This window comes from Virgibacillus sp. 6R (assembly GCF_001895305.1).
In the GTDB taxonomy this organism is placed as follows: Bacteria; Bacillota; Bacilli; order Bacillales; family Amphibacillaceae; genus Virgibacillus; species Virgibacillus pantothenticus.
The window spans coordinates 2,652,162-2,882,847 of the sequence record NZ_CP017762.1 but is presented as its reverse complement, the minus strand read 5'-3'; the positions used below and the strand labels follow the sequence as shown (position 1 = coordinate 2,882,847).

Here is a 230,686-nt window from a genome sequence, read left to right as displayed (position 1 = left end):
TAATGCTTGTTCAATACAATCATTAATCGAGAAAGGTTCTCCTGATTGCAGTTTCGAAAAAACCTTTTTAGTATGTATAATACCCAAAAAGTGGTCCAAACTACCCTTTCCAACTGGAAAACGTGAAAATTCACTTTGACTAATGACTTGCATGTTCTCCTCAAAGCTACTTTCTATGTCAATCCAGGTTAATTGCGTTCGTGGTGTTAGGATATCGCTAAGCCGCTGATCTCCCATATAAAATATTTGATCAACCATCTCGTGTTCAATTTCTTCAATACTTCCACTATGAACACCTTGCTCAATCATTTGTTGAATTTCTTCTTCTGTTACATCCGGCTCCTTATTTCTCTTAACCCCTAAAGCCTTTAATACAAGTGTTGTCGACCTATCTAAAATCCATATAAGTGGCTTAGCAACTTTAGAAAATAAGTACATTGGTTTGGCGACAGCAAGCGCTACTTTTTCCGGATTGGTTAAACCAATTTGCTTTGGTGTTAATTCACCGATGACAAGCGTCAAAAATGTCGTAAACGTAACTACTAAAACCATACTGATTTCTGTACTCCATGTTGCTAAAAAGGGAATCTTGCTTAAATGAACACTTAAATCATCCGCAATTGCAGCACCACCAAACGCACCGGATATAATTCCAATGAGCGTAATGCCAATTTGTATCGTTGACAGCAGCTCACTAGAATTTTCAGCTAAATAAAGAGCTGTCTTTGCCTTGCTATTCCCTTCTTTTACTTTCTGTTCTAGCCTTATTTTTCTTGAAGTAACAATGCCTATTTCTGTCATTGCAAAAATACCATTGGCAATAATTAAAATGAAAAGAATAACAATTGATACAGCTAGATTGTCCATTTCTACACCTTTCCTTTTTTATCCCGCATATAAGTTGCTGTAAGACTCCTACTTGGAAGAATTGGAGAAATCCGGACTACAACAAAGTCTAAGCGGGAGATAACAGCACCTTAATGCCCTTTTTCATAAGAGGCCTTTAGGTCATACCCTTGGGCTACTAATAATCAGTAGGAAACGAATGAACCTCCCCACCGATGGAAGAGTCACTTATCTGCCTTAAATGGAAAGGTGTTTCCCTCTTCATATGGTGGATTGCACCATTTCCTAAAGGCAGAACATCTATAATAGCAGGATTGTATAATGTACCTTTATCATTATTTTGCCACAGTATAGATTATATTCCCATTATTACCATCAAATAAGCTTCTTATTTTAGCTAGTTTGTTCTTAAGTCTACAGAAAAGTCCAAGCTAACATAAAGTGCTCATGTCAGCTTGGACAAAATTATCATGAATCTCTCAACCAGTGAAGTTTTCTTTTATTACATGCACTGGTTGAAGATGAACAAGCATAGACTTCCAACTAGGTGCTAACTCTTCCAGTTATTTTCGAAGAATTCGCCTCGCCTTAAAGCAAAAAAGTCAGGTCTTATTCCCAATCATAATTCAAAAATAATCCCCATTAGAGAGTATATAATAACGGTTGAAAAAAGTACCGTCATATGAACAAGTGAGTAAAGGAACATGGAAGTAGCCCATTTCTCTGCATTTACTCTATGATAACGAAACACACTAAGTGTTAACCATCCTGCGCTCAATAATAGCGCTACTAGCATTAATCCTATACTTAGTGTTCCAAATAAAAAGCTAATCATAATCATAATGACTAAATAAACGTTTGTTTGAATATATGTTCGCTGCACTCCTTTTACTACAGGAAGCATTGGTATTTTTGCAGCTTCATACTGTTTATGATTACGAATAGCTATCGCATAAAAATGCGGCATTTGCCAAATAATCATAACTACAAACAAACCGATAATTGCTGGATGTGTAATGTCCGGATAAACTGCCGCCCACCCGATTAATGGTGGCATCGCACCGGATATACTTCCGATCTCTGTATTATACACCGTTCTCCGTTTACTCCACATCGTATAGGGAACCACATAAAAAAACAGTCCTAAGAAAGCCAACACAGCTGCTAACCATGTCGTTAATGCAAGCAATGCAATTCCGCTTATACTCATGATCACACTAAGCAAAAACACAATAACCGGTTTAATTTGTCCAGTTACAGTAGGTCTTTGCTTTGTCCTTTCCATAATCGCATCTATATCCCGATCATAGAGGTTATTAAAAGCCCCTGCTGCTCCGATAACTAAAGCTGTTCCGAGCAAAGCAAAAATAACTTCCGGAAGCTTTTCCATAAAGCTCATTTCATACGTATATAAAGCCAAAGTAAAACCAGCAAACATAGGAATAAGGTTCGAGCGTATAATTCCTGATTTTACTGTTTTTGCTAAAATGCTGATCCAATTTTTGTTTGATTCTTCCTGTTTATTTCTTAAAATCATGATAACTCTCTTCCCCTTAAAAAAATGATCCATACTCCATCATGCTTCTGATTCGCTTTCTTTTTCAAAAGCCAATACCCCAATTCTATTATACGATAACAACGTGTAATTAGCATGTGAAAGATATGTGAATCAAGTGGAGCGTTACTCCCTTCATTTATTTTCAAGCTTCTTTTTGAACTTAATAGGAAAACATTAACAAACATTTAATAAATAACTATATACAATCAAGCCTATTTGTTATACTGGAAGTGTCGATACATTCATCATAATGAGGAGGTAATCAATTTGAAGAAAATGGAAGGAAAAATAGCAATCATAACTGGTGCAGCAATGGGTAATGGAAAAGGAATTGCCGAGGTCCTAGCTAAACATGGTGCTATTACCGTCTTATTAGATGTTTCCAAGCAGGTACACGATACGGCAAAAGAATTAGCCGAGCAAGGCTATGAAACAATGGCTTTAGAAGTAGATGTTACGAAAAACGAAGATGTGAAAGCTGGCATTGCAAAAGTAATAGAAAAATACCAGCGTGTAGATGCACTAATCAATAACGCTGGGGTCGTTCGGTTAGCAAACTTTGAGGATATGGATGACGAAACGAGAGATTTTCATTTCAATATTAATATTAATGGGGTTTGGAATGTGACCAAGGCAGTGCTTCCTCATATGAAAAAAGCAAAGCAAGGTAGAATTGTAAACCTATCATCTGTAACGGGTACAATGGTTGCTGACCCTGGTGAAACCGCATACGCAACAACTAAAGCAGCTGTACTCGGCTTTACCAAATCTTTGGCTCGTGAGGTAGCTCCAGATAATATTACCGTAAATGCTATTCTGCCAGGTTATGTCCTAACACCGATGGCTGAGCAAATGGCAAAGGAAACGAACCCTGACAATCCGCAAGAGGTTATTGACGGTATCGCTAGTGGAGTTCCTTTAGGACGTCTAGGTAAAATTGAAGAAGTAGGCGAGCTTGCTGCTTTCTTAGCATCTGATGAATCAAGCTATATCACAGGTACACAAATTGTTATTGACGGTGGAAGTACATTACCAGAAACCGTTTCTGTAGGAAGCTAAGCTTCATCCACATGCCATGTAACGAGAAGGAATCATTTTTTTCGTTACATGGCTTCGTAATCCGTTCTAGTCACCCCCAATTATTTATGTCGTTCCACTCTAAATAATCTCGCCTTGATACTGCACAGCTTTTTTTCTGGTGGAAATTGTTCTCCATTTATTCTTCTCCTTACACATGTGGCAACATCTTTTACCATTTCGACCAAATTATTTTGGATGATAAACAGCAAACTAACAAGCTGACTAAAATAAACCCCATCAATCGTTGTAACCCAAAAGCCAGGTGATTCGGAACAAGCGTATGATGTTGATTTTATCCCCCAGGAAACTGGCAAAGCTGCCATGGCAAAATTTGTGAAAGATTATTATCATGTCCCGTACGATCACACCATAGCCTTTGGAGGCAGCGGGAATGATATTGGAATGTTAAAATGCGTAAAGCATGGATACTTATTACAGAATGCAGCCGTTAAAAGCCATATCATTGCATCAGCAATTAGCGCCAAAGCCTTATGCTGATGGAATACGCTATATTTTGCAGAAGTTGTTTACAACAGGTGCCCATTATAACGTTAACGTTGGCACAACGCATTTTATCTTCGCTTATTTCGGGTGGCTGCAGTTGAAGCTGCCAGAAATAAGTTAAGTATTTGTAATTGAAGGAACGAATATGTTTCGATAACTTTCGTTTAACGTTAAAGCGCACTGCAACAAAATCATATCCAGGCTTTCTAAGAAACACTACATACTCTACGGGCAATGATTTGCCGCTTTTAAGTCTCTTCTTTAGCCCCTTTGCGTAATATAGCATATGTTTCTATTAAAAATATAATGAAAGAAACTACTCCTGCAATAATAAAACTACTAGTTTGCTGGATGCCTATGATTAATCCGATCATATGTAAAATAAAAGTTCGGATTAATGACAAGAAAATGGGGTAAAATAAGTTTTCCCCAATGATGTGTTTCACTAAAAAATCGATAACATTATCAACCGTCGATAAAAATATCAGGTAAGCAATAAATACAAAGCCAACCTGCTTCATGTTCAATTCCAAATCAAACAATGTATTGGTCATTTTTATCGAGCCAAATAACGTAAACAGGCCTAGCCCAAGTACTAACGTGATTAGTAACGCTAGAAAAAATGCGGCTATTGTTAACCCCAAAATACTACTCCTGTTTAACTTATCCTCTTTTTTCTCACTAATCAACATCCATCCAAATAGAACTGAAAATAAAAGTACGAATATAATAACAGTGATAGAGATAACTAGTTTCATACACACCCTCCGAATTTTGATCTATCTGTCTATCGATATCTTTGCTTTCCTTGGGTGAAATTCCATTAGGTGTACTGTCACAGATGAACAATGCCCTTACACATGTAGTAAGAAGTAAGTACATTGTTGGTATTCTATTTTGATTGCGAGACCGATGTTTCCACTTTTTCTTCTACCTTGACGTGTTCTTTTAAAAGCTTTAAGAGCCGCTTCAGCATCTGTTCAGAAGTAATGACAAAAGATGCATGCCCAAATGTATATTTAATTTTTAAGACATACCCTTGGTTCCCCTCTATTGAAAAATCGGAATATCTATGACTTTTATCAATCGGTACAACGTGGATGGTGTTTATTCTTTTCCACGGAATAAACCGCATACCAATTAATATCCCATCATGTTTCACCGCAAATAAATTTAATGGCAGCATAAAATAGGAATATGCCAAAAAGAGAAGCATAAACAAATATTGATGCCAAGAAAATACGTCTGTGATATAGACAATCGTGAACATAGCAATAATAAACAGTACGAGCGCAGCGTTTATGATTAAACCATTTTTCTGTCCTTCAACAGTCGGCGGAGCAGTTATTTTTTGCGGATGTTTTCGAATCGCGTTTCTTTCTCCCCTCGTTGCTGGGAGGACGATCCTCTGCCTTAATTTTATAATTACCTGAATGATCCGAAAGCTGTAATAGACAAGTGCCAATATCACCAAAATCATCATGGACATTTCCATGATAAACACCACCTTTTTGTAAATCAAATGAGAACAAACCGATTATAGAGCTTCGTATTCGTCTACCGTAGATCCAGGGATAAACTGAATGGAATAAGTCGAGCATAATTCAGCTTGTAATTTATGTAATAAAGTGTACCCGCCCTCATTATATGCAAATTCCTGTTGCGCAGCATGTGGTAATAATTGTTCTTTTTCCCAATCTATCCATTTGCCATATTGTGCACTCCAAGATTCCAATTGGTCCATTAATCCTTGAGAAATAGGTAAATCTTCTATATCTAAATTACACCGACAATGCTTACACCAAATCGGGTCCGCTCCAATATCTGCTTCTATAATTAATTCTCTCGTTTCTCCACGTTTACAACAACAATCCAAACGCAATACCTCCTAACCGACTGTATTCTACTTTAGATTATAAGTGATGAATATGTTTTTAGGAACCTTTTACAAAATTTATCAAAAATTGGATGAATTAATCATTCGCCAAACACAAAATGAATCCACCAGCACTAGCAGGAAGTAAGTTACTTTTTCATGCATACAAATCAAATCCTATTTTACAGTATAGTTACTAATTAAACACTAGTACGACAGCAATATTTATTATCTATAGATATATTTTTTAAAAACAAGCTATTGGCCTTATTATTGTATCAAATGACATCACTGTGCAGAAAACCAAATGATTAATTGTCATTTTTCTCCTGCTTATACCAAATAGTAGTAGCTAATTGATAGAACACCCTCGCTGTTCATGAAAATCAGATTTAAATTAATGGAACAAAACCATTTCTGTTTTATGGTTACGACACTCACCTTCATCTGCGTTCTTTCGCACATGTAAACAACTAGTTAACAACTTAAACCATAAGTTTCTTCCCTCATGATAAGTAATACTTTACACTTATAAGCGGAGAGGTGAATTTATGGAACCGCAAGCAAACTATTTTGGAGATAAATTGAAAAAATGTAGAGAAGAACGCGGTTGGTCGCAGGAGAAATTAGCAAATGAACTACATGTCTCACGACAGGCAGTGTACAAGTGGGAAGCAAATAAAGGTTACCCCGATATTCAAAACTTAATTCGCATTAGTGATCTGTTTGGTATAACCATAGACGAACTTATTCGAGGGGATAGAAAAATGCAGGAGACGATAAGCATTGACGAGGGAGAATTATTTGACCAACTTTCAGATCCAGGGTTTTATTTAGGCATCCTACTTATATTTATAGGTATATTCATTTTTGATGGACCTTTGACAAACACATTCTCGTTGATTGGTCTCCTTACCATCGTCTTTTTTACGGATACCGTGCAATCATTAAAAACATTATTTAAAAAGTAGTCATGCTTTATGGAAGAAGAACGAAGCGCACATTGCAACAGATGTAGCGCTTATTTTTATTCAGCATGCATACCTAAGTGAAAACGCAATTCAGATATTGCTTTTATCAATTATCTGAATTAAAATAATTAAAAGAATATTTTACCAAGAACTGTTTAACCATAATTTTCTGAGGAGTGAGATATTGAACACGAGAACAAATGTTAATTTGGATAAAATGTTACAACGGGCAAGAAGAAATACACTGGGAGATACAATTTCTCGTACTGCTGATCGAATGCCAGATAAAAATGCAATCACTTACAAATCGATAACATTAACGTATAAAGATTTGAATCATTTAGTGAACCAAACAGCACATGCATTTTTAGCACATGGGATGAAAAAAGGAGATATGATAACGGTCATGTCCAAAAACAGCTTAGATTTTGTAATTGTTAATTTCGCACTTGCTCGAATAGGAGCCGTAATGGTTCCAATTAATTATCTGTTAAGCTTAGAAGATATTGCGTATATTGTAGAACATGCAGAGGTTACTGGACTTATAGCTTCGGAAGAATATGCAAATATACTTGCCCAAGCGTCGTCAAGCATGGATATTAAATACCGATATATGATGGACACAGACAAACAATCGCTTGAAGGTTGGAAATTACTAAGTGAAATAAGAAAATCGCAACCAAAATCACTGATTGAAGTTGACATCGAAGAAGAGGACCTTTGTCACGTTTTATATACAAGTGGTACGGAATCACGACCTAAAGGTGTTATGCTTTCACATAAAAATATTGTAAGTGAGTACGTTAGTTGTGTTGTGGATGGGAAAATGGAAACGCAGGATACGATTATCCATGCTTTGCCACTTTATCACAGTGCGCAACTTCATGTGTTTTTAGGCCCGAGCATTTATGTTGGGGGTAGTGGTATTATTCTTGATGGAGCAAATCCTGAAGTTATTTTAAAAACAGTCGAAGAGAAAAAAGTGACGCAGCTTTTTTGTCCGCCAACCATTTGGATTGCGTTATTGCGTCATCCTGAGTTTGCAATACGTGATTTATCTAGTCTAAAAAAATGCTACTACGGCGCAGCAATTATGCCAAGAGAAATATTAAGAGAATTAGCAGAGCGCCTACCTAACGCAGGTTTTTGGAATTTTTACGGTCAAACAGAAGTGGCACCACTTGCCACGGTGCTAAAACCAGAGGATCAAATTCGAAAGCTCGGTTCAGCTGGAATTCCGTCATTAAATGTACAAACAAAAATTGTTGACGATAATGATCAAGAGATAGCGCGTGGTGAGGTAGGTGAAATCGTACATCGAACACCACATGCGATGAAAGGCTATTTACACGATCCAGATAAAACAGCTGAAGCATTCCGAAACGGCTGGTTTCATAGCGGCGATTTAGGTGTAATGGATGAAGAAGGCTATATAACCATAGTCGATCGTAAAAAAGATATGATTAACACAGGAGGAGTGAACGTATCAAGCCGTGAAGTAGAAGAAACCATTTATCTCTTAGAAGGCGTGTCGGAAGTCGCTGTCATTAGCATACCAGATGCTTACTGGATAGAGGCGGTAACGGCGATCATTATTCCGAAAAAAGACAGACAGCTAACAAAAGAGATGGTTAAAACATTTTGCAAAGAAAGATTGTCTACATTTAAAGTACCAAAATACATTTTATTTACAGACACACTCCCCAAAAACCCAAGTGGAAAAGTTCTTAAACGTAAGTTGCGAGATCAATATGGGGATATAAGTGTAGATTTATAAGATATTTATGATATTATACTACGGATTGAATGCGTGAATAAAGCGAATCTTCAATCCGTAGAAGTTTTCTTTCATCCACCACTGATTGTTAGTACCGTAATGGTATGACCTAAAGGCCGCTTACGAAAAAGGGCATTTAGGTACTGTGATCTCCCACTTAGACTTGCTGTAGTATGGATTCTCTAATTCTTGAAGTGGGAGTCTTACAGCACCTTATATCCGGGATAAATTACTTAGCTCTCAACAAACGGTATACAAACCAGAATAATTAAGGTTATCCACAGAGCTTAAACTCTGTAACAGATGATGCGCTTTAATTTTGAGTAGAAGCTATCACCTAGCCCCAAGAGATAGTTCATGAGACTCCCATGCGGTCTTCGGCAATGGACTAAAGATGAGGATAATCGCTTCCTCGTTGTATATTATTTCGACAAACGTTATACGTTTCGCTGCTTCCAAAGCTCCATCGGGTTTTCTTGTCCTTCACGTAAAGGCATATGAACAGGAGCTAAAGAGCGTTGTTCTTTAGGTTTTTGTAAATCTTCGTAGATCTTTTTGGAAGCTCCTAAACCTACTTCAACAGCTTCCTCGACAGAAGCACAGTAATATATCTTGCTAATTCCTGCAAAATACATCGCCGTTAAACACATCGGGCATGGCTCTCCACTTGCATACATCGTGTAGCTTGATAAATCATTTGTTTGTAATGCTTGTTGTGCTTTTCGAATAGCTAATAGCTCTGCATGACCACTTATATCATAAGTGTGATGTAATTCATTTACCCCTTCTGCTTTAATCTCTCCATCTTTCACAAGTACCGCTCCAAATGGCTGTCCGCCTTCTTTCACATTTTCCACTGCCAGCTCTACTGCACGTTCCATAAATTTATCCATGACTATTACCTCCACCAAAATAATATAACAGATAAATCATCTTATATACGTAAACTATCTTTCCCTCACTCTCTCTAAACTTGTATGTCTGTGTTTTTAACCTAAATCGATAGATAAGCGAATCATATCCGTACACGGAATTCCATTTTCAACAATGGGTTCTGAGTAATGCTTAACAAAAAAATCTTTGTCTACACCAGTTATTCTAAAACCACATTTTTGATACATAGCTAGCTGACCGATACTCGAATTTCCTGTGCCAACTTCCATGATTCTACATTTCTTTTCTTTCGCTTTCTGTATAGCATCAGCAATAAGCTTTTTTCCATACCCTTTCCCTTGTTCTTCTTCAGCTATAGCTATATTAACCAATTCAATGGTACTAGGCCTGGTTGGAAGCAAAACATAAACCCCGGCCACTTTTCCATCTATTTCGGCGATAAAACATTCACCTCTAAAAAGATATTCTTCTACTAATTCTTTTTGTGGATCTGCTTCTAATAACAATTCCAGCGGTGGGTTTTCACCTGCCTGCAACTTCCTAATTTGCATTCAATCATTCCCTCTATCCATTTCAATTTGCATACACATACTTTCTTCAAAATCACTATAACATATCTAATAATAGAAAGACATTTAATTTTCTTGTGATTTAAATCATGATAAAATGAATTTTCAATCAGTACCAATTTTCTATTATCCTCACTGATTGTTAGAGGAACGAATCAGGTAATTGATTAGTAGTTGGCTCTCAAAACATCCCCTGGTTTTCATCACAGGATTGAAGCAGGACTTTAGTGACAGCTATAAATAAAGTGAATCTGTAATAGGGGTTCTCTTTTGCCACCCCCCTGATCTAGTTAAGCCTTGCACTTATCCTCTCAGAAACCATTTCTTAAAGTAGAAGTAGAGATTTACTGCCAAGAATATGAGAATAAACTTGGCTAATGAGGAGGTTAACAGACTGATGAGACAACATATGCTTTTGGGAGCTTTACTGGTTATCGTTATTTTTTTGGTCGCATGTCAAAACAGTAACGACTTGTCTTCAGATGAACAACAAACAAATAACAAGGAGGAGATCGCTTTGAATCAATCACTCATAGAAGCAGCTGCAAAGGGAAATCAGGAAAAAGTAGAACAACTACTCCAAAACGGTGCAAATATTGACGCAACCAATGATCAAGGCACTACAGCTGTACTCGCCGCTACATACAACAACGAAGTGGAGACAGTAAAATTGCTCATTGAAGAAGGCGCCGACATTAACAAACAGGATGATCGTTCGGACAATGTCCTGCTTTACGCCGGAGCAGAAGGCTTGCTAGATATTTTAAAATTAGCTTTAGAAGCTGGAGCTGACACAACACTTACCAATCGTTTTGGTGGAACAGCACTCATACCCGCTGCTGAACGGGGGCATGTAGATGTAGTAAAGGAATTACTCACCAACTCAGACACCGACGTAAACCATATTAATAATCTGCATTGGACAGCATTGATGGAAGCAATTGTGCTTAGTGATGGTGGCGAAAAGCATCAACAGATTGTCCAATTACTTCTTGAACATGGTGCAGATTTTTCGATTACGGATAAGGAAGGGGTTACCCCATTAGAGCATGCCAAAGATCGCGGATTTGATAAAATAATTAAGTTATTGGAGAAGGCAAAGGCTTAAAGTAAAGCTTCCATCAGTGGGGTTATTTTATCCACCACTGTGTGTTAGTCCCGCCTGAGTATGACCTAAATACCTTTGAACAGTCGGGTGTTTGGCTTACAATTGGTGTTCCCATCCCTCACCATGATGTTAATCCCATAGGGGGGGTGGAGCTTTACTGCTAGTTTTATGGGATAAGTAATTTGCTTTGGTAGGGCAAATCTGGCTGTGGGCTTCTCATACATTAAGAAGTCCGCAGCCAAACTAATTCATTACCCTTCCTTAGTTTCAAATCCCTCAACGACTAATTTCCCAATCATTTTTCCTGATTCTACAGTAGCGTGCGCTTTACGTAACGTTGCCGCATTAATCGGAGATAGCTTTTCTTGCAGCGTAGTTTTTAGTACACGTTGATCTAACAATTCGCTTACTTTATTTAATAAAAGATGTTGGTTAATCATATCTGGTGTTGTGTATAATGAACGTGTAAACATAAATTCCCAAACGAAAGTGGCGCTTTTACTTTTTAATACATTTAAATCAAGCGGTTGTTCATTTTTCACAATGGAACATACTTTTCCTTGAGGTTTAATTACTTCACCCATAGCTTCCCAATGCTGATCCGTATTATTTAAGCAAAGAATATAGTCTACCTCATGCAACTGCTTTTCTGTTAATTGTGCTTTCAAAGCCTCATGATGATTGATGACATGATCAGCACCGAGTTGTTTAACCCAATTTACCGTTTCTGGACGAGAAGCAGTAGCAATGACTTCCAAACCAGCCCACTTAGCAAGTTGGATCGCAATCGAACCTACTCCCCCAGCGCCACCAATGATCAGAATGCTTTGTAAATTGTTTTTCTGGCTATTCTCAGGGTTAATTGCTAATCTTTCAAATAACGCTTCCCAAGCAGTTATGGTCGTTAGCGGCATCGCAGCAGCTTCTGCAAAGGATAATGTTTTTGGTTTTTTTCCTACAATCCGTTCATCTACCAGGTGATATTCACTATAAGTACCTGATCTGTTAATGGCACCAGCATAGTAAACTTCATCACCTACCTGTAATAATTCACAGTCTTCTCCTACTTCTACAACCACTCCGCTAGCGTCCCAGCCTAATACTTTAGGCGTTTCTTCTTTCTTTTCTTTTGGTGCACGCACTTTTACATCCACCGGGTTAATAGAAATGGCATTTATTTTAATTAACAAATCTTTACCCTTTGCTGTTGGTTTAGTTGCTTCAAAATCAAATAGACTATCTTCCTGCTCAATTGGTAAATACTCTAACAATCCGATTGCTTTCATTCGTATCATCTCCTTTAATTTATTTGTTCCTATTATAAAAACAAACACAAAATAATGTAAGAAGGCACATTTATGTTGTATAGTAACATTAGTGTTACCTATATTGTTACTTCTAATATGGGAGTATTACGGTATCACGATCCCCGGGAACCGCATACCTGCAATTATCTAAAACTAAAACAGGCGGTGGATAGATGAGAAACAGAAAAAGCGGATACGGCTGCCCTGAAGGCTGTCCGGTAGAATCAACTTTAGATGTTATCGGCGGGAAATGGAAAGGCGTTATCTTGTATCATTTGCTAGATGACAAAAAGCGCTTCAACGAGTTACGTCGCTTAATTCCTGGTATAACCCAACGTATGCTATCTTTACAATTAAGCGAACTGGAACAAGATGGTATTATTTGCCGTAAAGTATATCCAGAAGTCCCTCCAAGAGTCGAATACTCGATGACTGAATTTGGAATGACTTTAGAACCCATTATTACGCAAATGAAAGAATGGGGAGACAAATATAAAGCTAGAATGTTCGAGAATAAGTAAAAGAGTCAATAATGTTTTTTCTTATTCTTTTACTTACATTAAAACACAAGCTCATTACGTTTTCAGCAAAATATACAATGAAGAGGCGTCCTGTATCTCAGTATTTCACATGCCAACACCGAATCAGTTTTTAACTAGGAACAAAGGCGCAAGCGCCCGTTTAGCAACGTAGCGAACGGAACGAATCAACTAAAGATTTAGGAATCATGCCACTAAAAACAGGGGTATGCCGTCGTCGGGAGGCAAGCCCGTTTTTAGTCGGCCTTCCTCTTTACGACGTTATCGTAGGGCGCATTTCTAAAGTCGCATCGTTGCCGGGCTCATGAGCCGGACGTGGCTAGTCAGTTATTATGTTATTCCCAAGCATCTCTTTACACTTTTGTATCTACTAGCAAAAAAGAGAGCAGTATGCTCCCTTTCTTTTTTTGTGCCTCACCGTTTTAGAAATCCTTATAACCTTAAAGATTTCGTTTGTTGCACCATTTCAATTTCTATACCTTGCTCCATTTTCCGAGCGCTGAGGGACGTAAAAAGAGCACAAATACCAACCGAAACGACTACCAATAATATAATCCCTAACAAAGTTACCAGTACCGGACTAGCCTCTTTCCATACTAATACTGTATGAACGAAACTTGCAGCTAGACCAAACACGCCACTACTGTCGCTTGCAACCTCTTGAGCCAACTCTTTTGCTTCTGTAGGAATAAGTAGCAAAACATATGGAATAAGTGCTAAAAGCAGATACACATACGAAGCGATAAATAAAAGTAATGCCGATCCAAATTTCAGCCTATTTTGCGGATTTTCCGGATTATATTTCGCTCCAATGGTTCCAAACCACAGACCTATCCCGCTAATACCAATAGTCATAACAGCTTTCATAGCAATCCCAGCAATAAATTGAAGCACTGTCCAGCCTAAGAACAGACCAACAATAATCTCAATAACCGTTAACACGACAAAAGGAATGAGCCAGCTAATCCAAAGTTTTCCAAGTGCTATTTCTTTTCCGGACAATGGAAGAATACGCAAAATCCAAAGGTTATTTGCTTCCCGAGCAACCGAAGAACAAGCAATCTGCCCATTAAACATGGCATAAATCAGCAGAAAGATAACTTGCGCTACGGGCCATGTCACTTCATGGGGACCACGTAAATCGCTCAAACTGCCGCCTCCATTTATCACTCCCGTAAAGATATATCCGACAAAAAAGAAAAGTAACGGTAGAAAAACTAGCCACTCTCTCATATCACGCTTCATCACCAACCATTCTTTCTTACCAATCGCAATAACGGGATGATTTGGTTCGGCCTTGGACACTTTTTCAGAAGTTTTCTTCTTTCTTTTTCCTCCCCCTTCACTTAGCTTAACCCAACCCGTTCGGAAACCCTTTTCCACAAATATGGACGCAAATAAAACAGATATAATTGCTAATGTAACCATCATAGTTAACGGTAGAATAAAACCAAAAGACCCCGTACTTGCTTCGGAGATAGCTTTGCTAGCCCAAGTTAGCGGCACCCATTCTGGAAAAAGAGGAAGCCCAGTTAAAATCATTTCCGTTAAAGAACGTTCAGCCATCATATCTGGAAGCATAATTAATAAATATACAAATACACCAGAAAGAACACTCATAACAGTCATAAATTCATTTGCCCGGCTAGCTGGAATGATTTGAATAAGCAATAAGTTAAACAAGTAAGCAATCGACAATCCAATCACCATCACCGCTAGCAAAACAAGGAAAAAAACAGGATAGTACAACATATGCACACCGACCGTTGCTCCGTATGTGAACATCGGAACAATAACGATAATAAAAAATATTAGGGGTATACCTGCAAAGCTCTGAATATATTTCGTCCAAAAAATATATTTCGTCGGAATAGGCATCGTAAATAATAAATTCAAATCCGTTGCTGAGTAAAGTTGTTTAAATACTTGCGGCAACCCAAACAAAATAAGAAATCCGATTACTGCTAGCATACCGTATGCTAATACACCTTCAAAAATGTAAACCGATAGAGACCCGCTAATTGCAACAATACCATTCGTAATCCAGATTAAAAAGAATCCAATTAAGAGAAACGTGATGAGATACCCAACGTACGACTTGCTAGACTGGGATTTAAATGTATTGATAAAGATCTTCCATTGATTAGCAAGCAAGACTTTCATCATTGGCTGTCACCTTGATTCGTTAATCCTTGAATGATTTCCTGATGGTCTTCGCCACCTGTTAACTCTAAGAAAATATCTTCCAAACTCTTATCTGCATATTCGCCTCGACTTCTTAATTCTTCCAACGTTCCTAAAGCAATAATGTCTCCTTCAAAAATAATCCCCACACGATCACACATTTGCTCAGCAATTTCCAAAATATGTGTTGATAAAAAGGCTGTCATCCCATTATCACAAAGCTCACGTAATAAATTCTTTAATGTTCTGGCACTTTTCGGATCCAGGCCTACTGTCGGCTCATCTAAAAACAGCACATCTGGACGATGTACTAGAGCGCCACAAATGGCAATTTTCTGCTTCATCCCATGAGAATAACTTTCAATTAAATCATGAGCCCGATTCGTTAACCCGAACATATCCAAAAGCTTCCTCGCTTCTTCTTGAAAGACGTCCTTGGGGATGCGATAAACGGAAGCGATAAATTCAAGATAATCCCAACCGGTTAGCTTCGGATAAATATTCGGCTGATCTGGCACATAAGCAATATGCTTTTTTGCCTCAATCGGATTTTTCCATATATCAATACCAGTAATGGCAGCAGTTCCACTGGAAGGTTCTAACAATCCAGTTAGCATTTTAATCGTCGTCGTCTTCCCAGCACCATTAGGTCCAAGGAATCCAAAAAGCTCTCCTTTCTTCACTTCAAGTGTAATATCTTTAACAGCCTTGTGCCGACGATACGATTTTTCTAAGTTGGTTAGCCTTATTGCTTCCATTGTCTCACCTTTCATGTTTAAAAGTTATTATTATTATAACAAACATCCAGATACAGGTATATTCTCAGAATACGCCATAATCGCAATATGGATTAGAGACATTATTTTTAAGAAGGCATATATAAACTTGTTCGCAATTATAACTGAGTACTCACTCTTGCCTCTTACTTACTGCTTATCTGCTCATAACCGCCTACTTTCTTTGTATCAACCCTCAAGTCTCCCATCACTTTACTCCCTAAACTGAAATTACTTTCATGAAAACGCATAAAAAAGATACTTTATACAGAATAACCTGTAGATATATACAATATAATGCAGCCTCCATATAATAAAAGTATAGCTATATGTCTTTCTTATTGTATCTAGATACATGGGCAACAATTAGAGAAAGAATTAATAAGTATACTGCCTTACAACTTCAATATTTACCAATACAAACTTAGAAAGGTGAGCTACCATGTCTAAAAAGAAAATTGTTGGTGTTACAGCTTGTTCTGCTGGAATAGCACATACGTATATGGCCGCAGAATCTTTAGAAAAAGCTGGGGGTGCCAAAGGATATGAAATTAAAGTGGAAACACAAGGTTCCATCGGTGTCGAAAACAAACTTACCCCTCAAGAAATTGAGGAAGCGGACGTAGTAATCTTAGCTGTTGAGATTAATATAGATATGTCCCGTTTTGTAGGCAAACGTGTGTTAAGAGTACGGGCAGCCGAAGCGATTAAAAATCCAGAGGCTTTAATTGAAAAGGCTTTAAATCAAGCAACGAGTTACGGAGAAAAAGGAACGAAGGCTGGCATAGCCAAAATGGGTAAAACTGAAGAAGGTGGCTTCTTCCAGCATATTATGGCAGGTATTTCCTACATGATCCCAATGGTTATCGCGTCAGGACTTATTTTAGCTATTGCCAATGTATACGCATTCCAAAAGGATGAAGCAGGAAGAATTGTCAACTGGGGGTTTGATACTTCGACATTCATGGGAGATTTAATGTCCAACTTGTTCAGTGTTGGACAAGTTGGTTTTCTATTGATGATCCCATTATTTGCTGGATTTGTTGCTAACTCCATAGCTGGAAAACCAGCTATTGCCGCTGCCATGATTGGAACATATATTGCCAACGATGCAGAAATGCTTGGCGCAGAAGCTGGTGGAGGGTTCCTAGCTGCTATTCTTGTAGCCTTCGCCGCTGGCTATTTAGTAAAAATTCTTAAAAAGATTCCTTATCCTAAAATGATCCAACCTATTGTACCCATTATGATACTTCCATTAGTAAGTACATTAATTATATCTATTTTTGTTCTATATGTGATTGGCACTCCAATGGCTTCGATGATGGACTTTTTATATGAAGGGTTAACGACGCTAAATGAAAATTATGCCGCTGCTCCAGTTATTGTTGGTGTTATTATCGGAGCAATGGTCGGATTTGACCTTGGTGGACCAATTAACAAGACAGCACTTGTTTTTGGAACAGCGGTCTTTACTGACACCGTTGCTAAATACGGAATTGAAGGCGCCAATTTTGTACCACAAACAGCTACCCAGGCTGCTATTTCGGTTGCCCCGCTTGGCATTTGGCTTGCTTCCATATTATTTAAAAAGAAATTTTCACCAACCGAAAAAGTATCTGCTCACAGCGCCTTTGGAATGGGTATGGTTGGTGTAACGGAAGGTGCAATACCTTTTGCTGCACAAGACCCCATTCGAATGATCCCTGCCTTTGTTGCTGGATCAGCAGTTGCTGGAGGGCTTGCAGCGGAATTAGGCGCAAAATTCTATGGTGGAATTGGCTCCCCGCTCGGCACATTTATTGGTTATATTGAACAGCCTATACCATTTGTTACATGGATATTTAGTGTCATGACAGGAGTTCTCGTAACAGCTATTATTATTGGATTTACAAAGAAAAAGGTGGAATAAATCATGGTTACATCTATTTTAGATATGCAACATATTACTTTTCAAACTTCGGCAAAGACAAAAGACGAAGCGTTACAATTCATTGCAGACTTTGCTAAGGAGCAGGGCATTGTTAAATCCGCTAAGGCTTATTATAAAGGTCTTAAAAAACGCGAGGAAGAGGTTACAACTGGGTTTAAAAACTCCATTGCTATTCCTCACTGTAAGCATAGAACAGTTAAAAAACCTGGGCTTATATTAGTTAAATTCAAAAACCCAATCGATTGGGAATCCATGGATAATCAACCTGTTCATATTACGTTTGCACTTGCAATTCCTGAAGGGAAGAACCAAGAACATTTAACATTACTCAGTACTATTTCTCGAGCATTAATTGATGAAGCATTTACTAAAAAAATCCTAGAAGCTTCCACCACTGAAGAAATGTTTACCGTTATTAAGAATAAATTACTTACTCAAGGCAATTAACAGATTAGGGTGTTGTTGAAATGAAAACTAAAATTCATGTTATCGCTCATACCCATTGGGACTATGAGTGGTATTTTACAAGTAATGAATCATTTATACAGCTTTGTTATCACGTAGATGAAGTAATAAAAGCTTTACAAGAGGGAGTCCTCGACTACTACATGCTGGATGGACAAATGAGCATTGTCGAAGATTATTTGGAAGTGCAGCCAGATAAAAGAGAAACATTAAATTCCCTTATTACAACAGGAAAATTAAAAGTTGGTCCTTGGTACACACAATCAGATCAAATGATCATTCGTGGTGAGTCGCTTGTTCGTAACTTGCAACTCGGATTAGAATCAGGGGATGCATTAGGAGGGGCAGATCGTTTAGGGTATGTACCAGATGCGTTCGGGCAATCCATTGATATGCCGAAAATCTTTTCCCAGATGGGCATTGATAAAGCTGTTTTTTGGCGAGGATTATCATCCGATCAATTGAGTCAAAGAGAATTCCTTTGGCAATCGGAGGATGGTTCCAGACTGTTAACCTACAATATAAAAGATGGTTATTTCGTGGGTGTGCAGCTAATTGAAGTAGACTATACGAAACCATTATTGGATCAAATTAAGCAAGATAGCACATCCTCTCATATTGCGCTACCAGTTGGTGGCGATCAACGCTATGTCGATTTCAATTTAAAAGAACGGATTGCGTATTATAATGATCAGCTTACAGATGAGCAATTAGTGGAAAGTAACTACGATCAGTTGTTTGCACAAATTAATGAAGAAGCTAAAACTTTACCAATTGTGCAGGGAGAATTATTGAATGCAGAAGTTTCCAAAATTCATCGCTCCATTTACTCATCTCGCTACGATCATAAATATTTAAACGATAAAATAGAACGCCGACTGATTTACCAAATTGAACCATTAATGACGTTAGCAGATCAGCTAGGGCTACCTTATAAGCAAGAACTAGTAGATAAAATTTGGAAATTGACGTTACGTAATCATGCTCATGACAGTGCAGGGGGATGTAATAGTGATAAAACGAACCAAGCTATTTTACAACGGTTCATTGAGGCTGATCAACTGTCCTATTCTGTAGTAGATTACTTAACAAGAAAAATTAGCGAATCAAGAAAAAATCTAAAAGAAAATCAAATTACTGTCTTTAACACGTTGCTAATAGAAAGAGAGCAAGTTATTGGCATTACATTATCGCTACCACAAACTGCTTTTACGATTTACCATGAAGGGAAAAAGGTCGCTTTTGACATAAAAAAAATAACCAAGCATTCGAATGCACCTATTCGAAAAAACATTCATCCTTCTCCAGAGTCATATTATTACGAAATTGAAATTGCTTTGCCTTTAAAGCTACAACCACTGGGTTATGAAGTACTAGATATTAAATTAAACGAAGATAGTATAGAAACAACCTCTGCTTCTAAGCAACTAGAGGAAAACGGAAATACGATTGAAAATGAGTACTATCAAGTGTGTTTCAAAAATGGGAGTATTCGAGTTCTTGATAAAGAAAGCAACATCCTTTACCCTGATTTCTTAATCGTGGAGGATGCAGGAGATGACGGTGACAACTACGACTACTCACCACCAGCAAACGATTGGAAATTGCAATTTAAATTTGATACAGCTAACGTTTCTATCGTCCAAGGAAATTGGAAAAGCTCATTAAAATTAAACGGCTGCTTTATTATTCCGAAAAACCAATATGAACGAGAGCAAGGAAAGGCTACTGCATCAATTCCCTACTGCTGCACACTTAAGTTAGAAGCTCATAAACAAGCAGTGGATGTTCATTTAGAAATAAATAACCAAGCAATGGATCACCGCATGCGACTACTTGTAAATAGCGGAGTAAAAACGGAGCACAGTATAGCTGACACACCTTTTGGAACTATTTCTCGTCCTGTTGTCGACCCTAACTTAAAAGATTGGAAGGAAAAGAACTGGAAAGAAGAACCAACAGGCCTTTATCCTATGCTCAGTTTTATCAACTTACATGACCAACAAAAAAGTATTACCGCTTTTACAAAGGGTATCAAAGAATATGAAGTCATCGGATCCAAAGATAAGATAATTGCGCTTACCTTATTCCGTGCGGTAGGCTATCTCGGTAAGCCTGATCTCGGGCGACGTCCAGGTGTTGCTTCCGGTAATCAATTCAAATATATTAAAACACCAGATAGCCAATTGCAAAAAACATTAACGTTTAAATGCTCCATTCAGATTAAACACACATTTAACGCAGCACGTGCATTCTGTAAATATCAAAAACACGCCATATCTTTTCCCTATTATCAACAACAAAACGTGAACCAATTTACTAATACGTTAAAATATTTTGTAATGCATCCACTGCCATTCCAAGTTCCAGAAACATATTCTTTTGTTGATGCTACAAAAGTAAAACAAGTCGTGTTTAGTTCATGTAAGAAAGCACGTAATAGAAAAGGGGTGATCATACGCTTTTTCAATCCAGTTGAGCAGGCTATCCAAGATGGTGGTGAGCTAATTTGCCAAGAAGATATTCACTTTTGGCAGTTTACCACGATGGAAGAGACGATTGATGAACAACATTTCCAAAGCAGCCAAACGATTCCCTTAGGTAGATTTAAACCAAAAGAAATTAAAACGATTTATATAGAATTTAAGCACCCATAAAGGAACAAAGGCGCAGGGCGCCCGTTTGCAACGTAGCGAATGGAACGAATCAATTAAAGATAAAGGAATCATGCCACTAAAAACAGGGGTATGCCGACGTCTGGGCGGCAAGCACCCGTTTTTAGTCGGCCTTCCTCTTAGCGACGAACCGATGAGGCCTTATCGTAAGGCGCACTTCTAAAGTCGCATCGTTCTGGGCGATAGATCCGGGCGTGACCATTCGGTTATTTCGTTATCCACAAGCACCTAATTTTAGCCTATACAATAAAAAAATGTATTCAGAGTTAGGGTTCTTTCCCCTCAGGATACACCTTTTTAAACCTAAAAATACGTATGATAAGGTGAATCTTCAATCAGTAGGGGGTTTTCATTCATACCCCACTACTGATTGTTAGTACCGTAACGCTATGACCTAAATACCTCTTCCGAAATAGGAGATTTAGATGCTGCTATCTTCCACTTAGACTTGTTGCGCAGTACAGATTACCCAACTCCTGAAGTGGGAATCTTACAGCATCTTATATACGGGATAAATGAGTATAAAACAAGGTTAAGCTAGTTGTAGTTTTAAAAAAAATATTTTCACCTATACTTTTCTTGCCCTTGAAAAGCTCGTCATTAATCATTTTCCCGCAATGCTTATCAAGAAAAAGGAAATCAACATGTCCCCTATTTTCTCTGAGCTAATACAGTCTGTATAAGTAGCGGAAATGGGGAAACCTCCACCTGCCTAAGTTGGAATAAAAGCATCCCCATTCTACAGATAGGTTGGAGATGGATATTCTGGCTAGTCTACTGGCCAATAGAGTATATTATACTAAAGTAAACTTCATTCAATAGGAGGTTTCTTCACCTATTGAGTGTTGGTTCACTGGGCATATTTAGGTGCTGTATTTTCCTGTTAAACTTCTTTTGTAGTGGTTTTAAATTCTAAACAGGGAATCTCTAATGGCACATTACGTGCGAAGTGAAATAATTATTAGGTCTAAATAAGTGGGTGATACAGTTGATAAACACAGATTTATTTTTATTAATTGAGAGTTCCAGATTGAAATTTACAGTAGTAGATGAACAAATTGCCGCTTATTTCTTAGAAGGAAACCCTCCTCTCAAGCAATCATCTATTGCACATAAAATAAATGTCTCTACTGCTTCTATAACAAGATTTTGCCAGAAAATTGGCTTTGAAAACTATAAGGAATTTATCTTCGCTTATCGAAATACTTTAGAAGAGCTTACCATCGATAAAAACAATGTTACTCATAACCTTAAGTTCCGGTATAAGGAGCTTATTAATAACATCGATGAAAATTTAGATATTCAAGATATTCAAACCGTTTGTGAATATATTTATAGGCATAAAATCATCCATGTTTATGGATTAGGGTTAAGCGCAATCGCGGGAGCAGACTTTAAATTTCGTTTCACAAGAATTGGAAAGTTTGTCGAAGTTGTCCAAGACCATAATTCGATTGAAATGGTATCCTCCCTGCTAAATGAGGATAATTTAGTCATTTGCTTGTCATTACGCGCTAGAAATCAATATGTGTTAGACTCGCTGCGCCAGCTTCAGCAGCAAGGAACATCTATTATCATGATTACTTCAAACCAATCGCCAGAAATTAGAAAGCTAGCAAATGTTACTTTACTGACCTCCAGTTTAAAAAACACGAATGAAGTTGGCCAAATCTCTGTACAGATTCCGCTTCTTATTATAATTGATATGATTTATTCCCAGTATATTAGCATGTACAGAGAAAATATAAGCAAATGGATCCACACAGAACATGCTTATTTACAAGGTCATAATATGTAATGCAAGCGACTGTAAAGTGAATCTTCACTCAGTGGAGGTTTTCATTCATCGCCGACTGATAGTTAGTACCGTAATAGTAGGACCTAAAGTCCTCTTTTGAAATAGGGATTTAGGTGCTGTTATCCCCCACCGAGACTTGTTGCTGTACAGATTATCCAACTCCTGAAGTGAGAGACTTACAGCACCTTATATATGGGATAAGAAAAACCTAAATTATCAAGAAAAGCTATCATTCATAAAGGAAAATTTTAAATAGTAGCTGTAAAACAAATATAGTTATAGACAGTGAAAGTTATAAGCTGTTTTTAACTAATCCCAAAATTCGGGGGAATGCTTTGCATCTTTTTCATCAGTACCAATTCTTTGCTGATTAAGCATTATGAAGCAAGCGGCTAATAAACCCACAGAGCCAATATTTTAATAGCTTAAAGAAAAGGGGGTATACAATGACACAGTATCTCGCATTTGATTTTGGAGGCACATTTATAAAATACGCGTTAGTAGATGAAGAGGCAAACATTTCTTTTGAAAATAAGATCCCTACTCCCAAAAGTTTACAAGACTTGATGAATTTTATCCAACAAACTGTCCACCAAATAAAGCTAAAAGAAGTCATTCAGGGACTAGCGATTAGTTGTCCAGGAACAATTACAGCTACTGGAGATGTACAAGGTACCAGCGCCATCCCATATTTACACGACCTTGCCTTAAAGGAAACACTTCAAGAGGCAACCGGCGAACAGGTTGCAATAGAAAACGATGCCAATTGTGCAGCTCTTGCTGAACTATGGAAGGGCGGTGCGGCCGGCCTTCAAGATGTATTAGTCATTGTCATAGGCACAGGTATTGGCGGTGCCGTTATTTCAAACGGTGCACTATATCGAGGTGCCCATCTGTATGGTGGAGAGTTCGGCTATTCTATTTTGTATGCAGACCCAGAAACAAAGGATATCAACCATTGGAGTCACATGGGTTCTACTTCTGCAATAATAAGAAAAGTAGCTAAACAAAAAGGAGTACCAGCAAATCAGCTTTCTGGTGAACAAATTTTTGCAATGGCTGAAGATGGAGATGCGATATGCCAGCAGGCTATTGACGAATTTTATTTCATACTAGCTACAGGCATATATAATTTACAACACATCTATGACCCAGAAATCATTTTAATTGGTGGTGGAATCAGTACACGACCTGATTTTATGTCTACATTATCTACCAACATACATGAGATCCAACAAATGATGAAAATAGGTAACCCGCACGGAAAAGTAGCCACTTGTACTTTTTTACAACGGGCAAATCTTATTGGTGCAACATATCATTTTATTCAAACCAATCACTAAAGAGAAGGTGGTAACTATGTCACAATACAGATTTCCAAACGACTTTTGGTGGGGAAGTGCCGCTTCGGCTACCCAAACAGAAGGTGCTGCAGCAATTGGAGGAAAGGGTAAAAACATTTGGGATTATTGGTACGAGCAAGAACCGAATCGCTTTTTCCAGCAAATAGGTCCAGCTAAAGCATCCCGTTTTTATGAAAAGTATAAAGAAGACATCGCATTAATGAAACAATTAGGGCATAATTCCTTTCGCTTATCCATTTCCTGGTCGCGACTCATCCCTAATGGCACTGGAAACGTCAACCAAGAAGCTGTAGCATTTTATCATCAAGTACTGGATGAGCTTCATAAAATGGGAATCGAACCGTTTGTAAATCTATATCATTTCGATATGCCACTAGCATTACAACAAATAGGTGGCTGGGAAAACCGAGAAGTTGTCGATGCTTTCCAGGCGTATGCACGTGCTTGTTTTCAATTATTTGGTCCAAAAGTCAGCAAATGGTTCACGCAAAACGAACCAATTGTACCTGTGGAAGCAGGTTATCTATACGATATGCACTATCCCAATATCATAGATTTTAAACGAGCTGTCCAAGTAGGATATCACTCTATTCTGGCTAGCGCTAAAGCGATTCAAGCCTATAAAGAAGAAAGACAACAAGGGAAAATAGGTATTATCTTAAATGTTACACCGTCCTATCCAAGAAGTAACCATCCCGCCGACGTAAAAGCTGGAAAGATTGCGGATTTACTATTCAACCGCTCTTTTTTAGATGTTTCTGTTAAAGGTTATTTTCCTGAAGAACTAGTGCTATTACTTGATGAACACGATCTTTTACCATCTACAAGAGCAGAAGATGAAGCAACCTTCTCGCATAATACGATAGATCTATTAGGGGTAAATTATTATCAGCCCCGTCGAGTAAAAGCAAAAGAAAGTGTCCCTCATCCAGATACACCTTTCATGCCAGAGCATTTTTTTGACGCCTATGAAATGCCTGGAAGAAAAATGAATCCATACCGTGGATGGGAAATATATGAAAAAGGAATCTATGATATTTTAATGAATTTGAAAAACAACTATGGCAATATCGAATGCTTTATCTCTGAAAATGGAATGGGAGTCGAGAACGAGGATCGATTTAAAGACGAATCCGGGGTTATTCAAGATGATTATCGAATTACCTTTTACAAAGATCACTTAAAATGGGTGCACAAGGCTTTAGCAGAAGGCGTAAATGTAAAAGGTTATCACGTCTGGACGTTTATGGATAACTGGTCCTGGATGAATGCATATAAAAATAGATATGGATTAGTAGCCGTTGATTTAAATAATAACGCAAAACGTTCTATTAAGAAAAGTGGCTGGTGGTTTCGAGATGTTGCTACTTGCCAAGGATTTTCCGATGAATAAACAATATCAACTTTCACTTCAGCCGTGAGGATCTCCTCACGGCTTACTTCATTGAAATATACCAAAAGATAAAGTGAATGTTCAATCAGTGGAGGTTCCTTCATCTCCCACGGATTGTTAGTACCATAATAGTATGACCTAAAGGCCTCTAAACGAATCGTGCATTTAGGTGCTGTTATCTCCCACTGTTGTAGTATGGATTCGCCAATTCTTGAGTTAGGAGTCTTACTGCACCTTATATGCGGGATAAATAATTGCAATTCAACAGTAAATGGCTACTTACAGATTATTAATTCACCCCTAGCCTGCAACGTTTTAATCCTCCGCTGCTTTACTTTGGGATTAAAATGATGCGAATTACCTTTAGTCGGCCTTCCTCTTAGCAACGAACCGTTGAGGCCTTATGTAGGGAGTGCATTTCTAAAGTCGCACCATTGCTGGGCTCATGCGCCGGACGCACAACCACCTCATTTTATACTTTTGTATGAAAAAAACGCTATTTTACCATTATAAAAGTTATTTATTTTAGGTAGAATTTCAATAATCTAAACATTATATAGCAAAATTTATCATCATAGATGGTGGCTCGCGCTCTAGGCGAGCCATGGTGGTTTCTTAGCTTTGAACAAATCTAGTGAAACTATCGTTTTCCTAACCCTACTATGCATTGAATGTTACAATACAACTAGATGCATCTATTAGTTATAAAGTCAATAGGTTAACCTTCTAGTATAATTGTGAAATATCGAGCAATAATAAGGAAATAAACATTTCTATCACTGATAACTAACTTTTTTCGGTTTTTTTGTCGATTTTTGAGCTTTTTTGTTGAATCAATTTTCCAATATGCTATATTAAAAATGTAAGTGGAAATATTTAGCAGATTTCAAAACTTTTCTGCCAATTACAAAAATATAATTCTTTAAGGGGATAGGAAAATGACGAAACAGAGCCAATTTTCAATGCCGTCTATTAATCTATTTGGCCAAGGGAGTATTCAAGAAACTGGTTCACGCTTAAAAGATGTAAATGCCAAGAAAGCGCTTTTAGTGACAGATGATGGTCTATTTAAATTAGGAATTGCAGACAAAATTGCTAGTATTATTAAAGCAGCTGGATTGGAAGTAGAAATTTATCCAAAAGCAGAGCCAAACCCTACTGACAAAAACGTTGCTGATGGTGTGGAAGCTTTTAAAGCAGCAAATTGCGATTCCCTCGTATCTCTTGGAGGTGGATCTTCTCATGATGCTGCAAAAGGAATTGGGCTAGTTGTATCAAACGGAGGAACGATTCACGATTATGAAGGGGTAGATAAGTCTGAAAATCCGTTAGTACCTTTAATTGCCATTAACACAACTGCTGGAACAGCAAGTGAAATGACGAAGTTTACGATTATTACAGACGTAAAACGTCATGTAAAAATGGCAATTATTGATAAGCACGTTACGCCATTAGTATCGATCAACGACCCAGAATTAATGGTTGGACTACCGCCAGCTCTAACTGCTGCTACTGGATTAGATGCTTTAACGCATGCTGTTGAAGCATATGTATCAACTGCAGCAACGCCAATGACAGATTCAGCTGCTGAAAAAGTTTTTGAACTTATTCCTGAATATTTACCACGTGCATTCGCAAACGGACAAGATATGGAAGCACGTGAAAAAATGGTTTATGCTCAATTCTTAGCTGGAATGGCATTCAACAATGCTTCTCTAGGATACGTTCATGCAATTGCTCACCAAATGGGTGGATTCTATAACTTGCCACACGGCGTATGTAACGCGATTCTTTTACCACATGTATGCCGTTACAACCTAGTAGGTCGTGAAGATCGCTTTGCTAAGATGGCAGCATATTTAGGTGAGAGTGTAGAAGGCTTGAGCACACGTGAAGCAGCTGAAAAGGCAATTGCTGCTATCGAACGCCTTGCTAAAGATTTAAACATTCCAACAGGCTTTAAAGAGCTTGGAGCAAAAGAAGAAGACATTCCTACGCTTGCAGAAAACGCAATGAAGGATGCTACTGCTGCAACAAACCCTAGAAAGCCAAAGGTGGAAGAAGTTCAAGCAATCATTCGCCAAGCAATGTAAATCTTTCTGTGTATAGAATAAATACCACCCGTGCGCACGGGTGGTTTTCTCTGCGGCTGGTCTCTGTTATTGACCAACCCCTAAAGGACGACTGAACAGTTCGCCACATGTACTACTTCTACTGTCCAGACCTTAAACTTACTCACTTATGTCGTTTCCTCTTTATTTCTTACCTGTAAATGGATCAATATATTACATCATGCTTCATTGTTCTGCGACTACAGCATCTTGGATCTCGTATATATTCTTCTATCTTTTCCTTAATCCACATAAAATCCTGTACACCAAAATTCTCTATTCCCGTATCGATATTTTAAATTGGCATGACGATCAAATATCATCAAGCTAATTTTCCCCTTTAGATAGTCCACGAAAGAAGACACGTCCATTTCGGGAAAGTATACCAACTAACATGTGTATGTGATCTTTACATGCCGTAGATTCTATTATTTCTACACTTTTCTCTATTCGGTTACTTCGTTATCCCAAAGCACCTATCTTATCTTACAAAAAAAGCGACTTCAAATTCAGAAATTAAATTTTAATCGCCTTTTTTATACGAATACTAGTCCTTTAAAAAGTCATTAGATTTTCAGTGATCTCGCCTCCATGAGAAGGGTTTTGAGCACGCTACTAGTGCAGTGCTCATGTATCTATTAATCTGTGTTCCTTGAACTTCTTATCCCTATTACCTCCTTTTGAACACGCAGTTAACTGATTTTATCTTGCAATTGAATCTCATGTTTTACATTTAATTTCCCTGACCAACTCAAATATGTCCAGATCCGCATTATCTTTTCAAATGGACCAGACCGAAATCTTTTTATATAATAAAAGCTTAACACCATTTGTATAGCAAAAACTACAATTGATAATCCAACGCCTGTAATTACGCCGAGTTTACCAAATAACCCTAGACCATACCCGTAAAATATACTTACACATACGATCGTTTGTAATAAATAGTTACTTAACGAAAGCTTACCAACTGCTTCAAACCCTTTCACCACTATATCATGCGATTTACGGTGAAACAGTAGAGAGAATGCAAAAATATATCCAAAGGCAAGCACTGGCCCTCCTAAACTAAAACATAAACTGGTCATTCCCTCTCCATCGATTATTAGTGATAATGACTTTAGCACTATACCACTCAAGATAAACAAAATCGCTAACCTTCTCCAACGCTTTTGGTATCTATCCAGATTTATGAACCATCTTCGGTTAGCGGCATACATACCAAACAAAAACATAGGTAGCAATAGGAAAGGTGTAATCAGTAAGGTTGCTGCTAGTTCCTCTTCAGTAAACATTTCAAAGAGAGGATCTTCACTGCTAAATGCTAAAATATCCGCATAGCTACCATTTTGATAAACCGTTTTTGACTTTGCTATATAATCTTCCATAGCCGAGGTGTCTTCTGTAGATAGGTCTACTTCTTTACCCCCATAACTTAAAAATGTAGTTATAAATAATAGAGCTATTGCCCAGATTAGAATGGTTTTCGTTCTTCGCTTTAGAAATAGGAGCAGGATAAATCCTATAATCCCATAGATCAATAAAATATCCCCTTCCCATAAATAGGCACCATGAAAATAACCTATAATCGAAAGCAGGAGAAAACGCCTTGCTAAATAACGCTTAACAGGCAAATGCTTCTCTTCTAATTTCTCTTTCATCTTCATCATGCCGTAACCAAACAAGAAAGCAAAAATTGGCATAAAACTAGTCTCTATAAATATTTCAATTAAATGATGCGTGATATCATCAAACTTTGAAACAGAAAAGTACTCTAATTCATCCTTTCCATACATTCCATATTGAAAAATTAACATATTCGCGATTAATATGCCTAGTAAACTAAAACCACGTAATTGATCGACAACTGTTATTCTTTTTTTATTCATCTGCCTTCCTCCACATTGTGAATATAACTATTTAATATCATACAATCCCATTCTTACGAAGATAATTAATACATATTACAATACGAGAAACACATCTATAATTAAGTAAGGTTTTCGTAATGTTTCTATGGTAATATAAAGCGGGAGGCAGGTGTAATATAATGGAAAATCTAACTATTTTATTAGTCGACGATGAACTATCCATTGTACAAATGTTAAAAAAAATATTACTTAAAGAGGGGTATTCTAACATTAAAACAGCATACAATGCTGAACAGACCTTGCAACAAATTGATCACTATAATTTTGATTTCATTGTTCTTGACGTGATGCTTCCAGATGGGAACGGATTCGATCTAGCACCTAAGATCCGCGAAAAATCAAATGCTTATATCTTATATTTAACTGCGAAAACAACTGATCTTGATATTTTAACAGGCTTTGCTATGGGTGCGGATGATTATGTAACAAAACCATTCAACCCGCTTGAAATTGTGGCACGTATTAAAGCAGTACAAAGACGGCTAACCAACTCTACGGACCAGCATCCATCTAAACTCAAACCATTTATTCACGATTTTGGTCATTTTCAAGTTAATGAAATAACAAAAGAGCTGAAAGTTAATGGACAAGTAATCTATTGCCCTGCTTTAGTCTTTCGCCTGCTAGTGTTTTTATGTCGCCATCCAAATCAAGTTTTTACAAAGTCTGAATTACTTGAGGCGGTTTGGGGATTAGACCAATTTGTAGATGATAACACGGTAGTTGTTCATATTAGACGAGTACGAGAAAAGATTGAACCAAATCCCAGCCAGCCTAGGTACTTAATTACCGTTAGAGGCTTAGGATATAAATTAATTACGGAGCGTAACGTATGAATTCAATTAAACGAAGAATTGCTATTCATTTCCTACTCCAATTTATTTTTATGATTTTGTTAGTTACAGCTATTATACTTCTTATCTTATTCTTATGGATAAAACAATTAATAAATTACGAAATTAATAGCAATTATCCGAACGGTATGTTGGATGCGATTGTAGCGGAAACAGCCGTTGATGACGACTATACTGTTATTCCCGAAGAATGGGTCAAAAAAATAACCGAAAAAAATATGTGGTTACAAATTATTAATAAAACCGGTACAGTTATCCATGAAGAAAATACTCCTAAAGATTTACCGAATCAGTATTCATTGAAAGAAATAATAAACTTAGATCAACAGAAGTCATTAGGCGAGTATCAAATCACTACTTTAGTTGATTCTTTTTATTATAATGATCCATATTACTTTGTTCTTGGTTATCAAGATGAAATTCAACACCTGTTAACGGAATGGAAAAAACTAGCTAATGAAAATGGCAGTCTTAAAGAAGAACATATTCCTAAATTACAAGAGGAGGTAGGAGCCTTAGGTGGATATTTAGACATTGTTAAGTCAAATGGCGATGTTAGCAGACGAATTGGCGAAAGCGACAAGCCAAAGAAATATGATAATTTACAAATTACAGCACAGTTAGCTGAGCCTAGTCACTATGGAACATCCATTCATGTAACAGAAGTAGGAGATAACCTTTGGGTGTTGCATTCCACATTAGATGAATATCAAGGAGATGGCTCAATAGTTCAGCGAGCTATTTTTGCCTTAGTCTGTGTTAGTATTACACTATTACTCATTATCATTTGTCTATCCATATGGCATGGGATTCGTTATGGACAGCCTTTACTATTATTTATCAGTTGGTTGGAAAGAATGAAAAACGGCCAATTTGAAAAAGTATTTACAGAGAAAGAAAAACGAAAATTATTTACTAAAAAAAACCAAATAAAAAGAAGATTTCGCCTCTATAGAGAAGTCATTGACGAAATTTATGATATGGCAGATCAGTTTTCCTCTCTTGAGAAAGAACGTGCTCAACTAGAGAGAAAACGTGACGAATGGATGGCTGGCGTCTCTCATGATTTACGAACACCACTTTCAACTATACAAGGCTATGCGCATTTGTTGGAAAGTGCACAATACCGATGGAATGATACAGAACTTCAAGAAATTGGCGAGGTGCTCCGTGTCAAGAGTGACTACATGCTTGAACTTGTAAAAGATTTCACCTTTATTTCTAGATTAAAAGAGCAAAAAGTAGAGGATTCCTTTGCAAGGATTGATATAAAAGCACTCCTAACAACTTGTCAATATAAATATAAAGAATATAGCAATATTCATATTTCTTTACCCAACCAATCATTGCTCATAAAAGGAAAAGAACAATGGTTAGAACGTTTACTTGATAACTTGATTATTAATGCAGAAAAACACAATCCTTCAGAAACTCAAATTACTGTTACTGCAACATTGCAACTACCATATGCTGTTATTATAGTAGAAGATAATGGCATAGGAATGGATGATGAAACGAAACAAAATCTATTCACTCGCTACTATCGTGGAACATCTAGTGCAGAACAAACAGATGGAAGTGGATTAGGTATGAGTATTGCAAAAGCTATTGTCGAAGCGCATAATGGATTCATTGATGTTTCATCCCAACTTCAAAAAGGAACAACCATTAAGGTGAAAATCCCTTTAAACAGAATATAATTTAATTATTTCCATGACTCCTAGGGCAACCAGATGTTTGTCTAATTGTCCCAGGAGTTATCTACTCAAATAGGCATAACATTAGCATGTAAGTTTAGTATCAATTTCCAATTTCAAGCACAGCTTTTGCTTTTGACCCATGTCCTAACGTTCTTCATTGGAATCTGTTAGAAAATTAACTCAATGCTCAATACTGTTCTTCTTACCACTAAAGAGGATCAAGAGCCCCTTTTCACCTCGTTTCTCAGCATTAGCTTCCGTTTATGATTGAAATCTATTGTCTCGATCAAATGTTAGAAAATGTAAATAAAGTCTACAATTATTATGAATAGTTACGATCGCATCCCCAATAGCTCGATTACGCGTTTCGTCAAGTTCGGTACGATCTCAAAAGAATACGTCATTTCAACCCGTTCCAAACTCTTATGCGCGTCCATGCCGTATGGTCCAATATTAATCACTGGTACATTTAATTCTCGAATATCTTCATAAGACACCTTGTGCTTTGTTCCCCATCCAGGATTATTATCTATCACAGCTTGAATATCTTCTTTCGAATCACGGATAGCTAGAAAGCTCATATCGGAAATATGTGGAAAAAAATGTCGTGACTCTATAGGGTGCGGATAGTTTGGCTGCACTTCTATTACAGCCTGTTCCATAGCGGTTAAAAGCGCCGCCTCTTTTTCATTCTCTTCCGATAAGTCAACTCTTGGCGAATACAAAGAAGAGTAAAATAAAATAATAGCAGGTGCTTTATCTTTCAACCATTTCCAGGCTTCTTCTACTACATACACTGAAAATAGCCGCGTATCTAGGTCCTCTTGTTGGAGGAGAAAATTTTTAAATGCTTGCATATGCTGTATAAACGCCTCGCCATGCTCTTCTATTAATAACTCCTGCATTTCATTGTAAGTAAGTACTCTAGGTTGCCACCCGAGAGTAGAAACTGCTTCTCCTCTTTTCTCCCCATATTGCTGAAAACTTTGCTCTAATTTAGTAACTGCACGTTCAAAAGCGATATAGGCCTCTGTCTTCAATTTCTCCAATACCTCTTTTGGCGACCAGGAATGTGTAAAAAAATTATAGTACACATAAGCAGCTAGAGCCGTTTGTGTTGTATAAGTCGGTTTGAGATCAGATTGTTTAAGGGTTACCGGTGGCGGTGTCACTTCTCCGTATGCTTCATCACATAGTTCTGGATTATAATTGATTTGACTGGTTAGCTCGGAAACAATAAAATTAGGATCCAATCCTTCAAAGCAAGATCCTACATGCGTTTCTGCCCCGGTGATAAGAAATGTTGGGAGTAATTTTCCAACTGTACCTTTGTATATATAGCGATTCTCGTCACCTGCAAATGCAGGAGACACAAAATCAGCATTGATAGCAGCTGCATAGTCAAAGCCTTGTTTCGTTTGCAACTCTTTTAATATCGCTAACGCTGACAAAACGCCATGTGAGCTATCTTCCTCATCGCAAGCCGCTAAAAACACAAGATTGCCATCCAACTCTTCTGGATGATTTGCGTAATACTTCAATAAATATAAATGACTGGCAAGCCCACTCTTCATATCCAAAACGCCTCGACCAAACAACCAATCCTCTGAATCCAAATGTGCTTTTACAGACGGTGGTAATGGTTCATGCTGAAGGCGTGTCATCAATGCTTCTGGAGAGCACGCTTCATTTTGCAAATGCTGAAAATCAAATGTGTCCACCGTATCCAAATGTCCCATGAGTATAACCGTTCTATTGCTCTGTCCTTTTGTCCCTTTAATAAATGCAAGAACATTGTACCTCTCCATATGATCATTTGCGGTTGGCTGTAAAATAACTTGGTCTGTATGCTCTCTAAAATAATGATAACTGGAAATAATGGAATAGAGCGACGATGCCAGCGTCTTTTCCCCATCCGTATTTACTACACTCTCTATTTGTACGAATTGCTTTGTCAAATGCAATATTTCCTCTCTGCAATCTAACATGCTATTCCTGCCTCCCTTATACTGTTTTACAAAAAATCGTACTATTATGATAACAGATTTTTTTCTGATTTTCAGTACTTGCTACAGTAACTTTTACCAGAGGGATAAAAACCTTCCGTGTATAGTGCCGGCTCTGGTCCAATTAACGATTGGCATAGAAAGTTCCCTTTCGTTGATTACTCACTATATCCAATCTTCCTTCTAATCTTCATTTGAATATTTCGTTTGTTTTTGTTATTATTTAAAAATTAACAACTTTCTTTTTATATTCACCCTAAGAATTAAATGTATGAAGGGAGCAAACGTATGCAAGAAATACTGCAATCTATCACAGAGTTTCTTTGGGGGCTTCCTCTCCTTATTGTTATTCTCTTTACCGGACTGTACTTTACAATTGGCAGCAAATTTTTTCAATTTATTTATTTACCTCACATTCTAAAGAAAACATTGCTTAGCATTTTCAAAAGAAAAAGTTCCGATGATAACACATCCTCTAAAGGAATTATTTCTTCATTTGAAGCAGTAAGTACAGCCATTGGTGGCTCTGTCGGTGTTGCAAATATTGGCGGGGCATCTACAGCAATTGCTGTTGGAGGTCCAGGGGCTATGTTCTGGCTTTGGGTTTGTGCCTTGCTTGGCATGATTATTAAAACAGTTGAAGTAACCCTGTCTGTACATTACCGCAGTACGGACGAAAACGGCGATCCATATGGTGGACCAACCTATTATATGGAAAAAGGGCTCGGGGAAGAGAGGAAATTTCGTTATTGGATGATACCTGCAGTTCTGTTTGGTTGTGGTATTTTCGGAACCTTCTTTTTCACCCTGCAAAATTACACCATCTCTGAAGCAGTAAGCTCTACATTTGACATAGGCATGATTCCCGTCTCGTTAACGCTTATGCTCGTTACTTATTACGTCATTTATGGTGGTTTAAGACATATCGGAAAGTTTGCAGCAAAGCTGGTTCCCTTCATGGTCCTATTTTATGTTCTATCTGGACTATATATTATTTTGAGCCACTTCACTGAGATTGGTAATGTGTTTTCTATTATATTCCAAGGCGCTTTTGGAGGAACAGCAGCAGTTGGCGGATTTACTGGCGCAGCAGTGACCCAAGCTATTAGCATGGGAATGGCCCGATCCGTCTACAGTAACGAAGCAGGCTGGGGGACTTCTCCTATGGTTCACTCAACCGCCAAAGTAAACCATCCAGTAAAACAAGGGCTCTGGGGTGCTTTTGAAGTATTTATTGATACGATCGTTGTTTGCTCTGTTACTGCTTTTGTTATTATTATTACTGGAAAATGGTCTTCTGGCATGTCCGGTGCGGAATTAACGTTAACCGCATTTGAAATGGGAATCGGTGATACGGGAAGAATCATTATTACCATTTCCATCTTTCTATTTGGGTTAACGACACTGACAGGATGGTTTGTGTATTACGAGGTATTGCTCCGCCATTTATTGCGAAACAAAGATCAAACCTTTAAGAAACGTATATTAACCTTTTACAACTGGTTCTATCCGATACCAGGCACTGCATTAGTTATTTATGCTGTAAGTTATGGTCTAACGGGGCAAACCGTCTGGTACTTTGCCGATATCGCTTCAGCCATTCCTACATTCATTAATGTCGTGGCTATTTTGTTATTAAGTAAAAAGTTCTTTAGCTTGCTCCAAGATTATAAGGCAAGATATTTAGGCATTGGGCAAATTGATCCAACTGTACACCTATTTTATGAGGATACGCAGTCAAAAGCAGAACAAAAAATGAATGTTTTGTAAATGTTATGCAACAAATACGATCACATAGTGTATTTGTTGCGAGTTCTTTGGTAGGATAAATTTATAAAGAAAACCTTCGTTCAGTAGGATTTTTCTTTCAACTCCTACTGATGGTTAGCTCCAGAAGGGTATGACTTAAAAGTTTCTGAACAAATTGGGCTATAAGTGCCACTTTCTCGTAATTATACCTTTTATATCAACTCCATGCTCCTCAAAAAGCGGGAGACTTCCGAGACCTTACATTTCAAATAGACAGATATTTTTTCTTTTTTCTCTGTACTTCCCTTTTTATCATTGTCATTGAATATCATTTTCATTTGTTTTTTAATAAAATCATTTCATTTGCGCTTTATTTTTAAAAAACCTACAATAACCTGCATGTATAAAGGCTTTTCACCTTTCATTTTTCAGTATAAAGTAGGAACAAAGGCGCAAGCGCCCGTTTAGCAACGTAGCGAATGGAACGAATCAACTGAGAGAAAGGAATCATGGTGAGGCGACGAATCGATGATGACTTATCGTAGGGCGATTCGTGAAGTCGCCTAGTTGCTGGGCGGTTGAGCTGGACGTGACTATTCGGTTATTTCATTATCCATAAGCACCTAAGTTTATACTTTCTTATTCTTCAAGAAAGGTAAATCCTTGACAAACAACGACTACTAATTAATAATAGATGTGTAATTAGAATTATTATAGCTAAAGCTTTTGCTTTTTAGCTCATACATCAAAATACTTCTAGGAGGAAGATTGTTATGTCTTTAATAGGAACCGAAGTACAACCATTTTCTGCAAAAGCCTTTAAGCAAGGCGAGTTTATTGACGTTACAGAAGAAAATTTCAAAGGGCAATGGACTGTGCTCTGCTTTTACCCAGCAGACTTCTCATTTGTATGCCCAACAGAACTAGAAGATTTGCAAAATGAATATGAAAATCTAAAAAAACTCGGTGCTGAAGTGTATTCTTGCTCTACAGACACACACTTCGTACACAAGGGCTGGCATGATGCCTCTGAAAAAATCAACAAAATCGAATATGGCATGATCGGTGATCCATCTCAAACACTAACTCGTATGTTCGATGTGTTAAACGAAGAATCTGGTCTTGCTGATCGTGGTACATTCATCATTGATCCAGATGGTGTTATCCAAACTGTAGAAATTAATGCAGACGGTATCGGCCGTGATGCAAGCACGCTTGCTGATAAAATCAAAGCAGCACAATATGTGCGTAACAACCCAGGTGAAGTATGCCCTGCAAAATGGAAAGAAGGCGAAGAAACACTTAAGCCAAGCCTTGACCTAGTAGGTAAAATCTAAGGAGTGCTTTAAATGGTACTAGACCCAGAGATTAAGTCACAATTACAGCAATATCTTGAACTATTAGAAAACGACCTTGTGCTTAAAGTAAGCACTGGGGACGATGATATATCACAGGATATGCTAGCTCTTACTGATGAGCTAGCAAACATGTCCAATAGGATAACTGTTGAGCATACACAGTTACCAAAAACACCAAGCTTTAGTGTCAACCGTGTCGGTGAGGATTCGGGCATTGCATTTGCCGGTCTTCCTCTTGGACATGAATTCAATTCATTAGTGTTAGCTCTATTACAGGTTAGCGGAAGAACTCCAAAATTAGATCAAAAGGTTATCGATCAGATTAAAGGAATAACCGATGAATATCATTTTGAAACATACGTTAGTCTAAGCTGTAACAACTGCCCAGATGTAGTACAAGCGTTAAATATGATGAGCGTTCTTAATCCAAATATTTCGCATACCATGATTGATGGAGCAGCGTTCAAAGACGAAGTGGAAAGAAAAAACATCATGGCAGTTCCAGCCGTTTATTTAAATGGGGAATTCTTTAATGGTGGACGAATCACGCTCGAAGAACTTCTAGAAAAACTGGGGCATGGCGTGGATGCCTCTGAGCTTTCCGAAAAAGATCCATTTGACGTTCTTGTCGTTGGCGGTGGCCCAGCGGGTGCAAGTGCGGCCATTTATGCTGCGCGGAAAGGAATCCGTACGGGTATTGTTGCCGAACGCTTTGGCGGTCAAGTTCAAGATACATTGAGTATCGAAAACTTCATTAGTGTCAAACGTACAGAAGGACCAAAGCTAGTTGCTAATTTGGAAGAGCATGTCAATGATTACAACATTGATGTAATGAACTCTCAACGTGCAAAGAACATCGAAAAGAAAGATTTATTCGAGCTTGAATTAGAAAATGGTGCAGTACTAAAAAGTAAAAGTGTCATCATTTCTACAGGCGCTCGTTGGAGAAATATCGGTGTTCCCGGGGAACAGGAATTCAAAAATAACGGTGTAGCATACTGCCCTCATTGTGATGGTCCATTATTTGAAGGAAAAGATGTTGCTGTTATTGGCGGGGGTAACTCCGGAATTGAAGCAGCCATCGATTTAGCAGGAATTGTTAAGCATGTTACCGTTCTTGAATTCGCACCAGAATTAAAAGCAGACGAAGTTTTACAAAAACGGTTATACAGCTTACCAAACGTAACCGTTATAAAAAATGCACAAACGAAGGAAATTACAGGTACGGACAGTGTAAATGGCATTACCTATATAGACCGGGATAGCCAAGAAGAGAAACATATTGAGCTTCAAGGTGTATTCGTGCAAATTGGTCTCGTTCCTAACACAGAATGGCTTGAAGGTACAGTTGAACGTAATCGCATGGGCGAAATCCTTGTAGATAAGCAAGGACAGACGAATGTCCCTGGCTTGTTTGCTGCAGGAGACTGCACAGATAGTGCTTATAACCAAATTATCATTTCTATGGGATCAGGCGCTACTGCCGCTTTAGGCGCATTTGATTACTTGATCCGTAACTAGTTATATAGATAAGTCGTTATGCTGCCAAATGGCAGTATGGCGACTTTTTTTACGTAGTAATCATGTAGAAGTAATTTCGAATTTTACTGTAAGGAAAAAATGAGAACGATTTGTACCATTCATTTATTTTGAGATTCACCTAAATAACTTTAAGTACCTTTCGGAAAAACATCCGGCTTCAAAGTATACATACCTCGTATATTATATTTAGGTGTTATTTTTTTCACCCATTGTTTCTTACATTTTTTGGTTTTACTGCTTGAGAATTTATACGTACGCCTGAACCCGTTGCTTTACACTACAGGCGAACGCTTTCCGAAGGTCTGTTTGAGCCTCCTCCTCGAAAAAAGCGCTCGTTGTGGGGTCCGGGGCTCATGCTTTTCCCACAGGAGTCGCCGCCTTGCGTATCAAGTGACTTATCACCTACTTATTACTGAATATGTCCATTTCTTGTACTTGCCGCAATGCACCTAATATTAGAATTATTTGGACAATACTTTTTCCCCTACGGGCATAACCGCCTTAAAAAGACTGTTTCCCAGTGTACGTCCTGACCTTCATACACGCAGGCTGTAGTATACCTTGATGTTCGAACCTAGTTGTTAGTAGCTCTAGGGCGGCTTCCGATGCCAGGATAGTACTCCATATACGAGGCTGCCGATCAGCGTTCATACTAGGGCGTCATGGGCGTCCAAAATATTCTTTCTTAACTTTAACGTAAAACAATATGAACATATGCCCACTATTTTGCATAAGATATCGCGATTATGATTATTGGAAGGATGAATAACGTGTATAACTATATATACTTGTACCCTACCTATCCTAGCTATTACAATGGACCGTTCTATCGTGGGAGCTATCAGCCCATGTATTTGCAGAAAACTAACCCTATGGGTTACCAAATATCGCCTTATTCTTTACCGTATCAAACTTTACCTGAAGACAGTCGTATTACTGATTATGGGAGACAGCCTTACGTTGTCAATATTGAAGAAGCTACAAAACAAAATAATACATTTCGTACTGCTATATGGACCGGCAACCATCTACAAGTGACGTTAATGAGTATTCCTGTTGGTGAAGATATCGGTCTAGAGGTTCATCCAGATACGGACCAATTCTTACGTATTGAAGAAGGTCAGGGCCTAACACAAATGGGAAACAGAAAAGATAAGCTTTATTTTCAAAGATATGTATCTGATGACGATGCTATTATGATACCTGCTGGAACATGGCATAATGTAACCAATACCGGTGACAAACCACTTAAGCTCTATTCCATCTATGCTCCCCCAGAGCACCCTTTTGGCACAGTGCATCAAACAAAAGCAGATGCGGAAGCCATGGAAAGAGAGCACCATTATCAATAGCTATATGAACAAAGGCGCGGGGCGCCCGTTTAGCAACGTAGCGATTGGAACGAATCAACTAAAGATTTAGGAATCATGCCCCTAAAAACAGGGGTATGCCGACGATGGGCGGCAAGCCCTGTTTTAGTCGGCCTTCCTCTTTGCCGCGAACCGATGATGCCTTATCGTAGGGCGCATTTCTAAAGTCACCTAGTTGCTGGGCGCTGAATCCGGACGTGGCTATTCAGTTATCCCCTTATCCCAAAGCAACAAATTTTATACTTTCTTATCTTCTCAAAAAAACAGTTCAATGAAGTCAAACACCTCATTGAACTGTTTCAACGTATTCACCGTTCAAACTTAGAAATAAACGAATAGAACAGAAAACATCATTATCCCTTGCTAGGGAAGATCGTATACGACCAAGAATAAATAAAATCAGCAACAAAAACAATACTCCAAATCATACCAATAGAAAAAATGGTCTCATTCGGATATGGTGAATTTTTGGCTTCCCCCTGCTCTAACCATGATAAATCGGTCAAATACGATTTCATTTCCTGCCAACTATCTGTTCCCAATGACCAAAAAATAGTTTGCACAACTAGAAAGATTACTAAGTGAATCAGCGAAGAGATGCGATACTTCTTCGCAATATATTTGGGATCTTTATTTCTTCTCATGATGGCGTAATCTTTTTCTGTAAGCAGTTCTACGCCACGCATCTTGCCAATTTTACTGCGCATCCAACGGTCTAGTCTTAAAAAATCAACAATACCAAATGTACATGCATAGATTACAAAAATTGTGATAACGATAAGAAAGGTAGAAATCTCTCCTGTTTGCTCGTATACATACACACCTAATAAGGCTTCTGCAGTTAATAAAAACAAGAATAAAAGAATAAACAGTACTCCCAGCTTCGGCTTATTCAAAAAATAGCGAAATATACCAAATAAAATCAAAGAACCAAGGGATAATACTTCCGCAGCTATAAACAATTCCCAGCTATAATGAACCACAAATTCCAGAACAACTTCCCCCTTATTCATTAGATTAACCTCGTATTCCAAAATTAATGTGCTCGGTTTTCCACTTGATTAATCCAAGTCAAATCCGCTTCTAAATGTAATAACGTACCAGTAACTAATAAATATCTATTCTCATCACCTTCCATTAATAATTCCGTCTTTAATTTTGTTAGCTCCATTACTTCCTTAACAATTAATTCTTTTTGCTGTGTCAACATCATTTTTTCCAATTCAGAATTAGTTCTTCTGGCGCAGCTCCATTTAAAGAAGAAATCTTCTTTTGTGTTGCTATACGCTACTGGTTCTATTAGCCATTTATTCAATTCCTCTTTCCCTTTTAAGTGGATATCATATAATCTTCTGTCCTGCTCATCGAACCCTGGCGAAGTGACAAGTCCATCCCGTGTTAGACGATCAAGCGTTGTATATATTTGACCAGGATTGATTTTCCCTTTTAGTCCAAGGAGGGAATCCAATTCTATTTTTAATTCATAGCCATGATGCTGTTTAACCGATAATAACGTTAAAATCCCATATCTTACTGACATTTTAATCAACCTTCTTTAAGTGATGATGCAACGTTTTGTCTCATGACACTTCTACTGGAAACCCAAGCTGCACAAAGACTTAAGGTAACTCCAGCGATCATAGCTAGTATAACGTTATCAAGTGGTAATTGAAAAGACATAAAGCCTTCCATAAACGTCCATTTACTGGTTACATATATGAGTAGCGCACCAATTATAATTCCGCCGAATACTCCAGCTAACCCTATTAGCAACCCTTCCAGAAGTACCATCGTACGTACCTGTTGCTTTGTAAAGCCGATAGCCCTCATCGTACCAATTTCTACTCTTCTCTCCATTGTATTCATTAATAATGTATTAGCAGTACCAACGCTGGCTAAAAGAATGATAAGCAGCAACATAAATAAAATAAGATCGTTCATCCCTTTGACAGCAGAAGTTGCCGATTCAATTTCTTCCTCCACAGTTTGTACTTTTGCTAAATGATCTCCAAAATCATTATATAGTTCTGTACGTAACTGTTCAGTTTGCTTATCAACCGTAAGCAGAATATCAAAAGCGCTAGACCAGCCAAAATTTTCCTGGAAATGATTATTATCCATAAATGCGACATACCCTGAATAATGAGAGGTATTTACTACGTCAATCACTTCATACCTTTGTTTTCCAGAAGGGGTATTCATCTCTATCGTTTGCCCTATATTTCCTCCCCATTCCTCAAAAGCCCTACTTCCAAGAATAACCGTTGGCTTATGTGCTAATTTCGAATAGACATTTTTTTCAGCATCGAATAAAGAGGGACCATTACGGTTAACCGAAAAAACAGAGAATTGCCTACTGTTTCCTTGTGTCGTTTTCCAAGTAATCGGTTTTGTCTCTGCTAAAGGTTCAACCTTTGTAACGAATTCGTAGGATTGAAGCTTTGCTATATCGCCTTGCGTCCAAGGTGCTTCAGACGTGATTCGAACATCTCCCCCATATTTCTCTCTAATTTCTTTTCCAAGCGTTTTAGGAGCTGATTCAATTGCAGCACCTAGCAATAAGATAATGGCTATGCCTATAGCAAGAATAGCAGCTGAATTTGCATTTCTATTCAACTGTTGTATCAGATTTTTTGCAGCAACCTTCCCGGGAAAATAAAACAGGAACTCTAATACGGGTTTTAAAACCCATTTTAAACCGATAACAAAGCAAGGAAATAGCAGAACCGATGCTACTAAAATGGCGATATATGAAAGGGGACCATCCATAAAAAGAAAACCTAGCATCCCTAAACCTAAGATATTCCTAATTAAAAAACGATACGATGCGGATTGATTGGTGCTTGCTTCCTTTATAGCCAATAAAACAGGTGTTTTTCCCGCAACATAAATTGGAAATAATGCAAAAATAACGGGAAATAGTAACCCAATCAGACCAGATATAATGACCGGCAGCTCCCATTGCAGCGTGTAAACCATATCAAATTTAAACACACTTAGCAGCGCCTCCATAAATATATCTCCAAGCCATACACCGAAAGGCACTCCAATTAACGTTCCGACTGAAGCTAGTAAGGTCATTTCAATAAGTACCAGCTTAGATACAGAACTTTGTAAATACCCGAGGCTTTTCATCACTGCAAATTCTTTTTTTCTTTCCATAACACTTGTATAAATAATATTAAACACAATAAACCCGCTGATACAGATAGAAAGAATAGCGACTAAATAAAAGAATGCATAAAGTCCTTCAATATCATTACTTTGTAAATCATCTGCAACTACTGGCTGAATATACATACTTGTATCTTTAAGAGTTTGTTGCACTGATTGAAAAAGTTCTTTTCCATCCCCTTCTGTTTGAAATCGCATATAAGAAATTTCATTATTCATTCCTGTCCATTCTCTTAGCATATCCAACGGAGCCATAATGCGAAAGCTTGTTGAATTAGCATTTTCCCAATTGTCAGGACTTGCAAGTAATTGGGTGTATTCTACAATTGCTGATACTTTTGCTGTTCCTAATCCTTCAATAGCAATGGTATCACCAACCTTTTTGTCCAATAATTCCGCCACAGCTTTTGGAATAACAAATCCCTTATTATCCAAGCTCCCCTCTATAACAGGAAGTTTAAGCAACGAACTAGCTTGATCGCTTACTCCGGTAATACGAACAGATCTTTCCTGTAAGGTACGGTTTTCATTAAGTTCAAAGAACGCTTGTTTATCCAGTGCTAGTAAAGAATTCGTAACTTCGGGACTGGTTATAACACTAGATATTTCAGCTTCAGAATAGGTATGTTCGTCACTTAAAATCCAATAATCAGCATTAGCTACATACATCTTTTCGTAATAGCGAAAGACATCATTGGTCGTTCGATCAGCGATTAACATTGCTGTTAAAAAGGAAATCCCAAAGATAATTGCTATTAAGGAAAAGAAAAATCGTTTTTTATGTGTTGTCATATTACGCCATGAAATTCGCCATATATTTAGCATAATCTTCATCCTTTCTAGCAATGACCTTCTCAATAACACCATCCCTAAAAAGAATGATTCGATCAGCAAAGCCTGCTGCAAAGATATCATGCGTCACCATGACAATTGTCTGGTTATGTTTACGATTAAATGTCAATAATAAGCGAAGAATATCCTCTGCTATCGTCCTATCTAAATTTCCTGTTGGCTCATCAGCTAATAATACAGAAGGATGATTAACAAGCGCCCTCGCAATAGCTACACGCTGTTGCTGACCACCGCTAAGTAAATTAGCACGCTTTTTTTCGAAACCTTTTAATCCAACCTCTGAGATTAAATTAGTTATTGATTGCTGGTGCTTTTTCTTTATTTTCCCATCAGCATGAATAGGAAAAGCAATATTTTCTTCAACTGTTAATGTTGGTAGCAGCTGATAATTTTGAAATACAAACCCTAAGTGTCGCCTGCGGAAAATCGTTCTTTTCTTTTCATTCATTTCATGTAAGGGCTGTTGATTAATTTGTATATCACCACTCGTCGGTAAATCAAGTCCTCCCATTAATTGCAGTAATGTACTTTTTCCAGACCCGCTAGGACCCATAATGGCTACAAATTCCCCTTCATTAATTTGTACATTTACTCCTTTTAGTACTTGGATTTTTTCTTGCCCTTGAATATATTCTTTAGTTAAATGATTGACTCGAATCACATTTGGCTCTCCCATCATTTTGTGTTTACCACAATTATATACTAAGTATATATATAATCAATCTTTTTTTGCGTATAATTAATAATTTAAATGTAAAAATACCAAAAAACCACCTTTTCAATATATATCTAGTATATACTGTAATGGTGGTTTAATTCCTACTCCATTCTCTATGAATAATAAAGTAATCTTCAGTCAGTGGACGATTTTCACTCATCCCCCACTGATCGATAGTAGCCTAAGTCTATGACCTCAAGATCTCTTACAAAATAGGGCATTTAGGTGCTGTTATCTCCGACTTAGGCTTGTTGGCAGTACAGATGAACCTACTCCGAAGTGGGAGTCTTACCGCACCTTATATGATGGATAAAAATGACACTTCAATTACGCTAGCTAATTACCGCTATTCCACTCCATGACATATTCTTTTTCTCCTGTCGGTTCATCTAATTGTTCGGCTTGGGTCTTAAAACCATTTTTACGATAAAAATGAATTGCCTGCTCGTTTTTCAGATACACTTTTAATTGAATTTGCTTTCGTTTTTCTTTTACAAACTGTAACAGTTTTTTTCCGTATCCTTTGCCCTGATGATCCACATTGACGAATAACGCTGCTAAGTAATTATCGACCATAGAAATAAAGCCTGCAATTTTTCCCTCCACTATGATGACATGCGTTTCTGCCATTGGCAAGTACGTTTCCTTCATCGCTTTTCGTTGCGACTCCCAATAGCTTTGCATGATAAAGTCATGCGCATATAGTGAACCTTCATACCAAATCTCTACTAACCTATCTAATTCATCTGGATGATATTTTCTTATTTTCATACTAAATCACCTTTTCTTCTATTTCTTTCATTTGCTGTTTCGTATAGGACAGTACAAACCGTCGTAAAGAGTTAAGTAATAACTTCATTATACATCTAATCATTATCGCTCCAATGCTTCCGCCTTTTCCATGTAAATATCTATTGCTTCTCCAATAAATTTTTCCAATTCTAAGGACATAAAGCTGAAGTGAAATAGAGCTTCTCCCTCTAGTTCCAACTCACCAATTTGTTCTAGTAATTCATCCCCCAACATATTCACGGTGTATTCCATTAGCTGTTCAATCGTTCTCTGAACTTCAACATGATGTGGCAAAAATCCTTGATGATAAAATTGTTGCAACTGCTGAATATATGTCATCGCCTCTCGTTCTATGGCCAGTCTATCTTCTTCTGATAAATGACGCATGAATATCTGTTCAACTGCTGTCGGTGATAGGTGTTTGGCTAGCCATGCCTCTGTATGTCTTTCTGTTGTTGTAGCGTGAATAATCGTTAATAACAGATCGCTACCTATTTCATTGTTCTCTGTAATTTTTTCTACCCGTGAAATTGTGCGAATAACATGATCAAGATGTTCGCGCTTTTCTTCCAGTAATTTTTTTTGTTGCTCTAAGGTTTCTTGCATGTTTTTCCCAGCGTTTTCACTAAGATGTTCTATAATTTCCTTTAGTGAAAATCCTAAATATTTTAAGGTAACTATTTTTTGCGCTTTAAATATATCGGCATGCGTATACAGACGATGGCCGTGCTCTGTATAACTCGTCGGCTTTAATACCCCTTTTCGGTCATAATATTGTAACGTACGCTCAGTTGTACCAATCATGTTCGCAAACTGTTTCACTGTGAAGTACTCTTTGCCCATTCAAAATCCCCCTCTTTCACTTTTCTATCTCAGTTTATCTTATAACGTAACGTCATAGGCAAGTGTAAACTAATGCCGCAGAAAAGCGAAGCCTCTATATGTGCTTGATGTACTTGTAAATAAAGTGAAATTCAATCAGTGGGGGTTTTTATTCATCTCCACGACTTGTTAATAGCCCAAGGGTACGACTTAAAGGACACTTATGAAATCGGGATTAGGTACTGTTATCTCTCACTTAGACTTGTTGCAGTACATATTATCCAACTCCTAAAGCGGGAGGCTTACAGCACCTTATATACGGGATAAAAAAAGTGCAAAACGCATACGTTCTACACTCATTGTGCTTATTAATATATTACTTGGCTACTTGCTAATCCCAAGCATTTTCCATTAGAATTTGTTTCATAGTATATGTATTCGAAAGGTAGCCAAATTTTTTCATATATGAAACGTCGACAAAACAATTATGCATCTTATAATTTCAAATAAAAGCTCCATATCTGCCACAAGATAATTCTTCTATATTCTTTATGCTCTAACTTCTACAAATGAAACAATATAAAAGCCTGCACTTCTACTTGTGGGCTTAATCATTGGAAAACAACTTCTTAGATTCAGCCAATTTCATTAAGTAATAACGCTCTTCCCTAGCCATATGATCAGCCATGGAAGCTGTAAACGTTCCTAATACTTCTGCACTCAATTCCATTTCCTCTAATTCATTCAAGAACGTCTTAAATAACTCCATCTCCAGTTCGACGTCATCTGTAAATCTATTTAATGCAGGGAAGGTTTGTACATTTGCTCGTAAGTAACCCGTTAATTCGACAGCTTTTAAATAAAATTGATCGAAATGCTTGTTAAATGCTTGGCTTTTTTCTTTTAGCCTTTTCTCAACCCCATCCATCCGAGAATCTATAGCACCTGCATGACCAGAAGCATCTAAAAGCCAGATTAAATGATGATGCAGTTCGTGAAAAATTGGAGGAACCTTCCCTTCTTTGAGATAACTTAACACAAGCTGGTATTCTTCCAATTCATTTACCATATGGTTCAAAAAAGTAGGGGTAAGGTGGATGCCAATATCCCCAAATAATTGGCGCTTAATAATGGAAAGCTTGAATGCTCTTAATTGTTCAACCATATTCTCTACATTATTTGCAAAAGCGATTGCATTTGTTTCATTTAAAGATTTTGCTTTAATTAGAAGTTGGTTGAAATGTTGAATAAAGTAAGTAGCCTTTTCAATATCCTTTTTCTCCGATGGATAGAGAGAATCATGTATGAACCTTGCGTGATCTTCCAAAACCTGTAGCCAAAATTCATGCTCAAACATAGCGCTTTTTAAGTAATTTGCCAACTAATCATCTCCTTTCACTTACTTCATTGTATTCAGTAGTGAACGATATTATTAGTTTTTTTCATCGTTAGCAAATTAACATCTATACACCATTTGCGAGCCATATTACGTCACTGGTATAAAATATGGCATAAAGTGAAACTTCGTTTCGTAGAGCTTTTTCTCCATTTCCTGCTGACAAAAGTAGAACAACGGCTAAAGCCTTAAGCCTCCTTAAAAACTTTTTCCGCTTGTGAAGTAACGCTTCCGAAGTTTTTCTTGTGATTGGAAAAGAAGAACTTTTTTAACATGCGATACGTTGCTAACGCAGCTTTCCTTGTCCTGAAAAAGAACAAACACCTTTTCTGCATATGACGGCCTCCTTAGTCCATGTCCTACTTGATGCGATCGTATCGAAAATTTTGATGTCGCCATCTCCCACTTAGACTTGATGCATCAAATAATTCAACTGCTGAAGTGGAAGTCTTATAGCACCTTATATACGGGTTAAGTATTGGTATACAAATTATAAAAACGATAAAGTTTGCATAACTTCAATTTTTTTACCAATCCTATATAGTAAATTTGATAAAAAGGGTGATTCTAAAATGAATTTAGCTGCTCATGAATTACATGAACTAAGTGAACTTATTGCAGGGTGTTATAATACGGTCACATGTATGGCTAGTTATATTAATCAAGCGCAAGACCCAGAATTAAAAGAATTATTACAAAATCATTTTCCACTACATGTTAAAGACTACAATTTAAAAGTAGAATTTGTCCAAAGTCAAACGACACCAGATATTTCGAAATTCAAACCAGCTGATTTAAAGCCTGTATTAGACTCTTATACCCAAGCGCCAGTTAACGAATTTCCATCTGTTACTCCGAGAACAGATGTGCAACAACACAATGATCGGGAAATTGCAACAGCTTATTTATTAAATCAGAAAAGCTCTGCAAAAAACTATAGCATTGCATCAGTAGAGTGCGCCAACCCTGATCTAAGAACCTTTTTAGAAAACGCGTTTTTAAATAGTAACCACCACGCATATGAAATATGGCAGTATATGACAAAAAAAGGTTACTACCCATTAATGGCAGCACCACAAAATGCCATAAATACGATTGGATCTATTTATCAACCTGTGGAACAATTAACACAACAATAATGAATACTAAAAGCAAAATAGCTACATTCATTATGATTAGCTATTTTGCTTCTCTTTTTAAGATTAGAATCCATAAATCTGAAGATCTAACCTTTTTTGATATGCATACTATCAGCATTTGGAGTTTTTACTATGAAACTTATTGAAAGTACGTGACAATAATGTGTAAACGTTTATAATTCAATCATCAAAAATGATTTCTCATGTTAAAATAGAGGAGAGTAGATATTTTTTAGAGAGGAGATCGACATGGAAACCAATTTACTGAAAAAGCTACCATATGAAAAAGCAATGATCCCAAAAGAATTGCACATCATGTTAAATGAAATAGGTACAGTAAAACCAATGCATCAGGGTCATCACTTATTTCATGAGGGAGAAGATGCTCATGAGATTTACCTTATTAAATCAGGACAAATTCAAATTGATAAACTTACCTCAGATGGCAAAGAGCTAACGTTGAGAATATGCAATCGCGGTGACATTGTCGGCGAGCTGACTTTATTTAGTCAACATGCTACCTATTTTCTCAGCGCCAAAGTTATTGAATCCGGTGAAGTAGTTATGTTAAATAAAGATAAATTGGAAAGAGAACTTCTCTCCAACCCTGCTCTAACGTTGGAATTCATGAAGTGGAGCGCCGACCATATGCGCAAATTCCAAACAAAGATTCGCGATTTACTGTTAAATGGCAAAAAAGGTGCGCTTTATTCCACGCTTATCCGTTTATCAAACAGTTATGGAGTGGTTCATAAAAACGGCATTCTCATAGATATGGTCTTTACGAACAGAGAATTAGCCCAATTTTGTGCAGCCAGAAGAGAAAGTATTAATCGAATGCTAAGTGAACTTAAAAAAATGGGTGTTATTTCGATGGAAGAAAATGGTGAAATTTTAATCAAAAATATAAAGTTTCTTCGGGATGAAATTGGTTGTGAATACTGTCCAATTGAACTTTGTAATATTAACTGAACTTTCTATCATCCAGCTACTGGAATTAAAGAAACAGGAGATAACTGAATCAATCTTTGCATTAGCTTAAATAAGTGAATTACTTTCTTTAGAAAAAAAGGTAAATTTGTTTTAATGCCATAGTCATCATAACTTTACACATAGTAACAAGCGAGCGATCCAACTTTTTGCTAATTTTATTCTATCCTTTTTAATCTATGAGTTTGAATAGCTTTTCTCTTAAAATGACCGTCATCCCTATATTCCTACTGCTCGTAATAACTAACCACCTATATAAGACATTGCTATTTTCTTCCTGTTTTTTGCAGATTCCTCTGTTCGTTCATCTGAATAACGATCAACCCTTTCTCTCCAGGTCGAGACAATAGCTGATTGAATTGTTTCATCATTCAAACCTGAACGCAACAAACTTCGTAAATCAAAGCCTTCTGTCGCAAAAAGGCATTTATATAACTTGCCATCAGCTGCAATTCGCATTCTCGTACATGTAGAACAGAATGGTTCAGATACGGAAGTGATAAAACCAACTTCTGTTTTTGTTCCACGATAACGATATCGTTTAGCAACCTGACCTATATCATTTGCATCAACCGATTCTAGTTCAAAATGCTTTGAAAGTGTAGCAAGTAATTCTTTTTTTGAAATGACTTTACTATAATCCCATCCGTTCGATTGTCCAACATCCATAAACTCGATAAAGCGTAACGTTATTCCACGTTTTTTGAAATAGCTTGCCATTGGAACTATTTGGTCATCATTCATCCCTTTTTTGACAACCATATTGACCTTTACACCTAAGCCAACTTGCATTGCCTTGTCAATCCCTCGAAGAACAGTTTCATTTTTATGAGCGGTGTCACTAATGGATTGAAATGTTTTAATATCGAGTGCATCTAAACTTACATTTACCCTTTTTAACCCTGCCTGCTTTAATTTAGCAGCCATACGCTCTAGTAAAGAGGCATTGGTTGTCAAGGCAATATCATCCAATCCGGAAATATTGGCTAATCTCTCTATTAACATCGGTAAATCTTTACGTAATAGCGGTTCCCCACCAGTTAGGCGAATTTTTTTCACTCCAAGTTTTACAAAGATTTTAGTAATTCGTTCTATCTCCTCAAAGGAAAGAAGTTTGTTTCTAGGCATAAACGTAAAGTCCTTACCAAATACCTCTTTTGGCATACAATATCTGCACCTAAAATTGCACCGATCTGTGACAGAAATCCGTAGATCTTGTAAAGGGCGTCCTAATTTATCTAATAAAGGTGACATATGCTCTCCTCCTAACACTAGTAATCATGATAATAAAGTGAATCTTTGGACAGATATGGTTTTCGTTCATCCCCACGGCTTGTTAGTAGCCCACGGGTATGACTTAAAGGACGCTTACAAAATAGGGCATCTAGTTAGGTACTATTACCTTCCACTTAGACTTGTTGCAGTACAGATTTAACCAAATCTCCTGAAGCGGGAGTCTTACAGCACCTTATATACGGGATAAAATAAAGCTGTTATCTCTAAAAAATTATAAAACGCGGCACCCATATACTTCCTTTTCTGTAGATAAACAAATTCACATCAAGAACGTGTTCAAATCTGCGTCAAGAACTCCATGTACCACGTGCATTGCTAACAGAAAAGAGCTACCAAAAAAGCCAATGGATAAAGTCACCGTACTAAATGTAACAAATGTAACTGGTTCTTTTGACGGCCCTCAACCATAAACTTTTTCTTTCTAATCAATTTTTTTTAAAGCTACCCTTTCTCTATAAATAATATAACTTCTACGTAAATAACGGATAGGAAAACTAAATGCATGAACAAGTCTTGTAAAAGGCCATACTGTATATAAACCAAACGTCGTATAAATATGAATCTTAAACCAAATTGGAACGCTAGCCATTAGTTCCGGTTGTACATGAAAGACTAGTATTCCCCTAATCCAAGGAGCGATGGTCGTACGATAGTCAAATCCATGAGCATCAACATTGAAACTAGTTGCTAAAAGTCCAGTTATGATTGCCATTAACACAAAAATCAAGGCTACCCAGTCACTTGGCGAAGTCGTTACTTTAATTCGCTTTACACTTATTCGGCGATACAATAAGATCGTAGCCCCTGTGAAAGCAGCAAGCCCTGCTGGCAAGCCGCATACAATAGCAATAACATGATAGGTATGCTCTGTAATACCTAATGATTGATAGAATTCAACTGGAATAATAAGACCAAGAACATGACCACCAAGAACAGCAAAAATACCAAAATGAAATAATACAGATCCAACACGTAATAATTTCTTCTCTAAAAACTCACTTGATTTTGTTGTCCAGCCAAACTGGTCTTTTTGATACCGATAAATATGACCACCAATAAATATCGTCAATACAATATATGGAAATACTCCCCACAGTAATAAATCGATTATTTTCATGCCATTCTACCTCACTTCTGCGTTAACTATTTCTTGGTTGTACGGTTCAATTTCTAATCCATTTGCTTCCATTTGTAGAAATAGTGCGTCAAATAATAAGTCATAATAACTACCAGCTTCTGAAAGTTTTTCACGTATCATCCAAATCGACTTGCTATGAAGCTGCAGCAACTCATTACTTTTTTCCATAGAAACTTGAGCACAAAATTCAAGCATTAGCGGTAAATAATCAGGAAGTTCCTTATCCGTTACAAAAAATCCAGCCTGCTCATAGAAATTTTTTAACTGTAATAATTCCATGCCTCTTTTTCGATGCTCTCCTAATTTCAAATAGGTAACGTATAAGTTGGTCACTTTCCCAAAGTCAAAGGTTTCAACGTAATGATCTACCCAATCGGTTAAATGCGTATCCGACACAATTTCAATGAATTTATGCAGTTTATTTTTGATCAATGGGTCGTTTAAATGTTCTATTTCCTGTTTTAAATATGGCAATTCCTTCATTAACTCTTCGTTAGGGTACTTCAAAAGAAAAGCGATCATTTGGTACATTGCTACTGGATTCATTAAAAACAGCCCCCTTTTCGATAAGATTTATTTTAAAAATGAAATTGTTGAATAGGGCACGACTCACTCCGCCTTGCTACTAACGTCGAAATTCCAGTAAAATCATTCGTAATCTTCCCATTATGAGAAGACACCACAGTTCCCAGGTCCCCCTGCAAAATCAAGCCCGCAAATCCCCTGCTCTTCGTATAAGTTAGCAACTTCTTCTTTATGGCTCATAGGAATAACAAAGCGATCATGATATTTAGCAATTGCCAGCAAGCGATACATTTCTTTTATATCTGCCTCTTTCAATCCAAGTTCTGTGATTCTATCGAGATGGAATACGTTACCGGTCGTTTCCGAGCGCATATAGCTTCGCATGACGGCCATCTTTTTTAAAGCCTTGCGTATCTGCTCTGTATCACCAGCAGTTAATAAATTTGCCAAGTATTCAATAGGAATACGCATTTGGTCAATGGCGGGAAAAATGTCTTCTGTATTTGCCTTACTCCCCTTCCCTTCAATCATGTTCATAATTGGACTTAGTGGGGGGATATACCAAACCATTGGCATCGTGCGGTATTCAGGGTGCAAAGGTAACGCAATCTTCCAATCTATAACCATTTTATATAGTGGTGATTTTTGCGCTGCCTCTATCCAATCCATTGGAATTCCTTCTTTTTTTGCTTCTGCAATCACTGCAGGATCGTTCGGATCTAGAAAAATATTTAATTGAGCATTGTATAAGTCTTTTTCATCTTCTACGGACGCTGCATCTAGTACTTTATCCGCATCATAAAGCATAATGCCAAGATAGCGAATTCTGCCGACACATGTTTCCGAGCATATAGTAGGTTTGCCATTTTCTATTCTTGGATAACACATGGTACACTTTTCTGCTTTGTTTGTTTTCCAATTGAAATACACTTTTTTATACGGACAAGAAGTGACACAGTGTCTCCAGGCGCGACATGCATTTTGATCAACAAGTACAATACCATCTTCATCTCGCTTGTACATAGCTCCTGATGGACAAGCAGAAACACAGGGAGCATTGATACAATGTTCACATATCCGTGGTAAATACATCATAAATACATCTTCAAACTCTGTTTTAATCGTTTCTTCCATTTGCAGGATATTCGGATCCCTAAGTCCTGTTATATGAGCACCTGCAAGATCATCCTCCCAATTCGGTCCCCATTCCAAATCCATGAACTCACCCGTTATCGCTGACTTTGCCCTGGCAACTGGCTGGTGCTTTTTCTCTTTGGAATTCGTTAATGTCTCATAATCATAATCCCACGGTTCATAATAATCATCGATTTCTGGCTGGTAAGGATTGTAAAAGAGGTCGATAAGTCGTTTTGCTTTTGACCCAGATTTAAGCGTTAGTTTACCATCTCTTAATTCCCAACCTCCCTTATATTTATCCTGATCTTCCCACTGTTTTGGATAACCAATTCCCGGCTTTGTTTCTACATTATTAAAGTACATATATTCCGCTCCGGCGCGGTTCGTCCAAGTAGTTTTACATGTAACACTGCAAGTATGGCAACCAATGCACTTATCAAGGTTCATGACCATTCCTACCTGTGCTTTAATTTTCAAGCCAATCTACCTCCTTCAACTTTCGAATAACCACATTTAAGTCTCTCTGATTCCCAGTAGGACCATAGTAATTAAAGCCGTAGCTAAGTTGCGCATAGCCACCAATCATATGTGTTGGTTTCACATGAATACGTGTTGGACTATTATGCGTACCGCCACGATTTTTTGTTAATTTTGTTCCTGGCGTATGAATATGTCTGTCCTGGGCATGATGCATAAAGGCCATCGTCCTCGGGATCCGATGGGATACAACCGCCCGTGCCACAACAACGCCATTTCGGTTGAAGCATTCGATCCAATCGTTATCCTCTACATCTACTTCCTTTGCATCATCTTTGTTTAACCAAATTGTTGGCCCCCCTCTAAAGAGCGTTAACATAGGCTGAGCATCAAAGTACATGCTGTGAATGGACCATTTGTTATGAGGAGTCAAATAATTGAGCGTAATTTCCTTTCCTTCCATTTCTGGGCGTTCTTTTCGAAACGGTCGATGGTTTAAAATGGGTTTATATACAGCAAACTGTTCCCCAAATTCTTTTATCATTTCATGATCTAAGAAATAAGATTGTCTTCCCGTAATGGTGCGGAAGGGGATCATTCTTTCAATATTTGTTGTAAACGGTGAATATCTCCGTCCTCCTTTTTCCGAGCCACTGAATGCCGGCGATGTAATAACCGTTTTTGGTTGTGCGGTTATTTGCTCAAAGGTGAATAACTCCTCTTTACGATCAGTGGCTAAATCCTTAAGCTGCAGATTTGTTTTTGATTCCAATGCTTCCCACGCCTTCACTGCTATCTCTCCGTTGGTTGTAGAGGAAAGCATGAGAATCGCTTCACATGCATCTTTAGCATTTTCGAGGTTAGGACAACCATCAGCTATGCTCCCATTTTTAACAGTGCCGATATTGCGCTTCACTTGCTCATATTCCTTATCCATTTTCCATTGGATACCTTTACTGCCATATGGACTCTTTACCATATTTGGACCAAGGGCGGTCATTTTTTCATAAATTGTTTTATAATCTCGTTCAACCACGTGAATTTGTGGCATCGTTTTGCCTGGAATCGGTTCGCATTCTCCTTTGGACCAATCCTTAATTTCCCCAAATGTTTGTGCCATTTCTTGAGGTGTATCATGGTTTAATGGAGTAGCGACTACCTCTTTTATCGAATCCATATCGATAGATTTTGCTAAGTCAGAAACTGCTTTTGCTAATGCCTTAAATATATCCCAATCCGACTTTGCTTCCCATGGTGAAGCAATCGCTGGATTAAATGGATGTACAAACGGATGCATGTCCGTACTCGATAGGTCATGCTTTTCGTACCATGTGGCCGCCGGTAAAATCACATCTGAGTATAGTGCTGTGCCAGCCATCCGAAAGTCCAAATTGATTAACAGGTCTAATTTTCCTTCAGCTGCCTTATCCCGCCATTTTATTTCTTCTGGGCGTATCGTATCTTCATCCGTATTTAACAACCCATGTGACGTTCCTAATAAGTATTTCAGAAAATATTCGTGTCCTTTACCTGAACTGGAAATCAAATTAGCTCGCCAGACAAATAAATTTCTCGGAAAATTGACAGGATTATCTGGATCTTCTATGGCAAATTGCAGCTTTTGTTGCTTTAATTGTTCTGCGACATATTGACCAATTTGCTCAGTCGTACTATTTCCTTTGGCTATTGCTTGTTTATACAATTCAATCCCATTTTGATTAAATGTAGGATAAGACGGCAACCAACCGAGCCTAGCAGCTAATACATTGTAATCACCGTGGTGATCATATCTTGCTTTATCTACATGTGCTGCAACGAGATCACTCACTGGTGTCTCTTCAAATCGCCATTGGTTTGTAGCGAAATAGAAAAAAGAAGTTCCATTTTGCAACTTTGGAGTCCCGCCCCAATCTTTGGCTGTAGCTATTTGCGTCCAGCCTTCTACAGGGCGTAATTTTTCCTGTCCTACATAGTGAGCCCATCCTCCTCCATTCACTCCTTGGGCGCCGACCATTAACACAAGATTGACAATTGCGCGATAAATGGTGTCAGAGTTGAACCAATGGTTAATGCCTGCTCCCATAATAATCATTGATCGACCGTTTGTGTCAATAGCATTCCGGGCAAACTCTCGAGCTATTTTTATAACTAATTTCCGATCTACGCCACTGATTTCCTCTTGCCAAGCTGGCGAGAAGGGTGCAATCGCATCATACGTGCTAGCAACCTCACCACCGATGCCTCGGTCCACCCCATAATTTGCCAGCATTAAATCGTAGACCGTTGTAACATATTCCCGCTTCCCATCTAGCTCCAATTCCTTCACGGGAACTGCCCGTTTTAATAGTTTTTTTGTCGTATTGTCAAAGTAAGGCATATCTACATTTACTACTTTATCTTCTAAACCTAAAAAGCTTAAGATGGGTTCAATTGGTTCTCCTGTTAGTTCGTCTACCAGTAAGAGATTCCATTTTCCTTCATCACTCCAGCGAGATCCCATCGTTCCTTGTGGAATAGCAAAGTCACTGGTTCGTTGGTTATACATAGCTGGCTTCCATTCGCTATGTCTACATGCTTTTTTTAAATCTTTCGCATGCAAGAAACGATCCGCCAGAAAATGCTGTTTACCTTTTTTCAAACGAACTATAAATGGAAAATCCGTGTATGTTTTGGCATATGTCTCAAAATATGGAGTCATTTCCTTATCGTAAAACTCATTTAAAATAACATGTCCCATTGCCATGGCAACAGCTCCATCACTTCCCTGCCTCACGGACAACCAATCATCCGAAAACTTCGTCGACTCCGCATAGTCGGGGCTAACAGAAACGACCTTAGTCCCTTTGTAACGCGCTTCTGCTAAAAAGTGAGCATCCGGGGTACGCGTCAATGGTACATTGGATCCCCATGTTATGATATAGCCTGCATTAAACCAATCGGAGCTTTCTGGTACATCCGTTTGGTCTCCCCAAATTTGCGGTGATGCTGGAGGAAGATCTGCATACCAATCATAAAAGCTTAACATTGGACCACCTATTAATGACATGAACCTACTTCCAGCAGCATGACTAATCATCGACATTGCCGGAATCGGTGAAAAGCCAACATTACGGTCTGGACCATATTTGATTACCGTATAAAGAACCGAAGCGGCAACTAGCTTTGTTACTTCTTCCCAATCAGCACGAACTAAGCCACCTTTTCCTCTAGCAGTTTTATACTTAGCTGCTTTATCTTTATTTTCTACAATACTTCGCCAAGCTTCTAAAGGATGGTTGTATTCTTTTAATGCTTCTCTCCATAATTGTAATAATTTTTTCCGAACATACGGATATTTCACTCGGAGAGGACTGTAAAGATACCAAGAAAAGCTAGCTCCCCTCGGACAACCACGTGGTTCAAATTCTGGCATATCTGGTCCAGTTGTAGGGTAGTCCAAATGCTGCCCTTCCCACGTAACGATTCCATCTTTCACGTAAATATTCCAACTGCATGAACCCGTACAGTTCACACCGTGTGTAGAACGAATAACCTTGTCATGTTGCCACCTATTTCGGTACACTCGTTCCCAATCTCTATTTCCTTCTTGTAGCTGGCTATGATTATTTGCATACGTTTCTTTTGGTTTCAAATAGTTAAGTCGTCGCCAAAGCGGTGAGCGTTTCCTCTTCATGGGCTATCCCTCCAATGAATCTCTTTAAACTCATTTAATCACCACTTCTTATGAAAAGATGTGATATACATCACACCCTCGGAATAAAAAAATTTATATGATAAATATAATTTAAACGAGAGAGGAAGGAACGGTTATGTTAAAAAAATCAGGTCTTCAGCTTTCCTTGCAAACTTCCAGTCTAATTATCGGCTTTATGGTATGGGTATTAATCTCTTCCTTGATGCCCAGTATGAAAGAAGATATTCCATTAACTGCTGGACAAGTCTCGTTAGTTACGGCTATCCCGGTTATTTTAGGTTCCGTCCTACGTGTTCCTATTGGGTTCTTTACCAATCGATATGGCGCAAGGATTATCCATATTATTTGTTTCTGTGCGCTACTGCTCCCGGTCTTCTATATAAGTCTTGCTAATTCGTTTATAGATTTAATTATCGGAGGATTTATAATTGGTGTGGGCGGAGCTACTTTTTCCATTGGGGTAACCTCTTTACCAAAATATTACCCAAAAGAAAAGCATGGATTAATCAACGGAATATACGGCGTAGGGAATATTGGTACGGCTATTACTACTTTCTTAGCACCGGTTATTGCCCATTCCTTTGGCTGGCAAAGAACGATTCAATTCTACCTTGTACTTATACTCTTGTTTCTTATCTTCAATATTGCATTTGGCGATAAAAAAGAATCCAAGGTTAAAACATCAATGGTTGAACAAATAACCAAGGTATATAAGAATTCTACCCTATGGTTTCTAAGCCTATTTTATTTTATAACGTTTGGCGCATTTGTTGCATTAACTGTATTTTTACCTAACTTTTTAGTTACAAATTTTGCATTGACATCTATTGATGCAGGTGTGCGAACCGCCGTCTTTATTGCAGTTGCAACATTTCTTAGACCAGTAGGTGGATGGCTAGCAGATAAATTTAATGCCTATTATATACTCATGGCTGTATTTGTTGGTGTAGCCATTTCTGGTATTCTATTATCATTTTCACCAAATATTCATTGGTATACGTTTGGCTCTCTTTCCGTTGCCATAAGTGTTGGAATCGGCAACGGAACCGTATTCAAGCTGGTTCCATTATACTTCTCAAAACAAGCTGGGATTGTTAATGGTATCGTGGCAGCAATGGGAGGATTAGGTGGGTTCTTTCCCCCAATTATATTAACCACCGTTCATAATATAACGGGGCATTATGCCATCGGATTTATGGCACTTTCCCAATTTGCTTTCATAAGCCTAGTAATTGTTATATTCATGTATTACCAAGAACAAAGAGATCTAGAAAGAAAAGTATTCGAAGGAACCTCAGAAGGGATTATGATAACGAACATCCATGGGGAGATTCAATATGTTAACCCTGCCTTTACAAAGATGACAGGGTACAGTAAAGAAGAAGCAATCGGGAAGAGACCTAGCCTTTTGCATTCTGGAAAACAGGATAAGTCTTTTTATGAACTAATGTGGCAAGATATAAATAAACATGGTTATTGGCAAGGAGAAATATGGAACAAGCGGAAAAATAGTGAAGTGTATAAAGAATGGTTACATATAAGCACCATTAAAAATAATGCTGGACAAATAAAATACTACGTTGGCATGTTTAATGATTTATCTATGTATAACCGACCAATAATCAGCGATAAAAATGTTTCTTCATAATGAAAATAATTAAGAGGGCGTTCCTATGTCTATTTATAAGACTTGTAGGAGCCTTCTTTTGTATGCATTTCTTTGTTTTTACGTAAACTTTTGGCTTTTTGAGCTAACCCATTTTCATACTATCGTAAATAAAATGAAATACGGGACCAAATATATACGAATTTGTTTTTGCTTCCATTAATGAAGGGTATGGAATAATAGATACGTAATTATTATGGGAAAATTCAAACTGTAATACAGTACGTATACATGATTGGAGGTAACAACAATGAAAAAGCGGCGAAAGATGATACGAGCTGTTAAGTATACTGGAGCAATCGTTTTAACTATCGGGATTTTAATATTTTTATATGGTTTCTTTATAAGTGACAGAAGCTATATAACAGGCATCGGGATCGGTACTGTTATGGGCGCAGGCTTCCTCTTTATAATGGGTATTTTTTTTGCAGCAACAGAAGAATCATTGAAAGAAAGATTAAGTAGATGGAGAAATAAATTTAGACGAAAAAATAAATAGACGGGGGAGTGCCCCCCCTTCCATTATTCATCCGCTTACATCATATGCAGTAATTCTAAGCCCTCGCTTATGAAACTCTTAAATAATTCTGAAATATGTAAGCGAAAAAACCAACAATGGTGGATAAATAAAAATATAGCTATCAGTCTATTGGCTGATCATTTTTGCTAAAATCGGCTAATAGGTAAAGAGATATGAGGCTTATCATTACAAGAAATGCACTACTATAGACAATAGCTATAATTTCATTTTAGGAGGATAGAATGGTAAAATAGTGATACAGAATCACTCTTTTTAACAAAGAAAGCAGGTGACAGCATGGCAGACTTCTCACATTTCAATGAACATGGAAGGGCTAAAATGGTTGATATTTCTGAAAAAAATGAAAGTGAAAGAAAGGCAATCGCCCGGTCAAGTGTAAATATGAATAAAATGGTTTATGAAAATATTGTCGAACAAAAGAATAAAAAGGGAGATGTACTGGGGGTAGCTCAAATAGCTGGTATCATGGGAGCAAAGCAAACATCATCCCTCATTCCGATGTGTCATCCGATACCGATTAGCAGTGTAGACCTTTCATTTACTTGGGTTGAGTTAGATGCATATGATATGTATCAGTTAGTTATCCAAGCTGAGGTTAAAACAGTCGGTCCAACAGGAGTAGAAATGGAGGCGTTAACCGCAGCCGCCACCGCAGCATTAACTGTTTATGATATGTGTAAGGCGATCGATAAAGGGATGACGATTGGACCAACCTTTTTGCAAGAAAAAAGCGGTGGCAAAAGCGGCGATTATCATAGGGGCACAAACTAGCTACGTATTACATCAGTAAAGCGGAAATATTGTTCACGTAGCAGGGATAATTTTCTCCCTGCTATTTTTTATGCTCTTTATTTCTCGTTAATCCGTTCATTAAGAATAATAAAACAAACGAAAAACCAATACTGATAAGCGCATAATAGGCTGCGATTTCTATTTTTCCCGATTCAATTGCAAGATAAATTGCGGTTGGGATGGTTTGTGTCTTCCCCGGAATATTCCCAGCAAACATTAGCGTTGCTCCAAACTCGCCAAACGCCCTCGTAAAGCTTAAAATAAACCCAGTCGCAATGGACCGGTAAGATAATGGAATTGTAATGAAAAATAACAATTTCCAACTCGACGCTCCGTCTACCTTGGCCGCGCCGCGAATATTATCGTCAACCATTTGGAATCCTGTTTTAAGTGATTGATACATGAGTGGGAAAGCAACAACGCTGGCAGCAATAATTGCCGCAGTGACCGTAAATAGTATCGTTTGCCCACGTAGCAAGGAAATGGCTTGCCCGACAAAACTGTTGTTACCGAAAATCATAATTAGTAGAAACCCGATTACTGTCGGCGGTAACACAAGCGGCAAGAAAACGATAGTTTCAATGATCGCTCGCCCTTTAACATTTTTTTCTGTCATCCAGAATACAGATATAATCGCAAAAGCAAATACGATAACTGTAGCTATACTAGCTACGACAAGTGAAAGCTGAACAGGATGCCATGACCAAGCCATTAATCACCCACCAACTTATTACTAATAACAAAACCAAATTGGTTAAACAGCTCTCTACTCGTTTCATTTTGCACATAATTATAAAATTGTTGAGCTGCTTCTTTCTTCTTCGCGGATTGCTCATTTCCATTTTCGATCATCGCTACGTAATAGGATATAGGTGTATGTAACTTAGGATCAATCTCTTCCATTACCTCTACTCCGTTTACACGATGAAGGTCACTACTATAGACAATGCCTGCAGCAACAGCATTATCTTTCACTAGCTGAAGGACATGGGATACATCTTTAGCAAATACCAGTCGCCCTTGAAGATTCTCCCAGACATCCATATTTTTTAACACTTCTTGGGCATAAAATCCTGCTGGAACTGCTTCTGGCGTACCAATAGCAAGTTTTTGTTCGGTTTCAATGAAATCTGCTAGAGATTGGGAAGGCACCTCTTTTTGCTTGATAGCAATTAATTGATTTTGTAGTAACTCCTTACCTCGATCAATAAAGCCTTCCTCCATTAACTGTTCATAATCTTGCTTGGAAGCCGAAAAAAAGACATCAATTGGCGCTCCTTGTTCAACTTGCTTACGTAACGCCCCTGTACCACCAAAATTAAATGTCACATCAATCTCCGGGTTCTCTGCAACAAATTTTTCTTTTACATCCATTAATACGTCCATCATACTAGATGCTGCAGAAACAGTAAGCTCTACAGGTTTATCAGCTTTAGAACTTGTCTTCGATGAAGTTCCACAAGCCGTTAAAAACAACAGCATCACTACGAAAATGAATATAATTGTTTTTTTCACGTTGCTTCATCCTTTTGTTCCGTATCTAAATTATCATCATTCCCAGTGGTTCTATTAGTAGAAAACAGAAAGAACAATTCCTGTTAAGCAGAAACCACTGTAATTGATCACCGTTTTTATTTACACGAATGAAAGAAGTTAAGTTTCATTTTCGCTCTAAATCTTTCCTCACTTCCATTACCAAATGCCGCAGTTCTAGAAGAATAAGCTTTTCCATGGCTAATCTTACCGCCCCACTGGAACCAGGAATGGCAAAAACAATCCGGTTTTGAGATACTCCAGCTATCGCTCTTGATAAAATGCTTGCCGATCCAATATCCAATTGATAGCTGAGCATTCGAAACAGCTCACCGAAGCCTGTTAATTCTTTCTCTAATAATGGCTTAACAGCTTCAATCGTAACATCTCGATGTGAAATCCCTGTTCCTCCATTAATGATAACAGCTTCCACTTCTTTTCCATAATTATTTAAATAAGCCTGAATATCCGCCTTTTCATCTGGAATAACATCATATGCATGAACAGCGTGACCTTCTTTTTCCAGAAACGACTTTATAAGCTTTCCACTTTTATCTGTTTCTTTATTCCTTGTATCGCTGACCGTCAAAATGGCACATGTAACTGCTTTTGGTGAAGATTTTCTATGATCACGCAGCAATGTTAGCACCTCCAGTCTAAGTATTTTCTGTCTCTCCAACATATTTTTTGTATTCAATTTGCCGATTTATATTTAAGAATGCCTCTACATCATCTAATTCCACATAATGCGTATTTATTTTTTCTAACAGTTGATCCATTCTTCGCTCTCCCTGATCGAGCTGGTTTTTTATTCGTTCTTTTACGGAGCAATCGAATAGAGCAACAAGTGGTTGCATTTTTCCAGCTACGATTGGGATCACTGCCTCTACATTACTCGAAGCATGGTGAAGCAAAATCTCTAAAATCTTCGGCTTCATAAACGGAACATCGACTGGCAAAGTGATTAGCCACTCCGTATTACAAGCCTCCATTGCAGTATATATGCCCGCTAGCGGACCATGCCCCTGATAGCGAGCTACATCTTCTATCACCTGTAACCCTATATCGTCATGCTGAAAAAACGAAGCTAACTCAGGACTTGTAACCATGCAGACCTTCTTGACAAATGGCCGCAGTACATCCACAGAAATTTGGTAAAAAGGTTTCCCATCTTTCTTGGCAAATGCTTTTGGGGAGCCAAACCTTCTGGAGGCACCTCCTGCAATTACCGCCCCTGTTGTTTTGTGCTTCACAAAAGCGCCCCTCTCCGATTAAATATCGTTTGCTAGCAAAACCGCTCTAAAAGCAGTCGATTTTTCACACGCATTATAAAAAAGATCGTTAGGTTCAAATGGACACCCGCTCATACGAGAACCGAACACCAAAATAAAGTCTTCATAACTATCCTTTTGATTCTCTACCCTCCGCTTACTGGCGGAATAAAAGCAACTGTATCACCAGCTTTTATCATTTCCTGATCATTTACATATTCCTCATTAATTGCTGTCATCATTTGCTGAAGCTGAGGTAAGTGATAGCTTTTCTGAAGTTGCTTTTTTAATTCCTCAACAGTCATCCCATCCCCATTTACCTGTAATCGATCCGTCCCCAAATCCTCCTGAAGCTGTGCGAATAATAAAACATTAATCAATTGGATTTTCCTCCTTTACCTTCACCATTTAAAAGTCACCTTATTTATTTTACGGCGCTTGCGCCTTTGTTCTTTGTGCTCAAATGAAAACTTAACCGCCTATATAAGACATTTCGATTTTTTTCCTGTTTTTTGCTGTTTCCTCTGTCCGCTCATCAGAATACCGATCATCTCTTTTCTTCCATGCACACACAACTGCTGAACGTATTGCTTCATCTTCCGTTTCAGAACGTAATATACTCCTTAAATCTAATCCATCTGATGCAAATAGGCACGTATACAGTTTTCCATCTGCTGCGATCCTTGCTCTAGTACAGCTAGAACAAAAAGATTCAGAAACAGAAGTGATAAACCCGACTTCAGTAGCCGACCCCGTATAACGATATCGTTTTGCTACTTCTCCAACATAAGCAGAATTCACAGCTTCTAACGAAAAATGCTTTGATAATTCATCGTAAAGTTCTTTTTTCGTAATCACTTGGCTAAAGTCCCAAGCATTTGTCGTACCTACATCCATAAATTCAATAAACCTTAGTGTAATACCACGTTCTTTAAAATAGGTCGCCATCGGAATTACTTGGTTATCGTTCATTCCCTTTTTAACTACCATATTCACTTTCACGCCTAACCCAACTTCCTGGGCTTTATCGATTCCTCTTAAAACCGTGTTCGTTTTGTAGCTGGAATCATTAATTTCGGCAAAAACGGCATCATCTATAGCATCTAAGCTTACATTTACTCTGTTCAAACCTGCAGCTTTTAGTTCCCAAGCCATGCGCTCTAACAGAGAAGCATTCGTCGTAAGGGCTACATCTTCTAATTCAGGAATAGAGGCTAATTTTTCAATTAATACAGGCAAATCTTTACGCAATAAAGGCTCTCCACCAGTCAATCGAATCTTCCTTACTCCCATTTGAACAAAGATTTTCGCGATCCGCTCTATCTCTTCAAATGAAAGCAGTTGCTTCCTCGGCATAAAGGTAAAATCTTTGCCAAACATTTCCCGTGGCATACAATATCTGCAGCGAAAATTGCAGCGATCCGTAACAGAAATCCGTAAATCTTGCAATGGACGCCCAAATTTATCTTTGATTACAGACATTGAATCCCCTCCTTCTCCCTTTCCTACTTAGATTCATTCTAACAGAATCAAGCTCTAAATACCTTACAAATTGGTGAATTATTCGTATAAAAATACTGCCACCGAAATTATTAAAAGTACATGGTATTGTGCTAGTGAAAGATAACCTGTTAGAAATGATGCGTAAACAGAATATAGAGCGAATGTTCACCAACTACTGCCTAGAGAGATGCCTGTAAGGAAGAAAATTTTAAGGAGACCAACAAAATATACGTGCATTAGAAAAACTTGGCTTGTCGCCAAGTCTTATGGCGGAAGCCTTTGTTTTTCTTATACTATAAACCAAAAAAATTTTATATTATCCTATAGTGGAACAAAGGCGCAAGCGCCAGTTTAGCAACGTAGCGAATGGAACGAATCAACTGAGATAAAGGAATCACGGTGAGGCGACGAACCGATGATGACTTATCGTAGGGCGATTCGTGAAGTCGCCTAGTTGCTGGGCGATGGAGCCGGACGTGGCTATTCAGTTATTTCGTTATCTCCAAGCACCTAAGTTTATACTTTCTTATTCTATAAAAAAAGCCCCCTTAGTACGACAGAGAGTGTCAGCAATGACCTCGAATTTAGTACCGAAGGAAGTTAAAGTACATCTTCAATCAGTGGGGGTTATCATTCATCCCTCACTGATTGTTAGCGAATGAATCAGGAATTTAGGTGCTGTTATCTCCCACTTAGATTATTGCAGTACAGGTTATCCAATTCCTGAAGCGGGAAATCTTACAGCACCTTATACGAGATAAATAAATAACTATGTTTCTGCCATCCTTGAAAATAATAGTATATTTATAATTATACATTTCCTATTACATATCTACATCGCCAAAGATGTTGGCTTCAGAAGCCCCCTTTGTCCTGCCTTTCCTAGGCCAACTTCGAATTCTCAGTATGCTCTATCAACTGAGACGAGGGCCTTACTTTCTATTTTTCTCTGGCACGAAAAGCAACAAAAAACCAAATGATGTTCACTAAAACGCCCATTCCACTAATGACCATAACACTGCTCAACTGCAACATATTATCATTAATTAGACCAATGATTGCAACCATAACAATTGTTGACAAAAGCATCACAATTCCTATTGTGCAAAAAACAGCCATCACTATTTTCATCCAATTTAACCCAACCGTATATAATATGAATGGTACTAGATAAAAAATAAGAATCATTGCAATAGAAAGCCACATACCTTTGGAGTTAAATTGATTTGCATTATCACCCAGTTCGGATAATGGTGATAATGAAGTAACAATAATTAAACCACAAAATAAAAAAGCAGAAAGTATTGTTAATGCGATTAAATATTTCTTGTTTTTCACGAAAAGCTCACCCTATCTATTTTTTAAGTAAAAAAGCATTCTTGAATAGTAACAAAACCAGAAAAGGCTTCTAAATAAAGTGAATATTACATCATCGGAGGTTTTCATTTATCCTCCACGGCTTGTTAGTACCGTAATGGTATGACCGAAAGGCCGCTTACAAAATGGGGCATACATGCTATTATCTCTCACTTAGACTTGTTGCAGTACAGATTATTTAACTCCTGAGGGGGGAGTCTTACAGCATCTTAAAAACGGCGAAGGTTTCACCCCTTTTATTATTATCAATCAACTTTAGTAATTAGCAACTTCACTGTTCCAGCAGGTGTTTCTACAAATACTTTATCATTTACTTTATTACCGATTAATTTTTTTCCAATTGGTGAACTAGTGGAGATATGCGCTTTTTGCGGATCTGACTCTTTAGGACTAACAATCTGGTATGTCTCTTCAAGACCATCGGGTAATTCTTTAAACGTAACAAACGTACCAAGTTCAACGACATCGCTTTTGGTTACTTCCATTATTTCTGCACGAGCCAGTATGGATTCTAATTCAGTAATTTGTGCCTGTATGATACTTTGTTCCTCCAAGGACTTTCTGAATTCTGGATCTTCATCAAAATGACAGAAAGCCCGCCCTTCCTTTACTTGTTGATTTACCTCTTGCAGCTTTACTGCTTTTAAATAGTTTAGTTTCTCTTGAAGCTCTAGGTATCCTGATTTAGTTACAGGTATGTTTTTCATATTAGTTCCCTCCACTAAACACAGCATACTATATCGTTTGGGAAACAAGCTACTAACCGGCTCTCCAGTGTATAGCAACAAAATCAGATCACGTCCCGTTCCTGCTTTTTTCTGCATTAGTACTAAAAAATAAATACACTAAAGCTACACTTATCACAAAGCCAATGAGAGAACCCAATAATAGTTCACCAACTAAAATTGAAACTATTACAATGGTAAATAAAAATCCTGCCAATATAGCTACTAGCTTCTTAGTCAATGATCATCCATCTCCTACCTATTGACTTTTAACCTTAAGCATAACATGATAGCACCTTGTAAAAATAGCAGCTTATGTCTTATTATATTATTTCCATTATCCTCCTAATATACAACCATGGCTGTAGTTTTTTCTACGGTTGATTTGCTAACAAGGACACATCAGATTCCCCTGCTTGGCTTTCTACAACAAAGGCGAACTTGATAAACTGCATTCTGCAGAATAGTATTAAACACATACATAACCTTCATCGCTCCGTATACGAGTTTCCATTCCTTTCGTTTCAAAATTAACACAATTTTAATTTTTAAAGGAAGGGGGCGTTCATCTGGCATCGTTTCCTTATTGGTTCTAACTCATCATTATGACCGTTACTTTACTCCATTTTTATTTGAAGGAAAAGTGAACAAAAAAACTATTCTCAAAGTAGAGCGCTTTTCCGAATTGAATTCCTGGTTGTCTTGAGCGCGAGCAACATGCTTCTCTTTAGCAATATCAACACCCACAATTAAAGTTTCATCTGTCAGTTGTAATATCTTCTCATTTCGTTTATAATTCATGATAGTCCTCCTTGGTTAATTTAAGGGTCCATTTTTGCTGTTTAGCTTTGGACACCTCGTATCATACCAAGGAGGCATTTTTAGTTCAATCCTCATTTTGCTTTATTACAGGAATGCTTTCCTATCTTAAAAAAAGACAAGGCGATTAACCTTGTCTTCTCTCTACAAATAAATCTCCACTTTGATTTCATCAGTTTGAAATATTTTTCCAGTTCTTCGGCTTGGACCATCCATTATTGGATTTGACGATATTCAACTTGCTGAATATGTTTCACCGCCACTATCAAAAATTAAACAACCAAAATACGAAGCAGGCTCATTAGCTGTACATGTCATCTTCCAGCTTTTAGCTGGGGAAAAAGTTGACCATCATTATACACTATCCACTTAGTTAGTGAAACGACAGTCTGTTAAGCAGCGGAAGCTACCTGAGCCTATAACCTAAAAGTTCGTTCACAAAAGCCGACTTAAACAACATCCTAAAGCGAACCTTCAATGAAGCAGGAGTTTCTTCATCCCCCTTTGAATGTTAGCACCACAAGGATATATCCTAAAGGGATTTAATAGAATTGGGCATTTGACGTGCAGTTGGATCTCTTACTTACTCTCTGGGTTTCACTTCCCAAGATTGAAGTAAAGGTCTTCCTGACAGTTACTTGCTTGGTTAAACGAGTTATACCTATAGTATAAAACTAAAACTTTAAATAACATGAGCGTAGATTTTCTGCGCTCATGTTTTTTCATCAACATTATACTAATTTTCTATCAGATTGGTATCTACTCACATAATTAGTTCCAATCTCTTTTGCTAAGAACTTAAACAATGAGTTATCTTGTTTTCATCTATCTCTTTGTTCAGTTTTTGTCCCCATGCATTTGTTAATGTGTATTTGAGACTGCCACGAGTGGTCCTATTTCATTGAACCCAATTATTACTAGAACAAAAGCAATCAGCAATATAAGCGGATGATTCCACAGCTTTTTACTTTCTGCTGATGTTTGTCGTATTACCCACAAAATTAGAATCATAGTCATAAGAAAAATCATAAACATGACTCGAATAAAGGGGTCTTGATAATCCTGCATGATCATCTCTCCTAACATCGCCCCCATCATACTTCCCATCAGACCCGATAATGTTCCATCCAGCACAGCTAGTAAGCTAACTGGGATTCCTGCTAAGCAACCAACTACTATTCCCACTAGCATAGAAATTACTGTTGAATAAAATAAATTCCCCATTAACAAAATGCCAACAATGACTCCAATAGTAAGCCCAACAATCATTCCAAGCGCCATCGCAATCATCATGCCAGTCATGCTTGCAATCCTATCCCGATATATCATTGTAATTCCTATCACAAAAGCCGATAAAATGATGACAGTTACTATTACAATCATTAATGGCATAGTCATTTACATTTCCCCTTTATACTCGTCCTGCTTTCAATATATGATTGTACTTCATAAACATTCACGTATATGCAAAAGTTTTGGTGCTGGAATTTTAGGAATAATCCTAATGCATGACACAGGGATGCTATAATTATTTCCATAACAAGGAAACTGATGAATCCATTAACCTTAAAACAGGGGTGTCTATTGTCGCTACTTTTAATAGGCTTTACATTATATTTCTTATGCGAATTTGGAATACCGACTAGCGATAAAATAAATTCTATAACCATTAGTCAACAGCATTCGCTTCAATGTCTCATTATTTGGTGAGACATTGAATGAGGGGGGGAAATCAAGCCGTCAATAAAGATTTAATCGTGATAAATCTGTATACTTTAATTAGATAGAAAACTTGGGGGGGGGGACTTATGGATAATAGAAATCAAGCATTAATTATCATAGATGTACAAAAAGTTTCGATGATAAAAAGTGGGGAGAAGAAATAATCTTAATTGCGAAGAAAATATTAGTGAAATATTAACGTTATGGAGAAAAAAAGGATGGAAAGTAATCCATATTCAACATATTTCGGATAAACCTAATTCCGTATTTTATCCAAAGAATGCCGGGTTTGCAATAAAAAAATGGTTGAACCGACGATTGAAGAAATAGTATTCACAAAGAAAGTAAATAGCGGTTTTATTGGTACAAATCTAAAAGAGTATCTAAAACAAAATGATGTATCGACGGTGGTAATAACAGGCTTAACCACAGCTCATTGTGTATCTACAACTACAAGAATGAGTGGTAATTTAGGCTTCAATACATATCTTATTTCAGATGCAATAGCAGCCTTTGGTTTGACAGATCAAAATGGTAAATATTACGATGCCGAAACTATACACAATATATCTATATCTTTAGCAACTTTGCATGAAGAGTTCGCAAAAATAATGAAAAACAACTAATAAATGAGATTTCATAGTTCTCTTATTGAACCACTGGCTTGTTTTTATGCATATGGGCGGGCAGAACTTTCGCTTCTTACTTATAACGGTGCAGCAATATTGAATAAAGGGAAGAAAAATACCTTGACCTAAGGTGCTTTTCTTCCCTTTGTTTAGAAGTTAGAAAATTATGAACAAGAGAGAATTGTCATACCTCTATTCCTACGAAAAATCTGTGATGCTATCTATTCCATCCAATTATTGTATAAGTATGCAAATAAGCTTGATGTACTTACATTTATGAACGTAATTGCCCATTAAATTACGATTACAGTTTAATGCTCGTTTTTTCGAATTCCACCCATAATAAACTCGATTAGTTTTTCCACTTCAGACTCATGAATCGCATCTACATCGACAATGACAAAACGCGAGATGATAAACCCTCCCAAAACAGGAAGCAGCAAATAGACAATATCATCTGTCGGAATATCTTTTAGCTCTCCCCGCGCTTTAAACATTTCGATAGTATTTTTAAAGCGAAATCGAATTGTATCAGCCAAATAAGGTAAGAGCTCTTTTTTTAAGGATTCATTATATATTATCTCTTTAATAACAACCTGTAAAATTTGCTTATTCTCATAAAAGAATTGAATTCTGTTATGAAGTAATGTACGTAAAAACTCTTCAAAAGACGTTGTTTTCGCTGGCAAGACTTCTGCAAATACTTCTTCTGCCATGTCTGGCAGTGATGACTTAAAAAATGGAAGAATGACAGACCGCAATAAATTTTCCTTCGTTCCGTAATGTTTAAATATTAATCCTTCGGCAACGCCAGCCTGTTTAGCAATCTCACTTGTAGACGTATTCGCATAGCCCTTTTCCGCAAATAACCTAATCGCTGTTTCTACAATTTTCTGTTGTTTTTCTGTCTGTTTTTTTGTCTTCTTTGCCTGAGCAATCATAGAATCTAATACGTTATTATATTTCAATTTCTTTCTCCTTTATTCTTTATAATTTTCGATACTTTTTTAATCCAAACAAATTGAGAATAATTAAAACAACGGCAAAAAGTATCAATACATAAAGATCTCCGGTTATATCAGCTAATCCTAAGCCTTTATACATAACATCTTGCAAAGCATCTGCAGCATAAAATAAAGGCATTCCTTTAGCCAGTACTTGCAGCCAGTCAGCCATTCCTTCCAATGGGATAATACCCGAGAAAAATATTTGTGGAACGACGATGATCGGAATAAACTGCATCATTTGAAACTCCGATTCAGCAAACGCCGATAGTAGAATCCCTAAAGATAAGGCAACCATTGCTAACAGCAAATTAATAAGAAGTACATTCCAAACCGACCCAATTAAAACTATTTCTAATATGCTAACAGCATAAAGAACAATAATAATGGTTTGTAACACTGCGAATGTACCAAAGCCAATTAGATAAGCAGCAACAATTTCCCCTCTCTTAACAGGGGTCGCCATTAATCGTTCCAATGTTCCAGTTGTTCGCTCTTTTAATAAACCTATGCCCGAAATAAGAAACACGAAGAAAAACACAAAAAAGCCAATTAAAATCGGACCTAGCACATCAAAAAACACTGTGTCTTCATCTCCATAAACATAAGCAATATCAAGTGAAGTGTTCTCTTCCATGTCTACATTTTTTTGTAATTGCTTAGACATCTGCAGTGCATTCGTTATTTGCTTTACTTTCATCTGCAACGCTTGTGAAGTTGACGGATCATTGTTTCGTAACGTTAGTTTCGGTATGTCCCCTCCCATTTGTAGAAATCCATCTAATTGTTCTTCCACAACCAAATCCTGTTCATCTGTTACATCTGCAAATTCCTTCACCTTAATATTCGCATCTTTCAGCTTTTCAATGAATCTTTCATTGGCATTTTCTGTACCTACAACTGGATCCGCCTGTTCTCCATTAAACACTAGATACATAAGTGTCAATATAAATAAAGGTGCGACAAACAACAGTGCCATTGTTCGTTTATCTCTAAACATTTGCCGAAAAATACGCTTAACCATTGCCATTGTTCGCATACTAGATTCGCCCCGCTTTCAAAAATACTTCATCTAAGTGACCCGCTGCAAATTCGTTTTTCAATGCTTGCGGTGACCCTGTTGTTATAATGGACCCTTCTCTAATCATTGCAATACAATCACATTTTTCTGCTTCATCCATAACATGCGTTGTTACGATTATTGTTTTTCCTTCTTCTCTTTTTAAACGCATTAATTCATTCCAAATGCTATACCGTAACTCGGGGTCAATCCCTACCGTCGGTTCATCAAGTATAAGGATAGCTGGATTTTGGATTAATGCAATCGCAAGTGATAACCGTCTTTTCATTCCTCCTGAATAGGCAGAAACTTTTTTCGGTAATTCTTCCGTTAAATTTACTAAATTTGCTACATAAGTCATCCGTTCCTTCATCTCGTCTCTTTTCAATTTAAAGAGCGAGGCAAAAAATTGTAGATTTTCTTTTCCTGTCAACTCCGAATATAAGGCATCCGATTGTGCCATATATCCAATTTTTTGCAGTAATTGTAAGTTTGGAACTTGTTGCTGAAGAACATAAATGCTGCCACGATCCGGCTGGTCCATACCCACAATCATTTTCACCAGTGTTGTTTTCCCTGCCCCAGAAGGACCAATTAACCCATAGATACTGCTTTCATTTATTGTTAAATTAATATTTTGTAAAACATTTCTTTTACCGTAGCTCTTGCTAACACCCTCCATGGTAACTGTACCATTCATCGATATCGCCACCTTTGGCTAAATTTGAGTGAGTAATTACTCATTATATTTATAGCAGGAATTAAGTATAAAGTCAAAATACGTCATATAAAAACTTTTATCTGTGCAACGAACAATTCTATCATCTTTAAGTATAAATAACTCCATACTATGTTAAACATAATACGGAGTTATTTATATTTGCACGTTGCTTTATATCTCACTAACCTCATGCGTAAGCATTAAAGCCAGCTCCCTTTTTCCAACAAATCTTTCAACACAACAGCATGGTTATATTGTCTGTCTTTGGATCCGTATAATAAGACAACGCTTCTATTTTTTGACAGTTCTCGTAAGTCCTGTAACATACTTCTTTGCTGTTCATTTTGTTCTAACTCTTCTTTATAAGCCTGGCTAAACGCATTAAATTTGTCTGGATCATGATTAAACCACTTTCTTAATGATGTACTTAGTGCAAGTTCTTTCAACCACTTATCAAGGTTAGCGCGTTGTTTCGAAATGCCGCGCGGCCAAACTCGGTCAACTAATATCCGATAACCACCTATTTCAGATTCTTCTTCGTATACTCTTTTTAGCACAATCGACATGAGAAACATCCCCTTTTGACTCAAAAATTGAAAATATCACTAAGGAAAACCCAACTCTTTCAGTTTCCTATAGCCATTTCATCCATGCGCTAAACTTCGCTTATGTTAGTATGCAACAATAGAAAACACATCGAATTTAGTTATCCAATCTAAATTTTGGCTTCGTACATTCAATGAGTGCTTCTTTGATCCATCTAATACCATCCCCTTAATTTCCAACTTTACCCTTTAAAAGAAAGTAAATTTTATGCCGTATTCATGTAATAACTATTGCCGTTTGTTTAAATATCTATTTACTTATATATTTTCTTGTCGCTGTTTCTTTACATATCCCTATTCTTCTTCCAACCACTTGATATAACACCTGTCTCTACGTCTATTATAAATCAAATTAAAATGCCAATTAATCTAAAAAACTCATGTCCCCTTATTTCCCCTGCTTCTATAATACCGCCCACGGCATTAAACACCCCTCTTCGCAAATACTAAACGCTCTTACATTTATATTAGAAATTTTCTTACATTTTCAGCTGTTATTTTTTGTTATATACTGTTTGTACAAAATTACTATGGGGTAATTAAGTGGGAACAATTGTAAGGAATTGTCGATTATGTGAAGTTCCAATGGAATTAAACCCACTTTCATTTTGTCCTGCATGCCTTGAAGACAGAGAGAAAATTATCCACTATATTATGGAACACCCCCGGTCTTCGATTAAACAAATAGCAAAATCCACGCAAATATCTTTAGATAAGATTTATAAATTAACCTCGTTAAAGCTTCCTCATAATAAAAACTAAACCATAAGAATTCCCTTTTTGTATATTTTTACCAGATATGTATTTTAAATTCTATTATAATGAACTATCAAAATTAATTACTATAGTAAATCGCTAAATAATAGTCTTATACTACTCCATTTTCCAGCAAAATCTGTTATATATTTATAAATTGTCACATTTTGTCATGTTTTGCTAACCCTCTTTGTATGTATAGTGGTACAATAAGAAGTGGATATAAAAGTTTATTTTTAGGAGGCTTTAAAATGGAGAAAGTAGCTATAGTTACAGGATCCGCAGAAGGCTTAGGAAAAGGTATTGCACATCGCTTATGTAAAGACGGGTTCAAAGTAGTCGTACACGATATTAATGAACCAGTTCTAAACGAAACGGTGAAAGAGTTTAAAGAAAGTGGATTTGACGTCATTGGCGTTGTGGGAAATGTCGCCAAGCGAGAAGATCAATTTAATTTAGTAAAAGAAACTGTGGAACATTTCGGCAGATTAGATGTATTCGTTAATAACGCCGGTGTTGACGCCGTCACACCTTTCTTACAAGTAGAGGAAGAAGAGCTAAACCGCTTATTCCAAATCAATGTAAATGGAACTGTATTCGGTACCCAAGCAGCTGCAAAACAATTTATCAAACAGGAAACGAAAGGCAAAATCATTAACGCCTGTAGTATTGCTGGTCATGAATCATACGAAATGCTAAGCACTTATTCAGCTACAAAACACGCTGTAAGATCCTTTACACATTCATCAGCAAAAGAACTTGCTAAACACCAAATCACCGTTAATGCATACTGCCCTGGTATAGCAAAAACAAAAATGTGGGATAGAATTGACGAAGAAATGGTAAAACATAGCGATAACTTAAAACCAGGTGAAGCTTTTGAACAATATTCTTCTGCAATTGCATTACAACGTTACCAAACCCCAGAAGATGTTGCGAATTTAGTTTCATTCCTAGCCTCAGATGACTCTGATTACATTACAGGTCAAACTATTCTAACAGATGGTGGCCTTGTTTATAGATAAAGCAAAATAACACCAAATCGGTACCTTTGGTCAAATAAAATTTAACACACTAACCAAACTGCTTTCATATAAAATCTGCTGGTAGCGACTAGCAGATTTTATTTTAATTCCTATAACAATATAAGCTTGTCAAAATAACTTCCCTCTATTCATTTTAGCTGGTTTAGAAAAACAGACTGCTTCTTGAACATTAACTAAAGGATATTCAGGGCTATACTCTCCGTACAGGTTAATTTTTTCTTTAACAAATAATTAAAGTATTTTTGAAGTTAGTTGCATATCGTTATTAAAATATGGCGGATTTGGCGTATGATAAAGTAAATCTTCAATCAGTGAGAGTTTTCATTGATCCCCCACTGATTGTTAGAGGAACGAATCGGGTATTTAGTGCTGTTATCTCCCACTTAGATTTTGGCAGTACAGATTATCCAACTAATGAAGTGGGAAGTCTTACAGTACATTATATGCGGGATAAAAAATCATATAAAAATACTATTGTTCAATAAAAATAAGTATTATTTACTTTTAACAGCGAGAAATAGCATTATTTTTTGTTAGGAAATTCATTTTTCAAAAAATAGCGTTTATTATAATCAACTATTTATCGTTGAGCCTAGAATTAGTTACAATAAAAGTTAATTATTTCTTTCACAATCGTAGCTACTTATGGTATAAGGTTATTCAGTATAAGGTTATTCTTCCTTTACTGCAATATAAATGTCAATATTGCCATTTGGGTAATACTTTTCTAGATCGTAAGTGTATATTCGCTTTAAATTGCCTTCCGCTTCTTTATTCCAAATTTCATTCCATGTATGAAAAATGCCTTGTTCATCTTCAATATCAACTTTAAAAATCTCAAATTTTGTATCATCCGGAATAACTCTTCAATAGCAACACATAATGTATAATCCCCTTTATAATCAGATTCATATTCATGGTATAAACCGTATGTAATACCTTTATAGTTTGATAATTCAGTGGAAGCCCCTGTACACATAGCTGATATTTTTTCCATTACATGCTCGTCACTAAAATTATTTGTTCTAATGCTATTAAGTACTTTCAATTTTATAAATGTTTATCTTTCATTTTTATTTGTCTTTAAGTAATTCAGCCAAAAATGAACATGGCTTTTCTTAAAAAAGATCCTGTTCTATTTCGATAGCTTTCTCATTTGAGAACAACTTTATCGTAAAAGAAGTATCTTTATTGTCACTGATCAACGCCATTAAAAAATGGTAATAATCTAATTTCTACCTTTATATTTTCCAGTATTAACTAACAAGATTAGAGATTCGCCCATATTCCAATTATGGAGAATTTTTTGTTTTTATTATATGAATATAGAAAATAGACATAATAAAAATAACACATTACTTCCATATTTTTTTCACAAATATTAGATACAAAGTAATGTGCTATATAAAATCATTAAAAAGCTAAACTTTTCACTAGGATAAAGGCATTTGAGTTAAGGGTATCTCGTATTTTAAATTTTATTTATTTCGTTGCTTAATAATCTAGTTGCTGCAAACTTAAAATTATTTCCTCTTTACTATTTTTCTTCAGCTTATATTTCCTCAATTTACTTTCAATAGTTTTTGCTTCGTTCGGTTTATTACTAAATTTATTGGTTATTTGATAAAATAACTCTGCTAAAAAATTGCTAGTACCAGCTGAGCCTAATTCAAAGCCTAATGTTTCCTTTTCTGAAAGTGAGTGCTCCGTCAATGATATTACTTCATTTTTAAATTCATCTTTTATTAATATCTGGGGTGCTTTATTTTTTAAAGCTAGTAGCAGATCATCCATATTAGCAGCTACAAACATCTTAAATAAACCTCCCTTCACTCTTTGATTGTTTACATTCATTACATCGACATAATTTATCCAAGAATTGCCATAAAAGATCGGAAAATTTATCTGTTTCAGCTTTTATTATATCATAAAAGCTCCTAAATTTACCAATATATTCAGTAATCTGTCTTTTTCTTTTACCATTAATTATGGGTTTTGCAAAATAAAACAACGCCCCCCTTTCCTATACTTTATTCCTCCGTCACAGTTTAAATAAAATTTCCTATTTGGAACAATTTTGGATTCACAAAAGAATAATTTTGTGGTCTATTCTTTAATTAAATTTAAACCCGTATTCTACTGTTCATGTTAAAATACCGCTCTCCTACCAACCTCTATTTTCCCACTTTTCCTATTCAAAATTGGCTCGTTTTTCACGAGTTATATAGTTTCCCGATAAAAGATGGAAGGAGAAATCAAGAAAAGCAGGCAAGACAAGGGCTGCACATGAAAAAGGCCCGAAAATCGGAAACATATATACCGAAATTCAGGTCTGATTAGGAAATGTATTTTTTCCACTGAGAAAATTAATTAGACACTTTTAACTCTAGCAACGCTACACACTCCACGTGATACGTTTGCGGAAATAAATCTACAGGTTGAACTGTCTCTAAATGATAGTCAAATGGTATAAGTTCTTTGATATCAGATACAAATGTTTTTGGGTTGCATGATACGTAAACGATGCGTTTTGGTTTAGAACGGGCGATCCTGCGCATTACTTTACCGCCTGCGCCTGACCGCGGTGGATCGAGTAACAATAAATCAGGATTTTCAAATAATTCAAGTACCTCCATCAGACCAAGTCGAGCATCTCGCGCTAGAAACCACGTATTATGAACACCATTATCTGAGGCATTACGTTTTGCAGATTCGATCGAAGTTTCTACGATCTCTATTCCAGCAAGCTGTGAAACGCGACTTGCAAACGGTAAAGAAAACGTACCAACACCGCAAAACAGGTCAATCATTTTCTCCGTTCCCTTAGGCTGAGCCATTTCCAGCGCCAGTTCTACTAATTTTTCAGCTTGAACTGGATTCGTTTGAAAAAACGTATCATACCATAAACGATATCGGTAGCCTGCAAGCTCATCATAGATAAAATCGCGCCCCAATAAAATTTGCCCCTGTTGTGCCTGTACTTTGTCGGCAATATCCCGGTTTTCCAACCAAAGCAAACTTTTTACATAAGGATACTTCTCCTTTATGCGTTGAATGAGGTCTGACAAAGCAGAGTATTGATCAGCACTTTCGGTTGCAAATAGGGCGAGCATCATTTCTCCAGTTGCTTGCGAATGTCGAACCATTAAATGTCGCAAGAGACCATCTTTTGTTTCTTTATCATAACCTGATAATTGGTGCTCTTTGGTCCAATTCGCTACCTCCATCGTTGCAGCCACCATTTCCGGACTTGCAATCATGCATGTTTCCAGCGGAATAATCTTTCTATAATTATCCTTTTCATGCAAACCAAGCTCGCCATCTTTATTAAATGTAAATTCCATTTTATTGCGATAATGCCATGCATCATCCGCAACAATTATCGGCTGTACGACAGATGAATCAAACTGCTGTTCTTCTAATAGCTGTTTTACTTGTAATGTTTTTTCATTCAATTGGGCTTCATAGGATATATGCTGCCAAGAACAGCCGCCACATCGACCAAAATGAGGGCATGCTGGCTCTATACGTTCTGGATGTGCTTCGATAATATCATCTAGCTTGACGATCCTTTTTCGATACGGAGGGACGAGTGTCGCTTGAACTCTTTCTCCAGGAAGTGTGTAAGGGATAGTGATGTGCTGTTTTTTCCCTTTACCTTGCTTGTTTTCACGGTGAATGACTGCTCTCCCTACTCCTTTTGCATCAAACTGACTTATATCTGTAATAAACGTATTATCCTTAAATTTATACGCCATTTCTTTCCTCCTTTATTAAACAATGAGTTCTATACATATAACTTATTAGGTTCTATATCATTCAGACAGCCATCTTTACAACTAGATTTAATTAATAATAATCCCCTTATTATTTATAAATAAAATTCAGAATATTTTACCTTTAATCAAATTATTATGATAATTGCTATGACCATATAAGTAGATAACCAGTTTAGGAACAAGTTTTTAGCTTAGATACCTACATAATACTTTTATTTCCGATTAAAAATTCAGTAATAACTTTCTATACTTCATGTGCTAAACATTATATTATAACCAACTTTTAATCATTGCAACAATTGTTTACCTACTAGAAACCTATTATAATAACAAATATAACAGAAATTACACAGATCATGCTTTCTTTTCTTACAAAAAAAAGCAGCATTAACATGGATTAGGTAATGCTGCTTATTATCATAAATATTCTATTATTCATAACGCAGTGCATCAATAGGTTTCATTTTGGCTGCCTTCATAGATGGAAGCAGGCCAAATACAATCCCAATAATCATGGAAAACAACACAGAACCGATGATCGCTGGAACGGGTATAGCAAATGGAAGTTTAGCAAAGTGGGAAATCGCTTTTGCTGTTCCTACTCCCAATAAAATACCAACTACTCCTCCAATACTTGTCAAAACAGCGGCTTCTGTCAAAAACTGGGCTAGAATTATCCCCCGCTTTGCTCCTAAGGCCTTTTTAATACCAATTTCACGGGTTCTTTCTGTTACTGATACAAGCATAATATTCATCACGCCAATTCCCCCCACTAGCAGGGAGATACTGGCTATTCCACCTAAAAGCATAGTAAAGGAACGATTGACTTCTTCAATATCGCCGATAATCTCATCTACATTTGGAATACTGTAGTGCCAGGTAGACTCAGCTGGGATGTCTTGGTTCAATACATCAGCCACTGCTTGTCCTGCTTTCTCTATATCATCCGAACGTTTGGCCTGTACAAGGGCTTGTGGCAAGTCGTTAAAGCTACCCAAATGAGGCCAGGCAGCTTTGGGAATTAGCATTTTCCCTTCACTTTCATCCATCATCCACATACTATCTTCATTAACTTTCTGATCTACATAGACTCCTACTACTCGAAATGGAACAGCATTCACCTCAATAACTTTATTGACGGCCATGCCATCTTCTGGAAATAGGCTATCTCTCATCTCTTCATTGATTATTGCTACCTGATGACCTTTATCATATTCTAAAGAAGTTATTTTTCTACCTTCTAAAATATTTATTGGAAAAGATGTCAAATATCGTTCATCTGTCGCATAAATTTCTGCATTCAAATAGTTGTTTAGATGGAACACTTCTGCATAATTTTGATAAAAAAGTGCAACATTCTTTACGACATCTAAATCAGCTGCTTCTTGCAAACGTTCTTGCGATACAGGTAACAATACATCCGGCTTCGGATCCTCCTCTACATCGCCAATATATTCTCCCGACATCATGTCAACAGCACTGTCCGATTGAAACATGACTGTAACCGAGTTGTTGCCAGTCCCAATCACTTCAGACTTTAAGCTTTCTTTCTGCCCCTCAATCATAGAGACAATAGCAATAATCGCTGCAATACCAATGATCACTCCAAGCATTGTTAAGATGGACCGCATTTTATGGGCAAAGATGGACTGGAAAGAAAGTTTAATATTATCAAGCATGGACTGCTCTCCTTTCATCCTTAAGAATCCGGCCGTCACGAAGGAAAATGGTTCGATTTGTATACACAGCTATTTCCTGCTCATGTGTCACTAAAACAACCGTTACTCCCTCTTTATTAAGATTTGTAAAAATTTCCATCACTTGCTCACCTGATTTAGAATCAAGTGCTCCAGTCGGCTCATCAGCCAGCACAAATTTTGGATTGTTGACAATCGCTCTTGCAATTGCCACCCGTTGCTTTTGTCCACCCGAGAGCTGGGTCGGCTTAAAATAAAGCCGATCCCCTAAACCTACCTTTTCAAGAGCTTCCATTGCCCGTTCTCTTCGCTCTTTTTTACCAACTTTCGCATAGATCAGTGGGAGCTCTACATTTTCTAACGCTGATAAACGAGGTAGTAAATTAAAGCTTTGAAACACAAAACCGATAAAACGATTGCGGATTGTCGCCAGCTCATTATTCTTGCCTGCGAGCATATCCATCCCTTCAAGCGTATATTCTCCAGAAGTAGGTATATCCAAACAACCAATAATATTCATGATCGTAGATTTTCCCGATCCCGAAGGCCCCATAATTGACACATATTCCCCTTGCTCAATGGTTAGATCAATGTTATGTAGAACCGGGACTTGTTCTTTTCCTTGTTTATAGGATTTAGAAATCTTCTTCAATTGAATCATCAATTGTAACCTTCTTTCCCTCTTTTAATGAATCTTCCGGGAATAGAATGTAATCGTCGGCCTTCAGTCCCTTTTTCACTACGATCATCATGCCATCTTCTCTTTCTTCTCCCAATTCAACCTCTTGTTTAACAAGTGCTTCATCTTTAACTTTCCAGACATACGGTTTTTCTTCATCCTGCACGATATATTCTATTGGCAGTACTATTTCTTCCCCTTTAGCGCCTTCTTGAGCTAAGTCAATAAATACATGATAACCAAATTCCAGCCCTTCATGGTTCTCCAGCTCGACTTTGAACGGGTATTTTGAAGCGTTTGGATTGCTAGGATCTTCAGAATACATGTCCATTTCTGCATCCTCTTCGGACTGTTCTACAGGTAGCTTGCCGATCTCTGTAATCTTCCCAGGCCATGTTTGTTCTGGATCCTTTCTGCTAGCAACATTAACTTCAAGACCTACTTTTAATTCATCTTTTACAAGCTCATTGACAGTCCCCTCTACATAGGCAGCTTCTGTATTAACAATTTGCATAAATGTGCCTCCTGAAGGTTCTGAAGCAGTTTCCTCATCTGTTTGCTGTTTTTGCTGCTGTTCTTCATCGATTTTTTGAACAATACCGTTTACCTTGGCTGTTACTATATTATTATTTACTTTTTTCTGTTCCTCTTCATGCATCATTCTAGCTTTTTGCGCATCCAAATTCGCCACTTTTAAATCTATTTCTGCCTGATTTAACTGCTCGCGAATATCCCCCTTTTCTTCATCTTCTGCTTTTGATAATTGTTTACGCAAGGAATCTACTTCTTTACTTTTCTGATTAATTGTTATATTTGCCATTTCCAAATCGATTGCTTTTTCTTTTAGTAACATTTGTCCTTCGGGGTTATGGTAAGAAAAGAGCTTATCCCCTTTTTTGACTTCGTCTCCCTCTTTAACAAAAATCTCTTTCACTTTGCCCCGCTCCGGCTCCAGAATAATTTTCTGTGTTTCCTTTGGTTCCACCACACCAGCAAATAATTCACTTCCTGAACTCATCTCACCACTAAAATCACTTACCATCATTGGCATGAGTCCTTCTTCTATTGCAGTACCTGTTCCTCTAGTAAAGAAAAAATAACCTCCAACGCCCCCTAAAACAACGAGGGTGATTGCAATCGTCAGAATAATCTTTTTCTTATTGCTCATTCTTTTTCCTCCTTAACGTTTAAAACGATGTCCTTAATAACGAGATTCTTAGACAATTTTTACAGGGATACTCAAACAAATTTGGAAAATATTATATAAAGTATTACAAAATTATTACTTATTTTACACTAAAGTTAATAATGTTTCAATAGATTTTCAACTTAATAATAGCTAACTTTATATAAAATTAATAGATAGCCAATTATTAAGCGTTCACAGATCATTCATCAATTTGTTAAGTTTATTAAAAGAATTTTTTAGAGTTTATCGAGGAGCATTAAAAAGAGAGTGATTTTACACCGTGCTAATAAGTTCCCTTTTTCTTCTTTAAGGCCGAGCCGGGAAAACTTGCTTTCATATATAAAAAGTATGTTTGGAGACTTTATCGAGGCAAATTTTCATTAAATACCTAATAAACATTTCTGATTTCAGGATTCTATATTTTTATTATTTAACCTTTTTTATAGAAATTGGGGTCTAAATAGAACATGTTTATTCATGGATGACACTTTTTGTACGTTTGAAAGATTCAAACGAAGTTTTGATGAACTCTATTCAAGCAAGCTGTGAAACACGACTTGCTAACGGTAAAGAAAACGTACCAACACCGCAAAACAGGTCAGCCATTTTCTCAGTTCCCTTAGGATGAGCCATTTCCAGCGCCAGCTCAACTAATTTTACAGCTTGTAGAGACTCGTTTAAAAAATTTTCACGTTGAATCAGCGCTCTCCCTGCTCCTTTTTCATCAACTGCGTTATACCTTTAATAAACGTATTATCATTATAGCTATATACTATTTATTTTTTCCTTGGTTTCCAAATGGATACTAAAGAGCTTTACCAATATTTTTTTAATTAATTTGTAAGTATTATATCTTTAATTAACACAACCGTTGAGTTACTTATACAAAACTTAGTAATTATAATAATTCCTACTATAATAACAACAGCAATTACTTTTTTTAACAGAAACCACAAACAACACCCTTCCAACTTCTTCAATCAAAATGAGTCATCTTCTATTTAGTATTTTTTCTAAAACTGTACTAATGCTAAACAGAAGTTTGACGACATCTTAGATATAGTTCATCAGTTATTTATATTTGGCAAAATACATGTAGGAGTTTTATCTTGCAAAAAGCAATTGTGTTTTAGCTAATTGGTTCTTCTAACAAGTCTTGATAGATTTCCATATTTGTTATTTCCACACTTTTATCCACTTCCTCAAAAGCTAACTGATCAGCCCAAACTTGGCCACGTCCTGATAATATAATCCCAAAAGAAATAGCTGCACTTTGTAAAGGTACATCTAATATAATCTCATATCGATTCCAGTTTGTTGTTCCTGTAATTGGGCGGTTATTCATATTATCAAACTGCAATACATCATCAAATTTATTATCTACCCTCATCCACATACCAGAAAAATCTTCTACATCTTTCGTTTTTAAAAACCCCCGACAGCTTGATTCGCTTATTAATAAAGTTATCTGCCTTAAATTGCTGCATCATCGTAGCAAAGCTTGTGTCGTCTAACACAGTTTTTGATTTTAAATATCCAGATGCTTTTCCTTCATGAACGACCTTTCTATCAATTCCCATTTCATAATCAAACGGATCAGAACCACTTAAGAACCATCCTTTTATTGGTTGTTTCATATTGAAATCCTCCTTGTTTTTTAATATATCCGACATCAGTTTCCGATACTGCCCTGGTGGAAAGCGATAATATTTTTTAAATGCTCTAGTAAAAGCCTCCTGAGACTCAAATTGGTTTTGTAATGCAATATCAAGAATCCGTAAGTTCGTATATAACAAAGCTGATGAGGCTCTTGCTAATCTCCTTTGGCGTATATAATCACTAATGGAGATACCGATATTATTTTTAAATATTCGATGAAAATGGTACTTTGAATACCCGGCCTGCTTCGCTATTTCGCCTATGGTAAAGACCTCGTCTAAACGCACTTCTATATAATCCATTATTTTATTCATTTGAGATTTTTCATAGATGGTAACTCGCCTCCCTTCGTAAATAGCGTATCAAAAAAAATGAAACACTTTTTGATTTTTTTTGCCATGTTACATCATGCAAAGGAGGACAGAAAAAGCTCCGACCTTCAGTGGATCAGAGCTTCTATTTTTAACAGAAAAAACAAATATGAAATACCCTTCTTTCCATACCTATATGAAACAAGAACCTAACTCAAGTAAAGTGAATTTTCAATCAGTGGCGGTTTTCATTCCTCCCCCACTGATGTTAGTAGCCCAAGGGTATGACCTAAAGATCTCTTACGAAACAGGGCGTTTAGGTGCTGTTATCTCCCACTTAGACTTGTTGCCGTACATATATTCAACTCCTAAATTGGGAGTCTTACACCACCTTATATACAGGATAAAAAACTAAAATACACTTCTTACATCTACATAAAATTCATAAAGAAAGTAACAACCAAATCCAAATAATAAAATACCTGCAATTACGGATGTCCACTTGATCATCGCCCTACTCATTACTTTCCTTGTAATTGAAATAATAGATAACAAACCAATGTCATGCAATAGAATACCTGTTAATATACCTAATGCAGAAATGATAAAGCTAGCTTGACCCAATTGTGAGTATGAGTCTGCTAAAACAACGCCAAATATAGTTACCCAGAACACGAGATTCCCAGGAGAAACCGCAACTAACAGTCCATTACGATAGGTTTTTAATAAGGAGCGATTTATCTTATCCCCTGCTAATGAAATGTCTTTATCCGCATTTTTGATTGAATCGTAAGCAAGAAGAAATAAAAACACTGCTCCTACGATCCATAGTGGCATTTGTACATATGGCAGTGATAATATTTGCGCAAAACCGAAATATAACGCGATAATTAACAATGCATCAATAGTCATTCCTCCAATCCCAACCGCCCAACCATGAAAAAAGCCATTTTTCAAGCCTTGTTTGGTCATTTCGACTGTTATAGCCCCAACGGGTAGCGCAATTGAAAAACCGACTAAAATAAACTTTAAATACCAATCCATTAGCATAACTTCCTTTCTTTACCCACTTTGAGCTATTATTCCGTTTAAATATGCTAAACTATTACTTAATAATGAGTGTAAAAATAGACAGTAACATATCGCTATTTTTGAAGAACATATTGCAGTTTTGCTATCTCAAATCTTTTCATCCTCTTTTTGAACATGTAACTAACTAAATCAAACTAGATTCAAGAACTACTAATAAGCCTCTTCAATAATAATTACTTAGTTCATAATCTTACCATAATTTATAAAGGTTGGGCTTCATATTTTTTATTGTATAATTTGATAATTACATTAGAAAAATAGTTACTGATCAATCTTTCGTTTATGAAATAAAATTTATTCAAAAAAATAGTAGAAAAGGGTATCGCCCTGGCACTTTCATAAATCTCCAAATAGGAGTAATCACTATCAATCCCTAAAAACTATAAAGTTCAAAATTAAAATAGAAAGCAAAATTAAATAAGTGGTGGATGACTGCCTTTTTGTCTTTTTTTCTTAAACGCAGCAAAATTTCATCTAAAATTAAGTCAACCAAATTAAACTTAAAAAATAATGTCGACTTTATCTAAATTTTTATAGGTAACGCAAGTGATATTTAGTACGATAGAGTTGGGGAGGAAAAACCATACATTCTGAATAAGGTACCATGACAACTAAATGGTTTTAGAACCATCGCACTACATGAACAACTTCATATGTCAAAAATTATAGGAGGGTAAAATGAATATTCGTTTTGTCCAAGGTTCAGACTACTATAGCCTATCACCGCTAATAAATGAATGGTGGGGCGGAAGAAATATGTCAGATATGTTGCCAAAGTTATTTTTTGATCATTTTCAAAATACAAGCTTTATTGCTGAAAGCGATGGAGAAATAGTAGGTTTCCTCATTGGATTTCTCTCACAATCAAAAGAGGATGAAGCGTATATCCATTTTATCGGGGTTCATCCTAAGTTTAGGAAACAGCAAATTGGAAAAGTACTATATGAACGTTTTTTTACAATTGCTAAACAAAATGACCGTAAAATTATACGTTGTGTAACATCTCCTGTGAACAAAACTTCGATCGCTTATCATACGAAAATGGGATTTGACATAGAAACAGGAAATAAACAAATAAATGGTGTTGAAGTTACTGCTAATTATGATGGGCAGGGTCAAGATAGAGTCCTCTTCAAAAAAAAATTAGATTAATCCTTTATCTCAGACTTTCCCTGTTGCATGGATTTTGTATGTGATTGACTTCGTTAGGGGAGGAAAGCAAACTACTGCAATTCATTGGCAAATCATAACAGTTTTATAACGCCTCCCCAAATCCAACGCCACAAACCATCTTAAACAAACATTTGTTTAAATTTAATGCTCTGGAAAAAAGATAGTTTAGAAGGTTTTATACAAAGTCGTGGGCATGATAGCATTATAAGCCTTCGCCAATATCCCTTGATACTGGGTCATGGCTCGTGAACCATGCCTTGCAGAGCCCCTGTGTCGACTGCGATCCTATCTTTAGAATACACTCTCAACAGTAAATGAGGCCACTCAAACTATATAATAAAAAATGGACATCCAAATACTACCGCACGTAGTGAAGACTAAATCTAATTTTCTATAAATTGTCTCTATTATTTTTGTAAAGGTCGACTTTTTCAGTGGTCCCTACTAAATAGCGAGGAGGCCACATTTATTTGCTGCTCTAAATTACTAATACAGGAGAAACATAGCTTTCCACTTCTCCTAAACCTTTATAACGAAGGAATATTCACTTTGTATTCTTTTTTTAATCGCTCTAAGCGATTTAGTATTTCTTTACCTTTTGCGGTTTCAGATAAAAGCGTGCCATTCACTATAGGACTTTTATGGTACACTTTTCTAATGCCAAAGGAGATACCTTTTCCTGTTGAATTTTGGTGCACATTAATTTGCTCAGGTTGATATAAAATAGTATTAATAATATCTCGTACCTTAGAATTTTGCGATGCCTTCAATGCTGCAATCATATCTGCATCCGTTTGTTCGGTAAACGAATTTTTATTTTTTTCGTCATATTTCCAATAAAGTGAAATAGCTTCTGCTAGTAATCGATCTACAGCTAATAATAATGGAGATAGAAATAACTCATGATCTTGAACAATTAACCGAAGTAATTGAAGACCTGTTTGTTCGTCTGTCTCTATACCTCGCTCTGAACAATGGATTCTTTTTATCAATCCGCTCGGTATTTCTTCTATTTTGCCACTCATATAGGTATCTCGTAAAAAGCTGTCTAAATGATCCAACCCTAATATATTCCGAGTCCCTGTCAAAGGCGAAGGCAATCGGAGATAATGTGATATCACTTGGTTCTAAATTAGCTGTATGAAGAATGGATACTATTTCTGGACTCTGTATATATTCCTCTGTTAATGCCTGATGATTATATCCTAATGTTTTTTCCACTGCGTGAGAAAACGGTAGATGACCGATATCATGTAAAATTGCAGCTGCCCTCAATAAAGGATGATTAGGAAAATAAACGGCCGCTAATTTCCATACCCCTACTGTATGTTCATATCTACTATGTACAACTGGAGAAACGTATGCACCGCCACCAAAATGTGCAAGATACTTCAATCTTCTGACATAACTTGTTTGAAAAAGCTTTACTTCCCAAGGATAGAATTCTACTTCTTTGTATAGGGGTTCAGCAATGATAGGATTACGTCTCATTCACGCCCCTCCTTTTTCTTTTATAGTGAAAAATAGCTGGTTATTATAACAAACGGAAAATAGCAAAGCTATGCTATTCTTTCATTTTCGCAAAAGCAACTAAACCCTCGTTATCACAAGAATGAAAACCATTTTTCTCATAAAAAGCTCGAACATCAGGTGCATCATTCGTTAAGAGCACTTTTTGACGTACATCATGGTATTTATACAGGATTCGCTGCATTAATTCAGACCCGATCCCTTGATTTTGGTACTCTTCCAGCACTAAAATATCTTGAACATAAATAATCGTATACCCGTCCCCAACAACTCGTATTAATCCTATTAACTTGTTATTATCCCAAGCTGTTATAACTGCTAGTGAATGTTCTATTGCTTTTACTAGTTTAGGGATGTCGTCTGTATAAGCTGTCCATTTCACATTATCATATAGTGCTTTTATTTGTTCTTCCTCATATACGCTGCTTTCTATATATTGAATTGACATATGCATTCCTCCTATGTGAATTTTAATTATGACAGAGTGATTTTTCTTTATAACTACTTATAAAGAAAAATTTTGATAATATATCCAGTGATGCTATGTGGTACGCCTCTTTCTTTCATAGAATTAGCTAGAGTAGGAATTGACCACATCGTCATTTTTATGTTGAAATCAATTGTAGTTGGATAGTACTTTACTAATGAAAAAAGCAATCCACTCTGGCAACCAATGAAGGAAGTAGATTGCTTTTATGTTAAAAATGGTATATTTTCAAATTAAAGCCATTTTAGAATATTACGTTCGTATCATATACTAACTTTCTAAAAAAAGGAAGCTTCTATTACTTGCCTGAGAACACGTTAAAAAGCCTTTAATCCTCTATGGTCATATATTCTTGCTGAAGTATTCCCATATGAATGATGTCATGCCAATTTCCACTGCGAAACAGTGCTTGCCTACTAGCGCCCTCTTGCTTAAAGCCTAGCTTAGTATATAAATGAATCGCCCTTTCGTTAAATGAGAATACGCGTAATGATACACGATGCAAATTCATTTCTAAGAAAGCGTAATTAAGTAGTAATTTCAAAGCTTCTTTGGCATATCCTTTCCCCCAATAGTCTTTTTCTCCAATATCAATAATACATTCGGCACTTCTGTTTTTGTGATCCATATTAATCAAAGAAGTAATTCCAATTGCTTTGTCAGTATTTTTATCCTGAATAATATAGCTTTTGGAGGAACTTGAATGTAGAATCACACCTTCTACAAAAGCTTTCGTTTCTAATAACGAATATAAATCTAACGAAGGATTGGTTGAAATCATTACATCGACGTCATTTCTCCAAGAATGATATTGTTCAGCATCTTCTATGGTCATTTTTCTTAATTGGATTCTATTAGAATGAAACAAAAAATTCCTCCTTTTATGTTAGTTGGATTTCACTTAGAGTATTGATAAGTGAAAATCTAAAACAGGAATATCATTTTCGATTTTTGTTTTCAAACGTTGGATTGCTTGCTTTGTTCTATCATTTTTTTGTTGCTCGTTCGTGAGATATGTTGAAAAATATATATAGGAGTAAATTTGCCTGTAATTTAAAAAGAACCTAATTTTTAGCAGCCAATCAGATTGAAGTTGATGTTCGGTCTGGTATCCCTTTAGAAATGGACGGATAAATTTATACACAAAATCCTTTTTCTCCCTGTCATCAACAACTTGCAGTGCATGATATAGAACAATTGCGATATCATATACGAACCAACTGTATTCACAATCGCCAAAATCGAATAATACCAGCTCTTTCTTAAACAAATAGAAGTTTTTATGGTGTAAATCATGATGGATCATCCCATATCCGTTTTTATCCTTAGGCAGCTTGTTCAAGTCATGAATAAAATTTTCCCACTTCTGCTTTATCAAATTATTAACAAGAATTGCATCTGTAAACAGTAACCCGCTATCCCAATCCTTCCTTTTAATTTTTGGATCAGTCGGTCGATATGATTTGGATAAACGATGTATTTTTCCTAACGTCCTACCCCAAGTATAGAAAAGGCTTGCATTCCATTCTTTATTATTGAAAACATCAACAAATTCACCTTTCGCTTTTTCAAACGCTGAGACGTAACAAACTTCCTCGTTATTTAATATTATTACTTCCAATAGTTTATTATTTATAGAAGCAATAGGAATCGTCACATTCACTCCGGATTCAGATAAATATGTGATCCAGTCTAACTCTGAAGCAATAGAATGCCTTTCATACATGGAACTTGGATAATACTTGATTATAAATGTCCCTTTACTACTATTAACTTCAAAAACATTGTTTGAAAACCCGCCAATTAATTTTAAATCAGATACGTTTACATTAAATAGACTTGCACCTTTGCTTAAAAGTTTACTTTTAATAATATAAACCACTCCCTTTTATAATTTTACGAATGAATAATAGAAGAAGTTTCATAAACTCTGGGGGCTTTTATCCTCCACTAATTAAGCGCTAGAAAGCCATAGACACCCTAAAAAAGAGAAACACTTTTCTGTGTTCGGTGCATCGCAGACGAAGCTTTTCTTATCTGAAAAAAAGAAAGCATATCATGCCACCATGGAAATCTTATCGAAACGAGCGAATCTGGAAATAGGTCCCGTTAACCCTACTTGGACTTCTGTAGTTTTTAGAAAAACGGAGAGCTTATATCACCTTTTTTTCGGTATAAACACTTCCTCCATCGTAACTTTTAAATTTTGCGGTATCAACAGCTAATTACATACTTGATCCTATTTGTCGTTCTCAATCGCGTTAATTGTTTGCCTGCTTACATGACAGCGCTCCGCCAACTCGATATAAAAAGTCTGCGGACTCATACCTTCATCATATTATTCAAGACGTTCAAAAGTATAAAAAAGAAGATAATCTAGTCATAGTGAATATGCATTGGGGAATTGAATACATGGAAATACCTGCTACCTACCAAACAAAATTTGGACACCCCGCTATAGACGCAGGGGCAGATATTATTATTGGTCACCACCCACATCGTTTACAAAGTGTTGAAAAGTACAATGGCAAATATATTATTTATAGTATGGGTGACTATACTTTTGGGGCTGACCCGACGTTAAAATCTTGGCAAACAGCGATTTTTCGGCTTACGTTTGCAAAAGAAAATAATGCTATCGTAACGAAAGGGTTGCGAATTGTACCAACGTTAGAAAATTCAAACGGTAGCGAAACAGAAAATAACTACCAGCCGCTTCCTGTGTTTGGAAAAGAAGCGAAGGAAATTGTCAATGAATTGGTTAGAATCAGTAATCTTATTCCAAATGGCGTTATCGAGTATGACTATTTTGATCCGTTTCTTGACATGTAGATAGCATAAATACTGCAAAAAAACGTTTAGGACATACGATTGGGGATACGCTAGTTCAGCGAAGTCAATATATGTAGACTCCTTCGGGAACCAAAGCTGAAGACACAGGAAAGCGATCTTTGCTTTCTGAGGAAGCTGATGTCTCGCTCGCAGGAAAGCAAAATATTTTGAGGTAGCGATTTTTCTCATGTTAAAAAACGAAGGATTATCACCAAATTTTTATGGTGAAATCCTTCGTTTTAAGCCTTAAAATTTCAGGCTTTCCTATTGTGTGCAAATAAGCCGAAAATTATATTTTAATTGTTCGACTTATTTGCTTATGCCCCAACCTCTTTCTGTGGAGAATCGTTTACATAGGACTAGTTTCCATTAAACGATGGAGCAAGCCTTCTACATCTAAAGATGTATGAATCATATGTTGAACATCACCTTCTGTAAGTTTTTTCAACTTAGGAGTCACCCCTAGGACAGGAACGCCACACATATCTTCCATGAGCTTTGGATTGGTTATCTCATCTATATTAGGCTGATCACTCTTCCCATTTATCACAATCCCTACAATCGGAATCCCTACCTGTCTCGCATAGTGAACCGTTAAATAAGTATGATTTACCGTTCCAAGATTTGGTCTAGCCACAATAAGAATGGGAAGCTTTAAAGCAATAGATAAATCACTAACTAAAAAGTCCTTTCCTAAAGGTACAGCAATACCTCCTGCCCCCTCCACGATAAAAAAATCGTGTCTATCTTTTATTTTTTCCCAATGCTCTAACACAGCTTGCATACAAATCTCTTTATCTTCTAGTTGTGCTGCCACAGATGGTGCGAGTGGTTGACTAAATTCATATGGCGTAATCTCCTCATGAGATAAAGACGTTTGGGACATATTTTTAACATCTTACATGCCTCCATGTAATGTTAGCAATCCAAGCATTGACATAAATTATATATTTTCTATAAAGTGAATATTCAATCAGTTGGGGTTTTCATTCATCCCCCACTGATTGTTAGAGGAACGAATCGGGTATTTAGGTGCTGTTATCTCCCACTTGTTGCAGTACAGATTATCCAACTCCTGGAGTGGGAGTCTTACAGCACCTTATATGTGATAAAAGTTTCTTGTCTTTTGTTCATCCATTTCTAATAATCGATGCCCAAATTGGATTTGGTTCATTTTGCTACCCTCGCTTAAAATTTTACTTACTATTTGTCACACCAGTTACATATTCCTATGCGAATCCAAATGAATGGCTGCCCTTCTTCTCTTTCGATGCTTAAACCCGGTATTTGGTGAATTAAATGCCGATAGTACTCTGAACATATAGAAAAGGTACTTCTTCATGACTGGTACAAGAAAACCACGCAATATTATTCTTAATAAAGGTTAAGTCTTCTGGCAAATTTGGAGCTACCCAATCATAAAGTGCATTTGCCGATTGTTGTAAAATGTTACATGTATCGTAATTAGCTTCAACTTCATAAATCGTTGGCAGCTGGTCCTTACGTTATCGTAAAAGCCCATACCTTCGCCTGGTAAGTTTCAATTAAATAAGGTCTACATTTTTCGAACACCTTTTGATTGTACTTTAGTTCTTTTCTAGTCACAAAATAGAACTTTTATCTGAATACTCACAGAGCATTCTTATAATTGCTGATATATTTCTCCAGCTGGATTTTCAACCAAATTCCAATGTTCCATTTCATCACCTTCAATCTAGTTATAATGGCTACAATACATGGCTGCTATAAAAGAGTTTGTTTCACCCAGTATTTGGTACAATCCCTGCTACGCTCCATATACCCATAGTCAATAAAGCATCTTCTAAGAATTGCAAAATCACTGTATATAGCCTTTAATATCTCGTTAACTTCCTTTTCGGAGTAAACGGTATTTGGTTTAAAATGCCTTAGAATATTCTGCAGTACAATAAGCTTTCTTTTTTCCTTACTTGGAAAGATATCTAATCTACCATCGATACCTTGTTTAAAGTATGTATCTAATACTTTTTTCTTTTCCTCTTCCGTGATTTCGTATTGTTTGCTCAACTATTTCCCCTCCATATAAAAACGTATTAATTATTTTTTATTCCACTGGCTTTGATAACGCAGATGGTAAAATAACAACTTTGTGTCAATATAAAAATATATAACATACTAATGAGTACATACTCTTTGGGATTCGTGATTTATCTACTGTATGTTCAATACCCAGTTTAGAGGCATAGAAACTAGCTTTCCGCAAATGTCAAGGCGAAGAACAATAACCGCTGTTGTAGGGGGTATTTTGCGCATTAATTCTTTGGAATGAACCAAATTTTGGGATTGCTTTTCAAAAAGGATACTGGAATGAGGTACACCAAAGTCTATTAAGCGTGCCGCCATATTTTCCGTTCATTATAGTCGTTATAAACTGCAGCACCAGAACAAATGATAGTTCTGCAAACACCCTGATGGTATAGTTGAGAGCCTTATTTACTCGTTCGCGTAAAATTGGTGACAGATCCCCATCTTTTTTTGCGGGGAGCCAAGTAGAATCAAAGCATCTCTTTGTTGTCCGTGGTTATAGGAGGCTTTCCTGAAAAGGGAATGAATTACGATGATGAATGCTAACATGAATAGTGTGATTACACCTAAAATATATGCTGCAATTACCATGAAATTATCTCCTCTTAAATGATGTAAAAGTACCGTCCAACGATTGCAATATCTCAGTTGCTAGATTATTAAGAAGCAGTGGATGATACGAAATCAACCCTGGAAAATCCTCATGTGTAAATTGTTATCTTGCTATCCAGCATCTATGATTTAAAGATGTTTTTCAATCATTTTCCAATATTACTCCTCTCATAAGTAAGCTATAAATAAGCTCGCCCGATCCTATTACTTTGCTTTCCAGAATATTACTGATAGAGCGTTCTCCATAAATAAAACGTAGCATAGCCTTGCCAATTTTCCCAACCAGAACCTAATTGCAACATATATTCTTTGGATGGCTTTTTTTCCAATCTAGCTAACTGTTTAATCGCATTTTGTAAACCCGCGTCTGCAATTGGAAATGCATTAGGAAAACGAAAACAACGCATCAACACATAGTGCGCTGTCCATGAACCAATTCCTCTATGACGTGTCAGTATTTTTTCTGCTTCCTCTAAGCCATCTGCAGCAAGTAACTTTTCTTTAGACAATGCGCCATCAATTATTGAACGGGCAATATCTATTAAATATTCACTTTTTCTTTTCGATAGCTGTAACGATGTCAATTCTGAAACCGGTACATTTGCAATAACATCTGGAGTGGGAAAAAGCCAATAATCTCCTCCATTCCAACGGATCGATTGTCCAAACCGTTCAACCAATCTCCTTTTCAATTTATAAGCAAAGAAAAGATTAATTTGTTGTCCAATAATTGCCCAACTAATTGCTTCGAAGAAATTCGGAATTCCTATCAAGCGTAGCCCATAAAAAGTATGAACAAGCGTTTGTAAAAAAATATCATTTTCAGCCATTTGATAGAAATCAGCTAAATCTGTATCTAAATCGAACCAATCACGTACATAGGCAGTAATTTTGCTACGATTTGCTTCAGAAAAAGAATGGGAACTTTTCACGACTCGAACTAGCAATTCCCCACATTTTGCTTCACTCAATTCAATTAAGAAAACAGTTTTATCCACGTTGATTGCTTTCAATACTTGATTGTTTATTACTTGATACATGCATTCATGATTTGCATTTGCTAAATAACGTATATTTTCTTGAAACCGAAAGCCTTCAGGAACCGCAACTTTCCAAACATTTTCCATCTCCATTATCTTGCCTCCTTCTAATCTAGTTGTATCATATTTACTCTTCTAAAAGTTTCACTATCTTGCGACGATGTTACTAAACCGTTCATCTATTTAATTAAAACCGTTATAATAAAATGAATAAGTGAGGTGACACGATGACAAGTTCCATAACAGAAGAACAATGGCAAGCTATTATAACAAATGACGCTTCTTTCGATGTTGTCTTTTTATACGGTGTTCGTACAACAGGTATTTTCTGTCGTCCTTCTTGTAAATCACCAAATCCTAAAAGGGAATATGTACGTATCTTTCAAAATGCCCAGCAGGCGTTGGCAGAAGGATTTCGTCCTTGTAAACGTTGCAAGCCATGCGAACAACGAATGCCAGATGAGGAATGGGTGCTTCAAATAAAAGCAGTTATTGATACGCATTACCACGAACCATTGACTTTAGCTCTGCTAGCGGAACATTGTCATGGTAGCCCTTATTATTTACAAAGAACGTTTAAACGAATCATGAACATGTCACCGGCTGACTATATACAGCGTGTACGAATTCATCACGCAAAACAGAAATTAATGCAAACCAACCAATCCATTGCTGATATAGGTGTAAAAGTGGGATTACCGAATACTTCTTATTTCATTACTTTATTTAAACAATATACCGGGAAAACTCCCAAACAATTCCGATTAGCCTTTCAGATACAGCAAACGGAAAAATAACCTTCTAATGGGATTTTGCAAACGATTGGTATTACAAAAATTATGCAGGAGGCGAGTGAACAGTGACCATTTATTGGACAACATTTCAACATCAAACATGGAAATTTTATGCAGCTGCAACTGAGAAAGGATTGTGCTACCTAGGCCCGCATCACTTAGCAGTAAATGAAATGGAAGTATTTTTGCACAAGCAATTGCCAAACGAAGAAATTAAGGAAAACGAAAACGTGTTGAACCCATATATGTTGGAGCTACAAGAATACTTGGAAGGGAAAAGGCAGAAATTCGAATTAGATGTTGACCTTTACGGAACAGCTTTTCAACAAAAGGTATGGCAAGCATTGCAACAAATACCGTTTGGACAAACGGTCACATATTCTGACATTGCAGAATCTATAGAAAAGACACAGGCTGTACGTGCTGTCGGAGCAGCCATTGGAGCAAACCCAATTTTCATTATCGTTCCGTGCCACCGGGTCATTGGAAAAAACGGAGCACTAACAGGGTTTCGTGGTGGCCTAGATATGAAAGAGAGACTGTTATTATTTGAAAAAGCTAAAGAAACATAAAAACGGAAGCTTGTATTTCTTTCTTCAAGGAAAAAATTGATTTCAGCTTGAGTATAGAATATAACTGGGAAATTATAAAGGTATGCTCTTTTATATGAAACCATTTTGTTGTTTAAGACGTATTTATTGGTAGTAAACTTTATACGAGGAGTGATAAATCATGGCGAATGTATGGATTTTTCTAGATCTGTTAAACATTGCAGTTTACATTCCCTTTTTAAAGGTCGATGAAGAAGATATTTGCAATAACATTAAAATTTTGAGGAGGCAATCCTGGTTTCAAAATTATCTTCACGATGAACAATACCAAAAACTTATCGTATCCAATAAACATGTACGTCAGGTTATTGGAAAATTTAAAAGTGATAAACTCCATAAACAGGCCTATATGATCAAATGTCAAAATAGATTGCACAAAGCTTTACTTAAAGAGTTAGATCGTGTCTAATTGCAGAACAAAGGCACAAGCGCCCGTTTAGCAACGTAGCGAATGGAACGAATCAACTAAAGATAAAGGAATCACGGTGAGGTAACGAACCGATGATGACTTATCGTAGGGCGCATTTCTAAAGTCGCATCGTTGCTGGCGCTTGCGCCGGACGTGGCTATTCGGTTATTTCCTTTTCCAGAAGCGCCTCATTTTATACTTGCTTATCTTCTAAAAAAACTTCCATCCGTGGAGGTTTTCTTTCATCCCCCATGGAAGTGTAGCTATCAAGGTGACCTAAAGGCTGCTTACGTAATAGGACATTTAGTGGCTGTTACCTCTTACTTAGACTTGTTGCAGTACAGATTATTCAACTCCTTAAAGTGGACTTACAGCACCTTATATCGGGATAAAACTCCCTTTATAGGACTAAAAAACTGCAATCGACTTACTTGCTATAAAAGGGAGTATTTATTTACTTTTTTAATTTAAATACAACAAAATCAGCGCAACGGAAATCTTCTTCAAAGGAAGGATATTTTTTTAACATCGCTTGAGTTGGCTTCGGTTCCATTATTTTTTCCAACCTAAAACCAATCGTCAGTAAAGTATTGATATAAGTTGTCAAAGTCCGGTGGAATAGCAGAACTTTCTCCTCATCGCCAAATCTTTGCTCATATACCCCTTCATAAAAATATTGATCGACCTTCCAGTGTAATTTGTTTCCATAGTCATCCTTCACCCACCCACTTTCTGGCGTGACAAAACATGGATGTAATATGGAGAAAACAAAAGTACCTCCATCGACTAATAACCGATACATTTCCCGAAACGCCTTTTCAACATTTTCCAGGTCTTGCATAACCATGTTAGATACAATGATATCAAATCTAGAATCTACTAAGAAATGTAAATCCTCGCAATTACCTTGATAATACTTAATAGAAAATTCATCTGGTGTTCTATGTTTCGCTAATTCTATCATTTTTTGGGAGTAGTCTACGGCTGTTACGATTGCGTCTGATTTTGCTAACATCCTACTGAAATATCCTTCACCACATCCAGCATCTAATACCTTTTTATGCTCAACTGTTCCCATTAAAGAAAATAACGTTGGATTTAATAATACTTCTTTATGCGCATCTCCTTGATCGGAATGGTTTGCTGCGTACGATTCGGCAAAGCTATCCCATCTAATCATTGCTTCTTCCGTATCAATATTCTTTTTCAATACACTTTTTCCTCCCTAATTAATATCACCTAAATATACCGGTAACTCTTTCCCTGCAAAATACTTAATTATGTACTGAAGCATTGCTTGGGGTATAATCAACAGCTTCAAAAAAGAGGATATGCTTACTTGTTTTAATTCTCATTAGTCGAGGAATGATAGGTTCATCTTTATACATAAACCTAACCAAGCGTTCTTTGCTAAATCATTCGCTTTATGTATTATATCCGCTGTTAAAACGTGATCCATATCCCCGCTTTATCATCTGACATTTTAAACCTTGGGTACCTGACACATTCCGGATCAGACGACTCTAGCTCGATTAAATCATCTGCATATGCTTGTAGTCCTTTAGAAAGGATCTTGTTAACCATGACCTCCCAGTAATGCTCATGTTCAGGAACCAATTCTTTTGGGAGAAAGAGTCCATCTGTCATCATCACGATATGCTTTAACCCGTTTTTATTTATTTTTCCAAACTCAGTAAATTTCACAGCGTCATCTTCTCCATTTAACACGCCGTATCCAGCAGGAGTATTGCTTTTTTGTCTATTAGTAATAAGAATTTCTTTGACATCCTTCATCAATTCTACTTGCTTGGTTACTCCTTTATCAATAAGCTCTTTCCATCTATTTATAACAGCCTTTTCTAAAGGTGCTGTTTGCGCTCGAGTTAACGTCCTTACTGCATTGTCTTCATAGACAGCAAAAATCATACAATCGCCTGTTTGGATAAAGTCTATTCCATATGGAGAAATTTTAACCAAAGCTAATGCAGTTCCCCATAATTGTTCTTTTTTCAATGTGTCAACATTATATTCGTTCATTTTATTCTGCAGTTGCGTGTTTATCTTTGCAAAATCATCCAGAAAACTGCTGGAACGATGAAGCGTTTGATAATAATTTTTGACTAGGTTAGAGGCAATATAACCGCCAGTTTCGTTTTCTTGATTAGTAAAAGGTACGATAGAAGATACTCCATCAGCGACCCCATAGATCGAAATATCATCATTGATAATAACCGAATCTTCATTCAGTTTACCCACACCTTTACAAGTCACTGTTTCTATTTTCATTATAATATCTCCCTTTTAAAACGTATTTACAACTACTTGCTATGCGATTTTCTGCCAGCTCTTGTTTCTTTTCATCAAAACAACTTCTTAAACCTTCTGCTCCGTTGAGTACAGCAATGAATTGCAACACTTTTTTAATCGTTTAAGCTGAAACGGAAATGTTGTTTCACATGACATATGGTCTGCTTATTCAAGTTAATTTAAGACAACGTTTTATTCTTTTTTTTATAAACTTTATTGTTCTTACGGAACACCCATTGTGTGCAAATGTTTTAAGCTTTGGTATGTTATTCTGACTTAGTGTACAACCACTATAATTCAGGTACTGTTATCTCCACTTAGACTTGTCCAGCACACATCTTCCAATTCCTGAAGCGGGAGTCTTACAGTACCTTATATTTGGAATAAATATAGTGTAAAAGCTAAAAAATGTATGGTAGTTTTTTAGCTAACTAGGATATGCTGGACTATTTACTTCCATTATCCCACAAACGTATATAACTAACAGCCTGATCTGAAATGTTTAATTCATAAACGTCAGGATTGCTTAAACCTTTCCATTGCTCAAACCCAAAACTTTGGTCATAGTAATGCAGTAATAAAGAGATAATTCCTCCATGCGCTACAATAACAGTATGTGTAGCATTACTTTCTATAATATTCTCCACTACCGATACAACACGGTCCATTGCTTCATTACTAGATTCCCCACCTTCATACTTTAAATCAAGATCATAATAGGTCGGTTTTAGTTTATCCAGCCAATCCGGGAAAAAGGTAGAACTAAGTACTCGTTCCATTAAACGATCTTCCCGTTCAATTTCTAAATTCTTATTGTCTGCAAATGGCTTTATAGATTGAATCGCCCTTAGAAATGGACTCGAAATAATCCATCAACCTTTCGTTTTGATAAAAAATCAGATAATTCTTTCGCCAGTATCCATCCTCTTTCCGTAAGTGACGCATCAGCAGCTTGCCCTTCCGCTTCACAATGCCTAATAATATAGATAGTTTTATTCATCCTATCCCCTCTATTCTTTTTTAATGGTATACCGTTTGTTCTCATACATTTTTTGCCGTAGTTTTTTTCATCATTTGCTCGTTGTGTATTTTATCAAGCTATTATATTTGTTTAAAATTCCAAAAACTGCAACATTATACTTCCACTATTTGCACAACGGAATTTGTCTTTATCAAAAGTCAGTCGCTAACTTCCCATATTCGCTCTACTTCCATAAGTTTATTTTCTTCAAACGATAATTTATATATATCTGGCATTTCAAGACACTTCCAAAAATCAAATCCGTAACGATTATCGAAATAGTTCATCATTAATACCATAATATTTCCATGTGTACCAATGACTAGATTCTTTCCTTTATTCCTATCTAATACCTGCAAAAGAGAATCGGTTGCCCTTTTCTGAGCAGTCTTATTCGACTCTCCCCCCCTGCCATGCAAAATCCTCATCTTGCCACACTTTTGTAATTGCGGCTGTAAAATCTTCAACTGGTTTTCCCGCCAAAGTCCGTTCTTTAAATGCTTCTACTACTTTAATCTCTTTACCTATATACTTAGCAGTTCCTTCAACTGTTTCAATCGCCCGCTTGTAAGGACTGGCATAAACATCATCAATACTTTCTCTTTTCAGCAACTCCGTAACAGTTTTCGCATCCATAAAGCCTCTTTCAGATAACGGTCTACCTATTTCATCTGGTGAATAAACAGAATGCGCATGTCTAACTAAGTATAAATTAGTAAGCAATTTTATCCCCCCTATTTTTCAGGCCTTTCCTCATAGGATTTTCTAATTTACTCTTTTGCTTGTATCATTTAATTTGGTGATTCTCTATCTTTCTATTAGCTATTATACATTACCCTATATTGCTAAATTTCGTTGCCTTTTTGGATTATGGGCTTTAGCCATTTTTCAGCTTCTCTTATCATCCATGCTCCCATGTCATCTAAAAAATCAACTATTTCATTTGCATTTTCTACTGGATCAATAGCATATGCAAGTGCTTGTTTCATCGGAAGCTCTTTTTCTGGATAATATGTGGAGAATAGTTTATATGCTGGAAATAAATCTCTTGTATATTTGTTTTCTTTCTCTATCACAAGTGCAAGTCCTGCTCTAACAATTATTTTCATAATCCATCCACAGCAATCCAAAATATCTGCAACATCTATATTATCTTTAAGGTCTTTGGCTTGTTTAATTTGGTCCTCTAAATTTACAAGATGTTCGTTTCCAAGTGTTTTATCTGTTTTATAATTGGGTAAATAACTGCTTAAATCCTCTCCATATACACATATGCTTTGAGTTTTAAGCATAAAAGGGATCATGGAAAACGTGGATGTTTCCAATACTTCTTTTCGTATAGTAGAAGCTAAATTCTATTCCGCTCACACAATGAAATTCTTTGGTTAATTCTTGTCCTGTTCTATTTACCCACTGTAAATTTAGTTCATCCGTATCTTTCGTTGTAATAGCTATTGTATCTAAGTAAGAGACACCATAAATAGCTAACCCACGAGGGACTGAACCTCGAATATATACGCTATGCAGATTTTCCCCCAAATTAAATTTATAATAAGCTGTCACTTTTTCTATTATTTTTAAAAACGCTGGTTGCACCTTTGTTAAACTTGATTCATTCAATAAATATCATTCATGGTCCGTTGTGCAAAATCGACCAATATTTTTAACTTTTTGCAATATATCACCCCTTCTATACGTCCATGCCTTGAACAACTCGCTCTTGAACTTGATGATTATGTTCAATGGTTTAATAACATGATTCACGAAACGCTAGGTTATTTAACCCCAGTGGAATGCAAACAACAGCCCTATAATTTTTTGTCCAATTTAGTGTGACACACCAAGTATACACACTGTAAATGAATTAAAATAAATATATAAACAACTCTATCTTATTATATGAGATGTGTTAACTCATTTTGATGTATATATTAGTTTTATATTTAAAAAAATATTGAAAACGCTTTACAAATCGTTTTTTTTCAATTAAAATATATTTAAATTGGTTATAACCAATTCATCAAGTTTCACTTTATTTATGGAGTAGAGTAAAAAATAAACACTATGCCTTATTTAGAAAGGAGCGTAATGCGAAAAATAAAAAATGACCAACACCAAATTGGTTATGACAACATAACCAATAATTGAAATCGCTTACTTTATTTAAAATCAACCATATTAATACTTGGATTGAAAGAGAGGTAAGTCATGATAAGCACAGCCTTAAATGCAAGTACAATACGACTAAATGTAAACGCTAAAAATTGGGAGGATGCTGCCAGAAAAGCGGGGGATTTATTACTAAAAAATAAATCAATTAATGAAGAGTATATCGAGAGTATGGTTCAATCAGTCCATGAATTTGGCCCTTACATTGTAATCGCACCAGGTATTGCTTTATTTCATGCTCGACCAGAGTCTAATGTTTATGAAATTTGCTTAAGCATGCTGACACTGCAAACCCCTGTTGAATTTGGAGCTGGTGATAAAGACCCCGTCGATTTAATATTTGCACTAGGTGCCATTGATCATGATTCACATTTACAATTAATGGCCGGTTTAATGAAAGTATTACAGGATAATAACCTGCTTGAATCTATTAGAAAAGCACAAAGTGTGGAGCAGGTAATAAAATTGATTAATTACAAATTGGAGGAATAATATGCTATACAAAGATTTCTTTACGAACATTACTAACCTCTTACATCAAGTTGTCGAAGAAGAAGACGAAAATATAATCCAAGCGGCAAATATTATTAAAGAATCCATTAAAAATGACGGTGTACTTCATGTATTTGGTTGTGGACACTCGCAAATGTATGCTATGGAATTGTTCTATAGAGCAGGAGGACTCGTACCTGTAAATGCAATCCTATCACCGCCATTATCTTTAGCACCTTCTGCCCCATTAAGTACATTTTCAGAAAGACAGGGGGGGCTTGCAAAAGTAATACTGGATGGCGAAAATGTTCAACAGCAGGATGTCATGTTAATTGTTTCTACGTCAGGGAGAAATGCTGTACCAATTGAAATGGCTATTGAGGCTAAGAAGAAAGGTTTACAGATTATTGCGCTTACATCTCTATCTTTTTCTAAAGAAGTAGAATCAAGATATAAAAATGGAGAAAAATTATATCAATTAGCCGATATCGTACTTGATAATCATGGAGAACCAGGAGATGCAATTATGGAAACCCCAGGTTTAAAATCTAAATTCGGCTCCACTTCCTCCATTATCGGATTTACTATTTTACAATCTATAGTGGTACAAGTTATTGAGAACCTAGCAAAAGACGGAGTAGAACCACCAATATATGTTAGTTCAAACCTTGACAAAGGAGACCAGATCAATAAACGTTTTATAGAGAAATATCGCAATAGAATAACTTGCTTATAATCAGGAGGTATATTATGGAAATTATTACGGTATGCGGAATGGGCTTTGGAACAAGTTTAATGCTAAAAATGATGGTAGACGATATTTTGGAAAAAGAAGGCATCAAAGCAGAAGTAAGTGCATTGGATGCGGGGTCAGCCAAGGGAAGAAATGCAGATTTAATTATGGCTTCAGCAGATTTAGAATCTGCTTTAGAAGCAGTAGAAGTAAGTAAAATATTTATTCATAATCTTACGGATGCTGATGAGGTGGAACAAAAACTGCATGATTATTTACAAAAGATCCATGAATAAATTGTTTGCCAAGCACTTGGGAAACCTCAAGTGCTCCTATCACCCATTATCTAAAGGGAGGTTTCAATTATGTTGAAAGCGATTGCGGAAATCCTTACTGTCCCCGCAATTACACTAGGGTTAGTTGCGTTATTAGGTCTTTTATTACAAAAAAAAGAGGTTACAGATGTAGTTAAAGGAACAATTAAGACGATACTAGGGATATTAATTCTAGGTGCTGGTTCCTCCCTAATTGTTACCAACTTATCGCCTTTTGCTACAATGTTTGAGGAAGCATTTCAGTTAACAGGTGTAGTTCCCGTAGATGAGGCTGTTATTGCAGCTTTGGTTGACTCTGTTGCTGCCATTGGCAGAATGACATCTTTTATATTGCTATTCGGATTTTTAACAAATATCGTACTAGCTCGATTAACACCATTTAAGTATATATTCTTAACTGGTCATATGATGTGGATACTAGCAGGGGCTCTTGCATGGGCTTTTCACGACTTAGGAGTATCAGAAACTTATGGAATCATTTTCGGTTCTATCATTCATGGCATAGTGCTAGTATTATTACCAGCAATATCTCAGCCAATTGTGCGAAAAATAACCGGAAATGACAAAGTGGCTTATGGACATTTAACTACTACTGGTGTAGTTGCTTCTGCGTGGGTAGGCAAAGTGTTTGGAAACAAAGAACAGGACAGCGAAAAAATTAAAATGCCTGAAAAGTTAAGCTTCTTCAAAGACACAGCTGTATCGGTCTCATTAATCATGTTTATCATATATATCATTACGGCACTTTTTGCTGGACCTGAGGTAGTAAACCCACTATCCGATGGACAAAACTATTTAGTTTTCAGCACACTTAATGCCTTGGGATTCGCAGCAGGAGTTCTTGTCTTGCTTCAAGGAGTAAGGATGTTTCTTGGTGAAATTGTTCCGGCGTTTCGTGGAATAGCCTTAAAAATTGTCCCTGGCGCAAAACCTGCATTGGATGTACCGATATTTTTCCCATACGCACCTAATGCGCTTATGCTTGGTTTTCTCTTCTCTATCATTGGTATGATCGTAGGAATGCTTGTTTCTACATTGTTTGGCACCATTGTACCCTTACCATCTATTATTGGCGGGTTCTTTACAGGAGGAATTGCGGGAATATTCGGAAATGCGATGGGTGGAAGACGCGGAGCAATGATTTCAGGATTGACTTATGGAATTATATTAACCGTTCCAGTAGCTCTATTCTATCCTTTGTTCGGTTTAGAAGTATATGGTGTAGAAGGGCTTGCTTTCTTAGTACCAGATGGAATAATCGTATTGGCTTTAATTAAACTTTTCTTCACTTTAGATATTCCAATTATCGGTTTTATTGCCTTGCTAGCAGCTTTTATTCTACTAAGTATGTTTTATAAGAAGAAAACATCTTTAGAATCATGAATACCATTTACCATGTTACGGTTAAAAAAGGAGGTAAGTTAAATGAAAAAGAGAACGACATGTGTACTTCTGCTAAGTATTGCATTATTGCTTGGTCAAACTAATGTTGTTGCTGCCAAAAAGACGGAAACGGATAATAATAGAGGCTGGAAGTTGCAATATCATGAAAAGTTCAATCAAAAACTACCTGTCGATGAAGCACCGTGGGTAATGGATAACTATGGCGAAACAAGTCCGTGGAATGTAGATCATCTTGATGATGACGGGGAATTTTTTAAAGTTAAAGGTGGAACTGAGTTTGAAAAGCAACTGAATAGTTTTCATCTGTTAAGAAAACGAGTAAATTTCGGCAAAGACGGTTGGCTAACTGCCGAAGTTGCTGCAAGAGACTACGATAAGGACGGAACTCCGGATACAAATGCGTCTTTAAAGAATGTGAAATTAAATAGAGGGAATCATTCAGCTGAGTTATCAACCAGCTTTGATTCAGGCCTAATTATTCGATCTACTGATGCTTTGCCTTCAGAGTACCGAATAGAATATAAACTAAGAAATATTGATTTTGGGGGGCAAAGAAACGGCACCTTTGATTATGATGATAAACATAACGGGTATACACTAGAGAAACGAAAGTCTAATTTCCCATGGAAACGTAGTGGTGATTTCTCCGGCGATGCATCTCATAACAATCCTAATTTTGGTGACGTGACCAAGGAAAATGGATATTACTTTCTATCCATTATGGATTATGAAAACCCCGCTCCTCATAATAATGTGTTCATTCACAACCACCGAAAATTAGGTATGGATGCATATAATGTTAGCGGCCCTTGGGCAAAGGCTTATGGTGTATGTGACCCTTCTACAGGTGAATTATACAGTCAAACAAGTGAAAAAAGTTCAAACAATGCTATTAATGGTATCTTTTTTGCTGGAGATACGTTTAGAGATGAATCCATTGGATATAATTCATTTATGTTTGAAACAGAATGTGGCTCATTTTCTGATCAAGATACAACCTACTCTATCATTTCAAATGCTGAAATACAGCCAGAACTAATGCCTGAGGAAACGTACACTTTTGCCATAGAAAGAAGTAAAACTGGCTATGTAATGGAAATGACGGGTAATTTTAAATATATCAGACAAAAAACTTTACGTTACGAAAGAGACTTTATTGAAAATGGAAGACCGATTTGGCACTACAATAATACACCAGAACAATATGATGGAAAATTCAACTCTACTCTTACCTTTACTGGGCCATATGGTAGCTATTCAGTAGAACAATGGCCTGATGATTCAGCATACCCGGATTATTTTATCATTGGTATACCCCATATCAATTATTATGAAGGCTCAGCAATAATTGATGATATTAAGCTATATGTCCCCAAAAAATCATAGAGGAATTTAAAGCTTTTAACCGTGCAAAAGTCAACTATACTTGGCTTTTGCACATATTTTTTAATTACTAACATTGCTTTTTAACTGTTTCATGAGCATTGATTGGTTATTTCTAATTTCTAAGTTATACTTCTTATATGAAATGAAAATATACCTATAAATTATAAAGGAAGATTTAAAAACTATGGATAAGACAAGTAAGATTCCATTATATTTACAATTAATGGAGAAATTAATTAGTATGATTGAAAAAAAGTTTATATTAGAAGGTGAAAAACTCCCTCCTGAGAGAGAATTGTGTAAAATTTATGATGTAAGCCGAATTACAGTTCGACAAGCCTTGCATGAGCTTGAAAGAGAAGGGTACATATATAGGATACAAGGGGCAGGAGCGTTTATTTCTTCCAGACCTTATGATCAGAAGTTGGTAAAGCTATATAATTTCACAGAGGAAATGAAGAAAAAAGGGAGAAATCCATCTACAAAGATTATAAAATTTGATAGTTTGATAGCAGATGAGCGGTTGGCAAAGAAAATAAATATCCCCTCTTTTGAGGAAGTTTACAAAGTTATTCGGTTACAGCTTGCTGATGATGAACCTTTGATATATGAGACAACCTTCTTACCCAAGCGTTTATTTCCTGATTTAACAAAAACTACCTTATATAATCGATCCATGTATAAAATTTTTTATGAAGACTATGGGTTAGGTGTAACAAGAGCTATTGAAAGCTTTTCTGCAACTACTTTAAGAGATGAAGAAGCAAACTATTTGCAGCTACCTCCTGGTCGTCCTGCTATGCTAATTAAACGTCTTGCATATCATAATGAACAATTGATTGGTTATACAATTAGTGTATCACGGGGAGACAAATTTGAATATATCGTAGAGCTAACCTAGAATATTCGATTGAAACCAGTTCCTTATCTCTCCTAGGTATAAGCTATTGTAAAAGTTTGGTACTACTGTTGAAAACTGTAAACACCTCTCCTTTTTTTGGGATTAATATTACCGGTTATTCATAAGAATTTATTTTCTAAACAAATAAATAATACCATTCAGCGTTGTCATGCTAAATAATTCTGTTGCCGTCTTTTCGGCAAACAAGCAATTAATTCTACATTATCGGGCAACTCTCTTTCCCCTTTATTTGGAGGGCTTTTTCTAGCTATGCAAAAAGCAAAGGATTGACTCATTATGTTTGAAAGTGAAGAAGCACGGTTTTTAATTGGGATTCGAGATCTTAGAAACTGGTTAGCTTTCTTTCACTTCTCCCTATAACTCTAAAAAAGGAAATAGTGGGGGAAAATCATCAGGCGATGACTTCTCCTTCTAACCTAAGCATGGTTTATACGTTCAGCAATATTCATCAATAGCTTGAATAAAAAGTGAAGTTTCTTCGTGTTTCAAGCTATTCTATTTTTGTTATATCTAATAATCAGTGAGGGAAAAACACCACTAAGTGAAGCTTTACTTACCGGTATCCATATCTCGCTGTAGTGTTCCTCTGAGTAAGACTTCTCTCCTTCTATAATGAATTCCTTACCATTGAATTGAAAACTCCATATGGTGTTTTAGTAACTAATACGCCCCATCTTTTTCCTGTTCAGGCGTATATATATCATAGGTGCCTTTGATCACCTCTCGTATTGAACAGCCATCATAATTAAAATATTTATCTGAACGTGTCGTATCTTGTTAATGCGGTAAATTGAACTCCCAATATTATTCATATAATTACAAAATTATGATGGTAGCAACTATATTGGCTTTTCTTCTCTTAAGAAAAAATTCCGAATGAGAAAACGACGAAAAACCCCCTTGCCCACTAGGTTTCCTTAAAGGCACGGTGTAACTCTTTCCACGTAAATGGCAACATAAACTGTGGCTGTATAAACAATGTTTTTACAGTTGAGTGTTTCTCTGGTGGCTTATAAATAGCGCGTCCAATCCTTTAAATTCATTAAAAGAGCGTGCTACAACATAAAAAAGCTGCCTCAAAAGAATGCGCAGCCAGACTCTACAATTATTTTATCTCGGGCAATGTGAACTAATAACTAGAGTATAAGCCATATCCTTTGAGACAACCTCTAAATTTTATATCGATTTGATTTTTTTAAACTCACTTACATCAAATAACTCTTTTAATGCTTCCTGCGTTGCCATTCCGTTAACTGAAACAGTTCCGTCTTTTGAAATGCGAATTTCAATTTTATTACTAATACTGGAAAGCTCACTTTCTAAGTACTTGTAGGCTGATGTTAAAAAATGAAACCGCTGATTGGAGGAGCCAACCCATGGACGGCTTAAATCAAGCTTATCCTTCTTGAAAGGTCCATCTATCAATAAATCTGTACAGGCAAGCAGATCTCTTGCTTGCGCTCTATGCTTTAAATCTTCGTACAGATAACCGGAAAATGACATTACCGTCAATCCCCCATTCTTTACCATGCCAGCAAGCTTTCCAAGAGCCTCCGCTTGGTCAAAAGGTTCACCGCCAAGAAATGTTACACCTTCTATATCATTTTCTTTTCTGCTTTTTTCAATTTCCCTAAAAAGCTCTTCAACCGTGACTGTATTTCCATTCTGCTTTGACCATGTCCAGGGCACTCCGCAACCTTCACAGCGAATAGAACACCCCTGCACCCAAAGGCAAAATCTTCTTCCCGGCCCTTCAACTGTTGTACAAGGCAAATAACGATGAATAACGAGTTTCATTAGAAGTCCACAATTCTCCCCTCTGATTTTTTTAAAGAGCTGGTACTCGGTTTTTCAGGAAAAACGAGAAAAGGTCTCATCTTCTCCGCCAAATGTGGTTTAATGGAGAGTGTCTGTACAAAATGTTCAAACGACGTAAAACCCCCTTCCCTTTCTCTTGCTTCCATTACTTTTTTAGCGAACAAAGCACCAATTCCTGGAACTCCTGCGACTTCATCTTCGGTAGCAGTATTAATATCAATCATTTTAACCGTATCTTCCGGCTGTTCCTTAATTTCTTGTGGGATAGGAGCTACTTTGGAACCAGCTTCGACAGTGCTTCCATACTCTTGTCTTATCTGTTCCCTCAGCGATTGAATTTCCTTTTGACCGTTTGCTATCTTGACTTCCAACCTTAGTAAATACTCCTTCCGTATCTTAAATACATGAACGATTGAAATAATCCAACCCAACAGAAAAATAGCAAACGATACATCTGTCATCCAATGCTTTTCCGGATAAATTTCTGCGATAATTATCCACGTGATAAATATCAATGAATATACTAGAGCAGCAAATAACCATTTCCTCTGTTTCACTCGAAAATAAATATAATAAAAAGAAATATAATTAAAGAATCCTAAAGTCAGGATCGCCCAAAGCATCCAAATTGAGTTCCTCAACTCCCACCCTTTGCCCTTACTGGTAATGGCCATTTACTAATCCCCTCCCTTTAAAAACTGTTTATTTTGGCGAAACGACTGTATCTCTGTTTGATAATACTCTTCCGTATAATTAGAATCCACTGTTTCAGCATCGAGAAGTTGCTCAAGCAATTCGATATACGCCAAGCAATCTTGTCCCTTAACACCTACCGTTTTGGCAAAAATCTGGCAGTCATCTGTAATTTTTATTTTTATTTTTTTATCATTCAAATTTTCTCACCTGCCAATAACTTTAATTTACATGAAAGGTTAATAGAATGGAACGATCCTGCTGAATTTCTTCCGATTCCAATTTCAAACCTTTTTCCTCAGCCCGTTGCACCAGTTTCTGGTATGTTTCCTGTTGAATGACATACTTATATTCTGCATGTAGGTTTTCAATAAACTCCAATGCATGTTCTTTTTCTACACTTTCATCAAATAACGCTTCAAACATTCCCTTGTCATTTTGTTGAAAAAGGATTTTAATATCTCCTACTTCTGTTTGATAATTTTGTTCATTGAGCTCATAAACACTACAACCATATTGTGCCAATGCTTTTTGCAGCAAGTGCTGTCTTTTCATGACAGTTTGTATGCAATATGTATGTCCGCTTTTTTTCTCCAGTAACGAACCCGCTGCATGTGTCAGCGCAATTCCAACTGGGATTAGTACTAGTTCAATACTCACTATTCATTTACCGCCTTTCAACAAAATTAAAAGTCGATCGTCCTTCCACCGCGTGATGCTATAATATCACTGATGTCTTCTGCCTCGCCGCTTTCTGAATACTCCTCTCGATCTTCACGTGGGGTTGCAGCTACGGCTCTAACATTGGCCCAATCACGTATTCCCTTAATTTGTTCAGCTTGGGTAACGGAAAGCGGGATAAACTGTTTGCATATCTTTTCAAAGTCAAGAAGTGTAACACTTCTTTCTTCGTAAAATGCTTCAAACAATCCATTTATAACTACTTGTTCAATCTCAGCACCGACAAATCCTTCTGTCAATCCAGCAAGATAATGTAAATTGTCATCATTTATTTGAAAGTCTCTAGCAACGTTCGGATCCTTTAATCTTCTCTTTAAATGAACTCTGAAAATTTCTACTCGCTCCCGATGTGTCGGCAAGTCAACAAAAAATATTTCATCAAATCTACCTTTTCGAAGCAATTCGGTAGGTAGACTAGAAATGTTATTGGCTGTCGCGATAACGAAAACTGGCTTTTCCTTTTCCTGCATCCAAGTTAAGAATTGACCAAAGATACGACTAGCTGTCCCACCATCGCCAGATGAATTCATTCCACTAAATCCCTTTTCTATTTCATCAATCCACAAAATGGAAGGGGAAATAGCTTCTGCCGTTTGAATCGCTTTTCTCATATTCTCTTCACTGCTTCCCACTATTCCGCTAAAAACCTTTCCAATGTCCAGGCGCAGTAAAGGAAGTTGCCACATTGCGCTAATCGCCTTGCTGATTAAACTTTTTCCACATCCAGGAACCCCTGTTATGAGCACACCTTTTGGAGCCGGTAAACCATATTTTTGGGCAGACTCCAACCAGGACTTGTTCCTTTTACGCAGCCATCGTTTTAAATTTTCTAATCCGCCAATGTCATCCATATTCAAACGGCTATTGACAAATTCAAGTATCTCCGTCTTTTTGATGATTTGTTCCTTTTCCTCTAAAATGACTTCTACATCATGTATAGAAAGTCGACCATCTTCTACCATTGCCCGCGCAAAAGCATTTTCGGCTTCAGATAACGTAAGTCCCTGTGCTGCTTTTACAAGCTTTTCTTTTTCCTCTTCCGTCAGTTTAATTTCAATTCGTCCAGTTTGCTTATTAACTTGAATGAGGTCATCCAAAATTTGCTTGATTTCGTTAAAACTAGGCAAGTCAAAATCAACTATAGTAATATCTTTCTCGAGATCATGCGGAAGTCTTAATATGGGAGAAAGAAATACAACGTTTTTTGGATTTGGGCTGCGTTTCAAACTCAGGCTAATATCTCTTAATTTACGAATAATTTGATGGTCTGGAGTACGTCCTTCACCTCCAAAATAAATATGGAAATCATGCAACACAAAAATAGCCGGTTCTTGATAATTTTCAACGAATTCTAAAGCTTTAAGCGCCGATTTTGTATCTCCTTTTGCTTTTACACCCGCTTCTTCGATCCCAGTCGTAATTTTCCACGTAATAACTTTTCTTGACGTTTTAATTAATTCCTGATTGGATGCCATCGAGTATATGAGGGAAAGCACCCTTTCTTCTTCCCATGTAGATATGTAGAGAAAAGGAAAACGTGCTTTAAACAGATTGGCCATTAACCGCTCCCGAACTTGTTTTTTCTCCATTTTTATCACCCTGTTATTCTATCTCTTTTTACATTTTATTATACTAGAACTTCTAAGGAATGACTATGAATGCGGAGATTTATTAAGGGGCATTTATAAAATTGGTTTTACATTAATAGTTTCGGAACATTCTGAATACATGGTTAAAAGTTGTGCTCCTACATTTTTTTGAATTTGGTTCTGAAAGTAGACAAGCAATAAACCAGTTGTTTCCAAGGTTAAGGGCAAGATTATCAGAAAAGGAATATAATTTATTTACTTGAGACCAGTATGTTTTGTGGGAAAGGGCTCTAGAAAACTTGGAAATGCAGTCAAATGGTTTTAAAATAGACGGCGATTTACATCGAGATAACGAATTATTAAAAGTAACCATTCTTGACGAGTGGAAAAAAGGAAAGCTGAATTATTTGGTCATACTAAGCAAGCATGTTTGTGGCAAGAAATGGAAAATTTTATAAACAGCATGGAAAATCTTCACGCTGGTAAAGTTCAAAAGATAAAAAATATAACTCTAACTAATACCTTACCATTAACTGGTGCTAGCGTATCCAAAGGCTATGTCCATGAACAATGTCAATATTTCAAACACTCTTTTATAGCTAGATATGGAACCCCGATGGGAATGTTTTTCAAGCCAAATATCCTGCTGTTTTTTTAACTAACGCACCTAACTGGCAAAGGCTATTATGACTGCCTCTTTAAGCAAAACCTTATATTTAATATGTGAAATTCGGGCAGAAAAAATTTTATTTGCAGGCACATACCAAAAAAATGACTAGGTAGGTCATGCCACAAGTGTTGTATATTAAAGCGTAACAACAATTGTTGTAGTACTTGCTAGTAACAAAAAACCATTTCCATTTCCGTTTTACACCATAATAGTTATTACTAACAAGCAATTCGCTTAATTTATTTATATTACTTTAAAATATTTTACAATCAAATAACGTCAATCAAGACTCCCTCATCTCCAATAAAACATAAAAAATCCTCTAAAGCCAATATTTTTTGCGCTTTAAAGAATAAGTATTAATCATAATGAATCATTTTTGGATATTTACTTTTAATCTTTCTCTCTCTGAAAGCTGCGGGTTGCATATCTTTGTCTAAGTGAACTATCAATCTATTTTTTCCGACCAAATTAGATATTTAATTTGCAGGTGATCCTCCACAAGTTCTCCTTTCACCTGCAATTCTTGAGGTTTAGTACAGTAATTCAAAACAGGACAAATTGTACAATAGAAAATATCCATATTAAAAACGTAAGCCAACACATAGGGAGTTCAAAAAAGTGTAATTTTCTGACCTTATCATTCGATATACGCATTTTATGAAATCCGAGAAAGTTGTAATTATGACTAATATAGACAAATGCTTGGTAATAAATTAAAAGTACTAACATTTGTACCAACAGTGGGAAAGAAACGACATAACGGCTTGCTATATCAACAGACTCATAGTCGTGCATAACCCCGAACGGATTGATCTTATAATAATAGATAATGATTGCTATAAACAGTAACAATGAAGGACTGAATGGATGTTTTCTATAATCCAACCACCCAAACCCCTGTCGCCTGAAAAACTTTGCGCTGCTTTCATTTCCAGGATATAACTCATCTTCCTCATCGTTCGTTGATTTTTCATATTTCATTACTGTAAAGAATTCATAAATGATAATTATTAATAATGAGATACTTATCATTAAAAGCCATGGTATGGAGTACTTAATTACTAAAAATGCTGCCAATACCACAAATAGAACATTCAACCAAGCAGGAATTTTATCAATACAATATTTCAGTCTCCTCATCATTAATCCTACTTGTTTTCTTTTTAAGTAGGAAGATTCATCAACCACCTCCTCGCTCAAATCGTTGTTTTTCTTAAAAATTACTCCCCAAACATAACTTATAACCATCAGAACAACACCAATGATCAACAGAACATCAACTAGATGATGTAATTGAAGCCAAATCGCTTCTAAAGCGGAAAGCGATGTTGCTGACAACATAATTGTCCCGCCAGCAGTAATAGAGGTCACTCCTGCTATGAAAATATAAGGTATAAGTCTATGAATTTGATCGTCCCTCCTTTGATTTGCCATTCTAGCATTTTAAACATTCACCTACATGTATCGCTTTCAAATAAATAACTTATACGAAAGCAATAAGCAATTGTTATCCCCTGTACTATTTGGAAAGACGTACATATTCTGCAACGTCATAATCGACACATTTAAAGATCTTAATTTTAAGTATAGGAATCATCTTACTTACCCATTTCATCTTTTATCCGAGCTTTTTGCTCCTCAACCGCTTTTTGAAATTCTTTATCTGGTGTTTTAATTTTATCTAAATAGAATAAGGCTTCTTCTTTTCTATTTGTTTTATACAGAGCCGTTGACATACTAAAACTAAAGGCGTTTGCTGCTTGCGTAGTTTTGGGTGGGTTTTCCATATTTGTTAAACTATTTAACAGAACTTCTGCACTCTCAGTTTCACTATATCTTTTCATAAATTGATTGTACTCTCTCATAAAATGCTTATCTTTTCTCTTATCAAGGTATAGGCTAACAGCTATACACAAGATAAAATGAATAATTGCAGCCAAAATAACGATACCTATCGTTAAAAACATATTATTGGAATTGTAATTGTAAGAGAAAAACAATGCTATTATTTCAACCAAAAGTAATGTTACTATATAAATCGAAGCAAATATTTTATCCCTTATAACCTTTTTCTGATAAAGATGATTGTCCATATCTGTTAAATGTTGACCATGAAGGACGGATACCATATATTCTAAATGTTGAACTTGATTGGGGAAATGCTTCGTTCTGCGTTTCATTACCTGAAATACATAATTTTTTCCATCCTTAAACTGTAATCTAATATGATAATGAAGTATTCCTTTTTTAATTTTAATGCCTTGGATATCTGTAAATGGAAAATACTGATATGCTTTGATTTTATCGGTCCTAAAACTACTTATTAAAACAGCTAAAATGCCATCCTCATTTACATCCAACACACAGTCCAAAACAGCATTTTCTCCGTTCGTCTTTTTTAGATAACCAGATACTGGATGGTTTAAAGAAAAATCAGCAAGCTCCTCTGTAGCATGAACGATTACTTCCTGTTCTATGATATCTTTTAAAAGCTCCTCCCTTGTTCTCATTTAATCCCCCTTTTTGAACAATAAGTATCTGTATATAATTTAAATACGTAGCGAGCCGCGAAAACCTCTAACCCCATAATAAGAGGAGGCACCATTGTGATACACAAAAACATGACCAAAACGAAAATCACAGAAAAGCGCTCCACCAAGATTTCTAATGTCAGCAGGTGTTAAAATCCAACTCGACGTTTTCATATCAAAATCTCCAAGTTTTTGCAATGCTCGATATTGGTCTTCCGTTAAAAGTTGAATTCCCATGGCAGCGGCCATATCTATGGCATTATTTTCAGGTTTATGTTTTTTTCTTGACTCTAGCGCTTCACGATCGTAACAAACACTTCTGCGACCTTTGGGGCTTTCCGTAGCACAATCATAGAAAGTGTATTCATCCTTCTTTTTATCATAATCAACCACATCCGGTTCACCGCCCGTTCGTTCCATTTCATGGAGGGACCACAGTTTTTCAGTATTAGCTTCCAGCTTTGCTTGGACTTTACCCCATTCCATATCTTTATGACGGTTCATATTGTTCTCAAAACGGGCTTGCAATACTTTAAGTAATTCTTCCCTTTGTTCTAGTGACAATTCCTTTTTATGGTTGATTTCATTTTTCTCTGTCATCATGTTAATGCCCACCCCTATAATTAATGAAGTCTTACACTATAGTACCTCATTGCTTTTGGAACACCTTTTATTTCAAAAATTCCTTTTATAATTAATTGTCTTACTCTGTACTCAAAAAACGCATCGCCAATATATTGATCTAAATCCCCTATTATTTCACCGACAAGTCGCGCTGAATATATAAAATCATTATTTCTTCGCTCGTTATGTATTTGCTTAACCCTATTTATAATGTAGTAATCATAAATATTTTCCTCTACACTTTTTATTACTTGATCCTCCCATATTCTGAGGTATTCCTTGGTAGTAGATAACGCTTGCCATTCCTTTGCAAATTCTTCAAGTTGCTTTTGACTTGCTGGAGCTTCTTTTCTACTTTCCTCATATATCATCATTAATTTTTCAGGTACAATTTCTCCAGTATGTAACGGGAAACATTCATTACTTGGAACATTAAATTGATTTTTAAATTGCTTCGTTGCGTTTATTATAAAAATATCATTTGTTTTTTCTTTTAATAGAAAAAGAACATATCGTAAAACGGTTTGTTCATGGGCATTTTCTCCTGTCCACACGATTATGGGTGTACTTTCTGGAATAGCGTCAATCATGGAGACGGTATGATTAAAGTTATATTCGTATTCATCTATATATTCATCATCAAAGTTAATATGATTTTTCAACCATTCGTATCTGTAGCTAAGCCCTTCCTGTTCATGTAATCGCCACATTGGACCAATCGAAAACAAATCTGAAAATGCGATTATCTTTTCTTCGTCCTGCAATCCTGACACTTTTAACGCCTGTTTTAAGCTACCATACGTGGAATCGCTAAATAGAATATGTACCGCATGATAGGTATTATCCCTTTTTATATCCGTTTGATTCCTTTTATAATTTAAAAAGGAATGATAGGTTCTTTTTAAATCCTTTACCAACTGCTCCTCCGTATATTGGGCTGTTTCCTCATGCATTTCCATTTGCATAAACATAGAAAGTAAAAGTGCATTCTTTTCTTCTTCTAACGAGTTTCTAAGGATTCTTTTTATTTCAGCAACCATTTTTACTGTTCCTCCCTACATGAATTACCATAATATTACATTTCATTTTACTCCTTTCATTATTCTCAAAAAGTTACGGAAAAGTCAAGCAATAGTTCGGTCATATAAGATATATTCTGACATTACATTACTTTATTAACCATGCCAAAACTTTTTGGTCTAGAATTTCGAAATCTAATATCCGTATTGATTCCGAAACAATTTTCTTACATTGCTAAACACAAATAATTACATCGCTGTTTTGATTATTAAAAAAATAAAAGATAAATCTAAACCGATCTTCTACGAATGAATCAGCCTAAACACCCATTAACCCTTATCATTTGTAGAATAACTCTCGTTCCATATTTACCTTTTATTTCTTTAAATTAAGAATAGATATTCCATTATATTTACAACTTATTCCGCTAATTCATGACCAATTTACGGTATATGTCTTCTTTACTTTTCTATGTTATTAGCCATTCAACTCACTTCCCCCCCTTTCTCATCTGCTTATTTTGTGGAATTTTTTCCCTTCACTTGCTTTAACGTTGCAACTATAAGAAAGCTAACAATTACTAATAAGACCCATGAACTTACCTTACCTAAATGTACGAGACTCCATGCATCAGTTTGATTTGGATATTTCCATGCACCAAAGAATGTAACAATATTTTCGGCTACCCATATAAAAAATCCAATGAGCATGAAAGAAAACGCGAGTGGCATACGATAAATGGTCCCACCAACCTCATATTTAACCCATGATCGCCAAAAGACAATTATAACAAGTGCTGATAACCACCAACGAACATCAATCCAATAATGATGGGTAAAAAAATTTAGATAGATCGCAGCTGCTAGAGGCACAACCACCAAAAAAGGCGGCCATTTAACTAATTTTATATTCAGTCTTCTCCATGCCTGACAAAGATAACTCGCTACACTTGCATACATGAATCCACTATACAAAGGAACGCCAAAAATTTTAAGATATCCTTCCTCTGGATAAGACCAGGACCCCACATGTACTTTGAAAATCTCAAGGGCAAGCCCAATTAAGTGAAAGACGGTGATAACCTTTAACTCATCACGTGTTTCAAGCCCCGAACGCACCATGCCCCATTGCATCAAAAGACAGATAATAAGCAGCCAGTCATATCGTGGTAGAAATGGAAGAGATACCATCTGCGTAAGCGCCAAAGAGGCAAAAATAACGACCGGAAACAAACATGATAGAGCCTGTTCCCAGCCAAAACGAACAAGCTGTTTTATTGCTCTCATGATTTTTGTTAGCAAAGTTTTTTCCTGATACTCATTTTGAACGTCTAAATTCATGATTACTCCCCTTTTATGAATTTGTTTCATAGAAATAAAGGAAAATGGTTCCTCCTTCTCTCGCAATGTTTCCTACCTAATCTTGCTATTCTTGATTTTCTTCATCACTTTTGTATTCTAAAATATCTCCAGGCTGACATTCTAAAGCTTTACAAATCGCCTCTAAAGTTGAGAATCGAACTGCCTTTGCCTTGCCGTTTTTTAATATAGAAAGATTAGCCATCGTAATCCCAACTTTTTGCGAAAGCTCTGTTACACTCATTTTTCTTTTTGCCAGCATCACATCAATATTGACTATAATTGCCATTGTATTCACCTCAGACCGTTAAATCATTTTCTGATTTTATATTAATTGCTTCCTGAAAAAGTCTTTGGAGAACAGCAGCAAAGACAGCGATAACCATTGAAGCAAACGGAACAATCATTCCAACTATGACAACACCTGGGGCATCGTCTGTTTCCGCAAATAGATAGAAGAGCGGCAAGACGAGAACATGCAAACTGCTGATTGTAATAGCACAGTATTTGATTTTCTTTAACGCCCTTACAGATAATTCAGAGAACGCTTTATTCTCGTCAATAAATCGCAAAAGGTTGAAAGCCTGATACAAAGCAACATAAAAAGGAATAGCGGACGTATAAAAGATGATGAAAATGAGATATTTTATAAAAGCAAAATCAGGCAACAACTCGACTCCAATATCTCCTAACTTAGGCACTAAAAATATACATAAAGCAAGAACTGGGATTCCTATAAGAACAACAGCTATTTTTAAGAATACTGTCGTTACTTTTTTCATACGAACACCTCTCCTCGTTATTTACAATATTGATTGTAGCATACATTTATCGATTTGCAATAAATAATTATCAAATATGAATAATTTATTGTTGCTAATCATTTCCAAATACAAGAACAAAGGCGCAGGGCGCCCGGTTAGCAACGTAGCGAATGGAACGAATCAACTAAAGATTTAGGAATCATGCCACTAAAAACAGGGGTATGCCGACGATGGGCGGCAAGCTCGGTTTTAGTCGGCCTTCCTCTTTGCCGCGAACCGATGATGACTTATCGTAGGGCGCATTTCTAAAGTCGCATCGTTGCTGGGCGCTGAAGCCGGACGTGGCTATTCAGTTATTCCCTTATCCCAAAGCAACAAATTTTATACTTTCTTATCTTCGAACAAAAACAACAAAGGACAGCCTGTTGCCCGAACCCGTTTCAAAAACACAATTCTTAATGCAACCTTAAAAAACCCCCTATTTAAAGCAGACTAGATCTGTCTACTTTAAAGGAGGCACGTCCATTTTATTAGAGAAATAAAAAGCTGACCTTTATGATTTTGGCATAGATAAAGCAACTTTTTTAAATGAAACTATATTTTCCCCTTCACATTTTTAATTATTATTTTACTTCGAGGTATACTGGGCATGCTTACCATGCTGTAACTTAAATCTTGAGCCGGAACCTCATAATCCATATGGTTCACGAGGCAGTCAACACTAACTTTCATAACTTCAATTGTTACCCATTCACCAGCACAACGATGCCCCCAAAAATAGTCACCACCGCCTTGGGGGATGAATCCAAAAGGACTCCCTTTCCAGTCAGAAAAACGAGCAGGTTCAAACACATCAGGATTATCCCAGGTTTTAGGATCATGGTTGGTACCATAAAGGTCCAAAAGAGTTAACGTACCTTCTTCAAATCGGTAGCCATTCCAAGTAAAATCTGTCTTCACCTTTGCGATAACAAATGGAAAAAACGGATAAAAGCGCCGTACTTCCTGGATAAACATTTCCACATATTTTTTATCACTAGCCTGAAGCTTCATTTTTACTTTTGGGTAATTATTTACTGCTACAACAATGAAATTAATATATATAGCGATCGCCACCACCGGACGCAGTATATTGATGACTTCAACTGCAGCAATTTCAGTATCAAGAAGTTCTCCATTCAGTTCACGATGCCAGGAAAATTGATGCAGTGCTGTATTTTCGGAAGGGTTTAATGTCCCATGACGAACCTTCTCAATCAGACCTTGCACCCATCTTTCAACATTATTCCTTGCATTCCTCCCAAGCCAATGGTTAGGACCAACTGTCCCTGCTGACTCAATCATTGCTCCTAAATTACTTGTCAACGATTTTATTTCACTTTCTTGAACTGGAACACCCGCCCACTCGCAAGCTGTCCGACACAATATTTTCTTGGTTTCCTCATAAAATATTACCTTGTCCATTCCCTGCCACTTATTAATTGCTATTTCCCAATGTTTTTTTAAAATGTTAGTGAGCCTTTTAAGTTCTTCAGTGGACATGATAGACATAAACATTTCTTTACGACGTTTGTGAGCCCATCCATCTAATGCCTGTACACCATTCTTACCAAACAATGTTTGTATTGACCGATTTGGTGCTGCATCTTTCCTTTTGAACCTCTCCGAATCATAAAAAATCTCAGCAGCTTCTTTTCCACTTATACAGATTACTTTCTTTCCGAGTAATCGAGTTGCAAAAATATTAGAATTGAAACTGCGACATCTATTCAAAATGTACATGTAGCCTTCTCTCATTAAGCTTAAACTTTGGTCTATTCCCTCTTCTTGCGGCATTCTTCCTGTGCTTGACATAAGATCAACTCCGTTTTATTATGAGTTCGTCTTATTATGGACCAATCGGTCTTTTTTTACACCGTTTGAGAGCTATAAATATAGGTGGTTTAGACCATGCTTTTTCTTTTGGAGAAAAGCGTAACACTTGCGGTTCTTACTAAAAAGAGCTAGTATCCCTCTAGGAATGCAATTAACTAAAACCACTTTGTTGGAAGATATGTTTGTAATAAATATCACTAGTAATGCATCAACAAACATAGAATATTCAGTTAACACCTCCCCTAAAATTTTGAGCCAAAAAGTCAAAACCTGAAGAAAGGTGGCACTGCCCTTTGGTAAAAATATAAACCAGATATGCTATCTTGGATAATGGTAATATTTAATGAATAACAAATTTCCTTTTTTTACCTTATTTACTAATTGAGTTTCAAACAAAATATTCAATGGTGAGAAAGACTTGCATTTGTTATTTCAAAATGTTCCGCGATTTGTACAACGTTAAATCCATTTCCTTCAATAATGAAGAAATTTTTCTTCTGTTTGGATCTCCTAAAGCCTTAAATACATCAGCTATTCATCATCCACTCTCAATCATTTTTTGAATGACTTTTAAATCTAATGGATGAATGTATTCCTTGAATACCATTTTTATGGTATAATTGTCCATAGTGATCTCCTTATAATTCGGGATCTGGACAGAACTACCATACCCTTATTATAAGGTTTTTTTATGGATTTTTGTAGTAATAATTCCCATTATTCATAATATTGGCATGAATGTTTTACTTGATTTTTGGTTAAAAATTTAATGCAACGCTAGTGATCAGACGATGCATTATAATAGTCCCTGGCATAAAAAGAAGTTTATCAACCAAATTGCCTTTATGCGGAGAAGTGGTACGATACCCTGCTTCAAAGAGCCAAGCATATATGCAACAATTGCCTTCCGAATTTTAAGAAAACAATTGATAAATCTGTGGTAGTCTACCAAATCACGAAATACTTTTCACTATCACAATTGTTTAAAGACGCTTCTCCCAAGGCTCAAGCTGACCAATGGTTCTATCTTGTTTTTATTTTTTATAGCTTTAATAACACCATCAGAAATCTCCTCATTTGTTAGCCATCTTGATTGACCACCTTTTATTACAAACCCTAGGCGAATTTGATAGTATAGACAACTGTCAGGCATTATCACCCTCCTCTTGATAGCATTCAAATTTGAGCTACTCCCTAAAACATGAAATAATTCCCCTTCATTGCTATTATCTAAAATTTCATCAGCTATTATTTTCAACGCCTCTGGCGCATCTGAGTGAATCCAAGCTACTACAAGTTCAATATGACCATTTTCACTTATTGTTGAATTTACGCTTGCCTGTAATTCATCATTATCTTTATAGTCAATTAATATAGGTGTTATGTTACTACTTAAACCGTCTTTTTCATTAGCCTCTGCATGCGTCCAGCATTCCTTGCAATAATCGACACATGATAGCCTTTTTCTAATAACCAAAGGGATACCCTTGATAACATACCTGTTCCACCAATTATTAATGCATGCTCCATTTATTTTCCTCCTCACTATGATACAATTCTGATATTAACAAAGAAGGTGATTGCATGACTCCATCAAAAATAATACGAGAGACTGCAGAAGGAACTTTCTTACTAAAGAAGGATTTTAGTCAAGAAAGCAACTGGCGTTCAGATCACTGCTATAAATTTATTTACTCTTTAGATGGAATGATAAATTATCAAACGAATAGAAACCAAATAAACTTTAATCATCAACAATTTATTTTATTTAACCCACAAGATGAACATAAACAGTTGGCAGTTGAGGGTAAGAAATTTCTTATTGAATTAAATCCGATTTTTCTTAATCAAGTCTCGAAATCTCTCAACTTTGTTGCTCAAAACGATATTCAAATTGCCTCGAGTATACAGAAAAACTGCCAAGTATCTAACTGGGTCAAGTTTGTACTGGACTATGTAGTTATTGAAAAAAATGATATTCATTCAATGGAATTATTTTTAGAGCACAGTTTCACACAATTTGCATTAATATTGCTGAAAAATGCCGTTGGAACACATACACAGGATATAAATGTAAATTCTTACAAAATAATTAGCCCCCAAATATATACAACGGTATGTGCTTTGAAGGAAAGTTATCAATATCCTTGGACCCTAGATCAAATGGCAGAGGTAGCTAATTTGAACAAGTATCAATTTGCCCATTTTTTTAAAGATATTATAGGGATTTCCCCATATTCTTGGTTACAAATATATCGAATAATTCGAAGCCAAGAGATGCTAACCAAAACCACTAAAACAATCTTAAAAATAGCGATGGACTGTGGTTTTTCATCTGTTACTGTTTACAATCAATTATTCAAACGGTTATATGGTATAACTCCTAGTACTTTTCGAGCAAGTATTCGTAAATAAATGGCTGCGCAAATGGCCATCATAAATCCACATATTATAAACAAGATCCTTATAGGCAGGAATGAAGAGAGTACTCCGAATAGACCAAGAGAAATTGCATTAGATAAATAGAGAAGAAATGCATTAAAACTAAAGCCTTTCCCTAATTCTTTTGTTGGAAGATATGTTTGCAATAAATATACTCTTGATAAACCAGAGATAGGCAAGCCTATTCCCGCAACGAATACCCCTATAAAATATAGTGGTAGCGTATAAGAAAACCCTAACATCAGAATACCTATCCCCCAAATCAATGAGCCAAACAAGTAAGTTTTCATGCTTAACTTTTTCCAGATGAATGGGATAAACAAATTAACCACAATAACGGTTGCACCATACCACCCCAAAAGTAGACTATAGCATTCCTCTCCATTTGGGGTTGTTGCAAGGAGTTGCAATAACAATCCGACTTGCCAGACCCATGTATTGAAAAACACCATGATTACTGTCACTATAAATAATGTTCGTATAGTTGTTTGTTCGTTTACCCATATTGAAAAATACTTTATCGAGATAAAAATATCGCTTATTTTCCATTGGCTAAGCTTTTCATTTGTTAGCTTTTTATCTGGTAATTGAATCCTGTTAATAAGAATCGCACTTATAAGATAGGTTAATGCGTCAAATGTAAAAAAATGTATAACGTTAACTATATTCATTAATAAAACACTAACGATAGGTCCTAATACAGTAATTCCCCTTGTTACTGTATCAAGTAAACTGTTCACAGAAGATCTTTCCTCTTCACTTGTAATAATGGGCAAAATCGCTCTATGTGCAGGGGTAAAAAAACACCCTAAGCAATGAATAAGAAAACTGACGATGATTAAATGCCAATAGATTAATAACTCTAATTCATGCAATAAAACCACTGATAATATAAGAGGTATTCTTATAAGATCGATCATAATTAAAAGTCTTTTCTTATCTACCCAATCAGCAATGACTCCGCCGATTAATCCGAATAAAAGATAAGGAACTACTTGTGAAATAGCAACTCCAGTTGTATATATGCCTGATCCTGTCATCTCATAAGTTAAAAACACAAAAGCTAAACCCGATATAACATTACCTAAATTTGAAGCAGCGGCTCCTAATAAGTAAAAGATAACATTTTTATTGTTTTTAATAACTTCCAAATACATATGAAATCACCTCTTCTAGAGTGTAATCTCGTTTTGAGGTGATTTCTTCCATCATATTGTCAATTTTTCTTTCAAGATTATGGTTATTTCAGCAAAAGGTCGATAATCAGGTAGAAATTGCACTAGAGTTAGACAGAAAATACAAATAATCCTCTATATAAAAAAAGATATTCATACAAAGGCTCTTTACATGGTTGACTTGTTTATCTATTTAACTTTTATATATTACAACTGTCCCAATATAGCCCTCTTATCGTTTCACATTTGGAAATTTGAGCGCTATGGTCAACCCCGAACCAAGCTCTGATTTTGCATCCAACTGAATGGCTAAATCATAAGCCATCTTGCTCACTAAGAAGAGTCCCATGCCTGTTGCTTGTCTTGTATAGGTACCTCGCCCTCCAGTAAAGCCCTTATCAAAAATAAAGGCTAAATCTTCTTCAGAGACACCAGGCCCATTATCACGAATATATAAAAGGCTTTGATCACTCGCTCGATCATAACCCGTTTCAAACTCCAAAATGGGATGATTCTGATTCTGCGCAACGTATTTCGTACTGTTAAAGATGATTTGTTCTAATATGAAAGCTAATCCTTTACGGTCGGATAAAATCTCCATCTCTTCACCTTTGAACTGTACTTGAAAACCGGATTCATCTAGTAGTGTTTGATGGTCTTCAACAGTCTGTTTGCAAAATGCGAGCACATTTATTGGTTCAAAAATATAATCTTTATGAGCAGCCCCAAGCCTTGCAAAATACAAAATTCGCTCTACGTCTCCATGCATTTGATCTCTAATATGAAGCATACGCTGTCTCACAAGGGGAGACATTTCGTCACTGCGGTTATCTAATACCAATGTCATCAATGAAAGCGGCTTTTTCATTTCGTGAACCCATCCTTCGATGTAGTTTTCATAATCGGTGAGTTCAATGACTTGATCATTCAGTTCCGACTGATACGATCTTAGGGTACTTCCCATTTTACGGATAATGGACCAATGTGTCTTAGGAGCTACCCGGCACAATCTTTCTTCGTTCGTCTCATTTGGTTCTAACAAAAAATCTTGAAAGGCAACTTCGATTATTTTTTGCTTTCTCATGATTAGGAATACAGACAACGAAACAATCGCTAGCGTAAAAACAATCATGAGCCCCACCAACACCTTAAAGGTTTCTGGGTAAGCCAGCCAAGCTAAATAACTAAAAAGGAGGCTTGTAGCCATTAAGATAAGAAACCATTGTTTATAGGCATGAAAACAATCATAGATTTGCTTTATCCATTTCACGGCTTCTCTTGCCCCCTCAGTCGATACCCTTGGCCCCTGATTGTCTCAATTTCATTTTCCAAGCCCAATTGCCGCAATGTTTTTCGTAAGCGTGTCAGATTTACTTGAAGGGCATTTTCATCTATAAATTGGTCTGTTCCCCATAAAAGTTCACTTAGTGTTGACTTGGGTACAACCTCAGGCCTATTTTGTACTAAAGCCAATAAAATTTTTCCTTCATTCGCTGATAATAATAACGACGCGGACCCTTTATATAAAGTAAAGGTATTTGGATCTAATGAAAAACTGCCACCATCGATCAAGTCTGGTTGTCCTGCAAACCTTCTTAGCAAGTTCTGGATGCGCGCCAATAATCGGTCTCGATTACATGGCTTTGTGAGATAATCATCTGCGCCTAAATGAAGACCATGTAATTCATCTTGTAACTTATCTCTGGAAGTAAGCATCAATATGGGACCAATCCCTTTGGATTTTAGACTTTTACATATTTCAAAACCTGATTGTTCCGGTAAATTGATGTCCAATAAGACTAAGTTTGGTGCCAAAGTGGCAATTTGAGTGACTACATCATGAAAGTCCGTAATTGCTACTGCTTCAAACCCTTCTTTTTGCAATATATCCATTAACTCTTCTCTCATCCATGAATCATCTTCGACAACAGCAACCCTCGCCACTTCAGCACCTCCTTCTATATGAAATGTAACCGTTTTTTAATCTATATTTGGCTTCCAGCGCAATTTATCGATCTCATGATCTGCTGTACGGGCAACTGCTATTCCATAAATCACGAAAATGATGATGACTACGCATGCAAAGGTAAAGGCAATCGGATAAAGTAACGCGTTATCTTCGATGCTAATAACAACAAATGAAATCATCGCCCTTATCCCAACAGCTGCACTCACGCATGCGAGAGACATAGGTAACAGAAAAGTCAACATTACCTGTCTATGCATCGATTTTTTCATTTGCTTACGTTTTGCTCCCAACATGGAAAGTGTTACATAGCGCCCGCCCGTCTGCTTCATCTGTGTCAAAAATTGTAAAGCTAATACTGTGCAAGCAATAATCAAGAATAAGAATCCCACATATAGTGTCGTATAACTTCCCGCAACAACATAGAAGAGTTGACGTCCAAAGTTTTGCAAATAACTTTCAAACTGAAAGCCTGAAGATTGTAATAAGTCTCTAGCTTCCATCATTGGTTTCATTAAACCTTGCTCATCTTGCAGCTTTTGTGGGATGCGAAAATTCCAATAGGACACATATGTTTCCGTATTTAATAAGTCTTCAAACATAGAATCAGGGACGATAAATGCGGAATGAATTTCTATCGAACGGTCTGCGACTAATCCCCTCATTGGAGTTGATGGGCGTATAGATATTTCCTGATCATGAATGCTCATCAAACTTCGCCCTTCTTTTTCAGCCTTTTCAAGAATACGATCTAGTACAGGCATGCTCTCTAGATTATCCATATGCAAAAGGTCTGGATTAAAGTATAGGGCAATTTCATCTGCATGCAGGTTCAGTGGTTTTTCTCCTATTGCCTTTAAAAGTCCATTATAAGATGATTCAGGAATGAGGTAAGGTGCTTTTGCATCAATCTCTAGGACCCCAAGCAAGTTAAGTGCTTCAGGGTTTTCCGAACTGATCGTGTAACCCTGCATTTCTCCGGATAAAAGCTGCTCTTTATAGTTGCTTGGCAGAGCCATAATGAGCTGCTCTCTTAATTCAGGCCAGTCTACCAACGATACAGGCAAGTCATTTTCCTCACGTTCATCCTGAAATTTCATTTTCCCAATTTCTAATAGATTTAAGTCCTCTACATATGGTACCATTTTTTCTGAAGTAAGAAATTGCTCAACCTTTTGATGATCTCCATGAACCGTAAAATCATATAACGAGGAAGTCCTAGTAATAGCACTATCGAAACCGATAATAGTTGAAGCACCATTTGTGATCAAAATGATCGCCAACGTGATTAGAATCGATGTTACAGCAACAGAAGTGGATTTATTCGCTACGTTTTCCTGGAACTGTCTTAAAGTAAATGTGCGCAGCCCTTTCGTAGATTTACCCTCGGACAAGCTTGCCAATAAGCCAAATAGTTTTCCAAATCCCCTCATAAAAAAGATCGTTCCTAAACATCCGAGAGCCAATGCCACAAACAGAAGCAGTCCTGCAAAATCCATAAAACGATATAAAACAATCCAATAGGCAACACCTAGTAAGACAATACCCACTAAAATATGGAGTACGTTGCCTTTAAAATGTCCCATATCTTGTTTCTTATCCATTTGCTCATAAAGTAGTTGATGTACCTCTTGATTAAATAATCTTCCGCCAAGAATGGCTAATGCAATGAGCTGGATGAATAAAAAACCGATGATCGTAAAGATTATCGCGCTTACCGACAAGCTTATTTGATGACCGATAATTCCCTGTCCGACTAGTTTAGAAACCGTCAAGCTAATGATTTCCGCTAAAAATCCGCCTATTAAAATGCCGCCAATGAGTGCCAAAATAGACGTCATAAGCCCCTCTGCAACAAGTTGAAGAACAAGACGCTCTTTGCGCATTCCTAACATGAGGTAGAGTCCAAACTCTTTGCTTCTCCGATTTAATTGGTACTGATTAGCAAATAAAATCAAGAAAAACAATAGAAATAAGGCAAATAGATACACGATGGGCATGAGGGCTAAGAGTTTATCGATCGCATCACTTTCAAATTCCTTTAAAAATAAAATAACATCTTGTCTCCCAAGTGAAAGAATGATATAAAACGAGGCTACTGCTGTGACAAGTGTTGCAAAGTAGATGACATTTTCCTTCCGACTTCGCTTCGCATTACGATAAATCAGCCTAGAGAACATTTGCGCTCCCTCCCCCAAGCTGAGCTAGTACCCTTAAAATTCTGTCATAAAATTTCTCGCGAGACTCATCTTGTTTACGGCGCAGTTCATGAAAGATGACACCATCTTGAATAAAAAGGATTCTTGAGCAAAAGCTTGCAGCATTCGGGTCATGGCTGACCATTAAAATTGTTCTTCCACTACTTCTATTAATTCCTTCCAGCTTATTCATTAAGAGTTTTGCAGAGCGTGTGTCTAATGCTCCTGTTGGTTCATCTGCAAGAACGATATCCGGATCAGAAATCAAACTGCGAGCAGCAGCTACCCTTTGCTTTTGTCCCCCAGACATCTGAGAAGGGAATTTATGAAGGATATCTGTTATTTCTAAAAAACTTGCCAGCTCATTTAATTTAGCACGTGCTTTTGTAAAATCCACCCCATGAATAGACAGTGGCAATAGGATATTTTCTTGACCCGTTAAATTATCTAGCAGTGCAAAGTCTTGAAACAAATATCCAATTCGAGTGCCCCGATACTCTGCTAAACCTTTACTGTCAAAAGCACTGATGTTTTTACCATTTAAAAGCACCCGCCCAGATGTTGGCTTTATAATCGTTGCAATGCAGTTTAATAATGTCGTTTTACCAGAACCACTTGGTCCCATGATTCCCAAGAATTCTCCTGGGAGAATATCAAAACTGACACCGTTTAAAGCTTTTGTTATATTGTCTTTCTTTCCGAAGTTTTTTTGTAAGTCTTGAACTTCTAGTAATTTTCCTTGTGTAGTCATGTATAACGCTCCTTTTCGTATTATCATGTATCATCGAAGAGCTATACACATTATAACCAATATCAAAGACTAGAAACACTTACAAATGATGTAAGGAAAGATGAGTCGCTATACTGGGTGGACAGCTCATTTGCTATTGAATTTGATTTTAATGCAAAATGATTATCCACCATCTATTATTAAATTAGAAAATCGGTTAAATTATTTCAAGCAAGTATCGGCAAGTAGTTAGAACAGTTTATCGAATTTGTCTGTATTACGTAGAAGAGGTTTACAAAATCATCTTCAAGTAGTAAGAAAATAAGATAATAACATAACGGGAGGCGCATTCAACTGAAATAAAATTTATACAAGATTATCGACGACTTACCTTTATTTTTATGCTACACTACAACATACTAATCTGACTATATGGAATGTGCTTGATAAAATTCTTCAGTTTTATTTCATAATATTCCTCGATATCATCTCTTAGATTCTTCTCCAAGGCTATAAATGCACCTACAATATAATTCAAATCAAATACATTATAAATATCTGATTCTGCCCAAATAGATTCCAATCTCGCCTGATTGGAGAAGGGAAGCAATGACAGTATAGCACCGTCTTCATAATCATCGTATTCAATCGTATAATAATGGAATTCGGGTATATAATCCTTCGTCATCTTTTCTTTCCATTCATACAAAGACTTATAGAATTCTAGTATCGCAAGTTCTGTTTCAAAGTATAATTTATTATTAATTTTTATAGAAAACGTAGCATCTACTGCTAATATAGCTGGAACATCCCTTTTATCTTTATTCGAGATGACTCCTTTATCACTTACGAAATGGTATTCAAAATTTATCTTATTATCCATTTACTCACCACCCCTTTCACTTGAACCATTATTTTAGTTCTTTTAAATTTACGCTCTCGAAAATAAACGATAAATAGCTGGTATTAAAACTAAAGTAATTAAAGTAGAAAATAAGAGCCCTGATATAATTACCGTTGCCAAAGGTGCTTGGTAGTCAGCTGACATTCCCGACGCCATTGCTAACGGAATCATACCACCAACCGTAGTAAGTGTGGTCATGAAAATAGGACGAATCCGGTCTTGGCTAGCGTTTATAATGGAAGCATGGAGAGAATGCCCTGCTATAAGGAGTTGGTTTGTTCGATGGATCAACAAGATAGCATTGTTTAGAACTATTCCCACTAGCATGATTAATCCCATTGCTGACATAATATTTAGCTCCATTTGTGTCATAAACATTCCAAGTATTACCCCAATAATTGTAACTGGAATGGTAGACATAACAATGAGTGGTTGGCCGAAATGATTGAATTGTACAGCCATTACCAGATAAACTAAAAATATGGAAATAACTAATACGAAAATTGTATCTTTCATCAATTCTTGCTGTTCTTCCAGCTCACCACCTAAGGAGACTGAGTATCCAGAGTCTAATTTATAGTTATCCACCATATTTTGAACATCTCTGTTAACTGCTCCTAGGTCTCTACCATCAATATCAGCAAATATAGATATAGATCGTTCTCCATTTATATGATAAATCTCTTTAGGTACATTTACTTCCTTTAACTCCATAAAAGCTGACAATTTCTTATCACTGAGTGCTGGAACATCGAGATTTAATAATGATTCTTTGGTTCCTTTAAAATCATCCCAAGATCTTTTATCCCTGAAAATTTAACATCCTGCACTTCTGGCAGTTGTTCCAAACGAGGTTTTAATACACTTGACGCAAATTCGGTCATCTCAGACATATCTCCACCAGAAATATCTAAAATGAATCCGTATTTTGTTCCCGAGCCGTTCCTGCTAACATCAACCTTTTTTATTACGGAGGAATTATTTTTAAATGATTGTACTATCGTTTCTAATTCTCTCCCCAAATCCTTGTCATAACCATCTTCAAAAGAAGCCTGGATTGAGCTTCCCCCCAAATAAGTAGTTGATTCAATCTTATTTACTCCATCAATTTTTTGTAATTCTTGTTCAAGTGGCGTTGTAATGTTACTTTTCACATCCGCCACAGTTAAATCTCCTGCATCAACTTCAATTGAGGCACCATTTAAGTCAACAACGGGAGTCAATTCTCTATCTAAATTCAAGAAAGCATAACTTCCCAAAAAGATAATTAAAATGACCAACAAACTAATGAAAACTTTTCTTTTAATAATGTACTTTAGTAATTTCATAACATCTCCCCTTGCTAGTATATTTGGTTGTATTTAACCTGAATAGACAGGGCTTCCTTAGTTGGTAGTTCAGTTTTTAGCAAAAATTACCGACAATAAATTCACTGTTTTTTCTTACTATATTTATGCAACGCTAGTGCCCTAAGGTTATTTGTTCATTACTTTTACTAAGGGTATATCCCGTTTATTATAGGAAGCTCTAACATTTTGAACCCTTACTTTCTAACAGGAAATTAGTGCTACCATGGTCTATAAATATTTTTTTTAATACCTAAGTTGTTCGTTTGCGACTGTTTTTATTGAAAAATCCATAATCCGTCAAGAAAAAGCAATAAACATAAAAAAGAATAAGATAATGTTTTTTTATAGAATAATGACGTCTTGCATAAATAACCACCTCACAGAATCATCAAAATCTATAAAGCGAAATTTAATCTCCTCAATTCGAAAGCTGCTCTTTGCTTTTTAAATATAATTCAAGTGCTTCCTCAAAAAAATCCAGAGTTTCCGAGTCAATAGGGTAAAATCCAGCACTTTCCGATTTTTGGGGTGACTTTCTTACGTCCCATAGTTTTTTATAAATTCTGGATTATCTCCGTAGGTCTCTATTTCTTTTTCGTGCATACGTTTTATGATGCGTTGAATTTCTGGTGATGAAACACCTTTTGGCATATGCTTTCTTAATTGAGCCGTTAAGGCAATCCATTCAAGTGTATCAGGGTCACCACGATTTATATTTGGTAGGTAATCTAACAACTCACTTTCCTCTTTATTAAATATTTCTGCTAGAAAGGCTTCCCTTTTATTAAAGTTTTGTTGATATAACTGGATAAGTCTCTGTACCTTGGTCAAATTAATATTCTCTTCTATTAACATTTCATTTAATAATCCACGCAATATACCTTCAATTTCCTCTCGCTTTTCTTTTTCCTTTAAGATATAATCCAGCTGAGTTTTTAGACTATTAAACCAATCTAGTTTACGGTCATCCAACATTTCCTTAATATCTTTCAAATGAAATCCCAAAGTTTTCAAAAATTGAATTTCTTGCAGTTTCTTTATCTCTTTTTCCCCATATAATCTATGGCCGCCTTCCGTTTTATCTGCTGGTTTAAGCAAACCTATATGATCATAATATCGCATCGTTCTAACTGTAATGCCCGTTTGTTTGGTCACTTCTTTAATTGAGATCAAGTGAAACATCCTCCTTGTTTTATAAGCTATTTACATTATATAAAATGACGTCACGTCACTTTCAAGGCTTTGTTGTATTATTTTTTACACGGAGATCAAAAAAATGTGTTCGGCTTAGCTTTACGGCTTTGGATAGCCAAGAGGTTTTAAGAGATTAGGATAGGACGTTTTCATGCTTCCGTGCGCTTTTTATCATCCTCAGTTCCTTTAATCAAATCCTCCTCTTGTCTGATTTTACAGACTTTTAAACATATAAAAAAAGAACCGAGAAGCGTATCTTGGGTACGTTCCCAATCCTAGCAAAAGTTTTTTCATGATAGATGGTGGATCCCGCTCTATGCGAGCCATGCTGCTTTCTTATCTTTTAAATAAGGCTGTCGAGCAAAAACTCGACAGCCTAGCTGACTTTCTTACGGAAAAGCGTGTATGTTCTGATCACTTTTTCCTGCTTAAAAAGAGCAGCGAATACCTTTTGTAAAAAAATCTTTTTTACATACTTTCCGTTATTCTGTCTTCTAGTCAAGTATCCTCCTCAAATTCCCCCTTGTTTCTACGGAATCTTTCAACCGCTCGATATAGTGCAGGGATAATGACCAATGTGAGCAATGTCGATGTCGTCAAGCCGCCTATAACAGTAATTGCCAATCCTTTTGAAATCAAGGCGGCAGAAACTGACTCCACATCGGCCGATATCGCGAGCGGTATTAACGCGCATATGGTCGCAACGGCAGTCATGACGATTGGCCTTAACCGAATTTTTCCCGCTTCCACGATGGCTTCTTCTACTTTCATTCCACGTTTACGGTTATTTTCAACCCGATCCAGGAGTACAACCGCATTCGTAACAACGATTCCGATTAGCATTAACAACCCGATTAAAGAGCTCAAAGACAGCGGCTGGCCAGCAATGAGCAAAAATCCAAATGAGCCGATTGGTACGAACAAAATGGAAGCCAAGATGACGATTGGTGTCAACAAGCCATTAAAGGTCATACATAAGATTAAAAACACCAGTACGATGGCAGTGATCATCGATACACCCATTTCGGTATATTGCTTCGTGATTTCTTCATTCGCACCACCTGTTTTAAGGCTTACTCCTTCGGGCAGTTTCAATGCATCGACATCTTTTTGTACTTTGGTTGACTCCGCTAAAATGCTATTCCCTTTTATTTCCGCGGTTACTTTTGCCAATGTTTTGCCGTTCTCCTGGTTAATCTCAACAGGTGTCTTCATTTCAACGACTTCTGCCACTTCCTTCAGCGGTTTTACACCACTTGGAGTTGGAACTTGTAAATCTTCCAATCCGGATTTGCTCGTAATTTTTTTATTATAATCAATCGTAACATTGATTTTTTCATCTTTTATTTTGTAATCCATTAATTCCACAGCATTTAACTGTTCATTGATCAGCCCCATTAATTGAGTGGAATCGATGTTTAACTTTGTTCCCTGCTCATTTAAAGAGATCGACCATTTTTCCCGTGCTTCATTCATTTCATTTTTTACATTTTTTAATTGATTGTTTTGCTGCAACAAGTTTTCTACTTGTTTGGAAGCCTTCTCCAAAGCTTGGAGATCGTCTCCATACAATTCGATGGCCACTATATTTCCCGAAGGCCCTTGAGCTTGTGATAATTCCTCAACCCTTATATCCGCTTCTGGAACATCCGCTTTAACAAGCTTGGATAGATCCTTTTTTAATGAGTTGGTTTCTTCATCGGCTGTATAACCTTTTTTCAACTTCACGATAAATCCGGCTTCATTGTCTTTTTTCTGGAATGAGATCGGATCAGCCGGTTTACCAACTTCAGCACTGCTATAATCAATTTCCTTCTTCTCGCCTAAATAGTTTTCCACTTTCTTGGCAATTTTGTCCGTTTCTTCCAGCTCCGTCCCTGCGGGCAGCGTCATACTGATGTTTAACGATGTGCTACTTCCCGCGGGAATGAGCGAAAATCCCATAAGTGGCACTAATGACACTGAACCGACGAGCAACAGGATAGAAAGAATAATCACCACGCCTTTTCTTCTGATCGCAAGACGAAGAAGTTTTTCATATCCTAACACCATTCTGCCTTCTTTTTCTTTCGTCTTCACTTTTTTGAAAAAGACGTTCCCTAACACGGGTATAAGCATAATCGCCACAAAGAGTGAAGTTAAGATGGAAATCGCAACGGCAAGAGCAAACGGACGGAACTGCTCCCCAATCATCCCATCTATAAAGGCAACCGGTAAAAAGACGATACAAGTAATAAAAGTGGACGAGGCAACGGCAGTCATGACTTCTTTCGTTGCTTTGAAGGCAATCTCTTTCCTGTTCACTGTACTGCCTTTTTCCTGTAGCCAACGGTACATATTTTCTATGACGACAATACTATCATCGACAATTCGTCCGATTGCGACTGCAAGCCCCCCCAAGGTCATGACATTCAACGTATAGCCAATATAATCCAGTGCCATGATCGTAACAAGAATAGATACTGGTAGGGAAATAATGGAAATAATCGTCGCGCGGAAGCTTCGTAAAAATAAGGCGATGACGATGATGGTAAATAATGCTCCAAACAATCCTTCTTTTACCAATTTGGAGATGGACGTATCAATTTCCTTGCCATAATTCAGAATAGGATACTTTTCGTACTTCGCTTCCTTCTGATATTCATCAAAAATACTTTCAACTTTGTCTGTTACAGCAACCGTGTTGGCGTCTTTCTCTTTTGTAATGCTAAAAACAAATGCCGGCTCTCCGTTGTAACGAGAAATTTCTTGCTCTTTTTCCGTTTGTTTAATAGTGGCAATATCAGATAATTTTACACTTGCTGCCACATCTGGTTGCGGGCTGGTAATGATCAGTTTGTTCAAATCTTCAACGGATTGGATGGTACCTTTTATATCAACGGGTATTGTTTTCCCATCATTTTCAACTGTTCCAACCGTGGCATCCGCATTTTTACTTTCCAGCGCCTCCTGGACAGATTGTAAACTGATTCCTTTTTCCAACGCTTTGTCCTGATGTAATTCAATTTGCCAATTATTTTCTCTGAGTCCGGTAACTTCTACACCTGCTACCCCATTCACTTTTTTGATTTCAGGAATAATGGTGTCTGTTATTTTTTTCTGAAGTTTTTCGCGGTCTTCTCCTGTTATTGCAGCTTGATAGACACTATTTAACAAGTGGTCAATCGTCAAAACTTGTCGATCAGCATGTTCAGGCAATGGAACACTGTTCACAATCGCTTCGAGTTTACTGTTTACCCTGTCAAGATCAGTCCCAAAGGGATATTGAACTTCAATCGTAACCATATTACTTGTAGTTGAAGCAATGACATTTTCCGCTTCATTTGCTGCCAATATTTTTTCTTCCAGTGGCACAGTAATATTTTTCTGAGTTTCTTCAGCAGACTGTCCAGGAACTGATATTTGAATAAATAAAGTGGGAAAGGAAAGATCAGGCATGATTGCCTTTTGAATTTTCGTCGTTGCAAATAATCCCCCTCCCAAAACTAGAATGCATAGAAAGAATACCGCAATCCCATTTTTTAAACTCCATTGTGTAATTCTCGACACTTTTCTACCCCCCATTATGACTTCACACAAACCTTAACAATGTAATATGAACTGTATATGAACAAAAATGAGCCGGTACATAAGCAAATACTAAATAATCGAGTAGAGGGAAAAGCTAAATAACTTTTCGCCCCTCTCACACCACCGTACGTACGGTTCCGTATACGGCGGTTCAATAGTTTGAGTGTACGAACTGGTATTGAAGAGCGATGTCTTTATATCCTCTCGACGCCAGTTCTTTATCTGTCAATGAACGATGGAGTACATAGCTACTTGATATAGTCCAGTAACCTTTTCTTGTATTCAACCATTCATAAGCTTTACGTTTATCGATGCCTAAATGAATTAGATTCTTTCTTTTCGTACGTGGATTTTTCCACTGTTTCCAAATATATTGTCTAATTCGTCGCTTCAACCATCCATTTAGATTCTTCATGAATCCTTTCATTTCCCCTATGCCATAGTAATTTATCCACCCTGTCATAAGTTGCTGGATTTCTTTTAGAATCACTTCAAGATTCCGCCCACGATTGCGTTTGGTGATTCGCTTGAGTTTCTCTTGAACGGTCACTTTCGCTTTGTTATGAGGACGAATTTTAACCCCATTCTTCGTGGCTAATAGACAGAAGCCAAGAAACTTCCGTTTCAAAGGGCTTCCAACCGCACTCTTTTCTCGGTTAACGGTTAGACTCAAATCTCTCTCAAGAAAGGTAGTAATGTTATCCATTACTCGATATCCTGCTCTTCTACTTTTCACATAGATATTACAATCATCTGCGTAACGAACGAATCGATGACCACGCTTTTCCAATAGTCGGTCTAGTTCATTTAAATAGATATTACTGAGTAACGGAGATAGGTTTCCGCCTTGCGGCGTTCCTTGTTCTGATTTTTCGAAGATACCGTTAATCATAATTCCACTTAATAAGTATCGTCTTATCAAGTGAAGCACTCGCTTATCAGATATCTGTTTTTCCACGAAGTACATGAGTTTGTCATGATTTACCGTATCGAAGTAGGATTTCATATCCAAGTCCACTACATATTTGTACCCTTGTTCGTAGTACGATTTCGCCCGTATGATGGCATGATGCGCACTACGTTTTGGACGAAACCCAAAACTATTATCGGAGAACGTTGGTTCAAATATCGGTTGTAACACTTGGTTGATAGCTTGTTGAAGCATTCGATCGATGACTGTGGGAATCCCCAGTTTCCTCTTTCCACCATCTGGTTTCGGAATTTCAACCCGCAGAACGGGTTGCGGTTTATACTTTCCTTGACGTAACTGGGTTAATAGTTCCTCCTTGTGTTCCTTCAAGTATGGAAGTAGCTGGTCGTACGTCATACCGTCGATCCCTGCTGCTCCCTTATTTCTGACTACTTGAAGGTAAGCTTGATTTAAGTTGTTCCTTGATAGGATTCTTTCAAACAGATTGGATACACCATTTTGATTGTTCTGTTCACCATGAAAAGTACTATGCGCTTCGACATACCCTTCATGTTCCACACTATCTCTCTGCCGATAGCCAGATTCTCCTGTTTTCTGCAGTTGTCGCACCTTCCACACCTCCTAGAGCTTTCAAAATTTCTATTGTTCGGTCCTTCATGTTTCGTCAGTTAACATTACTATGACCTCTACTGACTTCTTGTGATTCACCAAAACGTCCCCGCTTTGGTTGTGCTGATTCGTTATCATTCAACTCCCACTGCACCCTCACAAGACCTCCCCCGGTAAGAGCGAAAACTTTCCTCCCATGTAACTGTTAGATTTACTGTATAGGTTTCGGGCAGTATTGGACTTTATCTTGTTGCGCAGATTTATCCGACCTAATTCAGCCTTCTATCTAATTTCTGTTCGTCAGTTCAGGAGTTTGCGTCCAGCTTCCTTCAGCCACTACCTCACGATAGCCACCTTGCCTTCCGCTAACAGTTCCTACTGCCAAGCCTGTAGTGGACTTTCACCACCAAGTTTTCGCCCATGCAGGGCGCACGCAAAAACCGAACAATTCATTTATAATTGTTCGGTTTGTTTGAGTTTAAAAAATTCCTATCATCGCTACGTCAACATATTTCGCTTTCCGCGGGCAAGGTCTCAGCTTCCTCGGAAAGCAAAGATCGCTTTCCCGCGGGATCTTCAGCTCGAGCTATTCCCGCAGGAGTCTACATATTTTGACTACACTAAAAACTTGCGTATACACAAGGACGATTTTTTGTTCGTTTATTAATCAGCTATTTTAGTTTTGCCCCAGCCTCACATCTATATTTTATCTTTTGGTTTGTTTTCTTAAGGGGAGTGTAATGATGAACTTGGTTCCTTCTCCAAGCTTGCTCCTTACGTAAATATTGCCATGATGCAATTCCAAGATTTTTTTTACAATCGCAAGGCCGACGCCGCTGCCATTTTTCTTTGACCGGGACTGTTCAGCTTTGTAAAATCGCTCAAAAATGTTCCTCAGGTGTTCCTCGGCAATACCAATTCCGGTGTCTTCAACTTCAACGATGATTATACGAGCCTTTTTCGTTAACCGTATACCAATAGTGCCTCCATCCTTATTATATTTAATGCTGTTATATATGATATTTTGCCAAACTTGATGCAGCAAATCCTTGTCTGCTACAATATACGTTTTTGGTAAATCTAAAGTAAATTGTATGTCTTTTTTCGACCACTCCGGTTGCAGCTTTAAAATAATCGCTCTTATTTGTTCATCAACGGAAAAACTTTTCGGTTCAAATGGGTGTTGGTCCGATTCCAATGATGCGAGTTGAAGCAAGTGACCACTTAAGCGTGATAGCCGTTCACTTTCCGATTCGATAATCTGTAGAAATTCCAAACGCTCCGCACTGGGCAGGTCTTTCTCCTTCAATGCCCTGGAGAATCCGCGAATCGAAGTAAGAGGAGATTGAATTTCATGAGAAACATCTGAAATAAAGTTTCTCCGCATTTGTTCGAGTTTCTTTAAATCTTCCGCCATAATGTCAAAATTTCTTGCCAACACACCGATTTCATCTTTTCGTTTCCAATTGAGATGAATATCAAAATTCCCTTTGGCCAACTCTTGCGTTACTTGCGTCATTTTTGTTAATGGCTTGACGATAAAGCGGGAGACAATCAAAATTAAAATACTGCCAGAAATTAACACACTTAAAAAGCCCAAAAGAATCACTTGATAGGCGTCGTTTTTGATCTCGCTATCACTGACATAAACAAATAATGCATAACGTTTGTTATCTTTTTGAAATGGAAGGCCGACGATTGGTTTATTCGGGTCACTCCCGTCTTCCCTATATACGCCTCCTTTTAAAACTTGTTGAACCCTTTCTTCTGGAATTGATCTTTTGTTTACTCCAAAAACCTCCAGCTTCCCTTCCGCATCATAGATAGCGAAATCAACGAACATAGGTACCAACAACTCATTTGCCAGCGCCTTCATTTCTGAAATATCATCAATTTTTTCAAATAGCGTAATAATGCCTTCTCCTTGTTTAATCAACATATCTTCTTGATCATTCCCAAGGCTTTCTCGAAATAGCAGAGTAAGCGTGAAAAAACCGATCACAAGACTGATCATAACTGTAATGATATAGACAATAACAATCCGGGTATATAATGTTTTCATTTTTTCACTTCCAATTGATAGCCTAAACCGCGGACTGTAACGATTTGGAACTGGTTCGTCCATTTTCCAAACCGCTGACGGATACGTTTAATGTGAACATCCACCGTCCTTTCATCGCCTTCATAGTCAATTCCCCAAATTTGTTCGATTAACTGGCTTCTTGTAAAGATGTTTCCTGGATAACTGGCCAATTTAAAAAAGAGCTGAAACTCTTTAGGCGGCAATACAATGATTTGATCATCGATTTCCACCGTTTGCTTTTGTTCGTCCAATTTTAATTGGCCAATCGTAATAATCGAAGAATAGGCTATCCGGTAGCGGCGCAATAATGCTTTTACCCGTAAAACTAATTCAACAGGGTCAAACGGCTTCACGATATAATCATCAGTCCCACTCCGAAAACCATTCACCTTATCGGCAGATTCCCCTTTCGCAGTCACCATTAATATCGGAACAGTCGAAAATTGGCGGATTTCTTGGCATACGTCAAAGCCGTCCACCTTTGGCATCATAATATCAAGGATCATTAAATCGATTTGATTGTTCTCTATTACATCCAAAGCTTCTTCACCGTCAAAGGCTTGTAAAATCTGAAATCCTTCAGGCTCAAGGTAGACTTTCATGAGCCGTTGAATATGAGGATCATCTTCTGCTACTAATATCCGAATCACTTTCCATCATCCTTAAACTGGTATTCTCGTTTTCCTGATTCCACCCACCTATTATACTATTTTTATAGCAGATACTTACATACAAATGGGATTGTTTTTTTTCTAGTATAGCAGTCATGTCACTAATCGCATACAGCCGTAAATTGAGAGCATCAAATCACGATGAAGGATACGAGAGAAGGCTATTAAGCGTACTCCAACATATAATAACGGACGTACATTTTTAGGCAATTACAGCCGCTTTGAAAAGAGCAGAGCGAAGTCAACTTCCCCTCATTTTCCATGAAAAGATGTGTTATGTTTAATAAATCGGCATCGGCTTCCATTCTTGCAACAACTAAACCGATATATTATGGGACACTGCATAGGAGCTGTAATTAAGGGTAATTCCTCATTTTCAAAAAAGCGAAACACTTAGTTAAAGCAAAAGGAAGCAAATTTACTTGATATTTGTTCCACACCTTATTAATCCACTCTTCTAGTCTTCTTGTATATAGATATTTTTAAATTCCTTTTGGGGTTACTTTGAATACGATGATTGTCTTTGCTGAAAAGGAAAAGCGTTGCCGTCTGCTCTTTCAGAAAATGATTTTTCTTTATAAGTTGAGCATAACAATCATAAGAAACTCTTCGAAATTCTTAATCAATATTGTATAGAGAATCTTTATCGCAAGCCCTAATTACTATTACGTTATACACCATATTTTTCTACTAATACTTCAGTGATTTATAAGTTTTCTGAACAGGCATAGTGAATTCTCCACTGCTTACAGTGGAGAATTTAATCATTAAAGATTAAAAAGTTTACGTATGCTTTCTTTATCAATAGCAATATGTGGCCCAAAATGAAAAAAGTAACGGAGTTGCCATTGTTGTGTCTTCACAGCCTGCTTGCTCACAGGTTCAGTCCACGGCGGATAGACTCGAAAAGCCGTTTTTCCTTTCTTGCTATTATGAGACATAATTCCCTTTGCGATGAGTATTCTTTTATCAAAAACAAACTGGCCTTGGTTTTGTGAACTGCTTATACCTATAACGATAAAATCTACACTATCCGTGCTATCAAATGGGATAATTATATCCATAGGACGTTTCCATATTGTTACGAACTGACCTATTTTAACTGGTGTTGTCTTTGCTTCCCGAAAAACGATGTCTTTCCCTTCCATTCCAAAACGGCAAGCACTATACTCAGCACTTTCTGGTTCTCGAATAACCTTATTCGTCACTGTCATTCCACAAGCTTCATAAACTTTAATAGCCATTTCCAAGTGATACGGCAGAATATTTGTTGCTGGGTCAATAATTTGCTGCCCGGACTCCAATTTATTTTCCGATTTGTGAGTAGTCATATAGCCTTCCTTTCTATGGAATCTATTATATTTCTTTGCTTTGTAAAATCATCCATTGAATATTAGTCTAGCACAATTACCTATCTTGTAAGTTAGGAATTTTTAATTCTTACTTCTTTAATAATCGGATTACTTTCCTCTCTAAGTTGGTTGTAGATAATGGATAAACATGTTGTCCATTATGACAAACTCACTAGCTCCAGCAAAATTATTGCGAAAGTGCGGAGCCACTTCTAAAAATACTTCCCTATCATTCTCTCCTATCATTTGCAACATTGGTAGCTTGAGTGGCTGAGTTAGTTCAAACAAGCCAGCTGCTTGATGCATAGGTGAATGCAATGGAACCATGACAATGAAAAATTTAACAGAAGGAAAGTCCATGATCATACCCTTGTGTTTGGAGAAAAAGTGCTGTCAAGTCCACTGACGCACATTATACTATCAAGCAAAACCATCAAAAGGTCCATAGCTCTTAATAACGTACTTTATTATTTCATAACATTTCCCTCAATAATATATTCTGATCTAATTAACCGTTGTTTTCATGTCGATTTCAGAACGCCCCTAGAAACCTTCAATTGCTTTAGTATAACTTATTCGACAACTTTAAAATCTATTGTCGCTTTCATATTTATTCTTTCTTGACCTTCTAAGTAAAAATCTGTCTCACCATTGACAACATAGTATCCTGGAGGAAAGCCATCTATTCCTGAAAATTCTTCCATAAACTTCACATAATCAATGGGTGCGTCTTCTACATATTTCCCACTTTTCCTGTATTCTTCTCGGTAAGGCTCCCCCTGTTTAAGCATAGTTGACAACCCGATTTCCTTTACAACAAATCCAATGTCAAACCCTCGTACCTTTTCTTCCATTGGAAAAAGAATAGCAGATGATGAATGATGTATATTAACCTTATCTTTATCCCCTACATAAGTTATTTCGCCATATAATTTCACGTCATCCCCTGCTTCATACTCTTTCTTATCACTGACAAGCCGAAAAACAAAATCGCCTTGAATACTTTCGTCTATTTTCTTTTCCACGTCATATTCTTCTAAATCACTATTGCTAATCTGGTTGGATGAGCTACACCCTGAAATGAACAGGACAAGAATTGCTGTAAATGCTATATAATATTTATAAATATGAGTTCCTCCCTGCGCTAATTCTTGCACAATTTTTTTGTTAGATACCTTCTTCCATGACAGCGCCCGTTTGTAACCTTGGTCTAATCAGGTTTCTTCAATGAATTATTACATGTTATTCAAATGAAAAATCATACCCTACATAATTAAATATATTTCGTAACCCTATATTTTCCGCAACTGCAACAGAGGGTTTATTCATTTCCATACAATCCCAATATGGAACCAGATTATTCTCTATACAATCTTCAACAAAGTGATGAGCGATTCTTTGGGCCAACTTTTTCCCCTGATGAGCTTTTAATGTTTCAATATCAATGCAGTGGACATTGCCTGCGATAAAGCCTGAGAAACAAACACTCACGATTTCATTTTGATAAACAATACAATAACCCCTGCCATTACGCAAAAATCTTTCAGTTGAATCCCAAAACTCTGATATTTTTGCTTGTAAAAATTTGTTTTTTATTGGGTTATTATTATTTTCAAAGAGAAAGTCACACATTTTTGCAACCTTATATTCTTGTTCAATCTCAGGTTTACTATTGCCTTTATAATCACCTGGCTGTAGACTATAAACCTTCTGATTCCACTTTCCCAACTTACGATGTTCAAAGGCCTTTTCAATAACTTTATTCCACTTTTCATGATTACCAATACATTCAAACCATTTTAGTTGGACTTTTTTTGCCTCTGCTATAATTACATGGTTGATAAAGTTGTTTAGTTTATGAATAAATCCTTCATTTTGCTCGTTTCCGAAAAATATAAATCCATCATTATTTCCTAACCAAATAACCCCAGATGCAGGGTCATTAACATCATCTACAAAAATACGACCAGGATTTATATTTTCAACAATTGCAATTGCTTCTAACTGCCCTTGTTCATTTATCAACTTTCTACACTTATGAAATGCAGCTTTATCCAATTCTGATATCATAAGACATCCCCCCAACCTTTCGACTCTCAATTTTAAGAAACCGCTTTATAAAACCCTAAAGTCTTTCACACTCTCTCCAAGAATATAGTGTGAAAACCACATCAAATTCTGCTTCATAATAGCTACATTCATTCCTGGCTGGTCAGAACTATATGCCATTCCTTTGAATATGACTAATTCTGTATCAACTTCCATATCCTTTAATCCTTGATAAAGCTCAAATGCATTTGGAGTTGGAACTCTTGCATCCTTTTCACCATGTTGGATTAAGGTAGGCGTACAGGCTGATTTAATATATGTCATTGGTGAAGTTTTAGCATATATCTCTGGATCATTCCATGGATTATTTCCTAAATGCATCCTAATAAAATAAGGCATATCTGTATTTACATAATGAGTACGCCAATTAGTAATTCCACCCCCAACTGAAATAGCTTTAAATCTACTACTAAATGTGGAACAAAAAGCTGCTATATATCCCCCGTTGCTCCATCCCATAACCCCTACCCTATCTTTATCTGCAATACCTTTTTCAACTAGTTTATCCACTCCAGATATAACATCATCGTAGTAAGCAATTCCCAATTTTTTATAATTTGCTTTTAAAAATTCATTACCATAACCAGAACTTCCCCTGTAGTTTGGTTCTAAAACGATAAAGCCTTTTTCGATAAACTGTTCAATAGGATACTTCTCATTAAAACAATCTGAGAATATGGGAAAGGATGCCCAAGCCGGGCCACCATGAATTATCACTAACAATGGATATTTTTTATTTGCGTCAAACTCCACCGGGGTTGATAAAACACCCTCTATCTTCAACCCGTCGCTACTTTGCCATGAGATTATTTCCCTGTTACTTTTAAGCTTTTCTTTGAAAAAGCTATTTTCACTTGTTATTTTTTTATCATCTAAATAGATTTCAAAGGTTTCATTTGTTATAGCCTTATTATATGATATATGATTTCCATCCCTTGTTATAGAAGCATCCATTATAAAGCTATCTACTTTTTCGCTTAGCATTTCCACAGTGCCATCCTCAGATAGCAACCCAATAAGATAATTAGTTTTATTCTGCCATCTAATTAAAATTCCTTTAGATGTCCATCGTATTGGAATAACCGTACTATCAAAGTCTGTCAAAGGTTGAATTAGCTCTCCAGTAGGAATATCATATATCTCTAGTGTACTGTCTTGTATATGGGTCTTATAATAGTCCTTCTCCTTTATACTTGCTGAGTAACATATTTTGCGGCCTTCAGGGGAAAAGCAAACGCTCCCTCCTAACAACTTATCTATATTCATCTTTTGTAGCTCTCCAGCTTTGATATTTAGTAAGTATAGTTCTCCATTAATATAATCTCCCATGTTTGAGGTTGGTGTAGCCATAAATACAACCTTTTTTCCATCATTTGAAATATCAAATTCATGAATATGAAAATCCATCCCATCAGTTAGTTGATAAACGACGCTAGTTTCACACTCCCCTTTATTCTCGCCAGAACTATCGAATTTTTCTAAACGTCCAAATTCATCGTTGTGTATCAGTTTTGGTATTTCAATGTAATATAAGCAATTATTCTGGTATTCCTTACCTATATGTTGGAAATCCTCATATAGTTTACGCTTCTTTATCATCTCAGATTCTTTTGACTGTGCGACATAATAAAAACCCTTGCTAGTAGGATCCCATTTGAATTTACTTACCCCTTCTTCCTCATCCGTAATTTGAACCCCACTATAATTATCTATGGACTTAATAAAGATCTGATTTTTCTTATTATCCTTGTCACCAACTGGACTAAGGTATGCGATATACTGAGAATCTGGCGACCAAGATGGGGATGCACTATCTATATCCCTAGATGTTAACGCTTCTCATCGACCATATAATTAACGCACGCACTGGTTTATAGCAGAAAACCTTATATCATTTTATTACTCTCAGTTTGTTTCATTATATAGTCTTCCAATTGTGTATTACAAGAAAATTCCTTGTAATACGAGTTCAAAAAGTACCAGAGGTTTGAGCGGGTGTTGCCCTTGAGATACAGGAGCATATGTAGTCAATACATATACAACAGAAAACTTTAGGTTGCTTCAACTAATGTCGAACTACACTCGTATTCTTTAATTTTATATTATTTGTAAAATCTTAACGCTTTAAGGTCACTTGTTTCTGCTGCATAATACCTTTAATCAAGGGAGTGGCATCCGTTTTCGCAAATTCCCTTATTAGCTTATCAGTATCAAAAGTCAAATATAAAGGTTTTCATTACCTTCCTTTTTCGTCCTGTTTCTACTCCTTTTCTGCACTCTACTATATGAACCCTGTTACTTTCTCGGTACTTTTCCAAATCACCCTTACCCCCTTATCCTCCAAGCTTTTCTCCTCTTTTCTCACTCAGGGCAATGTTATTAAGTTCTCCCCTAAAAAGCACGTTTTTCCTCTCTTTTTTCTATCTCGTGTTCTTTAGAACTGTATAGAAAGCGATATGGAAACCACTTCAACACGCTACGGATAAGGGATTGGACAGATATTGAACAGAAGAAAAAGACTGGACCCATCCATATTGGATCCAGCCTAATTTTTTATTGAGATTGCTTGACTTAAAACGGCTGTCTGCCCCTTCTTATTTCCTCACGTTCTTCACTCGAATGTACCAACATTCAGCAGTAGGACCGACTTTTTAGCGTGGGGTAGAAGAAAGTAACAGGGAGATAAACTCCCACTTCAACCACTCATTACTCTACGGTTACACTTTTCGCCAAGTTACGTGGCTTATCAACATCGCAATCACGGTGTAATGCAGCGTAATAAGACAATAGTTGTAACGGCACGACACTAACAAGTGGTGTGAGCAATTCATGAACATGCGGGATGACGAATGCATCTGTATCCTGCTCTAATCCTTTCATACTGATCACCATATCATTAGCCCCACGAGCTACTACTTCCTGCACATTGCCGCGAATCGAGTAATTGACATTTTTTTGGGTGGCTAATGCAATGACTGGAGTTCCTTCTTCAATTAAAGCGATCGTACCATGCTTTAATTCTCCACCAGCAAAGCCTTCAGCCTGGATATAGGAAATTTCTTTTAGTTTAAGTGCTGCTTCTAAGCATACATGATAATCTATGCTTCGACCGATAAAAAAGGCGTTGCGTGCTGTACGCAAGTATTTACGTGCTAAATCTTCTATTGCTTCTTTTTGATCAGTTAGCACTTCCATAGCATTGGCAACAATAGCAAGTTCACGCATTGGATCAAAATCCAACGATAGTCCTTTTGTTTTTGCGGTATCAACCGCTAATATAGCCAAAACAGCGATTTGGGCTGTATAGGCTTTGGTAGAAGCAACCGCAATTTCTGGACCTGCATATAAGTTTAACGTATAATCTGCTTCACGAGAAAGGGTGGATCCAGGCACATTTGTAATCGTTAATGCCGGATGTCCCATTTCTTTAATTTTTACCAATACGGCCCGACTGTCTGCTGTTTCTCCACTTTGTGAGATAAAAATAAATAGTGGTTTTTCTGACAACAGTGGCGTATTGTATGAAAATTCACTTGCGATATGAACCTCAACTGGAATATTGGCAAGTTTCTCGATAAATTCTTTTCCAACTAATCCAGCATGGTAACTCGTTCCAGCTGCGATAATATAAATGCGATCACAGCTGTTCATCGCTTGACGGACGCCTGTATCCATCTTCAGTTCATTGTTTTCCGTTTGGTATTCGTTAATAATTTTACGCATAACAAATGGCTGCTCATCGATTTCCTTTAGCATAAAATGCGAATACGTTCCTTTTTCAATATCATTGGCATCGATTTGGGCTGTATATGGTTCACGCATGATTGAATTCCCATTAAGATCTTGAATCTCAATATATCGACGATGAACAAGCACTACTTCACGATCATGGATTTCAACATATTGATCTGTCACTTTTAAAGTTGCCATGGCATCACTTGCAACAACATTAAATCCGTCCCCTAATCCAACTAATAAAGGACTCTTATTTTTAGCAACATACAGCGTATCATGATGCTCATGATCTATCATACCGATCGCATAGGATCCCTTTAACAGACTCATTGCTTTGCGAAAAGCTGCTGCTGTATTATTTGTTACTGCAAACAGCTTTTCAATCAGTTGCACAATAACTTCTGTATCTGTTTCACTAGCAAAATGCACGTCGCGAAGATATTTTTCTTTTAACTCTTGGTAATTTTCAATAACTCCATTATGAACAAGTGTAAATCTGCCAGACGCGCTTTGATGCGGATGCGCATTTTCTTCACTTGGCACACCATGTGTAGCCCAGCGGGTATGGCCAATTCCCATCGTTGCATGTACAGAGTTATCTACGCTTTCTCTAAGCGCTGCAATTCGACCTTTGACTTTCACAACTTGAACGCCTGCATCATTTAAAGTTGCAATTCCTGCTGAATCATAACCTCTGTATTCAAGTTTTTCAAGGCCGTTTAATAAAATTTCTTTCGTGTCATCCTGTCCGATATATCCTACAATTCCACACATAGTTGTAGTCCTCCTTGTAAAAAGGGGCAGGACCAACGTTCCAAAATAAATATATATTATAGGGGCGTTGACTGCCCCTTTCTCGTGATTGTTTTTGTAACATCTTGCCGTTTCCCTTTGGCCAATAAGTTGCCTCATTGTTTTAAGGAAGAGCTTGACAATTGAGATGTACAATCGGGAGGCACCCGCCGAACATTCGATAACCTCCAACCTCGTCAACTATGCTTCTTGCCGATCGGATGCATAGTCCTGGCGCTTTTAAAAAATTCGTATACCTTTAATGCTCCTTTCTATATTTGAATCATCCAAAAAAGGATACACCACATTTTAACCTTGTTTTGCATTTTAAGTCAATCATTTTTTCCGTTGCGAGTGGAAAGACACCGTCTCTGTCTAGATAGTGGATGGAAGATTTTTTTTAAGTTGATTATAAATATAGTATGAGGCAAAGGTGGCAAAAGTGAAACGCATACATAATATATTTGAGTTGAGAAAACGAAAAATCATGTAGAAAATATTTTTTATAGCACGCTAAAATTACAATTTTTATAATAAGTTCTCATTAACCTGCCACCATTCTCCATTGCCACCAAGTAACTTTATGTTTTTTTAAATATTAATTTACCAAAAATGTTTATTAGACTGGTAGAGACGAACAATGGAAAATGTACCAATAAGAAACAAGCCATTACTCAGCATGAGAAGGGTAATCCATAATGAAATTGGAGTGAAAGTAAGTATAGATCCAAAATAAAAAATATGAATACCACTCATAAGAAGAAACAACAGCGTCGTAAGCAGCAGGTACATCGTTAAAGCAGCATAAAAATATAATAGGTGACGATTCCGTTTGGTGATTTCATTTCGGACTGGATAAATTTTTAAATCTGTCGTTTGCTTTTGATTGGACAAAACACACCAACAACCTTTTTGACAAAGTTTCCTCCAACCATTTTGCTGTAATGCCAAAGGCAACTCATCGTTTGGCTTTCGTTTATAATAGGCGATATGATAGCGAATAAGTTGAGGATCATTCCCTGCTTTAAAAATAAACAACCGAAGATTAGGCTCTATCTTCACTAATTGTTGTCCTTGCAAAGCTCTTGTCTGGAGCCATCTTTCTGTTTTCTTTACATCATAACTCCAAAATGGCTTCCACACTTTTTTCACTATCAACACCTCCTTGGCTGTTTAACTGAAGTTTCTTTCCTCACTTAAGCATATGTTCTCGCCCATGAAATATGATGTTGCGTTCATTTAAAACCGTTACTCTGTTTCTCTAAGGAGGAGCTACGTTTACAATCAAAAATATCAGCCATTTAGAATTTCCATGACTGATATCTCATCCTGAATTAATTTGCTTTCAATATCCTTCCACTTTTTTCTTAACTATCCTGTAATATAAACTAGATCGAATGGAATGGATAAAGCAGTAAACTGGATAACAATTAAACCCAATAGTTACTAATTGGAATGTGTTCTCCTTATATAAGCCAGCTTGTACATAATCATTCATTAACTATAGATACAGTAACATCGCAAGAATTGACATCGCAAAATACGTTATGGTGACTCTCCCTGCATGTTTTAACTTATGCCTTTTATCATAATAGTGTTTGAGGAACAGGTTCTCCTCGTTTGTATTCTTTTGCCTAGATTGACCATGTATTCATAAATCCAGTCGAAGAGTATAATAGTACCCAACCTGCTTGGCGATGAAATCAAAATAAGCATCATCTAAATGATTTTGATAATCGACACAATAGTGGATCTGTTTCGCCTTTGATTGTTGAAAATGAAACCTTGCTCCAAATTCGCCTCAGTTAGTAATTCATTTCCTGCTAATGCCATATACTTCAGCCATGCTTCCAACTTATCAGGAGCATACATCCATACCGTTCTTCCTTTAGAGAAGTTCGCTTTCTTTTTGGAAGATTTACGCTCTAAATTATAAACGCCCTTCCCTTTTTCAAAATTGCTAATTCGATTATCTTAGCTTAACAAGGGAATAACAAGCTTTTGCGCACGTCTTTTTCGTTTTGATGCACGACTTTCCTGCTTCGGTATGCGACTTTACTGTGCTCCATCCTTTTAGGCACATAAAAAAACTGCATCTCCTATTATTAAATATGTCTAACAATTGGGAGCAGTTTAACACTAAAGTAGTTACCTGCTTCGTAATTAATCCGGCAATTATATGATTTTTAAGAAGTTCCCTTAATAGATAAATATTCTGTATCAGATTTTGCTTTTCCATACTTTTACACATTAGTATTTTTTCTAAAACGACATTTTTCATTGCTGCTTTTGCAGGTTCCATGTATTTCCTTGGATCAGTTTCACTGGGATGCATAATCATGTGCTCACGCAATGCTTTAGAAAGGGGGATTTTTAGTTCTGTTGAAATAAATAGTCACTACCACATTCTAGAGAAATACATTTCTGAACGTCTTCTTGAGCAATCCCATAGGCACCGTAGAGAACAATTGGAATATCAACTAAATTTTTTATTCTTTCTAATCTATTAAAATCAAGATGTTGTTTAGTTTCATAGACGCTATGACCCGTCTCAACAGCTACACCAAGCGAGTCAAACCTTGTGCGTTCCACAAATTCTTGAACCGTATCTGGAATCTGTATAAATTATGTCTTCTTCTTCAACAAGCATATCATCTTCTTGGTCGACAAGGCTACCAAGCGCTGCTTCTAGCTAGTCTCATAGTATTGGGAATTTTCAACAACCCTCTTGTGAGTTTAATATTCTCTTCAAAAGTGGAATGCGATCCATCTATCATTACAGACTTCATACCCAATTTTAATGATTCCTCGTTGGTTTCTAATGTTCATGAAGGTCTAAATGCAAAGCAATCAGGTTATCATTTTCCTTAGCGGCAACTTCTGTTATAGCCTCAATAGATGCCATCCTGCGTAATTCATGGTCCCAGGGGTTGCCGCCAAAATAACCGGTGATTGCGCTTCCATTGCAGCTTCTGTTACCACTTTAATTGTTTAAAAATTATGAATGTTGAAATTCGGGACTGCATACCCCTCTTCTCTAGCTGTAATAAGCATGTCTTTTGTGTTTAGGACGTATCCCATAATTTTTCCTCCTAAATTAGGTAAGCATACTTATTTGACAAATTCCTCTTTTTCGTGCATAAATAGCATATCTAACTATAATAGTTAGGTCTCTATTAGCAGTCTTTTAAAAGTCGTCCGCCTTGTTTTGCAAAAGACTTTTATTAGGCTGCCTTTTTCTCTTCTTCATACACTTTATTACGTTTTTTCATCTGTTTTACATACCACACAAAAAGCCCTAAATAAGCTACAAGTGCTCCTAATGCGGTTAATACTGGTACTAATTTAAATCCATCACTTGCTTTACCAACTAAGATAGCGATAAATTTTTCAACCGGTCCTTCAAGAGTTGAATGCGTAATGAGCGCACCACCTTCTATTCCAGAAGGCATAGCGCCAACAGATGTTGCAACGTCAGTTACAAATGGAGCTATCGCTGTTCCAGACCAAAGAAATATAGGAATCATAATAGTACCTATTAGAATCATACGGATAATTTTACCTCGACAGACGACTAGTAATGCTGGTGTTAAACCGATAGCAATAATACCTCCCAATGGTAGAATTCCATTCCCAGGTAAAATTAATGCAATAAACAGCATAATTGGAGCAATGACATTAGCTGCAGCCCACATTTCAGGTCGAGCAGCGAGGAAAGGCCAATCGATTCCAATATTAAACGTACGTCCTTTTAAGCGCTTACTCATAAAATCTGTAATTCCTTGAGATATCGGTTCCATAGCTGCAATAAACCATGTTCCGACAATAGAAAACAATTCAAGTGCTGTACCGCCGATAAAAGCTAGAGCAAAAATGGTTGTAACTGGTTGCTGCCCTAACAGACCGACAAAAGTCCCTAGATAAATACCAATAGCAAACTTACTTCCCCAGAAACCTATCTTTTCATTCAGCCAGGCTGCATCGAAGTCATATTTGTCAAGGAATGGTAACACTTTCTCAAAAAACTTATCAAATAACATGATTAAAGGATTTAATAAAAAATTTAAATGCGTTGTTGTTGTAGGATTCGAATCAGGCATGTCCAATAAGTCATTAAATGTCGGTTTCATTAAATCAGCATTGATGAACTTCATAACCCCTAACATGATGACTAACATTGTTGCAATAAAAAGGTTATTAGAGTAAAACATAACTAGTAAGCCGGTAATGGATAAGTGCCAAAAATTAAAAATGTCTACATCAAGTGTGTTTGTCTTGTTCATTGCTAATAACGCAAGATTGACAATAATTAAAATCATTAAGAAAAATAATGTATATGCTGATCCCCAAGTGATGGTTGCAAGCGGAGCCCAACCTACGTCGGTAATGGTAAGTTCAATGCCGGTAGATTTTACAAAGTCTTGTAAAGCAGGTGCAAAATTCCCAGTCAACAAATCAATAACTGCTCCAATACCCGTTAATGCGATTGCTAGTTTAAGCCCGCCTTCAAGTGCCTTGCTTACTTTAACTCTCATTAATACGGCAAGTAAAGTAAGCAAGATAAACATCATTGGCGCAGCGCCTAAATCAATAATAGGTTGAAAAATTGAGTTTGCAAACTTAATTATTGCATCCATTTTTCATGTACTCCTTCCTATATTAAAGTTTATTTTTTTAGATATTTGATAACGCTTTCTAATTCATCAAAAACAGGATCGGCCATAGATGGTATACGATATAGGATAGGGCCCGCTTCAATTAAAGGTATGTTTATGTCAAAAGTAAATTTTGTTTTGGAAATTGGCGTGAAAATATCATACTGATCCATCATATCTTTATTAATATCCTTTACTACAACAGCATCTACCTTGACATCATAACCTCTTTTTTTCATTTCTTCCTCAATTGCGGTTTTTATTTGGTGACTTGAGTTAATCCCTGCTCCACATGCTGCTAAGATTTTAATCATTTTAAACATCTCCTTTGTTATTTGTTAAAAAGTTATAAATAGATTCAGTTTTATCTAGTTTCTCAAGGTAACGCATATTATTTTCGTTTGTGATAAATGACATCAAATCGGAAAGTACATTCGTTTGGTTTGTTTTTTCATTATTAATGATGAAAAATAAATACTTCACTTTTAAATCTAAATCCGGAACAATCATATTTCGAAAAGTTATTCCATCATTTAATTTCACAACAGCAATTGCTTTTGTTTTACAATACTCTGCTTCTGTATGAGGTATGGCAACATTCGATAGTCCTTTTGCAACAGGCGAAAGATCTAACCCAGTCGGATATTCTTTTTCTCTTTTTTTAAGTGCTGCGATAAATCGACCGTTGACCAATCCTTTTTGTAATAATATTGTACCTATCTCGTCAAATACTTCATCTTGTGTTTGAGCATCACTTTTAAAAATCAAATCCTTTTTGTAAAGAGAACAAACTCCCTCCATCCTCCTCACCTCCTTCTGTAAAAATACGGGAACTTGCTTTGATTTTGTGTCTATTTAATCGTGATACTCTCCTCGATCCCATTTTTCAATAAATTCATCAAAGAAATGTTCATTATTTGATTGCTCTTCATTGCCACCAAGAATATCTATTTTTTTAATGATTTCCTCTTTTTCAGGTGTCTTGTTATACTCAGTCTCTAGAAATACATCCATAATATTTTCAATTAATCCAACTCCGACAATTCGTCCACCCATTGCAATGATGTTGGCATTTAAATTTTCCTTTGCATATCGTGCAGTTTCAATATCTCCAACCAATGCTGCGCGAGCCCCTTTCACTTTATTCGCACTTATCGAAATTCCCACACCTGTTCCGCAAATGACAACTCCTAAGTCTGCTTCACCGTTTGTTACTTTTTCAGCTGTATTTTTACCATAAATAGGATAATGCGTACGTTTTTTATCAAATGTCCCATTATCAATAACTTCATGACCTTTACTTTCCAGGTATTTCACAAGATGATTTTTTACTTCAGTGACGATATGGTCACATCCAATTGAAACTCTCATTTTCTTCACTCCCTAACACATTTTATTTAACATATCTACGCGGATTTGATGTCTTCCTCCCTCATAATTTGCGGCTGCAAATGTCTCCACTATTTTTTCTGCAAGCCTGTCTCCAACAATCCCTGAACCGATCGTTATCATATTTGTATTATTATGGGCTCTCGTCATTAGCGCAGAATGCTCATCAAATAAGTTTGCACATATAATCCCTTTTAATTTGTTAGCAATCATAAATGGGCCAACACCATATTCATCAATCATAATTCCCTTGTCTTGTTTATTTGCTTGAATGTGTTCAGCCACTTTTAATGTAGCATCATAATAATTATTAACTTTTAGCGGAGTTAAATCTTCTACCTCATATCCTAATTGAACAAGATGCATTTCAATTAGCTCCTTTAGTTTAAATCCTTTTAAATCACTTCCTATTACTATCTTCAACTGTAAAACCTCCTAGTTCTTGATGTTATTTAATAATGTTACATTTATTTTGATAATATTTTTCAAACTGAGGAGCCAGTTTGTTATCTGTGATGATCCCATCGATAATATCAATATGACACAACACTTGAAAAGCTTCGACGCCAAATTTAGTGCTGTCGGCTAAAATATAATTTCTATCCGAGTTTTTTAAAATGATTTGTTGAACAACGCCCTCCTCCTCTTCGGCTGTCGTTATATGTTCATCTTTTATTCCATTTGTTCCGATAAATGCCTTTTGAACTTTTATATCTTGCATCCACTTTCGTGTAAAATATCCAATAAAAGTTCCTGTTCGTTCACGTAGCCTACCACCTATTAAGATAAGGTCATACCTTGAGTCACCTTTAAAACGATTAAAAACAGAAATAGAATTGGTAATTATTTTTGCTGAATCCACATTTATATAATCATAAATATATTCTGTTGTTGTCCCTGCACCGATGAATAGGACATCGTTTTCTTCTATTAATTCGGCGGCTTTTTTAGCTATATGCTTTTTTTCATTTATATTAAGCGCTCGCTTTTGCACGTGGGATAATTCAATATACTGTGTCCTTTCACGTTCTTTCCTTTTTGCTCCCCCATGCACCCTTTCTATTAAACCTAATTCCTCCAGTTCCATTAAATCACGGCGAATAGTCATTTCGGCTACACTTAATAAGTTGGAGGCCTCAGCTACTTTTAAAAATCCTTTTTCATCAATTAAACGCATTATTTGTTTTTGTCGATTGTCTTTTAACATACTCCGCCTCCTGTTCACTATTGTTTCATTTTGTTATTTAATGTTATTATATTAAATGTAATCGTTTTATTCAACCTATTTTTGTGTTCGTTCAAACATAGTTCATATTTATTTCGTATTTAGACGTCTTTAGATAATAAAACGGCTATGCATTTGGCTAGCCGTTTTAATACTACGTACTACTTATTAACTAAAATTTCTTTGTATTTTTTATTCATAAATAGCTGTATCCATAATTATCTTCGTTATTATTACTTGTCTTTTATCCATAACCGAGACATTGTTTATAAACATTAGAAAAACTTGGCTTGTCGCCAAGTCTTATGGCGAAAGCCTTTTGTTTTTCTTATACTATAAACCAAAAAAATCTTTTACTTTCCTATAGTGCAAAAAAAACAGCAGATGATTTACATCTGCTGTTTTTTTTACTTGTTATCCTGATGCCTGTCTAAAAAGTCAAGCATACGTTGATAGACTTTGATTTCATTTTCTTTTTTTGAAAAACCGTGACCTTCATCTTCAAGTACAAGATATTCGACTTCGCGTCCTTTTTCCCTCAGCTTGGCGACGATTTGGTCAGATTCTGCTTTTACGACACGCGGATCTTTAGCTCCTTGAATGACAAGCATTGGTTTGGTCATTCCATCTAAATACGTGATTGGGGAATCCTTCATAAATCGTTCTTCATCCCGTTCCGGGTCGCCAAGCCAGCGCTCCATGATCGGCTTCCAATGAGCAGGAACAGATTTTACGAACGTAAATAGATCTGAAGGTCCAAAAATGTCAACAACTGCCTTGAAATAGTCAGCGTGACGTCCATGTAGCAATAATGCCATATATCCGCCATAGCTTCCACCGACTAAGAATAGTTTGTCTTTAGAGGTTATTCCGTTATTAAATAGCCAGTGAATTCCTTCAAGACAATCCAACCGTGGGCCTTCTCCCCAATCTTGTTCGACCATCTTTACAAAAGAAGCGCCGTAGCCGGTACTTCCTCGGAAATTAGGAGCAAATATTGAATATCCTCGATTTAGCAAAGCTTGAAACATAGACCGAAATTCTTTTCGTTCTGCTGCCTGTGGTCCACCATGTGGCCAGAAAATAGTATAGCCGTTATCATAATGGGCATGGGCTTTAAATAATAAGGCTTCTATTTCCATTCCATCATAGGAGGAGTATGTCACTACCTCGGGTACAACCATCTCTTCACTAGCTACACCGAGGACACGATTATTTGTTAACATAGTCCAGCTTTCATCGTTGTACGTATACTGATAAATATTAGCCGGTGATGTTGCCGTTCTTCCTAATACATAAAGATTACCTGATTTCGGCACTACCAAATGATCGACTGTGTCAAGTGGAGCCTTTATAGTAATTAGCTCTTTTTCTGCAAGATTATATCGATATAGCCGATCCATCACTCCTTTTTCCGTTACGAAATAAAAGCATTGCTGCTGCTTATTCCATTTTAAAAAGTTGATACTTTCTTGTTCTACAGCTAAAACTTTACAAAATGTTAAGCTATCTATATCAAACTTTGCCAAATACGTATATTCATCTTCATAATCAGTGAGAAAATATATGGTCGTTTCATCTACAAAAACCGGGTCAAAGACGACATGTATTTTTTTATTATCAGGGGTTAAAGGAATTTGTTCTTCTCCAATTTTTACGAAGCCTGTAATATATGTATTGGCATACATTTGTGTAAATACAAAAGCTTTCTCCTGTTCAGAAACTGCCTCTAATACCGTTGGGCCAGCTTCTCCTACATGTAGCAATGTATCTTTTTCGTCTTGTAAATGACGAATACGAGTATTTAAAAACGAAGAATTTCCTTCCGAAGTTATATAATAAAGACGTTCTCCATCTTCACTTAGATGTGCGAAGAAGTATTTTTCCTGTGGATCTCCGGTCACAAGCGCCTGTGGTAGACCTCCTTCAGGTGGAATGGCATATATTTGATGGTTTTCATCCCCGTCTTTATCAAACCCTGCTAGTACATAACGATTTTCAGGATCACACTTCAGAAAGCTACATGATTCATCGTGATGGGCAAATAGATAAGGAAAAGTCTTTGGCAAATCCATTGCCCATACGTTCATCTTGCCATTTAAATTGGAGCTGAATATAACCCGCTTTTCATCAGGAGTTACAGTAAAATTAGTAATGGCGTAGGTGCGGAAAAATTGTTCTACGGTCGGCTGCGGAAAAGATATCATTGTTTTCCTCCATTCTCATTTTTCTTACTATTCACTATTATTGTAACCCATTCTCATTACCTTGAACAGAAGCATTTGCTAACTACTAAATAAAGTGAATCTTCACAACGGAAGGGCTTTCATTCATTCCTCACCACTTGTAATACCGTAATGGTATGACCTAAAGGCCTCTTACGAAATAGGGCATTTACACGCTGCTATCTCCCTAGACTATGTTGAGTATGTGCAATACTTATAGTGGGGGTCTTACAGCACCTTATCTGCGGAATAAAAGAGCTTCGCTTGATGAAGTATTATGAATCCATTTGCGAAACGAAAACGATTCGAATTTCAACCAGAAGTTAGCATAGTTTTACGATTCTTAGTTATTCGGTTTAACCATACGAACATATTGCTCCGTTTTTCGGTCTTTTACAACGACACCAAGCTTATTCAAGTCTTGTTTCAATAGGTTTTGCTTGCTTTTCTTCGTCCTCTCGTATTGCTTTTAAACGCTCATAAAGAATGCTGTTAATTTCTGAAGGGAATACAGAATTGCCCAATTCCCATTTCCGGAATTCATGTAAATATGGATCTTCGTCACACCATGGATATCCATGCTCTCTGAATGCTTCTTCTACTCGTTCTACTTCGATGTCTGAAACCTCTCTGAAGCTTTCATTTCCATCCAAATCTTGAATTACAAGTTGCTTTTGTTCCATAAAAACCGCTGTAATATCACCTTTTTTAATGATTTGTTGGGTGTTACGTATATATAATTGCACTTCTTGTTCTGAAATTTGTATCTTTAAAGTTTCATAAAATACGTACCAGCTAAATGCAATACCTAAAATAATGCCAATTACCGAAGCAATAACCGATACCAAGAACCGATCAAAGGAAACGATTTTTTCTAAAAGCCCTTCCATAGGTATGAACGGTAGTGTAAGCAACCAGTCAGCTATAGCTGGAATGTACCACCCAAGAACACCTCCTATGATTAATGGTAGTACGATTATAAATACCTTATCTAATTTTTTTAATCCAAGCACGGTTTCTTTATTGTGATTCATTTATGTTTCCTCCGTTAATTTGCTCATTTCATGTAGCAACGAATTAACCTAAATTATCAGCTTTTATTCCACCTGATAAACCTTTGAAACAGATCGCCTCTATTTCCAACTTAAAGGAAGTCCGCTCAACGAAGAGTTTATAACGCAAAAGATCCTGTATCACTTTTACAGGATACGGGATCATTTGTTTTGGTTTGTTCCCAATCATGATGAAAACAACTATAACTATTTCATTATCGCTATTCAGCTGCTCCTAATAACTCTTCGATAACATCAACGATTTGATTGACATATTTGTCACATTCTTCCTTCGTTGGCGACTCAACCATAACACGAACTAAAGGTTCCGTTCCTGAAGGACGAACTAATACGCGTCCCTGTGTACCGAGCTCTTGCTCTACCTTATCAATTTCTTGTTTAATTTGCGGATGATGCAAAGCCTTATCTTTATCCGTAACTCTTACATTCTTTAACACTTGAGGATAAATTTTCATTTCATCAGCCAGCTCCGATAATGGCTTGCCTGTTTCTTTCATGACGTTGACTAATTGTAAAGCTGACAGCATTCCGTCTCCGGTCGTATTATAATCTAAAAAGATAATATGTCCTGACTGTTCTCCCCCCAGATTATAACCACCTTGACGCATTTCTTCCATTACATAACGGTCACCGACTTTTGTCTTGTCGCTACGCATGCCGTTTGCTTCTAAAGCTTTATAAAATCCAATATTACTCATTACTGTAGAGACAACCGTATTATGTCGAAGCACGCCTCTTTCATTCATAAACTTTGCACAAATAAACATGATTTGATCACCATCAACCAATTTTCCTCGTTCATCTACGGCAATCAATCGGTCTCCATCGCCATCAAAAGCCAAACCAACATCTGCCCCTTTTTCTAGCACAAATTCCTGAAGCTTTTCCGGATGGGTAGACCCTACTCCAGCATTAATATTTAACCCGTCAGGTGAAGAACCGATGGAATAGATGTCAGCTTCTAAATCAGCAAATAAGTGGGTCGCTAGGCTTGAAGTAGCACCATGTGCACAATCAAACGCAATCTTCAAACCATCAAATTCATTATCAACTGTATCTTTTAGATAAGAAAGATATTTTTGACCACCTTCAAAGTAATCATTGACAATCCCCACATCTGCTCCAGTTGGTCTAGGAAGTTCATCCTCACCATCCATGATAGATTCAATTTCATCCTCTTGCGCATCTGTTAGTTTAAACCCATCTGGACCGAAAAATTTAATCCCGTTATCTTCCACAGGATTATGTGATGCAGAAATCATAACTCCAGCCTGTGAACTGGTTGCTTTTGTTAAATAGGCAACTCCGGGGGTGGAAATAACACCTAAGCGCATAACTTCTGCTCCAATGGATAGCAAACCAGCTACAAGTGCACCTTCCAGCATGTGACCAGATACACGGGTATCACGTCCAATAACGATTTTGGCACGTGGTGTCTCTTTCGTTAACACATAACCTCCAGCTCGTCCTAGCTTAAAAGCTAACTCTGGTGTAAGATCCTTATTTGCAACTCCTCGTACACCATCTGTTCCAAAATATTTTCCCATGTAGTTTCTCTCCTTTTTATCAATTCCGCCATTTCTTAGATAAGAGCTACTTATGTTTTTTCGCTAATTTCTATGGAAGCTTGTTCAAATTCAGGTTCTACAGATAAACCATCCGGCGATTCTACTCTCACTGATACTTTATGCGTACCTGGCTCTAAACCTCCTGCATCGATAAAAGCTCTAAAGTCATTCTTTTTTAATTTGGCTACAGCTCCCTGTTCACCCGAAGCTGTTAAATCTACTTCTGGACTAGATGGATCTGTAATGACCGCTTCCAACCCATCCTCTAACCCTTCTATTTCAATTGGAATTCCTGTAATCGTTTTTGTTTCATTCGTTTTTGTATCACTTTCCTTTGTACCGTTAGCCTTTGTGTCACTCGCTTTTGTCTGTTCTATCTCAACTTTAACTTTAATACTTTCTCCATTTAAAACCGTTACACCGTCTGGTAACGCTAGGCTTGTTTCCACAGTGCTTGACTCTTTTAACTTACTCAAGTCAATTGCTTCTGTAGAAACCTGATCCAAATCCCGAAGAATGCTATTTTTCGCAAACACTTCCACTTCCTCTACATTAGCAGAAATTCCAGCTAATGCATACCCTTCTGGCGGTTCACCCGTTGTTTCAACGCTGACTGGTACTTTTTTACTCGAATTATTAATATTTACAGAAACGACTACATTTTTTGGCTCCACATTCACTTTTAATTCATTCCCTTGGTTATCGTAGACATTCACAGGAACTTCTCGATTATCAATGGATTTATCTAACCCGCTCACATCGACATAAGCTTTCACAATACCTATTCGGTCAATGACACTCTTAGCGCTAGTTATGGTTACCGTTTGGGGGCTTACTTCATAGTCCCCAAGCTCATATCCTTCTACCATTTTATCTGTATTTAAAAAGTCAACGTTTACTTGAAATTCTTTTGTTGCCTTTTCTTCAATTACAACGTCAACACGCTTCGGCTCTATATAGGCATCTAGCTTATTAGAAATATTATGTTGTATTTCTACTGTATGCTCGCCGGCTCCTAACCCTTTTAAGTCGACCCACACATCAAAATTTCGATTGCGAATGGTCGGTTGCAAAATAGCTGCTGAGCCTTCTAACTTCACAGAAACATACTCTGGAACGCCACTAACCACATATTTCTCATTATTAATATCTATTCTAACTGGTACTTCATCCAATGTTTCTACATTTTTCGTCTCTTCTCCAGATGGAAAGGTGGAATCATCATTATTTGGTAAACTATTTTGATCCACAGCGACAAAAATATAGAAGAAAACGGCAAAAGCTAAGGAAACGACACGGACAAACCATTTACTTCGAAACCAATTATCCATTTTTGTTTCCCCTCCATTTTTTTGACTTTTTTTCAGGGGCTTTTAAACTTAATGATAGGTTCTTGTGTAATAGATCTCTTAAGCCTTCCTGGCTAAGCTCTCTATGTAGTTCACCGTTTTTCGTACAAGATATATCACCAGTTTCTTCTGATACGACAATGGTTAGGGCGTCCGTCACTTCACTAATTCCCATTGCTGCGCGGTGCCTTGTTCCTAATTCCTTGGATATAAAGGGACTCTCTGACAGAGGTAAGTAACAGGCTGCAGCAATAATCTGGTCACCTTTCAAAATCACTGCACCGTCATGTAGCGGTGTATTAGGTGTAAATATATTTGTTAAAAGTTGATGTGTTAGTTGACCATTAATTGGAATACCCGTTTCAGCATAATCACCTATCCCGGTTTCCCTTTCTATTGTGATGAGGGCTCCAATCCGACGTTTAGCCATATAATTACAGGATTGAATAATCGCATCAATATTATTTTCCATGATTTCCTCTTCCGATCGTGCACTACGGCCAAAAATATTACCTCGTCCTAATTGCTCCAAGGCTCTACGCAACTCTGGCTGGAATAATATAATAATAACGATAAGACCCCAGTTCATCACCTGGCTTGTAATCCATCGCACCGTTTGTAAATCTAAAACAATACTTAACAACCATACAGCTAGCACGACTGCAATTCCTTTTAGAAGTTGAATAGCCTTTGTGCCTCTTATCAGCATGATTAATTTATATAAAACATACCAGACGAGAGTAATATCTACGCCTATCCTAAGGAGCTGTATTAGGTCAAATCCCCCATCAAGCATGATGTACACATCCTCTACAGTAATTTCTTATATCAAGGTGTTCGAAAAGGCAAGTACAATTGTTTATTTTCCAGCTGACGCTTTTTCAAGGCTCATTTGCTGGAAGCCAGTTCGAACTTCTCCATTTTTTAAAAAGTCATTATAACATTCCTATTGTAACATAAAATCACCTATTTGATGTACGATTTTCACATAGCAGTTCTAGGGTGGATAAGAGTATAGAAAACACCTTAACAACAGGAATTAGAAAATGATCACTTATCCATAAAGTGAATCTTTAATCAGCGGAGGTTTTCCTTCATCCCCCACTGATTGTTAGCATGGTATGACCTAAAGGCCTCTAAACGAATCGGGCATTTAGGCGCTGTTATCTCCCACTTAGACTTGTTGTAGTATGAATTTCTCCAGTTCTTTGAAGTGGAAGTCTTACACACCTTCATACGGGATAAACGATACAAATATTACATTAAAATCTATATTACGTATGCTAATTATGTACGATCGCTGACCTTAAATTGATTCTGCTAAAGTTTTCCTTGACACAATACCAAATTCCACAAATACCATGGTTGTAAAAACTACACCTCCCTTATTATATAAGATAAAAACCTGAATTCGGAATTACCGCCTTCAGGTTAGATAGATCTTATTTTAAAATGAAAAAATACTCTGGAATAGTTCCTTTAGGGAGTACCATATCCATTCAAACATTTGGTCCACATGCTTTATTTCTCCATTTATTTCCCCAACGGAGGCCATCAAACCTTCACCCTCAATAGGTTCTTCAATGAGTTCTCCATTAATAATAGTGACATTCCCGTCTATCGTACCGTTAATAATCAGATCACCATTTTTAACGACTAAATCCCCTTTGACAGTTTCGTCTGCAGGGACAATGACTGTATCTCCTTTAATAATCAGGTTTTCCTGCTTTGATACACTCAATTGATTGTCTTGATTCCACAACGAAAACATACCGCTAAACATAAAAATAAAAAATATCGCTGCGGCAGTTAAAATTGGATGGGCTTTAAACCATCTTCTATATTTATATCGCTTCCGTTCGGTAGGAAGATTCTCCATAACATTTGCTGTAAAATTAGCAGGAGCTTTTATTTGTTCGGTGCTTTGTATAAGTGTTATTGTTCGTTTCAACTCATGAAAATGTTTTTGACACGCTTCACAATTTTCCAAATGGCAACTTAGCGCTTGCTCCTGTTCTTTTGTAATATCTCCATCTAAATAATAATGCATCAATTCTACTGCTTCTTTATTACAATTCAAGTGAGTCACACTCCTTTACACGTGACGAAGCTTTTTCCTTAAGGCTTCCCTTCCACGGTGAATACGGGTTTTTACGGTCCCTAGTGGAATATCCAGGATTTCACTAATTTCCTGGAGGGAGAATTCTTCAATATACCGCAGCATAATGATACTGCGATATTTTGGAGGAAGCTGTGAAATTTCGTACTGAATATAGCGTTGCAGTTCAATTCCCTCGACTTCTTCTTCTGGCAGCCTTCCATTATCGGCTATCTGCGAGTACATATTCAACCCTTCCGTCCCTTTTACCTCAGCATCAAGATAATGATCCGGTTTTCGCTTACGAATACGATCAATCGTTAAATTCGTAGCAATTCGATATAACCACGTCGAAAATTTCCTTTGCTCATCAAAAGAATGGATATTGACATATGCACGAATAAAAGCCTCCTGCGCTATATCTTCCGCCTCGTGTGCATTACCAAGCATGCGAAAGCAGTGCTGGTAGATCTTATTTTGAAAGAATGAGACCACATCTTCAAAAGCGGACTGATCTCCTTTTTTCACTTGTTTAATTCTGTCTCTTATCATTTCATCCATATTGGTACCTCCGCTTAACTATGCGGTAATATTGTTACGAATTAGCCGATCAATAGGTTTCAAAAAATATTAAAAAAATGTAAATGTTTATGATTGCAAATTTTTGGCTACTATCCTACTATATTATACTAGATAGGAGGGTAGATTTGTGAGTAATTCTATATTATTAGAAAGAATTGAAAATGGCAGAGAGGAAATGATCTCTCTTAGCAACTCGCATGCATTGACCTCTGAAGCAGTAATTAACTCAAGTGTTGAATTAGATGCACTAATCTTAGAATATTTAACCAACAACAACCTTAAAAAATAACGCATGCATACAAGCACGTCATTATAAAAACAGAAAAAATATAGGGTAAAAAAGACATGAAAAATCATGTCTTTTTCCATTTATCCCCATGTAAGATGCCGTAAAACTCCCACTTCAAAAGTTGACCTAGATACAAAGAAGTCATAGCGAGTGATAACGGGCCCTCAAGCTCGATTCCTTCAGGCGGGGTTGTTGATCACAGAAAGCGTGACACGAAGAAAAAGTACAAAGGCAAGGAAAGCTACATCAATTCTGCATCGCACGAAAAAATGTTTTCTCTTTTTCAAGGATGCCTTAGGCTTTGTGCTGCTTCTATCAGCAAGAATGGAGAAAAATGCCTACCTGAATTTAATGTGGTATCACTTTACTATTTTAACATATTTTTACAAATTTCACTTTAATTTTTCTCCAAATAATGATCCCATTAAACCTACTGCAAGTGTAGCTGTTTTATTTTTTTCATCAAGTATAGGGTTTACTTCGACAAACTCAGCTGACGTAATCATCCCCGTTTCAGCTAGCATCTCCATGGCTAAATGACTTTCCCGATAAGTCATGCCACCTATAACTGGCGTGCCTACACCTGGTGCCTCTGAAGGATCAAGCCCATCTAAATCTACACTTAAATGCACCCCATCTGTACGAGGCTTTAAATAAGAAATCGCTCTCTCTATGACGATTGCCATGCCTAAACGGTCCACTTCATGCATGGTAAATACTTGAATTCCTTTACGTCTTATTAACTCCTTCTCTCCCGGGTCAAGGGAGCGCGCCCCAATAATTACGATATTTTCCGATTTCACCTTAGGCGTATATCCGGCAATAGAAGTTAACTTCTCATGACCTAATCCTAAGCTAACCGCAAGCGGCATTCCGTGGATGTTACCAGAAGGGGATGTCTCTTCGGTATTTAAATCCCCATGCGCATCATACCAAATGACTCCGAGTTGGTCATAATGCTTGGCAATCCCCGCCAAGCTTCCGATGGCAATACTATGGTCCCCACCAAAAACTAACGGAAAATTCCCCTTTTCTACTGCTTGATCAACCATCGTTGCCAGTATCTCGTTAGCCTCAACAACTTGAAGCAAGTTCTTTAGTTTGTAAGCTTGTCCTGTTTCATACTTATCTGGGCGCGTAATGGATATATCACCATGGTCATGTAGCTTGTATCCTAACGCCTCCAACCTCTCCACAGCGCCCGCATAACGCATAGCGCTTGGCCCCATGTCAACACCACGTCTACTCTGCCCTAAATCCATTGGAACCCCAATAATTGATATATTTGATTTCATGAAAAGTCCCCCCCTTTATTGTTATTGTAGACAAAAAGGCAGAAGTGACTCAACTCAACATGAAATTGTATATATATGCAGGTTACTACTACTTATCTTTTATTTATGATATTGGAACCAGCGCGTGAGTTGATCAATTCTTCGTTTCTTCGTATGTACTAATTCGATTGGAGAAATCGTGATAAATCCCCTTCTTAATAAATCGTAATCGGTTCCTTCGTTAACCTCCCACTCCTGGTAATTATCCTTTAACCAGTAATAAATATGACCGTGGGGATCGTTTAACCCAGTAAAGTTATACCGCGATACGGATAGATCCATTGGAACAGCGCGTACTCCTTTACATAGCTCTTTCGATGTATAGGGTAGATTCACATTAAGCATCAAATTTTTAGGGATCTTATTTTGAATAATAACATCAACAACTTGATAGAATAATTGTTTAACAATGTCGAATTTTATTTTCCTGGTATCGAACGTCTCCAACGATACAGAAATAAACGGAATTTGGTACACCATTGCTTCTTGTGCAGCAGCGATGATTCCAGAAGAATATAAATCCCTACCTACATTCGGACCAATATTAATACCAGAAAATACAATATCCGGCTTTTTCCCTTCCAGAACGTCTACCCCTAGCTTCACACAATCTGCTGGAGAACCATTGACTGCATATGTTTCTGCAGGAAAAGAAAAATCTACTTTCTTTAGTTTTAATGGTTGACGTGATGTTATTTTGTAACTATAAGCACTCTTTTCTGTTTCAGGACAAATGACCGTCACATTGCCAAAATGGGAAAGTAACTCCGCCAGCGCCTTCATCCCCGGTGAAAAAATACCGTCCTCATTAGTAATTAATATGTTCAAGCCTCTAACTTCCTTTCGAGTCCTATGATGAAAAACTATTGCTTATTTGCCTTCCCAACGATTTCTTCAAGGGCAAAGCACCATTTAAAATGATTGGAATCAATATGTAGTTCTCAATATGTAGTTCTGTCTTCCCCACCATCGCATCTCCTCTTTTCTTAAACGCCTACTATAAGTATAGTTAACAATTATGAAGGAAAATTAAATACAAAATTAAATAATAGCTACGTTTTTGTAAAGAAACGTTAATATTTCATTTTTTATCCAAATAATGTAAATTGTTATAAATAGGTTTATTGACAAGTTTTTTTAGATTATCTATTTAACATGTTATTTTTTCTGTTAACTTAATGTAAATCTTTTACAAAAGCTTAATAACCGTTCTTTTTTTGAAATGCAAGCGGGAAAAATTAAAAATGTATTAACTACGACGTGAATAACTGCAAAGGTTAAGAAAAGGTTTCATAAAAATAACAAACCTAAATATAAATCTTAAAAAAAGCACATGGATGTTTCACGAGAATATCCATGTGCTTTACCAATTACATTCATATAATTAATAGAATAAAGCGAATCTTCAATTAACAGAGAGTTTTCATTCATACCACACTGATTGTTAGTACCGTAATGGTATGACCTAAATGCCTCTAAACGAATTGGACATTTAGGCGCTGTTATCTCCCACTTAAACTTGTTTTAGTATGGATTCTCCAGTTCTTGAAGTGGGAGTCTTATAGCACCTTATATGCGGGATAAAGTACTCATATGTTAAATGAATCCATTACATATCTTTGGCTTCACTAACCATTGCTCCATGCGGATGAGGTTGTAATGCAAGTGGTTTTATTCCAGCTTTTTCCCAAGCTTCCATTAATGCTTCTGCTGCTTCTTTGGAGCGCATAAAAGCGATACCACAATCTCCCCCGCCAGCTCCTGATGGTTTTCCCGCACCACCAAATTCCTCCGCCAAATCACATAGCGTCGTTAATAATGGCGTTTCAATAGCAACATTTGCATCCTCGCCAACAGTTGCTAGTGCGTGTCGATTGTCTTTAATACCTTGTAGCAATAATTCCAGATTGTTTTGCTTCATTCCTTGCAACACTTTCTTAACTGCTTGTTCACTATGGGAAATAAAACTCGCAAACTTCTCAGGACTGGTTATTTTTAGTTGCAGGATTTGATCGACAAGTTTTTTAGTAGATGCTGGTTTTCCTGTCCAACCGATACAAACATGAACAGAATTCGGTAATGTTATAGGATCCAAAGAAGCATAAACCCAATCCTTGCGGGTGAGTTCGGTTAATGAATGTGACTTTTTGTATGCTTCACGGAGCCATTCCGCTTGAAAAGAAGAATAATTAAGAAAGCCACCAAAAGATGACGCCGCCACGTCTGCTCCAGATCCATTTCCTTGTGTCACTACATGGGCGATAGAAGCCAACTGATAAATTAGCTTTGCTTCTGGTGTCTCGGGCATAAACTTATTTAAAATGGCAGCAATAACGGATGTCGATACAGCTGCACTCGATCCTAAACCATACTTTACACCAGATTCATCATCAAGCTCGCTTTTAATGGCTAATTGAAAAGGTGTTACTGCATACTGCTGTTCTCTTAAGTACTGCAGTGCAGTTGTCATCGCCGCTTGGACAAATGCAGTTCTTGGATCAGTAGAAAAGAGTTCCACTTTATCCGCTTTATATTCCCAGCCGATATTTTCTAGTTTGAAATCCAATAAATGCAAGCTATTATTTGTACTATCTTTAATGTTTGCATAAACAAAACGATCTACAGCCATAACAACTAAATGTTGATACGGCTGTAGTACAGCAAACTCTCCCGCGACCATTAATTTTCCGGGCACTTTAATATTCATGGTTGATTGTGACAATAGATTCAGCCCCTATATATACGTTATTCCTCGACCAGGTTTACTCAAACGAACATCTGTTACTCCAGGTATATTTCGTAATGTCTGTTGGACATGCGTTTCATGCTCAGGTAAATACAATACCTTTACATTAGGGCCAGCGTCAATTGTAAAATAAACGGGTATACTTCGTGAGCGCATTTCCCAAATTTTTTGCATAACGACTAAAGTTGTGTCATGCCAATATGTAAACGGAGGTTGCGCTCCTAAAGTAGTCGCATGCATCTTCAAACAATTTGCTTCTGCGATTTCTCCAACCTTTTGAAAATCACGCACATCGATTCCTTGTTTGATCTCCGCCAAATCATGTGCAACACTATCCAGCCAACCTTGAAAAAAGGCTGATGTTTCTACAGTCCGACGCATCCCCTCACGGCTCGACACACTTTTTTTCGTTGCAGATAGTACAACGGCCGCCACGCGAATATCCCAATAATCTGCTGGAGCAATCGGAACAGCGTAAGAATCTGTTCCATCCTCACGCATCCCCATTTCCCACTCAGCAAACCCACCATAAATCGAACGGCAAGCTGAACCAGAACCTCGTCGGGTTAATCTAGAAAGCTCTTGATCTGATAAATGTAACCCAATTGCTTTGGAACCAGCTGCTGCTAATGCCGCAAAACCAGAGGCAGATGAGGCAAAGCCAGCGGCAGTCGGCACTTCATTGATGGATGTTACTTGCGCATACACTTGTTTACCTGCCATTTGTCGAATAATGTCAAGAAAAGAGGTTACACGATCGTACTGCTCTCCAAATACCGTTTGCTCGTCTAACATGAATTGATCTTTTGAAAGGGAATTATCAAATTCCACCGTCGTCGTTGTATAATAACCATCTAATGTCAGCGACAAGCTATTATTAGTAGGTAAAATAATCGCTTCATTTCGCTTCCCCCAATATTTAATAAGGGCAATATTTGTATGCGCCTTAGCAGTTGCTCTCATTGTCATTCCCCTTCTACTTATAGCTTATTGATCCTTACTCTCTTTTAATACAAACGGCCATACTGCATGTGCGCCAAATTTTCTTAACTTTTCCGCTAGTTGTCTGGAATGAACCTCATTTTGGGCAAGGGCAATAATACAGCCACCGTTCCCCCCGCCTGTCAATTTAGCGCCAAGTGCGCCCTCTTGTCTAGCAAAGTCAATCAATCGATTCAATCCGGTGTCACTGACACCTAAGGCTTCTAATTCCTTCTGCGCTTCATTTAACATATGCCCCAAAATATGCTTTCCTTTTTTCTCTAGGGCCTGTTTCGCATCATGAGTTAGTTTACCAATTCGTTCCAGTTTACGTTGAATTCGCTTTGGAGCTTTTTTTAATAAATTCGCAACCGATTCAACTGCCAAACGTGTATCTCCAACGCGACCAGAATCTGCTACAACGAAATGAAAATCTTCACTTAGTTTAATAAAATTTATTGGATGCTCCTTCTCATACCATACAGGAGATTGCGATGTAATAGTCAACGTATCAATCCCTGATGGAGCTCCATGTGCAAACGTCTCTGCTATATTAGCTAATCGCAGTAACTCTTCATCTGTATAAGTTTCATCAAAATATGCAAATAGCGAACGGACGACAGATATAGCTACAGAGGCACTGGAACCTAATCCCTTACCAGGTGGGATTGACGATGTAATACGTATAAGCATATCCTGACATGGTATATTTAAATAGTCCAATGTTTCTTCAACGCATTTCACAATGCCTTCTAATGATTTTGGCGCCTCGGCAATGGAGCCGTGATAGAAAGTTGTGTCGATCTTAACTGGTCCCGGCAGATGTTCAATGACTGTCTCTACGCCCACCAATGGAAATGGAATAGCAATAGCAGGCTGTCCGTGTACAACCGCGTGCTCTCCAATTAAAATTAGTTTACTATAAGCTACTCCGATAGCTGTTTTTTCTGTTGTTGTTACTTTTTCTGCACTCATTTTGTATACTCTTCCACCAATTCTTTAGCTTTTCCTACACGGATTTCGTTTATTTCTACTAATTTTTTTGACACGATATCAATCAACTCCCCAGTAGCTCCTGCTGCTATAGCAACAGAACGAGAATGTAAGGCCATATGACCTTTTTGTATACCATCGGTAGCTAATGCTTTTAATGCACCTAAATTTTGCGCGAGACCGACAGCAACAATCACCTGTGCCAATTCTTGGGCAGATGCTACATTTAATAAGCTGAGCGCGGCTTTCGCCATTGGATGAACATTAATGGAACCTCCAACGATCCCTACCGACATCGGTAACTCCAATTCGCCAACGAGGTTCCCTTCTGCATCAACAGACCAAGTCGTCATTGATGTGTATTGCCCATCTCGGGCTGCATAGGCATGAGCACCAGCTTCAACTGCACGCCAATCATTTCCCGTTGCAATTACAATCGGATCAATTCCATTCATAATCCCTTTATTATGCGTAACTGCACGATACGCATCAGAAGCAGCAAATTCATATGCGTGGATAACGCCATCTCTTACCTCTTCACCAGAGAAATCCCCTGTTTCCAGTAAATGTGAAGGAATCGTACAAGTCGCACGAGCTAGACATCGATCAGCTAAATTCGACAATATACGCAAATAAACTTTTCCACCGGTCAGCTCCTCTACCGTTGGAGCGAGAGATTCGACCATCGTATTAATAATATTCGCACCCATAGCATCACATGTATTAATGTATAAATGAAGAATTAGCATTTGCTGATAGCTCGAACCAGCAGCTTCATTTAAAATTCGAACATCTATTTCCTTCGCCCCTCCGCCACGTTTGACAATGCTTGGATAGGAGGCATTGGCTTGTTCAATTAATGCAGCTTGTGCCTCAAGCAAAGTAGCTTTTGCTTCTTGAAAGTCAGCACAACCAACTACTTGAATTTGTCCAATCATGACTCTTTCAGTTGCTTCTGTAGTAAATCCTCCTGCTTGACGCACAATTTTAGCGATATGACTAGCAGAAGCTACCACAGAAGGCTCTTCAATGACCATTGGTACTACATATTCTTTCCCATTTATGAGAAAGTTCAATCCTGCTCCTAAGGGAAGAGGAAAAGTTCCAATTACATTTTCTATCATTTTATCAGCTGTATCAAGCGGTAGAGGCTCTTTAGAAGAAATAATATCAAAAGTTTCTTCCGTAAACGCCTCCACATCCTTTAGCAATTCTCTTCGCTTTTTTACTGTTTGCTTATAAAAACCAGGAATTCTGGAAGTCTGCATCGCCGATCATCCTTTATATAATATATATTAATACATGTTTCCTTCATTAATGTGGATAAGAATGGAGAAAAAAGAACCGAGAAGTTTGAGCTACGTAGTTTCAAGCGGCAAAGTGCATGCATTTAAATAATAAAGCCGATTTAACAACCTACGAAAAATTTCAATGTGTCTTTTTTCTCGACTTTTGAGCATCCTCTTTCATTTACAAGTTAGCGGCTAACGCACGGATTATCGGCGTTGACTCAATATTTTATAACCTTTACAATTCTTCACCAATCATGCTTCATAAATATTGACATCTTCTTCTATATATAAACAATGACAATTTCCTTATATCTTCTTCATTAAATGAAAAACATTATGATTTTCAATGGCTTCTCTTGAAACGGATTCTATAAAAATTATATCATGATTTCTAACATTTTATTAGAAATTTAGCTAATTGTAATCCAAACAAACACATAATACCATAGTATTGTAATTAAGTTAAAGTAAAACTAACTGTTTTTTATAGAAGAGTTCTGGAAGGACTCCATTTAAAAGAAGAAGTAGACAAAGAGTACGCCGTTAAATTATGAAGAAAAAAGAAATGCTTAATTTCAGAGAACCTAAGCAACAAGATCTCCACTAGCACGTTTATACTTCTAGTTTCATCCCCTTACTTGATAGATCAACCGTAAAAGTTAGCAACAATTGGGTATAGTAAAAAGGTTTTATATCTTCCCCCAAAATATAACAACCGCTCACTGATAATTAATCCATTCTTTTTAAAATACTTGTTATTGGTCATATAGATATTGATCTGAAATCGCTTGTCGAGACACTGAAAAGCCTTTATGCTTTGACAATGCCATATATAAGGAATAATTAAATCGTTTGACATTCCACTCTATACGATATTTTGTATGTGCATTTTTGTGTTCTGTTTGCAAGCTTTCCACCCAATCACGTAATTCCATATCCTTCATACCTTGCTCGATGAGAGCTTCAATAACTTGAATCAACCGCTCATCTTCATCGTCAATATAAGCATACTCAACCCAAATGCACTCTCTTACTGCACGAAGACATGCTGTAATATCATTTTTATCAAATACAGGATGTAATATTCCATTAGCTAACAGATCACTACCATGTGCAACACTATGCGCCCATCCTTTTCCTTGAATATAACCACGATAGTCACGTTCTGAAAGTAAATATTTTATACTCGCTTGAATTACTCGAGATACTAATTCAGCGGAAAGTCTTCTATCCGTTGCGTCCTTATGCAAGATAACAGCTAAAACTAGTGCTGAAAACGTTCGAGTAAACACGCTATCTCTCTTTGTCCCATCCTCTATATTTAAAAATAGATACTGTTTACTCAAACACGTCTCTATAAGATATTCCATTTGTTGTACAGTTAAGTGATCTTCCAATATTAGCTTAACAAAACTATTGTAAATAAGGTGATCCCTTATTTCAGGATTCGTGTTCCCGATATTATGAAGCATAAATTCGATTAGAATATCTAATTGCTCAGCTCGGAATTTATAAGTATCTTTATTCAAAAATTCCTGCATACCATTAATATATGTATGCATTTTCCCTCACCACCAAGTATATAATATCCACTGAACCTTCTCTTAAGTAATCACTAATACATCGAAAGTTTCACTATATATAGTCCTAATCTGCCAAAGTCTTTACTGTTCCAACCATTCTTGGGAATGTATTCTCACATCCCTTTATAAATGAACAGAATGACAACGCTACATTTAGTATCAATTGTTCATTAGTCCATTATAAAGTGAACCACCAATCAGTGAAGTTTTTCATTCTCCACACGGATCATTTCTTTAAGGGATTAACCCTAAAGTCCTTTGTATAAGATCTGACATTTACTTGCAATTGCTACACTTTATCCGCGGATTCACCTTGTAGGATGGAATCGCAGGTCTTACCGCGAGATACATGTGGGATAAAAAGTGAATCTTCAATCGGTGGGGTTTTCATTCATCCCCCGGCTTGTTAGTAGCCCAAGGGTATGACCTAAAGGCTTCTTACGAAATAGGGCATTTAGGTACTGTTTTCTCCACTTAGACTTGTTGCCGTACAAGATTATCCAACTACTGAAGTGGGAGTCCAGCACCTTATATGCAGGATAAATACAAATAAACAAGGCTACTACGTGTCGCAACCTTGTTTAAAATTTATGTATAGTTTATATGGAGTTGTAATAAATGGTGAGCCATGGAGGATTCGAACCTCCGACCCTCTGATTAAAAGTCAGATGCTCTACCGACTGAGCTAATGGCTCATATACGATGTATTCTAATTATCATGTCAATTCTAGTCCATTGCCCTGTCATATATAGCATAGAAAAGTTTTCCAAATAAAAAATGGCTGGGCCACTAGGATTCGAACCTAGGGTACACGGGATCAAAACCCGATGCCTTACCGCTTGGCTATGGCCCAACAAATGTAATGGTGGAGGGGGAGAGATTCGAACTCCCGAACCCTGAGGGAGCGGATTTACAGTCCGCCGCGTTTAGCCACTTCGCTACCCCTCCAATATTATGAACACATTCGCTAATCTTTATTCATTTTTTTAAAAAATGGTGCCGGCCAGAGGACTTGAACCCCCAACCTACTGATTACAAGTCAGTTGCTCTACCAATTGAGCTAGGCCGGCAATGGTGGAGGATGCAGGGCTCGAACCTGCGACCCCTTGCTTGTAAGGCAAGTGCTCTCCCAGCTGAGCTAATCCTCCTTGGTGACCCGTACGGGATTCGAACCCGTGTTACCGCCGTGAAAGGGCGGTGTCTTAACCGCTTGACCAACGGGCCAGGGATGTTTTGATAGGTTGTACATGTTGTACCCTTTTTCGAAACTGACGAATTTTATTATACCTAGTTCTATATCATTTGTAAAGGGAAAATGTAATTTTTTTTAATTTCTTTATTAATCGTTGTCCGAACAGCACTTTTATTGTCAAAATAGCAGATATAGCTAACGGTTTCTTTCAAAATGTGTATTAGGTTATAATATAAGCAATCAAACGTATGCAGTGAAAAATTCTCTTCATTCTACCTTGCATGCAACGAGGCATTTAAGTGTCATCCACTATTTCTTTCTGAGATACTTTACCTTACGATAACATAAGGCACTTTCATGCACGATTAAAAGAATAATGGAGGTACGTTAATGAGTAATTTAGTAGAAGGAAAAAATATTGTCATTATGGGTGTTGCCAGTGAACGTAGTATTGCCTGGGGAGTAACGACTTCATTACATAAAGCGGGTGCAAACTTAATTTTCACATACCGCCAGGAAAGATCCTACGGCAAGCTAACAAAATTGCTCGACAAGCACAATATTGAAGCAAAATTAATCATTCCCTGCGATGTAGCCAGTGATGAAAGCATTACAAACGCATTCAATAGCATAAAAGAGAAGATCGGTGTCATTCACGGAGTTGTACACTCTGTGGCATTTGCTAACCGAGAAGAACTTAAAGGAGAATATGCGAATACATCCAGAGAAGGCTTTCTCTTAGCCCATGAGATTAGCGCATTTTCTCTAGTTGCTGTTACAAAAGCGGCAAAAGAACTGATGACTGAAGGAGGCAGTATTGTCACACAAACCTACCTCGGTTCAGAGAGAGTTATCCAAAATTATAATATCATGGGTGTTGCGAAAGCTTCCCTTGAAGCAAGTGTTCGTTATTTAGCAGAAGATATGGGTAAATATGGCATACGTGTCAATGCCGTTTCTGCAGGTCCCATCCGCACATTATCCGCTAAAGGTGTTTCCGGGTTTAATGAAAAGCTGGGAGTTATAGAGAAAAAAGCACCACTGCGAAGAAATGTAGACCAAGACCAAGTTGGAGACGCAACATTATTCTTTATGAGTGAGCTATCACGTGGTGTAACGGGTGAAGTTCTACATGTTGACTCGGGATATCATATCATTGGCGGCTAATTATTATTGAAAATACAGAAGAAGTGGGGCTTGTTGACCCCGCTTCTTCTGTATTTTAATGCGTTTCATCTAGATTAACGGCTTATTTTGTAAAATATCTTATATAACTTGAATTTCCTGTAATATATAAACCAGATTTTAATTGGTACATTTTAGATCCTTTTACTTCTAATTCTTTTTTCACTGTAAATACTTCGCCTTGGTTCACAACTTCATATTTCGCATCCCAATCAGGAGCATCATATACCCAAAGACTTGAAGCAAGTACTTCTACATAGCCTGTGCTTTTTTTGGAAAAATTTGTAGAAGTCCCACTGACGATCAGTACCTGCCCTGGATAAATCGTGTCATCTGAAAGATTATTTAACCGCTTTAATTCACTAACGGTCATGTTATGCGCTTGAGCAATCCCCCATAACGTGTCTCCAGCTTTAACTGTATACGTGTTTCTTCCACCCCCAGACTGCAATCCCAAATGAGCGGCTATTGCATTTGCCAATGCTTTCCCAGTCTGATCCATAACTGAATTATTACGCATTTTCACTATATCAATGGTAGAATCCATAAAGCCTCCTTCAATTAAAATTGCAGGCATTCTGGACTCACGCACCATATGAAAGTTCGCTGATTTAATTCCTCTATCTCGTAAACCCATAGCTCCAACAATACTCGGGTGAATAGCTCTTGCTAAAGCTAAACCAGTAGACGAACCCGGATAATAATACGTCTCTGTGCCCGTCCACGCCCCCCACTGCCCTGTATTTGCATTATGATGATAAGATATCAAAATATCGGCATTTGCATTATTTGCTGCGTTCGTTCTGGTTGTTAACGATACATCTGTCTCCCCAGTTGGATCATCCATTCGAATGACAGTTGCATTTGCATAACCATTTAGATAATTTATGGCAGCAGAAACTACTTTATTATTGAATGACCATTCCCTTTCTCCTTCTGGGCTTCTTTTTCCTGATGTATGCATTCCATGACCAGCGCCAATAGCTATTTTTGCCATGGTTCATTCCTCCTTTTTATAAAATATTAAAAAAACGACTTGCCCGATTGGACTAGCCGTCAGTCTACTTTATAAGATTTGTTCTTTCTAGCACTTCCTTTTGTTGCCTTCCCTTAAGCGTAATATAATTGTTTTTAAACCACGTCCAAACAGAAACCATAAACGTGATTCCATATGCTATAGCTTCATCTTGTAACACTGGAATCGGCTGTAAATCATAATTTGCTAATCCGGCATTGATCCACGCTATCGCTAAAGCTACTGTTCTAACTATCGTACCTTTATCCATGCTTCCACCCCACTTCCTTTAAACATATTGGGTAATCAAAATGAGCAGTGTAATAAAAGCAAAAAGCCACCCACCCCATAGGCGGACAGCTTCCAGTAATGTTTTTTTCCCTTCTGTTTTCGCTTCCATTCGCTCTACCTTTTCTTTAACAATCTCCAGTTCTTCCCGCAAACCATTATACTTCTTGATCATATTTCGTGTTTCTTTCATTTCATGCCGCAAATCCTTAAATTCACCTTGAATTGCTGCTATTTGTTCAAACAACTCTTTGTTTGTATACCATTGTTCACGCATGTCCAACCCCCTGTATTTATTTAAATTATCGCTCTGTAAGTCCCTTGAATAATTTTTTAATATATATCATTCTTTATACCCGAGGAATCCGAGCTAATTACAATCCCCTGTCTATAACCTCTAACTAAATTATCTTTTACAATTCCCCTTATTGACGCTCCGTAAATAAAAACACCTAATAATCTATTTGTATTTCCAAGTAAATCGTTATTTTTAATGATTAAATTTGATGATTTAGAAATAGCAATGCAGGAACCATACTGAGCACTAATATCTCCCTTCTCCCCAACTAGAGAATTACCTAACAATTTAATTCTTTCTATCCCCCGAATATACATACAAACACGGAATTCATCAAAGTAATTTTGAGAAACATTCACAACTGAACAATCTGTTAAATGAAGAGCGATATAATTTGCTTTTATAACTTTATTTTCATTTATTGATAGATTCACGCAAGAATATGCCTGCAATAATCTCCTTAAAGAGTTGCAATAGTTGTTGAATATACTTAATTCGCGAACTCTGTCAGCAAACACTATATTAGAACTGCTATCCACGTCTGTAGTCTGATAATCATAACAATCTATGAACTCATTAGAATTAATTCTTACATTTCTTATAAAACAGTCTACGTTCTCTACATTTCTTCCTTGTAAATAAATGATCCTACCTACAAATTTATTATTAAATCCTTGTATAAAATTGTTTTTAAAAACTATATTCTTGCACATTTTGGGAGTATAAGATATTTTTTCAGGGTTGGGATTTGGTAAATCATCTGTAGAGATTGTAGTAAGTGCTGAATAAACACCTAACACTCTTGCGCTAGTAGATTTATTATTTATAAATGAATTTCCTTTAATTTCTATCCCATTAGTATGATAAAAATGTAGCCAGCCAGCAGCATAAGGTGTCCCTACCGGAAGTGACACACTATCTTCCACGTAGTTATCATTGAATCTTATATTTCTATGCATAATATTTCCAACTCTAGAATGTGACCCTAAAGGATTGGGTGCAGGGTATGAAGTTTTTTTAACCTCTATTGGTAAGAAACTACATGCTCTAACTGATATATTTTTACATCCAATTCCATCGTAGCTATCTGGATTATCTATACCTACACCTTCCGCAGTACTATGGTCTATCTGTATGGCTTCCGCGTACTCCCTACCTTCTTGAACAAACATTCCTTTAAAAGTACAGTTTATAATTTCCACATCAGAACAACCTCCTAAATCAATTGCATGCCCTCCTATTATCGCTTCATCAAAAATACAATTTTCTATTAAAACATTTTTAGCGTGATGTAGTGTTATATTTACACTAACCTTATTTTCAAAGCTTCCTTTAAATTTTAAATTTCGGATTGTAATACATTCTCCACCACTACCATAACCTTGTTTATTCTCACTTAAAGTTATAAAAGTATAATAGTTTAAACTGCTTTGACTTTTTATTATTGTTGCTCCGTCTGAATCAACTACAATATTGTCATAAAGTCTAACACTATCATTTAATAGGTAATGTGAATTGTTGTTTAGGGGTATAAATAGCACTCCTCCACCATTACTTCGTAAATAATTTACCGCTTCATTAAAAGCATTAGTATCGTCAGTTACCCCGTTCCCCATAGCTCCATAATCTAACACATTTGCAACCATTAAATTCTTATTTAGCATTTAATACCTCCTGTTTTTGGGTGTTAAAAAGACACCTCGTTTGAGATGCCTTTTATAATTGACCCTCTTTATACGCTTTAAGTGCTAAAATTCTTTCTCTAGTTTTTTTACTTGGTTAAATTATACTTTCCAATATCCTTTTCGTAACAAAAATATCAAATCTTCTGTATATAAACTTATCACCAATCGGATTCATTTTAAGACAATTCTTTACTTAAATTTTTGTTTTACTAAGTTCAATACGCGTGGAAATTCTTCACTCCCCATAAAAATTAAGTTATTTAACATGGTTTACGGTTAGTGTTTCTTAAACTTTTGTTCTGTAAACCCAGTTCTTGTATCTATACTGCAAACTTTAGAAAAACTACTGATTTACTCACTAGTCACATAGCTGTATGATAATCTGACCCCCACTTGTTAATTATGCTAAAATTAATACGTATCTTAGACTTATTTAACCGTATACCATTTACTTAGGATTCAATCATTCAGAATCCTCCTTATCCTCCTTCGTATTAATAAATGCATCATACAGATAAGCGTAATCGTTAGCTTCTTTACCCGACCATTCCACTTCCACATCCTCCAGCGATTGTTTAACGGATTTTAAATAAACTTGACTATCCCCCCATCAATGATTACCTTTTCTTTGTAAAATCCTTTCATTACTTGTTGAAATTCTTCAATGTCTTTAATGTCGTAGCTAGCATCGTTAATAATTGGATTACCTTCTTCGTCCTTGTTACTGTGTTCCTCTTTAAGCTGTCTTTCTTCTTTTGAGACGCGCTCAATTTCGGTAATCAATCTGTCACGTAAGCGTGTACGATGTATGGACTTTAAACCCATTAACGGCAACTTATCCAATATGTTTATACAATCTTGTAGTTTAATATTTATTATTTCTATTTTCATACTTTTTCAGCCTCCGGTAAAACCATAATTAGCTTTGTCATCTACTGTGAAGACTGTGTAAACTGTAACATTTTTTGTACGATCGTCTCTTTGATCGTATAGATATGTTTTCTAGATAAAGCCATATGCTTGCTAATCGCACTAATTGTCATACCATCTAGCATGCATTCTAAAACAACTACTTCTCTTGGTTCATCTATAGCCGGTAATCGCTCTTGGATAAATAGTACCTTTTTCTCCAGCTTAGATAACCAGTTACTTTTTCTATCCCGTCGGATAACCTCTTTTACCACTGGGTCGCTTATTACTCCTTTTGACTTTGGCAACGTAGCCTCAACTCCTGAAGCGGACACCACTTTAGTACCTATATCTTTCTCGAGCATCTGCCGCTGCCGCTTTATTTCCCTAATCATCCAGTTATAATCTTTGATTGCTCTCTCTATTTGTTCCTTGTTCATGAAAACCGGCCCCCTTGCTAAACAATTCCTCTGTATACTTACTTCTTTTAATAGGAGTCAACACGCCCGCTCTTTTGTCTCTCCGATGTTCACTAACGATCCACTTAATACATGTTTCATTACTAAGTGTAGCTTTTAAATGTCTCATCGCTTCCCTCCATTCATTCCAAAACTTAACTATAGAACATTTGTTCCTATCATACATTGCTGAAACAGAAATGTCAAATTGTGTTCTTGCTGTTTATGAAACATTTATTTGTATATTAATTTGAAAAATGATATGATTTAATTGCTAAAATAGAAAGCGGTGTTTGCTTTGAATGTAGGAACAAGAATTGTTCAATTAAGAGAAGCTAATGGTTGGAGTCAGCGTGAGCTTGCTAAACGTTTAGAGGTAAATCCTAGTGTAATGAATCGGATTGAATCAGGGGAAAGGCCTATGAAGGACCACGAGTTAAATAAGCTTGCTAATGTCTTCTATGTTACATCTGATTATTTACTTGGACGGTCTGATAATCCTAATTTAACTGAAGAAGAAGCGTTTGCATCTTTTCGTAATAATCCTTCATTAGAAAGATGGTACAAAGAATTGCCAAACAATAAAGAAGAAGATCTTAAAAGATTAAAACGGATTTGGGAAGCTTTTAAAGAAGAAGACCAATAAGTATTTATTAGTGTATAGTTTATACACTATTTATTTTTAACGATAATAGAACGTACGTTCGTTTTGGGGGTATTTGATGTTTTTTTCCCGTACAGAAGATTATATTCAGCGGTTTCTCTTACAACGAAACATTCATAAACCATATGATTTAACAATCAAAAATATTGCCTCTTCTCTAGACATTCCTGTTTATTATTGGGAATATAGTAGCGAATGTGTATACGTAAATGAGAGATGTCTTATTTTTCTAAATAGCAATCGTAGTGAACAAAAGCAGTGGCAAGAGTTTGGTCATGAAATTGCTCATTTCCTGTGGCATACAGGAAGACAGGAGTTTTTACCACCTACGTTTATTGAATTACAAGAATGGCAAGCTAATTATTTCAGCTACCACCTATGTATACCTACTTTTATGTTACAACGGATCAAAACGAAAATAACGCCAAAGTATGTGATGAATTTATTTAATGTTGAATACGAGTTTGCTTGTAAGCGTTTAGAAATGTATCGAAATAAATGGCTCGCTTCTATTTAAAACGAGCCTTACATAATAGACTTACTTTTCGATTGCAGGTTGTTAATTATTACTTTCGCAGTTTACCTCCCGCTCTACTTAAAGTTTGTCTTAGAGCGGAGGGCTTACTATTGTATAAAAAACCAATGCGTTAATGAAAACAAACTGAGTGTAGATAATTAACCAGCTAAACTTATTCTGCATAGAAAATTTTCCGACATTGAAACAACCCAACACGAAAATTCTATTCTAGTAACAAGATTACTTTTGAGAGGCCAACTGTTTATTTCGCACTTCTTTTGCAGCTTGCACCATAACTTTTAAGGCGGCAATGGTTTCGTCTTCTTTTCGTGTTTTTAAACCACAATCTGGGTTAATCCAAAATTGGTTAGGTGCGATCGTTTGTAATGCACGATTAATATTTTGTTTAATTTCATCAACAGATGGAATACGTGGACTATGAATATCATAAACACCTAAGCCAATTTCTTTTTGATACGTATTATCTTCAAAGGTAGAGACCATTTCACCATGACTCCGTGACGTTTCAATTGAAATTACATCTGCATCGAGATCGTCAATACAATCAAAAATATCTTCAAAATTAGAATAGCACATATGTGTATGAATTTGTGTATCGGCTCTAGCGGTTGCCGTTGCGAGGCGAAAGGCAAGTGAGGATTCTGTTAAATATTCATCCCACTTTGTTCGATTAAGTGGCAACCCTTCACGTAAAGCTGGTTCATCTACCTGAATAATGTTAATTCCATTTTCTTCTAAAGCCTCCACTTCCTTTTGCAATGCTAGAGCAATTTGTTTCATAATTTCATAGCGTGGTGTTGTATCATGAACAAAAGACCAGTTTAAAATGGTTACCGGCCCCGTTAACATTCCCTTCACCGGACGTTTTGTTAATGACTGTGCATAAACGCTCTCCTTCACTGTTATCGGTTTATCCCAAGACACATCTCCAAAAATCAATGGCGGTTTGACACAACGTGAGCCATACGACTGCACCCAGCCAAACTCTGTCACAGTAAAGCCATTCAATTTTTCCCCAAAGTATTCAACCATATCATTTCGCTCAAATTCACCATGAACGAGAACATCGATATCGAGTTTTTCCTGAATTTTGATCCAGCGTTTAATTTGCTCCTTCACAAACTGTTCATACGCTTGATCCGTAATCTCCCCTTTTCTCCATTTGGTACGTGTTTTTCTCACTTCAGGCGTTTGCGGCAAACTGCCAATTGTCGTTGTCGGCAGTAATGGCAATTGTAAACGTTGCTTTTGCTTTTCAATCCGTTCTGCAAATGATACGGTTCGTTGTGCATCATCACTCGTTAAATTGGCTACTTTTTTTCTTACCTCATTATTGGATTGATACGTCTTTATTAATTGTTTAATTGCTTCATTCGCTTGATCTAATTCTGCTTGAACGGAGACTATACCATCATTCAACCCTTTCGTTAATGTAACTGCTTCATCCAACTTCTCATCAGCAAATGAAAGTCCGTCATAAATGACCTGATCCAGCTTTTGTTCTAATGTTTTTGTTACCGGAACATGCAAGAGTGAACAAGATGGTTGAATAATAAGCTGGTCATGATGAACTAGCTGTCTAATCACTTCCAATATCGTGCGCTTTTCTGCTAAATTAGCTCGCCAAACATTACGTCCATCAATAATCCCGGCTGCTAACACCTTATCCTTGGGAAATCCATATGTTTTTAATAGTTCTAAAGAATCTCCGTGAACAAAATCCATGCCAATCGCTTTTACTGGAAGATTCACTATTTTTTCATAAGCAGTTATTTTTTCAAAATACGTTTGTAAAATAATTTGCGCATGAGGTACGTGTTCAGCAAAAGCCTGATACACTTTTTCAACTACTGCGATTTCTTCTTTCGATAATTGCGTTACTAAGATTGGCTCATCTATCTGAATCCAAGATGCCCCCGCTTCGACAAGTTCCTGTAAGATCTGTACATATTGTGGTATAAATTTCTTTACAATTGTTGAAAACTCCTGCTGGTCATAACCCTTTGCCAGTTTTACAAATGTAACTGGGCCTAAAAGGACAGGCTTTCCATCAATACCGAGTTTTTCTTTAGCTTCTTGATAAAAGGTTAAAGCACGGTTCTCTACTAATGAAGGCTTAACGCCATTTAATTCCGGAACGATATAATGATAGTTTGTGTTAAACCATTTCGTCATTTCTGAAGCGACTGCCCCATCTGTTCCGCGTGCAATAGCGAAGTACGTGTGCCTATCTACTTTTCCACCAATATAGTTAAAACGTTTCGGTACGATTCCAAACGTAATGGCCGTATCTAAGACATGGTCATATAAGGAAAAATCATTTACCGGAATTAAATCGATTCCTTTTTCCTGTTGTTTTTTTAAATTGCGTAACCGGATTTCTGTTGTTTTTTCAATTAACTCCGTCTCAGAAATAACCCCACTCCAAAAATTTTCTAATGCTCTTTTCCACTCGCGATTTTCTCCAATTCTCGGATAACCAATATTCGAACTCTTTATTTTTGACATATATACTCCTCCATTTTTATATGTGATCGAAAATCATGAGATACATATTATTAATTATTGACATTCTCTCTCGGGTTCCCCGGTTCTAGGATAGGTTAATTAATTATGTTCTAAACGACTATCCTTTAGATTTTGATGTATACTTATCCTCAAACCCTACACCCTAAATTAATGTGAGGATAAGCTTGCTTGCGCTCGCATGGCATTTGTTTTTTGATGAATATAGTTAACTAATTCGACGATCATATCATAGCGCATAAACGGAGTAATAAGATATATCCCGTGAAAATGTTCAAAAGCTGTATCAAGTAACTCTTTCGAAATAGCAATGCTTTCTTTTGTTGATTGCTCTCGATTTCCCTCAGCTGCTTTCATACGAGAGCGAACTTCATCCGTAAGCTTTATCCCCGGTACTTCATGATGTAAAAATTCAGCATTCTTTGTAGAGGTTAATGGCATAATTCCAATAAAAATCGGTGTCTCTATATGTGAAGTTGCTTGTTTCAAAGCAATTATTTTCTCTTTGCTATAAACAGGCTGTGTCATGATATAGTCAGCACCGCTTGCTATCTTTCTCTCCAATCTAGCAACCGACTTTTCTACATGATTCACGTTGGGATTAAAAGCCGCTCCCACTGTAAATGAGGTATGTTCTCTTAGGGAATCCCCGGAAAATGACATACCTTTATTTCCTCTTTTAATTAATTCAATTAACTTAAATGAATTAACATCAAAAACAGAAGTTGCTCCTGGAAAACTGCCAATTTTAGTTGGATCACCTGTTATAGCTAAAATTTCATGAATTCCTAAAATGTCTAATCCCATTAAATGCGACTGTAAGCCAATTAAATTACGATCTCTGCAAGATAGATGGACTAACGGTCTGATCCCCTGTTCTTTAATAATCGTTGCAACAGCTACATTACATATTCGCGGTGTAGCAAGCGAATTATCGGCAAGTGTCACTGCGTCGATTCCAGCTTTCTTTAACGCTCGTATTCCTTGATAATATTCTGTCATATCTAAATGTTTCGGAGCATCTAATTCAACGATAATGGTATGTCGTTCTTTTGCTAATTCTGCCAGCGATTTTTCTTTTCGTTTCCTTTTTAAAATTACTCTCTCTCGCTGCGGAATTTCTACCACTTTTTCTGTAATCGGGTCCGTATCTTTTAATCCTTCAGCTAATGCTTTAATATGATCAGGAGTTGTTCCGCAACACCCTCCTAATAAGCGCACCCCTTGTTCTCGCAATTGTCCGGCACACTGTTTAAAATAAGCCGGTTCATTTTTGTAATAAAGTACACCATCCCGATATGCAGGCAAGCTTGCATTTGGATATGAAGCTAAAAAGGCCTTTTTTGGTAAAGGAACTGATTGTAAGGATGTAATTATTTGTGATGGGCCAAAACGGCAATTAACACCAACAAGATCGGCACCCAAAGATTCCAGTTGCTGTAACGCTTCAGCTAACGGTGTACCATTTTCCAAAACTCCCGGAACATGCATCGACACATTTGCGATAATAGGGATTTCCGTTTCCTCCCGAGCAATTTCTAACACCATTGTTAACTCATCCAGATTATAATAGGTTTCTAAAATAAGCCCATCTATTCCTTCTAAAAGTAAACAATATAATTGTTCTCGAAAGCTTCGTTTAATTTCTTCTTTTGTTTCATTTAATGCTTGAACGCCATGAATACCGCCAATACTTCCTAAAACATATACTCCTTTTTGCCGGGCTTGCTTTGCAATTTGTACGGCTTTTTGGTTAATCTTTTTAACTTGTTCTTCTAAGCCGTATCGTGCCAATTTAATATAGTTTGCTCCATATGTGTTTGTTTGAATGACAGTTGCTCCAGCATGAATATATGCTTCATGTACCTGTTGAACTTGATCTGGATGGGTTATGTTTAATTGTTCAAAACTTTGATCGATACCATACGAATATAACATCGTTCCCATGGCACCATCTGCAATTAAAATTTGATCTTGTAACTGTTGTAATAAGCTCATGTTGGTGTCACCTCCTCCTTTGCAATTAAATATCTGCTCATAACCAGATAAGTCTTACTAGCAGTTCATGCGGGATAAAAATAGTTTTTCTAACATAGTAAAAGGCATCTTTCACCTTATTAAATAATCGAAAAGGTAAAAGATGCCTTTAGTTGTCTAATCGGCATGTGCTTTATTTAGAATTTTGCAATGAACGATTGTTATTTATATTCGCAAACCGCTTTTTCTCCGTTGTGTCAATTTGCGTAACCCTTCCATCGTGTACAGTAATGACTACAGATCCGAAATCAATTGCATCTAAGCTTTTTCTTACGTACTCCCATTGTACTTCATCCAATTTACTCATTTTCTCATCTTCCCTTCTCTTTATTGTTAAAGTACAAGCATCCAAAACACCTTTTGGGAACTTGTAAAGCAATTGTCCATGTAACGTATGGAAGAGCCGCCAATTTTAAATATTAAAAAACCTCTTCCTATTGACAAATAAGAAGAGGTAGATTATTTAAGTTAACGCTCTTCTTATCTTTCAGGCATAATGCTTGCTGGAATTGGCACAGTACTTTAACAAAGTCTGTTGCCGAGGTTTCACTGGGCCAGTCCCTCCACCTCTCTGGATAAGAAATCATGTGATATTAAATTTGTTTAATACTTTACACCGAAAGTGTATTATTGTCAATCTTTTATTTATAATTTTGTGTAAATATAACACAAATCGATTTTACACATACAGTATAGAACGCTGTTGAGGATTGTCCATCGTCGTTAAATAGGGGTTTTCCAGCTTAAACTTATTCCCATCAGCTGACGAACATACCTATACAAATAATCGTACACTTCTATGATCCCCCCGACGCTACCCGCAAATGGGCTTCATATTTTAGATTTTTTCCCACATTATAAAATTATTATTAGATGATAAATAAATTTAACTATCGTATAATGACCCTATGAAGTGCGCGTTGGCAATTGATTTGGTTTGTTCTTCACAAGCACCATAAAAGAAAAGCCCTTTTTCATTTATCCTTGGCTCTTTGGGGCTGTATGAATGAGAATTAAAATTTTATTAGGGAGCAGGTGAGGGTTTTTGTCTACGGAAAAAGTCTTGTCGTTAAAAAATTTATCCATGAGTTATGGAAGCAAAAATGTATTAAATGAAATTAATCTCGATGTATATCCAGGACAAATCATTGGATATATTGGGCCTAATGGTGCCGGAAAAAGTACCACCCTTAAAATTATGCTCGGATTAGTGGGAGAATATAGTGGTATGGTAGAAATCTTTGGCGAAGATATTGCAACAAGTGATTATTCCTATAAGCGTAAAATTGGTTATGTTCCAGAAAATGCAGAGATTTATGATAATCTGACAGCAAATGAATATTTAACATTTATTGGAGAGCTTTACGGCATGGAGCAAAACGAAGCAGCAAACAAGGCAGAAAGTCTGATGCAACAATTTGGCATGGAAGATGTTCTACATACACGTATTTCTTCATTTTCAAAAGGGATGCGGCAAAAAGTGTTAATTATTTCCAGTCTCTTACATAATCCGGATTTAATTTTTCTTGATGAACCATTAAGTGGACTAGATGCCAATAGCGTAATGATTATAAAAGATATCTTAGAGCAGCTTGTCGCACATGGAAAAACGATTTTTTATTCTTCGCATATTATGGATGTTGTCGAAAAAATCAGCAATCGTATTGTGTTACTTGTAGACGGTAAAATTGCCGCTGATGGGACATTTGAAGAGTTACAAGAACAAAATAAGCAAGGTTCCTTGGAAGGAATTTTCAACCAATTAACTGGTTTTGATGAGCACAAACATACAGCAGAAGAATTTGTTCGCATTGTGACAAATGGTGATGCCAATGATTAATTTTTCGTTAAAAATACTTGATTTGCTTCAGCCGCTTTTTCGTATGCTTCGAATGGATTACCCAATGATGCGCAAAATACTTGAGGTCAAGCTAACAATGGACGGACGTCGAACACCGACTGTTTTTGCTTCTAACGTATCTAATAAAAGGAAATACGGGAATCAGTTTGTAAAATCGTTATTTATTTATGTATTATACGGCTTAATCCTCATTCCTTTTATATTTTTTGGAGAGAATTATATCTTTCAAATCAGTATTATATTCGGTGTCTCTATGTTTATCCTAATGACGTCTATGGTTTCAGATTTCTCATCGGTACTTTTAGATGTTCGCGATAAAACCGTCCTTCACACTAAACCAATTCATACAAGAACGATAAGTGCTGCTAAAATTGTTCATGTTGCGATCTATATGAGCATGCTCACAGGAGCATTTATCGGAATTCCTTCCATCGTTATGTTAGGAGTTCAAGGTATCAGTTATTTTCTGCTTTTTTTAGCAGAAATCGTTTTATTAATTTTGTTCATCATGACCATTACAGCATTAGTATATATTTTTATATTACGATTTTTCAGTGGTGAAAAGCTAAAAGATATGATTAATTATGTCCAAATTCTGCTGTCTATAGGAATCGTTATTGGTTATCAAATTGTCATTCGCTCCTTTGAAATGGTTGATTTTAATTATGTTTATGATTTTAGCTGGTGGCATATATTTATTCCGCCTATGTGGTTCGGTGCACCTTTTGAATTATTTTTAAATGGGAACACCTCCTATGAAATGATTATCCTTTCTTCACTGGCAGTAATTGGTCCCATCATTTCCATTGGTTTATATTATAAATTAATGCCGGCCTTCGAGCGCAATTTACAGAAGCTAATGGAAAGCACCGAGAAATCTAAACAGAAGCGTAGGAGGATTCATACTGTATTGGAGCGTCTCTTTTGCAGGAGCAAAGAAGAACGACAATTTTTCCGATTCTCATCAATTATTATGGCTCGAGAACGGGAATTCAAGCTGAAGGTATACCCCACATTAGGATTATCACTTATTTTTCCGTTCATTTTCCATTTTAATTATTTGGGTGAAAACTCTTTTGAACAATTCTCAAATAGTAATATGCATTTCACGATTTATTTTTGTAATATTATGATCGGCGTTGTTGTAATGATGCTACGTTATTCAAGCAAATATAAGGGAGCATGGATTTTTCAAACAGCACCAATTGAAAATCATTCGGCTATTTATAGCGGAACCTTAAAAGCGTTCATCATAAAATTATATTTGCCACTTTATACCTTATTAGCGGTTATTTTTATTTTTCTGTTCTCTGCACGAATTATCCCAGATCTTGTAGTTGTCTTTATGACAGGTGTTCTGCTTACTTTAATTAGCTATAAAGTTGTTAATAATGGGAAGTATCCATTTTCAGAAGCCTTTGAATCTGCACAGCAAGGCGGTACTACCATGAAAACATTCTTGCTCATGTTTGCAGTTGGCTTGTTTTTCTTAGCACATCAATTTTTCAGCAAGATAGACTTTGGAGTGTATATGTATCTCGTAAGTTTAATGCTTGCAACCGTCATCTCATGGAGAGTGGTATTTAAGGTGAAATAGAAGAGAGGTATAAAGCGGTACAAATTATCCAACACTTAAAGTGGGAGTCTTACAGCAACTTATATGCCCAAATAAAATAATTTAGTAAAACCCCCATCTACTAAACGAGGATGGGGGAAAATACGATAGAAAGCACCAAACCATAGCTTGCGATAGGGGGAGTATTTCGACGCCCTTTTTGTCGTATATAAGAATTTGTGGTAAGACTGGAGGGATATAATAGACTTGAATCAAAGATGTGACTAATATGCCCCTTGATAGTATGAAGTAATATTCAAATCAAATCCTCTATTGGTAATAAAAGCAATGATTTATTAACATACCCCATTTTTCAATTAATAAGTATTCCAATTAAGAAAACAGTTCTCACATAAGCAATAAAGCATCGGCATCCAATATGTCAATTCGTTTTTGACTTTTTTTCTTAATGTAGCCTTTTCTTTCTAACTCCTTTAAAACTCTGCTTATCGTTTCAGGTGTTGTCCCGAGATAAGAGGCTAAATCTTTATAATTCATAGGTAGCACTACTTGCTGATTTCGTTCATCCATATTCTCAACAAGGAAAAGACCCAATCTCGTGTCAACAGACTTTGTTGCAAAACGTGTTGTTTGCATCTCCGATTGCTCCAGTCGGTTAGCAAATTCTTCTAGAATTTTTAAAGAGATGGACGGGTATTTTAATAATAAATTTTGCATAGCTTTACGACTAATCATGCAAACTTTTGCTAATGACATCGCTTCAGCATAAGCCTCATGTACTGTATCTTTGAAAATGGCTAATTCACCTGTAAAATCTCCTGGATCTAATATTCGAACAAGCTGCTCTTTCCCTTCATCTGAAAGACGATAAATTTTTATCTTTCCTATATGAGTGATATACAACCATTCAGCTTTATCGCCTGCACGGTAAATAATTTCTCCACGCTTGAAAGTAACTGCATGAACTGATTGCATAATTTCATCCATTTGCGGTTTATCTAAATGATTAAAAATAGGTACAACCGATACACAATAGTGGTCTGAATTATTTTTACAGGCTTCTTTAAAATTTGTTTCGTCCTTTGAACGCATCATATCTCCCCATTCCTGGATAAAGTGAACATCAATCAGTGGGGGTTTTTGTGTATCTCCCACTGATTGTTAGATGAACGAATCGTTTATTTAGGTGCTGTTATTGCCCAATTAGACTTGATGCAGTACAGTTTATCCAACTCCTGAAGTGGGAGACTTACAGCACCTTATATACGGGATAAAAATCATCAACACTAAAACACTTTCTGGTGCTCTATAAATGCTTGGCAATAATCGTTACCTTCTCATCTTTGTAGCTGAAATTTCGTTGCTTGTTTTTTTAGTTGACTCATTCCAGATTTAAATCGAATGAGACGCATTCCATTTAATATGACTAATAATACACTAGCTTCATGAATAAACATACCTGAAGCTAAATGAACAGAACCATTCAATACTCCTAAAAGCAAGAGAAAAACTGTACCAATTGCAATCCATGTGTTCTGCTTCATATTCCGGATGGTTGCTTTTGCTAGCGCATAAGCGTGGGAAAATTGCGTTAGTTTATCTGCCATAAGTACGACATCTGCCGTTTCCATGGAAATATCTGTTCCCCCATCGCCCATGGCTAATCCAATGTCTGCTGTCGCAATAGCCGGCGCATCATTAATTCCATCTCCCGCCATCGCAACCGTATGACCAGCATGTTTTAATTGTTTTATATAGTTTACCTTATCTTCAGGTAACAATTCTGCATGAAAGCTATCCAAATTTAATTTTCTGGCTACAAGGGCAGCTGTATGCCTATTATCGCCTGTTAGCATGATCATCTGCTTAATACCATCATTTCTCATTTTTTGTAATGCCATATAGGCATCTTCTCTAACTTGATCTGCTATGGAGATAGTACCTGCTATTTTTCCATTGATAGCAGTAAAAACAACCGTATTTCCTTTCTTTTCTTGACCTTCTTTATATAAAAGCATAGCTTCATTCAAGATGATGTCTTCTTCTCTCATAAGACTTTCATTTCCAATGCTCACTTCCCAGCCTTCTACTACTACCTTAATCCCTTTTCCTTTTATAATCTCCCCATTTCCTACATGTTCGTTGATCAGTAAGTTTCGAGAAATTGCCTCCTTAACGATCGTTTTCCCGAGGTGGTGTTCGGAGATCAATTCCGCTTTAGCGATGATCTGTAGTAATTTATCTTCTTGGAATTGTGGATCCCATACTTTCATTGCAGTTACTTCCGGTTTCCCCTTGGTTAATGTCCCAGTCTTGTCAAAAACGACCGTATCTACTTTGGACAACCGGTCCATTACTTCCCCACCCTTAATGAGTACACCATGTTTTGCCCCGTTTCCAATTCCGGTTACATTTGATACTGGAGCACCGATAACAAGAGCACCTGGACAGGCAATCACCAAAAACGTAATCGCCATATGAAGATCTTGCAACAAGATGTAAACGATAGCTGACAAAACAACTACTGCTGGTGTATAAATGTGCGAAAACTTGTTTAAAAATTTCTCTGTTTGTGATTTAGAATCCTGCGCTTCTTCAACTAATTCAATAATTTTTGCAAAGGTGGTATCATCACCCACTTTTTCAGCAATCATTTCAATATAACCTTGATCAACAATCGTTCCAGAAAATACATCATCATTTACTTTCTTTGCGGCAGGTATCGACTCGCCAGTTACTGTTGCTTCATTAATGGAGGCGCTTCCTGTTATTATTTTTCCATCTACTGGGATTTTACCACCTGAATGAATGAGCACGCGCTCACCAACTGCTACTTCTTCAACTGGAATTTTCATAGTCGTCCCATTACGAATAACATGAGCTTCTTGAGGAGCCATATCCATTAATTCTCTTAACGATGATCTCGTTCGCTCAAGTGTACGTGCTTCCAAATAATCACCAAATAAAAACAAAAAAGCGACGACAGACGATTCAATAAATTCCTGAATGAATAGCGCACCAGTTATAGCAATCGTGACTAATAATTCAATACTAAATACCTTCATTCGCAACGCTTGATAAGCTTTAATGAATATTGGTATCCCTGCAATAACCGTCGCAAAGATTAAAAAACTATTCTTGATCATTTGTTCACCAAATATACCTAAAAATATGCCAAGAGCGATAAAAGTAAAAGATATAGCCGTTAGAAGCTGTTTATATTTTTGAATAATAGCAACCACTTTCCTCATCCCCTTCAAGAAATAGTACAACTGTCTACTTTTATTCTAATCGCTCTCATCCTTTATGTAATTGACCTCCATCAAGTTCATAGTGTTTTTCCTGTAATAAGATGAACTCAAAAGTAACAAAAAGATTGTTTTTTCGATGTCACCGATGATCAGAATACTTCTCAAGGTTGTATCTAGAAAGGTGCTTAAGAGACTTAGGCATCCATAAAGCGAATTTTCAATCAATTGGTTTTCCTTCATCCCCACTGATTGTTAGTACCATAATGGTATGACCTAAAGGCCTCTAAACGAATCGGGCATTTAGATGCTGTTATCTCCCACTTAGAACTTTTGTTGCTGTACAGATTATTCAACTCCTGAGTGGGGGTCTTACAGCAACTTAAATACGGGATAAATTTTTATATTAAGATAATATCTAACTCTAATATCCAAATGTCAACTTGTAGAAAAGCTTAGAAACCCTTATGGAAGGGTTTCTAATTACTTTAACATACTATGCAATTTTTTTAGATAAAACAGAATACCCTAATTTTGTGATCGCTTCTTCTAATTGTTCTATGTTTGCCTTAGCGTCATCAAATTCCACTTTTGCTTTGCTTGCATTGAAAAGAACTTTTACCGTTTGAACACCTGTCACTTTTCCTAATGCTGTTTCTATTTTTCTAATACATGACGGGCAAGTCAATGGCTCTAATTGTATAATTGCTTTTGCCATAATTACAACCTCCTTATTTATGATCCACTTCTATTTTATTTGAATCCATAAAGAAAGTAATTGACGTATATCAAGTTTAGATATAGTTTTGCTTTATAATTAAAATAATGCATTAGCTGTGAGCGGATAAATAAAGTTAATCTTCAATCAGTGGAGGTTTTCCTCTCATCTCCCGCTTATTGTTAGTATCGTAATGATATGACCTAACATCTTCTAAAGGAAATGGGCATTTAGGTGCTGTTATCTATCACTTAGACTTGTTGTAGTATGGATTCTCCAGTTCTTGAAGCGGGAGTCTTACGGCAACTTATATGCGAGATTAAAAGGAAAAATGTTATACTTATAGGAGGAGCTGATTTTTTCATGGAAAAGTTTACAGTTTGTGAATGGATGAAAGCTAACGGATTAACTGAAGATGAAATCAATTTTATTGAAACAATAATAACTTCTACTGCTATGCAAGAAAGTGGTTTAGTTAGCAACAAAAATATCAATTCTAAGGTTAATTTACTTTTTCCAAACAGAAAATTTTACTTGAATGAAAAAATAAATTATGAGATACTTTCATATTTTTTAACAGAGAATGAAATATCTATAGATTTAAAGGAATTGTTAAACAGATATTATTCTCAAGGAATTTGTAAAGAACACTGTAAAAAATTATTAGCAAAGGTTTAATCATGAAATCTAAAAGGCCTGATCCTAGAGCATAATGCGGAACAGATCTGAAAACTGCTAAATAAAATAATGTGGCCTAATTTTATGGGCATCAATTACATAATCAGGAGCTTTCTGTTTCCCACGCTGCGCAAGCTCAACGGACTAAAGGCGTATTCAATATAAAACCTTTTGAATGCGAACTTATTTTTATCAAATTACAGTGGAAAAGATTAGAAAATGTTTAAAGTAATTAATTGGTATGTCAGCAAAAACGCCACAAAAAAACATAGGCTTCTACTCTTAATGGAGTAAAAGACTATGATATTAACGTTAATAAGAGAGCTTCCAAACGGACTTGAACCGCTGACCCCCACCTTACCATGGTATAAAAAGCAACTTTCAGTTTATGTCATGGCTCGTCAAAAGCTTGTTATGACAATATTTAATGGTAAAGTGATTTTCAATATCAGTCAGTTTTTATAGCAAAAATTAACTTTTAGTCGCTCGTTGGTCACTGTTTGGTCACTATAAAAGAGAAGGTTTTTAGGCCTTCTCTTTGTAGCTAATGATCATTATTAACTTTATCTTTATACTCTTTTATTATTTTTGTATTTAAATCGCTAATCTCTGAAAAATGCCACTCAAAAGTGGTTAAAATTCTATGAATTTCAAATAACATCTCTTCTACTTCATCACCGTCTCCTAAATTCAAATTATTAAAATTAATTAGTATTTCATCTAATTCGCTAGATAACTCTTTAATGTCTTTTAAATTATCAAACTGTTCAACTATCTCATCGTTCTCAACTATATTGGTTCTGGAATTAAGAATCTCTAGTATTTCCAGTAATTTCTTTATTTTACTTATCATTCATCTCCACCCTTTAACTTTTTGTGCAAGGCATCAAGGTACATCCCATATCCTTTTTTTAAATATTTACTATTTGTTTTTTGCTTTACTTTATAAATAGATTGGGCATTTAGTTGGGTTTGATAAAAATCAATAATCCTTATATAATAGAACTTGTGTTCTAAAAATAAAAGGAGTGATTTAATAGTGTTGGATAAAGAAAACAAATCGACCGTCTTAAATGTAAAACTAGAAGGAGCAAAAGGGGATGGGACCACTGATGATACTTTAACCTTCACAAATTTTAGAAACTGCTCAAAATTTAGCAGCCATACAAGTTTATATACCAACTGGTACTTATCGTATAACTGAAGAGTTGGTGATCTTTAGTAATACTACAATTTTAGCAGATACTAATGCTCAGATTATACGAGATCATCCAGGTTATTTGTTAATTAACGGTTATAAAAACTCTCAATCAGAATACCCCCTCTAAATTCACTAGGTATAATGGCAATGGGAATATTTCAATTTATGGGGTATCTGGAACGGAAACGGCATTAAACAAAAAAGTAAAGCTTCCATATTCCATTTCGGTCATGGATCTAACTTAAGAATTGAGTAGAGGGGAAAGTTAAAATAACTCTCCGCCCCTCTCACACCACCGTACGTACGGTTCCGTATATGGCGGTTCAATTTATATTACAGTGTGTACTTTTAAGTAGTAATCTAGGGCAAAGGGAATACCTTTTTGCCTTAAACGTTTGTTGGATAATGCTCGTTGAACCACTTTTGATAGTCCAATGAAACGATAGCCTTTTCGGCAGTAAGTTAAGCCTTTCGCTTCCTCTTCTGTTATTCCAAGCTGGATGAGAGATTTTATTCTCTTCCTGTTGTTCTTCCATTGCTTCCAAATGATGACTCGCAATCTGGAGCGAAGTTTGGCGTCTATTATTCCAAGCGCTTTCTTCATATTAGCTGCCTTAAAGTAATTACCTAACCGTAAATGACCTGTTTTAATTTAACGATTCTCATATCGAGTGAGATACTCCAGTTCCGTTTCGTTAACTGGCGCAGTTTCCTTTGAAATTTCTGAATCGACTTTCCATGTGGACTTGGTTAAAACTTCTTCTTTTTAAAATCATAATAAAAACCAAACCCTAGAAACTTTGTTTCACTAGGACGTGAGATTCTACTCTTTTCCACATTCACTTTCAACCTAGTTTCTTCTCGATGAATTTTGTAATGGAAGTAAGTACTCGGTTTGCTGCCTTTTCGCTTCTAACGAATATAAGGCTATCATCTGCATATCTGACAAAGCTCAGTCCTCTTGCTTCTAGTTCATTATCCAGCTCGTTCAACATAATGTTGCTTAGAAGTGGACTAAGGTTGCCTCCTTGTGGTGTTCCTACTGGCGTATCTTCATATTTGCCACTCACCATAACACCACTTACGAGATATTTTCGTATAAGGGAAATCACATCTCCACCTTTGATCGTATGGGAGATAATTCTCATCAGCTTGTCGTGATGCACCGTATCAAAGAATCGCTCTAAGTCAAATATCTACTAACCACTGAAATCCGTCATTGATATAATCTAGCGCTTGAGTAATTGCCATTTCACAGCTTCTTCCCAGTCGGAAGCCATAGCTGTATTCGCTGAATTGTTTCTGGACTGAGTTTTTGACTGATTGCTTGTTGTACCACCCTGTCGACAACTGTTGGAATACCTAGTTTACGCATTTTTTCCATTTTCTTTTGGAATCTCTACTCGCAATGCCGGTGCTGGTTGGTATTTCCTTTTCCGGATCCCAGCACGAAGTTCATCCTTATTTTCTTTCAGATATGACTTCAACTCCTGCACAGTCACTCCGTCTACCCCGCTTGCACCTTTATTGGATACACGCGTTTATAGGCTTCGTTCATATTTTGATTGCTTAAAACTTTTCTAAAAGTTCCACACTCGTTTCTTCCTTTCCGTTCACGTGGCCGTAAGACACTTCGCTTTTGAGTATCCTCTGAGATACGCTCATACTTTCCTCATTAAAACATTCTGAAGTTTATCTTTCGCCCATTCATGGTGTAGAAACACTATAAATTGTTCAGCCCTTCATGATAAGTATCACTACTACGGCTTCGGCTGACTTCTCACGATAAACCTTTTTCGACCAGCTTTCTTAATAGGGGACTCCTCAGCTGTCCGTGAGACCTCCCAGGGTAAGACAACTATCTTTCCTCTTTTACTCGCCTGATTTACTCTACAGGATTACGCACACCTTATTGGACTTTGACTTGTTATGGAGCCTTATCCACCTATAAAGCCTTGGTATCAGATTTCTGTTCGTCGAGTCAAGATTTTGATACGCGCTTCCTTCAGCCTTTACCTCACGATAAGTGCCTGGCGCACATAGAAAAAGCCTACTCGTAAGAGTAGGCAATCGGTTATAGTTGTTTTAGGATTTCAATATCACAATTTTCCATTGAGAATTTATGTAAAAAATCTAAAGCTTCTTTAGTTACTACTAATTCCCCTTTCGAGGAAAGACAGAAATGGTGTCCAGACCATTTCGTAAAATTATCTTCTATTACTTCAATGGTACCCAATGGAATAAATCTACAAAAAGAAGGTATTTTCTTATTTTGGTATAGTTCTTTAAATTCATTAGAAGTAGTGACTAAACATTCTTCTACTTTATAATCTTTAAACTTACTCTTTCTTAATTCATTTTCGACTCTACCTGAAATAATGAAGGCAGGAGTGGCCTCTAAAAGGTCATCGCCTAACCAACCTTCTATTTCATAGTGTAAAAACTTTACCTTTCCAGATATACCTTCCATTTCAATATCTTTTTTTGTTCCATAAACAGTTTTTTCACCGTGACCGCCAGCCACTTCTGGTTCCAGAAAATATAAATCCACTAGAGTTCTTCCTCCTTTTTAAATTATCTTTTAACTCGCGGGTTAAATTTATCACCATATTTCCTATCTAACTCAATCATATAATCTATAAAATCTTGTTTTGTGGGATTAGGATTATTTCTATAAAATCTATTCCATTCTTTACGTATTTTTGATAAATGAATATCATTATTGAATTCTTTTGGGATCCCTCGAAGGTTGGATAATGCATGAATTTCTTCTTTAGAAAATAGCTTAGGATACCTTTTAAGAACTTGTTGTTCAATAGCATGATGTACCACAACACTACCCTTAAGCTCAGGATATTTATCAAAAAAAGTCTTTCTATAATTTGTAACATTTTTAACCTTTTTTGCTGTCTGCTTACCCTTATTCGCAAATTTAAGCGCGCCTTCGCCAGCTTTAAATAGCTTAAAAACTTTTCCTTGAGGCATAAGAGAAGCTGCTGCTATTTCCTTTTCTTGTTGCGTTGCTCTTGGATCCATCACCGTTTTTGCATCATCCCAAATGAGAAAATCAAAAGCTTCCTTTGCTATTTTTCCTCACATTTCTTTTGCATCATCCATACTTCTTTCTAGCCAGCTTTTTTCTGGCTTCTTTGGTCTCCTTCGATTTTCAGGAATCGTATCCACTAATTCATATTCTACACTTCCAGATTCGGATTGATATTTTCTTACGATTCTACCATCCACCAAAGTATAGTAAGTTCCCTGTCTCACTTTTTTATAGTCAAAGACCTCTGCTCCGGAAATTACTTGATGTTCAATGGTAGAAAATTCTCCTGTAGTTAAACGGTCACCTGATGCTGCTACAGCTGCATGCATAGCCCGATAACTATAATCCATGGTTTTTAATCCAAAATGTTTCTGTAAATACTGAATCGGAATAGCTGCAAATCGAGTATACCTAGAGAGTAGAAGCTTGCTTGCTTCACCAAGCAGTGCCTCTAGCCCAATTGCGTTTCTAACAGCCTTATTCTCAATACCAGCTACAAGTTCTTTGTGAAACTTTTGGTCATCTAGCTGTCTGGCTTGGTACCTATCAATACGTAACTTTCCATTGTTTCCTAACTCACAGATTTGACTAATATAATTCTTCATCATGCGAATATCTTGTTCTATGGGTTCTAGCTTAGCTGTATTGTGGCGGTCAAAGGCGTGGAGCTTCTCTATCGTCTGACGGTTTATCTTTTTCGCATGTTGTACTTTATCTAGAAACTCCCCATCGTCTATATCGCGAATGTCAATAATATCTTTAACCGAGTGAAGAACGGCATTTGCCTCATCCGTTAACGCCATAGTAATCTGTTCCATTCGCTCAAAACCTCGTTGCACGTCTTGAGAAAGAAAATCCTCTCGAATAACTCCATCTTTGTTTGGTTCCATGTCCCGAACCGACTTTTTCATTTCCTGTAACGTATCGGAGTAATTCGTAATAAAACCTTCTAGGAACAACAGAAACGGCATATGTACCTCTTGGTAAAAGGTTCGAATAGAATTAGCCGTTTTTCCTTTAAACGCATCCTCCAAAGCTATAATTCCCTCTATGCTTTTCTGGATGTTTTTTACTTGTGTATGTATTTGCTCAAGTTGCGATATGGTTTTGTCAATATAGCTATGAAGGTCGCTTACATAAAGCGCCTTAATGAAAATCCCCTCCTATCCCCATTGGTAATCATTTCAATGTAACCCCTTTAGTGCATTATACTAAAAGTGGAAAATATATGGAATTGTTTATGGGAAAACTACATATAAGTGGCAGCATAAAAATATATCTGGCGTATGGGAATATACGCCAGATCAGCTGCGAGAAATGACTACTAAAGTTTGTACCAGATATTTGCATATGGCTGGGGGCTTTGAGCAAAAGAGAGCGACTTATGTTAATTTTGTGCCCCAGATGTTTAACTCTAATTCAGCTCTTAATTTGAATACTACATTTATTTATGTAGTTCTAATTGCTTGTTGTTTACCGCTAATTTAACCTGTGCTTTGTAATCAATTTCAACGTTTTGACACACTTTCTGTTTTTCTTTGTAATCAACCTTAAACAAATGAAGGTGCCTTGCTACCATACGTCTAATTATGTCTGTGGTAAGAACATTCCCCTTATTTTCATCATATAACGGATTTAATTTCAGTATGTGGGATTTTGTATTTATGGTCTAAAGCAATAGATATTCCGATTATTTTCTTTAATACTTGCGGGTTTTCATTGATAACTCTTTTCACTGCATCATAAATATCATTGTTGCCTAATGATTTGGATATAACTTTTAATATGGTGAATGTAAACCAACCAGCTAGCAAAAGTAAAAAGAAATTTTTTCGCTTTTTCCTCAGCTTTATTATCAGTTAATTTATCTAGACCATTATTTCTAATAACTTGTTGCGCTTCGGACAATAAATAATCTTTCTCAGAAGTAATTTGCTTTATAAACACATTTAATAATCTGAGACCAGCCTTCATTTATTAGTTTCCCTTTATCTCTTCCTTCTATATGTCCTGGATAATTTGCCAAGATTTGTCCAATCATTTCTAATTCTTTAAACCCTTGATTAACCGAATTAGATTTATCTATCATTTCATGGTCATTATCTTCCATCTCTGCTACTTCTTCAATATTTAGATTGCGCTCAAGTTCATCTTTATCTTTATGCATTTTTATTCTGTTTTTTTCAACGTCATTTTTTCTTCTACTACTAATTTAGGTAATTCACCAATAAACTCATTTTTAGAAAGATGAATTAAGAACATTAGAATATTTGCATAGTCATCTTTATATAAATTATTCACCATATCCACAACTAATTTTTGAATTCTTTCTTTTTTATTCTCTTTTTCAAGGTTATCAGCTAAATACTTAGCAACAAAATAATAATAAACATAAGCATACTTAAATTTGATTTGATCATAATATTCATACAACAATGAATATTTTAGAAGTTTATTTTTATATTCTTCAAATCCTATTGACTCCCAATAAACACTATTAAAATCACTATGAATAACATGTACACTTCTCTTTTTAATCTTAAACAGAACATACATTCCATCAAATAGGGAGTTATGGTTTGTATACGCACCTTGAAGATTACATATATGAACTATACACATCAATCGGAATAAAAAATCCTGCTGACTTAGATAAACAAATAATAGCAAAGAAACTGGGTGTAGATATTATTTATGAAGAAGATAAGCTGTTTAGGTTTGACAACGAAATAAGTTTAATCAGAAACACTGAAAGACAAGAGTGGATGGACTTTGGTCATGAAATCGGACATTACCTTAGGCATTGCGGTTGTCAATTGAATATGCACCCTTTGTTTATTGATCTACAGGAATGGCAAGCAAATAACTTTGCGTATCATTTTTGCGTACCAACATTTATGTTGGATAAGCTATACAACTATAAAATATTTGACATTATGCAACTAGTTAATGTTGATTACGACTTTGTTTATAGAAGATTAGAGATGTATACAAATAAAATGCGAACAGGAGGTTTTTTTGATGAAGGTTATCTCACTAGAGCATAAACGAAGGAAGAAGAAGGCTGAAGAAATAGTAAAAGTTCCACTATATGACAAAGTCTTTATTGATGAAAACGGGAAACTAACAGGTAACATTATTGATTATATCGACAAACCTAACCATTGGTTGGAGGAGGAGTAAGCATATGGCCAGAGGGCATTTTAGAAAAAGAAATAACGGTAAATGGCAACTGGAAGTTGATCTAGGTTCCTACATTGATCCTAAAACCGGGAAAAAGAAACGTCATAAAAAATATAAAACAATATCCGCAAAAGGATCTAGAGAAGCTGAAAAAGAATTAATTAAATTTGTATCTGAAGTAACAGGTGAGGGCTATCACGAACCAGAAAAAATAAATTTTGTGAACTTTGTACAAAAGGAGTGGTACCCAAAACATGCAGAAATTCACTTATCACATACTACTCTAGCTAATTTCATTGTATACTTAGAATCGAGAATCTTGCCAGCCTTTAAATATCTACGTATGGATCAGATAAAAGGGAAACATATTGTGGACTTTCTTCATAACTTGCAAGAAGACGGAATGCGATTGGATGGAAAAAAAGGGAAGCTTTCTAGTTCAGCTATTTTTTATCATTATCGCATACTTAATAATATATTTAACTTTGCTGTATCGATTGGAGCAATGAACGAAAATCCATGTAAGAAAATTGATAAACCAAAAGTTGAATACGAGGAAGCGCCAGTATATAGCCTGGAAGAAACCATTGAGTTATTAAAATGTCTCGATAAAGAAAGTGAAGTCCCCCACTGGAAAATTGCAATAAAACTCGCCATAACTGCTGGACTAAGGAGATCAGAACTTTTTGGGATAGATCTAAAAAAGCATATAGATTTAGATAATGGTATTCTACATGTTAGACAAGCATTAACTTATTCCAAACAAAAAGGGTTACAATTTCATGAAATTAAGAAAGGAAATAGACAAGCTAGGAAAAGAGATATTTATTTATCAAAATCCTTACTTAAACCTATAGAAAAATTGATTGCTATACGAAATAAAGAACCCCTTGCTTCAAATAATTATTGGGATGAAGAAAGATGTTTATTGCTTTGTGATGAAAACGGAAAACCTTTTAACCCTAGTTCCTTAAAGAATTGGTGGAAACGTTTCTTGAATCGCCATAACCTCACATATATTAAAATACACTCACTTAGGCATACATCTGCCAGCATTCTTATTAACAAGGGTATAGACGCTAAACCAATACAAGAAAGATTAGGTCACTCCGACATTCAAACAACAATTAATATTTATAGTCATCTTTATAAAGAAACAAATCAAATTGTTTCTGAACAACTAGACGATATTCTGCAATTAAATGATGTTAAGAACCAGTAAAAACCAATAAAAATTACTTTAAACAACGAATTGGTCGGCAAAATGTCGGCAAAAATGCCACAAAAAAACATAGGCTTCTACTCTGTTTGGAGTAAAAGCCTATGATATTAACGTTTATAAGAGAGCTTCCAAGCGGACTTGAACCGCTGACCCCCACCTTACCATGGTGGTGCTCTACCGACTGAGCTATGGAAGCATAAATGGCTCCACAGGTAGGATTCGAACCTACGACCGATCGGTTAACAGCCGATTGCTCTACCACTGAGCTACTGTGGAATAATGTAAATATTACACCTTATTATACCACAAACAAAATAATTACAAAAATATGTATAGTAAAAAGCCTGGCGGCGTCCTACTCTTGCAGGGGCAAAGCCCCAACTACCATCGGCGCTGGAGAGCTTAACTTCTGTGTTCGGCATGGGAACAGGTGTGACCTCTCCGCCATTACTACCAGGCAAAATTGCTATTTGTTATGTTGTGCTAAAAAATAGGCACAAATCTTATTATAAGCGTTTTTGAGAAAAAATCAAGATTTTTGTTGAAAAAAATCGATTCCTGATTTATACCTCGAAAACTAAATAAGAGATCATCCAACGATTCATCTTCCAAAATGGTTAGTTAAGTCCTCGATCGATTAGTATCCGTCAGCTACACGTGTCACCACGCTTCCACCTCGGACCTATCAACCTCATCATCTCTGAGGGATCTTACTCACTTTTAGTGATGGGAAGTCTCATCTTGAGGGGGGCTTCATGCTTAGATGCTTTCAGCACTTATCCCTGCCACACGTAGCTACCCAGCTATGCTCCTGGCGGAACAACTGGTACACCAGCGGTGTGTCCATCCCGGTCCTCTCGTACTAAGGACAGCTCCTCTCAAACCTCCTGCGCCCACGACGGATAGGGACCGAACTGTCTCACGACGTTCTGAACCCAGCTCGCGTACCGCTTTAATGGGCGAACAGCCCAACCCTTGGGACCGACTACAGCCCCAGGATGCGATGAGCCGACATCGAGGTGCCAAACCTCCCCGTCGATGTGAACTCTTGGGGGAGATAAGCCTGTTATCCCCGGGGTAGCTTTTATCCGTTGAGCGATGGCCCTTCCATGCGGAACCACCGGATCACTAAGCCCGACTTTCGTCCCTGCTCGACTTGTAGGTCTCGCAGTCAAGCTCCCTTCTGCCTTTACACTCTGCGAATGATTTCCAACCATTCTGAGGGAACCTTTGGGCGCCTCCGTTACCTTTTGGGAGGCGACCGCCCCAGTCAAACTGCCCGCCTGACACTGTCTCCGGACCGGATCACGGCCCTGGGTTAGAAGGTTCGTACAGCCAGGGTGGTATCCCACGGTTGCCTCCACGTAAGCTAGCGCTCACGCTTCGATGGCTCCCACCTATCCTGTACAAGCTGTACCAACATTCAATATCAGGCTACAGTAAAGCTCCACGGGGTCTTTCCGTCCTGTCGCGGGTAATGCGCATCTTCACGCATAGTATAATTTCACCGGGTCTCTCGTTGAGACAGTGCCCAAGTCGTTGCACCTTTCGTGCGGGTCGGAACTTACCCGACAAGGAATTTCGCTACCTTAGGACCGTTATAGTTACGGCCGCCGTTTACTGGGGCTTCGGTTCTACGCTTCGTGCCGAAGCACTAACGTTTCCCCTTAACCTTCCAGCACCGGGCAGGTGTCAGCCCCTATACTTCGCCTTTCGGCTTCGCAGAGACCTGTGTTTTTGCTAAACAGTCGCTTGGGCCTATTCACTGCGGCTCCTCCTTAAAGGAGCACCCCTTCTCCCGAAGTTACGGGGTCATTTTGCCGAGTTCCTTAACGAGAGTTCTCCCGCTCACCTTAGGATTCTCTCCTCGCCTACCTGTGTCGGTTTGCGGTACGGGCACCTATGAACTTACTAGAGGCTTTTCTTGGCAGTGTGAAATCCGGAACTTCGGTACTCTATTTCCCTCCCCGTCACAGCTTGAAATTATCGGACGGATTTGCCTATCCGACTTTCTCACTGCTTGGGCGCACACATCCATCCGTGCGCATTCCTTATCCTACTGCGTCCCCCCATCGTTCAAACGTTCATGAGGTGGTACAGGAATATCTACCTGTTGTCCATCGCCTACGCCTTTCGGCCTCGGCTTAGGTCCCGACTAACCCTGAGAGGACGAGCCTTCCTCAGGAAACCTTAGGCATTCGGTGAAAGAGATTCTCACTCTTTTTTCGCTACTCATACCGGCATTCTCACTTCAAAGCGCTCCACCAGTCCTCACGATCTGACTTCACTGCACTTTGAACGCTCTCCTACCATTGTTCGTAGAACAATCCGCAGCTTCGGTGATACGTTTAGCCCCGGTACATTTTCGGCGCAGAGTCACTCGACCAGTGAGCTATTACGCACTCTTTAAATGGTGGCTGCTTCTAAGCCAACATCCTGGTTGTCTGGGCAACTCCACATCCTTTTCCACTTAACGTATACTTTGGGACCTTAGCTGGCGGTCTGGGCTGTTTCCCTTTCGACTATGAACCTTATCACCCATAGTCTGACTCCCAAGGATAAGTAGCTGGCATTCGGAGTTTGACTGAATTCGGTAACCCGATGAGGGCCCCTAGTTCAATCAGTGCTCTACCTCCAGTACTCTTTCCTTGAGGCTAGCCCTAAAGCTATTTCGGAGAGAACCAGCTATCTCCGTGTTCGATTGGCATTTCACCCCTACCCACACCTCATCCCCGCATTTTTCAACATACGTGGGTTCGGGCCTCCAGTCAGTGTTACCTGACCTTCACCCTGGACATGGGTAGATCACACGGTTTCGGGTCTACGACCGCATACTATATCGCCCTATTCAGACTCGCTTTCGCTGCGGCTCCGTGTCTTCCACTTAACCTTGCATACGATCGTAACTCGCCGGTCCATTCTACAAAAGGTACGCCGTCACCCATTAACGGGCTTCGACTACTTGTAGGCACACGGTTTCAGGTTCTCTTTCACTCCCCTCCCGGGGTGCTTTTCACCTTTCCCTCACGGTACTGGTTCACTATCGGTCACTAGGGAGTATTTAGCCTTGGGAGATGGTCCTCCCGGATTCCGACGGAATTCCTCGTGTTCCGCCGTACTCAGGATACACTCCGGAGGAGATTCCTTTTCGATTACAGGGCTGTTACCTTCTTTGGCCGACCTTTCCAGATCGCTTCATCTAAAGAATCTCTTGATAACTCCTATGGAGTGTCCTACAACCCCAGAAGGCAAGCCTTCTGGTTTGGGCTGTTTCCGTTTCGCTCGCCGCTACTTGGGAAATCGCATTTGCTTTCTCTTCCTCCGGGTACTGAGATGTTTCAGTTCCCCGGGTATGCCTCTTCTATCCTATGAATTCAGATAAAAGTACTACTCCATTACGAGCAGTGGGTTCCCCCATTCGGAAATTCCCGGATCGACGTCTACTTACGACTCCCCGGGACATATCGGTGTTAGTCCCGTCCTTCTTCGGCTCCTAGTGCCAAGGCATCCACCGTGCGCCCTTATTCACTTAACTAACTTTCTATTTATGAATAAGCATATTACTTTTCAGCTTTTGGTTTTCTAGCTTCAGCTCATAGCGATTAGCATGACTTCCTTCCTCTCCATACGATAAGTCAACATCGATTCACTTGCGTTCACCGTGCTTCCTTTATCTCCTTCGAGTCAGTCCAGTCTGTACATCGCTACACATTCGCTTCCGCTTTTAGTTTGATGTCGTTGTTACTCTTATTTAGTTTTCAAGGTACAAAAATGGAGCCTAGCGGGATCGAACCGCTGACCTCCTGCGTGCAAGGCAGGCGCTCTCCCAGCTGAGCTAAGGCCCCATATATCTTAATATTCTTTTAGAGATGGTGGGCCTGAGTGGACTTGAACCACCGACCTCACGCTTATCAGGCGTGCGCTCTAACCAGCTGAGCTACAGGCCCATCCTATCATAAGATAAATGATTTTAAATTGTTAAATCACTCTCTCAAAACTGAACCAAACAACCAAGTATGTCTAGGACCGAACTTAGTCGGTTTCCTTATATAATCTAGCTCAAACTCCTAGCAACTAGCGAATTTCCTTCTCCCTCCTACGATAAGTCAACATCAATTCGCCTTTCGGCTCATCGTGTTTCCTTTATCTCGTCGGAAGACGTCCAATTCGTACGTTGCTGAGCAATTGTTTTCGCCTTTTATATTCCAGCTCCAGCGTTCAGCGACTAGTGAAACTTCCTTCACCTCCGTACGATAAGTCAACATCGACTCCCTACAGTCGTCGTGTTTTCTTTATCTCCTTTGGTTCAGTCCAGTTCATACGTCGCTAAACGAACGCTTACGCTTCATCTTATTCCTTAGAAAGGAGGTGATCCAGCCGCACCTTCCGATACGGCTACCTTGTTACGACTTCACCCCAATCATTGGTCCCACCTTCGGCGGCTGGCTCCAAAAGGTTACCTCACCGACTTCGGGTGTTACCAACTCTCGTGGTGTGACGGGCGGTGTGTACAAGACCCGGGAACGTATTCACCGCGGCATGCTGATCCGCGATTACTAGCGATTCCGGCTTCATGCAGGCGAGTTGCAGCCTGCAATCCGAACTGAGAATGGTTTTATGGGATTTGCTTGGCCTCGCGGCTTCGCTGCCCTTTGTTCCATCCATTGTAGCACGTGTGTAGCCCAGGTCATAAGGGGCATGATGATTTGACGTCATCCCCACCTTCCTCCGGTTTGTCACCGGCAGTCACCTTAGAGTGCCCAACTAAATGCTGGCAACTAAGATCAAGGGTTGCGCTCGTTGCGGGACTTAACCCAACATCTCACGACACGAGCTGACGACAACCATGCACCACCTGTCACTCTGTCCCCGAAGGGAACTCCCTATCTCTAGGGGCGTCAGAGGATGTCAAGACCTGGTAAGGTTCTTCGCGTTGCTTCGAATTAAACCACATGCTCCACCGCTTGTGCGGGTCCCCGTCAATTCTTTTGAGTTTCAGCCTTGCGGCCGTACTCCCCAGGCGGAGTGCTTAATGCGTTAACTTCAGCACTAAGGGGCGGAAACCCCCTAACACCTAGCACTCATCGTTTACGGCGTGGACTACCAGGGTATCTAATCCTGTTCGCTACCCACGCTTTCGCACCTCAGCGTCAGTTACAGACCAGAGAGTCGCCTTCGCCACTGGTGTTCCTCCACATCTCTACGCATTTCACCGCTACACGTGGAATTCCACTCTCCTCTTCTGTACTCAAGTCCCCCAGTTTCCAATGGCCCTCCACGGTTAAGCCGTGGGCTTTCACATCAGACTTAAAGGACCGCCTGCGCGCGCTTTACGCCCAATAATTCCGGACAACGCTTGCCCCCTACGTATTACCGCGGCTGCTGGCACGTAGTTAGCCGGGGCTTTCTGGTTAGGTACCGTCAAGGTGCCAACCTATTCGAATGGCACTTGTTCTTCCCTAACAACAGAGTTTTACGATCCGAAAACCTTCATCACTCACGCGGCGTTGCTCCGTCAGACTTTCGTCCATTGCGGAAGATTCCCTACTGCTGCCTCCCGTAGGAGTCTGGGCCGTGTCTCAGTCCCAGTGTGGCCGATCACCCTCTCAGGTCGGCTACGCATCGTCGCCTTGGTGAGCTTTTATCTCACCAACTAGCTAATGCGCCGCGGGCCCATCTGTAAGTGACAGCATATGCCGCCTTTCAACATCTCGTCATGCGACGATATGTATCATCCGGTATTAGCCCCGGTTTCCCGGAGTTATCCCAGTCTTACAGGTAGGTTGCCCACGTGTTACTCACCCGTCCGCCGCTCGTTCCACAAGCGTCACCCCCGAAGGAGATCTGCTTGCTTCCCGCGCTCGACTTGCATGTATTAGGCACGCCGCCAGCGTTCGTCCTGAGCCAAGATCAAACTCTCCATAAAAGTTTGTGATGATGAACACCGTTCTTCATCATTCTTAGCTTCTTCCGAGATTGCTCTCGGTCGATTTTTTAAAAGAAAAACAGAGATTGCTTTTCTTGACATACTGGTTGTTTTGTTCAGTTTTCAAAGAGCAATATTATTAATCTGTCGTTTTTTGCGACAAGATATAATTTATCATGTTTCTTAATGATTGTCAACAGTTTTTTTGAAGTTTTTTATTTCGTTTTTCACTGTTGTTGTGCCTTTTATTGACAACAGAATTTAATATAGCATATATATTTTAAAATGGCAATAGGAAAATCTAAATTTTTCTTTATAAATTATAAATACGCCGTATCTATGCCTGAAAATCAGGATAACCCAATAATCTCAACAGTTTACAGCGCACTTAATCACATGCTCTTGCTTTTAATCGTTTCTATACTTCTAGTCTTTTGTCATACATCTGCCTATTACCTTTCAACTAACAGAAACTGATCAAAAAATCTCGAAATTGTCCATTAATAATGGTATCATTTAAAGTTATATAAGGATTTCCTTGCTAAAGATAACTATCTTTTTTCGAATATCTAACTAAGAAGAATTAGGACCAAAGCAAAAGTCGTCATTTTACTATACATTTTTGTATTTCTTCATTATTTCATTTATTGATTTTTACTTCGTTTAGGCATGTATTTCATACATTCTTTTTCATTCGCTACTCTACGAAATAACTGAAATAACATTTGGTACCTTTCTCTCATGGGTTCTTTAACTATATTATCAATTCGCGAATCCTCTAAATCCATTAAAAGTTCTTCTAGCTCTCTTCGGATCAAATATTCTAATTCCTTTTGTTCCATATTATTAATTAATAAACCTAGCATTTGTTTCACCACCTCACATTTGTTAACTGTTTTGTTTTTTACTGTTTTCAGTTTCTCCTACTCGATCAAAATCATGCAAAACATGTATATAAAATTATTCGCAAAACATATCGAATTATGTCGGTTTTTAGTAATAATTATCGCTTTTATTTTTAATTACTAATAAGCAATTTATTTAGCAAGTGCTTTTATCATTCTTAGTGATAAGGCATAACAAAAGAAGGATACGGGCACTTACAGTTTCCTGTTACAACAATCTTGACATAAGCCTTTTTCTTTTACGATATACCGTTAATCTTAGATTTCTATACCTTCGAAAAAGGCAATCTTCTCCCAAGCGGCCGTTATCTGATTGCCTGGGTTCCCAACAATTCGGATAGTTAGCGCGACCCTTTCTCAAACTTCAAATACTTCATAGTTACGTAAAGCAACCATTAAGGCACTTTAGATGCGCAATAAATGATTCTTGTTCTTAATACTTATACAACAACATAATATGTATTAACGTTCTTTTATACATGCCCTTCAATCTCACTCCAAAACACGCTATAGAACCAAAATCCCGGACGCTCGTTCTCTCTATCTTAAGAGACCTTTTCTTACTATGCATCATACACATTGTAATCAATAGTAAAAGGAGGACAAGCCATGTATATAAGAAACTGGCTGAAATTTCACATCTGTATAAGTTTTTAGTATGCAATCTACTTAAATTTCTTTTATTGCTAATGGATTTATAAAGGAGGAGAAATAGTGCAGCATTTCTATGTATGGCGCTTTAACAAAGGGAAACGATGGTTTGCTGTAGCAGTTGTCGCTCTATTTACAGCAACCTTTCTATGGCTAGAGTGGAATGGAGAATTCACGGTTTTTTCAAACAAGGAGCCCACTGCCATGTCAAAAGGTAATGCAAATGAGAATAATATTGCATTAACCTTTAATATTAGCTGGGGAGAAGAACGCGTTGATCACATTCTAAAACGACTAAAAGAAGAAGGTGTCCAAGCAACCTTCTTTGTAAGTGGGGAGTGGGCGGAAAAGCATCCAGATATTGTTGAAAAAATTACGGAAAACAAGCATGAATTAGGCATGCTTGGCTACCGCTATAAAAGTTACTTGGACCAAGATTTGGAAACTGTAAGCAAGGACTTGCGAAAAGCACGGGAAGTATTCGACAAATTAGGTTATGAAGATGTGAAATTATTACGCCCTCCTAGCGGTCATTTTAATAAAGAAATTATAGAAACAGCTGAAAACATGGGATATAACGTGATTCATTGGAATGTGAATCCACATGATTGGAAAAATCCTGGTTCAAATACAATTGTAGATTATGTCATGAAACATACAACCAATGGAGATATCATTTTACTTCATGCCTCCGATTCAGTGAAACAGACTGCTAAAGCACTAGAAACAATACTACCCGGCTTAAAGAATAAAGGGTTTTCATTTGTTTCTATGACTGAATTAATTAATCAAGCCCATGCCAGCGCGGAATTAGTTGAATAAAGCAAATCTTCAACTATTTGAGGGCATTTATTCCCACTGATGTTCGTACCATATGTATGACCTAAAAGGTATTTAAATAGGGCATTCAGATGCTGTATCTCCCACTTAGACTTGGTGCAATACAGATTTGAAGTGGGAGTCTTCCAGCACCTTATATACGTATAAATACCCCTAATCATGACCACCCGTCCAACGGGTGGTTTGCACATCGGCTATAAGCCTAAACTACCGACCAGCGTCTAAAGGCGCTGGCTTTCATTCAGTATTCAAGCCTCATTGCCTTTGCCTTTTTTGCTTACCCCTAAAGGAGTATCAGTATTTCTTGCACCCTTAAAAGGCTCTTCACACTCCCTTACGCTTAACTTATCTAATGTCTTGCTCTTGGATATATTTTTTTATCGTTGCTTCATTCAGTCCCACTGTACTTACATAATAGCCTTCCGTCCAAAAGTGCCTATTACCAAACTTATATTTCAAATTAGCATGCTTATCAAAAATCATAAGGGCGCTTTTTCCTTTTAGATATCCCATAAAGTTGGATCCCGCTACTTTTGATGGAATACTCACTAACATATGCACATGATCAGGCATAAGATGACCTTCTATTATTTCCACTCCCTTATATTTACACAGTGTTAGTAATGCTTCTCCGATATTGATTATAAATTATTTTTCGTCTATACTTTGGAGTGAACACAATATGGTATTTACATAACCATTTTGTGTGTGCCAAACTATTCGCTTTTTTAGCCAATTTACTCACTTTCCTTTCTATAGTTTAGAGGCTTGAACAATCTCTATAATAGAAGAAAGTGAGTGTTTTATTTGGTATAACCATTGGTTTCCCACCCGCATAGCAGGTGGTTTTCTGTTTCGCACGCTGTCGCGAGCTCAACGGACTAAAGTCATAAGAAAGTAAAGATGCGTCGATGACATCATCGACGCATTTACTGTAGAGCGTATGACATAAAATGAAATATTCAAGTACACGCACAGCTATGACCTAAAGGTCTCTAAAAAGCATCGAACATGTGACTTGCAGTTGAATCCTCCGCTTATCTTTTTGGATTTTACCTCGCAGTATTTGATGACAAGATATTATTGCCAGTTACATATGATGAAACATTCCACCCTTTAACCTTTTGCTTTTTCTTTTATTGTTGCTCTATTTGAAGATGTAGCTTGAGAACTAGCATTATTCTGGTTGATTCGATGTAGTGCCAATAATTGATATGTATTACAAGCTAACAAAGGAATGATCATTAACCAAGCATAATCTGTACCTTCTGTTCGCAGTCCTGGCACCCATTCAATAGTCGTGATTACTACCATTAAAAACAATGCAGGGATAAACGCTTGCTTGTTCGTTTCTTTTGCTTTAATGGTTGAAACAATCCATCCGTAAGCTAATATAGCTGCCGCCATTAAGATATACCAATAAACAGCCACTTCTCCTTTTGTTGCTTGGTATGGAAAATAAACTAAATCAAACACGACAAATGCAATTAATAATACTTGCACGGTTGGCCAAAAAGAACGAAACAATCCTAAACCAAAGCGGTTAATAAATAAAAATGCAAAAAAACCTGTCTGACTGACAACACTAAATACGAGCCCCAACCCGATAAAAAAGATAATTAACCCCAATAATTCCATCCAATTTATCGGGTCAAGATTTGCAGCGTAATCCTCTGCTTTTACAAAAAAGCTTGTAATAAGTCCTACTACACCACCTATAATCAACGTTTTAAAAAAGAAATTGACTAATTTTCGAGTGTTCAAAACCCTTATCCCCCTAAACTTTATAACGTATTATTTTAACCATTATCCAGTAGGCGATTTTTATCCAACGAAAAAAGCCACACCTTAATCATTGGTTTTCTATCTCCCCACTGATTATTAGAATTGGGCATTTGACTTGCAATTGAAATCCTCTCCCTTATCCCCCTTAATTTTCAACTCGTAGCGATGGAAAACAGCTTTATTGCCAGCTACCTCCGAAATAAAGCAATATAGCAGCTGTACTCCATGTCCAATTTCCCTGCAATGGATACAGATTTTTCTGGAACATCTTACATACGGACAAACTTGCCTTCCTCTCCCGTATTCTATCATGAAGTAACCGTTTTTTCCTTATATAACGAATATTTTTCTCTGTATCCACGCACATTAAAACAGAGAAGGAAGGAGGATTTCCAAAGTGAATTTGAATCGATTAAGAATCCTTGGCATCGCTGTTATCGTTTCTTTCATTCTTATCAGTGGGTGTACCGATGGAAATGCCTCGGACAAAGAAGGAGATTATGATACAACAAAGAAAATGGTTGTTGATATATTACAAACAGAAGATGGAAAAAAAGCAATACGTGAGTTAATGACAGACGAAAAAATGAAACAAGAGCTTGTCTTGGATTCTGACGTTGTAAAGAAATCCATTAACGAGGCGCTTGTATCTGAAAAAGGAAAACAAATGTGGACAACACTGTTCCAGGATACCGATTTTGTTAAAGAATATACTAAATCTATGCAAGAAGAACATAAGAAGCTAATGAAGAGCTTGATGAATGATGCAGGTTTTCAAAAACAAATGCTTGAATTATTGCAAAATCCTGAGATGAACGATCAAATACTCCAAGTAGTGAAAAGCCAGCAATTTCGTGAGCACCTTGAAGAAACTATTCAACAAACGCTTGAAACTCCACTTTTCCAAGAAAAAATGCAAGAAACACTTCTAAAAGCTGCTGAAAAGCAAGGCAAACAAAAGAAAGAAGAAGAAGGAGGAAAAGGGGAAGGCGGGGAAGGCGGCGGCGGAGCAGGTGAAGCTGGAGGAGGAGGCTAAAAAAACAAAAAGCATAAACGCCTTGACCCTACCAGATAAACTGAATCTACAATCATTGGGGGGGTATTTCATCTCTCACTGATTGTTAGTACCGTAATGGTATGACCTAAACGCCTCTAAACGAATCGGGCATTTAGGTACTGTTATCTCCCACTTAACTTGTTATAGTATGGATTCTCCGGTTCTTGAAGTGGGAGTCTTACAGCACCACCTTATATGCAGGATAAACTGAAATCAGACGACGATACAATTTAAATCACTGTAGAATAGAAGCGCCTTATGATCTAGTGCTTGAGAATGTACCAAATTACCAAATGGCATCCGACATTAAAAAGCAGTGAATTGTGTTAGTTTCTTATCTTACCGCTACTCTATCCCGTTAAACATGTACAATAATTGTTTGCTACTGTTCCTGCAAACGTTAGAAAAGCTTGGCTTGTCGCCAAGTCTTATGGCGGAAGCCTTTGTTTTTCTTATACTATAAACCAAAAAAATCTTATACTTTCCTATAGTGGAACAAAGGCGCGGGGCGCCCGTTTAGCAACGTAGCGAATGGAATGAATCAACTAAAGATAAAGGAATCATGCCACTAAAAACAAGGGTATGCCGACGCCTGAGCGGCAAGCCCGTTTTTAGTCGGCCCTCCTCTTTGCGACGAACCGATCATGACTTATCGTAGGGCGCATTTCTAAGTCGCCTAGTTGCTGGGCTCATGCGCCAGACGTAGCTACTCGGTTATTCCGGCACCTCATTTTATACTTTCTTAGTCTTATAAAGAAAAGACGTCTCAAGATTACTAAATCAACGCTTGAGACGTCCTCTACAATTTTATTCTTCCAATTGAGCCACTATTTTAGCCGCAATTTTGTGGTATGCTTGTCCAATTGGATGATCCTGCTGATAAATAGATGGAGCAAAAACATCCTCTTCCTCATACGGCTGCTGCAATGGCAATTGACCAAGTACTTTTGTTTTCAACACTTCCGCCAATTTCTTGCCACCGCCTTGACCAAATACATATTCCTTCTGACCTGTAAGCTCACTTTCAAAATAAGCCATATTTTCAATAACACCTAGAATTTCATGCTCTGTTTTTAATGCCATTTGACCGGCACGAGCTGCAACAAATGCAGCTGTTGGATGTGGAGTTGTAACAATTACTTCCTTACAGGATGGAAGAAGCTCATGTACATCCATTGCAATGTCGCCCGTTCCAGGTGGTAGATCAAGCAATAAATAATCTAGATCCCCCCACTCGACTTCCTTAAAGAAGCTATTTAACATTTTTCCGAGCATTGGACCCCGCCAAATAATCGGAGAATTATCTTCTACAAAAAAGCCCATTGAGATGACTTTCACACCAAACCGTTCCACAGGGATAATTTTTTCGCCACGAACCTTTGGACGTTCTTCCACTCCCATCATATCTGGGACACTAAAGCCATAAATATCCGCATCAATAATTCCGACTTTTTTTCCTAAACGTTTTAAGGACATCGCTAAATTAACGGTGACAGTGGACTTACCAACGCCACCTTTACCACTGGAAACAGCAATAAACTTCGTACCGCTATTCCCCCCCATTAACGCAGCCTCTTGCTCTTTTTCAGCAGCAGGTTGATATTTCTTTATAACGTCATCTGGTAACTGTTCAAACCGTAAACCTACTGTAGACGCTCCATTTCTCTTAAGGATTCCGACAATCTCTTGTTGCAGTTGCATCTGTTCAGCAGTATTGGTTTTAGAAATACCAATTTTTACACTCACATGGTTCTTGTCTTCTTTAATATTAACTTCCTTAATACCTTCAGTTTCTTCTAACGATATATGTAAAAACGGATCTCTAACAGGGTTAAGCAGCTGAATTACTTCTTCCTTCGTTAGCATCGAAATCACCATCCCTTTGTAAATGCATACAACGTCAGTATAACATAAAATAAAGCATCCATCAGTTTATGAGATTGCCTATCATTTATCAGTAATTCCGTTCAGCTAGTGAAAGCGTACTAGTTGCAAAAGGCTGTTCCATTACTTACCTAATTCATTGTTTTTCCATCTATTGACTAACAAGACTTGTCCTTAAAATAAATAATGAGCGCTTCTAAGCACTCATAGTTTATATACGTTTGTTTAGCCCAAATTCTCTAACTAACTCTCTTCTCCCTCATCCTTTATCTCCTCTGTAATATAACGCAGAATACCTTTATAAATGCTTGCTGCGACTTTTTGCTGATAATCCGAATCCTTCAACAATTCCCGTTCTTCTGCATTGGATAAGAAACCGATTTCTACTAGTGCACCCGGCACTTCCGCATGCTTTAGTAAATAAACATTATTAATCGCTAGTGCCGCACGATTGGTATTCTCCAAATTGCGGATCAACTCTGCCTGAATCATTTCTGCCAAATGCTTATTTTCGTCCTTAAGAGGATTATAAAACGTCTGAGCCCCTCTCCATTTAGACGAAGGTAGCGCGTTTAAGTGCAATGTAATAAAAAAGTCAGCTTCTTTTTTATTGATAAATGCTAAACGGTTACGAATATCCTCTGATTTTCTTTTAGATAACCCTTTTACATCTGGTGAAGCGAGATCTTTATCTGTTTCCCGTGTTAAGTACACGATTGCTCCAACTTGCTGTAAATATTTTTGTACTTTTTTAGAAACTTCTAAGGATATGTCCTTTTCCTGTGTATCATCCTTCCCAACAGCACCACCATCCGGTCCGCCATGCCCGGGATCAATCACAATTGTCTTCCCGGATAAGGGTAATGAAAAGGAAGATCCTACATTAAAAGATAGTTGATTGGTAATCGGCAACTGAATAAGATACCCTAAAACAAATACTCCTACTAACCAAAGCACTATTTTATACCATTGCTTCAACTGCTAGCCCCCTTTTTCCACTCAGATCTAATATCTTTAAAATGCTCATCTTCAAGAGACAAGAACCTATAATGCGCTATTCTTTAATCAACAGAGCGCAGAAAATTTCAGCACTAATACAGCGTGCGAAGAATAGTGTTTTCCTTTGTTTAGGACACTGATCATAAAAGCGATTCAACAGGTAAGCGAGGATGGCAACGACAGGCTGCATGTAGTAAAAATTTTATTTTATAAAGTCCCCCGAATCGTCTTTTTCTACTTTTACCTGTAGGGAATTTCTACTGTACTAAAATTCGCTTTATTCTCTTCTATAGTCTATGGGACAGGCAATGGAATTATGTCTACGTAATAGGATGAATATTGATGCACCTTCGTTTACAATTTGGCATTTCGTGGTATATTAAAGAAATACATCAATATATTAAAAAAGGAGAGAGCCAAATGGATTGGTTAGGCCTCGGAGTTACTATTTTTGGAGTTGCTTTCCTAATACTCTCTATTATATTAATTAAACCGCTATTAAACCTAGCAAGAGTACTAAGCAACCTACAGAAAACAACGAACAAATTGCCAGAACAAGTGGAGGAACTTACTAATCAAGCTGCAGACACCCTAAGTACTGGACATGAGACGCTCCATGAAGTAAATAAGCAAGTTAAAGAATTAACGCCTATTTTTCATATGGTTGGAGGAGCTTCAAGAGCCGCTAACGCCGCTTCATCCTCCATGGTAAATGCTGTAATGAACGTACAAAATTCATCAACAGAAGGAAATGTATTTACAAATAAACATCATCTCGAAGGTATTTACGGCCTTGCTACGATAGCTTACTATGCAATCAAGCAAAGCAAGAAACAACCAGCTGCTGATAATCCTAAATAACATATTTATTTTTAATCAGGACAATCATTCACCTCACCTACATTACTAATGATTGTCTCTTTTACATTCCATTTCAATTAGTAATAATAAAATGATTCAATCAGTAGATTGTCTTTAATCCCGCTGCAAGGTTATGACCTAAAGACCTTTGAACTGGAACGACGTTTTCGATTAGGAAAATTACTTCTACATAAAGGAATCACGGTGAGGCGACGAACCGATGAGGACTTATCGTAGGGCGATTTCGTGAAGTCGCATCGTTGCTGGGCTCATGCGCCGGACGTGGCTATTCAGTTATTCCCTTATCCCAATGCAACAAATTTTATACTTTCTTATTCCTTTAGAAAAACTTGGCTTGTCGCCAAGTTTATGGCGGAAGCTTTTGTTTTTCTTATACTATAAACCAAAAAAATCTTATACTTTCCTATAGTGGAACAAAGGCTCGGAGCGCCCGTTTAGCAACGTAGCGAATGGAACGAATCAACTGAGATAAAGGAATCATGCCACTAAAACAGGGGTATGCCGACATATGGGCGGCAAGCCCGTTTTAAGTCGGCCTTCCTCTTTGCGACGAACCGATGAGGACTTATCGTAGGGCGCATTTCTGAAGTCGCATCGTTGCTGGGCTCATGCGCCGGACGTGACTATTCGGTTATTTCCTTATCCAAAGCACCTCATTTTATACTTTTGTATGAAAAAACAACTCTATTTAACTTATCTAACTCATTTATTTTAGACAGTATTTTAAGAATCTAAACATTATAAAGCAAAAGTTTTTTCATGATAGATGGTGGCTCGCGCTCTAGGCAAGCCATGCTGGTTTCTTACCTTATAAAAAAGGCAACTTTTATGAGTCTTGGTTTTTCTCTCATCAGTTGCCTTTATTGCTTTGGAGCGGCTTGTTTTTGCTAATTATTCGTATGGTTATTCACTGCTGCACCTTGTTTTTGCTGCTTTTTTTGCTGTCTGCGTTTTTTTAACCAATCATACCCCGTTGTAAAAGAACCATATAAGCTCCCGGATTTCTTTTTACCCATAGGATCACTTCCATTGTCGGACTTGTTCTTTAATGACTCTGTCACTTGTACGAGTGAGGAGGAAAATTTGCGCGTCACATTTCCCACATCTCCTACTACATAAAACAATGGGCTAAGCTGCTTCATCTTATCGTTGATATCCTCTAACGTATGATTGCTTTCTTTAATCAGCCCTGTTGTTTCTTTAACCATTGCGTTCATTTGATCTGGTACTTGCTCGACTGTTTTTTCAACACCTCGAAGAACACCTGCCAAGTTATTTAGAGCATATGACACGAATATGGCCGCAATAAAAAATGCAATGCCAATTAATAATACACCAATTTCTAATAACATCCTTATCCCTCTTTTCCTGTTTGATCGATTGAATCACTTGTTTTTTTTGCAGCTGTATTTGCTCCTTTCCATTGCTTATATAAATAAGAAGCTGCTGCTGACCAACGTATCCCTTCCACATAAAGTTTTGTTTCTTCTTCTAATTCATTACTCGTTAATGTTGGCTTTGTTTTTTGTATAGCCTGATTAATATGATTGACAGAGTGTCCCAAATTTTCAGCGGTGTCAAATAAGGAATCCGTGGCTTGTAATTTTTCCCCTATATCATCTACCGTTACTTGGGTTTGATGTAGTGTGTTTTGTAGCTCCGGTATCGTTTGTTGCATATCTGTTTCAACTTGTCCTAAAGTGCTCCCTGCTGTTCTTAATAATTTGGTGAAACGATGTAATACGATAACAATAAAAACAACTGTCAGCGCAAAAGCAACAGCTATTATTAATAATGTCAAATATAAAACGTCTTCCACTTAAAATTTCCCCCTTTCTTTATAATGCATTATACCACTGGCAAGATAGATTGAAACGCTATTTGTTTCCTGCTTATCACCTTTACAAACGGTGGATTAGTCTACTGCGATAAAGGGTATGGGAGAATAAAGCAACTTTAGCCTGGAGGAAATTCTATGACTACCATCAAAAAATATGTTCATTTATTTTTAGAAAAATTTCAATCCGACCAAGTTCCTTTATTAGCAGCAGCATTAGCTTATTATTTCCTATTATCCATTGTTCCCCTTTTTTTAGTAGGATTTGCATTAGTCCCCTATTTTCCAATTAACTCGGAGGATGCCATTGCTTTTATTAACAGCGTTCTGCCAAATGAACTTGCCGTGTTATTGGAAGAAAATATTGTCAGTCTTGTCGAAGTGCCACGCGGTGGTCTTCTAACGCTAGGAATCATCGGTGCTTTGTGGTCCTCATCTGCTGCCATGAACGCTTTTATCAAAGCAAGTAATGCAGCCTACGAGGTAGAAGAAACACGAAACATGCTGCTCGTTCGTCTCACTGCCTTAGGGCTTACCTTAAGTATGATTATTGCTTTCATTATCGCAATCATTATGCCACTATTCGGCAATCTCATTCTACAATTCCTTGAGACCTTCATCGGATTAACTGCTGCAATGGGATTATTTTTTCAAGTTTTACGATGGGCGCTCAGCATAACCGTGTTGACAGGTTTTCTGGTTATTTTATATCGTTTTGCTCCTAATAAACGACTGCCGATTAAGCATATTCTTCCTGGAGCAATTACTGCAAGTATTCTTTGGCAGCTGATCTCATTCGGATTCTCTTTCTATATTAGCAATTTCAGTAACTATTCTGCAACTTATGGCAGTCTTGGTGGTATTATTATTCTGCTTATTTGGTTTTATTTAACTGGAATGATTTTCATGAGCGGAGCGATTATTAACGTTCTATACAACGCTAAACAATCAAAAGCACTAGAAAATGATCTGCATAGAGCCTCTTCTTGACATAAACCTCTTGTCAAAATAACTTGTGTTCATTTCATCCATAAATCTTTCAATTAGCGAAGAAAACCCCACGGATGGTTCAATAAATAATTCAAGTATATGACTTGCGGTTGGACCCTCCGCTTTACTCTACTAGATTTCGCTTCGCAGTATGAAAAGGCGGGTCTCACTCTAGTTATATACGGGATAATGTGCACTATTTTAAATTTGTACTTTTTAAAATGGATCTAGCTACTTCATATGCGTCTCCTAAAAAAGCTCATTCGTCATTTCTATTTCTTTTTACATTCGCCATAGCTTATAAGAATACACAAAAGTGGCTTGTTTTTTTGACTCCTAGAACTCGCCTTTTCATGCTTGACTTTTCAGTATTTTAATGATACTTTTATCTGGTAAATAATGAATTATATAGGAGTTGTCTTGATGTCGGTTTTGGTTCTTAACTAATTAATTGTATATGGTTTGTTCTGCATTTTTTGTCAATACCCCACTTTCTTGAGGGTTTATTTGGCTTGGGAAAAAAGCAGACTGCCAATTAAGTTAAGAACACTACGATCATCCATTAAATTTATGACTATTAACTTAGCTGTTTATATTTGCGGTTTTTTCTGTATTCAGAAACCATTTTGAAGCTAGAAAATCCCATTTATAGTCTATATCCTAACAGGACAGAAGATGAACGAAATGTTCAAATTCTGTCCTTTTTTGTTTAAATAAAAGCATCATTGGATGACGTTGTGCTCTTACATTTCGAATAAAACTTTATCATACCGATGGAAAGAGTGATTCCGTGAAAAATTATATAGAGAAGGCAAATACAAATTTAAATCTTCAAGAAGGAGCCAAGGTAATTGAACAGCTACTGATTGAGTGTTATATAAATCCAGGAATTTCAACAAAAAAATTGGCACGAAAAATGCTTCTTCCCGTCCCAATTGCTGTTGCCATTAAGAAAGAGTTCATAAAAGCAGGTCTTCTTATGCAAGATCGTGGTGTGCGTTGTACCCGTGAAGGGATAATATACATTGAAAATGAATTGGGGTATGGTGGGTTAGATAAGAGCTTGTACCAGAAATTAATGAACAGCCAAACCGATTGGAAAACAGAGCTTGCTGATTTATTATCAGTACTTACACAACTCTTTCAAATGCGACCGGAAGTAAATGTACAAATTGATCAGTCGAAATGCACTCCCGCAACCAGCTTACATCGAGCAATCCTTTGTCTAAGGGAGCATTCATTAATTGGCAAAACCATTATATGTATTGGTGATGACGATCTAGTGAGTGTGTCACTCGGTTTACTACTAAAACGTCTGTTCCCTTTAAAAAGCCCTAACACGAAAATTACAGTTGTAGATATCGATGAAAGGTTTTTAAACTATATTCAAGATATAATAAAGCAGGAGAAGCTGCCAATCAACTGTCACCAAATTGATTTGCGTCAAGCGCTGTCTGAGACGTTGCACGGGAAATTCGATTGCGTTTTTACAGATCCACCTTACACCCTACAAGGAATGGCATTATTTGTTTCCCGTGGTATAGAAGCAATAAAACAAGAAAAAAGTTTACCCATATTTTTATCATATGCTCATAAATCTCCTGACTTTATGCTATCCATGCAACGTGAATTTATACACATGGGGTTATCCATCAAAGAGGTGATTTTACATTTTAATGAGTATGAAGGCGCACAAATGATTGGTAATAAAGGGCAAATGATCATACTAAAAACAACAGAAGCTGCAAAGCCAATTATCTCAGGGGATTATAAAGATGCCATTTATACCGGAGAAGTAAAACAAATTTTACGAACGTATGAGTGTAAACAGTGTCATCATTCCATACTTGTTGGCATTCGGGGTGATTTCTCAACTATAGAGGAACTGAAGAACAAAGGTTGTCCCATTTGCAATAGGAATAAATTTCGCTTAATTAAAAGGAAAAAAATGGGATAGGAACAATAAGCTACGATAAGCCTTATGCATAAACTGGAAATGTAAGAAAAACATAGGTGTTTTCACATAGTTAATATGCACCAATCACAGTTTGGGATATAAAAGTATTTAATGAAATAAGATCCGAAAAAGGTACTGCACCCCGAAAGTTAGAGTTAAAAATCTAACTTTCGGGGTATTTTTGTATGGCAAAGTATAATGAAAAATTCAAGTTAACTATCGTAAAAGAATATCTAGAAGGTACTCTAGGCTATAATTTGTTAGCCAAAAACTTGCTAATCCTAACTAAGTGAGAGATACCGGTATCTAAATGCCCGATTCCTTTAGGTCATACCATTACGGCACTAATAATCAGTGGTGGATGAAAGAATCCCCACTGATTGAAGTTTTACTTTATTGTTCGTTTTTTTAATCAGCTGTTTTTCCCTAGCTTTTTATCTGCTTACTATCCCCGTCACGAAAAACTCAAACCAATTCATACCCTTTGGCGACATCGTTCTCTTGAATCCATTCTCCCATTTTAAAGGTGTAATAAATGCAGCTTGTGAACGTAACTGGCTTTCCGGCTGTAAAGCTACTTTATCTCCTATATCTAGTCCTGATGTTATTTCAATCCTGTCTCCTTCCTCAATACCTGTCGTTAGTTGCTGACGTATAACCTTACCACTTTCCGTCATCTTCCAAGCATCTTTTTGAAAGATCGCTGCTTCGTTTAGTACAGGAGCTTCTTCTGAAGTATCTGTTATGATGTCTATATCCACATGATATCCTGATAACAATTCTCTTTCTGTCGCAGATTGAAGCTGCTCTTGGTCTTCCATTTTCTTATCCTTTGTTTTTTTATCCTGTTCATTATCTTCCGTTTCGTCTGCACTATCCCTAGCTGCATCTTGTTCATTAGCCCTCTTTAGCTCAATGATAAACGGATAGATACTGGAGGTTTTTGCAGCAGCTTCTTCCTTTGGTGTTTCACTCACTTGTGTTACTGTTCCAGTTAATGACTTGTTCAACTCCATAACCTCCATATCGACAGGTAGGTTCTTTTTAACATAAACTCTTTCTTGTTCCGTTAGTTCCCCCGCCACATGCAATTCCGTACCAGAAACAGTGATAATTGGATCATTTAATTGTTCCGAAAGCTGCGTTATTATCCCTTCATATGGACTTTCAACTGTAATCGTATCACCCGTTTCCTCAAGCTCAGCTAATTGCCTGTCCACACTCGCCAATGCAGCTTGCTTCTGTGCTGCTTCTTTTTCCTTTTCCAACAAAAACTGCTGCTTTACTAAATTTGCCTGAACAGGGTCTTGGGGAATCGTAATTTTAAGCACTTCCTCTGTCCATTCCAGACCCGCATCCGCTTCTAAATTAACTTCAGGTATTTGCAACGCTGTCATTTGCGTCATTGCTTGTTCAACGGCTGCTAGTTCTTCTTCCAACTGAGTTCTCTTTTCCAGCAATTTGGACATTGCTTCTTGATAACGAGCTACTTTATAGGAAAATAGCGCATCACCAGCTTGCACCGAACTCCCTTCTTCCACTGCAAAAGCTTCAAAGCTCCCAGTTGATGGATCAAAATATACGTGATTTTCTTGTGCAGATGCTAACACACCTGTAGTATGTATTTTCTTTTCCAAATCAGATTGAAAAACCGCTGTCCAATGAGAAACATATGCAATGCGGTCTACTTTCCCATCATCATCCATATAAACCAAGAGAATATTCACACCGATAAATAAGGCAACAGCAATCATTTGCAATCGCTTTCTTGTTTTTGACATTAATGAAACCACCCATTTAGTAAGTATTGATCCGCAAATGCCAGCACAGAGGCCATAGCCCAATAAAACACGTGCAGTCCAATCACCATGAGCCATAACCAAAGCTTCTTTATTTCACAGAAAAAACCTAAATACTTCACTTGAAACCCGATAATCCAAATTTGAAATAACGAAATCATTCCAAAAAAATAAGTGAAATAAACATGTTCTGTAAGATAAGAAGCAATAATCCCGAATGATAGCGGGGAAACGTACCAATCCAGTCCATTCCACATAGCAAGCGGAATCCAAGTCAAACGTTCTACTAAAATAACGAGTAAAACCACTTGTTGCATCATCACTATTTTGCGATAAGGTATCCCGGTAACAGCATAGTAGAATAATGATGGGACAAATAAAACTAATCCTGCAAACAAAGCAGCATATCCCATTCTGCCAACCATAAACCAAAACTTCTGCTGCTCATATTCCAATGGATTGAGCTTTGCTATATTCGGTGAAAGAATTGCGGTACCCATCCCTATATAAGCCATTAAGCCATATAACAAAATCGTACAAACTATTAAAACGCCAATACCCTTCCAGAAGTTCCGAATTCTTTCTGCATGTTTTATTTGCAATAAATGGTCTTCCATTGAAAAAAGAAACTTAAACACATTGTTTTGATACGACATCCCCAACAACCCTTTTCCAAAATTACCATATTAAATGTAGAAATATTGCTTCAATTTTATCGCACAATGACTTAAAAATCTATTAATTTTGTAAATTATTGACTACGATCTATTACATACAGTTTTCTCTTCTGCGAAAAAAGGAGCTTTTCGCCAACGAAATACTTGGACAACTCCTTTATAATGTGAAAATACCTACTTAATTTAATAAATGTAAGGCTGTAATTAGCTGATAAGCATGATCATTGTTTTTTTCAAAGTGTGTTTGATTCTTCGTGAACCTCCCCGATTCCCTGACGTCGGCGCTCTGATTGGCAGCAGAAATACTTGCTTCTAAAGCAAGCATACTTGAGCATCCGCCAGAATGCTCGTTCAAGGGCGAACATGCTCAAGCTCATCGTAAAATCGGTCGTTTCCGAGCTACAGCCACGCGATTTCCACTCAACCTTGGTCGATTATATGACTACAGCCATCAAATCAAGGGACGACCAGGTTATCATGCGCACGCGATCTAAAGCGTCTTTAAAAGCAACTTTTTTATAAGTGGTGCAAAATGATTGGGCAGCTCTGCTACGTTTGGAACAAGTATCCTTTCCCTTCCATAAATATTTTGCATCAATTGATCCTCAAGCTCATCAATCTCTCCGTCGGCCAGAAACGTACCAATTACTTCTATTCCTTGCTTCCTTGCCTCTATTACTGCTAAATTCGTATCCACAATTCCATTTTGATTATAGTTTGCAGCGGCTGGCTCTCCGTCTGAAAAAACAAGTAAAAATTTATTCTTTTCTCGTCTGGCGGCAAGCTCCTCCGTGGCTACACGAATACTAAACCCATCGCGATTATCCTCTTGGGGTTCAAGTTGCATTATCTTAGGACCGTTAAATGCATAAAAAGAGTCCGTAAAAGAATGAATCACATGAAAATAGTTTGGTTGATAATGCTCCTTCACTTCCATTGCATCTTCCCAAAAACCAATAATGGAATGAGGAATATGAAAAGCTTTTAATACTTCGTGAAACAACACAATTCCACGCTTTGTTTCCTCCATTTTCCCATACATGGAAGCCGAACAATCAACTAATAACGTAAATGCGGCATCAAACTCCTTTGCCTCCTCGTTCTTTTTATAGAAAATTCGCGGTTTCTCATCAAGGAAAATGGGCAACAGTTTTCTAGATAAACGTCCAGCCATAATATCTTTTCTAGGAGCGTTCTGTTTATGCTCCAACGCCTTTTTTAGTATATTTGCCAGCTTTCGCTTATATGGCTCGACATCATCCACATATTTATCATATAGGGATAAGTCTGATTCTGTTGGGGTTACAGTTCGTTTAATCAGCTTTACTGCATCTTTATTCTCTTCTCCATATTTATCTTGATCGCGTTTCCCTTGCTTATTTTCCTGCTTATCTAGTGACTCTAGATCCGAGTAATCTTTGTTTTTGGTTTGACCTGAAGCCCCATGTATCGTTCCCATAGCTTGATCGCCATCTTCTGTTTCCCTTGCCCCACTTCCCTTCATATTGGTTTTCGTTCCAACCTCTAGTTCAAACTGCAGAAAAGTTTGCTTGCGGTTGCTGTTCTCGTTTTCTCTGTGCCATGTCGAAAACGTTTCGTCAATATATTCGTTTTTGTCTTCATCCAGCTCTTCTTTGTCGTCATTTTCCAATGGGTCCGTTCGAGTTAATTCATCAAATAATGTATTTTTGGAAAAAGCATCGACATGGCTGATTGGAAGTACAAAATAATCGTGAAGCATGTCGATATAATTATTAGCCGACAATTCTTTCAGGATGTCGAGCGAAATTCGCGCAATATCGCGCGTGTTTTTCGCTTCAAAGACTGCAAATAAATATGGGGCAAGCTTTTCGAGTTGTTCAAGCTGCTTAAAGGTCGCTCTTGGAAAACTCGGCTCTGCAACATCAGACTGGATGCGCAAATAAATTAAACAGAATAATTCATCAAGAGCAAGCCCCCTCGTTACATGGGCAGCACGGTCATTGTCAAATTGATGCTTTAAATAGCGTTTTCTTATAGCAAATTCCTCCCTCGTGCCAGGGCGCTCCTGCTTAATTCTCTCCTCGAGCCGTATATCTTCTAATAAAGCAAATAATTGTCCACCAAATTTAGACAATGACAAACCGCTTAATGTCTCTACGTATTGTTGCATTGCCTGTACATTTGTATAAAAGAGCGAGCCGATTGTTCGTAAGTAAATATCTGTTTTCAAGCCGGCTACTTGATATTCCCTTTTTGCAGTATCCCAAGTTCTGCTTGCAGTTACTTCTCGATCGACTAGGTCAATATACGAACCAAACCGATAGATAAATTTGAGATCGGGGATTCCTGATAAAACAGCAGCCAAGTCTTGTAACTGACGAAATAAATCGGTGTCTATGGTGTTATGATGAAATCGATACATCATCCATACTCCTAACTAAATAATGTTTCCGCTAAACTCATGATAAATTCCCGTTCACGATCTTCATCCAATTTATCAGCGATCGCCCGTTGAATAGCACGTCTAGCAGGTATATGTTTACTTAAATCGCAAGCATCTAATAAGGCACGAATAGAAGCTCCATCCTCTGCAATTTTCCCTTGAGCTACCGCTTGAATAAGATCATTGGACAATTTTACAAATAAATCAACCACCGTCTCGTCAGTCAGCTGTGTATTACGGAAAATTAACTGCTTTAGTTGCTCTCCTTGAATATAAGGAATTTCAATAACAATAAATCTGTTTTTTAGTGCCTCATTTAATGGAACAGTACCTACATAACCTTCATTAATTGCAGCAATAACGTTAAATCCAGTACTTGCAGTAACAATCTCATTTGTAAAAGGATTCGTAATCGAACGTCGGTAGTCAAGCACGCCATTTATAATTGGAAGTGTCTCTGGCTTTGCCATATTAATTTCATCGATATATAAAAAAGTTCCATGCTCCATCGCATTTATCACCGGACCAGGGATAAATTCGATCACTTGCTTTTCTCCCTCATAATTAAGTGTTTTAAAGCCAAGCAAGCTTTCTGCATCTATATCAACCGAGGAGTTGATGCTAAACATGGGCTGTTGAAACAGATTGGATAATGTCTCAGCAAACTTTGTTTTCCCGGCTCCAGTTGGACCTTTTAGTAAAATGTTTTTTCCCAATAAAAGAGCTGTGATAGCATCAGTGACTATTTCCTTATTCGGCGGCATATAGCCACCTTTCCTGATT

212 protein-coding genes, 10 tRNA genes, 3 rRNA genes, 8 pseudogenes and 1 riboswitch (2 of these 234 only partly in view) are annotated in these 230,686 nt (G+C 37.1%); of the genes and pseudogenes, 60 read left to right on the top strand and 173 right to left on the bottom strand.

Going from position 1 to position 230,686, the window contains the following annotated elements:
• A protein-coding gene (locus tag BKP57_RS13130; RefSeq protein ID WP_072741662.1) for a hemolysin family protein crosses the window boundary here: on the bottom strand, positions 1–867 show its 5' portion. The gene continues 474 nt to the left of window position 1, outside the view; the window shows 867 of its 1,341 coding nt (coding positions 1–867); it begins with the start codon at positions 865–867; the stop codon falls past the left edge of the window.
• 598 nt (positions 868–1,465) lie between these two features.
• On the bottom strand, positions 1,466–2,383 hold the full coding sequence (cyoE, locus tag BKP57_RS13125) for a heme o synthase (RefSeq protein WP_072741661.1): 918 nt from the start codon (positions 2,381–2,383) through the stop codon (positions 1,466–1,468).
• A 297-nt stretch (positions 2,384–2,680) separates the two neighbouring features.
• On the opposite strand from cyoE, the gene ucpA reads away from it, so the two are divergent.
• Positions 2,681–3,463 (top strand): SDR family oxidoreductase UcpA, encoded by a 783-nt coding sequence (gene ucpA / locus BKP57_RS13120; protein ID WP_232231427.1) that lies wholly within the window; start codon positions 2,681–2,683, stop codon positions 3,461–3,463.
• Positions 3,464–3,543: 80 nt separating this feature from the next.
• Here the strand turns inward: ucpA and BKP57_RS22920 are convergent, their stop codons facing one another.
• Positions 3,544–3,807: a hypothetical protein gene (locus tag BKP57_RS22920; RefSeq protein ID WP_072741660.1), complete on the bottom strand. Its 264-nt coding sequence runs from the start codon at positions 3,805–3,807 to the stop codon at positions 3,544–3,546.
• Between BKP57_RS22920 and BKP57_RS22915 the strand changes: the two genes are divergently transcribed.
• Both BKP57_RS22915 and BKP57_RS22520 read left to right on the top strand, forming a co-directional pair.
• A complete protein-coding gene (locus BKP57_RS22915) occupies positions 3,806–3,982 on the top strand; it encodes an HAD family hydrolase (protein ID WP_232231166.1) in 177 nt (58 codons plus the stop codon). The two genes, BKP57_RS22920 and BKP57_RS22915, sit on opposite strands and share 2 nt — an antisense overlap.
• Complete coding sequence (locus tag BKP57_RS22520) at positions 3,906–4,109, top strand: hypothetical protein (protein ID WP_198035062.1); 204 nt, start codon at positions 3,906–3,908, stop codon at positions 4,107–4,109. Before BKP57_RS22915 ends, BKP57_RS22520 begins: the two co-directional genes overlap by 77 nt.
• Before the next feature lie 127 nt (positions 4,110–4,236).
• On the opposite strand, the gene BKP57_RS13105 is transcribed toward BKP57_RS22520, so the two are convergent.
• The 3 genes from BKP57_RS13105 to BKP57_RS13095 form a co-directional block, all read right to left on the bottom strand.
• Entirely contained in the window at positions 4,237–4,746 is a 510-nt protein-coding gene (locus BKP57_RS13105) for a hypothetical protein (protein WP_072741659.1), read from the bottom strand.
• Between the two features lie 134 nt (positions 4,747–4,880).
• The gene (locus BKP57_RS13100) at positions 4,881–5,483 is read right to left on the bottom strand and encodes a hypothetical protein (protein ID WP_072741658.1); all 603 of its coding nucleotides are present in this window, start codon (positions 5,481–5,483) and stop codon (positions 4,881–4,883) included.
• 42 nt (positions 5,484–5,525) lie between these two features.
• Positions 5,526–5,864 (bottom strand): hypothetical protein, encoded by a 339-nt coding sequence (locus BKP57_RS13095; RefSeq protein WP_050349859.1) that lies wholly within the window; start codon positions 5,862–5,864, stop codon positions 5,526–5,528.
• A 551-nt stretch (positions 5,865–6,415) separates the two neighbouring features.
• Here BKP57_RS13095 and BKP57_RS13090 point away from each other — a divergent pair.
• Both BKP57_RS13090 and BKP57_RS13085 read left to right on the top strand, forming a co-directional pair.
• Entirely contained in the window at positions 6,416–6,835 is a 420-nt protein-coding gene (locus BKP57_RS13090; RefSeq protein WP_050349858.1) for a helix-turn-helix domain-containing protein, read from the top strand.
• Positions 6,836–7,052: 217 nt separating this feature from the next.
• Positions 7,053–8,612 carry a fatty acyl-CoA synthetase gene (locus tag BKP57_RS13085; protein ID WP_072742434.1) on the top strand — a complete coding sequence of 520 codons (1,560 nt, stop codon included), beginning with the start codon at positions 7,053–7,055 and terminating at the stop codon, positions 8,610–8,612.
• Positions 8,613–9,049: 437 nt separating this feature from the next.
• Here the strand turns inward: BKP57_RS13085 and BKP57_RS13080 are convergent, their stop codons facing one another.
• Entirely contained in the window at positions 9,050–9,505 is a 456-nt protein-coding gene (locus BKP57_RS13080; RefSeq protein WP_050349857.1) for a nucleoside deaminase, read from the bottom strand.
• Between the two features lie 96 nt (positions 9,506–9,601).
• Positions 9,602–10,057, bottom strand: a complete 456-nt coding sequence (locus BKP57_RS13075; protein ID WP_050349856.1) for a GNAT family N-acetyltransferase — start codon at positions 10,055–10,057, stop codon at positions 9,602–9,604.
• Positions 10,058–10,472: 415 nt separating this feature from the next.
• Here BKP57_RS13075 and BKP57_RS13070 point away from each other — a divergent pair, with 415 nt between their 5' ends.
• On the top strand, positions 10,473–11,183 hold the full coding sequence (locus BKP57_RS13070; protein WP_232231165.1) for an ankyrin repeat domain-containing protein: 711 nt from the start codon (positions 10,473–10,475) through the stop codon (positions 11,181–11,183).
• A gap of 251 nt (positions 11,184–11,434) precedes the next feature.
• On the opposite strand, the gene BKP57_RS13065 is transcribed toward BKP57_RS13070, so the two are convergent.
• Positions 11,435–12,469 (bottom strand): zinc-binding alcohol dehydrogenase family protein, encoded by a 1,035-nt coding sequence (locus BKP57_RS13065; RefSeq protein WP_072741657.1) that lies wholly within the window; start codon positions 12,467–12,469, stop codon positions 11,435–11,437.
• 194 nt (positions 12,470–12,663) lie between these two features.
• On the opposite strand from BKP57_RS13065, the gene BKP57_RS13060 reads away from it, so the two are divergent.
• Complete coding sequence (locus BKP57_RS13060) at positions 12,664–13,011, top strand: winged helix-turn-helix transcriptional regulator (RefSeq protein WP_072741656.1); 348 nt, start codon at positions 12,664–12,666, stop codon at positions 13,009–13,011.
• 450 nt (positions 13,012–13,461) lie between these two features.
• Here BKP57_RS13060 and BKP57_RS13055 read toward each other — a convergent pair whose 3' ends face one another.
• The gene (locus BKP57_RS13055) at positions 13,462–15,195 is read right to left on the bottom strand and encodes a putative ABC transporter permease subunit (protein WP_072741655.1); all 1,734 of its coding nucleotides are present in this window, start codon (positions 15,193–15,195) and stop codon (positions 13,462–13,464) included.
• A complete protein-coding gene (locus BKP57_RS13050; protein ID WP_072741654.1) occupies positions 15,192–15,971 on the bottom strand; it encodes an ABC transporter ATP-binding protein in 780 nt (259 codons plus the stop codon). The genes BKP57_RS13055 and BKP57_RS13050 overlap by 4 nt, the downstream gene beginning before the upstream one ends.
• Before the next feature lie 460 nt (positions 15,972–16,431).
• On the opposite strand from BKP57_RS13050, the gene BKP57_RS13045 reads away from it, so the two are divergent.
• From BKP57_RS13045 to BKP57_RS13015, 7 genes are all read left to right on the top strand, one after another.
• Positions 16,432–17,898, top strand: a complete 1,467-nt coding sequence (locus BKP57_RS13045) for a PTS fructose transporter subunit IIC (RefSeq protein WP_072741653.1) — start codon at positions 16,432–16,434, stop codon at positions 17,896–17,898.
• 3 nt (positions 17,899–17,901) lie between these two features.
• Positions 17,902–18,366 (top strand): PTS sugar transporter subunit IIA, encoded by a 465-nt coding sequence (locus BKP57_RS13040; RefSeq protein WP_050349850.1) that lies wholly within the window; start codon positions 17,902–17,904, stop codon positions 18,364–18,366.
• Between the two features lie 20 nt (positions 18,367–18,386).
• Positions 18,387–21,041 (top strand): glycoside hydrolase family 38 N-terminal domain-containing protein, encoded by a 2,655-nt coding sequence (locus tag BKP57_RS13035; protein WP_050349849.1) that lies wholly within the window; start codon positions 18,387–18,389, stop codon positions 21,039–21,041.
• A gap of 1,006 nt (positions 21,042–22,047) precedes the next feature.
• A complete protein-coding gene (locus tag BKP57_RS13030; RefSeq protein ID WP_050349848.1) occupies positions 22,048–22,857 on the top strand; it encodes a MurR/RpiR family transcriptional regulator in 810 nt (269 codons plus the stop codon).
• A gap of 446 nt (positions 22,858–23,303) precedes the next feature.
• Positions 23,304–24,200 carry an ROK family protein gene (locus BKP57_RS13025; RefSeq protein WP_050349847.1) on the top strand — a complete coding sequence of 299 codons (897 nt, stop codon included), beginning with the start codon at positions 23,304–23,306 and terminating at the stop codon, positions 24,198–24,200.
• Positions 24,201–24,207: 7 nt separating this feature from the next.
• Positions 24,208–25,614 carry a glycoside hydrolase family 1 protein gene (locus tag BKP57_RS13020; RefSeq protein ID WP_373688045.1) on the top strand — a complete coding sequence of 469 codons (1,407 nt, stop codon included), beginning with the start codon at positions 24,208–24,210 and terminating at the stop codon, positions 25,612–25,614.
• A 938-nt stretch (positions 25,615–26,552) separates the two neighbouring features.
• Entirely contained in the window at positions 26,553–27,707 is a 1,155-nt protein-coding gene (locus BKP57_RS13015) for an iron-containing alcohol dehydrogenase (RefSeq protein WP_050349845.1), read from the top strand.
• A 263-nt stretch (positions 27,708–27,970) separates the two neighbouring features.
• Here BKP57_RS13015 and tnpA (BKP57_RS13010) read toward each other — a convergent pair.
• Positions 27,971–28,169 (bottom strand): annotated as a pseudogene (tnpA, locus tag BKP57_RS13010) (IS200/IS605 family transposase); the annotation flags it as partial.
• 248 nt (positions 28,170–28,417) lie between these two features.
• Positions 28,418–29,614 (bottom strand): DUF418 domain-containing protein, encoded by a 1,197-nt coding sequence (locus BKP57_RS13005; protein ID WP_050349844.1) that lies wholly within the window; start codon positions 29,612–29,614, stop codon positions 28,418–28,420.
• A gap of 161 nt (positions 29,615–29,775) precedes the next feature.
• Here BKP57_RS13005 and BKP57_RS13000 point away from each other — a divergent pair, with 161 nt between their 5' ends.
• Positions 29,776–30,492, top strand: coding sequence for a response regulator transcription factor (locus tag BKP57_RS13000; protein WP_050349843.1), 717 nt, complete (start codon positions 29,776–29,778; stop codon positions 30,490–30,492).
• Positions 30,489–32,210 (top strand): sensor histidine kinase, encoded by a 1,722-nt coding sequence (locus tag BKP57_RS12995; RefSeq protein WP_050349842.1) that lies wholly within the window; start codon positions 30,489–30,491, stop codon positions 32,208–32,210. The genes BKP57_RS13000 and BKP57_RS12995 overlap by 4 nt, the downstream gene beginning before the upstream one ends.
• A 332-nt stretch (positions 32,211–32,542) precedes the next feature.
• Here BKP57_RS12995 and BKP57_RS12990 read toward each other — a convergent pair whose 3' ends face one another.
• On the bottom strand, positions 32,543–34,198 hold the full coding sequence (locus tag BKP57_RS12990) for a M20/M25/M40 family metallo-hydrolase (RefSeq protein WP_072741651.1): 1,656 nt from the start codon (positions 34,196–34,198) through the stop codon (positions 32,543–32,545).
• Positions 34,199–34,504: 306 nt separating this feature from the next.
• Between BKP57_RS12990 and BKP57_RS12985 the strand changes: the two genes are divergently transcribed.
• The 4 genes from BKP57_RS12985 (at position 34,505) to BKP57_RS12970 (ending at position 40,217) form a co-directional block, all read left to right on the top strand.
• Entirely contained in the window at positions 34,505–35,986 is a 1,482-nt protein-coding gene (locus BKP57_RS12985) for an alanine/glycine:cation symporter family protein (protein WP_072741650.1), read from the top strand.
• Positions 35,987–36,738: 752 nt separating this feature from the next.
• A complete protein-coding gene (gene ahpC, locus BKP57_RS12980; RefSeq protein WP_050349839.1) occupies positions 36,739–37,302 on the top strand; it encodes an alkyl hydroperoxide reductase subunit C in 564 nt (187 codons plus the stop codon).
• Positions 37,303–37,314: 12 nt separating this feature from the next.
• Complete coding sequence (gene ahpF / locus BKP57_RS12975; protein WP_050349838.1) at positions 37,315–38,844, top strand: alkyl hydroperoxide reductase subunit F; 1,530 nt, start codon at positions 37,315–37,317, stop codon at positions 38,842–38,844.
• 869 nt (positions 38,845–39,713) lie between these two features.
• Entirely contained in the window at positions 39,714–40,217 is a 504-nt protein-coding gene (locus BKP57_RS12970; RefSeq protein WP_249664638.1) for a cupin domain-containing protein, read from the top strand.
• 371 nt (positions 40,218–40,588) lie between these two features.
• Here the strand turns inward: BKP57_RS12970 and BKP57_RS12965 are convergent, their stop codons facing one another.
• From BKP57_RS12965 to BKP57_RS12935, 7 genes are all read right to left on the bottom strand, one after another.
• Positions 40,589–41,248: a hypothetical protein gene (locus BKP57_RS12965; protein ID WP_050349837.1), complete on the bottom strand. Its 660-nt coding sequence runs from the start codon at positions 41,246–41,248 to the stop codon at positions 40,589–40,591.
• 23 nt (positions 41,249–41,271) lie between these two features.
• Positions 41,272–41,775 (bottom strand): PadR family transcriptional regulator, encoded by a 504-nt coding sequence (locus BKP57_RS12960; RefSeq protein WP_050349836.1) that lies wholly within the window; start codon positions 41,773–41,775, stop codon positions 41,272–41,274.
• A gap of 5 nt (positions 41,776–41,780) precedes the next feature.
• Positions 41,781–44,234, bottom strand: a complete 2,454-nt coding sequence (locus tag BKP57_RS12955; RefSeq protein WP_072741648.1) for an ABC transporter permease — start codon at positions 44,232–44,234, stop codon at positions 41,781–41,783.
• Complete coding sequence (locus tag BKP57_RS12950) at positions 44,203–44,922, bottom strand: ABC transporter ATP-binding protein (RefSeq protein WP_050349834.1); 720 nt, start codon at positions 44,920–44,922, stop codon at positions 44,203–44,205. Before BKP57_RS12950 ends, BKP57_RS12955 begins: the two co-directional genes overlap by 32 nt.
• 393 nt (positions 44,923–45,315) lie before the next feature.
• A complete protein-coding gene (locus BKP57_RS12945; RefSeq protein WP_072741647.1) occupies positions 45,316–45,750 on the bottom strand; it encodes an N-acetyltransferase in 435 nt (144 codons plus the stop codon).
• Positions 45,751–45,852: 102 nt separating this feature from the next.
• Complete coding sequence (locus BKP57_RS12940; protein WP_050349832.1) at positions 45,853–46,614, bottom strand: MerR family transcriptional regulator; 762 nt, start codon at positions 46,612–46,614, stop codon at positions 45,853–45,855.
• A gap of 586 nt (positions 46,615–47,200) precedes the next feature.
• Positions 47,201–47,974: a DUF2935 domain-containing protein gene (locus BKP57_RS12935; protein WP_050349831.1), complete on the bottom strand. Its 774-nt coding sequence runs from the start codon at positions 47,972–47,974 to the stop codon at positions 47,201–47,203.
• 587 nt (positions 47,975–48,561) lie between these two features.
• Between BKP57_RS12935 and BKP57_RS12930 the strand changes: the two genes are divergently transcribed.
• Together BKP57_RS12930 and BKP57_RS12925 are read left to right on the top strand one after the other, a co-directional pair.
• Positions 48,562–49,128, top strand: coding sequence for a spore coat protein (locus tag BKP57_RS12930; RefSeq protein WP_050349830.1), 567 nt, complete (start codon positions 48,562–48,564; stop codon positions 49,126–49,128).
• Between the two features lie 249 nt (positions 49,129–49,377).
• Positions 49,378–50,100 (top strand): Crp/Fnr family transcriptional regulator, encoded by a 723-nt coding sequence (locus BKP57_RS12925; protein WP_072741646.1) that lies wholly within the window; start codon positions 49,378–49,380, stop codon positions 50,098–50,100.
• Positions 50,101–50,361: 261 nt separating this feature from the next.
• On the opposite strand, the gene moaA (BKP57_RS12920) is transcribed toward BKP57_RS12925, so the two are convergent.
• The 5 genes from moaA (BKP57_RS12920) to BKP57_RS12900 all read right to left on the bottom strand — a co-directional run bounded on the left by moaA (BKP57_RS12920) (position 50,362) and on the right by BKP57_RS12900 (position 58,364).
• Positions 50,362–51,372, bottom strand: coding sequence for a GTP 3',8-cyclase MoaA (gene moaA / locus BKP57_RS12920; RefSeq protein ID WP_072741645.1), 1,011 nt, complete (start codon positions 51,370–51,372; stop codon positions 50,362–50,364).
• A gap of 463 nt (positions 51,373–51,835) precedes the next feature.
• A complete protein-coding gene (gene narI, locus BKP57_RS12915; RefSeq protein ID WP_072742431.1) occupies positions 51,836–52,525 on the bottom strand; it encodes a respiratory nitrate reductase subunit gamma in 690 nt (229 codons plus the stop codon).
• A gap of 12 nt (positions 52,526–52,537) precedes the next feature.
• Positions 52,538–53,098, bottom strand: a complete 561-nt coding sequence (narJ, locus tag BKP57_RS12910; RefSeq protein ID WP_050349827.1) for a nitrate reductase molybdenum cofactor assembly chaperone — start codon at positions 53,096–53,098, stop codon at positions 52,538–52,540.
• A 120-nt stretch (positions 53,099–53,218) separates the two neighbouring features.
• Positions 53,219–54,691 (bottom strand): nitrate reductase subunit beta, encoded by a 1,473-nt coding sequence (gene narH / locus BKP57_RS12905; RefSeq protein WP_050349826.1) that lies wholly within the window; start codon positions 54,689–54,691, stop codon positions 53,219–53,221.
• Complete coding sequence (locus BKP57_RS12900; protein ID WP_072741644.1) at positions 54,681–58,364, bottom strand: nitrate reductase subunit alpha; 3,684 nt, start codon at positions 58,362–58,364, stop codon at positions 54,681–54,683. The genes narH and BKP57_RS12900 overlap by 11 nt, the downstream gene beginning before the upstream one ends.
• Before the next feature lie 136 nt (positions 58,365–58,500).
• Between BKP57_RS12900 and BKP57_RS12895 the strand changes: the two genes are divergently transcribed.
• The 3 genes from BKP57_RS12895 to moaC all read left to right on the top strand — a co-directional run bounded on the left by BKP57_RS12895 (position 58,501) and on the right by moaC (position 61,363).
• Complete coding sequence (locus BKP57_RS12895; protein WP_072741643.1) at positions 58,501–60,033, top strand: nitrate/nitrite transporter; 1,533 nt, start codon at positions 58,501–58,503, stop codon at positions 60,031–60,033.
• 268 nt (positions 60,034–60,301) lie between these two features.
• Complete coding sequence (locus BKP57_RS12890) at positions 60,302–60,550, top strand: hypothetical protein (RefSeq protein ID WP_050349823.1); 249 nt, start codon at positions 60,302–60,304, stop codon at positions 60,548–60,550.
• A gap of 318 nt (positions 60,551–60,868) precedes the next feature.
• Positions 60,869–61,363, top strand: a complete 495-nt coding sequence (gene moaC, locus BKP57_RS12885; RefSeq protein WP_050349822.1) for a cyclic pyranopterin monophosphate synthase MoaC — start codon at positions 60,869–60,871, stop codon at positions 61,361–61,363.
• Between the two features lie 61 nt (positions 61,364–61,424).
• Here the strand turns inward: moaC and modB are convergent, their stop codons facing one another.
• The 10 genes and pseudogenes from modB to BKP57_RS21720 all read right to left on the bottom strand — a co-directional run.
• On the bottom strand, positions 61,425–62,096 hold the full coding sequence (gene modB / locus BKP57_RS12880; protein ID WP_050349821.1) for a molybdate ABC transporter permease subunit: 672 nt from the start codon (positions 62,094–62,096) through the stop codon (positions 61,425–61,427).
• A complete protein-coding gene (gene modA / locus BKP57_RS12875; RefSeq protein WP_050349820.1) occupies positions 62,096–62,899 on the bottom strand; it encodes a molybdate ABC transporter substrate-binding protein in 804 nt (267 codons plus the stop codon). Before modA ends, modB begins: the two co-directional genes overlap by 1 nt.
• 145 nt (positions 62,900–63,044) lie before the next feature.
• Positions 63,045–63,557 (bottom strand): MogA/MoaB family molybdenum cofactor biosynthesis protein, encoded by a 513-nt coding sequence (locus BKP57_RS12870; protein ID WP_232231164.1) that lies wholly within the window; start codon positions 63,555–63,557, stop codon positions 63,045–63,047.
• Positions 63,558–63,573: 16 nt separating this feature from the next.
• Positions 63,574–64,170: a molybdenum cofactor guanylyltransferase gene (gene mobA, locus BKP57_RS12865; RefSeq protein ID WP_050349819.1), complete on the bottom strand. Its 597-nt coding sequence runs from the start codon at positions 64,168–64,170 to the stop codon at positions 63,574–63,576.
• 164 nt (positions 64,171–64,334) lie between these two features.
• A complete protein-coding gene (gene moaD, locus BKP57_RS12860; RefSeq protein ID WP_050349818.1) occupies positions 64,335–64,568 on the bottom strand; it encodes a molybdopterin converting factor subunit 1 in 234 nt (77 codons plus the stop codon).
• A gap of 91 nt (positions 64,569–64,659) precedes the next feature.
• Positions 64,660–65,670, bottom strand: coding sequence for a GTP 3',8-cyclase MoaA (moaA, locus tag BKP57_RS12855; RefSeq protein ID WP_072741642.1), 1,011 nt, complete (start codon positions 65,668–65,670; stop codon positions 64,660–64,662).
• Positions 65,671–66,630: 960 nt separating this feature from the next.
• Positions 66,631–67,029, bottom strand: coding sequence for a DUF5391 family protein (locus tag BKP57_RS12850; RefSeq protein WP_072741641.1), 399 nt, complete (start codon positions 67,027–67,029; stop codon positions 66,631–66,633).
• Positions 67,030–67,313: 284 nt separating this feature from the next.
• On the bottom strand, positions 67,314–67,775 hold the full coding sequence (locus BKP57_RS12845; RefSeq protein ID WP_072741640.1) for a GreA/GreB family elongation factor: 462 nt from the start codon (positions 67,773–67,775) through the stop codon (positions 67,314–67,316).
• Between the two features lie 88 nt (positions 67,776–67,863).
• A complete protein-coding gene (locus BKP57_RS22140; RefSeq protein WP_156875330.1) occupies positions 67,864–68,034 on the bottom strand; it encodes a hypothetical protein in 171 nt (56 codons plus the stop codon).
• Between the two features lie 417 nt (positions 68,035–68,451).
• Positions 68,452–68,594, bottom strand: a pseudogene (locus BKP57_RS21720) (IS110 family transposase); the annotation flags it as partial.
• 202 nt (positions 68,595–68,796) lie between these two features.
• Between BKP57_RS21720 and BKP57_RS12840 the strand changes: the two are divergent.
• Complete coding sequence (locus tag BKP57_RS12840) at positions 68,797–68,985, top strand: substrate-binding domain-containing protein (RefSeq protein ID WP_083547357.1); 189 nt, start codon at positions 68,797–68,799, stop codon at positions 68,983–68,985.
• 488 nt (positions 68,986–69,473) lie between these two features.
• Here the strand turns inward: BKP57_RS12840 and BKP57_RS12835 are convergent, their stop codons facing one another.
• Positions 69,474–70,010, bottom strand: coding sequence for a hypothetical protein (locus tag BKP57_RS12835; RefSeq protein ID WP_050349810.1), 537 nt, complete (start codon positions 70,008–70,010; stop codon positions 69,474–69,476).
• A gap of 410 nt (positions 70,011–70,420) precedes the next feature.
• On the opposite strand from BKP57_RS12835, the pseudogene BKP57_RS12830 reads away from it, so the two are divergent.
• A pseudogene (locus BKP57_RS12830) lies at positions 70,421–70,960 on the top strand (cysteine hydrolase family protein).
• A gap of 314 nt (positions 70,961–71,274) precedes the next feature.
• Here BKP57_RS12830 and BKP57_RS12825 read toward each other — a convergent pair.
• The 4 genes from BKP57_RS12825 to BKP57_RS12810 form a co-directional block, all read right to left on the bottom strand.
• Positions 71,275–71,931, bottom strand: coding sequence for a TetR/AcrR family transcriptional regulator (locus tag BKP57_RS12825; protein WP_156875329.1), 657 nt, complete (start codon positions 71,929–71,931; stop codon positions 71,275–71,277).
• 19 nt (positions 71,932–71,950) lie between these two features.
• On the bottom strand, positions 71,951–73,006 hold the full coding sequence (locus BKP57_RS12820) for an ABC transporter permease (RefSeq protein ID WP_050349809.1): 1,056 nt from the start codon (positions 73,004–73,006) through the stop codon (positions 71,951–71,953).
• 1 nt (position 73,007) lies between these two features.
• The gene (locus BKP57_RS12815) at positions 73,008–73,727 is read right to left on the bottom strand and encodes an ABC transporter ATP-binding protein (RefSeq protein ID WP_050349808.1); all 720 of its coding nucleotides are present in this window, start codon (positions 73,725–73,727) and stop codon (positions 73,008–73,010) included.
• 221 nt (positions 73,728–73,948) lie between these two features.
• On the bottom strand, positions 73,949–74,314 hold the full coding sequence (locus BKP57_RS12810) for a DUF488 domain-containing protein (protein ID WP_072741639.1): 366 nt from the start codon (positions 74,312–74,314) through the stop codon (positions 73,949–73,951).
• A 1,046-nt stretch (positions 74,315–75,360) separates the two neighbouring features.
• On the opposite strand from BKP57_RS12810, the gene BKP57_RS12800 reads away from it, so the two are divergent.
• On the top strand, positions 75,361–76,134 hold the full coding sequence (locus tag BKP57_RS12800; RefSeq protein ID WP_050349806.1) for an acetoin reductase: 774 nt from the start codon (positions 75,361–75,363) through the stop codon (positions 76,132–76,134).
• 293 nt (positions 76,135–76,427) lie between these two features.
• Positions 76,428–76,640 (top strand): hypothetical protein, encoded by a 213-nt coding sequence (locus BKP57_RS22135; RefSeq protein ID WP_128743248.1) that lies wholly within the window; start codon positions 76,428–76,430, stop codon positions 76,638–76,640.
• Between the two features lie 266 nt (positions 76,641–76,906).
• Here BKP57_RS22135 and BKP57_RS23325 read toward each other — a convergent pair whose 3' ends face one another.
• From BKP57_RS23325 to BKP57_RS12755, 8 genes and pseudogenes are all read right to left on the bottom strand, one after another.
• The gene (locus BKP57_RS23325; RefSeq protein ID WP_328217814.1) at positions 76,907–77,152 is read right to left on the bottom strand and encodes a hypothetical protein; all 246 of its coding nucleotides are present in this window, start codon (positions 77,150–77,152) and stop codon (positions 76,907–76,909) included.
• A gap of 497 nt (positions 77,153–77,649) precedes the next feature.
• On the bottom strand, positions 77,650–77,967 hold the full coding sequence (locus tag BKP57_RS12790) for a hypothetical protein (RefSeq protein ID WP_050349805.1): 318 nt from the start codon (positions 77,965–77,967) through the stop codon (positions 77,650–77,652).
• 554 nt (positions 77,968–78,521) lie between these two features.
• Positions 78,522–79,913, bottom strand: a complete 1,392-nt coding sequence (gene rlmD / locus BKP57_RS12780; RefSeq protein ID WP_072741637.1) for a 23S rRNA (uracil(1939)-C(5))-methyltransferase RlmD — start codon at positions 79,911–79,913, stop codon at positions 78,522–78,524.
• A gap of 452 nt (positions 79,914–80,365) precedes the next feature.
• A complete protein-coding gene (locus BKP57_RS12775) occupies positions 80,366–81,613 on the bottom strand; it encodes an ABC transporter permease (RefSeq protein ID WP_050349772.1) in 1,248 nt (415 codons plus the stop codon).
• The gene (locus BKP57_RS12770) at positions 81,606–82,292 is read right to left on the bottom strand and encodes an ABC transporter ATP-binding protein (RefSeq protein ID WP_072741636.1); all 687 of its coding nucleotides are present in this window, start codon (positions 82,290–82,292) and stop codon (positions 81,606–81,608) included. The genes BKP57_RS12775 and BKP57_RS12770 overlap by 8 nt, the downstream gene beginning before the upstream one ends.
• Complete coding sequence (locus BKP57_RS12765) at positions 82,267–83,478, bottom strand: efflux RND transporter periplasmic adaptor subunit (protein WP_072741635.1); 1,212 nt, start codon at positions 83,476–83,478, stop codon at positions 82,267–82,269. Before BKP57_RS12765 ends, BKP57_RS12770 begins: the two co-directional genes overlap by 26 nt.
• Before the next feature lie 1,150 nt (positions 83,479–84,628).
• Positions 84,629–85,490: pseudogene (locus BKP57_RS12760) on the bottom strand (helix-turn-helix transcriptional regulator).
• A gap of 390 nt (positions 85,491–85,880) precedes the next feature.
• Positions 85,881–86,513 carry a LysE family transporter gene (locus tag BKP57_RS12755; RefSeq protein WP_072741634.1) on the bottom strand — a complete coding sequence of 211 codons (633 nt, stop codon included), beginning with the start codon at positions 86,511–86,513 and terminating at the stop codon, positions 85,881–85,883.
• A 726-nt stretch (positions 86,514–87,239) separates the two neighbouring features.
• Between BKP57_RS12755 and BKP57_RS12750 the strand changes: the two genes are divergently transcribed.
• Positions 87,240–87,713 carry a GNAT family N-acetyltransferase gene (locus tag BKP57_RS12750; protein ID WP_050349768.1) on the top strand — a complete coding sequence of 158 codons (474 nt, stop codon included), beginning with the start codon at positions 87,240–87,242 and terminating at the stop codon, positions 87,711–87,713.
• A gap of 548 nt (positions 87,714–88,261) precedes the next feature.
• Here BKP57_RS12750 and BKP57_RS22905 read toward each other — a convergent pair.
• From BKP57_RS22905 to BKP57_RS22130, 6 genes are all read right to left on the bottom strand, one after another.
• Complete coding sequence (locus tag BKP57_RS22905; protein ID WP_232231162.1) at positions 88,262–88,726, bottom strand: hypothetical protein; 465 nt, start codon at positions 88,724–88,726, stop codon at positions 88,262–88,264.
• Positions 88,635–89,225 (bottom strand): HD domain-containing protein, encoded by a 591-nt coding sequence (locus tag BKP57_RS22900; RefSeq protein WP_232231161.1) that lies wholly within the window; start codon positions 89,223–89,225, stop codon positions 88,635–88,637. The genes BKP57_RS22905 and BKP57_RS22900 overlap by 92 nt, the downstream gene beginning before the upstream one ends.
• Before the next feature lie 73 nt (positions 89,226–89,298).
• Positions 89,299–89,712 (bottom strand): GNAT family N-acetyltransferase, encoded by a 414-nt coding sequence (locus tag BKP57_RS12740; RefSeq protein WP_050349766.1) that lies wholly within the window; start codon positions 89,710–89,712, stop codon positions 89,299–89,301.
• A gap of 367 nt (positions 89,713–90,079) precedes the next feature.
• The gene (locus tag BKP57_RS12735; RefSeq protein WP_072741633.1) at positions 90,080–90,619 is read right to left on the bottom strand and encodes a GNAT family N-acetyltransferase; all 540 of its coding nucleotides are present in this window, start codon (positions 90,617–90,619) and stop codon (positions 90,080–90,082) included.
• Between the two features lie 33 nt (positions 90,620–90,652).
• Positions 90,653–91,633: a phosphotransferase enzyme family protein gene (locus BKP57_RS12730; protein ID WP_072741632.1), complete on the bottom strand. Its 981-nt coding sequence runs from the start codon at positions 91,631–91,633 to the stop codon at positions 90,653–90,655.
• A gap of 357 nt (positions 91,634–91,990) precedes the next feature.
• Entirely contained in the window at positions 91,991–92,077 is an 87-nt protein-coding gene (locus BKP57_RS22130) for a helix-turn-helix domain-containing protein (protein WP_232231425.1), read from the bottom strand.
• Here BKP57_RS22130 and BKP57_RS12725 point away from each other — a divergent pair.
• Positions 92,071–92,583 (top strand): annotated as a pseudogene (locus BKP57_RS12725) (CapA family protein); the annotation flags it as partial. The gene BKP57_RS22130 and the pseudogene BKP57_RS12725 sit on opposite strands and share 7 nt — an antisense overlap.
• A 349-nt stretch (positions 92,584–92,932) precedes the next feature.
• Here the strand turns inward: BKP57_RS12725 and bioD are convergent.
• From bioD to BKP57_RS12705, 3 genes are all read right to left on the bottom strand, one after another.
• A complete protein-coding gene (bioD, locus tag BKP57_RS12720) occupies positions 92,933–93,469 on the bottom strand; it encodes a dethiobiotin synthase (protein WP_072741630.1) in 537 nt (178 codons plus the stop codon).
• An 857-nt stretch (positions 93,470–94,326) separates the two neighbouring features.
• The gene (locus BKP57_RS12715) at positions 94,327–94,629 is read right to left on the bottom strand and encodes a DUF2087 domain-containing protein (RefSeq protein ID WP_050349761.1); all 303 of its coding nucleotides are present in this window, start codon (positions 94,627–94,629) and stop codon (positions 94,327–94,329) included.
• An 854-nt stretch (positions 94,630–95,483) separates the two neighbouring features.
• Positions 95,484–96,392 (bottom strand): DNA-3-methyladenine glycosylase family protein, encoded by a 909-nt coding sequence (locus BKP57_RS12705; RefSeq protein ID WP_050349759.1) that lies wholly within the window; start codon positions 96,390–96,392, stop codon positions 95,484–95,486.
• Positions 96,393–96,526: 134 nt separating this feature from the next.
• On the opposite strand from BKP57_RS12705, the gene BKP57_RS12700 reads away from it, so the two are divergent.
• The 3 genes from BKP57_RS12700 (at position 96,527) to BKP57_RS12690 (ending at position 98,113) form a co-directional block, all read left to right on the top strand.
• Entirely contained in the window at positions 96,527–97,096 is a 570-nt protein-coding gene (locus BKP57_RS12700) for a bifunctional transcriptional activator/DNA repair enzyme AdaA (RefSeq protein WP_050349758.1), read from the top strand.
• A 62-nt stretch (positions 97,097–97,158) separates the two neighbouring features.
• The gene (locus tag BKP57_RS12695) at positions 97,159–97,665 is read left to right on the top strand and encodes a methylated-DNA--[protein]-cysteine S-methyltransferase (RefSeq protein WP_072741629.1); all 507 of its coding nucleotides are present in this window, start codon (positions 97,159–97,161) and stop codon (positions 97,663–97,665) included.
• A 160-nt stretch (positions 97,666–97,825) separates the two neighbouring features.
• Entirely contained in the window at positions 97,826–98,113 is a 288-nt protein-coding gene (locus BKP57_RS12690) for a hypothetical protein (RefSeq protein ID WP_072741628.1), read from the top strand.
• A gap of 454 nt (positions 98,114–98,567) precedes the next feature.
• Here the strand turns inward: BKP57_RS12690 and BKP57_RS12685 are convergent, their stop codons facing one another.
• The 7 genes and pseudogenes from BKP57_RS12685 to BKP57_RS22890 form a co-directional block, all read right to left on the bottom strand.
• Positions 98,568–99,323 (bottom strand): class I SAM-dependent methyltransferase, encoded by a 756-nt coding sequence (locus tag BKP57_RS12685; protein ID WP_072741627.1) that lies wholly within the window; start codon positions 99,321–99,323, stop codon positions 98,568–98,570.
• A gap of 233 nt (positions 99,324–99,556) precedes the next feature.
• Positions 99,557–100,399 carry a protein phosphatase 2C domain-containing protein gene (locus tag BKP57_RS12680; protein ID WP_072741626.1) on the bottom strand — a complete coding sequence of 281 codons (843 nt, stop codon included), beginning with the start codon at positions 100,397–100,399 and terminating at the stop codon, positions 99,557–99,559.
• Between the two features lie 467 nt (positions 100,400–100,866).
• Entirely contained in the window at positions 100,867–101,253 is a 387-nt protein-coding gene (locus BKP57_RS12675) for a histidine phosphatase family protein (RefSeq protein WP_283776180.1), read from the bottom strand.
• 14 nt (positions 101,254–101,267) lie between these two features.
• Complete coding sequence (locus BKP57_RS23320) at positions 101,268–101,420, bottom strand: histidine phosphatase family protein (RefSeq protein ID WP_309245804.1); 153 nt, start codon at positions 101,418–101,420, stop codon at positions 101,268–101,270.
• Between the two features lie 179 nt (positions 101,421–101,599).
• Positions 101,600–102,164: pseudogene (locus BKP57_RS12670) on the bottom strand (histidine phosphatase family protein).
• Positions 102,165–102,286: 122 nt separating this feature from the next.
• Complete coding sequence (locus BKP57_RS22895; RefSeq protein WP_232231160.1) at positions 102,287–102,733, bottom strand: hypothetical protein; 447 nt, start codon at positions 102,731–102,733, stop codon at positions 102,287–102,289.
• Entirely contained in the window at positions 102,726–103,061 is a 336-nt protein-coding gene (locus BKP57_RS22890) for a hypothetical protein (protein WP_232231158.1), read from the bottom strand. The genes BKP57_RS22895 and BKP57_RS22890 overlap by 8 nt, the downstream gene beginning before the upstream one ends.
• 12 nt (positions 103,062–103,073) lie before the next feature.
• Here BKP57_RS22890 and BKP57_RS23445 point away from each other — a divergent pair, with 12 nt between their 5' ends.
• From BKP57_RS23445 to BKP57_RS12630, 7 genes are all read left to right on the top strand, one after another.
• Positions 103,074–103,277: an IS3 family transposase gene (locus tag BKP57_RS23445; protein WP_072741625.1), complete on the top strand. Its 204-nt coding sequence runs from the start codon at positions 103,074–103,076 to the stop codon at positions 103,275–103,277.
• A gap of 372 nt (positions 103,278–103,649) precedes the next feature.
• On the top strand, positions 103,650–104,102 hold the full coding sequence (locus BKP57_RS12655) for a PTS sugar transporter subunit IIA (RefSeq protein WP_050349753.1): 453 nt from the start codon (positions 103,650–103,652) through the stop codon (positions 104,100–104,102).
• 1 nt (position 104,103) lies between these two features.
• Positions 104,104–104,838 carry a sugar isomerase domain-containing protein gene (locus BKP57_RS12650; protein ID WP_072741624.1) on the top strand — a complete coding sequence of 245 codons (735 nt, stop codon included), beginning with the start codon at positions 104,104–104,106 and terminating at the stop codon, positions 104,836–104,838.
• 14 nt (positions 104,839–104,852) lie between these two features.
• Positions 104,853–105,131 (top strand): PTS sugar transporter subunit IIB, encoded by a 279-nt coding sequence (locus tag BKP57_RS12645; protein WP_050349751.1) that lies wholly within the window; start codon positions 104,853–104,855, stop codon positions 105,129–105,131.
• 69 nt (positions 105,132–105,200) lie between these two features.
• Positions 105,201–106,553 (top strand): PTS ascorbate transporter subunit IIC, encoded by a 1,353-nt coding sequence (locus BKP57_RS12640; protein ID WP_050349750.1) that lies wholly within the window; start codon positions 105,201–105,203, stop codon positions 106,551–106,553.
• A 42-nt stretch (positions 106,554–106,595) separates the two neighbouring features.
• The gene (locus tag BKP57_RS12635; RefSeq protein ID WP_072741623.1) at positions 106,596–107,960 is read left to right on the top strand and encodes a hypothetical protein; all 1,365 of its coding nucleotides are present in this window, start codon (positions 106,596–106,598) and stop codon (positions 107,958–107,960) included.
• 184 nt (positions 107,961–108,144) lie between these two features.
• Positions 108,145–108,861, top strand: a complete 717-nt coding sequence (locus tag BKP57_RS12630) for a GntR family transcriptional regulator (RefSeq protein ID WP_050349748.1) — start codon at positions 108,145–108,147, stop codon at positions 108,859–108,861.
• Positions 108,862–110,058: 1,197 nt separating this feature from the next.
• Here BKP57_RS12630 and BKP57_RS12625 read toward each other — a convergent pair.
• Genes BKP57_RS12625 through BKP57_RS12605 form a run of 5 tightly spaced genes read right to left on the bottom strand, consistent with a single transcriptional unit; the run spans position 110,059 to position 113,723 of the window.
• Positions 110,059–110,679, bottom strand: coding sequence for a 4Fe-4S single cluster domain-containing protein (locus BKP57_RS12625; RefSeq protein WP_072741622.1), 621 nt, complete (start codon positions 110,677–110,679; stop codon positions 110,059–110,061).
• Positions 110,679–111,374, bottom strand: a complete 696-nt coding sequence (locus tag BKP57_RS12620; RefSeq protein ID WP_072741621.1) for a helix-hairpin-helix domain-containing protein — start codon at positions 111,372–111,374, stop codon at positions 110,679–110,681. The genes BKP57_RS12625 and BKP57_RS12620 overlap by 1 nt, the downstream gene beginning before the upstream one ends.
• 3 nt (positions 111,375–111,377) lie before the next feature.
• Positions 111,378–111,593, bottom strand: coding sequence for a DUF2997 domain-containing protein (locus BKP57_RS12615; protein ID WP_050349745.1), 216 nt, complete (start codon positions 111,591–111,593; stop codon positions 111,378–111,380).
• A gap of 22 nt (positions 111,594–111,615) precedes the next feature.
• A complete protein-coding gene (locus BKP57_RS12610) occupies positions 111,616–112,053 on the bottom strand; it encodes a hypothetical protein (protein ID WP_072741620.1) in 438 nt (145 codons plus the stop codon).
• Positions 112,054–112,079: 26 nt separating this feature from the next.
• On the bottom strand, positions 112,080–113,723 hold the full coding sequence (locus BKP57_RS12605) for an AAA family ATPase (RefSeq protein WP_072741619.1): 1,644 nt from the start codon (positions 113,721–113,723) through the stop codon (positions 112,080–112,082).
• A 382-nt stretch (positions 113,724–114,105) separates the two neighbouring features.
• On the opposite strand from BKP57_RS12605, the gene BKP57_RS12595 reads away from it, so the two are divergent.
• The gene (locus BKP57_RS12595) at positions 114,106–114,381 is read left to right on the top strand and encodes a hypothetical protein (protein WP_156875328.1); all 276 of its coding nucleotides are present in this window, start codon (positions 114,106–114,108) and stop codon (positions 114,379–114,381) included.
• 558 nt (positions 114,382–114,939) lie between these two features.
• Here the strand turns inward: BKP57_RS12595 and BKP57_RS12590 are convergent.
• The 9 genes from BKP57_RS12590 to BKP57_RS12550 form a co-directional block, all read right to left on the bottom strand.
• Positions 114,940–115,830, bottom strand: coding sequence for a hypothetical protein (locus tag BKP57_RS12590; RefSeq protein ID WP_072741617.1), 891 nt, complete (start codon positions 115,828–115,830; stop codon positions 114,940–114,942).
• Between the two features lie 164 nt (positions 115,831–115,994).
• Positions 115,995–116,906 (bottom strand): hypothetical protein, encoded by a 912-nt coding sequence (locus BKP57_RS12585; protein ID WP_050349740.1) that lies wholly within the window; start codon positions 116,904–116,906, stop codon positions 115,995–115,997.
• A 39-nt stretch (positions 116,907–116,945) separates the two neighbouring features.
• Positions 116,946–117,527, bottom strand: coding sequence for a DUF4256 domain-containing protein (locus tag BKP57_RS12580; protein ID WP_050350029.1), 582 nt, complete (start codon positions 117,525–117,527; stop codon positions 116,946–116,948).
• Between the two features lie 23 nt (positions 117,528–117,550).
• Positions 117,551–118,591, bottom strand: a complete 1,041-nt coding sequence (locus BKP57_RS12575) for a DUF1835 domain-containing protein (RefSeq protein ID WP_083547258.1) — start codon at positions 118,589–118,591, stop codon at positions 117,551–117,553.
• Between the two features lie 495 nt (positions 118,592–119,086).
• Positions 119,087–119,857: a DUF817 domain-containing protein gene (locus BKP57_RS12570; RefSeq protein ID WP_082240841.1), complete on the bottom strand. Its 771-nt coding sequence runs from the start codon at positions 119,855–119,857 to the stop codon at positions 119,087–119,089.
• A 139-nt stretch (positions 119,858–119,996) separates the two neighbouring features.
• Positions 119,997–120,218, bottom strand: a complete 222-nt coding sequence (locus tag BKP57_RS12565) for a helix-turn-helix domain-containing protein (protein ID WP_050349738.1) — start codon at positions 120,216–120,218, stop codon at positions 119,997–119,999.
• A gap of 10 nt (positions 120,219–120,228) precedes the next feature.
• Complete coding sequence (locus BKP57_RS12560; protein ID WP_072741616.1) at positions 120,229–120,711, bottom strand: DUF2975 domain-containing protein; 483 nt, start codon at positions 120,709–120,711, stop codon at positions 120,229–120,231.
• Between the two features lie 576 nt (positions 120,712–121,287).
• Complete coding sequence (locus tag BKP57_RS12555) at positions 121,288–122,547, bottom strand: CYP152 family fatty-acid peroxygenase CypC (protein WP_072741615.1); 1,260 nt, start codon at positions 122,545–122,547, stop codon at positions 121,288–121,290.
• A 994-nt stretch (positions 122,548–123,541) separates the two neighbouring features.
• Positions 123,542–124,045, bottom strand: coding sequence for a Rossmann-fold NAD(P)-binding domain-containing protein (locus BKP57_RS12550; protein ID WP_232231157.1), 504 nt, complete (start codon positions 124,043–124,045; stop codon positions 123,542–123,544).
• A 107-nt stretch (positions 124,046–124,152) separates the two neighbouring features.
• Here BKP57_RS12550 and BKP57_RS22885 point away from each other — a divergent pair, with 107 nt between their 5' ends.
• The gene (locus BKP57_RS22885) at positions 124,153–124,983 is read left to right on the top strand and encodes a helix-turn-helix transcriptional regulator (protein WP_232231156.1); all 831 of its coding nucleotides are present in this window, start codon (positions 124,153–124,155) and stop codon (positions 124,981–124,983) included.
• Here BKP57_RS22885 and BKP57_RS12540 read toward each other — a convergent pair.
• The 5 genes from BKP57_RS12540 to BKP57_RS12520 all read right to left on the bottom strand — a co-directional run bounded on the left by BKP57_RS12540 (position 124,920) and on the right by BKP57_RS12520 (position 131,100).
• The gene (locus tag BKP57_RS12540) at positions 124,920–126,167 is read right to left on the bottom strand and encodes an MFS transporter (RefSeq protein WP_072741614.1); all 1,248 of its coding nucleotides are present in this window, start codon (positions 126,165–126,167) and stop codon (positions 124,920–124,922) included. The two genes, BKP57_RS22885 and BKP57_RS12540, sit on opposite strands and share 64 nt — an antisense overlap.
• Positions 126,168–126,417: 250 nt before the next feature.
• The gene (locus BKP57_RS12535; RefSeq protein WP_050349734.1) at positions 126,418–127,455 is read right to left on the bottom strand and encodes a sensor histidine kinase; all 1,038 of its coding nucleotides are present in this window, start codon (positions 127,453–127,455) and stop codon (positions 126,418–126,420) included.
• Positions 127,452–128,129, bottom strand: a complete 678-nt coding sequence (locus BKP57_RS12530; RefSeq protein ID WP_072741613.1) for a response regulator transcription factor — start codon at positions 128,127–128,129, stop codon at positions 127,452–127,454. The genes BKP57_RS12535 and BKP57_RS12530 overlap by 4 nt, the downstream gene beginning before the upstream one ends.
• Positions 128,130–128,165: 36 nt before the next feature.
• Positions 128,166–130,331, bottom strand: coding sequence for an ABC transporter permease (locus tag BKP57_RS12525; RefSeq protein WP_050349733.1), 2,166 nt, complete (start codon positions 130,329–130,331; stop codon positions 128,166–128,168).
• Positions 130,321–131,100, bottom strand: a complete 780-nt coding sequence (locus BKP57_RS12520) for an ABC transporter ATP-binding protein (protein ID WP_072741612.1) — start codon at positions 131,098–131,100, stop codon at positions 130,321–130,323. Before BKP57_RS12520 ends, BKP57_RS12525 begins: the two co-directional genes overlap by 11 nt.
• 100 nt (positions 131,101–131,200) lie before the next feature.
• On the opposite strand from BKP57_RS12520, the gene BKP57_RS23150 reads away from it, so the two are divergent.
• Positions 131,201–131,332, top strand: a complete 132-nt coding sequence (locus tag BKP57_RS23150) for a hypothetical protein (protein WP_257786685.1) — start codon at positions 131,201–131,203, stop codon at positions 131,330–131,332.
• Between the two features lie 156 nt (positions 131,333–131,488).
• On the opposite strand, the gene BKP57_RS12515 is transcribed toward BKP57_RS23150, so the two are convergent.
• The 33 genes and pseudogenes from BKP57_RS12515 to sigW all read right to left on the bottom strand — a co-directional run bounded on the left by BKP57_RS12515 (position 131,489) and on the right by sigW (position 166,521).
• Positions 131,489–131,962: a DUF7878 domain-containing protein gene (locus tag BKP57_RS12515; protein ID WP_072741611.1), complete on the bottom strand. Its 474-nt coding sequence runs from the start codon at positions 131,960–131,962 to the stop codon at positions 131,489–131,491.
• 48 nt (positions 131,963–132,010) lie between these two features.
• Positions 132,011–132,709, bottom strand: a complete 699-nt coding sequence (locus tag BKP57_RS12510) for an efflux RND transporter permease subunit (protein ID WP_083547256.1) — start codon at positions 132,707–132,709, stop codon at positions 132,011–132,013.
• 32 nt (positions 132,710–132,741) lie between these two features.
• Positions 132,742–133,311, bottom strand: a complete 570-nt coding sequence (locus BKP57_RS12505) for an efflux RND transporter permease subunit (protein WP_050349729.1) — start codon at positions 133,309–133,311, stop codon at positions 132,742–132,744.
• 558 nt (positions 133,312–133,869) lie between these two features.
• Positions 133,870–134,505 carry a MerR family transcriptional regulator gene (locus BKP57_RS12500; RefSeq protein ID WP_232231155.1) on the bottom strand — a complete coding sequence of 212 codons (636 nt, stop codon included), beginning with the start codon at positions 134,503–134,505 and terminating at the stop codon, positions 133,870–133,872.
• A 519-nt stretch (positions 134,506–135,024) separates the two neighbouring features.
• Entirely contained in the window at positions 135,025–138,075 is a 3,051-nt protein-coding gene (locus tag BKP57_RS12495; RefSeq protein WP_050349728.1) for an efflux RND transporter permease subunit, read from the bottom strand.
• 172 nt (positions 138,076–138,247) lie between these two features.
• Positions 138,248–139,636, bottom strand: coding sequence for a group II intron reverse transcriptase/maturase (gene ltrA, locus BKP57_RS12490; protein ID WP_072741610.1), 1,389 nt, complete (start codon positions 139,634–139,636; stop codon positions 138,248–138,250).
• 706 nt (positions 139,637–140,342) lie between these two features.
• Complete coding sequence (locus BKP57_RS12485; protein ID WP_169770775.1) at positions 140,343–141,575, bottom strand: sensor histidine kinase; 1,233 nt, start codon at positions 141,573–141,575, stop codon at positions 140,343–140,345.
• Positions 141,576–141,694: 119 nt separating this feature from the next.
• Entirely contained in the window at positions 141,695–142,369 is a 675-nt protein-coding gene (locus BKP57_RS12480) for a response regulator transcription factor (RefSeq protein ID WP_050349726.1), read from the bottom strand.
• Positions 142,370–143,157: 788 nt separating this feature from the next.
• Complete coding sequence (locus tag BKP57_RS12470) at positions 143,158–143,721, bottom strand: MepB family protein (protein ID WP_083547255.1); 564 nt, start codon at positions 143,719–143,721, stop codon at positions 143,158–143,160.
• A 141-nt stretch (positions 143,722–143,862) separates the two neighbouring features.
• Positions 143,863–144,102, bottom strand: coding sequence for a hypothetical protein (locus tag BKP57_RS12465; protein WP_072741609.1), 240 nt, complete (start codon positions 144,100–144,102; stop codon positions 143,863–143,865).
• Between the two features lie 212 nt (positions 144,103–144,314).
• Positions 144,315–144,899 carry a hypothetical protein gene (locus BKP57_RS12460; protein WP_072741608.1) on the bottom strand — a complete coding sequence of 195 codons (585 nt, stop codon included), beginning with the start codon at positions 144,897–144,899 and terminating at the stop codon, positions 144,315–144,317.
• Positions 144,900–144,984: 85 nt separating this feature from the next.
• The gene (locus BKP57_RS12455) at positions 144,985–145,812 is read right to left on the bottom strand and encodes a GNAT family N-acetyltransferase (RefSeq protein ID WP_072741607.1); all 828 of its coding nucleotides are present in this window, start codon (positions 145,810–145,812) and stop codon (positions 144,985–144,987) included.
• A 45-nt stretch (positions 145,813–145,857) separates the two neighbouring features.
• Positions 145,858–147,684 (bottom strand): annotated as a pseudogene (locus BKP57_RS12450) (prolyl oligopeptidase family serine peptidase); the annotation flags it as partial.
• 873 nt (positions 147,685–148,557) lie between these two features.
• The gene (gene glmS / locus BKP57_RS12445; RefSeq protein ID WP_072741606.1) at positions 148,558–150,360 is read right to left on the bottom strand and encodes a glutamine--fructose-6-phosphate transaminase (isomerizing); all 1,803 of its coding nucleotides are present in this window, start codon (positions 150,358–150,360) and stop codon (positions 148,558–148,560) included.
• A gap of 621 nt (positions 150,361–150,981) precedes the next feature.
• Positions 150,982–151,530, bottom strand: coding sequence for a DUF2812 domain-containing protein (locus tag BKP57_RS12440; protein WP_072741605.1), 549 nt, complete (start codon positions 151,528–151,530; stop codon positions 150,982–150,984).
• 567 nt (positions 151,531–152,097) lie between these two features.
• Positions 152,098–152,250, bottom strand: coding sequence for a hypothetical protein (locus BKP57_RS22125; protein WP_156875326.1), 153 nt, complete (start codon positions 152,248–152,250; stop codon positions 152,098–152,100).
• A gap of 501 nt (positions 152,251–152,751) precedes the next feature.
• Positions 152,752–152,970: a class II fructose-bisphosphate aldolase gene (locus BKP57_RS23315; RefSeq protein WP_072741603.1), complete on the bottom strand. Its 219-nt coding sequence runs from the start codon at positions 152,968–152,970 to the stop codon at positions 152,752–152,754.
• Positions 152,971–153,050: 80 nt separating this feature from the next.
• The gene (locus tag BKP57_RS23310; protein WP_306423686.1) at positions 153,051–153,155 is read right to left on the bottom strand and encodes a hypothetical protein; all 105 of its coding nucleotides are present in this window, start codon (positions 153,153–153,155) and stop codon (positions 153,051–153,053) included.
• A 447-nt stretch (positions 153,156–153,602) separates the two neighbouring features.
• Positions 153,603–155,015, bottom strand: a complete 1,413-nt coding sequence (locus tag BKP57_RS12420) for a PTS galactitol transporter subunit IIC (RefSeq protein WP_072741602.1) — start codon at positions 155,013–155,015, stop codon at positions 153,603–153,605.
• 29 nt (positions 155,016–155,044) lie between these two features.
• The gene (locus tag BKP57_RS12415; RefSeq protein ID WP_072741601.1) at positions 155,045–155,347 is read right to left on the bottom strand and encodes a PTS fructose transporter subunit IIB; all 303 of its coding nucleotides are present in this window, start codon (positions 155,345–155,347) and stop codon (positions 155,045–155,047) included.
• Between the two features lies 1 nt (position 155,348).
• A complete protein-coding gene (locus BKP57_RS12410; protein ID WP_072741600.1) occupies positions 155,349–155,834 on the bottom strand; it encodes a PTS sugar transporter subunit IIA in 486 nt (161 codons plus the stop codon).
• Positions 155,835–155,888: 54 nt separating this feature from the next.
• A complete protein-coding gene (lacB, locus tag BKP57_RS12405; protein ID WP_072741599.1) occupies positions 155,889–156,404 on the bottom strand; it encodes a galactose-6-phosphate isomerase subunit LacB in 516 nt (171 codons plus the stop codon).
• 12 nt (positions 156,405–156,416) lie between these two features.
• Complete coding sequence (lacA, locus tag BKP57_RS12400) at positions 156,417–156,845, bottom strand: galactose-6-phosphate isomerase subunit LacA (RefSeq protein ID WP_072741598.1); 429 nt, start codon at positions 156,843–156,845, stop codon at positions 156,417–156,419.
• A 25-nt stretch (positions 156,846–156,870) separates the two neighbouring features.
• Positions 156,871–157,629, bottom strand: a complete 759-nt coding sequence (locus BKP57_RS12395) for a DeoR/GlpR family DNA-binding transcription regulator (protein ID WP_072741597.1) — start codon at positions 157,627–157,629, stop codon at positions 156,871–156,873.
• Between the two features lie 425 nt (positions 157,630–158,054).
• Positions 158,055–159,854, bottom strand: a complete 1,800-nt coding sequence (locus tag BKP57_RS12390) for a S9 family peptidase (RefSeq protein ID WP_050349713.1) — start codon at positions 159,852–159,854, stop codon at positions 158,055–158,057.
• 361 nt (positions 159,855–160,215) lie between these two features.
• Complete coding sequence (locus tag BKP57_RS23440; RefSeq protein WP_443089117.1) at positions 160,216–160,290, bottom strand: CysS/YqeB C-terminal domain-containing protein; 75 nt, start codon at positions 160,288–160,290, stop codon at positions 160,216–160,218.
• Positions 160,283–160,906, bottom strand: a complete 624-nt coding sequence (locus tag BKP57_RS12385; protein WP_083547253.1) for a YqeB family protein — start codon at positions 160,904–160,906, stop codon at positions 160,283–160,285. Before BKP57_RS12385 ends, BKP57_RS23440 begins: the two co-directional genes overlap by 8 nt.
• A 43-nt stretch (positions 160,907–160,949) precedes the next feature.
• The gene (locus tag BKP57_RS22120) at positions 160,950–161,114 is read right to left on the bottom strand and encodes a hypothetical protein (RefSeq protein ID WP_156875325.1); all 165 of its coding nucleotides are present in this window, start codon (positions 161,112–161,114) and stop codon (positions 160,950–160,952) included.
• A gap of 31 nt (positions 161,115–161,145) precedes the next feature.
• A complete protein-coding gene (gene glmM, locus BKP57_RS12380; RefSeq protein WP_050349711.1) occupies positions 161,146–162,492 on the bottom strand; it encodes a phosphoglucosamine mutase in 1,347 nt (448 codons plus the stop codon).
• Between the two features lie 50 nt (positions 162,493–162,542).
• Positions 162,543–163,844, bottom strand: a complete 1,302-nt coding sequence (locus tag BKP57_RS12375) for a CdaR family protein (RefSeq protein ID WP_050349710.1) — start codon at positions 163,842–163,844, stop codon at positions 162,543–162,545.
• Complete coding sequence (gene cdaA / locus BKP57_RS12370; RefSeq protein ID WP_050349709.1) at positions 163,837–164,658, bottom strand: diadenylate cyclase CdaA; 822 nt, start codon at positions 164,656–164,658, stop codon at positions 163,837–163,839. The genes BKP57_RS12375 and cdaA overlap by 8 nt, the downstream gene beginning before the upstream one ends.
• Before the next feature lie 651 nt (positions 164,659–165,309).
• Positions 165,310–165,942, bottom strand: coding sequence for an anti-sigma-W factor RsiW (gene rsiW, locus BKP57_RS12365; RefSeq protein ID WP_072741596.1), 633 nt, complete (start codon positions 165,940–165,942; stop codon positions 165,310–165,312).
• Positions 165,943–165,957: 15 nt separating this feature from the next.
• Positions 165,958–166,521 (bottom strand): RNA polymerase sigma factor SigW, encoded by a 564-nt coding sequence (gene sigW / locus BKP57_RS12360; RefSeq protein WP_050349707.1) that lies wholly within the window; start codon positions 166,519–166,521, stop codon positions 165,958–165,960.
• A gap of 148 nt (positions 166,522–166,669) precedes the next feature.
• Between sigW and BKP57_RS12355 the strand changes: the two genes are divergently transcribed.
• The gene (locus tag BKP57_RS12355; protein WP_082240828.1) at positions 166,670–166,831 is read left to right on the top strand and encodes an aspartyl-phosphate phosphatase Spo0E family protein; all 162 of its coding nucleotides are present in this window, start codon (positions 166,670–166,672) and stop codon (positions 166,829–166,831) included.
• Between the two features lie 392 nt (positions 166,832–167,223).
• Here BKP57_RS12355 and rocF read toward each other — a convergent pair whose 3' ends face one another.
• The 13 genes from rocF to BKP57_RS12290 all read right to left on the bottom strand — a co-directional run bounded on the left by rocF (position 167,224) and on the right by BKP57_RS12290 (position 176,985).
• Positions 167,224–168,126, bottom strand: coding sequence for an arginase (gene rocF, locus BKP57_RS12350; protein WP_072741595.1), 903 nt, complete (start codon positions 168,124–168,126; stop codon positions 167,224–167,226).
• A gap of 99 nt (positions 168,127–168,225) precedes the next feature.
• A complete protein-coding gene (gene surE / locus BKP57_RS12345; RefSeq protein WP_050349705.1) occupies positions 168,226–168,993 on the bottom strand; it encodes a 5'/3'-nucleotidase SurE in 768 nt (255 codons plus the stop codon).
• Positions 168,994–169,774: 781 nt separating this feature from the next.
• Positions 169,775–170,887, bottom strand: coding sequence for a phosphomevalonate kinase (locus tag BKP57_RS12340; RefSeq protein ID WP_156875324.1), 1,113 nt, complete (start codon positions 170,885–170,887; stop codon positions 169,775–169,777).
• A gap of 12 nt (positions 170,888–170,899) precedes the next feature.
• Positions 170,900–171,874 carry a diphosphomevalonate decarboxylase gene (gene mvaD / locus BKP57_RS12335; RefSeq protein ID WP_050349704.1) on the bottom strand — a complete coding sequence of 325 codons (975 nt, stop codon included), beginning with the start codon at positions 171,872–171,874 and terminating at the stop codon, positions 170,900–170,902.
• Between the two features lie 24 nt (positions 171,875–171,898).
• A complete protein-coding gene (mvk, locus tag BKP57_RS12330; RefSeq protein ID WP_050349703.1) occupies positions 171,899–172,867 on the bottom strand; it encodes a mevalonate kinase in 969 nt (322 codons plus the stop codon).
• Complete coding sequence (locus BKP57_RS12325; RefSeq protein WP_050349702.1) at positions 172,864–174,153, bottom strand: hydroxymethylglutaryl-CoA reductase, degradative; 1,290 nt, start codon at positions 174,151–174,153, stop codon at positions 172,864–172,866. The genes mvk and BKP57_RS12325 overlap by 4 nt, the downstream gene beginning before the upstream one ends.
• Positions 174,154–174,932: 779 nt before the next feature.
• Positions 174,933–175,739, bottom strand: coding sequence for a DUF2785 domain-containing protein (locus BKP57_RS12320; RefSeq protein WP_050349701.1), 807 nt, complete (start codon positions 175,737–175,739; stop codon positions 174,933–174,935).
• Positions 175,740–176,379: 640 nt separating this feature from the next.
• A tRNA-Lys gene (locus tag BKP57_RS12315) sits at positions 176,380–176,455 on the bottom strand.
• Positions 176,456–176,539: 84 nt separating this feature from the next.
• Positions 176,540–176,614: transfer RNA gene (locus tag BKP57_RS12310), tRNA-Gln, on the bottom strand.
• Positions 176,615–176,624: 10 nt separating this feature from the next.
• A tRNA-Tyr gene (locus BKP57_RS12305) sits at positions 176,625–176,709 on the bottom strand.
• Between the two features lie 46 nt (positions 176,710–176,755).
• Positions 176,756–176,831, bottom strand: a tRNA-Thr gene (locus BKP57_RS12300).
• A gap of 2 nt (positions 176,832–176,833) precedes the next feature.
• Positions 176,834–176,909 (bottom strand) — tRNA-Val (locus BKP57_RS12295).
• A gap of 1 nt (position 176,910) precedes the next feature.
• Positions 176,911–176,985, bottom strand: a tRNA-Glu gene (locus tag BKP57_RS12290).
• A 358-nt stretch (positions 176,986–177,343) separates the two neighbouring features.
• Between BKP57_RS12290 and fabI the strand changes: the two genes are divergently transcribed.
• Entirely contained in the window at positions 177,344–178,120 is a 777-nt protein-coding gene (gene fabI / locus BKP57_RS12285) for an enoyl-ACP reductase FabI (RefSeq protein ID WP_050349700.1), read from the top strand.
• 82 nt (positions 178,121–178,202) lie between these two features.
• On the opposite strand, the gene BKP57_RS23235 is transcribed toward fabI, so the two are convergent.
• The 7 genes from BKP57_RS23235 to BKP57_RS12245 form a co-directional block, all read right to left on the bottom strand.
• Positions 178,203–179,135, bottom strand: coding sequence for an N-acetylmuramoyl-L-alanine amidase family protein (locus tag BKP57_RS23235; RefSeq protein ID WP_050349699.1), 933 nt, complete (start codon positions 179,133–179,135; stop codon positions 178,203–178,205).
• A 64-nt stretch (positions 179,136–179,199) separates the two neighbouring features.
• On the bottom strand, positions 179,200–179,424 hold the full coding sequence (locus BKP57_RS12270) for a phage holin (RefSeq protein WP_050349698.1): 225 nt from the start codon (positions 179,422–179,424) through the stop codon (positions 179,200–179,202).
• Between the two features lie 18 nt (positions 179,425–179,442).
• Positions 179,443–179,718 (bottom strand): hypothetical protein, encoded by a 276-nt coding sequence (locus tag BKP57_RS12265; protein WP_072741594.1) that lies wholly within the window; start codon positions 179,716–179,718, stop codon positions 179,443–179,445.
• A 56-nt stretch (positions 179,719–179,774) separates the two neighbouring features.
• Positions 179,775–181,403: a glycosyl hydrolase family 28-related protein gene (locus BKP57_RS12260; RefSeq protein ID WP_072741593.1), complete on the bottom strand. Its 1,629-nt coding sequence runs from the start codon at positions 181,401–181,403 to the stop codon at positions 179,775–179,777.
• Between the two features lie 606 nt (positions 181,404–182,009).
• Positions 182,010–182,315: a hypothetical protein gene (locus tag BKP57_RS12255; protein WP_072741592.1), complete on the bottom strand. Its 306-nt coding sequence runs from the start codon at positions 182,313–182,315 to the stop codon at positions 182,010–182,012.
• Between the two features lie 41 nt (positions 182,316–182,356).
• Positions 182,357–182,773 carry a helix-turn-helix domain-containing protein gene (locus BKP57_RS12250; protein ID WP_072741591.1) on the bottom strand — a complete coding sequence of 139 codons (417 nt, stop codon included), beginning with the start codon at positions 182,771–182,773 and terminating at the stop codon, positions 182,357–182,359.
• Positions 182,733–182,921, bottom strand: a complete 189-nt coding sequence (locus tag BKP57_RS12245) for a hypothetical protein (RefSeq protein ID WP_050349693.1) — start codon at positions 182,919–182,921, stop codon at positions 182,733–182,735. The genes BKP57_RS12250 and BKP57_RS12245 overlap by 41 nt, the downstream gene beginning before the upstream one ends.
• A gap of 168 nt (positions 182,922–183,089) precedes the next feature.
• Between BKP57_RS12245 and BKP57_RS12240 the strand changes: the two genes are divergently transcribed.
• Positions 183,090–183,437: a helix-turn-helix domain-containing protein gene (locus BKP57_RS12240; RefSeq protein WP_050349692.1), complete on the top strand. Its 348-nt coding sequence runs from the start codon at positions 183,090–183,092 to the stop codon at positions 183,435–183,437.
• A gap of 76 nt (positions 183,438–183,513) precedes the next feature.
• Positions 183,514–183,972, top strand: coding sequence for an ImmA/IrrE family metallo-endopeptidase (locus BKP57_RS12235; protein WP_050349691.1), 459 nt, complete (start codon positions 183,514–183,516; stop codon positions 183,970–183,972).
• A gap of 240 nt (positions 183,973–184,212) precedes the next feature.
• On the opposite strand, the gene metE is transcribed toward BKP57_RS12235, so the two are convergent.
• From metE to BKP57_RS12220, 3 genes are all read right to left on the bottom strand, one after another.
• Positions 184,213–186,501 carry a 5-methyltetrahydropteroyltriglutamate--homocysteine S-methyltransferase gene (gene metE, locus BKP57_RS12230; RefSeq protein WP_072741590.1) on the bottom strand — a complete coding sequence of 763 codons (2,289 nt, stop codon included), beginning with the start codon at positions 186,499–186,501 and terminating at the stop codon, positions 184,213–184,215.
• Between the two features lie 168 nt (positions 186,502–186,669).
• The gene (locus BKP57_RS12225) at positions 186,670–188,517 is read right to left on the bottom strand and encodes a bifunctional homocysteine S-methyltransferase/methylenetetrahydrofolate reductase (protein ID WP_072741589.1); all 1,848 of its coding nucleotides are present in this window, start codon (positions 188,515–188,517) and stop codon (positions 186,670–186,672) included.
• A 172-nt stretch (positions 188,518–188,689) separates the two neighbouring features.
• Positions 188,690–188,863, bottom strand: coding sequence for a YezD family protein (locus BKP57_RS12220; RefSeq protein ID WP_072741588.1), 174 nt, complete (start codon positions 188,861–188,863; stop codon positions 188,690–188,692).
• Positions 188,864–189,033: 170 nt separating this feature from the next.
• Positions 189,034–189,138: riboswitch (SAM riboswitch) on the bottom strand.
• Positions 189,139–189,640: 502 nt separating this feature from the next.
• On the opposite strand from BKP57_RS12220, the gene BKP57_RS12215 reads away from it, so the two are divergent.
• Together BKP57_RS12215 and BKP57_RS12210 are read left to right on the top strand one after the other, a co-directional pair.
• Positions 189,641–190,396, top strand: a complete 756-nt coding sequence (locus BKP57_RS12215) for an ABC transporter ATP-binding protein (protein WP_072742424.1) — start codon at positions 189,641–189,643, stop codon at positions 190,394–190,396.
• Entirely contained in the window at positions 190,383–192,014 is a 1,632-nt protein-coding gene (locus tag BKP57_RS12210) for a hypothetical protein (RefSeq protein WP_232231154.1), read from the top strand. Before BKP57_RS12215 ends, BKP57_RS12210 begins: the two co-directional genes overlap by 14 nt.
• A gap of 366 nt (positions 192,015–192,380) precedes the next feature.
• On the opposite strand, the gene BKP57_RS12205 is transcribed toward BKP57_RS12210, so the two are convergent.
• From BKP57_RS12205 to BKP57_RS12195, 3 genes are all read right to left on the bottom strand, one after another.
• A complete protein-coding gene (locus BKP57_RS12205) occupies positions 192,381–193,088 on the bottom strand; it encodes a Crp/Fnr family transcriptional regulator (RefSeq protein ID WP_156875323.1) in 708 nt (235 codons plus the stop codon).
• 242 nt (positions 193,089–193,330) lie between these two features.
• Complete coding sequence (locus BKP57_RS12200; protein ID WP_050349686.1) at positions 193,331–195,235, bottom strand: heavy metal translocating P-type ATPase; 1,905 nt, start codon at positions 195,233–195,235, stop codon at positions 193,331–193,333.
• 502 nt (positions 195,236–195,737) lie between these two features.
• Positions 195,738–195,959, bottom strand: coding sequence for a heavy-metal-associated domain-containing protein (locus tag BKP57_RS12195; protein ID WP_050349685.1), 222 nt, complete (start codon positions 195,957–195,959; stop codon positions 195,738–195,740).
• 363 nt (positions 195,960–196,322) lie between these two features.
• On the opposite strand from BKP57_RS12195, the gene BKP57_RS12190 reads away from it, so the two are divergent.
• Positions 196,323–196,637 (top strand): hypothetical protein, encoded by a 315-nt coding sequence (locus BKP57_RS12190; RefSeq protein WP_072741585.1) that lies wholly within the window; start codon positions 196,323–196,325, stop codon positions 196,635–196,637.
• Between the two features lie 300 nt (positions 196,638–196,937).
• Positions 196,938–197,102, top strand: coding sequence for a hypothetical protein (locus tag BKP57_RS22115; RefSeq protein WP_156875322.1), 165 nt, complete (start codon positions 196,938–196,940; stop codon positions 197,100–197,102).
• A gap of 79 nt (positions 197,103–197,181) precedes the next feature.
• On the opposite strand, the gene BKP57_RS12185 is transcribed toward BKP57_RS22115, so the two are convergent.
• The 11 genes from BKP57_RS12185 to BKP57_RS12150 form a co-directional block, all read right to left on the bottom strand.
• Positions 197,182–197,490, bottom strand: a complete 309-nt coding sequence (locus tag BKP57_RS12185; RefSeq protein WP_072741584.1) for a hypothetical protein — start codon at positions 197,488–197,490, stop codon at positions 197,182–197,184.
• A gap of 676 nt (positions 197,491–198,166) precedes the next feature.
• On the bottom strand, positions 198,167–198,442 hold the full coding sequence (locus BKP57_RS22875; protein WP_232231153.1) for a hypothetical protein: 276 nt from the start codon (positions 198,440–198,442) through the stop codon (positions 198,167–198,169).
• Positions 198,443–198,683: 241 nt separating this feature from the next.
• A complete protein-coding gene (locus BKP57_RS22870; protein ID WP_232231152.1) occupies positions 198,684–198,986 on the bottom strand; it encodes a reverse transcriptase domain-containing protein in 303 nt (100 codons plus the stop codon).
• 104 nt (positions 198,987–199,090) lie between these two features.
• A complete protein-coding gene (locus BKP57_RS23145; RefSeq protein WP_257786684.1) occupies positions 199,091–199,222 on the bottom strand; it encodes a hypothetical protein in 132 nt (43 codons plus the stop codon).
• Between the two features lie 690 nt (positions 199,223–199,912).
• Entirely contained in the window at positions 199,913–200,389 is a 477-nt protein-coding gene (locus tag BKP57_RS12170; protein ID WP_072741582.1) for a hypothetical protein, read from the bottom strand.
• Positions 200,390–200,412: 23 nt separating this feature from the next.
• Positions 200,413–200,877 carry a hypothetical protein gene (locus BKP57_RS12165; RefSeq protein ID WP_198034993.1) on the bottom strand — a complete coding sequence of 155 codons (465 nt, stop codon included), beginning with the start codon at positions 200,875–200,877 and terminating at the stop codon, positions 200,413–200,415.
• A gap of 54 nt (positions 200,878–200,931) precedes the next feature.
• The gene (locus tag BKP57_RS12160; RefSeq protein WP_257786715.1) at positions 200,932–202,035 is read right to left on the bottom strand and encodes an LXG domain-containing protein; all 1,104 of its coding nucleotides are present in this window, start codon (positions 202,033–202,035) and stop codon (positions 200,932–200,934) included.
• 293 nt (positions 202,036–202,328) lie between these two features.
• On the bottom strand, positions 202,329–202,463 hold the full coding sequence (locus tag BKP57_RS23140) for a hypothetical protein (protein WP_257786683.1): 135 nt from the start codon (positions 202,461–202,463) through the stop codon (positions 202,329–202,331).
• Positions 202,464–202,506: 43 nt separating this feature from the next.
• Positions 202,507–202,698 (bottom strand): hypothetical protein, encoded by a 192-nt coding sequence (locus BKP57_RS22110; RefSeq protein ID WP_128743233.1) that lies wholly within the window; start codon positions 202,696–202,698, stop codon positions 202,507–202,509.
• A 107-nt stretch (positions 202,699–202,805) separates the two neighbouring features.
• Positions 202,806–203,051, bottom strand: coding sequence for a hypothetical protein (locus tag BKP57_RS12155; RefSeq protein ID WP_050349680.1), 246 nt, complete (start codon positions 203,049–203,051; stop codon positions 202,806–202,808).
• 2 nt (positions 203,052–203,053) lie between these two features.
• Positions 203,054–203,440 carry a hypothetical protein gene (locus BKP57_RS12150; protein ID WP_072741580.1) on the bottom strand — a complete coding sequence of 129 codons (387 nt, stop codon included), beginning with the start codon at positions 203,438–203,440 and terminating at the stop codon, positions 203,054–203,056.
• Positions 203,441–203,463: 23 nt separating this feature from the next.
• On the opposite strand from BKP57_RS12150, the gene BKP57_RS12145 reads away from it, so the two are divergent.
• The 3 genes from BKP57_RS12145 to BKP57_RS12140 are packed head-to-tail and all read left to right on the top strand — an operon-like array spanning position 203,464 to position 205,289.
• Positions 203,464–203,931 carry an ImmA/IrrE family metallo-endopeptidase gene (locus BKP57_RS12145; protein WP_072741579.1) on the top strand — a complete coding sequence of 156 codons (468 nt, stop codon included), beginning with the start codon at positions 203,464–203,466 and terminating at the stop codon, positions 203,929–203,931.
• Positions 203,906–204,067 (top strand): hypothetical protein, encoded by a 162-nt coding sequence (locus BKP57_RS22105; protein WP_156875321.1) that lies wholly within the window; start codon positions 203,906–203,908, stop codon positions 204,065–204,067. Before BKP57_RS12145 ends, BKP57_RS22105 begins: the two co-directional genes overlap by 26 nt.
• A 4-nt stretch (positions 204,068–204,071) precedes the next feature.
• The gene (locus BKP57_RS12140; RefSeq protein WP_072741578.1) at positions 204,072–205,289 is read left to right on the top strand and encodes a site-specific integrase; all 1,218 of its coding nucleotides are present in this window, start codon (positions 204,072–204,074) and stop codon (positions 205,287–205,289) included.
• Positions 205,290–205,412: 123 nt separating this feature from the next.
• On the opposite strand, the gene BKP57_RS12135 is transcribed toward BKP57_RS12140, so the two are convergent.
• The 9 genes from BKP57_RS12135 to BKP57_RS12100 form a co-directional block, all read right to left on the bottom strand.
• A tRNA-Thr gene (locus tag BKP57_RS12135) sits at positions 205,413–205,485 on the bottom strand.
• Positions 205,486–205,490: 5 nt separating this feature from the next.
• Positions 205,491–205,565: transfer RNA gene (locus tag BKP57_RS12130), tRNA-Asn, on the bottom strand.
• A 66-nt stretch (positions 205,566–205,631) separates the two neighbouring features.
• A 5S ribosomal RNA gene (gene rrf / locus BKP57_RS12125) occupies positions 205,632–205,747 on the bottom strand.
• A 159-nt stretch (positions 205,748–205,906) separates the two neighbouring features.
• Positions 205,907–208,824, bottom strand: a 23S ribosomal RNA gene (locus tag BKP57_RS12120).
• Positions 208,825–209,061: 237 nt separating this feature from the next.
• Positions 209,062–209,134: transfer RNA gene (locus BKP57_RS12115), tRNA-Ala, on the bottom strand.
• A 25-nt stretch (positions 209,135–209,159) separates the two neighbouring features.
• Positions 209,160–209,236 (bottom strand) — tRNA-Ile (locus tag BKP57_RS12110).
• A 165-nt stretch (positions 209,237–209,401) separates the two neighbouring features.
• Entirely contained in the window at positions 209,402–209,554 is a 153-nt protein-coding gene (locus BKP57_RS22100) for a hypothetical protein (RefSeq protein ID WP_156875320.1), read from the bottom strand.
• A gap of 96 nt (positions 209,555–209,650) precedes the next feature.
• Positions 209,651–211,215: ribosomal RNA gene (locus BKP57_RS12105) — 16S ribosomal RNA — on the bottom strand.
• The 16S, 23S and 5S rRNA genes sit together here with 4 tRNA genes alongside, the layout of an rRNA operon.
• Positions 211,216–211,859: 644 nt before the next feature.
• A complete protein-coding gene (locus tag BKP57_RS12100) occupies positions 211,860–212,081 on the bottom strand; it encodes a hypothetical protein (RefSeq protein WP_050349542.1) in 222 nt (73 codons plus the stop codon).
• A 753-nt stretch (positions 212,082–212,834) separates the two neighbouring features.
• On the opposite strand from BKP57_RS12100, the gene pdaB reads away from it, so the two are divergent.
• Positions 212,835–213,593 carry a polysaccharide deacetylase family sporulation protein PdaB gene (gene pdaB, locus BKP57_RS12095; RefSeq protein ID WP_050349543.1) on the top strand — a complete coding sequence of 253 codons (759 nt, stop codon included), beginning with the start codon at positions 212,835–212,837 and terminating at the stop codon, positions 213,591–213,593.
• A 266-nt stretch (positions 213,594–213,859) separates the two neighbouring features.
• Here the strand turns inward: pdaB and tnpA (BKP57_RS12090) are convergent.
• Positions 213,860–214,347: pseudogene (gene tnpA, locus BKP57_RS12090) on the bottom strand (IS200/IS605 family transposase).
• 380 nt (positions 214,348–214,727) lie between these two features.
• Complete coding sequence (locus BKP57_RS12085) at positions 214,728–215,375, bottom strand: KinB-signaling pathway activation protein (RefSeq protein WP_050349544.1); 648 nt, start codon at positions 215,373–215,375, stop codon at positions 214,728–214,730.
• 418 nt (positions 215,376–215,793) lie between these two features.
• Here BKP57_RS12085 and gerD point away from each other — a divergent pair, with 418 nt between their 5' ends.
• Complete coding sequence (gene gerD / locus BKP57_RS12080; protein WP_311997845.1) at positions 215,794–216,432, top strand: spore germination lipoprotein GerD; 639 nt, start codon at positions 215,794–215,796, stop codon at positions 216,430–216,432.
• An 828-nt stretch (positions 216,433–217,260) separates the two neighbouring features.
• Here the strand turns inward: gerD and BKP57_RS12075 are convergent.
• Positions 217,261–218,319 carry an Mrp/NBP35 family ATP-binding protein gene (locus BKP57_RS12075; RefSeq protein ID WP_050349545.1) on the bottom strand — a complete coding sequence of 353 codons (1,059 nt, stop codon included), beginning with the start codon at positions 218,317–218,319 and terminating at the stop codon, positions 217,261–217,263.
• Positions 218,320–218,580: 261 nt separating this feature from the next.
• The gene (gene cwlD, locus BKP57_RS12070; RefSeq protein WP_050349546.1) at positions 218,581–219,315 is read right to left on the bottom strand and encodes an N-acetylmuramoyl-L-alanine amidase CwlD; all 735 of its coding nucleotides are present in this window, start codon (positions 219,313–219,315) and stop codon (positions 218,581–218,583) included.
• Positions 219,316–219,756: 441 nt separating this feature from the next.
• Here cwlD and BKP57_RS12065 point away from each other — a divergent pair, with 441 nt between their 5' ends.
• A complete protein-coding gene (locus BKP57_RS12065) occupies positions 219,757–220,197 on the top strand; it encodes a DUF948 domain-containing protein (RefSeq protein WP_072742422.1) in 441 nt (146 codons plus the stop codon).
• Between the two features lie 908 nt (positions 220,198–221,105).
• On the opposite strand, the gene BKP57_RS12060 is transcribed toward BKP57_RS12065, so the two are convergent.
• Both BKP57_RS12060 and BKP57_RS12055 read right to left on the bottom strand, forming a co-directional pair.
• The gene (locus tag BKP57_RS12060) at positions 221,106–221,570 is read right to left on the bottom strand and encodes a DUF948 domain-containing protein (protein ID WP_050349548.1); all 465 of its coding nucleotides are present in this window, start codon (positions 221,568–221,570) and stop codon (positions 221,106–221,108) included.
• A gap of 2 nt (positions 221,571–221,572) precedes the next feature.
• Positions 221,573–222,037 carry a DUF948 domain-containing protein gene (locus tag BKP57_RS12055; protein ID WP_050349549.1) on the bottom strand — a complete coding sequence of 155 codons (465 nt, stop codon included), beginning with the start codon at positions 222,035–222,037 and terminating at the stop codon, positions 221,573–221,575.
• A gap of 156 nt (positions 222,038–222,193) precedes the next feature.
• Here BKP57_RS12055 and BKP57_RS12050 point away from each other — a divergent pair, with 156 nt between their 5' ends.
• Entirely contained in the window at positions 222,194–223,045 is an 852-nt protein-coding gene (locus BKP57_RS12050) for a YihY/virulence factor BrkB family protein (RefSeq protein WP_050349550.1), read from the top strand.
• A gap of 790 nt (positions 223,046–223,835) precedes the next feature.
• A complete protein-coding gene (locus BKP57_RS12045; RefSeq protein WP_050349551.1) occupies positions 223,836–225,002 on the top strand; it encodes a bis-aminopropyl spermidine synthase family protein in 1,167 nt (388 codons plus the stop codon).
• A 434-nt stretch (positions 225,003–225,436) separates the two neighbouring features.
• Here the strand turns inward: BKP57_RS12045 and BKP57_RS12040 are convergent, their stop codons facing one another.
• The 4 genes from BKP57_RS12040 to BKP57_RS12025 form a co-directional block, all read right to left on the bottom strand.
• Positions 225,437–226,783: an efflux RND transporter periplasmic adaptor subunit gene (locus BKP57_RS12040; RefSeq protein WP_050349552.1), complete on the bottom strand. Its 1,347-nt coding sequence runs from the start codon at positions 226,781–226,783 to the stop codon at positions 225,437–225,439.
• Positions 226,783–227,457 (bottom strand): hypothetical protein, encoded by a 675-nt coding sequence (locus tag BKP57_RS12035; protein ID WP_050349553.1) that lies wholly within the window; start codon positions 227,455–227,457, stop codon positions 226,783–226,785. Before BKP57_RS12035 ends, BKP57_RS12040 begins: the two co-directional genes overlap by 1 nt.
• Positions 227,458–227,968: 511 nt before the next feature.
• A complete protein-coding gene (locus BKP57_RS12030) occupies positions 227,969–229,882 on the bottom strand; it encodes a vWA domain-containing protein (protein ID WP_050349554.1) in 1,914 nt (637 codons plus the stop codon).
• An 11-nt stretch (positions 229,883–229,893) separates the two neighbouring features.
• Positions 229,894–230,686: the 3' portion of an AAA family ATPase gene (locus BKP57_RS12025; RefSeq protein WP_050349555.1), read on the bottom strand. The gene runs 83 nt beyond the window's last position; the window shows 793 of its 876 coding nt (coding positions 84–876); its start codon lies off the right edge, out of view — the gene reads right to left on this strand; the stop codon is at positions 229,894–229,896.

Coding starts and splice junctions, on each gene's coding strand:
- BKP57_RS12690 (WP_072741628.1), top strand. CDS start 97,826: ATGGCGAATGTATGGATTTTTCTAGATCTGTTAAACATTGCAGTTTAC.
- BKP57_RS12225 (WP_072741589.1), bottom strand. CDS start 188,517: ATGAGCTTATTACAACAGTTACAAGATCAAATTTTAATTGCAGATGGT.
- bioD (WP_072741630.1), bottom strand. CDS start 93,469: ATGTCCCAAACGTCTTTATCTCATGAGGAGATTACGCCATATGAATTT.
- mvk (WP_050349703.1), bottom strand. CDS start 172,867: ATGAGTGCAGAAAAAGTAACAACAACAGAAAAAACAGCTATCGGAGTA.
- BKP57_RS12630 (WP_050349748.1), top strand. CDS start 108,145: ATGGATAAGACAAGTAAGATTCCATTATATTTACAATTAATGGAGAAA.
- BKP57_RS12255 (WP_072741592.1), bottom strand. CDS start 182,315: ATGAAAATAGAAATAATAAATATTAAACTACAAGATTGTATAAACATA.
- BKP57_RS12775 (WP_050349772.1), bottom strand. CDS start 81,613: ATGCTTGATAATATTAAACTTTCTTTCCAGTCCATCTTTGCCCATAAA.
- BKP57_RS12650 (WP_072741624.1), top strand. CDS start 104,104: ATGCTATACAAAGATTTCTTTACGAACATTACTAACCTCTTACATCAA.
- BKP57_RS12625 (WP_072741622.1), bottom strand. CDS start 110,679: ATGAAACTCGTTATTCATCGTTATTTGCCTTGTACAACAGTTGAAGGG.
- BKP57_RS12820 (WP_050349809.1), bottom strand. CDS start 73,006: ATGCGAACAATGGCAATGGTTAAGCGTATTTTTCGGCAAATGTTTAGA.
- BKP57_RS12565 (WP_050349738.1), bottom strand. CDS start 120,218: ATGGCAATTATAGTCAATATTGATGTGATGCTGGCAAAAAGAAAAATG.
- BKP57_RS12030 (WP_050349554.1), bottom strand. CDS start 229,882: ATGTATCGATTTCATCATAACACCATAGACACCGATTTATTTCGTCAG.
- metE (WP_072741590.1), bottom strand. CDS start 186,501: ATGTCAAAAATAAAGAGTTCGAATATTGGTTATCCGAGAATTGGAGAA.
- BKP57_RS13065 (WP_072741657.1), bottom strand. CDS start 12,469: ATGAAAGCAATCGGATTGTTAGAGTATTTACCAATTGAGCAGGAAGAT.
- BKP57_RS12700 (WP_050349758.1), top strand. CDS start 96,527: ATGACAAGTTCCATAACAGAAGAACAATGGCAAGCTATTATAACAAAT.
- BKP57_RS13025 (WP_050349847.1), top strand. CDS start 23,304: ATGACACAGTATCTCGCATTTGATTTTGGAGGCACATTTATAAAATAC.
- BKP57_RS23145 (WP_257786684.1), bottom strand. CDS start 199,222: ATGGAAAAAATGCGTAAACTAGGTATTCCAACAGTTGTCGACAGGGTG.
- BKP57_RS12960 (WP_050349836.1), bottom strand. CDS start 41,775: ATGTCAGTAAGATATGGGATTTTAACGTTATTATCGGTTAAACAGCAT.
- BKP57_RS12265 (WP_072741594.1), bottom strand. CDS start 179,718: ATGCGTGAACAATGGTATACAAACAAAGAGTTGTTTGAACAAATAGCA.
- BKP57_RS12410 (WP_072741600.1), bottom strand. CDS start 155,834: ATGGAGGGAGTTTGTTCTCTTTACAAAAAGGATTTGATTTTTAAAAGT.
- BKP57_RS23150 (WP_257786685.1), top strand. CDS start 131,201: ATGAGTCGCTATACTGGGTGGACAGCTCATTTGCTATTGAATTTGATT.
- BKP57_RS13000 (WP_050349843.1), top strand. CDS start 29,776: ATGGAAAATCTAACTATTTTATTAGTCGACGATGAACTATCCATTGTA.
- glmM (WP_050349711.1), bottom strand. CDS start 162,492: ATGGGAAAATATTTTGGAACAGATGGTGTACGAGGAGTTGCAAATAAG.
- BKP57_RS12705 (WP_050349759.1), bottom strand. CDS start 96,392: ATGGAGATGGAAAATGTTTGGAAAGTTGCGGTTCCTGAAGGCTTTCGG.
- BKP57_RS12210 (WP_232231154.1), top strand. CDS start 190,383: ATGCCAATGATTAATTTTTCGTTAAAAATACTTGATTTGCTTCAGCCG.
- BKP57_RS13050 (WP_072741654.1), bottom strand. CDS start 15,971: ATGGAAGCAATAAGGCTAACCAACTTAGAAAAATCGTATCGTCGGCAC.
- BKP57_RS12680 (WP_072741626.1), bottom strand. CDS start 100,399: ATGAAAATAGAAACAGTGACTTGTAAAGGTGTGGGTAAACTGAATGAA.
- BKP57_RS12390 (WP_050349713.1), bottom strand. CDS start 159,854: ATGATATCTTTTCCGCAGCCGACCGTAGAACAATTTTTCCGCACCTAC.
- BKP57_RS13100 (WP_072741658.1), bottom strand. CDS start 5,483: ATGGAAATGTCCATGATGATTTTGGTGATATTGGCACTTGTCTATTAC.
- BKP57_RS13080 (WP_050349857.1), bottom strand. CDS start 9,505: ATGGATAAATTTATGGAACGTGCAGTAGAGCTGGCAGTGGAAAATGTG.
- BKP57_RS12050 (WP_050349550.1), top strand. CDS start 222,194: ATGACTACCATCAAAAAATATGTTCATTTATTTTTAGAAAAATTTCAA.
- rlmD (WP_072741637.1), bottom strand. CDS start 79,913: ATGGCGTATAAATTTAAGGATAATACGTTTATTACAGATATAAGTCAG.
- BKP57_RS12605 (WP_072741619.1), bottom strand. CDS start 113,723: ATGGAGAAAAAACAAGTTCGGGAGCGGTTAATGGCCAATCTGTTTAAA.
- BKP57_RS12635 (WP_072741623.1), top strand. CDS start 106,596: ATGAAAAAGAGAACGACATGTGTACTTCTGCTAAGTATTGCATTATTG.
- BKP57_RS22900 (WP_232231161.1), bottom strand. CDS start 89,225: ATGAGACGTAATCCTATCATTGCTGAACCCCTATACAAAGAAGTAGAA.
- mvaD (WP_050349704.1), bottom strand. CDS start 171,874: ATGAGAGCAACTGCTAAGGCGCATACAAATATTGCCCTTATTAAATAT.
- BKP57_RS12525 (WP_050349733.1), bottom strand. CDS start 130,331: ATGTTCTCTAGGCTGATTTATCGTAATGCGAAGCGAAGTCGGAAGGAA.
- BKP57_RS12260 (WP_072741593.1), bottom strand. CDS start 181,403: ATGCTAAATAAGAATTTAATGGTTGCAAATGTGTTAGATTATGGAGCT.
- BKP57_RS12520 (WP_072741612.1), bottom strand. CDS start 131,100: ATGACTACACAAGGAAAATTACTAGAAGTTCAAGACTTACAAAAAAAC.
- BKP57_RS12190 (WP_072741585.1), top strand. CDS start 196,323: ATGGAAAAGTTTACAGTTTGTGAATGGATGAAAGCTAACGGATTAACT.
- BKP57_RS12155 (WP_050349680.1), bottom strand. CDS start 203,051: ATGCATAAAGATAAAGATGAACTTGAGCGCAATCTAAATATTGAAGAA.
- BKP57_RS12215 (WP_072742424.1), top strand. CDS start 189,641: ATGAGTTATGGAAGCAAAAATGTATTAAATGAAATTAATCTCGATGTA.
- BKP57_RS13015 (WP_050349845.1), top strand. CDS start 26,553: ATGACGAAACAGAGCCAATTTTCAATGCCGTCTATTAATCTATTTGGC.
- BKP57_RS23445 (WP_072741625.1), top strand. CDS start 103,074: ATGGTCCGTTGTGCAAAATCGACCAATATTTTTAACTTTTTGCAATAT.
- BKP57_RS12990 (WP_072741651.1), bottom strand. CDS start 34,198: ATGTTAGATTGCAGAGAGGAAATATTGCATTTGACAAAGCAATTCGTA.
- BKP57_RS22520 (WP_198035062.1), top strand. CDS start 3,906: ATGGATACTTATTACAGAATGCAGCCGTTAAAAGCCATATCATTGCAT.
- BKP57_RS12320 (WP_050349701.1), bottom strand. CDS start 175,739: ATGCATACATATATTAATGGTATGCAGGAATTTTTGAATAAAGATACT.
- BKP57_RS22885 (WP_232231156.1), top strand. CDS start 124,153: ATGACTCCATCAAAAATAATACGAGAGACTGCAGAAGGAACTTTCTTA.
- BKP57_RS22125 (WP_156875326.1), bottom strand. CDS start 152,250: ATGTATGCTCCTGATAAGTTGGAAGCATGGCTGAAGTATATGGCATTA.
- BKP57_RS23140 (WP_257786683.1), bottom strand. CDS start 202,463: ATGGTAGCAAGGCACCTTCATTTGTTTAAGGTTGATTACAAAGAAAAA.
- ucpA (WP_232231427.1), top strand. CDS start 2,681: ATGGAAGGAAAAATAGCAATCATAACTGGTGCAGCAATGGGTAATGGA.
- BKP57_RS23235 (WP_050349699.1), bottom strand. CDS start 179,135: ATGGCAAAAATAGCTATTGGCGCTGGTCATGGAATGCATACATCAGGA.
- BKP57_RS12420 (WP_072741602.1), bottom strand. CDS start 155,015: ATGGATGCAATAATTAAGTTTGCAAACTCAATTTTTCAACCTATTATT.
- BKP57_RS23325 (WP_328217814.1), bottom strand. CDS start 77,152: ATGGAAAAAATATCAGCTATGTGTACAGGGGCTTCCACTGAATTATCA.
- BKP57_RS22130 (WP_232231425.1), bottom strand. CDS start 92,077: ATGAGTCCGCAGACTTTTTATATCGAGTTGGCGGAGCGCTGTCATGTA.
- ahpC (WP_050349839.1), top strand. CDS start 36,739: ATGTCTTTAATAGGAACCGAAGTACAACCATTTTCTGCAAAAGCCTTT.
- BKP57_RS12505 (WP_050349729.1), bottom strand. CDS start 133,311: ATGAAATTACTAAAGTACATTATTAAAAGAAAAGTTTTCATTAGTTTG.
- BKP57_RS12515 (WP_072741611.1), bottom strand. CDS start 131,962: ATGGATAATAAGATAAATTTTGAATACCATTTCGTAAGTGATAAAGGA.
- BKP57_RS13085 (WP_072742434.1), top strand. CDS start 7,053: ATGTTACAACGGGCAAGAAGAAATACACTGGGAGATACAATTTCTCGT.
- BKP57_RS12940 (WP_050349832.1), bottom strand. CDS start 46,614: ATGGGCAAAGAGTACTTCACAGTGAAACAGTTTGCGAACATGATTGGT.
- BKP57_RS12540 (WP_072741614.1), bottom strand. CDS start 126,167: ATGTATTTGGAAGTTATTAAAAACAATAAAAATGTTATCTTTTACTTA.
- BKP57_RS23320 (WP_309245804.1), bottom strand. CDS start 101,420: ATGAATAAAACTATCTATATTATTAGGCATTGTGAAGCGGAAGGGCAA.
- BKP57_RS22915 (WP_232231166.1), top strand. CDS start 3,806: ATGGCAAAATTTGTGAAAGATTATTATCATGTCCCGTACGATCACACC.
- ahpF (WP_050349838.1), top strand. CDS start 37,315: ATGGTACTAGACCCAGAGATTAAGTCACAATTACAGCAATATCTTGAA.
- BKP57_RS12235 (WP_050349691.1), top strand. CDS start 183,514: ATGTTTTTTTCCCGTACAGAAGATTATATTCAGCGGTTTCTCTTACAA.
- BKP57_RS12040 (WP_050349552.1), bottom strand. CDS start 226,783: ATGTCAAAAACAAGAAAGCGATTGCAAATGATTGCTGTTGCCTTATTT.
- BKP57_RS13075 (WP_050349856.1), bottom strand. CDS start 10,057: ATGCAAATTAGGAAGTTGCAGGCAGGTGAAAACCCACCGCTGGAATTG.
- BKP57_RS22105 (WP_156875321.1), top strand. CDS start 203,906: ATGAAGGTTATCTCACTAGAGCATAAACGAAGGAAGAAGAAGGCTGAA.
- BKP57_RS22870 (WP_232231152.1), bottom strand. CDS start 198,986: ATGAGAATTATCTCCCATACGATCAAAGGTGGAGATGTGATTTCCCTT.
- BKP57_RS12385 (WP_083547253.1), bottom strand. CDS start 160,906: ATGAATCACAATAAAGAAACCGTGCTTGGATTAAAAAAATTAGATAAG.
- BKP57_RS12740 (WP_050349766.1), bottom strand. CDS start 89,712: ATGTCAATTCAATATATAGAAAGCAGCGTATATGAGGAAGAACAAATA.
- BKP57_RS12555 (WP_072741615.1), bottom strand. CDS start 122,547: ATGTCAAGCACAGGAAGAATGCCGCAAGAAGAGGGAATAGACCAAAGT.
- BKP57_RS13055 (WP_072741655.1), bottom strand. CDS start 15,195: ATGATGAAAGTCTTGCTTGCTAATCAATGGAAGATCTTTATCAATACA.
- BKP57_RS12995 (WP_050349842.1), top strand. CDS start 30,489: ATGAATTCAATTAAACGAAGAATTGCTATTCATTTCCTACTCCAATTT.
- narJ (WP_050349827.1), bottom strand. CDS start 53,098: ATGAATCCAGTAGCAATGTACCAAATGATCGCTTTTCTTTTGAAGTAC.
- BKP57_RS12245 (WP_050349693.1), bottom strand. CDS start 182,921: ATGAGACATTTAAAAGCTACACTTAGTAATGAAACATGTATTAAGTGG.
- BKP57_RS12655 (WP_050349753.1), top strand. CDS start 103,650: ATGATAAGCACAGCCTTAAATGCAAGTACAATACGACTAAATGTAAAC.
- BKP57_RS12845 (WP_072741640.1), bottom strand. CDS start 67,775: ATGAAAAACATACCTGTAACTAAATCAGGATACCTAGAGCTTCAAGAG.
- moaA (WP_072741642.1), bottom strand. CDS start 65,670: ATGTCTGTAATCAAAGATAAATTTGGGCGTCCATTGCAAGATTTACGG.
- BKP57_RS12900 (WP_072741644.1), bottom strand. CDS start 58,364: ATGAAGAGGAAACGCTCACCGCTTTGGCGACGACTTAACTATTTGAAA.
- BKP57_RS12395 (WP_072741597.1), bottom strand. CDS start 157,629: ATGTTAAAAGACAATCGACAAAAACAAATAATGCGTTTAATTGATGAA.
- BKP57_RS12895 (WP_072741643.1), top strand. CDS start 58,501: ATGTTAAAAAAATCAGGTCTTCAGCTTTCCTTGCAAACTTCCAGTCTA.
- BKP57_RS22920 (WP_072741660.1), bottom strand. CDS start 3,807: ATGGCAGCTTTGCCAGTTTCCTGGGGGATAAAATCAACATCATACGCT.
- BKP57_RS13045 (WP_072741653.1), top strand. CDS start 16,432: ATGTCTAAAAAGAAAATTGTTGGTGTTACAGCTTGTTCTGCTGGAATA.
- BKP57_RS12620 (WP_072741621.1), bottom strand. CDS start 111,374: ATGGCCATTACCAGTAAGGGCAAAGGGTGGGAGTTGAGGAACTCAATT.
- BKP57_RS13005 (WP_050349844.1), bottom strand. CDS start 29,614: ATGAATAAAAAAAGAATAACAGTTGTCGATCAATTACGTGGTTTTAGT.
- BKP57_RS12220 (WP_072741588.1), bottom strand. CDS start 188,863: ATGAGTAAATTGGATGAAGTACAATGGGAGTACGTAAGAAAAAGCTTA.
- BKP57_RS12470 (WP_083547255.1), bottom strand. CDS start 143,721: ATGACTACTCACAAATCGGAAAATAAATTGGAGTCCGGGCAGCAAATT.
- BKP57_RS12810 (WP_072741639.1), bottom strand. CDS start 74,314: ATGTCGATTGTGCTAAAAAGAGTATACGAAGAAGAATCTGAAATAGGT.
- BKP57_RS12770 (WP_072741636.1), bottom strand. CDS start 82,292: ATGATTCAATTGAAGAAGATTTCTAAATCCTATAAACAAGGAAAAGAA.
- BKP57_RS22100 (WP_156875320.1), bottom strand. CDS start 209,554: ATGTTGACTTATCGTACGGAGGTGAAGGAAGTTTCACTAGTCGCTGAA.
- cyoE (WP_072741661.1), bottom strand. CDS start 2,383: ATGATTTTAAGAAATAAACAGGAAGAATCAAACAAAAATTGGATCAGC.
- moaA (WP_072741645.1), bottom strand. CDS start 51,372: ATGTCACCTTTATTAGATAAATTAGGACGCCCTTTACAAGATCTACGG.
- BKP57_RS12485 (WP_169770775.1), bottom strand. CDS start 141,575: ATGTTGATTAAACAAGGAGAAGGCATTATTACGCTATTTGAAAAAATT.
- BKP57_RS12075 (WP_050349545.1), bottom strand. CDS start 218,319: ATGCTAACGAAGGAAGAAGTAATTCAGCTGCTTAACCCTGTTAGAGAT.
- BKP57_RS12150 (WP_072741580.1), bottom strand. CDS start 203,440: ATGTATGTTCTGTTTAAGATTAAAAAGAGAAGTGTACATGTTATTCAT.
- BKP57_RS12790 (WP_050349805.1), bottom strand. CDS start 77,967: ATGTTTGTAGCTGCTAATATGGATGATCTGCTACTAGCTTTAAAAAAT.
- BKP57_RS12185 (WP_072741584.1), bottom strand. CDS start 197,490: ATGATAAGTAAAATAAAGAAATTACTGGAAATACTAGAGATTCTTAAT.
- BKP57_RS12065 (WP_072742422.1), top strand. CDS start 219,757: ATGGATTGGTTAGGCCTCGGAGTTACTATTTTTGGAGTTGCTTTCCTA.
- sigW (WP_050349707.1), bottom strand. CDS start 166,521: ATGGATGAAATGATAAGAGACAGAATTAAACAAGTGAAAAAAGGAGAT.
- BKP57_RS22135 (WP_128743248.1), top strand. CDS start 76,428: ATGGCGGATTTGGCGTATGATAAAGTAAATCTTCAATCAGTGAGAGTT.
- BKP57_RS23310 (WP_306423686.1), bottom strand. CDS start 153,155: ATGATAGATGGATCGCATTCCACTTTTGAAGAGAATATTAAACTCACA.
- BKP57_RS12585 (WP_050349740.1), bottom strand. CDS start 116,906: ATGAGAACAAGGGAGGAGCTTTTAAAAGATATCATAGAACAGGAAGTA.
- BKP57_RS12765 (WP_072741635.1), bottom strand. CDS start 83,478: ATGAGCAATAAGAAAAAGATTATTCTGACGATTGCAATCACCCTCGTT.
- BKP57_RS13070 (WP_232231165.1), top strand. CDS start 10,473: ATGAGACAACATATGCTTTTGGGAGCTTTACTGGTTATCGTTATTTTT.
- glmS (WP_072741606.1), bottom strand. CDS start 150,360: ATGTGTGGAATTGTAGGATATATCGGACAGGATGACACGAAAGAAATT.
- BKP57_RS13060 (WP_072741656.1), top strand. CDS start 12,664: ATGAGAAACAGAAAAAGCGGATACGGCTGCCCTGAAGGCTGTCCGGTA.
- moaC (WP_050349822.1), top strand. CDS start 60,869: ATGGCAGACTTCTCACATTTCAATGAACATGGAAGGGCTAAAATGGTT.
- BKP57_RS12815 (WP_050349808.1), bottom strand. CDS start 73,727: ATGAATGGTACAGTTACCATGGAGGGTGTTAGCAAGAGCTACGGTAAA.
- BKP57_RS12455 (WP_072741607.1), bottom strand. CDS start 145,812: ATGATATCAGAATTGGATAAAGCTGCATTTCATAAGTGTAGAAAGTTG.
- BKP57_RS13090 (WP_050349858.1), top strand. CDS start 6,416: ATGGAACCGCAAGCAAACTATTTTGGAGATAAATTGAAAAAATGTAGA.
- BKP57_RS12575 (WP_083547258.1), bottom strand. CDS start 118,591: ATGGTTGCTGAAATAAAAAGAATCCTTAGAAACTCGTTAGAAGAAGAA.
- BKP57_RS12590 (WP_072741617.1), bottom strand. CDS start 115,830: ATGGCAAATCAAAGGAGGGACGATCAAATTCATAGACTTATACCTTAT.
- BKP57_RS12945 (WP_072741647.1), bottom strand. CDS start 45,750: ATGAAAATAAGAAAATATCATCCAGATGAATTAGATAGGTTAGTAGAG.
- BKP57_RS12645 (WP_050349751.1), top strand. CDS start 104,853: ATGGAAATTATTACGGTATGCGGAATGGGCTTTGGAACAAGTTTAATG.
- BKP57_RS12800 (WP_050349806.1), top strand. CDS start 75,361: ATGGAGAAAGTAGCTATAGTTACAGGATCCGCAGAAGGCTTAGGAAAA.
- BKP57_RS12925 (WP_072741646.1), top strand. CDS start 49,378: ATGGAAACCAATTTACTGAAAAAGCTACCATATGAAAAAGCAATGATC.
- BKP57_RS22115 (WP_156875322.1), top strand. CDS start 196,938: ATGATATTAACGTTAATAAGAGAGCTTCCAAACGGACTTGAACCGCTG.
- lacB (WP_072741599.1), bottom strand. CDS start 156,404: ATGAGAGTTTCAATTGGATGTGACCATATCGTCACTGAAGTAAAAAAT.
- BKP57_RS12755 (WP_072741634.1), bottom strand. CDS start 86,513: ATGGATTGGTATTTAAAGTTTATTTTAGTCGGTTTTTCAATTGCGCTA.
- BKP57_RS12250 (WP_072741591.1), bottom strand. CDS start 182,773: ATGAACAAGGAACAAATAGAGAGAGCAATCAAAGATTATAACTGGATG.
- BKP57_RS12270 (WP_050349698.1), bottom strand. CDS start 179,424: ATGGATAAAGGTACGATAGTTAGAACAGTAGCTTTAGCGATAGCGTGG.
- BKP57_RS22120 (WP_156875325.1), bottom strand. CDS start 161,114: ATGATTGGGAACAAACCAAAACAAATGATCCCGTATCCTGTAAAAGTG.
- rocF (WP_072741595.1), bottom strand. CDS start 168,126: ATGAAATCAAATATATCAATTATTGGGGTTCCAATGGATTTAGGGCAG.
- BKP57_RS12985 (WP_072741650.1), top strand. CDS start 34,505: ATGCAAGAAATACTGCAATCTATCACAGAGTTTCTTTGGGGGCTTCCT.
- BKP57_RS13105 (WP_072741659.1), bottom strand. CDS start 4,746: ATGAAACTAGTTATCTCTATCACTGTTATTATATTCGTACTTTTATTT.
- BKP57_RS22875 (WP_232231153.1), bottom strand. CDS start 198,442: ATGAAGAAAGCGCTTGGAATAATAGACGCCAAACTTCGCTCCAGATTG.
- BKP57_RS12465 (WP_072741609.1), bottom strand. CDS start 144,102: ATGGACTTTCCTTCTGTTAAATTTTTCATTGTCATGGTTCCATTGCAT.
- BKP57_RS12060 (WP_050349548.1), bottom strand. CDS start 221,570: ATGTTATTAGAAATTGGTGTATTATTAATTGGCATTGCATTTTTTATT.
- BKP57_RS12140 (WP_072741578.1), top strand. CDS start 204,072: ATGGCCAGAGGGCATTTTAGAAAAAGAAATAACGGTAAATGGCAACTG.
- BKP57_RS12890 (WP_050349823.1), top strand. CDS start 60,302: ATGAAAAAGCGGCGAAAGATGATACGAGCTGTTAAGTATACTGGAGCA.
- BKP57_RS13035 (WP_050349849.1), top strand. CDS start 18,387: ATGAAAACTAAAATTCATGTTATCGCTCATACCCATTGGGACTATGAG.
- BKP57_RS22895 (WP_232231160.1), bottom strand. CDS start 102,733: ATGCTTAAAACTCAAAGCATATGTGTATATGGAGAGGATTTAAGCAGT.
- BKP57_RS12325 (WP_050349702.1), bottom strand. CDS start 174,153: ATGCAGACTTCCAGAATTCCTGGTTTTTATAAGCAAACAGTAAAAAAG.
- BKP57_RS12965 (WP_050349837.1), bottom strand. CDS start 41,248: ATGAATAAGGGGGAAGTTGTTCTGGAATTTGTGGTTCATTATAGCTGG.
- BKP57_RS12035 (WP_050349553.1), bottom strand. CDS start 227,457: ATGTCGTATCAAAACAATGTGTTTAAGTTTCTTTTTTCAATGGAAGAC.
- BKP57_RS12570 (WP_082240841.1), bottom strand. CDS start 119,857: ATGAGAGCAATAAAACAGCTTGTTCGTTTTGGCTGGGAACAGGCTCTA.
- BKP57_RS12205 (WP_156875323.1), bottom strand. CDS start 193,088: ATGATGCGTTCAAAGGACGAAACAAATTTTAAAGAAGCCTGTAAAAAT.
- BKP57_RS13040 (WP_050349850.1), top strand. CDS start 17,902: ATGGTTACATCTATTTTAGATATGCAACATATTACTTTTCAAACTTCG.
- BKP57_RS12750 (WP_050349768.1), top strand. CDS start 87,240: ATGAATATTCGTTTTGTCCAAGGTTCAGACTACTATAGCCTATCACCG.
- BKP57_RS12580 (WP_050350029.1), bottom strand. CDS start 117,527: ATGACAGAGAAAAATGAAATCAACCATAAAAAGGAATTGTCACTAGAA.
- modB (WP_050349821.1), bottom strand. CDS start 62,096: ATGGCTTGGTCATGGCATCCTGTTCAGCTTTCACTTGTCGTAGCTAGT.
- BKP57_RS12930 (WP_050349830.1), top strand. CDS start 48,562: ATGAATTTAGCTGCTCATGAATTACATGAACTAAGTGAACTTATTGCA.
- cdaA (WP_050349709.1), bottom strand. CDS start 164,658: ATGCTTGATGGGGGATTTGACCTAATACAGCTCCTTAGGATAGGCGTA.
- fabI (WP_050349700.1), top strand. CDS start 177,344: ATGAGTAATTTAGTAGAAGGAAAAAATATTGTCATTATGGGTGTTGCC.
- BKP57_RS12415 (WP_072741601.1), bottom strand. CDS start 155,347: ATGATTAAAATCTTAGCAGCATGTGGAGCAGGGATTAACTCAAGTCAC.
- BKP57_RS12375 (WP_050349710.1), bottom strand. CDS start 163,844: ATGGATAATTGGTTTCGAAGTAAATGGTTTGTCCGTGTCGTTTCCTTA.
- BKP57_RS12560 (WP_072741616.1), bottom strand. CDS start 120,711: ATGAAAAAAGTAACGACAGTATTCTTAAAAATAGCTGTTGTTCTTATA.
- BKP57_RS12835 (WP_050349810.1), bottom strand. CDS start 70,010: ATGACTATGCCATTAATGATTGTAATAGTAACTGTCATCATTTTATCG.
- BKP57_RS12955 (WP_072741648.1), bottom strand. CDS start 44,234: ATGCTAAATATATGGCGAATTTCATGGCGTAATATGACAACACATAAA.
- BKP57_RS12195 (WP_050349685.1), bottom strand. CDS start 195,959: ATGGCAAAAGCAATTATACAATTAGAGCCATTGACTTGCCCGTCATGT.
- BKP57_RS12970 (WP_249664638.1), top strand. CDS start 39,714: ATGTATTTGCAGAAAACTAACCCTATGGGTTACCAAATATCGCCTTAT.
- BKP57_RS12100 (WP_050349542.1), bottom strand. CDS start 212,081: ATGCTAGGTTTATTAATTAATAATATGGAACAAAAGGAATTAGAATAT.
- BKP57_RS12640 (WP_050349750.1), top strand. CDS start 105,201: ATGTTGAAAGCGATTGCGGAAATCCTTACTGTCCCCGCAATTACACTA.